General features: G+C 64.6%; 222 protein-coding genes, 4 tRNA genes, 1 other RNA gene and 4 pseudogenes (1 of these 231 cut by a window edge). 112 read left to right on the top strand and 119 right to left on the bottom strand.

Annotation, left to right across the window (positions count from 1 at the left end):
- Both HPT29_RS06125 and HPT29_RS06120 read left to right on the top strand, forming a co-directional pair.
- Positions 1-80, top strand: partial view of a Y-family DNA polymerase gene (locus tag HPT29_RS06125; protein WP_173946949.1) — the end only. It extends 1,423 nt beyond the left edge of the window; only the last 80 of its 1,503 coding nucleotides appear in the window; its start codon lies beyond the left edge, outside the window; it ends in the stop codon at positions 78-80.
- A pseudogene (locus tag HPT29_RS06120) lies at positions 77-3,343 on the top strand (error-prone DNA polymerase). Before HPT29_RS06125 ends, HPT29_RS06120 begins: the two are co-directional and overlap by 4 nt.
- A gap of 41 nt (positions 3,344-3,384) precedes the next feature.
- On the opposite strand, the gene HPT29_RS06115 reads toward HPT29_RS06120, so the two are convergent.
- The 5 genes from HPT29_RS06115 to HPT29_RS06095 all read right to left on the bottom strand — a co-directional run bounded on the left by HPT29_RS06115 (position 3,385) and on the right by HPT29_RS06095 (position 6,921).
- On the bottom strand, positions 3,385-3,609 hold the full coding sequence (locus HPT29_RS06115) for a hypothetical protein (protein ID WP_173946948.1): 225 nt from the start codon (positions 3,607-3,609) through the stop codon (positions 3,385-3,387).
- A gap of 89 nt (positions 3,610-3,698) precedes the next feature.
- On the bottom strand, positions 3,699-3,944 hold the full coding sequence (locus HPT29_RS06110) for a BrnA antitoxin family protein (protein WP_173946947.1): 246 nt from the start codon (positions 3,942-3,944) through the stop codon (positions 3,699-3,701).
- Positions 3,945-4,527: 583 nt separating this feature from the next.
- A complete protein-coding gene (locus HPT29_RS06105) occupies positions 4,528-5,487 on the bottom strand; it encodes a YsnF/AvaK domain-containing protein (protein WP_173946946.1) in 960 nt (319 codons plus the stop codon).
- Complete coding sequence (locus HPT29_RS06100; RefSeq protein WP_173946945.1) at positions 5,484-5,975, bottom strand: YsnF/AvaK domain-containing protein; 492 nt, start codon at positions 5,973-5,975, stop codon at positions 5,484-5,486. Before HPT29_RS06100 ends, HPT29_RS06105 begins: the two co-directional genes overlap by 4 nt.
- Positions 5,976-6,258: 283 nt before the next feature.
- Complete coding sequence (locus HPT29_RS06095) at positions 6,259-6,921, bottom strand: DUF6766 family protein (protein ID WP_173946944.1); 663 nt, start codon at positions 6,919-6,921, stop codon at positions 6,259-6,261.
- Between the two features lie 351 nt (positions 6,922-7,272).
- Between HPT29_RS06095 and HPT29_RS06090 the strand changes: the two genes are divergently transcribed.
- A complete protein-coding gene (locus tag HPT29_RS06090) occupies positions 7,273-10,566 on the top strand; it encodes a PAS domain S-box protein (RefSeq protein WP_259060497.1) in 3,294 nt (1,097 codons plus the stop codon).
- A gap of 39 nt (positions 10,567-10,605) precedes the next feature.
- Here the strand turns inward: HPT29_RS06090 and HPT29_RS06085 are convergent, their stop codons facing one another.
- The 7 genes from HPT29_RS06085 to HPT29_RS06055 form a co-directional block, all read right to left on the bottom strand.
- On the bottom strand, positions 10,606-10,932 hold the full coding sequence (locus HPT29_RS06085) for a response regulator (RefSeq protein WP_247654514.1): 327 nt from the start codon (positions 10,930-10,932) through the stop codon (positions 10,606-10,608).
- A 429-nt stretch (positions 10,933-11,361) separates the two neighbouring features.
- Positions 11,362-12,495, bottom strand: a complete 1,134-nt coding sequence (locus HPT29_RS06080; protein WP_371823193.1) for a spore photoproduct lyase family protein — start codon at positions 12,493-12,495, stop codon at positions 11,362-11,364.
- Between the two features lie 172 nt (positions 12,496-12,667).
- Complete coding sequence (locus HPT29_RS06075) at positions 12,668-14,707, bottom strand: sensor histidine kinase (protein WP_173946942.1); 2,040 nt, start codon at positions 14,705-14,707, stop codon at positions 12,668-12,670.
- 362 nt (positions 14,708-15,069) lie between these two features.
- Complete coding sequence (locus HPT29_RS06070) at positions 15,070-16,362, bottom strand: multidrug effflux MFS transporter (RefSeq protein ID WP_173946941.1); 1,293 nt, start codon at positions 16,360-16,362, stop codon at positions 15,070-15,072.
- A 272-nt stretch (positions 16,363-16,634) separates the two neighbouring features.
- On the bottom strand, positions 16,635-17,234 hold the full coding sequence (locus HPT29_RS06065; RefSeq protein WP_259060496.1) for a M15 family metallopeptidase: 600 nt from the start codon (positions 17,232-17,234) through the stop codon (positions 16,635-16,637).
- Between the two features lie 206 nt (positions 17,235-17,440).
- On the bottom strand, positions 17,441-17,839 hold the full coding sequence (locus HPT29_RS06060; RefSeq protein ID WP_173946939.1) for a helix-turn-helix domain-containing protein: 399 nt from the start codon (positions 17,837-17,839) through the stop codon (positions 17,441-17,443).
- A gap of 23 nt (positions 17,840-17,862) precedes the next feature.
- Positions 17,863-18,072 carry a hypothetical protein gene (locus HPT29_RS06055; protein ID WP_173946938.1) on the bottom strand — a complete coding sequence of 70 codons (210 nt, stop codon included), beginning with the start codon at positions 18,070-18,072 and terminating at the stop codon, positions 17,863-17,865.
- A 113-nt stretch (positions 18,073-18,185) separates the two neighbouring features.
- On the opposite strand from HPT29_RS06055, the gene HPT29_RS06050 reads away from it, so the two are divergent.
- Positions 18,186-18,767, top strand: a complete 582-nt coding sequence (locus HPT29_RS06050; protein ID WP_173946937.1) for a GNAT family N-acetyltransferase — start codon at positions 18,186-18,188, stop codon at positions 18,765-18,767.
- 236 nt (positions 18,768-19,003) lie between these two features.
- Here the strand turns inward: HPT29_RS06050 and HPT29_RS06045 are convergent, their stop codons facing one another.
- From HPT29_RS06045 to HPT29_RS06025, 5 genes are all read right to left on the bottom strand, one after another.
- A complete protein-coding gene (locus HPT29_RS06045; RefSeq protein WP_247654519.1) occupies positions 19,004-20,017 on the bottom strand; it encodes a LysR family transcriptional regulator in 1,014 nt (337 codons plus the stop codon).
- A gap of 918 nt (positions 20,018-20,935) precedes the next feature.
- The gene (locus HPT29_RS06040; RefSeq protein ID WP_259060495.1) at positions 20,936-21,223 is read right to left on the bottom strand and encodes a hypothetical protein; all 288 of its coding nucleotides are present in this window, start codon (positions 21,221-21,223) and stop codon (positions 20,936-20,938) included.
- A gap of 43 nt (positions 21,224-21,266) precedes the next feature.
- Entirely contained in the window at positions 21,267-22,496 is a 1,230-nt protein-coding gene (locus tag HPT29_RS06035; protein WP_173946935.1) for a hypothetical protein, read from the bottom strand.
- 743 nt (positions 22,497-23,239) lie between these two features.
- A complete protein-coding gene (locus tag HPT29_RS06030) occupies positions 23,240-23,620 on the bottom strand; it encodes a hypothetical protein (protein WP_173946934.1) in 381 nt (126 codons plus the stop codon).
- 45 nt (positions 23,621-23,665) lie between these two features.
- Positions 23,666-24,904, bottom strand: coding sequence for an MFS transporter (locus HPT29_RS06025; RefSeq protein WP_173946933.1), 1,239 nt, complete (start codon positions 24,902-24,904; stop codon positions 23,666-23,668).
- 67 nt (positions 24,905-24,971) lie between these two features.
- Here HPT29_RS06025 and HPT29_RS06020 point away from each other — a divergent pair, with 67 nt between their 5' ends.
- Positions 24,972-25,400: a helix-turn-helix domain-containing protein gene (locus HPT29_RS06020; RefSeq protein WP_173946969.1), complete on the top strand. Its 429-nt coding sequence runs from the start codon at positions 24,972-24,974 to the stop codon at positions 25,398-25,400.
- A gap of 372 nt (positions 25,401-25,772) precedes the next feature.
- On the opposite strand, the gene HPT29_RS06015 is transcribed toward HPT29_RS06020, so the two are convergent.
- The 3 genes from HPT29_RS06015 to HPT29_RS06005 all read right to left on the bottom strand — a co-directional run bounded on the left by HPT29_RS06015 (position 25,773) and on the right by HPT29_RS06005 (position 30,058).
- Entirely contained in the window at positions 25,773-27,833 is a 2,061-nt protein-coding gene (locus HPT29_RS06015) for a M10 family metallopeptidase C-terminal domain-containing protein (RefSeq protein ID WP_259060494.1), read from the bottom strand.
- A gap of 391 nt (positions 27,834-28,224) precedes the next feature.
- Positions 28,225-29,382, bottom strand: a complete 1,158-nt coding sequence (locus HPT29_RS06010; protein WP_173946364.1) for an alpha-hydroxy acid oxidase — start codon at positions 29,380-29,382, stop codon at positions 28,225-28,227.
- Between the two features lie 16 nt (positions 29,383-29,398).
- Positions 29,399-30,058 (bottom strand): helix-turn-helix domain-containing protein, encoded by a 660-nt coding sequence (locus HPT29_RS06005; protein WP_173946363.1) that lies wholly within the window; start codon positions 30,056-30,058, stop codon positions 29,399-29,401.
- Positions 30,059-30,363: 305 nt separating this feature from the next.
- Between HPT29_RS06005 and dapA the strand changes: the two genes are divergently transcribed.
- The 6 genes from dapA (at position 30,364) to HPT29_RS05975 (ending at position 35,588) form a co-directional block, all read left to right on the top strand.
- A complete protein-coding gene (gene dapA, locus HPT29_RS06000) occupies positions 30,364-31,263 on the top strand; it encodes a 4-hydroxy-tetrahydrodipicolinate synthase (RefSeq protein ID WP_173946362.1) in 900 nt (299 codons plus the stop codon).
- 12 nt (positions 31,264-31,275) lie between these two features.
- On the top strand, positions 31,276-32,724 hold the full coding sequence (locus HPT29_RS05995) for an FAD-binding oxidoreductase (RefSeq protein ID WP_173946361.1): 1,449 nt from the start codon (positions 31,276-31,278) through the stop codon (positions 32,722-32,724).
- 75 nt (positions 32,725-32,799) lie between these two features.
- On the top strand, positions 32,800-33,642 hold the full coding sequence (locus tag HPT29_RS05990; protein ID WP_173946360.1) for a transporter substrate-binding domain-containing protein: 843 nt from the start codon (positions 32,800-32,802) through the stop codon (positions 33,640-33,642).
- 88 nt (positions 33,643-33,730) lie between these two features.
- The gene (locus HPT29_RS05985) at positions 33,731-34,393 is read left to right on the top strand and encodes an amino acid ABC transporter permease (RefSeq protein WP_173946359.1); all 663 of its coding nucleotides are present in this window, start codon (positions 33,731-33,733) and stop codon (positions 34,391-34,393) included.
- Between the two features lie 7 nt (positions 34,394-34,400).
- Positions 34,401-35,171, top strand: coding sequence for an amino acid ABC transporter ATP-binding protein (locus HPT29_RS05980; RefSeq protein ID WP_173946358.1), 771 nt, complete (start codon positions 34,401-34,403; stop codon positions 35,169-35,171).
- A gap of 75 nt (positions 35,172-35,246) precedes the next feature.
- Positions 35,247-35,588 (top strand): FAD dependent oxidoreductase family protein, encoded by a 342-nt coding sequence (locus HPT29_RS05975; protein WP_173946357.1) that lies wholly within the window; start codon positions 35,247-35,249, stop codon positions 35,586-35,588.
- 402 nt (positions 35,589-35,990) lie between these two features.
- Here the strand turns inward: HPT29_RS05975 and HPT29_RS05970 are convergent.
- From HPT29_RS05970 to mnmA, 4 genes are all read right to left on the bottom strand, one after another.
- Positions 35,991-36,067: transfer RNA gene (locus HPT29_RS05970), tRNA-Met, on the bottom strand.
- A gap of 144 nt (positions 36,068-36,211) precedes the next feature.
- The gene (locus tag HPT29_RS05965) at positions 36,212-36,430 is read right to left on the bottom strand and encodes a hypothetical protein (protein ID WP_173946356.1); all 219 of its coding nucleotides are present in this window, start codon (positions 36,428-36,430) and stop codon (positions 36,212-36,214) included.
- Positions 36,431-36,569: 139 nt separating this feature from the next.
- Positions 36,570-37,211, bottom strand: a complete 642-nt coding sequence (locus HPT29_RS05960) for a class I SAM-dependent methyltransferase (protein ID WP_173946355.1) — start codon at positions 37,209-37,211, stop codon at positions 36,570-36,572.
- Between the two features lie 22 nt (positions 37,212-37,233).
- Complete coding sequence (gene mnmA, locus HPT29_RS05955; protein WP_173946354.1) at positions 37,234-38,388, bottom strand: tRNA 2-thiouridine(34) synthase MnmA; 1,155 nt, start codon at positions 38,386-38,388, stop codon at positions 37,234-37,236.
- Positions 38,389-38,740: 352 nt separating this feature from the next.
- On the opposite strand from mnmA, the gene sciP reads away from it, so the two are divergent.
- Both sciP and HPT29_RS05945 read left to right on the top strand, forming a co-directional pair.
- Positions 38,741-39,016 carry a CtrA inhibitor SciP gene (gene sciP / locus HPT29_RS05950; protein WP_173946353.1) on the top strand — a complete coding sequence of 92 codons (276 nt, stop codon included), beginning with the start codon at positions 38,741-38,743 and terminating at the stop codon, positions 39,014-39,016.
- A 188-nt stretch (positions 39,017-39,204) separates the two neighbouring features.
- Positions 39,205-39,459 (top strand): annotated as a pseudogene (locus HPT29_RS05945) (helix-turn-helix domain-containing protein); the annotation flags it as partial.
- 11 nt (positions 39,460-39,470) lie between these two features.
- On the opposite strand, the gene HPT29_RS05940 reads toward HPT29_RS05945, so the two are convergent.
- Together HPT29_RS05940 and HPT29_RS05935 are read right to left on the bottom strand one after the other, a co-directional pair.
- The gene (locus HPT29_RS05940) at positions 39,471-40,298 is read right to left on the bottom strand and encodes a class I SAM-dependent methyltransferase (protein WP_173946352.1); all 828 of its coding nucleotides are present in this window, start codon (positions 40,296-40,298) and stop codon (positions 39,471-39,473) included.
- Positions 40,295-41,308 (bottom strand): lysylphosphatidylglycerol synthase domain-containing protein, encoded by a 1,014-nt coding sequence (locus tag HPT29_RS05935; RefSeq protein ID WP_173946351.1) that lies wholly within the window; start codon positions 41,306-41,308, stop codon positions 40,295-40,297. The genes HPT29_RS05940 and HPT29_RS05935 overlap by 4 nt, the downstream gene beginning before the upstream one ends.
- A 251-nt stretch (positions 41,309-41,559) precedes the next feature.
- Between HPT29_RS05935 and HPT29_RS05930 the strand changes: the two genes are divergently transcribed.
- On the top strand, positions 41,560-42,183 hold the full coding sequence (locus tag HPT29_RS05930) for a GNAT family N-acetyltransferase (RefSeq protein WP_173946350.1): 624 nt from the start codon (positions 41,560-41,562) through the stop codon (positions 42,181-42,183).
- A 54-nt stretch (positions 42,184-42,237) separates the two neighbouring features.
- Here the strand turns inward: HPT29_RS05930 and HPT29_RS05925 are convergent, their stop codons facing one another.
- Positions 42,238-42,627, bottom strand: a complete 390-nt coding sequence (locus tag HPT29_RS05925; protein WP_173946349.1) for a flagellar export protein FliJ — start codon at positions 42,625-42,627, stop codon at positions 42,238-42,240.
- A gap of 518 nt (positions 42,628-43,145) precedes the next feature.
- Between HPT29_RS05925 and ctrA the strand changes: the two genes are divergently transcribed.
- Positions 43,146-43,847, top strand: coding sequence for a response regulator transcription factor CtrA (gene ctrA / locus HPT29_RS05920; protein WP_009763776.1), 702 nt, complete (start codon positions 43,146-43,148; stop codon positions 43,845-43,847).
- A 77-nt stretch (positions 43,848-43,924) separates the two neighbouring features.
- Positions 43,925-44,362: an EamA family transporter gene (locus tag HPT29_RS05915; protein ID WP_173946348.1), complete on the top strand. Its 438-nt coding sequence runs from the start codon at positions 43,925-43,927 to the stop codon at positions 44,360-44,362.
- A gap of 9 nt (positions 44,363-44,371) precedes the next feature.
- On the opposite strand, the gene chpT is transcribed toward HPT29_RS05915, so the two are convergent.
- Positions 44,372-45,013: a histidine phosphotransferase ChpT gene (gene chpT / locus HPT29_RS05910; RefSeq protein WP_173946347.1), complete on the bottom strand. Its 642-nt coding sequence runs from the start codon at positions 45,011-45,013 to the stop codon at positions 44,372-44,374.
- Positions 45,014-45,185: 172 nt separating this feature from the next.
- On the opposite strand from chpT, the gene HPT29_RS05905 reads away from it, so the two are divergent.
- The 3 genes from HPT29_RS05905 to HPT29_RS05895 all read left to right on the top strand — a co-directional run bounded on the left by HPT29_RS05905 (position 45,186) and on the right by HPT29_RS05895 (position 47,966).
- Positions 45,186-46,019 (top strand): 3'(2'),5'-bisphosphate nucleotidase CysQ family protein, encoded by an 834-nt coding sequence (locus tag HPT29_RS05905; protein ID WP_173946346.1) that lies wholly within the window; start codon positions 45,186-45,188, stop codon positions 46,017-46,019.
- A gap of 181 nt (positions 46,020-46,200) precedes the next feature.
- Positions 46,201-46,803 (top strand): DUF1134 domain-containing protein, encoded by a 603-nt coding sequence (locus HPT29_RS05900; protein ID WP_173946345.1) that lies wholly within the window; start codon positions 46,201-46,203, stop codon positions 46,801-46,803.
- Between the two features lie 158 nt (positions 46,804-46,961).
- The gene (locus HPT29_RS05895; RefSeq protein WP_173946344.1) at positions 46,962-47,966 is read left to right on the top strand and encodes a coiled-coil domain-containing protein; all 1,005 of its coding nucleotides are present in this window, start codon (positions 46,962-46,964) and stop codon (positions 47,964-47,966) included.
- Between the two features lie 36 nt (positions 47,967-48,002).
- Here HPT29_RS05895 and HPT29_RS05890 read toward each other — a convergent pair whose 3' ends face one another.
- On the bottom strand, positions 48,003-48,356 hold the full coding sequence (locus tag HPT29_RS05890; RefSeq protein ID WP_173946343.1) for a hypothetical protein: 354 nt from the start codon (positions 48,354-48,356) through the stop codon (positions 48,003-48,005).
- Positions 48,357-48,410: 54 nt separating this feature from the next.
- Positions 48,411-49,274 (bottom strand): D-amino-acid transaminase, encoded by an 864-nt coding sequence (locus HPT29_RS05885; RefSeq protein WP_173946342.1) that lies wholly within the window; start codon positions 49,272-49,274, stop codon positions 48,411-48,413.
- A 123-nt stretch (positions 49,275-49,397) separates the two neighbouring features.
- On the opposite strand from HPT29_RS05885, the gene HPT29_RS05880 reads away from it, so the two are divergent.
- The gene (locus HPT29_RS05880) at positions 49,398-50,003 is read left to right on the top strand and encodes a hypothetical protein (protein WP_173946341.1); all 606 of its coding nucleotides are present in this window, start codon (positions 49,398-49,400) and stop codon (positions 50,001-50,003) included.
- 6 nt (positions 50,004-50,009) lie between these two features.
- Here HPT29_RS05880 and HPT29_RS05875 read toward each other — a convergent pair whose 3' ends face one another.
- The 8 genes from HPT29_RS05875 to HPT29_RS05840 form a co-directional block, all read right to left on the bottom strand.
- A complete protein-coding gene (locus HPT29_RS05875) occupies positions 50,010-50,333 on the bottom strand; it encodes an SWIB/MDM2 domain-containing protein (RefSeq protein WP_152713681.1) in 324 nt (107 codons plus the stop codon).
- Positions 50,334-50,518: 185 nt separating this feature from the next.
- Positions 50,519-50,971 (bottom strand): response regulator, encoded by a 453-nt coding sequence (locus HPT29_RS05870; RefSeq protein WP_173946340.1) that lies wholly within the window; start codon positions 50,969-50,971, stop codon positions 50,519-50,521.
- A gap of 80 nt (positions 50,972-51,051) precedes the next feature.
- Positions 51,052-52,092 carry an apurinic/apyrimidinic endonuclease family protein gene (locus HPT29_RS05865; RefSeq protein WP_259060493.1) on the bottom strand — a complete coding sequence of 347 codons (1,041 nt, stop codon included), beginning with the start codon at positions 52,090-52,092 and terminating at the stop codon, positions 51,052-51,054.
- Positions 52,093-52,142: 50 nt separating this feature from the next.
- A complete protein-coding gene (locus HPT29_RS05860; protein WP_173946338.1) occupies positions 52,143-52,496 on the bottom strand; it encodes a response regulator in 354 nt (117 codons plus the stop codon).
- A 441-nt stretch (positions 52,497-52,937) separates the two neighbouring features.
- Positions 52,938-53,645, bottom strand: coding sequence for a hypothetical protein (locus HPT29_RS05855; protein WP_173946337.1), 708 nt, complete (start codon positions 53,643-53,645; stop codon positions 52,938-52,940).
- Positions 53,646-53,666: 21 nt separating this feature from the next.
- Positions 53,667-54,083: a DUF3618 domain-containing protein gene (locus tag HPT29_RS05850; protein WP_173946336.1), complete on the bottom strand. Its 417-nt coding sequence runs from the start codon at positions 54,081-54,083 to the stop codon at positions 53,667-53,669.
- Complete coding sequence (locus HPT29_RS05845; RefSeq protein WP_173946335.1) at positions 54,083-54,475, bottom strand: phage holin family protein; 393 nt, start codon at positions 54,473-54,475, stop codon at positions 54,083-54,085. Before HPT29_RS05845 ends, HPT29_RS05850 begins: the two co-directional genes overlap by 1 nt.
- A gap of 11 nt (positions 54,476-54,486) precedes the next feature.
- Entirely contained in the window at positions 54,487-55,014 is a 528-nt protein-coding gene (locus HPT29_RS05840) for a hypothetical protein (RefSeq protein WP_173946334.1), read from the bottom strand.
- A 664-nt stretch (positions 55,015-55,678) separates the two neighbouring features.
- Between HPT29_RS05840 and HPT29_RS05835 the strand changes: the two genes are divergently transcribed.
- The gene (locus HPT29_RS05835) at positions 55,679-56,410 is read left to right on the top strand and encodes a LuxR family transcriptional regulator (RefSeq protein WP_173946333.1); all 732 of its coding nucleotides are present in this window, start codon (positions 55,679-55,681) and stop codon (positions 56,408-56,410) included.
- 84 nt (positions 56,411-56,494) lie between these two features.
- Positions 56,495-57,139, top strand: a complete 645-nt coding sequence (locus HPT29_RS05830; RefSeq protein ID WP_173946332.1) for an acyl-homoserine-lactone synthase — start codon at positions 56,495-56,497, stop codon at positions 57,137-57,139.
- A 312-nt stretch (positions 57,140-57,451) separates the two neighbouring features.
- Here the strand turns inward: HPT29_RS05830 and HPT29_RS05825 are convergent, their stop codons facing one another.
- Positions 57,452-57,946 (bottom strand): YciE/YciF ferroxidase family protein, encoded by a 495-nt coding sequence (locus HPT29_RS05825; RefSeq protein WP_173946330.1) that lies wholly within the window; start codon positions 57,944-57,946, stop codon positions 57,452-57,454.
- Between the two features lie 146 nt (positions 57,947-58,092).
- On the opposite strand from HPT29_RS05825, the gene HPT29_RS05820 reads away from it, so the two are divergent.
- Positions 58,093-58,320 (top strand): YgaP-like transmembrane domain, encoded by a 228-nt coding sequence (locus HPT29_RS05820; RefSeq protein WP_173946366.1) that lies wholly within the window; start codon positions 58,093-58,095, stop codon positions 58,318-58,320.
- 56 nt (positions 58,321-58,376) lie between these two features.
- Here the strand turns inward: HPT29_RS05820 and HPT29_RS05815 are convergent, their stop codons facing one another.
- Entirely contained in the window at positions 58,377-58,643 is a 267-nt protein-coding gene (locus tag HPT29_RS05815) for a GlsB/YeaQ/YmgE family stress response membrane protein (RefSeq protein WP_173946329.1), read from the bottom strand.
- A gap of 147 nt (positions 58,644-58,790) precedes the next feature.
- Between HPT29_RS05815 and HPT29_RS05810 the strand changes: the two genes are divergently transcribed.
- Positions 58,791-58,958 carry a hypothetical protein gene (locus tag HPT29_RS05810; protein ID WP_173946328.1) on the top strand — a complete coding sequence of 56 codons (168 nt, stop codon included), beginning with the start codon at positions 58,791-58,793 and terminating at the stop codon, positions 58,956-58,958.
- A gap of 94 nt (positions 58,959-59,052) precedes the next feature.
- Here the strand turns inward: HPT29_RS05810 and HPT29_RS05805 are convergent.
- The 3 genes from HPT29_RS05805 to HPT29_RS05795 all read right to left on the bottom strand — a co-directional run bounded on the left by HPT29_RS05805 (position 59,053) and on the right by HPT29_RS05795 (position 61,623).
- A tRNA-Arg gene (locus HPT29_RS05805) sits at positions 59,053-59,129 on the bottom strand.
- Between the two features lie 105 nt (positions 59,130-59,234).
- Positions 59,235-60,671 carry a sensor histidine kinase gene (locus HPT29_RS05800; RefSeq protein WP_173946327.1) on the bottom strand — a complete coding sequence of 479 codons (1,437 nt, stop codon included), beginning with the start codon at positions 60,669-60,671 and terminating at the stop codon, positions 59,235-59,237.
- A gap of 157 nt (positions 60,672-60,828) precedes the next feature.
- Positions 60,829-61,623, bottom strand: coding sequence for a TVP38/TMEM64 family protein (locus HPT29_RS05795; RefSeq protein WP_259060492.1), 795 nt, complete (start codon positions 61,621-61,623; stop codon positions 60,829-60,831).
- Between the two features lie 267 nt (positions 61,624-61,890).
- On the opposite strand from HPT29_RS05795, the gene rpmH reads away from it, so the two are divergent.
- The 7 genes from rpmH to HPT29_RS05760 all read left to right on the top strand — a co-directional run bounded on the left by rpmH (position 61,891) and on the right by HPT29_RS05760 (position 67,307).
- Positions 61,891-62,025, top strand: coding sequence for a 50S ribosomal protein L34 (rpmH, locus tag HPT29_RS05790; RefSeq protein ID WP_027314822.1), 135 nt, complete (start codon positions 61,891-61,893; stop codon positions 62,023-62,025).
- An 18-nt stretch (positions 62,026-62,043) separates the two neighbouring features.
- On the top strand, positions 62,044-62,478 hold the full coding sequence (gene rnpA / locus HPT29_RS05785; RefSeq protein ID WP_173946325.1) for a ribonuclease P protein component: 435 nt from the start codon (positions 62,044-62,046) through the stop codon (positions 62,476-62,478).
- Positions 62,471-64,330, top strand: coding sequence for a membrane protein insertase YidC (gene yidC, locus HPT29_RS05780; protein WP_173946324.1), 1,860 nt, complete (start codon positions 62,471-62,473; stop codon positions 64,328-64,330). The genes rnpA and yidC overlap by 8 nt, the downstream gene beginning before the upstream one ends.
- 135 nt (positions 64,331-64,465) lie before the next feature.
- Positions 64,466-65,131, top strand: a complete 666-nt coding sequence (gene yihA / locus HPT29_RS05775; protein ID WP_173946323.1) for a ribosome biogenesis GTP-binding protein YihA/YsxC — start codon at positions 64,466-64,468, stop codon at positions 65,129-65,131.
- Positions 65,128-65,496, top strand: a complete 369-nt coding sequence (locus HPT29_RS05770) for a DUF423 domain-containing protein (protein ID WP_173946322.1) — start codon at positions 65,128-65,130, stop codon at positions 65,494-65,496. The genes yihA and HPT29_RS05770 overlap by 4 nt, the downstream gene beginning before the upstream one ends.
- A 75-nt stretch (positions 65,497-65,571) precedes the next feature.
- The gene (gene argB / locus HPT29_RS05765) at positions 65,572-66,477 is read left to right on the top strand and encodes an acetylglutamate kinase (protein ID WP_173946321.1); all 906 of its coding nucleotides are present in this window, start codon (positions 65,572-65,574) and stop codon (positions 66,475-66,477) included.
- A gap of 83 nt (positions 66,478-66,560) precedes the next feature.
- Positions 66,561-67,307, top strand: a complete 747-nt coding sequence (locus HPT29_RS05760) for a pyrimidine 5'-nucleotidase (RefSeq protein ID WP_173946320.1) — start codon at positions 66,561-66,563, stop codon at positions 67,305-67,307.
- A 1,058-nt stretch (positions 67,308-68,365) separates the two neighbouring features.
- Here the strand turns inward: HPT29_RS05760 and HPT29_RS05755 are convergent.
- On the bottom strand, positions 68,366-68,869 hold the full coding sequence (locus HPT29_RS05755; RefSeq protein WP_173948416.1) for a YciE/YciF ferroxidase family protein: 504 nt from the start codon (positions 68,867-68,869) through the stop codon (positions 68,366-68,368).
- Positions 68,870-68,978: 109 nt separating this feature from the next.
- Positions 68,979-70,166, bottom strand: coding sequence for a DNA recombination protein RmuC (locus tag HPT29_RS05750; protein WP_173948417.1), 1,188 nt, complete (start codon positions 70,164-70,166; stop codon positions 68,979-68,981).
- Between the two features lie 199 nt (positions 70,167-70,365).
- Between HPT29_RS05750 and def the strand changes: the two genes are divergently transcribed.
- The 4 genes from def to truA are packed head-to-tail and all read left to right on the top strand — an operon-like array spanning position 70,366 to position 73,067.
- Positions 70,366-70,884: a peptide deformylase gene (gene def, locus HPT29_RS05745; RefSeq protein ID WP_173948418.1), complete on the top strand. Its 519-nt coding sequence runs from the start codon at positions 70,366-70,368 to the stop codon at positions 70,882-70,884.
- On the top strand, positions 70,881-71,813 hold the full coding sequence (gene fmt, locus HPT29_RS05740; RefSeq protein ID WP_173948419.1) for a methionyl-tRNA formyltransferase: 933 nt from the start codon (positions 70,881-70,883) through the stop codon (positions 71,811-71,813). Before def ends, fmt begins: the two co-directional genes overlap by 4 nt.
- An 8-nt stretch (positions 71,814-71,821) precedes the next feature.
- Positions 71,822-72,316 (top strand): GNAT family N-acetyltransferase, encoded by a 495-nt coding sequence (locus HPT29_RS05735; RefSeq protein WP_173948420.1) that lies wholly within the window; start codon positions 71,822-71,824, stop codon positions 72,314-72,316.
- A gap of 1 nt (position 72,317) precedes the next feature.
- Positions 72,318-73,067 carry a tRNA pseudouridine(38-40) synthase TruA gene (gene truA / locus HPT29_RS05730; protein WP_173948421.1) on the top strand — a complete coding sequence of 250 codons (750 nt, stop codon included), beginning with the start codon at positions 72,318-72,320 and terminating at the stop codon, positions 73,065-73,067.
- Here truA and HPT29_RS05725 read toward each other — a convergent pair.
- The 7 genes from HPT29_RS05725 to ffs form a co-directional block, all read right to left on the bottom strand.
- Positions 73,059-73,649: a hypothetical protein gene (locus HPT29_RS05725; RefSeq protein ID WP_173948422.1), complete on the bottom strand. Its 591-nt coding sequence runs from the start codon at positions 73,647-73,649 to the stop codon at positions 73,059-73,061. The two genes, truA and HPT29_RS05725, sit on opposite strands and share 9 nt — an antisense overlap.
- Positions 73,650-73,757: 108 nt before the next feature.
- Positions 73,758-74,915, bottom strand: a complete 1,158-nt coding sequence (gene dapE / locus HPT29_RS05720; RefSeq protein WP_173948423.1) for a succinyl-diaminopimelate desuccinylase — start codon at positions 74,913-74,915, stop codon at positions 73,758-73,760.
- Between the two features lie 4 nt (positions 74,916-74,919).
- On the bottom strand, positions 74,920-75,762 hold the full coding sequence (gene dapD, locus HPT29_RS05715; RefSeq protein WP_173948424.1) for a 2,3,4,5-tetrahydropyridine-2,6-dicarboxylate N-succinyltransferase: 843 nt from the start codon (positions 75,760-75,762) through the stop codon (positions 74,920-74,922).
- 232 nt (positions 75,763-75,994) lie between these two features.
- Entirely contained in the window at positions 75,995-76,600 is a 606-nt protein-coding gene (gene recR, locus HPT29_RS05710) for a recombination mediator RecR (RefSeq protein WP_173948425.1), read from the bottom strand.
- A gap of 67 nt (positions 76,601-76,667) precedes the next feature.
- Positions 76,668-76,988 carry a YbaB/EbfC family nucleoid-associated protein gene (locus HPT29_RS05705; RefSeq protein ID WP_173948426.1) on the bottom strand — a complete coding sequence of 107 codons (321 nt, stop codon included), beginning with the start codon at positions 76,986-76,988 and terminating at the stop codon, positions 76,668-76,670.
- Between the two features lie 15 nt (positions 76,989-77,003).
- Positions 77,004-78,836 carry a DNA polymerase III subunit gamma/tau gene (locus tag HPT29_RS05700; RefSeq protein WP_173948427.1) on the bottom strand — a complete coding sequence of 611 codons (1,833 nt, stop codon included), beginning with the start codon at positions 78,834-78,836 and terminating at the stop codon, positions 77,004-77,006.
- Between the two features lie 31 nt (positions 78,837-78,867).
- An RNA gene (gene ffs / locus HPT29_RS05695) (signal recognition particle sRNA small type) lies at positions 78,868-78,964 on the bottom strand.
- Positions 78,965-79,109: 145 nt separating this feature from the next.
- On the opposite strand from ffs, the gene HPT29_RS05690 reads away from it, so the two are divergent.
- Both HPT29_RS05690 and nudC read left to right on the top strand, forming a co-directional pair.
- Complete coding sequence (locus tag HPT29_RS05690; RefSeq protein ID WP_173948428.1) at positions 79,110-79,520, top strand: HIT domain-containing protein; 411 nt, start codon at positions 79,110-79,112, stop codon at positions 79,518-79,520.
- A gap of 4 nt (positions 79,521-79,524) precedes the next feature.
- On the top strand, positions 79,525-80,427 hold the full coding sequence (gene nudC / locus HPT29_RS05685; RefSeq protein WP_173948429.1) for an NAD(+) diphosphatase: 903 nt from the start codon (positions 79,525-79,527) through the stop codon (positions 80,425-80,427).
- A 149-nt stretch (positions 80,428-80,576) separates the two neighbouring features.
- Here nudC and HPT29_RS05680 read toward each other — a convergent pair whose 3' ends face one another.
- From HPT29_RS05680 to HPT29_RS05670, 3 genes are all read right to left on the bottom strand, one after another.
- A complete protein-coding gene (locus HPT29_RS05680) occupies positions 80,577-81,107 on the bottom strand; it encodes a GNAT family N-acetyltransferase (RefSeq protein ID WP_173948430.1) in 531 nt (176 codons plus the stop codon).
- A complete protein-coding gene (locus tag HPT29_RS05675; RefSeq protein WP_210272200.1) occupies positions 81,104-81,958 on the bottom strand; it encodes a prephenate dehydratase in 855 nt (284 codons plus the stop codon). Before HPT29_RS05675 ends, HPT29_RS05680 begins: the two co-directional genes overlap by 4 nt.
- Positions 81,959-82,024: 66 nt before the next feature.
- Entirely contained in the window at positions 82,025-82,813 is a 789-nt protein-coding gene (locus HPT29_RS05670) for a 3-deoxy-manno-octulosonate cytidylyltransferase (protein WP_173948431.1), read from the bottom strand.
- Between the two features lie 274 nt (positions 82,814-83,087).
- Here HPT29_RS05670 and HPT29_RS05665 point away from each other — a divergent pair, with 274 nt between their 5' ends.
- The 16 genes from HPT29_RS05665 (at position 83,088) to HPT29_RS05590 (ending at position 101,091) form a co-directional block, all read left to right on the top strand.
- A complete protein-coding gene (locus HPT29_RS05665) occupies positions 83,088-83,630 on the top strand; it encodes a c-type cytochrome (RefSeq protein ID WP_173948432.1) in 543 nt (180 codons plus the stop codon).
- A gap of 165 nt (positions 83,631-83,795) precedes the next feature.
- The gene (locus HPT29_RS05660) at positions 83,796-85,640 is read left to right on the top strand and encodes an extracellular solute-binding protein (RefSeq protein WP_173948433.1); all 1,845 of its coding nucleotides are present in this window, start codon (positions 83,796-83,798) and stop codon (positions 85,638-85,640) included.
- On the top strand, positions 85,637-87,499 hold the full coding sequence (locus tag HPT29_RS05655; protein WP_173948434.1) for an extracellular solute-binding protein: 1,863 nt from the start codon (positions 85,637-85,639) through the stop codon (positions 87,497-87,499). The genes HPT29_RS05660 and HPT29_RS05655 overlap by 4 nt, the downstream gene beginning before the upstream one ends.
- Positions 87,500-87,502: 3 nt before the next feature.
- A complete protein-coding gene (locus tag HPT29_RS05650; protein WP_256439513.1) occupies positions 87,503-87,628 on the top strand; it encodes a hypothetical protein in 126 nt (41 codons plus the stop codon).
- A gap of 9 nt (positions 87,629-87,637) precedes the next feature.
- A complete protein-coding gene (locus HPT29_RS05645; protein ID WP_173948435.1) occupies positions 87,638-88,747 on the top strand; it encodes a microcin C ABC transporter permease YejB in 1,110 nt (369 codons plus the stop codon).
- A 1-nt stretch (position 88,748) separates the two neighbouring features.
- Positions 88,749-89,912 carry an ABC transporter permease gene (locus tag HPT29_RS05640; RefSeq protein WP_173948436.1) on the top strand — a complete coding sequence of 388 codons (1,164 nt, stop codon included), beginning with the start codon at positions 88,749-88,751 and terminating at the stop codon, positions 89,910-89,912.
- Positions 89,909-91,537, top strand: coding sequence for an ABC transporter ATP-binding protein (locus tag HPT29_RS05635; RefSeq protein WP_173948437.1), 1,629 nt, complete (start codon positions 89,909-89,911; stop codon positions 91,535-91,537). Before HPT29_RS05640 ends, HPT29_RS05635 begins: the two co-directional genes overlap by 4 nt.
- A gap of 19 nt (positions 91,538-91,556) precedes the next feature.
- On the top strand, positions 91,557-92,540 hold the full coding sequence (locus HPT29_RS05630) for a cation diffusion facilitator family transporter (RefSeq protein ID WP_173948438.1): 984 nt from the start codon (positions 91,557-91,559) through the stop codon (positions 92,538-92,540).
- Between the two features lie 68 nt (positions 92,541-92,608).
- Entirely contained in the window at positions 92,609-93,847 is a 1,239-nt protein-coding gene (locus HPT29_RS05625; RefSeq protein WP_173948439.1) for a phosphopentomutase, read from the top strand.
- A 7-nt stretch (positions 93,848-93,854) separates the two neighbouring features.
- Positions 93,855-94,256, top strand: a complete 402-nt coding sequence (locus HPT29_RS05620; RefSeq protein ID WP_173948440.1) for a hypothetical protein — start codon at positions 93,855-93,857, stop codon at positions 94,254-94,256.
- A 97-nt stretch (positions 94,257-94,353) separates the two neighbouring features.
- The gene (locus HPT29_RS05615; RefSeq protein WP_173948441.1) at positions 94,354-95,616 is read left to right on the top strand and encodes a GTP cyclohydrolase II; all 1,263 of its coding nucleotides are present in this window, start codon (positions 94,354-94,356) and stop codon (positions 95,614-95,616) included.
- 101 nt (positions 95,617-95,717) lie between these two features.
- On the top strand, positions 95,718-96,971 hold the full coding sequence (locus HPT29_RS05610; RefSeq protein ID WP_173948442.1) for a URC4/urg3 family protein: 1,254 nt from the start codon (positions 95,718-95,720) through the stop codon (positions 96,969-96,971).
- A gap of 36 nt (positions 96,972-97,007) precedes the next feature.
- Positions 97,008-97,637: a uracil phosphoribosyltransferase gene (gene upp, locus HPT29_RS05605; RefSeq protein ID WP_173948443.1), complete on the top strand. Its 630-nt coding sequence runs from the start codon at positions 97,008-97,010 to the stop codon at positions 97,635-97,637.
- A 16-nt stretch (positions 97,638-97,653) separates the two neighbouring features.
- On the top strand, positions 97,654-98,556 hold the full coding sequence (locus tag HPT29_RS05600; protein WP_173948444.1) for a 2-dehydro-3-deoxygalactonokinase: 903 nt from the start codon (positions 97,654-97,656) through the stop codon (positions 98,554-98,556).
- A 238-nt stretch (positions 98,557-98,794) separates the two neighbouring features.
- Complete coding sequence (locus HPT29_RS05595) at positions 98,795-100,177, top strand: leucyl aminopeptidase family protein (RefSeq protein ID WP_173948445.1); 1,383 nt, start codon at positions 98,795-98,797, stop codon at positions 100,175-100,177.
- Between the two features lie 62 nt (positions 100,178-100,239).
- Complete coding sequence (locus HPT29_RS05590; protein ID WP_173948446.1) at positions 100,240-101,091, top strand: C40 family peptidase; 852 nt, start codon at positions 100,240-100,242, stop codon at positions 101,089-101,091.
- Between the two features lie 127 nt (positions 101,092-101,218).
- Here the strand turns inward: HPT29_RS05590 and HPT29_RS05585 are convergent, their stop codons facing one another.
- The 10 genes from HPT29_RS05585 to HPT29_RS05540 all read right to left on the bottom strand — a co-directional run bounded on the left by HPT29_RS05585 (position 101,219) and on the right by HPT29_RS05540 (position 110,618).
- Complete coding sequence (locus tag HPT29_RS05585; protein WP_173948447.1) at positions 101,219-102,160, bottom strand: 2-hydroxyacid dehydrogenase; 942 nt, start codon at positions 102,158-102,160, stop codon at positions 101,219-101,221.
- Positions 102,157-103,479, bottom strand: coding sequence for a thymidine phosphorylase (deoA, locus tag HPT29_RS05580; RefSeq protein ID WP_173948448.1), 1,323 nt, complete (start codon positions 103,477-103,479; stop codon positions 102,157-102,159). The genes HPT29_RS05585 and deoA overlap by 4 nt, the downstream gene beginning before the upstream one ends.
- Position 103,480: 1 nt before the next feature.
- Positions 103,481-104,242 (bottom strand): deoxyribose-phosphate aldolase, encoded by a 762-nt coding sequence (deoC, locus tag HPT29_RS05575; protein WP_173948449.1) that lies wholly within the window; start codon positions 104,240-104,242, stop codon positions 103,481-103,483.
- On the bottom strand, positions 104,235-105,056 hold the full coding sequence (locus HPT29_RS05570) for a purine-nucleoside phosphorylase (RefSeq protein ID WP_173948450.1): 822 nt from the start codon (positions 105,054-105,056) through the stop codon (positions 104,235-104,237). Before HPT29_RS05570 ends, deoC begins: the two co-directional genes overlap by 8 nt.
- Before the next feature lie 59 nt (positions 105,057-105,115).
- Positions 105,116-105,520 (bottom strand): cytidine deaminase, encoded by a 405-nt coding sequence (gene cdd, locus HPT29_RS05565; RefSeq protein ID WP_173948451.1) that lies wholly within the window; start codon positions 105,518-105,520, stop codon positions 105,116-105,118.
- Positions 105,521-105,522: 2 nt separating this feature from the next.
- The gene (locus tag HPT29_RS05560) at positions 105,523-106,428 is read right to left on the bottom strand and encodes an ABC transporter permease (protein WP_173948452.1); all 906 of its coding nucleotides are present in this window, start codon (positions 106,426-106,428) and stop codon (positions 105,523-105,525) included.
- A gap of 3 nt (positions 106,429-106,431) precedes the next feature.
- Complete coding sequence (locus HPT29_RS05555) at positions 106,432-107,535, bottom strand: ABC transporter permease (protein WP_173948453.1); 1,104 nt, start codon at positions 107,533-107,535, stop codon at positions 106,432-106,434.
- Positions 107,532-107,966 carry a VOC family protein gene (locus HPT29_RS05550; protein ID WP_173948454.1) on the bottom strand — a complete coding sequence of 145 codons (435 nt, stop codon included), beginning with the start codon at positions 107,964-107,966 and terminating at the stop codon, positions 107,532-107,534. The genes HPT29_RS05555 and HPT29_RS05550 overlap by 4 nt, the downstream gene beginning before the upstream one ends.
- Complete coding sequence (locus HPT29_RS05545; protein ID WP_173948455.1) at positions 107,966-109,489, bottom strand: ABC transporter ATP-binding protein; 1,524 nt, start codon at positions 109,487-109,489, stop codon at positions 107,966-107,968. Before HPT29_RS05545 ends, HPT29_RS05550 begins: the two co-directional genes overlap by 1 nt.
- Positions 109,490-109,613: 124 nt before the next feature.
- Complete coding sequence (locus tag HPT29_RS05540) at positions 109,614-110,618, bottom strand: BMP family lipoprotein (protein ID WP_173948456.1); 1,005 nt, start codon at positions 110,616-110,618, stop codon at positions 109,614-109,616.
- Between the two features lie 152 nt (positions 110,619-110,770).
- On the opposite strand from HPT29_RS05540, the gene HPT29_RS05535 reads away from it, so the two are divergent.
- Complete coding sequence (locus tag HPT29_RS05535; RefSeq protein ID WP_173948457.1) at positions 110,771-111,559, top strand: HesA/MoeB/ThiF family protein; 789 nt, start codon at positions 110,771-110,773, stop codon at positions 111,557-111,559.
- A 22-nt stretch (positions 111,560-111,581) separates the two neighbouring features.
- Here the strand turns inward: HPT29_RS05535 and pheT are convergent, their stop codons facing one another.
- From pheT to HPT29_RS05505, 6 genes are all read right to left on the bottom strand, one after another.
- The gene (pheT, locus tag HPT29_RS05530; protein ID WP_173948458.1) at positions 111,582-113,993 is read right to left on the bottom strand and encodes a phenylalanine--tRNA ligase subunit beta; all 2,412 of its coding nucleotides are present in this window, start codon (positions 113,991-113,993) and stop codon (positions 111,582-111,584) included.
- Between the two features lie 13 nt (positions 113,994-114,006).
- Positions 114,007-115,089, bottom strand: coding sequence for a phenylalanine--tRNA ligase subunit alpha (gene pheS, locus HPT29_RS05525; protein ID WP_173948459.1), 1,083 nt, complete (start codon positions 115,087-115,089; stop codon positions 114,007-114,009).
- A 292-nt stretch (positions 115,090-115,381) separates the two neighbouring features.
- A complete protein-coding gene (rplT, locus tag HPT29_RS05520; protein WP_009494554.1) occupies positions 115,382-115,750 on the bottom strand; it encodes a 50S ribosomal protein L20 in 369 nt (122 codons plus the stop codon).
- A gap of 43 nt (positions 115,751-115,793) precedes the next feature.
- A complete protein-coding gene (gene rpmI / locus HPT29_RS05515; protein ID WP_109598789.1) occupies positions 115,794-115,994 on the bottom strand; it encodes a 50S ribosomal protein L35 in 201 nt (66 codons plus the stop codon).
- A 200-nt stretch (positions 115,995-116,194) separates the two neighbouring features.
- Positions 116,195-116,716, bottom strand: coding sequence for a translation initiation factor IF-3 (gene infC / locus HPT29_RS05510; protein WP_009494552.1), 522 nt, complete (start codon positions 116,714-116,716; stop codon positions 116,195-116,197).
- Between the two features lie 136 nt (positions 116,717-116,852).
- A complete protein-coding gene (locus HPT29_RS05505) occupies positions 116,853-118,067 on the bottom strand; it encodes a glycosyltransferase family 4 protein (protein WP_173948460.1) in 1,215 nt (404 codons plus the stop codon).
- A 100-nt stretch (positions 118,068-118,167) separates the two neighbouring features.
- Here HPT29_RS05505 and HPT29_RS05500 point away from each other — a divergent pair, with 100 nt between their 5' ends.
- Entirely contained in the window at positions 118,168-118,923 is a 756-nt protein-coding gene (locus HPT29_RS05500; RefSeq protein WP_173948461.1) for an alpha/beta hydrolase, read from the top strand.
- Positions 118,924-118,944: 21 nt separating this feature from the next.
- On the opposite strand, the gene HPT29_RS05495 is transcribed toward HPT29_RS05500, so the two are convergent.
- The 3 genes from HPT29_RS05495 to argH form a co-directional block, all read right to left on the bottom strand.
- Complete coding sequence (locus HPT29_RS05495) at positions 118,945-119,211, bottom strand: BQ00720 family protein (RefSeq protein ID WP_173948462.1); 267 nt, start codon at positions 119,209-119,211, stop codon at positions 118,945-118,947.
- Positions 119,212-119,236: 25 nt separating this feature from the next.
- Positions 119,237-119,671, bottom strand: a complete 435-nt coding sequence (locus HPT29_RS05490; protein WP_009763496.1) for an Hsp20 family protein — start codon at positions 119,669-119,671, stop codon at positions 119,237-119,239.
- A 173-nt stretch (positions 119,672-119,844) separates the two neighbouring features.
- The gene (gene argH / locus HPT29_RS05485; protein WP_371823207.1) at positions 119,845-121,245 is read right to left on the bottom strand and encodes an argininosuccinate lyase; all 1,401 of its coding nucleotides are present in this window, start codon (positions 121,243-121,245) and stop codon (positions 119,845-119,847) included.
- Positions 121,246-121,443: 198 nt separating this feature from the next.
- Here argH and HPT29_RS05480 point away from each other — a divergent pair, with 198 nt between their 5' ends.
- From HPT29_RS05480 to HPT29_RS05455, 6 genes are read left to right on the top strand one after another with little or no spacing between them, the layout of a single operon-like run.
- The gene (locus tag HPT29_RS05480) at positions 121,444-123,045 is read left to right on the top strand and encodes an ABC transporter substrate-binding protein (RefSeq protein ID WP_210272201.1); all 1,602 of its coding nucleotides are present in this window, start codon (positions 121,444-121,446) and stop codon (positions 123,043-123,045) included.
- 7 nt (positions 123,046-123,052) lie between these two features.
- The gene (locus HPT29_RS05475; RefSeq protein ID WP_432807276.1) at positions 123,053-124,111 is read left to right on the top strand and encodes an ABC transporter permease; all 1,059 of its coding nucleotides are present in this window, start codon (positions 123,053-123,055) and stop codon (positions 124,109-124,111) included.
- A complete protein-coding gene (locus tag HPT29_RS05470) occupies positions 124,111-125,043 on the top strand; it encodes an ABC transporter permease (protein WP_173948464.1) in 933 nt (310 codons plus the stop codon). The genes HPT29_RS05475 and HPT29_RS05470 overlap by 1 nt, the downstream gene beginning before the upstream one ends.
- On the top strand, positions 125,040-125,876 hold the full coding sequence (locus HPT29_RS05465; RefSeq protein ID WP_173948465.1) for an ABC transporter ATP-binding protein: 837 nt from the start codon (positions 125,040-125,042) through the stop codon (positions 125,874-125,876). The genes HPT29_RS05470 and HPT29_RS05465 overlap by 4 nt, the downstream gene beginning before the upstream one ends.
- A gap of 15 nt (positions 125,877-125,891) precedes the next feature.
- Positions 125,892-126,671 carry an ABC transporter ATP-binding protein gene (locus tag HPT29_RS05460; RefSeq protein WP_173948466.1) on the top strand — a complete coding sequence of 260 codons (780 nt, stop codon included), beginning with the start codon at positions 125,892-125,894 and terminating at the stop codon, positions 126,669-126,671.
- Positions 126,672-126,707: 36 nt separating this feature from the next.
- Positions 126,708-127,775 carry a dipeptidase gene (locus HPT29_RS05455; protein WP_173948467.1) on the top strand — a complete coding sequence of 356 codons (1,068 nt, stop codon included), beginning with the start codon at positions 126,708-126,710 and terminating at the stop codon, positions 127,773-127,775.
- A 144-nt stretch (positions 127,776-127,919) separates the two neighbouring features.
- Here HPT29_RS05455 and HPT29_RS05450 read toward each other — a convergent pair whose 3' ends face one another.
- From HPT29_RS05450 to HPT29_RS05435, 4 genes are all read right to left on the bottom strand, one after another.
- Positions 127,920-128,759: an ABC transporter permease gene (locus tag HPT29_RS05450; RefSeq protein ID WP_173948468.1), complete on the bottom strand. Its 840-nt coding sequence runs from the start codon at positions 128,757-128,759 to the stop codon at positions 127,920-127,922.
- 4 nt (positions 128,760-128,763) lie between these two features.
- A complete protein-coding gene (locus tag HPT29_RS05445; protein WP_173948469.1) occupies positions 128,764-129,633 on the bottom strand; it encodes an ABC transporter permease in 870 nt (289 codons plus the stop codon).
- Positions 129,630-130,727: an ABC transporter ATP-binding protein gene (locus tag HPT29_RS05440; RefSeq protein ID WP_173948470.1), complete on the bottom strand. Its 1,098-nt coding sequence runs from the start codon at positions 130,725-130,727 to the stop codon at positions 129,630-129,632. The genes HPT29_RS05445 and HPT29_RS05440 overlap by 4 nt, the downstream gene beginning before the upstream one ends.
- Positions 130,728-130,902: 175 nt before the next feature.
- Positions 130,903-131,976, bottom strand: coding sequence for an extracellular solute-binding protein (locus HPT29_RS05435; RefSeq protein WP_173948471.1), 1,074 nt, complete (start codon positions 131,974-131,976; stop codon positions 130,903-130,905).
- A gap of 170 nt (positions 131,977-132,146) precedes the next feature.
- On the opposite strand from HPT29_RS05435, the gene pip reads away from it, so the two are divergent.
- Positions 132,147-133,091 (top strand): prolyl aminopeptidase, encoded by a 945-nt coding sequence (pip, locus tag HPT29_RS05430; RefSeq protein ID WP_173948472.1) that lies wholly within the window; start codon positions 132,147-132,149, stop codon positions 133,089-133,091.
- A gap of 189 nt (positions 133,092-133,280) precedes the next feature.
- Here the strand turns inward: pip and HPT29_RS05425 are convergent, their stop codons facing one another.
- The gene (locus HPT29_RS05425) at positions 133,281-134,066 is read right to left on the bottom strand and encodes a 3-hydroxybutyrate dehydrogenase (protein WP_173948473.1); all 786 of its coding nucleotides are present in this window, start codon (positions 134,064-134,066) and stop codon (positions 133,281-133,283) included.
- Positions 134,067-134,251: 185 nt separating this feature from the next.
- On the opposite strand from HPT29_RS05425, the gene pxpB reads away from it, so the two are divergent.
- Together pxpB and HPT29_RS05415 are read left to right on the top strand one after the other, a co-directional pair.
- On the top strand, positions 134,252-135,013 hold the full coding sequence (gene pxpB / locus HPT29_RS05420; RefSeq protein WP_173948500.1) for a 5-oxoprolinase subunit PxpB: 762 nt from the start codon (positions 134,252-134,254) through the stop codon (positions 135,011-135,013).
- Positions 135,010-136,044, top strand: a complete 1,035-nt coding sequence (locus HPT29_RS05415; protein WP_173948474.1) for a 5-oxoprolinase subunit C family protein — start codon at positions 135,010-135,012, stop codon at positions 136,042-136,044. The genes pxpB and HPT29_RS05415 overlap by 4 nt, the downstream gene beginning before the upstream one ends.
- Before the next feature lie 37 nt (positions 136,045-136,081).
- Here HPT29_RS05415 and HPT29_RS05410 read toward each other — a convergent pair whose 3' ends face one another.
- The 3 genes from HPT29_RS05410 to HPT29_RS05400 form a co-directional block, all read right to left on the bottom strand.
- Positions 136,082-138,289 carry a malate synthase G gene (locus tag HPT29_RS05410; protein ID WP_173948475.1) on the bottom strand — a complete coding sequence of 736 codons (2,208 nt, stop codon included), beginning with the start codon at positions 138,287-138,289 and terminating at the stop codon, positions 136,082-136,084.
- A gap of 192 nt (positions 138,290-138,481) precedes the next feature.
- Positions 138,482-138,557 (bottom strand) — tRNA-Ala (locus tag HPT29_RS05405).
- 80 nt (positions 138,558-138,637) lie between these two features.
- Positions 138,638-139,024: a TIGR02300 family protein gene (locus HPT29_RS05400; protein WP_173948476.1), complete on the bottom strand. Its 387-nt coding sequence runs from the start codon at positions 139,022-139,024 to the stop codon at positions 138,638-138,640.
- 185 nt (positions 139,025-139,209) lie between these two features.
- On the opposite strand from HPT29_RS05400, the gene aroA reads away from it, so the two are divergent.
- The 4 genes from aroA (at position 139,210) to HPT29_RS05380 (ending at position 142,684) form a co-directional block, all read left to right on the top strand.
- A complete protein-coding gene (gene aroA / locus HPT29_RS05395; RefSeq protein ID WP_173948477.1) occupies positions 139,210-140,559 on the top strand; it encodes a 3-phosphoshikimate 1-carboxyvinyltransferase in 1,350 nt (449 codons plus the stop codon).
- A 7-nt stretch (positions 140,560-140,566) separates the two neighbouring features.
- Positions 140,567-141,208 carry a (d)CMP kinase gene (gene cmk / locus HPT29_RS05390; RefSeq protein ID WP_173948478.1) on the top strand — a complete coding sequence of 214 codons (642 nt, stop codon included), beginning with the start codon at positions 140,567-140,569 and terminating at the stop codon, positions 141,206-141,208.
- 282 nt (positions 141,209-141,490) lie between these two features.
- Entirely contained in the window at positions 141,491-142,294 is an 804-nt protein-coding gene (locus HPT29_RS05385) for a DUF1194 domain-containing protein (RefSeq protein ID WP_173948479.1), read from the top strand.
- A gap of 12 nt (positions 142,295-142,306) precedes the next feature.
- A complete protein-coding gene (locus HPT29_RS05380; protein WP_173948480.1) occupies positions 142,307-142,684 on the top strand; it encodes a methylglyoxal synthase in 378 nt (125 codons plus the stop codon).
- 218 nt (positions 142,685-142,902) lie between these two features.
- Here the strand turns inward: HPT29_RS05380 and hrpB are convergent, their stop codons facing one another.
- The 3 genes from hrpB to HPT29_RS05365 form a co-directional block, all read right to left on the bottom strand.
- On the bottom strand, positions 142,903-145,368 hold the full coding sequence (hrpB, locus tag HPT29_RS05375; protein ID WP_173948481.1) for an ATP-dependent helicase HrpB: 2,466 nt from the start codon (positions 145,366-145,368) through the stop codon (positions 142,903-142,905).
- A 192-nt stretch (positions 145,369-145,560) separates the two neighbouring features.
- Positions 145,561-146,172, bottom strand: coding sequence for an HAD family hydrolase (locus HPT29_RS05370; protein WP_173948482.1), 612 nt, complete (start codon positions 146,170-146,172; stop codon positions 145,561-145,563).
- A 194-nt stretch (positions 146,173-146,366) separates the two neighbouring features.
- The gene (locus tag HPT29_RS05365; protein ID WP_173948483.1) at positions 146,367-148,658 is read right to left on the bottom strand and encodes an NADP-dependent malic enzyme; all 2,292 of its coding nucleotides are present in this window, start codon (positions 148,656-148,658) and stop codon (positions 146,367-146,369) included.
- A gap of 149 nt (positions 148,659-148,807) precedes the next feature.
- Here HPT29_RS05365 and mutS point away from each other — a divergent pair, with 149 nt between their 5' ends.
- The gene (gene mutS, locus HPT29_RS05360) at positions 148,808-151,534 is read left to right on the top strand and encodes a DNA mismatch repair protein MutS (protein WP_173948484.1); all 2,727 of its coding nucleotides are present in this window, start codon (positions 148,808-148,810) and stop codon (positions 151,532-151,534) included.
- A 23-nt stretch (positions 151,535-151,557) separates the two neighbouring features.
- Here mutS and HPT29_RS05355 read toward each other — a convergent pair whose 3' ends face one another.
- Both HPT29_RS05355 and HPT29_RS05350 read right to left on the bottom strand, forming a co-directional pair.
- Positions 151,558-152,010 carry a response regulator gene (locus tag HPT29_RS05355; RefSeq protein WP_173948485.1) on the bottom strand — a complete coding sequence of 151 codons (453 nt, stop codon included), beginning with the start codon at positions 152,008-152,010 and terminating at the stop codon, positions 151,558-151,560.
- Positions 152,003-153,103 (bottom strand): sensor histidine kinase, encoded by a 1,101-nt coding sequence (locus HPT29_RS05350; protein ID WP_173948486.1) that lies wholly within the window; start codon positions 153,101-153,103, stop codon positions 152,003-152,005. The genes HPT29_RS05355 and HPT29_RS05350 overlap by 8 nt, the downstream gene beginning before the upstream one ends.
- Before the next feature lie 251 nt (positions 153,104-153,354).
- Here HPT29_RS05350 and HPT29_RS05345 point away from each other — a divergent pair.
- The 5 genes and pseudogenes from HPT29_RS05345 to HPT29_RS05325 form a co-directional block, all read left to right on the top strand.
- Positions 153,355-153,612 (top strand): annotated as a pseudogene (locus tag HPT29_RS05345) (magnesium chelatase domain-containing protein); the annotation flags it as partial.
- A gap of 218 nt (positions 153,613-153,830) precedes the next feature.
- Positions 153,831-155,963: a hypothetical protein gene (locus HPT29_RS05340; protein ID WP_173948487.1), complete on the top strand. Its 2,133-nt coding sequence runs from the start codon at positions 153,831-153,833 to the stop codon at positions 155,961-155,963.
- 8 nt (positions 155,964-155,971) lie between these two features.
- Positions 155,972-158,377, top strand: coding sequence for a hypothetical protein (locus tag HPT29_RS05335; RefSeq protein ID WP_173948488.1), 2,406 nt, complete (start codon positions 155,972-155,974; stop codon positions 158,375-158,377).
- Between the two features lie 4 nt (positions 158,378-158,381).
- Positions 158,382-158,882 carry a hypothetical protein gene (locus tag HPT29_RS05330; RefSeq protein WP_173948489.1) on the top strand — a complete coding sequence of 167 codons (501 nt, stop codon included), beginning with the start codon at positions 158,382-158,384 and terminating at the stop codon, positions 158,880-158,882.
- Positions 158,883-158,890: 8 nt separating this feature from the next.
- Entirely contained in the window at positions 158,891-160,156 is a 1,266-nt protein-coding gene (locus HPT29_RS05325) for a site-specific integrase (RefSeq protein WP_173948490.1), read from the top strand.
- Between the two features lie 638 nt (positions 160,157-160,794).
- Here the strand turns inward: HPT29_RS05325 and HPT29_RS05320 are convergent.
- Positions 160,795-161,040 (bottom strand): hypothetical protein, encoded by a 246-nt coding sequence (locus HPT29_RS05320; protein WP_173948491.1) that lies wholly within the window; start codon positions 161,038-161,040, stop codon positions 160,795-160,797.
- 198 nt (positions 161,041-161,238) lie between these two features.
- On the opposite strand from HPT29_RS05320, the gene HPT29_RS05315 reads away from it, so the two are divergent.
- Positions 161,239-161,466 (top strand): hypothetical protein, encoded by a 228-nt coding sequence (locus tag HPT29_RS05315; protein WP_173948492.1) that lies wholly within the window; start codon positions 161,239-161,241, stop codon positions 161,464-161,466.
- 109 nt (positions 161,467-161,575) lie between these two features.
- Here HPT29_RS05315 and HPT29_RS05310 read toward each other — a convergent pair whose 3' ends face one another.
- A complete protein-coding gene (locus HPT29_RS05310) occupies positions 161,576-161,824 on the bottom strand; it encodes a helix-turn-helix domain-containing protein (protein ID WP_173948493.1) in 249 nt (82 codons plus the stop codon).
- A 193-nt stretch (positions 161,825-162,017) separates the two neighbouring features.
- Between HPT29_RS05310 and HPT29_RS05305 the strand changes: the two genes are divergently transcribed.
- Together HPT29_RS05305 and HPT29_RS05300 are read left to right on the top strand one after the other, a co-directional pair.
- Entirely contained in the window at positions 162,018-162,563 is a 546-nt protein-coding gene (locus HPT29_RS05305; RefSeq protein ID WP_259060491.1) for a hypothetical protein, read from the top strand.
- An 86-nt stretch (positions 162,564-162,649) separates the two neighbouring features.
- Entirely contained in the window at positions 162,650-163,066 is a 417-nt protein-coding gene (locus tag HPT29_RS05300; protein ID WP_173948495.1) for a hypothetical protein, read from the top strand.
- 51 nt (positions 163,067-163,117) lie between these two features.
- On the opposite strand, the gene HPT29_RS05295 is transcribed toward HPT29_RS05300, so the two are convergent.
- Positions 163,118-163,486 carry an antitoxin VbhA family protein gene (locus HPT29_RS05295; RefSeq protein ID WP_259060490.1) on the bottom strand — a complete coding sequence of 123 codons (369 nt, stop codon included), beginning with the start codon at positions 163,484-163,486 and terminating at the stop codon, positions 163,118-163,120.
- On the opposite strand from HPT29_RS05295, the gene HPT29_RS05290 reads away from it, so the two are divergent.
- The 5 genes and pseudogenes from HPT29_RS05290 (at position 163,469) to olsB (ending at position 169,498) form a co-directional block, all read left to right on the top strand.
- Positions 163,469-164,604 (top strand): IS3 family transposase gene (locus HPT29_RS05290; protein WP_173944985.1). Its coding sequence is split into 2 segments (ribosomal slippage): positions 163,469-163,733 and positions 163,733-164,604, totalling 1,137 coding nucleotides; the frame shifts between segments, so codons are not numbered across the junction. The genes HPT29_RS05295 and HPT29_RS05290 overlap by 18 nt on opposite strands.
- 21 nt (positions 164,605-164,625) lie before the next feature.
- Positions 164,626-165,192 (top strand): hypothetical protein, encoded by a 567-nt coding sequence (locus HPT29_RS05285; RefSeq protein ID WP_173945099.1) that lies wholly within the window; start codon positions 164,626-164,628, stop codon positions 165,190-165,192.
- A gap of 512 nt (positions 165,193-165,704) precedes the next feature.
- Entirely contained in the window at positions 165,705-166,871 is a 1,167-nt protein-coding gene (locus HPT29_RS05280) for a tyrosine-type recombinase/integrase (protein WP_259060489.1), read from the top strand.
- Between the two features lie 203 nt (positions 166,872-167,074).
- A pseudogene (locus tag HPT29_RS05275) lies at positions 167,075-168,388 on the top strand (YifB family Mg chelatase-like AAA ATPase); the annotation flags it as partial.
- A gap of 255 nt (positions 168,389-168,643) precedes the next feature.
- Complete coding sequence (gene olsB / locus HPT29_RS05270; RefSeq protein WP_259060671.1) at positions 168,644-169,498, top strand: l-ornithine N(alpha)-acyltransferase; 855 nt, start codon at positions 168,644-168,646, stop codon at positions 169,496-169,498.
- 4 nt (positions 169,499-169,502) lie between these two features.
- Here olsB and queG read toward each other — a convergent pair whose 3' ends face one another.
- The gene (queG, locus tag HPT29_RS05265; protein ID WP_259060670.1) at positions 169,503-170,735 is read right to left on the bottom strand and encodes a tRNA epoxyqueuosine(34) reductase QueG; all 1,233 of its coding nucleotides are present in this window, start codon (positions 170,733-170,735) and stop codon (positions 169,503-169,505) included.
- Positions 170,633-171,325 (bottom strand): glutathione S-transferase family protein, encoded by a 693-nt coding sequence (locus tag HPT29_RS05260; protein ID WP_247654613.1) that lies wholly within the window; start codon positions 171,323-171,325, stop codon positions 170,633-170,635. The genes queG and HPT29_RS05260 overlap by 103 nt, the downstream gene beginning before the upstream one ends.
- A gap of 178 nt (positions 171,326-171,503) precedes the next feature.
- Here HPT29_RS05260 and HPT29_RS05255 point away from each other — a divergent pair, with 178 nt between their 5' ends.
- Positions 171,504-172,301 (top strand): undecaprenyl-diphosphate phosphatase, encoded by a 798-nt coding sequence (locus tag HPT29_RS05255; RefSeq protein ID WP_173945103.1) that lies wholly within the window; start codon positions 171,504-171,506, stop codon positions 172,299-172,301.
- On the opposite strand, the gene HPT29_RS05250 is transcribed toward HPT29_RS05255, so the two are convergent.
- Entirely contained in the window at positions 172,292-172,630 is a 339-nt protein-coding gene (locus HPT29_RS05250) for a hypothetical protein (protein WP_173945104.1), read from the bottom strand. The two genes, HPT29_RS05255 and HPT29_RS05250, sit on opposite strands and share 10 nt — an antisense overlap.
- Before the next feature lie 58 nt (positions 172,631-172,688).
- Positions 172,689-173,480, bottom strand: a complete 792-nt coding sequence (gene nth / locus HPT29_RS05245) for an endonuclease III (RefSeq protein WP_173945105.1) — start codon at positions 173,478-173,480, stop codon at positions 172,689-172,691.
- A 20-nt stretch (positions 173,481-173,500) separates the two neighbouring features.
- Here nth and HPT29_RS05240 point away from each other — a divergent pair, with 20 nt between their 5' ends.
- Together HPT29_RS05240 and HPT29_RS05235 are read left to right on the top strand one after the other, a co-directional pair.
- The gene (locus HPT29_RS05240) at positions 173,501-174,010 is read left to right on the top strand and encodes a DUF2244 domain-containing protein (RefSeq protein ID WP_173945106.1); all 510 of its coding nucleotides are present in this window, start codon (positions 173,501-173,503) and stop codon (positions 174,008-174,010) included.
- 614 nt (positions 174,011-174,624) lie between these two features.
- Positions 174,625-175,533: a methylated-DNA--[protein]-cysteine S-methyltransferase gene (locus HPT29_RS05235; RefSeq protein ID WP_371823189.1), complete on the top strand. Its 909-nt coding sequence runs from the start codon at positions 174,625-174,627 to the stop codon at positions 175,531-175,533.
- Positions 175,534-175,642: 109 nt separating this feature from the next.
- On the opposite strand, the gene HPT29_RS05230 is transcribed toward HPT29_RS05235, so the two are convergent.
- Positions 175,643-176,029: a hypothetical protein gene (locus HPT29_RS05230; protein ID WP_173947714.1), complete on the bottom strand. Its 387-nt coding sequence runs from the start codon at positions 176,027-176,029 to the stop codon at positions 175,643-175,645.
- Between the two features lie 184 nt (positions 176,030-176,213).
- On the bottom strand, positions 176,214-176,630 hold the full coding sequence (locus HPT29_RS05225; protein ID WP_173947713.1) for a GFA family protein: 417 nt from the start codon (positions 176,628-176,630) through the stop codon (positions 176,214-176,216).
- A gap of 339 nt (positions 176,631-176,969) precedes the next feature.
- Here HPT29_RS05225 and dnaK point away from each other — a divergent pair, with 339 nt between their 5' ends.
- The 10 genes from dnaK (at position 176,970) to HPT29_RS05175 (ending at position 185,875) form a co-directional block, all read left to right on the top strand.
- On the top strand, positions 176,970-178,886 hold the full coding sequence (gene dnaK, locus HPT29_RS05220) for a molecular chaperone DnaK (protein WP_173947712.1): 1,917 nt from the start codon (positions 176,970-176,972) through the stop codon (positions 178,884-178,886).
- 211 nt (positions 178,887-179,097) lie between these two features.
- The gene (dnaJ, locus tag HPT29_RS05215; protein WP_173947711.1) at positions 179,098-180,243 is read left to right on the top strand and encodes a molecular chaperone DnaJ; all 1,146 of its coding nucleotides are present in this window, start codon (positions 179,098-179,100) and stop codon (positions 180,241-180,243) included.
- Positions 180,244-180,425: 182 nt separating this feature from the next.
- Positions 180,426-181,049 carry a class I SAM-dependent methyltransferase gene (locus HPT29_RS05210; protein ID WP_173947710.1) on the top strand — a complete coding sequence of 208 codons (624 nt, stop codon included), beginning with the start codon at positions 180,426-180,428 and terminating at the stop codon, positions 181,047-181,049.
- Positions 181,050-181,057: 8 nt separating this feature from the next.
- A complete protein-coding gene (gene pyrF / locus HPT29_RS05205; protein WP_259060488.1) occupies positions 181,058-181,786 on the top strand; it encodes an orotidine-5'-phosphate decarboxylase in 729 nt (242 codons plus the stop codon).
- A 54-nt stretch (positions 181,787-181,840) separates the two neighbouring features.
- On the top strand, positions 181,841-182,128 hold the full coding sequence (locus HPT29_RS05200; RefSeq protein WP_173947708.1) for a DUF1330 domain-containing protein: 288 nt from the start codon (positions 181,841-181,843) through the stop codon (positions 182,126-182,128).
- A 4-nt stretch (positions 182,129-182,132) separates the two neighbouring features.
- On the top strand, positions 182,133-182,435 hold the full coding sequence (locus HPT29_RS05195; protein WP_173947707.1) for a DUF1330 domain-containing protein: 303 nt from the start codon (positions 182,133-182,135) through the stop codon (positions 182,433-182,435).
- Between the two features lie 226 nt (positions 182,436-182,661).
- A complete protein-coding gene (gene dapB, locus HPT29_RS05190; RefSeq protein ID WP_173947720.1) occupies positions 182,662-183,468 on the top strand; it encodes a 4-hydroxy-tetrahydrodipicolinate reductase in 807 nt (268 codons plus the stop codon).
- Between the two features lie 39 nt (positions 183,469-183,507).
- Positions 183,508-184,128, top strand: coding sequence for a 2,3-bisphosphoglycerate-dependent phosphoglycerate mutase (locus tag HPT29_RS05185; protein ID WP_173947706.1), 621 nt, complete (start codon positions 183,508-183,510; stop codon positions 184,126-184,128).
- Between the two features lie 145 nt (positions 184,129-184,273).
- Positions 184,274-184,894: an alpha-ketoglutarate-dependent dioxygenase AlkB family protein gene (locus tag HPT29_RS05180; RefSeq protein WP_173947705.1), complete on the top strand. Its 621-nt coding sequence runs from the start codon at positions 184,274-184,276 to the stop codon at positions 184,892-184,894.
- Between the two features lie 42 nt (positions 184,895-184,936).
- A complete protein-coding gene (locus HPT29_RS05175) occupies positions 184,937-185,875 on the top strand; it encodes a hypothetical protein (protein WP_173947704.1) in 939 nt (312 codons plus the stop codon).
- Here HPT29_RS05175 and HPT29_RS05170 read toward each other — a convergent pair.
- The 3 genes from HPT29_RS05170 to HPT29_RS05160 all read right to left on the bottom strand — a co-directional run bounded on the left by HPT29_RS05170 (position 185,872) and on the right by HPT29_RS05160 (position 190,235).
- The gene (locus tag HPT29_RS05170) at positions 185,872-186,507 is read right to left on the bottom strand and encodes a trimeric intracellular cation channel family protein (protein WP_259060487.1); all 636 of its coding nucleotides are present in this window, start codon (positions 186,505-186,507) and stop codon (positions 185,872-185,874) included. The two genes, HPT29_RS05175 and HPT29_RS05170, sit on opposite strands and share 4 nt — an antisense overlap.
- 294 nt (positions 186,508-186,801) lie before the next feature.
- A complete protein-coding gene (grpE, locus tag HPT29_RS05165; protein WP_173947703.1) occupies positions 186,802-187,419 on the bottom strand; it encodes a nucleotide exchange factor GrpE in 618 nt (205 codons plus the stop codon).
- Between the two features lie 65 nt (positions 187,420-187,484).
- On the bottom strand, positions 187,485-190,235 hold the full coding sequence (locus tag HPT29_RS05160) for a [protein-PII] uridylyltransferase (protein ID WP_173947702.1): 2,751 nt from the start codon (positions 190,233-190,235) through the stop codon (positions 187,485-187,487).
- 264 nt (positions 190,236-190,499) lie between these two features.
- Here HPT29_RS05160 and HPT29_RS05155 point away from each other — a divergent pair, with 264 nt between their 5' ends.
- The 4 genes from HPT29_RS05155 to HPT29_RS05140 all read left to right on the top strand — a co-directional run bounded on the left by HPT29_RS05155 (position 190,500) and on the right by HPT29_RS05140 (position 193,663).
- On the top strand, positions 190,500-191,468 hold the full coding sequence (locus tag HPT29_RS05155) for an aliphatic sulfonate ABC transporter substrate-binding protein (RefSeq protein ID WP_173947701.1): 969 nt from the start codon (positions 190,500-190,502) through the stop codon (positions 191,466-191,468).
- Between the two features lie 143 nt (positions 191,469-191,611).
- Positions 191,612-192,346: an ABC transporter permease gene (locus HPT29_RS05150; protein WP_259060665.1), complete on the top strand. Its 735-nt coding sequence runs from the start codon at positions 191,612-191,614 to the stop codon at positions 192,344-192,346.
- On the top strand, positions 192,346-193,134 hold the full coding sequence (locus HPT29_RS05145; RefSeq protein WP_173947699.1) for an ABC transporter ATP-binding protein: 789 nt from the start codon (positions 192,346-192,348) through the stop codon (positions 193,132-193,134). Before HPT29_RS05150 ends, HPT29_RS05145 begins: the two co-directional genes overlap by 1 nt.
- Before the next feature lie 19 nt (positions 193,135-193,153).
- Complete coding sequence (locus HPT29_RS05140; protein WP_173947698.1) at positions 193,154-193,663, top strand: OsmC family protein; 510 nt, start codon at positions 193,154-193,156, stop codon at positions 193,661-193,663.
- A gap of 169 nt (positions 193,664-193,832) precedes the next feature.
- Here HPT29_RS05140 and HPT29_RS05135 read toward each other — a convergent pair whose 3' ends face one another.
- Positions 193,833-195,116 carry a penicillin-binding protein activator gene (locus HPT29_RS05135; protein WP_173947697.1) on the bottom strand — a complete coding sequence of 428 codons (1,284 nt, stop codon included), beginning with the start codon at positions 195,114-195,116 and terminating at the stop codon, positions 193,833-193,835.
- A 136-nt stretch (positions 195,117-195,252) separates the two neighbouring features.
- Here HPT29_RS05135 and rsmI point away from each other — a divergent pair, with 136 nt between their 5' ends.
- Positions 195,253-196,191, top strand: coding sequence for a 16S rRNA (cytidine(1402)-2'-O)-methyltransferase (gene rsmI, locus HPT29_RS05130; RefSeq protein WP_173947696.1), 939 nt, complete (start codon positions 195,253-195,255; stop codon positions 196,189-196,191).
- A complete protein-coding gene (locus HPT29_RS05125; RefSeq protein ID WP_173947695.1) occupies positions 196,188-196,565 on the top strand; it encodes a YraN family protein in 378 nt (125 codons plus the stop codon). Before rsmI ends, HPT29_RS05125 begins: the two co-directional genes overlap by 4 nt.
- 131 nt (positions 196,566-196,696) lie before the next feature.
- Here HPT29_RS05125 and HPT29_RS05120 read toward each other — a convergent pair whose 3' ends face one another.
- Complete coding sequence (locus HPT29_RS05120; protein WP_173947694.1) at positions 196,697-197,569, bottom strand: LysR family transcriptional regulator; 873 nt, start codon at positions 197,567-197,569, stop codon at positions 196,697-196,699.
- Between the two features lie 104 nt (positions 197,570-197,673).
- Between HPT29_RS05120 and HPT29_RS05115 the strand changes: the two genes are divergently transcribed.
- Positions 197,674-197,880: a DUF1127 domain-containing protein gene (locus HPT29_RS05115; protein ID WP_173947693.1), complete on the top strand. Its 207-nt coding sequence runs from the start codon at positions 197,674-197,676 to the stop codon at positions 197,878-197,880.
- Here the strand turns inward: HPT29_RS05115 and HPT29_RS05110 are convergent.
- A complete protein-coding gene (locus HPT29_RS05110; protein ID WP_173947692.1) occupies positions 197,877-198,758 on the bottom strand; it encodes a lipid kinase in 882 nt (293 codons plus the stop codon). The two genes, HPT29_RS05115 and HPT29_RS05110, sit on opposite strands and share 4 nt — an antisense overlap.
- Before the next feature lie 163 nt (positions 198,759-198,921).
- Between HPT29_RS05110 and gshB the strand changes: the two genes are divergently transcribed.
- The gene (gene gshB, locus HPT29_RS05105; protein WP_173947691.1) at positions 198,922-199,866 is read left to right on the top strand and encodes a glutathione synthase; all 945 of its coding nucleotides are present in this window, start codon (positions 198,922-198,924) and stop codon (positions 199,864-199,866) included.
- 102 nt (positions 199,867-199,968) lie between these two features.
- Here gshB and hemW read toward each other — a convergent pair whose 3' ends face one another.
- Entirely contained in the window at positions 199,969-201,129 is a 1,161-nt protein-coding gene (gene hemW / locus HPT29_RS05100; protein WP_173947690.1) for a radical SAM family heme chaperone HemW, read from the bottom strand.
- A 239-nt stretch (positions 201,130-201,368) separates the two neighbouring features.
- Between hemW and HPT29_RS05095 the strand changes: the two genes are divergently transcribed.
- Positions 201,369-202,040 (top strand): TetR/AcrR family transcriptional regulator, encoded by a 672-nt coding sequence (locus HPT29_RS05095; protein ID WP_173947689.1) that lies wholly within the window; start codon positions 201,369-201,371, stop codon positions 202,038-202,040.
- Between the two features lie 75 nt (positions 202,041-202,115).
- Positions 202,116-202,592 (top strand): DUF2852 domain-containing protein, encoded by a 477-nt coding sequence (locus HPT29_RS05090; protein WP_173947688.1) that lies wholly within the window; start codon positions 202,116-202,118, stop codon positions 202,590-202,592.
- 160 nt (positions 202,593-202,752) lie between these two features.
- Here the strand turns inward: HPT29_RS05090 and HPT29_RS05085 are convergent, their stop codons facing one another.
- Positions 202,753-203,394 carry a non-canonical purine NTP pyrophosphatase gene (locus tag HPT29_RS05085; protein WP_173947687.1) on the bottom strand — a complete coding sequence of 214 codons (642 nt, stop codon included), beginning with the start codon at positions 203,392-203,394 and terminating at the stop codon, positions 202,753-202,755.
- Positions 203,391-204,104 carry a ribonuclease PH gene (gene rph, locus HPT29_RS05080; protein ID WP_173947686.1) on the bottom strand — a complete coding sequence of 238 codons (714 nt, stop codon included), beginning with the start codon at positions 204,102-204,104 and terminating at the stop codon, positions 203,391-203,393. Before rph ends, HPT29_RS05085 begins: the two co-directional genes overlap by 4 nt.
- A 149-nt stretch (positions 204,105-204,253) precedes the next feature.
- On the opposite strand from rph, the gene hrcA reads away from it, so the two are divergent.
- From hrcA to HPT29_RS05060, 4 genes are all read left to right on the top strand, one after another.
- Positions 204,254-205,345 (top strand): heat-inducible transcriptional repressor HrcA, encoded by a 1,092-nt coding sequence (gene hrcA / locus HPT29_RS05075; RefSeq protein WP_173947685.1) that lies wholly within the window; start codon positions 204,254-204,256, stop codon positions 205,343-205,345.
- Between the two features lie 110 nt (positions 205,346-205,455).
- The gene (locus HPT29_RS05070) at positions 205,456-205,863 is read left to right on the top strand and encodes a hypothetical protein (RefSeq protein WP_173947684.1); all 408 of its coding nucleotides are present in this window, start codon (positions 205,456-205,458) and stop codon (positions 205,861-205,863) included.
- A 282-nt stretch (positions 205,864-206,145) separates the two neighbouring features.
- Complete coding sequence (gene lepA / locus HPT29_RS05065) at positions 206,146-207,951, top strand: translation elongation factor 4 (protein WP_173947683.1); 1,806 nt, start codon at positions 206,146-206,148, stop codon at positions 207,949-207,951.
- A 276-nt stretch (positions 207,952-208,227) separates the two neighbouring features.
- Positions 208,228-209,463: an MFS transporter gene (locus HPT29_RS05060; RefSeq protein WP_173947682.1), complete on the top strand. Its 1,236-nt coding sequence runs from the start codon at positions 208,228-208,230 to the stop codon at positions 209,461-209,463.
- A 21-nt stretch (positions 209,464-209,484) separates the two neighbouring features.
- On the opposite strand, the gene HPT29_RS05055 is transcribed toward HPT29_RS05060, so the two are convergent.
- The 9 genes from HPT29_RS05055 to HPT29_RS05015 form a co-directional block, all read right to left on the bottom strand.
- Positions 209,485-210,264: an SDR family oxidoreductase gene (locus HPT29_RS05055; protein ID WP_173947681.1), complete on the bottom strand. Its 780-nt coding sequence runs from the start codon at positions 210,262-210,264 to the stop codon at positions 209,485-209,487.
- Between the two features lie 66 nt (positions 210,265-210,330).
- Positions 210,331-210,756: an arsenate reductase (glutaredoxin) gene (gene arsC / locus HPT29_RS05050; RefSeq protein WP_173947680.1), complete on the bottom strand. Its 426-nt coding sequence runs from the start codon at positions 210,754-210,756 to the stop codon at positions 210,331-210,333.
- An 84-nt stretch (positions 210,757-210,840) separates the two neighbouring features.
- Positions 210,841-211,398 (bottom strand): hypothetical protein, encoded by a 558-nt coding sequence (locus HPT29_RS05045; RefSeq protein WP_173947679.1) that lies wholly within the window; start codon positions 211,396-211,398, stop codon positions 210,841-210,843.
- 264 nt (positions 211,399-211,662) lie between these two features.
- Positions 211,663-212,751: a TRAP transporter substrate-binding protein gene (locus HPT29_RS05040; protein ID WP_173947678.1), complete on the bottom strand. Its 1,089-nt coding sequence runs from the start codon at positions 212,749-212,751 to the stop codon at positions 211,663-211,665.
- A 224-nt stretch (positions 212,752-212,975) separates the two neighbouring features.
- The gene (locus HPT29_RS05035) at positions 212,976-213,149 is read right to left on the bottom strand and encodes a DUF1328 domain-containing protein (protein WP_152715814.1); all 174 of its coding nucleotides are present in this window, start codon (positions 213,147-213,149) and stop codon (positions 212,976-212,978) included.
- A 76-nt stretch (positions 213,150-213,225) separates the two neighbouring features.
- Complete coding sequence (locus HPT29_RS05030) at positions 213,226-214,317, bottom strand: ATP-dependent DNA helicase (protein WP_173947677.1); 1,092 nt, start codon at positions 214,315-214,317, stop codon at positions 213,226-213,228.
- Positions 214,314-215,207 carry a DMT family transporter gene (locus HPT29_RS05025; protein WP_259060486.1) on the bottom strand — a complete coding sequence of 298 codons (894 nt, stop codon included), beginning with the start codon at positions 215,205-215,207 and terminating at the stop codon, positions 214,314-214,316. The genes HPT29_RS05030 and HPT29_RS05025 overlap by 4 nt, the downstream gene beginning before the upstream one ends.
- A gap of 366 nt (positions 215,208-215,573) precedes the next feature.
- Positions 215,574-216,464: a hypothetical protein gene (locus tag HPT29_RS05020; protein ID WP_173947676.1), complete on the bottom strand. Its 891-nt coding sequence runs from the start codon at positions 216,462-216,464 to the stop codon at positions 215,574-215,576.
- A 141-nt stretch (positions 216,465-216,605) separates the two neighbouring features.
- A complete protein-coding gene (locus HPT29_RS05015; protein WP_173947717.1) occupies positions 216,606-217,016 on the bottom strand; it encodes a PRC-barrel domain-containing protein in 411 nt (136 codons plus the stop codon).
- Between the two features lie 304 nt (positions 217,017-217,320).
- Between HPT29_RS05015 and HPT29_RS05010 the strand changes: the two genes are divergently transcribed.
- Both HPT29_RS05010 and mepA read left to right on the top strand, forming a co-directional pair.
- The gene (locus HPT29_RS05010) at positions 217,321-218,481 is read left to right on the top strand and encodes an SDR family oxidoreductase (RefSeq protein ID WP_173947675.1); all 1,161 of its coding nucleotides are present in this window, start codon (positions 217,321-217,323) and stop codon (positions 218,479-218,481) included.
- A 106-nt stretch (positions 218,482-218,587) separates the two neighbouring features.
- On the top strand, positions 218,588-219,499 hold the full coding sequence (gene mepA, locus HPT29_RS05005) for a penicillin-insensitive murein endopeptidase (RefSeq protein WP_173947674.1): 912 nt from the start codon (positions 218,588-218,590) through the stop codon (positions 219,497-219,499).
- An 81-nt stretch (positions 219,500-219,580) separates the two neighbouring features.
- On the opposite strand, the gene msrA is transcribed toward mepA, so the two are convergent.
- Entirely contained in the window at positions 219,581-220,240 is a 660-nt protein-coding gene (gene msrA, locus HPT29_RS05000) for a peptide-methionine (S)-S-oxide reductase MsrA (protein WP_173947673.1), read from the bottom strand.
- Between the two features lie 176 nt (positions 220,241-220,416).
- Positions 220,417-220,737 carry a PetM family of cytochrome b6f complex subunit 7 gene (locus HPT29_RS04995; protein WP_173947672.1) on the bottom strand — a complete coding sequence of 107 codons (321 nt, stop codon included), beginning with the start codon at positions 220,735-220,737 and terminating at the stop codon, positions 220,417-220,419.
- Positions 220,738-220,947: 210 nt separating this feature from the next.
- Between HPT29_RS04995 and HPT29_RS04990 the strand changes: the two genes are divergently transcribed.
- Positions 220,948-221,037, top strand: a tRNA-Ser gene (locus HPT29_RS04990).
- 594 nt (positions 221,038-221,631) lie between these two features.
- Here HPT29_RS04990 and HPT29_RS04985 read toward each other — a convergent pair.
- The 3 genes from HPT29_RS04985 to HPT29_RS04975 form a co-directional block, all read right to left on the bottom strand.
- Positions 221,632-222,231 carry a hypothetical protein gene (locus tag HPT29_RS04985; RefSeq protein ID WP_173947671.1) on the bottom strand — a complete coding sequence of 200 codons (600 nt, stop codon included), beginning with the start codon at positions 222,229-222,231 and terminating at the stop codon, positions 221,632-221,634.
- 559 nt (positions 222,232-222,790) lie between these two features.
- Positions 222,791-225,202 carry an endopeptidase La gene (gene lon / locus HPT29_RS04980; RefSeq protein ID WP_173947670.1) on the bottom strand — a complete coding sequence of 804 codons (2,412 nt, stop codon included), beginning with the start codon at positions 225,200-225,202 and terminating at the stop codon, positions 222,791-222,793.
- A 12-nt stretch (positions 225,203-225,214) separates the two neighbouring features.
- The gene (locus tag HPT29_RS04975; RefSeq protein WP_173947669.1) at positions 225,215-225,619 is read right to left on the bottom strand and encodes an Hsp20/alpha crystallin family protein; all 405 of its coding nucleotides are present in this window, start codon (positions 225,617-225,619) and stop codon (positions 225,215-225,217) included.
- Positions 225,620-225,989 lie beyond the last annotated feature (370 nt).

Raw genomic sequence — 225,989 nt, 5'->3', positions numbered from 1 at the left:
AGGGCGGCCGCTTCTGGGTCTTCCGCGATGCGCCGACTGCCGAGGGCGGGCGCTGGTGGATGCACGGCTTCTTCTCATGACGGACGCCCTCCGCCCCATCTATGCCGAGCTCCAGGTCACGACCCACTTTTCCTTTCTGCGCGGAGCCTCGAGCCCGCAGGAACTGTTCGAGCAGGCAAAGCTCCTAGGCATCCCGGCGCTCGGCATCACCGACCGCAATTCGCTGGCCGGGATCGTGCGCGCCTACGAGGCATCGCGGAATACGGGCGTTCGCCTCATCGTCGGGAGCCGCCTCGACCTCACCGACGGCACATCGCTGCTCGTCTATCCGACCGACCGGGCTGCCTATTCCCGCCTGTGCCGGATGCTCAGCATCGGCAAGAGCCGCGGCGGCAAGGGCAGGTGCCATCTTGTCTGGGACGATGTGGCCGCCTGGAATGAGGGTCTCGTGGCCATCCTGCTGGGCGATGAGGCGACGGAGGAGCTCGCTCGAAACCTCGTCCGGCTGATGGCGACCTTCGGCAACCGTGCCTATATGGCGCTGATCCGGCGATTTGCGCCCAACGAGCACCTGCGGCTTCACGCGATTGAGCAAGCCGCGCAGGCCGCCAGGGTGCCGACCATCGCCATGGGAGACGTGCTCTATCATCATCCCGATCGCCGCCGCCTGCAGGATGTGGTCTCCTGCATCCGGGAAGGCACCACCATCGACGAGGCCGGCTACCGGCTCGAGCGCCATGCCGATCGCTACCTCAAGGATCCGATCGAGATGGAGCGCCTGTTCGAACGCCACAGGCAAGCCTTTCATCGCGTTCAAGAAATCCTCGATCGCTGCACCTTCTCTCTCGACGAGCTGCGTTATCAGTATCCGTCCGAAACGGAGGGCAGCGAGACCGCGCAGGAAAAGCTGGAGCGGCTGACCTGGGACGGTGCGAGGCATCGCTACCCCGATGGCATTCCCGATAGGGTCGCAACAACCTGCCGCCGCGAACTGCACCTGATCGAGGAGCTCGGATACGCTCCTTATTTCCTCACGGTTCATGCCATCGTGTCGTTCGCCAAGTCGCGCGGCATCCTGTGCCAGGGGCGCGGCTCGGCGGCGAACTCCGCCGTGTGCTTCGTGCTCGGGATCACGTCGATCAATCCCACCGAGCACGACCTGCTGTTCGAGCGCTTCGTTTCTCAGGAGCGGCGAGAGCCGCCTGACATCGATGTCGATTTCGAGCATGAGCGGCGCGAGGAGGTGATTCAGTGGATCTATGACACCTATGGTCGGCACCGCGCGGCGCTGACAGCCGTCGTCTCCTGCTACCGCGCCCGGGGCGCCGTGCGCGAGGTCGGCAAGGCTCTCGGCGTTCCCGAGGACGTGACGGCAGGATTGGCTGGCCTCGTCTGGGGCTGGGGCAACGATGGCGTGTCGGACAAGGAGGCGAAGGAACTCAACCTCAACCTCGGTGATCCGCGCCTGCGGATGACGCTTGAACTCGCCGCGGAGCTCATCGGCGCTCCGCGTCACCTCTCGCAGCATCCGGGCGGCTTCGTGCTCACCCATGAGCGGCTCGACGACCTCGTGCCCATCGAACCGGCCGCCATGGAGAACCGGCAGGTCATCGAGTGGGACAAGAACGACATCGACACCCTGAAATTCATGAAGGTCGACGTGCTGGGTCTCGGCATGCTGGGCTGCATGCGCCGCGCCTTCGATCTCTTGCGCGAGCACAAGGGAGAGGATTACGACATCGCCACGATCCCGGGTGAGGATCAGGCCACATACGCCATGATCCGGCGGGCCGATACGATCGGCACCTTCCAGATCGAGAGCCGCGCCTAGATGGCGATGCTGCCGCGCATGAAGCCGAAGACTTTCTACGACATCGTCATTCAGGTGGCGATCGTCCGCCCTGGCCCGATCCAGGGCGACATGGTGCACCCTTACCTGCGACGGCGCGAGAAGCACGAGGAGGTCGACTACCCGCGCCCGGAACTCAGGCGCGTGCTGGAGAAGACGCTGGGTGTGCCGCTGTTCCAGGAACAGGCGATGCGGGTGGCGATCGAGTGCGCGGGATTTACGCCCTCCGAGGCCGATCAGCTCCGTCGCGCCATGGCGACTTTCAAGTTCACCGCCGGCGTCTCCAAGTTCCGTGACAAGCTGATCCAGGGCATGACCGCTCGCGGCTATGACGCGGCTTTCGCGGAACGCACCTTCAAGCAGCTCGAGGGCTTCGGCTCATATGGTTTTCCGGAGAGCCATGCGGCGAGCTTCGCCAAGATCGCCTATGCATCGTCCTGGCTGAAATGCCACCATCCCGACGTGTTCTGCTGTGCCATTCTGAACGCACAGCCGATGGGCTTCTATGCACCGGCCCAGCTGGTCCGGGACGCGCAGGCCCACGGCATCGAGGTGCGGCCCGTCGACATCAACCACTCGCGCTGGGATTGCATCCTGGAGCCGACCAGGAACCCACGACGCTTCGCCGTCCGGCTCGGATTCCGGATGGTCCATGGTCTTGCCAATGCGGACGCCGCCCTGATCCCGATCGTTCGAACAGAGCAGCCGTTCGCGTCCATCGAAGATCTGTCGCGGCGCGCGGGTCTTCCGGTCGCATCCCTCACGCGTCTGGCGGAAGCCGACGCCTACGGTTCCCTCGGCATCAGGCGCCGCGATGCCCTTTGGACCATCGAGGGATTGTCCGATGAGGTGCTGCCGCTGTTTGCGGCTGCCGACGAGCGGGAGTGCACGATTCGGCCTGAGGTGATCGAGCCCCACGTCGAACTCGTCCCGATGACGGAAGGTCGTGAAGTCGTCGACGACTACCGCTCGAAAGGGCTGACGCTGCGTCGGCATCCTGTCTCCTTCTTGAGGCCGGAGCTGACCGAACGACGGATTCGTTCATGCGGGGATCTTCACCATGCCCGGGACGGGCAGCGGATGACGGTGGCAGGTCTGGTGCTGGTGCGCCAGAAGCCGGGCTCCGCCAAGGGCGTGACCTTCATGACCATCGAGGATGAAACCGACGTCGCCAATCTGGTGATCTGGTCCAGAATATTCGAGACGCACCGGCGGCTGATCCTGTCGTCGGGCATGATCGGCTGCCGCGGACGGCTCCAACGAGAGGGCGGCGTCACCCACCTGATCGCCGAGCATCTCATCGATCTGTCCGATCTCCTGCGCTCTGTGGGTGATCGGGACGAGCCCTTCCGGATGAGGCATGGGGCTGGCGACGAGGCGAAGACCGGCTCGCGCGAGATGCTGCGGATGGGTGTCCGCGACACCTCCGAAGCATCGGCAAGCGACGTCTCCCAGGTACCCGTGATCAGAGTTGCAACGCGAGACTTTCGCTGAATAGACTTCAGCATCGCCCAAGGGCCGCGACCAGCCGTCGCTCAGGCCCTCCCAGACCGCTGCCCCGGGTCCGCCTTCATCGACCTGCGCTCGGCTTCGTCAAGCCTTTCAATCAGAGCGGTCAGATGGCGCGGATGCGCCTCTGAAAGAGTTTCCGCATATAGGCTCTTGAGGAACAGCCCAATCATCGCCGCAGTGTGACTCGGCGGCAGCTCGAGGGTATTGGGGAGCCGAAGCCCCCGGATCTGCTCATCGTCAACCAACATCGCCAGGCTCCGCGTGCCTCGCGTTCCCCTTGCCCATCGTTGAGCCAACCCGCTCGGGAGGATCGGGTTTCAACGCAAGTGGTTGATTCTCAGTTATCGGACTTGCCCGCAACCTTCCGGAGCGCCGCATTGATGCGGTCCTGCCAACCGGGGCCGTCATCCTGAAAGAATGCAAGCACGTCCTGGTCAATGCGAAGGGTGATCGTCTCCTTGACGCCAGGAATGACAGTAGCCTTCGGTGGCCCCTCGATCGGCTTCGTGGTCGCCTTCTTGAAGGCGGCTTCGGCCGCCTTCAAAGGATCGCTGGAGCGCCGGCCGCCTGTGGATCTCGTCATTGCTTCCCTCCTGAGCTTGCCCTGCCCTGCACGCGATCTGCCTTCGTCATGCTTGGGCCCGTCGGAACGCAGACGACCGCCAAATTACCAGAAGTAAGAAATGCTGTAGGCAAGGATGCCCGCCACAACGAGGATGGCGGCGGTCTTCCAATGTTTCTGTATATGCTGGTGCAGGGTCATCCTCAATCCACCTCGCTCCTTCGCAGAACCCGCGCCTTCAATACGCAGGCACGGCCGTCGCCTGCACGATTGTCAGCGGCTGGACCGCATAGCCGTCTGCCTGCGTCAATCCTATGCCGGATCGAGAGGAATGAACAGTTGGGGGCACACAAGGGAGGATTGTCAACAATCGATCTGCGAGGATCGGCCGGACCCGGTATGCGAGCCGCACGGTCGGCCTGGATCAGAGGTCCCTGCGGTTATTCGTAATTCGGCAATACGCCTCTGGCACAAAACATGCCAAAACTCTGACGAGGCCGGTTCAACGATGATAGCAGGGACCTGATCCCCACTGATTGGCCCTCAAGAATGTCTCGCTTGATGGGCGGGCCCTTTCCGCCAGGAAGGACCCGCCTCTCGTGTGCTAGGAATTGCGATCGACCGTACCCGTCCGGTTGCCGATGGTGCCACGCTCGTCCTCGACATCGACCTCAGTCCGGCGCACCGTATCGGAGATCGTCTCCGTGCGCTGCTCGGCTTCCTTTCGTACGACAACCTCTTCGACCACGCGGGCTTCCTTCGAGACGACCGCCTCCTCGCCACGCTCTTCCACCTCGATGGTACGCTCCTGGAACGGGTCGCCGCTGATCGCGCCGGCCTGCGTCGCGCCAGCCACCGGGCGCCGCTCCACTTCCACGTGCTCCTCGCGCAGGCTCACCTGCTCGCTTACCGGACGTTCGACCACGTACGAGCGGATGCGAACACGCCCGTGGCTCACGTCACGCCGGCCGACATGCAGCTGCTCCTCGGCAATCGGGATCACCTCGTCGCCACGCGTGGTGCGCTGCGAGTCTGTGTTCATCGATGCTGCACCCACAGTGCTTTCAGATCGCCTAGAAGTCCCGGAGGTGGATGAGGTGCCGGTGGTCAGGTTGGCGGTGCTCCCGGACAACACGTCCGAGGTTCCGACATCCGCTGCTCCCGTCCATCCTTCAGAGCGCCAGGAATCAGCGCGCTCGTCGATGTCGATCGTGCCTTCATCATCGAGGATGTCGATCACGCGCTCGTAATCTGCATCGGCGGCATTGACCGAAATGAGATAGCCGCCCCGGCGCAGACCTTCGGCGTAGGTGTGGCGATCCTCGTCCGGCAGGAACAGGTCGCGCAACGAATCCCACAGGCCAACGCTGGCCTCCGGGAAGGACTGCGTGTCCGTGCCGCGCGACGTGCCGGCATCCTCGTCGCCGGGGGTCAGGCGGATGCTGTCCCGCGCAATCCCGGCGGCATGAAGACGGCTGATCGCCTGCTCGGCATCGCTGCGGCTGTCGAAGAACGCCGTCACGAGCTTTTGGGTAGAAGATCCGGTTATGGCTCCAGAGTTCATCGGGATGTCTCCTCCTGGGGGGTGGGTATATCGGGAGCAAACCGCTCCACGACGGCGCGCTGCTTGCGTAAGCTGACCGGCACCTCGACAGTTTCAGTTTTGGCGCTGCGGCGGATGTGCAGCTCCTCCTTGAGCACCAGCCGCTTCTCGACCACGAGCACCTCCTCCAGCACCGGGACGATCGTCACATCGCCTTCGGTCCTGATCTCGGGGGCGCTCTCGACCATCCTGTCGATGGGGACACGCGTCACCTCCACGATTTCCCGGCTCACGTCCGCATGCGCCAGTTCCTCGACGGTTTCGGTGATCGTTTTGACCTGCACACGTCCGGTCACGACCTGACGCTTGCTGACGGAAACGGTCTCCTCAACGATCGGGATGACCTCTTCGGACATAGCCTGGGTGCCAGCCTCGGGGGACGCCTCAAGCCTGGTGTGGTGCTGCTCGTCGTCCGAGCGCCGAAAGATGGGTGTGGTTGGATCGCTCATGGCCGTTCTCAAGTGAACGGAAGCCAACGGGCGCTTGCCATGAGAGTTCCCTGAGAATGCCAGCGCGATCGAACCTATGCTTTCAGGCACCATAAGGTGGATCAGTTTAGCCTGGCGGAACTATCGAAGCGGAACCATGGCGGGGCGGATCAGGGCTGACCGATCGAACCAGAGGCTGCCGGTTGCGCCCGGATCGGACGCCGAAATAGGCTTACTTGGACATGGAAGACGTGCCACAAGGCACGCTGCCTGATCCCTTTCGGCCTTTGTGCTCGCCGGCCGATCAATGACCGGTCATCGCATGCGGGGCTGACACCGGCTTCGACTCCGGCGAGCCGCGCTCGCGCAGATAGATGCCGAGCAACAGCAACACGCCGATCGACAGGAACTCGCTCTGCCAGTTCTGGAAGCTCTCGTACCAGAACTGCGGATCTCCCAATGTCTCGACCACCGTCTGCGTCGGCTGATTGTGGAGGATCGCCTCCTCGTTGATCCGCCGCGTGCTCCCCGCAAGATGCAGCCAGAAAGACGCAAGGAAGAGCGTGACCAGCGCGATGCTGAGCGAGTGCGAGTAGAGCTTCAGCAGCAGCCCACCCCGGTGGACCGGCCACGGCGCGTCAGGATCCCCGCGATGCGCCGATGGCGACTCGTCCTCGGGATTGACCTCGTCCGGCTTCTTGGACTCCGAGGCGCCCTTCTGGAAAAGGAAGATGGTGAGCAGCACGTAAGCCGCCATCTGGAGGAACTCACTTTCCCAGTTCTCGAATACGGCTGAGATGAAATGGCCGCTGGACAAATAAGAGCCGAACCCGATGGCGGGCATGTTGTGGAGGCGCAGTTCCTCCCCATGGGCTCTCCATCCGGTGAGCGCCTGACCGATGAGGGACAGGACGAACAGCACCAACAATGTAACCGTCAGCCCATTGTCACGCAGGAACCGCCGCATACGCCGACCTCACAGAAACCCAAACTGCTACGGTTGATTAACTCGGAACGGGAATGTTGGTTTCGTTCCGTGCCCATGATGGGGTGGCAGGGCGTCCTAGCGATGCCCGTGGGGATCGCCTGGACGCAGAAGGAGCGTTGAGATCGGGGCACTCTGCCTTAGATTTCAACCCGAGGCCGACCCAGCCTCCCTGTTCCTGCTCTCGCTAAAGCCTTGGCGAAGCCTGATCCTGGCTCGCCCACGAGCCGGATCTAGCCTCCTCACGGGGTACCGATGCACCATAAGACGTCACTCCGGCCTGCCCCCGTTGATCGCGAATTCCTGTCTGCCGGTGGGGAAATGGGGTCACGGATGCGGGCGCACGACTGGACGACCTCTCCCCTGGGGCCGCCGGAAGCTTGGCCGCAATCCCTGCGCACCCTGGTGCGCCTGATGCTCAATGCCAAGCAGGCGATGTTCATCGCCTGGGGCCCTGAACTCGCCTTCCTGTACAACGACGACTACGCCCCGATCTTCGGCGCCAAGCATCCTGAGGCTCTGGGGCAACCCTTTGCAGAGGTCTGGTCGGACATCTGGGGGCAGATCAAGCCGCTTGTCGACCAGACGCTCGCGGGACAGGCGAGCTGGCATGAGGATCTTCTCATCCCCATGGAGCGGTACGGCTACCGGGAAGAGGCTTGGTTCAGTTTCTCCTATTCTCCCGTTCATGATGAGAGCGGGGCCGTGGCCGGCATGTTCTGTGCGGCCATCGAGACGACAGGGAAGATCCTCAACCAGCGAGCCCTTCGTGAGAGCGAGGAGCGCGCGACAGGCGTGCTCAATGGAATGGACGAAGCCTTCATCCTGCTCGACCGCGAGTTCCGCATCCTCCAGATCAACACGGCGGGACTGCGGCTGGACACCCGGCCGGAGACTGAGATCATCGGGCGCCGTCACTGGGAGGTCTGGCCAGGAACAGAGGATACGCCGCTCGGCCAGTTCTACAAGCAGGCGATGGCCGATCGGGTGCCGATGCGAACGGAGAACCGCTACGTCTGGCCCGACGGCCGGGAAGCCTGGACCGAGATCCGGGCCTATCCAAGCCCAGACGGCTTGGCTGTGTTCTACCGGGATATCACCGAGCGCAAGATCGCCGAAGATCGCCTCCACGAAGCGGAGGACCACTACCGCCACACAGTCGAGCTTAATCCGCAGGTCACCTGGACGGCAGCGCCGAATGGGCAACTCGACCGTGTGGCTCACCGTTGGCAGGACTGGACCGGCACTTCCGGGCTGGGGGAGACCTGGACGCAGGCCATGCACCCTGAGGATCTGGAACCGTCCCTGAAGGCATGGACCCATTCAACATCCACCGGGGAGACCTACGACATCGAGCACCGGGCTCGCATGCGCTCGGGCGAATACCGCTGGATGCACTCACGCGCCTTCCCGCGACGGGGCCCGTCCGGAGAAATCGTCAAGTGGTACGGCACCACGGAGGATATTCATGAGCGCAGGGCCGCCCGGGAGGCTCTCCAGGAAGAGACGCGCTCCCTGGAGATTCTGAACACCGCCCTCGCGGTCGTTGCGTCCGAGCTTGATCTCGACGGGCTGGTACAGCGGGTGACCGATGCGGGCGTCGAGCTGACAGCGGCGCAATTCGGCGCCTTCTTCTACAACGTCGAGAACGCGGCAGGCGAGAGCTACATGCTCTATACGATCTCCGGTGTTCCGCGCGAGGCGTTCGCCAAGTTTCCGATGCCGCGCAACACGAAGGTGTTCTCTCCGACGTTCAGCGGGGAACGCATCGTACGCTCGGACGACATCACCCAGGATCCGGGCTATGGTCACACAGACCCGCATCGCGGCATGCCGCCCGGCCATCTGCCCGTCCGCAGCTATCTGGCTGTACCCGTGGTCTCCCGATCGGGAGAGGTGATCGGCGGGCTGTTCTTCGGACACGAACAGACCGGTGTTTTCGATCAGCGTTCCGAGCGCTTGGTGTCCGGGCTTGCCGCAGAAGCTGCAGTGGCTATCGACAACGCTCGCCTGTTCCAGAAAGCTCAACGCGAGATCGAGGAGCGGCGGCGTGCCGAAGAGGCCTTGCGCCGCCTGAATGAGACCCTGGAGGCCCAGGTCGAGGAACGGACCCGTGAACGCGATCAGATCTGGCAGCTCAGCACCGACCTGATGGACGTATGCCGTTCGGATGGAACCCTGCTTGCCGTCAATCCGGCCTGGACCACAATGCTCGGCTGGACCGAGGAGGAGTTGCTGGCGAGCAACTTTCTCGGCCTCATTCATCCCGATGATGTCGAGAGCACACTCGCGGAACTTGCACATCTGGAACAGGGGGCACAGACCTTCCGGTTCGAAAATCGCTTTAGGACGAAAGACGGCAGCTATCGCCTGGTCTCCTGGACCGCAGTGCCCAAGGAGGGACTGTTCTATGCGATCGGTCGCGACATCACGGCCGAGCGGGAAGCCACGGAGGCATTGCGGCAAACCGAAGAGGCGTTGCGGCAGTCGCAGAAGATGGAAGCGGTGGGCCAGCTCACGGGCGGCATCGCTCATGACTTCAATAATCTTCTGACAGGGATCGTCGGCTCCCTCGACATGCTGCGCACGCGTGTCTCACAGGGCAGGCTGGACACGGTCGATCGGTATATTACGGCTGCCACCACATCGGCTAACCGCGCGGCTGCGCTCACCCACCGCCTGCTGGCCTTCGCACGTCGCCAGCCGCTTGATCCCAGGCCGGTGCAGGCGAATGCGTTGGTCGCCTCCCTCGAGGACCTGTTCCGACGCACGGTCGGCGAAACGGTGACCCTCGAGGTGGTGCTCGCCGGTGGGCTTTGGCCCACGATATGCGACCCGAACCAGCTTGAGAGCGCACTTCTCAATCTCGTCATCAACGCCCGCGACGCCATGCCGGACGGGGGGCGCCTGACAGTCGAAACCTGCAACGCGCATCTCGACGACACCTACATCGCCGCGCAGCGGGACGTGAAGCCGGGCCAGTATGTCTGCATCTGCGTGACTGACACCGGCACAGGCATGCCGCCCGACGTTATCGAGCGCGCGTTCGACCCGTTCTTCACCACAAAGCCGTTGGGTCAGGGCACCGGACTTGGATTGTCGATGGTGTATGGGTTTGCACGCCAGTCCGAGGGCCACGCCCGGATCTACAGCGAAATTGGCCAGGGCACCACGATCAAGCTTTACCTCCCGCGCTACAGAGGCGAGACGCAAGCCGAGATCGAAGCTTCGACCCTTGCTGAGGCGCCGCGGGCGCAGTCCGGCGAGACCGTGCTGGTGGTGGAAGACGAGCCGGTGGTGCGTGGCCTCATTCTCGAGGTGCTGGAGGATCTCGGCTACCGCACACTTGAAGCGGTGGACGGACCAGAGGGCCTCAAGATCCTTCAATCCAAGCGGCACATCGACCTTCTCGTCACGGATGTCGGCCTCCCTGGGCTGAACGGCCGCCAGCTGGCGGATGCAGCCCGGGGAATGCGCCCGAATCTCAAGACGCTCTTCATCACCGGCTATGCTGAGAATGCCACTCTGGCTGCGGGGTTCCTCGAGCCCGGGATGCAGATGATCACCAAACCGTTCGCGGTGGACGCTCTCGCGCAGAAAATCCGGTCGATCATCAAGGATGAATGATGCACGTACCCCCCAAAACCTGACTTGATGTGGAGGGCATCACGTGTCTTTCGAGACGAGCGTCCCTTTGAGCAGACGGACCAGCGTTTCGGGATGAACGGGCTTGCCGATGAACAACGCCCCTTCAGGGAGTTCACCAGACTTGGGGGCAGCCCGTCCTGAGACGATCAGAACGCCGATCTCGTGCCGGCTGGCCCGAACTTGTCGGGCGAGCTCGAAACCGTTGATGCTGCCACGTGGCATTTCCACATCCGTCACCATCCCCTGGATGTCTGAGACGGCCTTCAGAACCTGTAGCGCTTCATCTGCATGGACGGCCTCGATCACCTTGAAGCCTGCATCTTCCAGAACGTCGACGAGCGTCATCCGGACGAGTGCCTCATCTTCAACAACCAGAATGAGGGGGCGTGAATCATGTTTCGGGCTAGCCATGCCCGACGAAAGAGGAATCAACGGTCTTTGTTCCTAATGCCAAGATCTCAAACGACACTCACTAGCTAGGCATGCTCGGATCAAGGTCACCCCTTGACTGCAAGAATGTTCGAGAATCGGCATCCAGCCCATTCGAGCACCAGCGGAGAGCAAGGGGTCCTGATTCGCACAAGAAGCCGCCCCATAGATCGCGCTAGTCCGAGCAAACTCGGCAGGAACGAGGCTATCGGGCCTTTCGAGCCTTGCAGCGAGACAGCACGATGGCATCCCGGCTGGGGATCAGCGATCCATCGAGAAGGGTACGGGCACGTGTGTCAGGTTCCCCTGCCTCCATGCCATCCGAGCACGAATGAGCATGGTATCTCAGGTCCAGTAGAGCACCTGCGCCTCAGGGAGCCGGATCGGCAGCTCGGCCATGAAGAAGCCGCGCATCTGCTCCATGACCTCAGGCTGATAGACATACTTGAGAGAGCCGAACTTCGTGCGCTTTTGCGCCCGTGTGTCTTCGTCCATCTCGAGACTTGAACCCGGATACCAGCTCGTCAGAACCTCTTTCGATCCAGCCGTGAAGCGATGCGTGATCAACTCGATGGTGAGGTCCGCCCCAGGCACGCTGCCGAGGGTCTCGGACGCGAGGTTAAGGAGGGATCGATACTCCTCCTGCCAGCCCTGCACCGGCATGATGGGCGCGATCGTCAGCCCGATGCGATAACCCGCCTCCGCCATCCGGCGCGCAGCCTGCAGGCGCGCCAGGAGGCCTGCCGCGCCGCCTTCAAGGCGTACAAGCGACGGAGCGTTGACCGACACGCGCATCCGTGTGTTCTTGTTGTGGTCGAGCTTGAGAAGCGGTCCCACCGCATCGAACTTGGTGGTGAAACGCAGTTGAACGGCGGCGTCGAGCTGCGCGAAGAATCCAATGGCTTCGCCGAGAGAGCCCGTCAGGTGCTCGATGCCGAGCGGGTCGGTGTAGCAGGAAGCCTCGAACGTGGTCCCCTCATGCCGCCGTCCGGCAGACCTGGAGGTGACGGCCCCGCGATCGATATGGCGCTCTGCGGCGCTCAGAATCTCTGGGAGATTGGCGTAGACTCGCGTGACAGGTGGACCGGCGAGACTGCCGGCAAGATAGCAGTACTGGCAATGGGCCGGGCAGCCTTCCGCCAGATCAAGCCGCCAATCCGCGCTCGGCGGAATGGGCTGCAGACGCAATTTGGTCGGCGGTGCGACGACAATCGCGAGCGTGTTCTTGGCGTCCACATAGGCGCGCCGAGGATCGTCGCCTGCAAGGCCCGCGAGACGGTTGGCCTTCAGGCGCACGATTTCGCAGTCCAGAGCTTCTGCCCGCGTGAGCATGGCATGCCCGTGCTCCCATTCGAGCGCAGCAGGTGTGACGAGCACGCGCTTGGGCTTCCAGAGCTTCGGCCGGTGCCTGTCGAGCAACGGCTTGACGTCTGGGCTGCCTGATCTGTTCGAATGAGAATCCGCCGGGACAACATCCATGTCGATCATGTGGGCAGCCAAGGACGTCGATCCAAAGTGGCAGAGCGCCGCGGGGCCCGAACCGTCTGGGAAGCGGCCGAGATGTCCGTTGGCGCACAGCACGTGTCGGAGAGCAATTTGTCCATGCGCTCGACGTCCGGCACCGCCCGGCCCGAGCGTTGCAGAGCCCATGTCAGGCCGCCCGGTCGGCGCCTGCCTCCATGGGAATTGTCATCGTGCAGCAGACCCCTCCCCGCTCGAACCGGAGGTCGAGCTGCCCGGCCAGCTCTCGGGTGACCGTCTGCTGCAGCAGCCGTGAGCCGAACCCTCGAACCGGCTGCACCTCAGGGACGGGGCCATCCAACTCGCACCAGTCGACGGTCAGAACGGTCCCGCCCCCTGATGTGTCGACTTTCCAGTCGACCTGAACCCGTCCTCGCTCGGATGAAAGGGCTCCATGCTTGGCCGCGTTGGTAGCGAGCTCGTGGAAGGCCATCCCCAGCACCACCGCGACCCGTGCCGAAAGATCGACCTGCGGCCCACGGATTCGGACGAGGGACAAGGGTGTGAGATAAGGCCCGAGCTCCGTCTCAAGGATGGCCCTGAGGGAAGCCCCCTCCCAGTGCGTCTCGTTGAGCAGGTTGTGGGTGCGCGAGAGGGCCAGCAGCCGTTCCTGGAAGCGCTCCTGCGCCACCTTTGGTGGCACGCCGGGACGAGCGGCCTGCCAGGCCAGGGACTGCACGGTGGCCAGGGTGTTCTTCACCCGGTGGTTCAACTCGTCGATGAGCAGCTTCTGGCGCCGATCCGCCTGCCGGCGCTCGGTAATGTCCTCCACCACACGCACGGCGTACAGGAACGTGCCGTCGCCATCCCGCACCGCCGTGCTGGTCACGCGGGCCCATCCGCAGCTGCCGTCCTTGCGCCGGAACTTGCTTTCCGTGGTGTAGGTGTTCAGCTCGCCGGCGACTTGGCGCGCGAACAGCTCCAAATCATGTTCGCGGATCTCTGGGTCGGTCACATGACCGAAATGCTCTCCGATCAGCTCGTCGCGGCTGTGGCCGGTCAATTGACAGCGAGCTTCATTGACCGAAATGAAGTGCCCGTCCCTGTCCACCTCGGTGATGCCGACCGCAGCGTTCTCGTGCGTGGCACGAAGGCGAGCCTCGCTGGCCCGCAGGGCAGCCTCTCGCGTGCGAAGCTCCGCTGAGGCCGAGGCAAGCGCCTGTGCCACCCGGTCGGCCTCCGCTAGTCCGCTCCCATGGGCTGTTACGGGCGCGCCGCGTCCCATCCTGTGGGCGATGGTTGCCAATCCCTCCACGGGAGTCGCAATGCTGCGCCCGACCCGCCACGCCATGGCGACACCGCCGGCAAGAAGCAGCCCTCCGGCAGCGCTGAGATAAAGGGCGAACCGCCAGGCGGGGGCCGTGATCTCCGTCTGCGGCACGGCCACGATGGTCGACCAGCCCGATCCCGGCGAGCGGGAGAGGGCAACCACCGTCGGCACGCCATCGAGGGAGACACTTTCCCACACGCCCTGGCTCACCCCGGTCTGAACACGTGCGACCCCGTCCGGGGGAGCAGGCTTCCCGGCGAAACGCGCCGCGTCCCGGCTGCGCGCCACGACCGTGCCGTTGCGATCCATGATCGTGCCGATCCAGGATGGCGGCAGCCCCTGATCGGCCAGGATGCGGCTGACCCTCTCGGCGAGCATGATGACTGAGACGAAGAGCTCGGAACCCTCTCGGGTGGTCACAAGGGTATCGACGGCGACGGCCGGCTGCTTTGCCGCGGTCCCCAGAAACAGGTTGCTGATCCGGATCGTGCCCGGGACAAGCCCTTTTCGATAGGTATTGTCCGGGATGATCGGCAGGGGGCTGCCGGGTGGGAGCAGGGTATTGGCGAGTTGCTTCTCATCATCCGCGACGACAACCCAGGTGCCTGGGAGACGGATCGCAGCGCGCGCTCGCGCGTCAAAGGCGGCGTAGTCCTTCTCAAGGAGCTGTGGGGACGTCGACAGGGCCCAAAGCAGCGCCTCCGCTTGCCCGAACTGGCGGTCGACAACCAGCGAGAGCGCGCGGGCGGTTTCCTGGAGGTGCTTCTCGACCTCATGCCGATCATGGCGGTATCCCGCATAGACGGCGATCCCGGCCGCCGCGAGGGCTGGGATTACCAGGACAAGTGTGAGAAGGACCAGGCGCGAGCGCAAAGACGGGAGCCACGAGCGTGCAAGCATCCGGAGCCCTCGCTCGCTCGAGGCTGACAGGGACTTGCCCACGATGTGCTCGCTCCCGCTGGGGACGTCATGACGTTGGATCGATGGCGCAGGCCAGAGCAATGGCCATGTCCTGCCCCGAGCCATCACCCCAGCTTCTCTAAAACCAACTCCTGTGGGCGTGGCCCCAGAGCGCAAGGATGACGGACGAGGATGGGTATGTAGGACAATTCTGCCAAACAGCCAAGGCAGCGTCAGACACAAGTGCAGGGCCGTGACGACGGGACCCCGCTTCTGCCGCGAGCTGACTTGCGCTCTCTGGCAAAGTAACCTCGCCCGTCAACCCAGCTTGGCCGGGTCTTCTCACCATTCACGGCCGGCCCTCACTCCGCGGCAATCGGAACGGCCTGCTCGTCTCCTCCTTCATCGGGCTCGCTCCGGAGGGACAGCTGCCCTCTCTCGGTCCAGAGGACCACCGCCAGGCATGCCACACCGAGGCAGAGATAGCCCGCGCTGAGAGGCACGACCGTGCCGTTGAAGGAACGTCCGATGAAAAATCCGAACAGAGCTCCGACCAGCGTGGTGTAGGACCCGATGAAGGACGAAGCTGTGCCCGCAATGGCAGCCAGGGGTGCCATCGCAATCGAATTGAAGTTCGGCACCGTGAGGCTGTAAAGGAACTGGTTGAGAGCGAATATCGCTGCGAACAGAAGCAGGGGCGGCCGGCCGCCGTAGAGAAGCGCCACGCCCAGCTGTACAGCTGCAACAAGCGTGAAGCCGCAAAGGCCGATATGCGACAGACGGCGCATTCCCAGACGCTGCACAAGCCTCGCGTTCGTAAACGAGGCCGCTCCCATGAAGGCCGCGATACACCCGAAGACCAGAGGGAAGAGCGCTCCAAGCCCATAGACCTCCGTCTCGAAAATCTGCTGTGCGGACCCGATATACGCCATGAGACAGCCCATCATGAGGGCGACGCCCGTCGCATAGCCGATGCTGACCCGCGTGGAGACCGTGACTTTGACCGCGGATGCGATCTGGTCGAAGGAGAACGGCCTGCGATATTCCGGATGGAGGGTTTCCGGCATGCGGATGGAGAACCACACCGCCACCAACACGGCAAAGCCCAGGATGGTCGCGAAGATCATGCGCCACGTGCCCAGGAGCAGGAGAAGGCTGCCCGATGCGGGCGCGAGCATCGGCACGATGATGAAAACCATCATGGTGATCGAGAGAACGCGTGCCATCTCACGGCCTGCGAAGCGATCCCGGATGATCGCCACCGTCAGCACGCGAGTAGCAGCCAAGCCGGCACCCTGAACGGCGCGTCCGATCAGCAGCATGTCGAAGCTCATGGCTGTTGCTGCGATGAAGCCTCCCATGAGGTAAACGGCCAGCCCGATCATCAGCGTGGGCCGCCGACCGATCGTATCCGAGACAGGGCCATAGACCGTCTGCATGACGGCAAAGGGCACCATGTAAGCCGTGATCAGCATCTGGAGATCGTTGGGATCGGCGATCCCGAAATCGGACTGGATCGGCCCGAAGGCAGGAAGCAGGTTGTCGATGGACAGAGACCCGAGGCTCATCACAAGGGCAATGAGGAGCACGAACTCATGCAAGGACGGGAATCGGGTGTGGCCGCTCTGGGATGGGCCGCCGGCAAACGGAGACATTGCAAAACTTTCCGCGACAGGTGTTTCCGCCGCCTGGGGGCATTCGTCATGCGAAATGCATGGAAGCGCTGATCTCGGGCATGGACCAAGGACTGAGAATGAAAGGGAAAGCTTAACCTGGAGATGGCGGGAAGACCCGCTGAACCTGCATCTGAGGGCGTTTCAGCATCCGGTTCCCCTCGTGAAGTCGTTTGATTACCGGCTATCAACCACGAGAGCAGGAGAGGGTTTCATAAGGAATGCGGGCCATGACCGGAAAAACCATGTTCCGCCTATCGCGAAGAGAGCTCGAAATGGGAGCGGTCCATGTCTTTGAAGCCGTGGAAGTGACCGCCCCAGCGGACGGGCACGCCCAGCGCTGCGGCGGCCTTTGCGACGGCTTCCGCAATCCGGGTCTGGACACCCGGATCAAAGTAGACGCGGCCGTCCTGGTCGAGCGGCCACAAGTCCACCGCGTCGCCGGTGCGGTGCGGGCTGCCCTGGGTTCTCGACCAGCCCCAAGCCACCGCCTTGCGCTGAAGCTTGGCGTCGCGCTTGCCCGAGCCGATGACGAAGGTCAACCTGGGGTTATCGGCCTGCACCTTGAGGATAACCCTGGCTAGAACCGGGTTGAGGGCGCGAATGTTGGCCTCGTGGTGCCCTATCGGGTCTGGGTTCCAGGTGCGGAACATCGCCAACTGATCACGGCCGAGGTCATCTCTCGCGGGGATCCTCGCATAGACCCCGCCCGGCCCGAGGTGCGGGTTGAGCCTGGCGTCGGGCGGCCGCTCGGACTCGTCACTCAGGCCGACCTGTGCCCTGGCGTCCGGGCAAAAGCTGAACAGCAGGAGGATGAGAATTCTGGCGAAGAGAGGATGGACCTGTCGAAGCATCGTAGCCTGATGGATTGCAGCCCCATATTGCCAAAGAATGGCAAAGCTCGTCGACCCCTCGGCTTCATCCCGAATCGACAGCGGAAACAAGGAGTGCCTGGCGGAGACCGCGCCGAGGCGCAGGATGGAAGCTTGATGGCAGACGTCGAGCCTGGCTCGTCACCGGAGATCAGAGCGCCGGGCCCGAGGGCCACGTGCAACAGGCCTTATGATCTGACGGTCTCCCTCGCGCTCAGCACCGCCTCCACCAGTTTAACAATGCTCCGTTGGATGTTGCTGTCCTCGACACTGGCGAACAGCTCGATCAGCTTGGCACCGTGCGGATTGCTCGCGACCAAATGGAGCACGTTGTCGTTGGCGTTAAGCAAGGCATTGCGCCCCAGCAGGCCGTCGAAGAAATAGGTTACATCGACTCCCAGGATCAGCCCGATTTCATGGAGGCGGCCGGCGCCAATCCGGTTGATCCCCTTCTCGTACTTCTGGATCTGCTGGAACGTCAGCCCGAGAGCGTCCGCCAGCTTCTCCTGACTCATGCCCAGGGCGATGCGCCTCAAGCGGATCCGTTTGCCGATGTGACGGTCGGCTTCATTCGGTGACTTCTGCATTTGCCCCTTAGCCCTGCACGACTTCAGTGCAGGACGCTCGAGCGGATTGGGGCGCAGAAGGACAGAAGGCGACCGACATCGGCGGTCAGTCGCTCCCGGTCTTCCCGAGGCATGGCGGCGATGCGTTTGGCCACATAGGCCTGAATCTGCCCCCAGTCATCGCCATAGCGTTGCACTGCCTCGTGGCATAGCTCAGCCAGGGTTGCGGTCCTAGGACTATCCTGTCGGGTCATCACCCGCTCCCGTTCAACACTGATGTAGAACCGTCATACATCTCAGCATCTTCAGAATTCCCGGCCTCTCGTGCTCCCTATCTGCACTCTTCAGGCAGATCAAAGGCCCCGCCATGGATCAGGAACCATCCCGCATCCGCCGTCACGACAATCTAATCCGGGTCGAGGTCGTCACGACCGCAGAGCAGCTCCTTGATGCCCATGCGATCCGGGCGATCTGCTTCATGGAAGAGAATGGAGTCTCGGCCCGGCAGACCTATGACGGCAACGACTACCAGGCGACCCACATCATCGTTTACGCCGGCGATGAGCCGATCGGAACGGCCCGGATCCGCTGGTTCAAGGACTTCGCCAAGATGGAGCGCACCAGCTTCCGCAAGACTTGGCGGGATCCGCGGGTGATCAAGCGATGTGCCGAATTCATCTTCGAGCATATCAGCCGCAAGGGCTACGATTGTGTGATCACCCATGCCAAGCCTCTTCATGCTCGCCTGTGGCGGCGGATGCTGGGCTTTATGCCGGCGCCGGGCAAAGACCCTCTCTATTTCGAGGGGCATGACGAGCCCTATGTCGAACTCGTCAAGCATCTTACTCCTCCCGAAAACGCCATCACGCCTTCCTCCGATGCCGCCATTCTCTTCCGCATCGAAGGGCATTGGGATGTCCACTCCGAGTTCGAGGTCGTCGGATCATGACCTTCAATGGATCCCCTGCCCTCCCGGATTTGAACAACGCTGACGCAGGCGTCATCATGGACTATTTCCAGTCTTACCTCCAGCAGGTGGTGACCCTGCATTCGGCCACGTTCCAGAAGCTGCTGTTCGAGGCTGACGGGGTGCCGCTCGAAATGGCCGAATTGTTCGAGGACGTCGGCAATACCTACATCGGCATCTCGGAAAGCATCAGCCGGCTTCATCTTCAACGCCGGCATTCACAGATTGAAGAGCAGCTTGATGCCGCTATCGAACCGACTCTGCGGCGGATCGAGGCGCAGTCGCGGGGCAAACCAAGGATTCGCCGGCCCAAACATCTCACACAGCCAGTCAAAGACTAAGCGGACGGGCCGTGCGTTCAGCCGCTCGGTCAGAACAAGGGCGTACATCGGGACCGAGATCGTGACATCGAGCTCCAGCGGAACCGCGTTCGGCTCAAGAATGGTGTAGCTGCCGAGAAGCCCGATTCCCAGCCCCGCCTTGACGAGCATGCCATAGGCCATCGAGTTGTCGCAGAAATGGGCGACCTGACCTTGCGAGACGACCCCGTTCCAGGGCGCCCACAATCCTGTGTTGGCCGAGTAGAACTCGGACTGCAGGAAGAGATGCTGAACCAGGTTCAGGCGCGTCGGGATTCCATATTGCTGGATGTAGGACTTCGCCACGATCGGGATGAAATGCAGGTATCCCAGCTTCTGCATGGAAATGTCAGCGGCCTCAATCGGATTGAAGCCGATCATCATGTCCGTCTGATTATCCCGCAGGCTCACCACATTGGCCGGACTTTTGAGATGGAGCTGGATCTTCGGATGTTCTGCCGCGAAGGCAGAAGTGCCGGGCGCCACGAAAAAGGTGTTGAGACCGTCCGTGATGCTGACCCGTACGACGCCCTCGGCGTCCTTGGTCTCAGCTCTCAAATCATTGGTGAGCGCGAAGAGGGAGTGATCAAGGGCTGTCAGGGCCTGTGCCAAAGCCTGCCCCTTGGGCGTGAGCTTCACCCCGTGCTGGGTCGGAACGAAGAGCTGCGACCCCATCAGGTCCTGAAGCCGTTTGACTTGGCGGCTGACCGTCGGCTGGCTGGTGTTGAGGATCTCGGCGGCCCGATTGAATGATTTGGCTTTGGCGACGGCCAGAAACACCCGCAGCTCGCCCCAGAACTGTCCGCTCAGAATGTTCTCGTTGTCCAGTGGAGAACGGACGAGATTGCGCTGGTCAGGGTCGAAAGGCCTCATATTCACTGACGGTGTCCGTTCCAAAACGAGGACCGATGCTACACAACTTATGAGACAGTTCAATCAGGATACTAAACTTAGCGTAAGGGAAGGCATCGGCAATGCGACACTCCTTAGGTCACGTCTCTTCGCTTATGCGACGGTCAAAAACGTAACAAATTCCTCTGTGTTGTCGCAGAACCTTTCAAACTCAAGGCCTTTGAGTCTCGCCAATATCAAAGGGTTCACGGCGTATCGTTCCGTTTCAGCCAAGCTTTTTGCTTCGCCACAGATGTATCTCGCAATTGTCACGACTTTAAGTTTTCGATCCCTCGGGTTGCTTGGATCGGACGCTGCAAGTGCAATATACTTCTGATATGTCACGGGTCCTGCGGAAATTTCACCAGATTATCATCGACTTTAACAATTTTGTCACCAGATAAGATATTGCCTGTAACGATAAAAATTTGATTAATACCCTTATTGGTGGTTTTGATAATCAGAGACATTGAATGAAGACCTCACAGAGACTATTTTTCTCTAACGATAATAAACCTTTATTTTATGATCTTCGAATACAGCTTGCTCCAAGACCATCGCCAAGAGTATCGATATTGGCCCTGGAGACTTCGTTCCAGCGTAAGACTGTGAAGATATTACCGCCGAGTAACCAAGCGGCTGTGCCGAGCACACCGATACCGAATGCTCCAAATCGCATATGATGCCGATGTAAACCTCCAAGCGCATGCTAGTCGGGAAGCTGGGCTGTGTGAACCGAGCCAGCTTAGCGAGTTGTCGTTTCTCCTCCAGGTCAGCCGCCCACAATGGCCCTTATGTGGGGGCGGAAGGGCCAAGGCTGAGTTCCTTCTGGGGTTTTGCAGGACAGTCGGAGGACGCATGCTCTGCCCACGTCCTCACAGAAAGTCGTCGTTTGGGGATCTAGCCTGATGTCGTCCCGAACAGATTGGCCAGGCCATCCGAGGCTTTGGGCTTTTGAACGTACAGCGCCGCAAGCATGCCGCTGCTTGGTCTTCCAGAGTCAAGCTGCACCCAGGCGTCCCGGTCTCCAGGCTGATCCACCGCCCAGGCATCACTGCCGATCTGCGCCGAGGTCATGACCTCAGGACGATCGATGAACGCGAAGAATGTGGGATAGGTTCGTCCTCTGTCCGTTCGAGAATCAGCGAAGGTGATCCCCTCCTCGAGTTCAGCCGCGCATCGCGGCATCCGCGCGACGTCCAGATCCTGGTTTCCCCTGCCGGGGTCCTTGCTAGAAGACAGGGTCCAAACCCTCCCAGGCGCGTGCCTTCTCGAGATTGCCCGGTAGGTACGTGACGCTCATCCCATTGCCGTTTTCGTCCGTGATGTAGCCGAACACCGGAGTGCCGTTATTGGCGCGAATGTGGTTCTCGAACCAGATCTCGACGCCCTTGTGATCGGTCAGCTTGACGAACTCGTCGAAGGTGATGCCGCTCTCGGTGGGAGCACCGTCGTATTTCGTGATGACGGCGAAGGTCTTCATGGTGCTGGCGAACTCGCGCGACTTGGTGATCTTCGTCTCCCAGTTGTCGCTGCCGTTGGTGTCCGTCTCGGTGACGATTGTCAGGGAATCGTCGTTGACGATCTTGTGGTAGTGGACCGTACCGTCATCGTAGCGCTTCTCCTCCGATTCCCAGTCTTCCCCGTTGAAGTCCCAGGTCGGTTTGTTGATGAGCTTATTGCCGTCATAATATTTGTCCTCGACCTTGTTCTTGAAGTTCGGGCCACGCCATTCCTGGATGTGCTTGGTCCATTCCTCGGTACCAGTCAGATCGCGGACCTCGACGGTCTTATGATCGCCATAGATCGTCTCGATCCGACCGATCACGCCGTTGACGGTCGTGGTGATCCGCTCGGCCCACGGCTGAGCCTGATCGACGTCCCACAGATGCACCGTCTTCTGGGTGCCGGTGACGACGTGCTGATAGTACATGATGCCGCCGGCGTTGGTGCGCGTCTCGCGTTCGTCGAAGGCGGCGCCGCCGTTCCACTCGCGGTAGATATGGCGCTGCCCATCGTACTGCTCCCACTCGGTAAGCCGCGTGCTGCCGCTGTAGAGCGTCTCGCGCCAGGCCCAGGTCTGGCCGGACCAGTTCCACTCCTTGACCGTACGCGTGCCGTTGTCGAACCAGGTCTCGAGCCTGGTCTCCCGCAGCAGGCCGTCCCGGGTCAGTTCCGTCCGCGTCCATGGCTGTCCGCTGTAGTCCCAGCCGCACTCGACGATCCGCTCCTGTTCGACGGTCGGGCCGTAGTATTTGTAGATCTGCCAAGTCTTGTTGTTGGCAGCGTCGCGGTGCTCCTCGAAGGTTTCCCATTCCTGCCCGGGCGCCTGCGCGGCGTTGACCTTGTCGCGGTAGTTGTGGCCGTCCTGATCGTAATCCTTGCCCCCGGCAAGACTGGAGCCGTCGTCGTGGACGATGGTCTCGATCAGCACCCGTTTCGCGGTGTCGAGCTCCCTCACGTTTTCGAACAGAACTGAGTAGTGTTGACGTCCTGGTGGCGTCCCATCACGGGCGCGAGAACGGCTTCTGCCTCGATGTATTCAAATACTGCAGGCCGCGAGCGATTGTCATTTCCGATAAGCCGATCGTCCATGACACCCAGCTTACAATTCCGGACTATAGGGCAATGACCCAGGGTCTTGGAGCCATAGTGCGTACGACAGGCAAGCGGCGGCACGTTCTGACAACCCGCCGTGATGGTTGGATCCAATTCACAGTTCTCAACGACGGCGACTTCTACATCGACACCGAGTATAACGGATGACGGCTCCTGCTAATCGTTCGATCAAATCTGTGAACATGGCATGGCTGGTGATGCTAGCCGTGTTTGACATGTTTGTCGTGACGGTACTCGTGGCACCTGAAATGATCGAAGGTGCCACACTATCTACCCTGGGAGTCATGCGCGGGGTTGGCACTGCCGTTCTGCTTGTCGTGGTTCTAATATTAACGGGTCTACTATCCCCTAACATCAAGTCTGCCCGAAAAGTGGTCCCGTCGAAACGATCAGCTTCGTGAGCCTTCCATCCTGAACTGCGGCTCCAATAGGGATCTGCTAGTACACGCCTCGGAATTCCAGCATCTCTCTGAAACCGGTACTCAAGTTTTGCCGGAAGCGCTCGAACCAGTTCCGGTAAGCTTGATCGAGCTTGGGAATATCCATCTGGAAGTTAGAAAGGTTCGATTCTGTAAGCGTCGGGATTCAAAGTAATATCAGCGCGAGGCTTGTCACCACCGACCATGTCTTGACGTCTTTTGTGAACCTATGAAACGCCAAAGCTGCATAAAACTGAAACGTGTCCTCTCCAGGAGTGCCTAACCGGGCGAGGTGGTATGATACTTTCGGATGGTCGCTGGAGACACCTTCAATGTAATTTTCGGGATCATAACCGGTGTACGTGCCCCAATGAGTGACGTCGGCTGCCATGCCGCCGACGCCAACGAGAGACAGCGATCGATGAATTGTCAGATCGCCATCATCGATCTTGCTTTTTTGCTCATCCGAGAAGTTCAGGAGGATGTGGCCGTCACTGTCTCCGCTAGGGACAATGCTGATCCTTGAATATTTAGGCCGCAGGCCCACGCTATTACAGCGTGACCTGCCTCGTGATAGGCAATGACTTCGAGTCTATCTCTTGCCATAGATACCCCTAAGGCAGCTTAGGCCACCCAATCTCAAGGCCGCGGCCCTCAAGACGGCCGCACCGGCCATCGCGGCGGCAAGCGATGAGGTGATGTAGAAGAGCCCCTCGTAGCCGTACGTCGCGACCAGTGGTGTGCTCAGGAGAGGCGAACAGAACTGGCCGATGAATACGGAAGCTGCCAGAACACCGCCTGCCGCTCCCCTCCGCCGGATGGGAGCAAGTTCCAAAGCAAGGGTCACGAAGCTCGGCGAGACCAATGCATAGCCTGCGCCGATGGCCGCGGCTGCAACGAACCATGCCAAAGGCGTCGCCGCCAGGGCCAGCAACACGAACCCAAGCGCCATCACACCATAGCCCAGGGCGAAGACGGCAGCGTAGCCGATGGCCCGCTGGACCCGACCATACAGGAGCGCAAGGCTGCCGCCGGAGAGCATCAAGATGCCGAGCGCTGAGCCGGTCATCACTGGGCTGCTGCAGCCTGCCACTGCGAAGAAAAACGACAATTGGGTTGGCATGACGAAAAAGATCATGTTCGTCACGGCCTGGAGTAGCACGAGCAGCGCGAAGACGAGGCTCCATGATGAAGGATCGGAGGAACTCTCCTCCAGACAGGCATGGGGAGCGGACGAGGTGCGTTGCGGATCGACAATGACCTTCCACATCAACGGCAGGAAGACTGCGGCAACTCCATAGATGACGAAGGGCAGACGCGGCGAGATCGCCGCGAACCATCCCGCGAGCGAGATGAACACGAGCCCCCCGAAGTTCCGAGCTGATATCTGAATTCCTGACAACGCGCTCCGCTCGTCCCCAGTGAAGTAGTCGCCAATGAGCGCGGTCTGCGCCGTCATGATAAGAGCGACAGCCAGTCCCAGTACCAGACGGCTGGCAAAGACGGTTGGGAGGTCGGGAAGGAACAACCCTGCGCATCCGGCGATCACGAAGAGAACGACCCCGGCGAGGAGCATCCGCCGCCGACCGTACCGATCAGCGACGAGACCGGCGAACGGCGCGAAGATAGCGACGCTGATTGAGGGCGCCGGCACCAGCAGGCGTACCAGCATCCCCGCGTTGGGGTCTTCCCCGAACAGGCGTTCCAGCCCGGGGAGCGCGGGACTGATCGTGGCATTGGCCATGGTCGTGAGCGATGCTGCCATCAGCAGCGCGATTGCTCGCGGGTCTCTCCAGACCTGTGTCTGCCGCGGAATTGTGGTGCTAGCCATAACATGCCTCTTGCTCGAAGTGACGATTCGAGAGAGGCTACGACTTCAAGTCAACTTGAGGTCAAGCCTGGGAATGATGGATATTGGAGAGGTTGCCGAACGTTCGGGCGTGCCGCCCTCGACGCTGCGCTACTACGAGGAGATCGGCTTGATCCGCTCGATCAGCCGACATGGGTTGCGACGGCAATTCGACGCCGACGTTCTTCTGACGCTATCGCTGATCGAACTCGGGAAGACGGCAGGCTTCTCCCTCACCGAGATTGCGGGCATGTTCGGCAAGGACGGCCGGCCCGACATCCCCCGGGATCAGTTGCACGCCAAGGCGGATGATTTGCAGCGCCAGATGGCCGACCTACGGGTGTTGCGGGATGCGCTTCGGCACGTAGCCGAATGTCCCGCTCCGTCGCACCTGGAATGTCCAACCTTCCGCAAGCTCCTGAAGGCAGCAACCCGCAGGCGCGTCACCTGTCCGGCGTCTGGGCATCGGTTCGAATGAAGCGTCTCGGAAGCACGAAAGTCTGCTCGGGGACAGACGCGGCAGCTAGTCCCTGCCTGAGAACGTCTGCTTACCAAGCGATCTCGGACAGGCGAGGTCATCGGTGTCATAGGCGTCCTGAGTAGGGCCCCACCAACCGTCGCCTTCATAATTGCATTTCTGCACACGAAGTCCCCTACCCTCCCGGCCTGTCAATACCTCTCACAAGCGGCCGATTATGGGCAACTTGGAAGCTCGAGTTCCGGAATAACAGCCCCCTTCGGCCAAGCAGAAAGCCCCGCGAGCACGCGAAGGGCGCAACCTCCGCCGCGCCCCATGTGATCCATTGTCGAGCGGCGGAAGCGAGCCCAGAGCTTCGCCGCCTACAGAATCTCACAAGATGGAGAAGCTGGCTGCGCTGAGCGACGCATGATTGGCGATCACGGCAAACTTGACCTGCGCCGCGGCGCCCGAGCCGTCGGCATCGTAGAACAGTTCGCCGGTCGTCTGGTTGTAGACGATGCGATGCTCCGCCGCCGTTGCCGCAGCCCCCAGCTTGAATGCCGCACCGGACAGATACTGATACCCCGCGCTCGCGAACACGCTCCGGCTGAGCACGATCCGGTCGCCCTCCGCGGCCGAGAAGTCCTGGATCGTGTCGACGTTGCCCGCGCCCGGGCCCGTGCTGAACCGGAACGTGTCCGCCCCTGCCCCGCCGCTGAGCACGTCGCAGCCGAAGCCGCTGTCGAGGAGGTCGTCGCCGGCACCCCCGAACAGGTAGTCGCCGCCTGCCTTGCCGGTGAGCGTGTCGTTGCCGCCCTCACCGTAGAGCTGCGCCCCCGAGCCGCCGCCGCGATCAACACTCGTGAGCGTGTCGGCGTAGTTCGAGCCCTGCAGCACCTCGATGTTCGAGACCTGATCCCCCGCCGCCGCGCCGCCGTTCTGGTTGCCGGTCAGGTCGACCACGACTCCGCCGGTGGCGCTCTGGTACGAGAGCACATCCCAGCCGGCGCCGCCGTCGAGGAGGTCGCCGCCCGGGCCGCCGTCGAGCCAGTCGTTGCCGGCGCCGCCGAACAGGGCATCGCCGCCCTTGCCGGTGAGCCCGTCGTCGCCGCCCTCGCCGTAGAGCTGGACGCCGCTGCCGTTGCCGCGGTCGATAGCGGTGAGGCTGTCGTTGGCGTTTGTCCCCTGCACCACCTCGATGCGATACAGCTTGTCACCCCTGGCGGCGCCGCCATTCTTGTTGGTCTCGAGGTTGACCACGACCCCGCCCTCGGAAGCAGAGATGCTTTGATAAGACGCAACATCCCAGCCGTCGCCGCCATCCATCATGTCCGCGCCGCTGCCGCCGTCCATCCAATCGTTGCCGGCTCCGCCCTTCAGACCGTCGTTGCCGCCCTTGCCGCGCAGTTCATCGTTGCCGCCGTTTCCGACCAGCATATTTGCAGTGGCATTGCCGGAGATTCTATCGTTGCCCTCGCCCGCGAGGACGTTCTCGATGAGCGACCGGGGATCGCTGCCATACTGGAAGGCATTCGAGATATTGCCTTTTTCGATCCGCGAGCGGCTACCGATCTCGAAGATCGTGAAGCCTCCAGGTTCCAAATCAACTGTGCTGCCTTCGAACGCCCTCAGGTCATAGGTATCGTTGCCGTTGCCGTCCCAGATGGTCTGGAGGACGAAGCGCGACACCATGGCCCCCTGGGATACTCCATCGACGAAGGTCTCTCCGTTCGCAGCCCAGCGATAGATCGTGTCGCCGCTGCGAAACTCGAAATTAGCCCCGTACATCATCTGCAAGGCGGCGATATCGTACTGCATGAAAGTTTGTGGATTAGTACCGGCGCCCTTGTACGACATGACCGTGAAGTCGTCCCTGTCGTGCTCTTCGGACATGATTGGGAAGGAGCCGCGCGGCGCCTCCTGATGGGGATGCTTCAAGCCGAGGGCGTGTCCGAGTTCGTGAATTATGACGAAGTAGGACCAAGACCCGGGGAGGATCTCGACTTCGTAAGAATACTTGTTTTCGACAAGCGCGACGTTGCCCGCGCCGCCCGAACGATTTCCAGGAAAGTTGCTGTATCCGAGCACACGACGATTCTCGACTTCGGGAGCATCCTCCAAATTGATGCCGGAAATCTGCAGGGTCCCCTGCCCGAAGCCCGCATAGGTGATTGACAGTCTCGTGAAGCCCTCGACGGGAGTCAGACCGAAACGGGAGGCCGTCTCATAGGGCCCCCAGCCCTCGAGGATATGCCAGACCGCCTGCTGTCTCTCGAAGGAGAGCCGATAGACATGCGGGTCATCCCACTCACCGTCGTAATCGGACATCTCGTCCGGAAAGGCATAGGTGATGGACCCTCCCCACTGGTAGCCGCAGAGGAGGGCCGTCACATCGGTCTGCTGGGTTGTCGGGCCCGTTGCAGCGCTTGCGGTTTTAGGAACTTGAGACATCCATCGACCTTTTTTCGTCGATGAAGGAACTTGGAAACGTTATTTCGGTTCCTTAATCCTAAAGTGCGATCCCGTTGCAGCGAAGCCGGGCTGCGCCGGCAAGCGGTCGCCTTGCGGCTGTGACTCACTTGGACATGGGGCGCCTTCCCTAAGGGCACATCGACCGCTTCGCGATTGCACATCCACACATTGAAGCTTCCTCCCCGGTGGCTCGGGAATGCCGCTCACAAACGGTGGATTATGAGCGACTGGAGGGCAGGACGTCTCGGCTTAACGGCCGACTTAGACTCCAGAGCGGATATTCAGGTGATTTCAGCTTTGTGCTAATTCCGGACTATCCCGAAACTTGCCGCACGTATCCTTACCGACAAGTGCAACGAGCGAAGTTGGTCTAAATCCAAGTCGACCGGATGGGGAGACCGCGACAATCCTCAGGTCTCCGGACACCTAGCATCGTCAGCGTCATATCAATTTCCGTGCGGATCATGGCAAGCATCTGGTCTGCACCCTTCTCGTCTCCCGCCGCGAGCCCCCAGAGCGGAAGGCGGCCGAGCATGACAGCTTGTGCTCCAAGCGAAATGTACTTGAGCACATCACTGCCGCGGCGAACTCCGCTGTCGGCGAGAATCTCAAGACGGTTCCCGACCGCATCGGCAATGTCCGGCAGCACCTCTGCCGGCACGGGCGCAATATCGAGATTGCGCCCGCCATGGGCTGAGATGACGATGCCATCCGCTCCCAGATCCGCAGCTTCTCTCGCGTCCTGAGGATGGAGGATACCCTTCACGATGAGGCGTCCCTTCCATTGCTGCCGCAGAATACGCAGGTCGTCCCAGTTCAGGAGGTTCTCCAGCTTCACAGCCTCGACAATGGACGGTCGGGTGATCGCGCTGCGGAACTCCTCAGGGTAATGGCCATAAGTGGGCATCCCGGTCGTATGAAGATAGCGCAGAAGCACTCCGGCCAGCCAGCGCGGGCGCATGGCGACATCAAGAGCAGCCCGCAAGGAATAGATGAAAGGAATGGAGAAGCCGTTGCGCTGGTTGTACTCGCGTTTAGGGCCGATGGGTGTGTCGGCCGTGACCACTAGGGTCGTCACGTTGCAGGCCCAGACACGATCGAGAAGCTTGCGGGTCAGCTCACGATCCTTCCAGAGGTAGAGCTGGAACCACAAATCGGCATCGGGAGCGCCTGCGCGCACCTCTTCAATCGTCGTGATCGACTGGGTCGAGATACAAAACGGAACTCCCTGCCGTGCCGCTGCGCGAGCGAGTTTCGCTTCGCCGTCATAGGCGACGAGACCAGCGAGAGCAGTCGGAGCGACAACCACGGGCATCGCGATCTCCCGCTCCATTACACGAACGCGCAGATCGCGTTCGGGATGCCCCGTCAACACACGAGGTGAAAGGCGGATTGCATCGAGACTGCGGCGCAGATTGCTTAACGCCAGCTCATCCTCCGCGCCGCGGTCGATATACTCGAACAGCCCTCGGGGCAACCGCCGCTGCGCCGCGTGCCTGAAATCCGCTGCATTGAGGAGCTGTCCCATGCTCTGAGCTCCGTACTCAGGTGACGGTCAGAACCCAGAGCACCTTGGCGTCCTCTGGTCCGACGGACGTCCAGACATGTTCGGAGTTCGCGTCGTAGTACATCGAGTCTCCCGCGTTCAGGGTCAGGGGCTCATAGAGCCGGCTGTGAACGACGAGTGTCCCCTCCAGCACCATCAGGAAGATTTCCGCCTCCGACTTGGCCCAGGAACGATAATCCTCGGGCGATCGCGCCGTCACCCGTGTCAGGATCGGGGTGATGCGCTTATTGCGCAGGTCAGGACACAGCAGCGTGTTGTTGCAGGTAATCGTCTTGTGAGGGTTCCCCTCGCCAGCGCGCGACACGCTGCGGCGGCCGTAGTTGACCACACCGCTTTCCTGTTCGCTGAGCAGGGCGACCAGTTCGACTCCCAACCCCTGTGCGATGCGCTGCAACGTCGAGATGGTGGGAGATAACTCGTTCCGTTCGATCTTGGAGAAGGCCGAGGCGGAAACCCCCGTGGCACGGCTCGCCTCCTGGAGGGTCATCTGCCGATCCTTCCGGATCTGGTTCAGCCGCGCGCCGATATTGACGTCTTCCGCCGGATGATCGAGCTCGGAACGGCGCGCACCGACGTCGATGCGCCGGATCACGTCCTGAATCAGCTCCCCTTGATCTTTGAGCGATGCCTCGGACATCGGTTTCCCTTCTTGCCTGCCAGACGCTGCTCTAGGCCGAAGCAAGGAGCAGCGTGCCTTTATATCGGTAGCTCAACCTTTCGAAGATGCAAGGAAAAACACGCGTATGAGATACGAATTATACTATCGGAAAAATTTTCACTTTCGTATTGACACGTGTCCGACCCTGGATAATCGTTGAGGTCAGTCGCGGAACATCGCTCTCTGGGCTTCCTCGCTCCAAGAGCCCCTCTCTCAAATGCACCAGATCACTGGGCGAGCAGCCATTCGGCTTGCTCGACGGGAACGTATTGACAGGACCTACGATGGCACTCACGCACGATCAGCTCACCGGCCTCTATACGGCAATCGTCACTCCGATGACGGCCGATCGTCAGGTCGATATCGCCGGCTTGAAGAAGCTGGTCCGGTATCAGCTGGAGGCCGGCGCATCCGGGATCGTGCCGATCGGCGGAACCGGAGAGTATCCTGCTCTGTCCCGCCAGGAGCGTAAGGCCATCGTAGCGGCCTGTGTCGAAGCGGCTGGCGGCAAGCCGGTGATCCCGGGCGTGCTCTCCACCGGGTTTGAAGATGCCGTCGAGGCGGGCCGTGACTTCGCCGAGGCTGGCGCGGGGGCCGTGATGACGGTCACGCCCTATTATGCCTCTGGCACCCAGGACGGCATGCGCTCCTACTTCCGCGCCTATCGTGACGCAGTCGATCTTCCGGTGATGCTCTACCAGATCCCGCGCCGGACGACCGTCGCCGTGACCGCCGAGGGCGTGCAGGCCATGACCGAGGACGGCTCGATCATCGGCATGAAGTTCTCGTCCTACGACATGCCGGAATACATCAAGACGATCAAATATGTCGGCGACAGGATCGCCATCCTGAGCGGTGAGGAGCCACTCTTTGCGACCCACGTGGCACTCGGGGCGAAGGGCGGCGTGCTCGCATCGGCCTCGATTTATCCGAAGATCTGGCTGCAAATCTTCGAATTGGCCCGGAATGGAAAACTAAACGAGGCGCTGGCGCTGCAGAACCGCATCGATCCCGTGATCGACACCATCTTCCTGGAGACGAATCCGGGACCGCTGAAAAGCTATATGGCCATGGCCGGGATGCCCGTCGGCGGGGTGCGGCTGCCGCTGCAGGGGCCCAGCGCCGACACGCTGGCGAAACTGGAAGCGGTCGCGAAGCAAGCCCAGTCGGCTGCTCTCGCCTGATCGGAGACCAGCATGATCGACCGGCTGCGGGATATCGTCGGAAGCAAGGGCCTGATCACCGACCAGAGCGAGATGGAGCCGTATCTGACAGATTGGCGGGGCCGCAAGCAGGGTCGGGCTCTCTGCGTGGTCCTGCCGGCCACGACCGATGAAGTGGCCGCCGTGATGCGCCTCGCGACCGCCGAGCGACAGCCGGTCTTCCCTCAAGGGGGCAACACGGGGCTTTGCTACGGGGCGGTTCCCGACAGCCGGAAGGCGGACAAGTCCGGCATCGTCCTCTCGCTGCGCCGCATGAACCAGATCCGCAGCATCGACCGAGCCGCCAATGTCGCGACGGTCGACGCCGGAGTGATCCTGGCCAATCTGCACGAAGCGGTTCACGCGGTAGGGCGACAGTTCCCGCTGCATCTGGGCAGTGAAGGCAGCGCCCAGATCGGCGGCCTCATCTCGACGAACGCGGGTGGAACCGGCGTCGTGCGCTACGGTCCGATACGGGACCTAGTGGCGGGCCTCGAGGTCGTTCTGGCCGACGGGCGCGTCCTGCGCGATCTCGCCGGCCTCAGGAAGGACAACACCGGATATCTGCTCCGCCATCTCTTCATCGGTGCCGAGGGCACGCTCGGCATCGTCACCGGGGCGGCACTTCACCTGCACCCTCTGATGGCGAATTCCGCCCACGCCTGGGTGGCGGTTCCCGACCCAGCCGCCGCCGTCGCTCTCCTCGCGGTTCTTCAGGACAAGGCCGGTCCCTACATCGAGGCGTTCGAACTGCTCTCCGCCTCGCAGATCCAGCTCGTTGCCCGCCACGTCGAGAACGTCAGGATCCCCTTCTCGGCCATTCCGGCCTGGTCGGTGATGATCGAACTGAGCAGCGTCGATGCCTCGACGGGCCTCTCGGAGATTCTCGAAGCAGCTCTCGGAGACGCCTTCGAATCCGGCATCGCCACCGATGCCGTGATTGCCGCTTCGGAGCGTCAGGCATCCGAGATCTGGCACATCCGTCATTCCGTTTCCGAAGCCAACAAGAAGGAAGGCATCGGTGTCGTTCACGACGTCGCGGTGCGCACCTCGGACGTGCCCGGCTTCATCGCGGCCGCCGACAGGGTTTCGTCGGAGAGGTTTCCGGAGGCCGTCACGCAGGTCGTCTGCCATCTTGGCGACGGCAACGTGCACTACATCCTCATGTTCGCGCACGCGTATTGGGCTGCGCTCGCCGACAAGGATGCGTTCGCCCTTGAGGTCGAGCAGGCGATTCACGACGTTGCCGCAGCCTTCTCCGGCACGTTCAGCGCAGAACATGGCGTCGGCCGCAAGCTGACGCAGGAACTTGAACGCCTTTGCGATCCGGTTCGCTACGAATTGATGCTTCAGGTCAAGCAGATGCTTGATCCTGACAATCGCATGAACCCCGGCGTGCTGCTGCCTTCGACGAAGGCGGCAGCTGAGGGCCGGGCAACATAAAAACAGTAACCCGTCGCAAAGACGGTCTTCGCCTCATCGATCACGAGGCTTTGGAAAACCAGAAGGGAACTCGACATGGTTTCACGCAGAGAACTCGCAGGCCAGATCACCTTTGGCGCCGCAGCGGCAGCTCTCCTGGGCGTCGGCCCGGCCCAGGCACAATCGGCGCCTCAGAATTCCTTCGAACGCATCATGAGCACCAAGAAGCTCCGCGTCGGCGCCGTTGCCGCCGGCGCCCCCTGGTGGGTGAAGGATCAGGCGTCCGGCCAATGGGGCGGACAGTTCTGGGACATCAGCTCGGCCTTGGCCGCCGACATGGAAGTTCAGCTCGAGCTGGTCGAGACCTCATGGGGCAATGCCGTCCTGGACCTGCAGGCCAACAAGATCGACATCATGTTCGGCTTGAACCCGACTCCGAAACGCGCTCTGGCGGTCGATTTCTCCGGGCCGGTCTACAACAGCGCCCTCGTGGTGATCGGCAAGCCGGGATTCGAGCCCAAGAAGTGGGTCGACATGAACAAGCCCGAAGTCAAGATCTCGGTGGATGTCGGTTCCGCGCACGATCAGGTCATCAGCCGCCTGTGCCCGCAGGCGCAGATCGTCCGCTTCAAGTCGATCGACGAGGCCACTCTCGCCCTCCGCAGCGGCCGCGTCGATGCCCAGTGCATCTTCTGGCAGGGTGCGGTTCGCGCGGTGAAGCGCGATGCCGCCATCGGCAAGGTCATTGTCCCGCAGCCGCTGTTCGGTTCCACGTCGAACGCTGCGTTCCGCCGCGAGACGGACAAGACCTGGCGCGATTTCGTCAACACCTGGATCGTCTATGCGCAAGGCCTCGGCCTGATCCGAACGGCCGTGATCTCGAGCCTCGAGAAGGTCGACATCACGCTCGCCGATATCCCGGAAGGCATCACGTTCTGATGCTGCAGACGGCTCTTCCCGGTGGCGGGAAGAGCCGATCTCCGCAGGCCGCGCGGCTGTGCGCTCGCCCCCTCCGGAAAGGGAAGACATGTATACTTGGGACTACAACATTCTTTGGGGCTATCGCTGGCTGTTTCTGAACGGAACGCTCGTGACGGTCGCTCTGACCATCGGCGTCATCATTCTCGGCCTTCTCGTCGGCCTTGTAACAGGTCTCGCGCAGCTGTCGCGCTTTGCGGCCGTGAGATGGGCCTCCTGGTTCTATATCGAGGTCTTCCGTTGCACGCCGCTGCTGGTCCAACTCCTTTGGTTCTATTACGCGCTGCCCATTCTGACCGGCATTGAGATGACGGCCACGACGGCCGCCGTGCTGACGCTCTCGCTTTACGGTGGATCGTTCTATGCGGAAGTGATCCGAGGCGGCATCGTGTCGATCGATCCCGGGCAGTCCGAGGCCGGTCTCGCCCTTGGCATGACTCCTGCCCGTGTCATGCGCAGGATCGTGCTGCCACAGGCGATCACGCGCATGATGCCTCCGCTCATGAACCAATCGATCATCCAGTTCAAGAACACGTCGCTGGTATCGGTCCTGGCCGTCCCCGATCTCGTCTACCAGGGCCAGGTCGCCGCAATGGACACCTATCGGCCGCTTGAGGTCTACACGGTGATCGCGGTTATCTATTTCATTGTTCTCGTGCCACTCACGGCTATCGTGAAACGAAGCGAGAAACGTCTGCTGCTGAGCAACTGAGGCCGCAATGGACAGGAACGAACCTAAGATCGAAGTCGCCTCCCTGCGCAAGAGCTTCGGCACCCATGTGGTGCTGCGCGACATCAACCTGAAGGTCGAGCCCGGCAGCGTCGTCGCTTTGATCGGTCCGTCAGGATCAGGCAAGTCGACCCTACTGCGCTGCCTGAACCTGCTGGTTATCCCGGAAGGGGGACGTGTCCGGATCGGAACCGACAGCTTCTCCTTCGGCCAGACTTCGCGCCTCCCCAGGGTGAAGGAGCAGGCCCGATTCCGGTCGAACACCGGGATGGTGTTCCAGCACTTCAACCTGTTCCCCCATATGACGGTCCTGCAGAACGTCATGGAAGGGCCGGTTTCGGTGAAGAGGATGCCGAAAGGCGAAGCGGCGGACATCGCGAGGAAGCTACTGGCGAAGGTAGGGCTGAGCGACAAGATGGACGCTTTCCCCAATCGCCTGTCGGGGGGACAGAAGCAGCGTGTGGCCATCGCCAGAGCGCTGGCAATGGAGCCCGAGGTCATGCTGTTCGACGAGGCGACCTCCGCGCTCGATCCGGAGCTTGTCGCAGAAGTGCTTGGCGTCATGCGCGACCTGGCGGCAGAGGGCATGACGATGATCATCGTCACGCATGAGATCGCCTTTGCGCGCGAGGTCGCGGATCGCGTCGTGTTCATGCGCGACGGTGTCATCGTCGAGGAAGGCCCGGCGCGCGATGTCATCGACAATCCCACGCAGGATGCAACCCGCGCCTTCCTCAGCCATTTCCACGCACGGAGCTGATGCCGTACCGCCCGATGGAACGGAGGCATCGCAAGGTCGGGAGCAGCTGAGGGTCGCCGTCATCGGCGCGGCATTGTGGGACTTGCGGCTGCGCTGGAGGTTCAGCGTGGCGGTCACAAAGTGATCCTCATCGAGCCCGGTCAACCAGGCGGAAGCCAATCCGCCACCTACGGCAACGGCGCTTGGCTCAGCCCCGGCGCGGTGATGCTCATTTCCGTGCCTGGCCTCTGGAAGAAGGTGCCGGGCTTCCTTCTCGACCCAACGGGGCCCTTCGTCATCCGCTGGCGTCATCGTCCCGAGCTGCTGCCTTGGCTCTGGCGTTTCGTGATGGCGGGTCGCACCTGGACGCAGATCAATAGATGCGGGACCATCGCTTTCAGCTGTGCCGCGGTACGGTCGTCGGCCATGTCCGGCTAGCCGGGTAGGCCGATGCAGCCTCGCTGATCCTGCGGACCGAGCTCATGTTCGTGTTCGGCTTCATCGGCTGCGGCCAGCAGGCCCATGCTCATCTGGACGCTGTCCTGGACCTGTTTCCCGACCTATCGGCTGTCCTGACGAATTCCAGAAGCATGAGCTCGGCTGAGGTGCCTGTGGAAGAGCCACGAAGCCGTGCGCTTAGTGCCCGCACGACGAACAATGCCGATATGCTGCATTTGCCCGTGCGGACGTTCACTTTGAACGATCCCAGGCTGCGATCCAACCGGCTCGGATTGCGGGCTACCCATTCAGCCCCCTCGACGGTCGAGATCAGCGGACGCTTGAACGTCCTCCTCGGCGAGGCCGCGTCTCCAAACAAGGTGCGGGCATTGGGGGTAAAGGTGGTAGCGGAGGAGGGATTTGAACCCCCGACACAAGGATTATGATTCCTCTGCTCTGACCAACTGAGCTACTCCGCCCCAGGAAGCGGGGCCGAACCCCGCATCAGGCAAGCGCGATATAGGGAAGGTTGCCCCCCAGTGTCAAGAAAGACACGCGGCCAAGCCGCGGATTTGTGACACGCGCGTTCTCAAGGAATCGGCACCGGCCGGCCGGTCGATCGCTCAGCCCTTGGGCTTCATGCGCCAGAGCTGGAATCCCTCCGAGGAAATCGCCTGCTCGATGGCCTTTCGCGAGAACTTGTGCGGCGGAGCCTCGCGGGACGCGAGGGTGCCCGTCAGCCCCCAGGGAGCGTATTTGGCGGGAAGCTTGCTGCCCGCCTCGTCGCCGGCGAACGCGTGCAGGTCGTCCTTGGCCTGGGAGGTGAACATGAAGAGGCGCATGGGGATGACTTTCGTAATGGGAGGATGGGAGCTTCCCCTAAAGATAGGGCCCGTCCCCCGAAAGTCACCCGACCGGAACCGCGCCAATCTCCTTCGCGACCCCGGCGGATGGAGCGCCCCCTGGGCTCGCGCCGGATCATCAGGCCCGCTTCCTGATCCTCATCAGCTTGAAGAAGCCGACCGGGAACAGGGTCCTGAGCTCCACGACTTCCATGCGGCCTGTCCCGCGGGCCCAGTCCTCGACCCGGGCCGCCTTGAAGGCCGAGCTCCAGCCGATGGCCTTGGCGACCGGGGAGGCCAGCTCTTCCAGGGCGGCGATCGGACCGGAGGGCTGGCCCCAATGGTTCGCGAGCACGATCTCGCCGCCCGGCTTCAGCACGCGCATGAACTCGTCGAGCGCCGTCTCGGGCTCGGGCACCAGGGTGATGATGAACTGTGCCGTGACGGCGTCGAAGCTCTCGTCCGGAAATCCCAGACGGGTGACGTCCATCACCTGCAGGCTCTTCACATGGTGAAGCCCCCTCCTCTCGACCTTGTCCTGGGCCCGGCGCAGCATGTCCTCGGACAGATCGACCCCATAGACCTCGGCGTGCCGGGGATAGTACCCGAGGGACAGCCCCGTGCCGACGCCGGCCTCGAGAACCTTGGGCCCGCAGGCGACAGCGGCGTTCACGGCCGCGCGGGCGGCCGGTTCGGTCAGCTTGTCGTAGACGAGGTCGTAGATGGGGGCCCAACGCGCATAAGCCTTGCGCATCAGGACCGTGGTCGCTCCATCCGTCATAAACTATCCCTAGGTAAGCACCTCAGGCCGCAGCGGGGGCGGCTTCGGCGATGGTCCGAGCAATGGTGCCGCCGCCAAGCACACGTGCCCGCGGAGCATCGCTCTCATAGATGACACAAGCTTGGCCGGGAGACACCCCGTCTTCCGCCGATAACAGCTCGACCGTAGTGCCGGTTCCTGTGGATCTCAAGGTGGCGGGACGCGGCTCGCGGGTGGAGCGGACGCGCACGGCCACCTCCATGCCCTTCTCGCCCAAGGATTCGAGGGGAACGTCGCCGAGCCAGTTCACGTCCGTCACGCGGATCAGCCGGGTGGCCAGGGCCTCCCGGGGTCCCACGACGACGCGGGCTTCCTTGGCCTCGAGGCGCACCACATAGAGCGGCTCGCCCACGGAGAGCCCGAGTCCCTTCCGCTGCCCCACCGTGTAGTGGATGATGCCCTCATGCCGGCCCAGCACCCGGCCGTCCACGTGGACGATCTCGCCGCCCTGCACGGCGCCCGGCTTGAGGCGCTCGATCACATCGCTGTAGCGCCCCTGCGTGACGAAGCAGATGTCCTGGCTGTCCGCCTTCTCGGCCACGGTGAGGCCGAACTCGCGGGCGAGCTCCCGGGTCTTTTCCTTGGGCAGCTCGCCCAGGGGGAAGCGGAGGAGATCCAGCTGCTCCGGCGTGGTGGCATAGAGGAAATAGCTCTGGTCCCGGTCCGGATCGGCCGCCCGGTGGAGGGCGCGGCGTCCGTCCGGCAGGGCACGGCTGGCCACGTAATGGCCGGTGGCGAGCACGTCGGCCCCCAGCTCCCGGGCGGTCTCCAGGAGATCCCGGAACTTGATCGAGCGGTTGCACTCGACGCAGGGGATCGGCGTCTCGCCGGCCAGGTAGCTCTGGGTGAAGCGGTCGATCACCGCCTCGCGGAAGCGCGCCTCGTAGTCCAGCACGTAATGGGGAATGCCGATGGCTTCGGCCACCCGGCGGGCATCGTAGATGTCCTGGCCGGCGCAGCAGGCGCCCTTCCGGTGGGCGGCGGCGCCATGGTCGTACAATTGGAGCGTGATGCCGATGACGTCGTAGCCCTCGCGCTTGAGCAGGGCTGCGACGACCGACGAGTCCACGCCGCCCGACATCGCAACCACGACGCGGGTCTTCGAGGGATCGGTGGGAAGGTCGAGTGAATTGAGCATCTTTCCATCCAGAGGCGCCGTTCAAGGCGGCGCACGGGAGGGGCCAAGGCCCCTCTATAGCGCATCAAGAGGAAAAGTGGACCCGTTTTCACTGACGCGGTCCATTGGGTTCAGGCAAGGGGATGGGCCGGGCGGGACCACAGTCCCGGGATCCAACGGGCAGGACCGTTCCGGGTCCGATGCCCCGATGCCACAATTCTTAAAGGGAAAGTGCCCCGCAATAAGCCAACGTTAATGTTTATGGCTAAGCTTAGGCATTCTCGTAACCACCTGATGGGCTTAGGGAAACATTAAGTCCCCTCGCGTAGGTTCGAGCCTGTCAAAGGTCGTTGAATTTTTGTGTGAGCGTATCATGACCGAACCCAACCGCCCAAGGGTCAAGTATGTCATTGGGCCCGACGGCAGTCCCCTGACGATTGCCGACCTTCCCCCGTCCAGCACCCGCCGCTGGGTCATCCGCCGCAAAGCCGAGGTTGTCGCTGCCGTCCGCGGCGGCCTGCTCAGCCTGGAAGAGGCCTGCCAGCGCTACACGCTGACCACCGAGGAATTCCTGAGCTGGCAGATGTCCATCGATCAGCACGGCCTGGCCGGCCTGCGCACCACCCGCATCCAGCAATACCGGCAATAGGGCGCGGTCACGGACCCCACGAAACGGGCGCTGGTCCTCCGACCGGCGCCTTTTTCCATCGGGAAGCGCGGCCGTTAAGATGATCCTAACCATACGATGAGCATAAACTCCTGAATCACTTCCCTTAAGGCAGGCTCCTCATCGTGCTTGGCATACCGGATCCGTTGGACCAGCAGGGCTCATCTCGGGCCCCTATGGGGGAGCCCCCTTCCGCCGACGGGGAGCAGACCATCGACGCGCTCAGGCGCATCCTGGTCGGGCGCACCATCGCGGACGTCGAGCGCCATCTGATCCTCGATACCCTAGCCTCCTGCTTCGGCAACAGGACGCACGCGGCGCGGATCCTCGGCATCTCGATCCGCACCCTGCGCAACAAGCTGAACGAGTACATGGAAGCCGGCATCGCCGTGCCGGAGCCCGGACAGCGGCCGGCAACCGCCTGATTGCGGACGGTCTACAGCTTACGCAGCCACAGGCTGGTCTCGTGAGCCCCGGGGACCAGCGGCAGCTCCGCCAGGATGCCCTGCGAGAGCGCAGATCCATGGTCCCTGACGAGAGCATGGCTCGCGAAAACCAGCTCATAGGCGCCTCCCTGCAGGAGTGCCCCCACCAGCAATTGCTCATTGTACCCGCGCCACTCCCAAATCACCGGGTAGGCGTAGGGCAGCGTGATGTCGTGGACGTGGATCAGCGTCCCGCCGGCGAGGCGCGGCAGGACGTCGAGAAACAGGCGGTCGACATCCGAGCCCGGCATGGCGATGTGGCTGGAATCGATGAACAGGATGTCGCCGGCCGCGAGGGTTTCGAACTCGCCCGGGTCGGCGTCGCGCAGGAGCGTCTGCCGGTGCTCCACGTCGAGCTTCCTCAACGTGGCCCGGGGGGCGGGATCGATGCAGATGATCCGGGTGGGAAGCCCCCCGTCCCGGACCGCCTGGGCCATGAAACGGGTCGAGTGGCCGGAGCCGATCTCCACGATCCGCCCCGGCTTTCCCTGGCGGACCATGGCATAGGCCGCGGCCGCGTCGAGCCGGGGGAACCAGCTCTGGTCGAACCGCGCAGGCCCCCTGCCCCGCAGGATCGCGCGCAGATCCTCCGCATGGGAGTCGATCGCCTCCAGCACCTCCGTGAAACGAGGCAGGGCGGCCTCGAACACGGGGCTTAGCGCAGGGTAGTCCTGCGGCTCGACGCTCCCGGCATAGCGGTAAGGAATGAAGAAGCCGAGCGGCCTGACGCCAAGCAGCGTCGCGAGACCGAAGCGCAGCCGACGCCAGAAGAACGTCATTGATCGGAAGAGGATAGAGGCGGCGGCGGCACGGAGCCGTCGGGCGCCACGACCCGGCCGCGCCAGGCCTGCGCCAGCCGGGCCCGCTCGAACATCAGCACGACCACGAGCGAGAGGCCGAACGGGATCAGGAGATAGAAGAGACGGAAGATGATGAGGGCCGCCAGGACGTCGGCCTTGGGAATATCGGGCATCGCCGTCAGGAAGACGAGCTCGAACACGCCGAGTCCGCCGGGCGCATGGCTGACCAGGGCCGCCGAGAACGACGCCAGGAAGACCGCCAGCACGATGATGAAGCTCGGCTCGAGATGGGCCGGAAGCACGAAATAGATGATGCCGGCCGCGCCCAGGAGCTCGAGCGGCGCCGCGATCAGCTGGCGCACCATCACGGCCGGCCGGGGGTATTCCAGCTTGGCCTTGCGGACGACGAGTGGCGGGAGGTGCAGAATGGAGCCGACCACGTAAAGCGCCACGAAGCCGAGGAGCAGGATTCCCACGATGCGGGCCGTCGCCGGGTTGGTCAGGACCGAGGGCAGCAGCTCCTCGAGCCGGTGCAGCAGGGTCGGGTCGACCACCAGGGCGATGCCGCCGAGCAGGATGGTGCCGAGCCCGAAGGTGAAGGAGCACAGGGCCACGAGCACGGCGATCTGAGGCGCGCCCAGGCCCTTCGAGGTATAGGCGCGATACCGCACGACGGCGCCGGAAAAGACCGACGCGCCGATATTGTGCGACAGGGCGTAGGTGGTGAACGACGTGATGGACACGAACAGCCACGAAATGTGGCGGACGCCCAGGTGCAGCAGGGCGATCCGGTCGTACCAGGCCAGGGCCGCATAGGCGACGAGGGTGGACAGCGCCGCGAGGGCATAACGATGGGCCGGAACGGCGGTCAGGCTGTCCCAGACGTCATCGAGGGACATGCCGCGCAGCTCGCGATACAGAAGCCAGCCCGACACGACGACTGCCAGCAACCCGATCACGGGCCAAATGAACTCACGCACATTCTTCATAGAGCCGGCAGAACTCCCTCGCTGGTTTCTTCTGTGCCCACAATCCCATTGTTCCGCAAGGGGATTATGCCTTGCCGCAGCATGACATAAGGTTCAATTCCGGCACCCGCTACGGGAGGCGAAGGCCCGGGCGGTTCCATGGAAGCTGGGATGCATGTCGGGCCTGCCACCGAAAGGGAGTGACGCGGGGCCGCGATGCCCCTATCGAGCGTCGTCCCTTTTCCCCCCATCGCGTCCACAAGGCCTGGCCCATGACGACGGAACCTGCAGCGGCCCTCAACCTCGACGGCTATACGGACCTGCCGCCCGGCAAGATCGCCGCGATCGTCACGTATCTCGAAATGCGCGAGCGCCCCAGTCCTTCGCCCTTTTCCAAGCCCGCCGGCTGGAGCCTTCGGCGGATCGATCGGGATCGCCCGCGCTACCGGGCGCTGTTCAAGGCGATCGGCGAACCCTGGCTCTGGTTCAGCCGCGTGGTCATGGCCGACGACAGGCTGGCTTCCATCCTCGACGATCCCGACGTGGAGGCCTATGCCCTTCACGACGGCACGGCCGATGTAGGGCTGCTTGAACTCGATTTCCGGGTCGACCGGGAGGTCGAGCTGGCGTTTCTTGGCCTCGTTCCCGGGTTCATCGGCCAAGGCGCCGGCCGCTTCCTGATGAACGAGGCTATCGCCCGCGCCTTCGCCCGGCCGACCGAGCGCTTCTTCGTCCATACCTGCACGCTCGATGCCCCGGGGGCCCTCGCCTTCTACATGCGGTCGGGCTTCACGCCTTACCGGCGCGCCATCGAGGTGGCCGACGATCCTCGCCTCCTCGGGTTCCTCCCACGGGATGCCGCCCCCCAGGTGCCGATCCTGACGGCTCAGACATGAAAAAGGACGCGGTCGGTCGAGCGCGCCCTTCGATCACGTGGATTGTTCGGACGGTCAGGCGGTGGCGCGGACGGCCCGGCCCTGTCCGGTCTGGCTGATGGCGGCATCGAGGGTCCGCTCGCGATCCTCCAGGCTCTCGGCCTTCTTCAGCTCCTCGAAGGCCTCGCCGAGCTCGGCTTTCGCGTCGTCGAGCTGGATGTGAAGGTTCTGAGCCGAGTGGCGGAGGTTGTCGCGGCGCTGGGCCGCGGCGCGCGCATAGGTTGGATAGGCAAAGTGGTTCGGGTCGGCGATGCCGGCCTTCTGCTCTTCCGCCGCGATCTCCCGGTCGAGGTCAGCCGCCATGCGGTCGAACTCGGCGATCATCATCTCGATCTGCGCCACCCGCCGACGCTTCTCGTCGACCTGAAAGCGCTTGAGGCGGATGAGCGTATCCCGCGACTTCATCTTGATTCAACTCCACACGTCGCTGTTTCACTGCATCTCACGGATCGCTCAGTTATCCGCCAGACAGGCCTGACCATCGCCCATGGAGGTTGAGCTTTCCTTACCGGCTGCGACAAAAAATTTCCTATCCCGGGGCTCCCCTGAGGCGCGCCTGGGCCCGGGAGCGACATCCTCCGGGTTTGTAAACCTTTCGTTTACCGGTTTCGTTAACACTGGGTCGGTCACGGGCGCGGCCAGACCGGATCCGCCTCCGGATTCACCTGAAACGCTTAGGTTACAAGAATTTGGGATGATGTGAGGCGGTTCCCTATGGTTACCCAGAATCCACAGGACAATCGTCTTCGGCGGATGATCTGCCGGCCAAGGTCGTTAAGCGCTTGCATCCCAGAATCAGTGTTTGTTAACCATTCTGAATTAGCGTTTCGAATCAGTTCAAAAGAGCATCCGTCGCAGGCCCGGCGTCGGATGGGCAGCCCTCCGCTGCTCTCAAGCTCAAGGGCAAGGGCTGGGGATTGAACATGCGCGTACTTCTGATCGAAGACGACAGCGCGACAGCGCAAAGCATCGAACTGATGCTGAAGTCCGAGAACTTCAACATTTATACGACGGATCTCGGCGAAGAGGGCATCGACCTCGGCAAACTCTACGATTACGACATCATCCTTCTCGACCTGAACCTGCCCGACATGTCGGGCTACGAGGTTCTGCGGACGCTCCGCGTCGCGAAGGTGAAGACCCCGATCCTGATCCTGTCCGGCATGGCGGGCATCGAGGACAAGGTGAAGGGCCTCGGCTTCGGCGCCGACGATTATCTCACCAAACCGTTCCACAAGGACGAGATGGTGGCCCGCATTCATGCGATCGTCCGCCGCTCGAAGGGCCACGCTCAGTCGGTGATCACCACCGGGGACCTGATCGTGAACCTCGATACCAAGACGGTCGAGGTCAGCGGCGCCCGCGTTCACCTGACCGGCAAGGAATACCAGATGCTGGAACTCCTCTCCCTGCGTAAGGGCACGACCCTCACCAAGGAGATGTTCCTTAACCACCTTTACGGCGGCATGGACGAGCCCGAACTGAAGATCATCGACGTCTTCATCTGCAAGCTGCGCAAGAAGCTCGCCAATGCCTCGCAGGGCCGCAACTATATCGAGACCGTCTGGGGCCGCGGCTACGTGCTGCGCGAGCCGAACGAGGCGGAAGAGCGCATCGCGATCTAAGCCTCGCGATCGACTACAAACCCAAAAAGGCCCGGTTCAGACCCGGGCTTTTTTGTTGACGGCGCATGGAGGCCCTCATGAAATCCGTTCTCGTCTCATGGCAGTTCTGGGCGCTGCTTTCCGCCGCCTTCGCGGCTCTGACGGCCATCTTCGCCAAAGTCGGCATCGAGCAGATCAACTCGGACTTCGCCACCTTCATCCGGACGGTCGTGATCCTGTTCGTCCTCGGGGGAATTCTCATCGCCAGCGGCCAATGGCAGGCGCCTACCTCCATCTCTGGAAGAACCTACCTTTTCCTTGTCCTGTCCGGATTGGCCACGGGTGCGTCCTGGCTCTGCTACTTCCGGGCCCTGAAGCTCGGCGATGCGGCACGCGTCGCCCCGCTCGACAAGCTCAGCGTCGTGCTCGTCGCCCTGTTCGGCGTGCTCTTTCTGGGCGAGAAGCTAGCGATGCCGAACTGGATCGGCATCGCGTTAATCGCGTCGGGCGCGGTTCTCGTCTCCTATAAGGCTTGACCGGCGGCCTCAGGCCATGGCGGCCTTGATCGTCACCTCGTCACCCTCGATGCTGAACGCGACGCTCATGCTCGAGGCGCGCGCCACCATGCCGGCATAGTAGATCTGGATGCCGTGAGCATCGACGGTGCCGGTTTCAGAATTGCCGGCCAGCAGCGCCTCGGAATGCGCGGGAATGCGGGCGTTCAGGCCTTTCGAGACGATCGTGAAGGCGCAGTTCTCCGCATCTCCCGTGACGGTCACGGCAATCGAGCCGCCCCGCGGAATGGCCGCAGTGGCGATCATGACGAGATTGAGGAGCAGCTTCACCCGGTTCTTCGGGAAGAGAAGCCGAGGTGAAGACCAGGAGAAGGAGATCTTGTCGTCGAGGAAAAGTCCGCGGGCTACCTGTTCGGCGTCGCCGAGGTCGATCGAAGCGCCCGCCGATCCGGCCGCCCCGAAGGCGAGGCGCGCGAACTGCAGCCGGGCGGAGGCCTGGCGGGCGCTCTTCTGAATGAGATCGAGAGCGAAGTCGCGCATGGAGGCGTCGTTGTCATCCTCCAGAACCTCCAGCCCGTTGACGATCGCGCCCACCGGGGAAATCACGTCGTGGCAGACGCGCGAGCAGAGGAGAGCGGCGAGGTCGAGCGAATCGAGCGAGATCGTGGCCATGAGGGCTCCGGAAGCACCGTAATGTCAGCTATGTGTTCATGAAATCGAAATTTCGACCAGAATGCATACAGCCAAACAGGAAAGAGAACGTGAACCGGGATACCCGGCTATGAGTTCTTTGAAAAGCGGGCAAAAAGAGATCGACAGTTCTTAAGGGAGCAGGCACAAAGCCATGATGCGCTTCGATGGTCAAAATCCCGACGAGATCGCCCTCAAGCTCGCCCATATCGCCTGGGAGGCAGGCCGCATCCTGCGCGGCATGGAAAGCGCGATCGTCGACAAGCGCATCAAGGATGACGGAACTCCGACGACGGCGGCGGATCTCGCAGCCGAACACCTGATCATCCAACGTCTCGACGAGGCGTGGCGCGGCGTCCCGGTCGTGGCGGAGGAAACCTCCAGCTCCACGCAGACGGACGACTACTTTTTCCTGGTCGATCCCCTCGACGGCACGGGGGATTTCATTCACGGCACGGGTGAATACAGCGTCAATATCGCGCTGATCCATGGCAACAGGCCCATGGCGGCCGTGGTGGCGGCTCCGGCCATGGGATCGGTGTGGATTGCCGGGGATACGGCCCGGAAGAGTCCCCTCCCCAACGGGCTGGAGACGGGGTTCGACTGGCGCGAGGCGAGGGTTCGTCCGGCCCCGGAAAAGGACCTCGTGGCCCTGGTGAGCCGCCGTCATGGCGACATGGCGACGGAAACCTGCCTGTCCGTCCTGTCGATTGGCACACGACGCATGACCTCGTCGGCCCTGAAATTCTGCCTCATCGCGTCCGGCGAGGCCGATGTCTATGTGCGCTGCGGCCCCACCATGGAATGGGATACGGCAGCCGGGGATCACATCCTCACCTGTGCGGGCGGCAGCGTTGTCGGACCGGGCGGCGCTCCGCTGACCTACGGCCACGAAGGAAGGGGCTATCGCAACGGTCCCTTCGCGGCCATCGGAGACGCGGCTCTGGCGACACGCCTCGATCTGCCGGTTTCGGCCTCGGTCGCCTGAGGCTTGCAGCCGATTTGGGAGCCTCGCGGGACATTGGCGGTCGGAATGATGAATCCCGCACGTCCATCAGGCTCTCCGTACAGAGATTGTTAGGGTTGATGATCTTAAACTTCGGGCCTCGATAGCAGCCCTCCGGCCCGAACGGCCGGACGCACCCCTGTCTCATGCGAGGAGATAGCCCATGCGCTCCCGATCCACGTTCCTTGCGGCAGCGGCCTTTGCCGCGCTGGTCGGCGCCCTGCCCCTCCAGGTCTCGGCGCAATCCGTTCACCGCGCCTACGCGAGCAGTCCCGGCAATCCCAACTCGTTCAATTCCAACGAACTGGTCGAATCGGGGCACCAGTTCTTCGGTTCGGCCTCCCGCGGCATCGCCCTTGCTCTGCAGGAGGCGATTCGGCGTTGGGGCGAGCCCAACGGCTACATCCTGGGCCAGGAAGCCTCCGGCGCCTTCTTCGGCGGCCTGCGCTACGGCGAGGGCAAGCTTTTCACCCGCAATGCGGGAGACCGCCGCATTTTCTGGCAGGGACCGTCGCTGGGCTTCGATGTGGGCGGCGACGGAGCCCGCACCATGATGCTCGTCTACAACATGCCCTTCACCGAGGCCCTCTATAAGCGCTTCGTGGGCATCGACGGCTCGGCCTACTTCATTGGCGGCTTCGGCGTGACGGCCGTGGCCGCGGACGAGATGATCGTGGTGCCGATCCGGGCCGGCGTCGGCGCACGCCTCGGCGTCAATGTCGGGTATCTGAAATTCACCTCGGAGCCGACCTGGAATCCGTTCTAGGACACGGCGCGGGTCAGCATCTGCTCGCCCGCCAGTGGAAACGGCCCGCGAATGCGCTACAACGGGCCGTCTGGGGCCAGATGGCTCTGGAAAGCTGCGCAGGCACAAGGCAAGGTGCTTGAGCGTTACCGGTCAAGCACCTTGGAGTTGGCGTCCGCGTGATCGAAAGCATCATGATCTTTGCGCTGGGATTCGTCGCAGCATCCCTCATCGCGCTTCTCATCATCCCGGCCGTCAATGCGCGTGCGGAGCGCCTGGCCCGGCGCAGGGCCGAAGCTCTGTTTCCCATGTCGATCTCGGAACTGACGGCGGAGAAGGACCACCTCCGGGCGGAATTCGCCGTGCTGCAGCGGCGGATCGAGCGCAAGGCCGAGGAGGCCCTCGCCTTCAAGCACGAGAGCATGGAAGAGCTGGGCCGGCGGGCTATCCGCATCGAGGCGCTCGAAGCCACTCTCACCGAACGGGACAGGACGGTGTCGGAACTGGAGACCAGGCTGGCCGAGACCCAGACCCGCCTGGCAGCCGCCGAGGCCGATCAGACCCAGACGCAAACCTATCTCTCGAGCACGCGCGAGACGCTGGCCGCTCTCGAAAATGCCCACCGCGCCACCCTGGATGAGTTGTCCAACACCCGCATGGAACTGGATCTGGCGCAGCAAGACCGCGCCAAGCTCAGGAACGAACTCATTCACGCGGACGAGAAACTCTCCCGTCTCGAGACTGAGTTCACGGATGCGCAACGGCGGCTCACGGCCTCGCTGAGCGAACTCGATACCAAGCGCATCACCATTTCGGACCTCGAAACCCGCCTGATGACACAGACCGCCCGCGGCAACGACTTCGAGAGAGCGCTGGGCGAACGCCACAGCGAGCTCTCGGACGAGCGTCTGCGCTTGGCCGAGCTGGCCAAGAGTCTGGCCGCCGAGCAGGAGCGCGGCCTGATCCTGGAGCAGAAAATCCGGGAGATCGAAAGCGAGCGGGACGAGGTCCAAGCCCGCTTTGCGGGACTGGAAAGCTCGCAAGGCGAGAACGACGAGCTGCGCCGCGAGATCTCCGAGGTGGCCGCTCAGATCATGAAAAGCGGCGGTCAGCCAGAGAACGGGAGAGCCCGCGAAAACACCAGGTCACGCGACGGCAAGCGCCGTCGCTCGGCGGGAAAGTAGCACCCGCCGGCAACGGACTTGTCGAGGGCCGTGCACCTACTTTGGATCCACCTGCTGATTGCCCCCGGGACTTCCTGGTGGGCGGATGACCGGGGTGGTGCCCGGATCGGGAACCGGCGCCGGTACGGTGATGTCCGGTGAGGCGTTCTCCGGCGGACGGATCACCCCGTCGGAACGCTCCAGCTTGTCGCTCAAGGTGTTGGTCGAACCAGTCTCCGAGGGTCCGCTCGTGCCGGAGAGATTGCTGTCCGGCTCGACCTTTTCGGCCGGCATCTGGCTGGGAGCAGGCATGTTCGGAGCCTGCTGCCTCAGAACCTCGGGGTTTTGCGCCAAGGCAGCCGTGCCGAGGCCGGTTGCCAGGATGGTGGATAAGACCAGCACACGCTTCATGGGGTCGCTCCTTTGAGAAGGCAACGGGCGACCCAGGAGCGGGTTCCGGCCCAGCTACTCGGCTGCCAGGGCCGGTGCGCCGGCCATGGCCAGGTAGAGCTCCCGCAATCGTTTCGTGATCGGGCCCGGCTTGCCGTCGGCAACGGCGCGCCCGTCGATGGACACAACGGGAAGAACGAAGTTCGATGCGCTTGTGAGAAAGGCCTCCGCGGCGTCATAGGCCTCCTCGACCGTGAAACGGCGCTCCTCGAGCACGATCCTGGCTTTCTTCGAGAGTTGCAGCAGCGATTTGCGCGTGATGCCCGGCAGGATGGCGTTGGACAAGGGACGCACGACGATGCTGCCGCCTTTCGTCACGATGAAGGCACTCGACGAGCCGCCCTCCGTCACGAAACCGTCCTCCACCAGCCAGGCCTCCTGCGCACCGGCCTCCCGGGCCGCCTGCTTGGCGAGAACCTGAGCGAGCAGGTTGATCGACTTGATGTCGCGCCTCTGCCAGCGCAGGTCTGGCACGGTGATGACGGCGATCCCCGTCTGCGCAGCGGGTGCGGCGGCGATGGCCTTGGCCTGGGTGAACATTGCAACCGTCGGCTTGGTATCCTCCGGGAAGAAGAAGTCACGCTCGGCGACACCGCGAGTGACCTGGAAGTAGATGAAGCCTTCCGTCATACCGTTGCGACGCGCGAGCTCTTCCTGGAAAGAGGTCCACTCCGCCCTGGTGTAGGGGTTGGTGATGCGGATCTCGGCGAGCGAGCGCTCCAGCCGCTCCAGATGCGCCTCGTTGTCGATCAAACGCCCGTCGAGCATGCCGATGCCCTCGTAGACCCCATCCCCGAACATGAAGCCACGATCCATGAAAGGCACCTTGGCCTCTTCGATGGGCAGGAAGGATCCGTTCAGGAACACGATGCGGGACATGGGACCTCCAAAGTCGTAACCCGACTCAACCAAGCTTAACCTATGGGCAGACGAGCGGTCCGATCTATATGACCTGGGGCACCCACAGCGATGCTGGCGATAGGTACCCCCATCATGAGATCGATGCCACTTCTCATTTTGAAAACCCTTCCGTTCCTGTTCACCATTTCATCGGCTACGGCAGGCGCGCTTCCGGCTCAAAGCTGGTTCAACCAGCAGGGCTATGTCGGGCCGTCAGGAGGCCGGATCATTGCCTGCCACGGCTATGGGTGCGTGCGTCGGCAGCAGATCTCGGTCGACGGGACATGGATCGACAGGGCCAGGGCCGCTCTGAAAGCCGGCCAAGCCTCGCCCGACGCGGAGCGGCGGGCCTTGGGCGAGGTGGTGCGGGCCTATACCGCCTATCTTGCGACATCCTTGGGCGGAAAGCCCGATGTGCCAGGGTCTCCTCCTCAGATGTCGGGCGTTTACGGTCAGATGGACTGCCTCGACGAAACCACGAACACGACGAGCCTGCTCCTGGTTTTGCAGGAACAGGGTCTTCTCTCCCATCATATCGTGGAATACCCGGAATCGCGGGGCTTCTTCCTCGACGGACGCTATCCGCATTTCACGGCCGTCATCGCGGAAAAGCGGACCGGCGCGGCCTGGGCCGTGGATCCCTGGGAGAAAGCGCCCGGTCAGCGGCCGGATATCCTGCCGCTCACGCAGTGGCGGCAGGATTCCTAAAAGCGCCTACTTCAGGTGCTGGGCGAGGTGCTTGTTCATCTCGAACATCGTCACCTTCGGCTTGCCGAAGATCGGCTTCAGCTTGTCGTCGGCGAGAATCTCGCGCTTGTTCTCTGGGTTCTGAAGGTTGTTCTTCTTGATGTAATCCCAGATCTTGCTCACGACCTCGCCCCGCGGGAGCGGATCCGAGCCTACAATGGCGGCCAGTTCCTTGGACGGCTGCAGAGGCTTCTGAAGAGCATTGGGCTTGGAGCCGGCAGCCTTCTTAGCGGCAGGCTTGTCTGCAGCCTTCTTCGCACCGGCTTTTCCGTCTGTAGTCTTGGTCGGCATGTATTCCTCCGGGAATGGTATGGGAAAGCTCGTCGACGGCCCTCACTCAGGCCCGAAGAGCTCATTGACCGGCCTTCGGTCGGACGTCGCGGAAAGGCATACCGGAGCCCGGCCCCCTGACAGAAGGTCAATTCCGGCAGAGCTTATGTCCGCTCAACGTCATCAGCAAGCCAGAGTTCAGGAATTTAGGCGGTTTTCGGAAACGGGAGGATCTTGGTCGCCTGTTCGGCGGGGGGCCGTGGACTTTTGGCAACATGGCTGAAGCGCCTTGTCCGCTCCGCCGCGGAAATCACATGGGACACGATGGCTTCATTGGGGCACGGCTTGGCCAGAAACGCCGCTCCGGGCGGCAGGTCGCCCTGGGAGGGCCATTGCCGTCCCGACATGATGAGGATCTCGGTCTCCGGCCACGAATGATGGACCCTGTGAGCCAGTTCGAACCCGTTGCAACCCATGGGCATATCCACGTCCGTCAGGAGGACGTTGACGGGAAGGCTCGCCTCGAGAAGCACCAAGGCCTCAGTTGCGTTGGCAGCTTCGACCACCTTGAAACCGGCATCTTCGAGAAGGTCTGATATGAAGAGGCGGATGAGAGGCTCGTCTTCAACGAGGAGAACGGTGGAAGGCTCGGCGGACATCGACTTCTTGACTCGTTGCACAATGTCCGACAACGCCGCCAAAACGGTTTGGTTCCAAGTCCATGAATGCCCGCACGTTGTTATGCCGTAACATCGCCCCATGCGTGACGCTCCGCCATGTGTTGAGCCAAGCCTTCTGAGGCGATGTTCTTCAGTTTCGCTTCGATTTCAAAGTCGGACCACTCCAAATGGCGCATCACCAGATCATTGATGGCCTCGTTCCACATGAGATCCGAGTGGGCGCGCAGATCCCTCGGCTTGATCCCTGCCGCGATGAGGGCCTGAAAATCCGGCAGTGACCCGATGTCCTGATCGGGCAGCAGGTCTTCCCGGGACACGCTGACATGGCTTACGGGACGCACACCGCGCCAGGACGCGATGATGCGTGCGATCCGGGGGTCGCCTGGCTCGATGTACTCGCCCTGGCTCATGATCCAGTGATGATGCAGGTCGAGGACGAGCGGCACGTCATCCGTGAGCGGCAGGAGGTCGTCGAGGCCGAAACTGACCTCATCGTTCTCGATCGTGATGAGATTGCGGGCCGTGTTCGACAGATGGGCAAGCCCGCTCCGGATGCCCTCGGCTCCCAGCGCCTTCGCACCGCCATGGATGTTGATGTGGGCGCCGTGCGGATGCCAGCCGTCTCCGTAGCCCATGAGCGCCATGATCTCGGCATGGTACTCGAACTCCGCCAGACCGTTCGCCGCCGCCGCAGGATTGGCAGAAGCGATGACGCAGAACTGGCCAGGATGCATGCTGAGCCGCACGTCGCTGTCGCGGGCGAACCGCCCCGTGGCCTCGAGTTTCGTTTCGATCAAGCGGCGCAGATCCGGGTCGCGGTAGAATTCCCGGCAGCCTGGATGAGTGTAGCCCGGAAGAAGATCGCTCGACAGGCGGTGCAGACGCTCGATTGTCGGCCGGGTCGCCACATGGGCGATCTGCAGCCGGAACGCCTCCAGGTTGTGAGACACGACCGCACTGAGCTTATCGAAGGCCGCCCTCGGATCGAGCCGGCCGAGATAGGCCATGGTCACCGTGCTCGTGTTCATCGCCCGCCCGGACTGGGCGTCGCCATCCTCGGGAATGTACTTGCAGCAGAAGCCGAAACGGGAATCTTTCATGACCAGGGATGACGTCATCGGGTCGTGCCAGGTTCCCGACTGCGGCGTCATCAGCAGGGCAGACGATTGACGGTGAGGTGCTCGACGGATTGGAGAAGCGCTCGCTCTTCGAACGGCTTTGCGACGAAGGTCACCTGTCGAAGTGCTTGGGGCAGATCGCAGGGTCTCGAAGCAGATACGAAAACGAACGGAATGCGTCGCTCGATAAGTGCTTCGGCCACGCCGAAACTCTTCCCGCCGATAACGTCGATGTCGAGCAAGGCACAATCGAACTCGTCATCGAGATGTCGGTATGCTTCGTCGAGGGAACCGAGCGAGTCGACGACTTCATGCCCTTCGGTTTCGAGAATGGATTGGAGATCCGTCGCAATCCACGGATCATCTTCCAGGATCAGAATACGCATGCCCCAACTCCACCCTCCGATCCGCAAGCGGATCGTTTCTCGCACCACACTCATCGGGGATAGGAAAGTTTATCCTTGTGCAGAGCCAACAAGTTGGGAAGCTCCTCGTTCCCTCATGTCTCTCCAACAAGGGTCTTTCGAAGAAACAAGGTTAAGAAAGGGGTCAGGCTCGATTCATCGGCCAGGAGCCATTCATCGTGAAACCCTTGAAATCATGGATCGTCCTTCCCATCTCGCGATCACCCTGGTGGCATCATCGCCTGCCAGAAACGGTCACGATGCCGAGACGATGACGCCGGATGTACGCGCATCGTTTCGCCGTGGCCGTTGTCGTATTTCCTGTCTCTTCGACGCATGACTCGACCCGTTGAGAACGGACAATGAGCCAATAGAAACGCCGGCTTTCGCCGGCGCTTCCGATCGTGTCATGCGGCTCAAGCGTCAGTGTTGGTTGGCGTCCCGCTGTCCGTTGAACTCGCTTTCATGCCGGCTGAAGCGTGCGTCGTCGCCGTTGAACGTCTCTTCGACATATTCACGGCCGCGATTGGCAGCATCACGGGCGTAGCGAAGGCCCTGATTGCGCACCTCGTCCGCCCACTCGCCGAACATCTCGTTCTCACGGCGGGTGCGCGGCAGCAGAGCGCCCAGGAGAAGACCCGCGGCAAGCCCGACGAGGCCGACGACCATCGGATTTTCCGACACATAGTTCTGAACGCCACCGCGGGCGTTGCCGAAAGCGCGGGCCGAGCGGCCACCCATCTGGTTCACGCGGCGGCGCTGGCCCTCATAGGTGCTGGATGCCCATCCGGACGCCCGATCGTAGGTGTCGCGGGCCCAGTCGGAAGCTCCCTCATAGGCATCTTCCGCCTTCTGGCGCACCTGATCGGCCGCCTGCTGGGCCTTGCCGGCCATGGAGTCGCTCTGCCCCTGCGCATTCTGCTGAGACGACTGGTTCCTCTGCTGGCCTGCGCCCTGACTTCCGCCCGCGGAACCCGATGCTTGAGTGGACTTCTGCTCATGAGCATGAGGCATCGGCGCCTCGCCGATATTGCCCACCGACGTTCCGGCAGAGACATTGCCCGTCGTCCCGGACGGGGCTCCGCTCGGCTTGTCCGTCGGCTTGCCGGCTTCATTCTTGGTATTAGCCATAGGAAACTCCTGTTCTATTCATCAAAAGCGGGAATTGACGCCGGGACGCTCGAACATCGGATCGGACGAATGCAAGGGCGCGACCTCAGCCCCATAGAGGCGAGGATCCTCCATCTCCATCAGGAGATGCTCCTCGGTGATCAGATCCTCGTCCGCCGCGATCAAGCGGGTTCGCCGCGGCGCCGCGGACCGTCCGAGCCTGTAGGCGAGAAGCCCGATACCCATGGCGATCAGCATGACCGGCACCGGATTGCGTCTGACGGTGTCAAGAACCTGTTCGTAGAGGGGTCCGTACTGGCCGTTCCGGGCCGTACCGAGCATGTCGTCGACGACACCGGAGACGGACATCTTGTCCTGTAGACGATCGATGGTCTGGTCGAGCTGAGCGCGGCTGCGCTCGATATCCCGCTCCATCTCCTGCAGACTCTGTGTCGTCATCATGCACCTCTTTCGGACAGGACTTCCGCATCACGCTTGAGCGAGCGCATCGTCCGCTGCGGCATGAGCGTAGACGAGGTCATGGCGCTGCGTCCCCAGAGCCCGAGACCGATGGCGATCAATGCCAGCACGCCGCCAACGATCAGCGCGGCAAGCGCCTCCGAATTGACCACAGTGGCGAGCCACTCGACCAGCGACTCGGTCAGCAGCATGAGGGCCGCGATGGCGAAGACTGCCGCGACCACCACCATGGCGAGGCCTAGGAACAGAGTGCGGATATTCTGGGAAACTTCGGTCTTGAAGAGGGTGAATTCCTTCTGGGCAAGATCGGTCGATTCCCGGAGCGCCTCACCGACGAGACCTTGAATGGTTTGGTTGCCGTTGCTGTGCATGGCAGCCTCCATCAGGCGCCGGCTCTGGAACGCGCGTGCTGGGCCTGGCGCGCACGAGCCTGCCCACCCTGTCCCCGGCCGGCATTCATACCATCGTAGCGAAGATCCTCGGCCGTGCTCTTGATGAAGCGCGCCGCGAGGAAGCCGACGGCCACGGATACAGCCGCGACGGTCGCCGGACGACGCCGGACCACATCCTCGAACTCGTTGAAGAAGTCCGCGAAGGTGCGCTCTCGGATGGATTCCGCAAGCTGCTCCAGTCCTTCGGCTGCCGTATCGACCACGGCACGGATGTTGGGCCGCTCATCGAACGAATGGGTGGATTCCCGCAACGAAGTGGCAAAGTCTGCAACGGATTGCGCGACATCATCCTTGCGGCGGTCGACATAATCCGTCGCCTGCTCCCTGGCGGAATCGATGAAGTAACGGCTGCGCTCCACTGCAACGCCTGCGATATCGCCGACATCACCCTTCAGCGCATCCCAATCCTCGTTGCCGTTGTCCTGCTGCCTGTTGGTGTTTTGCTGTCCCACGCCCATGGTCAACCTCTCTCAATCGTGAGTGAGTAACCATTAGAAGCGCGGCAGGTTCCGAACGTCCCCGAAGCTCAATGCTTTAGAGGGAAATTCGTGGTTTGCCAGGTTCCAGGCGAGAGACCTGGCTCGCCTATGCAAGCCAAACGAAGATCCGCGACTTTCAGGCGGGCTTCGTTGTCCTTCAGTTTCAAGAAGCCGCGTACGAGCCGGTCGCTGTCAGAGGTCCTCAGAAACTCGGCCATGAGGCTGTCGTTCGTAAACCCGCTGCCTGCAACCCGGGAACGCCCGCGAAGAAGAACTCGATGTCGACGTCGAGAATGCCGGCGATGTGGAGCAGACGGCTTGCATCGATCCGATTAACCCCCTTCTTGCATTTCTGCACCTGCTGAAACCTGAGCTTAGGGGCATCCGCGAGCTTCTCCTGGCTTAGTCCGAGCATGACGCGCCGGTCTCTGACGCAACTGCCGATGCGCCTATCGACCTGATTCGGAGGACTTCTTCTGCAACAATCGCTCCTGCCGTTGCGCCAGGCACACCTTTCGGGATGGGGAACCGGCTCTACCCACGGTGCGCCATGCGATACCTGGGCGATTGTATGCCACTTCCAAAACTTTTGGTAGTATAGTTATTATATTAACCTGTAGGTTGAGATAACCACGAGGTCTCCGTGAGCGGCCGAAGCCCTGATCATTCGATAGAAGCCTTTGATTTTATTGAAAAATTGGATCACTTGGCTACTCCTGATGAAATCATCAATGCGATGGAGCGATCCTTCGCCCGCTTCGGCTTCGAGAACTTCATCATGACCGGGCTACCGCATCCGGAGCAACGGATCGAAACACTGGTTCTGCTGAAAAAGTGGCCGATGGATTGGTTTCGCCGCTACACTCGGAACGGGTACGACCGCCACGATCCCGTCATCCGCCTTTGCCGGCGAACCGTCCAACCCTTCGAGTGGGCGGACGCCCCTTACGATCCGGACACAAACCCGAAGGGGCTGGAGGTGATGCACGGGGCCGCGGAATTCGGCATGAAGCAGGGCTATTGCCTGCCAATCCATGGGCTTAACGGCTTCGAAGCTTGCCTTTCCATGAGCGGCCCACAGCTCGACCTGACACCGCAGACCAAGCCGGCGCTCCATCTGATGGCCATATACGCATTCGAACGGGCGCGACTGGTCTTGGCACCCGCTCCCCAACCCAACCCGCTGACCGCCCGGGAGAGAGAGACCCTGCGCTGGGCGGCCTTGGGCAAGTCAGCCGCCGACACGGGCGAAATCCTGGGCGTGACGGAGAGGACCATCACGGCCCATATCTGCAGCGCCTGCCAGAAGCTGAGCGCTGCCAACAAGACTCACGCGGTCGCTCGGGCGCTTCAGCACCGCCTGATCGACCTTTGACGTAAAAGCACCTGTAGTTTCCTACAATACTCAAGTGCCGCGGGCTGTGGAGACTGCTCCCCGATCCTTCGGAGGGCATGGGGCATGACCACTATTCAGGTAATTACGCGCGACAACAAGGCAGGCTATTCCGAGATTCTCGACGAGTATTTCCAGCTTCGGCATCAAGTTTTCGTCGAGGAGAGAGGTTGGCAGACCCTGAGACGTCCCGACGGGCGGGAGATGGATTCCTACGACAACGATCATGCGACCTATCTGGTCGCCCTGGACAAGGGACGGGTTATCGGCGGCCTGAGACTCTACCCCACACTCCTGCCGCACATGATCAGCGAGACCTTTCCCCATCTCCTTAGAAACCGGAGCGTCCTGAGGGGGCCGTCGATCCTTGAATGTACGCGCTACTTCATCGTCAAGGAACGGCGGACCGGTCGCACGGATTGCCGCCTCCTGGCAGCCTTCCAGCAATTTTGTCTTGAGGAGGACGTTACGGAAGTCACGGCCATCGTCGAGATGTGGTGGCTGCCCCGCTGGCATCAGGCCGGATTCCGGGCCCGCCCGCTCGGTCTGCCGACGACGATTGAGGGCCAGCCCTGCATTGCAGCGGCCATCCAGATATCCGAGGCGAGCCTGGAGCATGTCAGCCGATTGGCCGGCCTCCACGGCTCCTTCCTCTCGCGAATGTCTGGTGTCGCCTCCTACGATGAGCGGGTGCCGCATGTCGCTGCCTGACGAGAACCCTCCCCTCTCCTCCTTCATACAGGAGGAGATAATCGACCGCGCGTCTCAGAACTTGGCGCATTTCCTTGGCCAATTTCCTCCCATCGTCCGGTTGAGGCTCCTCGCCTTCATGCATCTGGTGGAATATCCCGACACGATGAGAGCCTCGCTCGAGATCACGCCATCGGGATCCATGCGCCTGACCTTGGACACGAAAATTACGCCGGACCCTGCTCATCGGCATTGAAGCCTGTCTTCTGAGCCGAATGCGAAGAGGCCCCGTGCTCTCCACAAGCACGGGGCTGTGCACTCGATGCGATTTCCTCAGGCCGCTTTCATATTCACGCGGGCTTCCGCGAGGTCGGTCAACAGCTTGTCGGTCTTCTTCTCTTCCTGAAGGTTCTGATCAAGAAGCTTTGCGGCATCGCCCATGCCCAGTTCCTGCGCCCAGGTCTTCAGGGAGCCGTAGCGGGTGATCTCGTAATGCTCGACGGCCTGCGCGGCCGCCAGGATGCCGGCATCGAGGGCCTCGCTGTCCGCGAAGTCTTCCATGACTTCCTTGCCTTCCTCGATGATCCCGTTGATGGCCTCGCATTGCACGCCGCGGGCTGGCTTGCCGATCATCTCGAAGACCTTCTCCAGGCGCTCGATCTGGCCTTCGGTCTCGTCGCGGTGGGTCTCGAAAGCCTGGCGCAACTCCTCCGACTCGGCATTCTTGGCCATTCTCGGCAGAGCCTTCAGAATCTGCTTTTCGGCATAGTAGATGTCCTTCAGCGTATGAAGGAACAGGTCGTTCAGGGTCTTTTCCTTGGCTGCCATTGTAACAACTCCTCGGTTGAGCGTGGACTCAACGAAGGTCAAGCTTTGGGGTTCCTGCGGTTTTCAGCTTCATGTTTCGAGAGGAACAACACGGCTTCGCGTCGCGTTCGGCCAAGGTCTGAACAAGGAGAACCGATGTGACGAACATGATGGATGGAGAGCCCAACCTCAGCACGGTCGAGCGCGGGGCCTATATGCTGGCCGGCCTCGGCCTCGCGGCGGCGGCCGCAAAACCGCGCCCCAATCCCCTCTTGAACATCCTCGCGCTCGCAGGCGGCTCTTACCTCGCCTGGCGCGGATATGTGGGCAACTGCCCCGTCAAAGCGGCCCTCACAGGCACGGGCGGAAGCGGCCGCATCGCTCACGACAGCTGATGCGAGAAGGGCCACAGCAGCGCTGCTGTGGCCCTTGGCGTTGAGATCGGAAGAAATCAGTACGACGACGTGGAACGACGTCCGGCGATCAGGCCGTAGATGAAGAGGACGATAATCGCTCCGACGATCGCCCCGATGAACCCTGCCCCCTCGTCGGCCCGGTACCAGCCCAGAGCCTGGCCAAGATAGGTCGCCACGACTGCACCCACGATGCCGAGGATGGTCGTCAAAATGAAGCCCGACGGCTCGTTGCGGCCAGGCATGATCCACTTTGCGATCACACCAGCCACGAAGCCGATGATGATGGTCCAGATAATGCTCATGATGCGGTCCTTAGTCTGCGTTGCCTCCACAAGGAACGCACAGCTTCGGCTAAGGTTGCGGCGGACAGATTTCCCAAGCATTCTTTTTCATGATCTCGCCTCACTTGCGGCAGACGCTTGCGCTTCATTCGCATGGAGATGCCTGCCATGAGCCCTGTCGGAGAAAACTGGAACTACGAATCCGTTCAAGCGCTTCTGTCCCTTGCCCGAGAGGGCATCCCGGTATCGGTGATCAGCCTGAAGCTGAAGCGACCGGTCACCGAGATCCGTGCCAAGCTCAATGACCTCGGGGTCACTCCAGCGGCCGAAGTATAGGATCCAGGGACATCCATTCGGCGATGTGAGGCTGCGGCGTGCGAGGCCGCAGCCTCGAACCTTCGACTTGGATGCATCGATGTCGGAAGGAAAATGGCGCGCCCGAAAGGATTCGAACCTCTGACCCCCAGATTCGTAGTCTGGTGCTCTATCCAGCTGAGCTACGGGCGCTTGATCGGCAGGTCGTTGCGGGAAGCAACGTTGGCCGAGGCCGGTGACATAGAGGGATCTGATCCGGTTGGCAAGCCTCTTCGTGCAGAAGATGTGCGGAAAGCCTCAGTTTGTCCCCGCGGACGATAGGCGGTCCGGGATCATGATCTTGAAGCAGGTTTTGCCATAGCCCTCGTCGAGGGTGATCGTCCCGCCGTGAAGCTGAACGAGTTCCGCCGCGATCGGCAGGCCCAGGCCCGTTCCTCCCTTTTGGGTGGAGCCCTGGAAGGGCGTAAACAGGTTGGCCTTTGCCCTCTCGGGGATGCCGGGACCGTTGTCCTTGATCAGGATGCACACCGTGCCGCCCTCCCGTGAGGCGCTTACGTCGACCCGGGGCTGTCCCTCCGGCGAGCCGGTCTGGCTCAGGGCCTGGACCGCGTTGCGGACCACGTTCACCAGGACCCGGGAGAGCTGATCCGGATCCGCGTCCACCATGAGATCTCCGGGAACCCGCGCTTCGAAGACGATCCCCACCTCGGGAGCCAGGTCCGTCAGGTTCGACAGCTCGTCGATCAGGGGCGCCAGGGGAATCATCCGCCGCTGCGGCAGCGGCTCCGTCGCCCGGCCATAGGCCAGAGTGGTCTCGCAGAAGGCGATGGCACGGTCGAGGGTGCTGACGAGCCGGGGGGCGATGCGCTGCACGCTCTCGTCGCTCACCCGGTCGAGACGATCCGTCAGGAGCTGAGCCGTCGTGAGCATGTTGCGCAGCTCATGGTTGATCTTGCTCACGGCCAGCCCCAGTTGCGCCAGACGCCGCTTCTGGCGCAGTTCGTCGGCCAGGGTCGTCTCCATCCGGGCCAAGGCCTGCTCGGCGAGGCCGATCTCGTCGACCCGGTCGGTCGGCCGGATGACCCGCGAGGCATCCTCCGGGTTGCTGGAGAAATCCGCGATATTCCCGGTCAGCCGCCGGACGGGCCGTACGATGACCCATTGCAGGGTCAGATAGACGAGGCTCGCCGTGATGATGGAGATGAAGAGGGACAGGAACAGAATGTTGCGCGAGAATTCGATCATGGCACGGCGAAGGGGCGCCTGATCGAGGATCATCTCGACGAATTCCACTCCCATGCCGGCCCCGATGACCCGAATCGGCTTGTCGGCAGGGTTGAACAGGGCATCGAACGCGTCCTGGACCAGCGTCATCCACTTGGCGTCGCGCAGATCCACCGTCTTGCTCACCTCCGGCGGCACGTCACCGGTGGCCAGCAGGCTCCTGCGCCCTCCCCCCTTCAGGGCGATGGCCTTGGCCCCGACCCCGTGAAGGAGGCGCAGTTCCAACTCTTCGGACAGGCTCTCCTCGGGCGCGGCATCGAGCACCATGGCGGCGATCTGGGCCGCCGCAAGGCGGTCGTTGAGCCAGGTCAGCCGGAAATTGGCCACCGAGGGCACATAGATGAGCACCTCGGCGATCATCACGAAGAGGACCGTCAGCAGGAGCAGGCGTGCGGAGAGCCCGAACTGGCTCAAAAAGCGTCCTGCCAAAGTGGTCTGCTCGCGGCTCATTCCGGTTTCATTCCAGGCGGCGCACCAGGGATCCTGTCGCCATGGTCACGGATTTTGGGCTGACGGCTCGAGAAACTCCACCGCCGGGTCCAACATCGGTTGGGATAAATGGAGTCAGGGCTGAATCAAGTCCGTCCCCTCTCCCACCCCTCGGCTGTCATCCCTTGCCGGGAACGCGCCCGCGCCAATGTCGCAGCGCAACCGGAACCAGCGCCAATATTCCCAAGATAGCTAGAGCGGTCATCAATTCGGGCGTCAACAGACTTCCGGGGCTGAAATCGATGCTGCATTCACTTCTGCCCGCGGCAAGGCAATCGGCTCGGATCTTCTCATGCCTGGACATCACCTCATCGAGGCCCGACCCGGCAACGGCAAAGGCGAAGGAGACCGGCAGCATGCCCAACTGGGTGGCCAGCACGAACGACCTCACCCGCATGCCGAAGAAGGCGGCCGCGAGATTGGTCAGCCAGAACGGCACGACCGGGATCAGGCGCAAGGACAGCAGATAGAGGAAGGCCTGCCTGCGAAAGCCCGCCGCGAGGCTTTGGATCCGGGGACCGGCCCGCTGCAGGAGCGGACGCCCCAGGGAGGTGCGGGCGATCAGGAAGAGGCTGCTCGCCCCTAGGGTAGCCGCGACGGAGGCGGCCGCTCCGCCGGTCGGCCATCCGAAGAGATAACCGCCGATGGTGGTCAGAAAGGCCGAGACCGGCAGCGACAGGGTCACGGCCACGACGTAGATCAGGCCGAAAAGCCCCAGCATCACCCATCGATGGGCTGCCACGAGTCCCTGAAGCCAGGATTGGTAGCGGATGAATGCTTCGAAGCTCAGAGAGCGATGCAGACCTGTGGCGAAGATGCTGCCGATGGCCAGGGTGAGCAACACGAGAGGCAAAATGCGCCGGAGACGGCTCGGCTCTCTTAGGCTATCAAGTTTTGGCTGCGTGTCGGGCACGGCCCCTCCTGAATTCCATGCCTTATGTAGGGCTTCGCCGGATCGGGCCTACCGGTCTGCCGGGGCGGCCATACCACCGGGCCGATTGCCGCATAAAGACCAGAGCGGCGTTGACTTTGCCCCTCCATTCCGTCATAAGCCCGCAAGCTGACAGCGCTCTTCTGGGGCGCTGATCGTTTTTTCGAGACAGTTTCGGGGGCAACCCCATCATTACCAGACGGGCGCGAGCCATCGAGCACCGCTGCCCCATTCGACCGGAGATGTGCCGTGAAGAGGACGTATCAACCGAGCAAGCTGGTTCGCAAGCGCCGCCACGGCTTCCGTGCGCGCATGGCGACCAAGGGTGGCCGCAAGGTCATTGCCGCTCGCCGCGCCCATGGCCGCAAGCGCCTGTCGGCGTAAGCAGCCTAGGATCGCCCGATGCGCGAGCCTCGCGCAGAGCTAAGCCTCGGGCGTCTGACGAAAAGACCTGACTTCGTCGCGGCGGCCTCTGGCCGCCGCTTTCATACCGAGCGGATGTCGGTCCAGGCTCGATTGCGCGAAGGCTCCGGCCTCGGCCTGCGGTTCGGCCTCACGGTCACGAAGCGGGTTGGTCACGCCACCGAGCGCAACCGGATCAAGCGCCGGCTCCGGGCCGCCATTCCCACGGCGGGCCGGGATTACGCGAATATCGATGCGGACGTCGTCGTCATCGGACGGCGCGACATCCTCTCCGCCGATTTCGACGTGCTCATCGACGATCTTCGGCGCGCCCTGCGGACGGTCACCAAGCCGAGAAGCGCGGCTCCCGTAGAGCGTCCCAAATCTTCCTCACCTCCCCCCAACGGCGAGCGTCGCGGACATTCCCATGCGTGAAGACAATAGAAACCTCATCGTCGCCATCGCCCTGTCGCTGGCGATCTTGCTGGGCTGGCAGTACTTCTTTGCGGCTCCACAGGCGGAGCGGCAGCGGCAGGCCGCCCAGCAGGCGCAGTCCACGCAGGTCAATCCCAATGCGCCCAATCCGCCCGCGAGCCCGAGCCAGGCCGGAGGAGCCTCGCCCACCGTGCCGGGAACGGTTCCAAGCACCCCGTCGGCTCCCTCCGTCCTGACCCGCGAGGCCGCCCTCGCCGCCTCGCCGCGCGTCGCCATCGACACCCCCTCCATCGCCGGCTCGATCAACCTGCGCGGCGGACGTATCGACGATGTGGCGTTGAAGAACTACCGCGAGACGGTCGACCCCAAGAGCCCGATCATCGTGCTCCTGTCGCCCACCGGCGTCCAGAATCCCTATTACGCGGAATTCGGCTGGATCGGCGCACAGGCTGGCAGCCTGCCGAACCAGAATACGGTGTGGACGGCCGACAAGACCTCGCTGACGCCGGGCAGCCCGGTCACCCTGACCTGGCAAAATGAGCAGGGCTTGGTCTTCCGGCGGACGATCTCGGTCGACGACAAGTTCATGTTCACGATGAAGGATGCGGTCGAGAACCGCGGCACCGCACCCGTGACCCTGCAATCCTACAGCCTCGTGTCCCGCCACGGCCGTCCGATCACCCTCGGCTATTACGTGCTGCACGAGGGCATGATCGGCGTTCTCGGCGACGAGGGCCTGCAGGAGCTCACCTACGCGAACCTGGACAAGAAGGAGCCGATCTCGGGCGGCAATACGGTCGGCCAGATCTGGAACTCGGTCACCGGCGGCTTCCTCGGCATCACCGACAAGTATTGGGCCGCCGCCGTCATTCCCGACCAGACGCAGCCTTTCCAGGGCTCCTTCACCTCTCAGCAGGGCCAGACGGCGGACCGCACCTACCAGGCCACGATCGCCGGCGCGTCCCAGACGCTCCAGCCCGGCGCGACCACGGAAGTGACCCAGCGCCTGTTCGCGGGCGCCAAGGAGGTCGCGACCGTCGATGCCTATCACGAGCGGTACAGCATCAAGAACTTCGATCTCCTGATCGATTGGGGCTGGTTCTACTTCATCACCAAGCCGCTCTTTAAGGTGCTCGACTTCTTCTTCCACCTGTTCGGCAATTTCGGCATCGCGATCCTGCTCGTCACGGTGCTCCTGAAGATCCTGTTCTTCCCGCTCGCCAACAAGTCCTACGCCTCGATGGCGAAGATGAAGGCGGTGCAGCCGGAGATGGCCTCGATCCGCGAGCGCTATGCCGACGACAAGATGAAGCAGCAGCAGGCGCTGATGGAGCTCTACCGTAAGGAGAAGATCAACCCGGTCGCCGGCTGCTGGCCGGTGCTGATCCAGATCCCGGTGTTCTTCGCGCTCTACAAGGTGCTCTTCGTCACCATCGAAATGCGCCATGCACCGTTCTTCGGTTGGATCCGCGACCTCGCAGCACCGGATCCGACCACGATCTTCAACCTGTTCGGCCTCCTGCCCTACAACCCGGGTGCGGTGCCGGTGGTCGGCCACTTCCTGATGCTCGGCGTTTGGCCGATCATCATGGGCATCACCATGTGGCTGCAGATGAAGATGAATCCGGAGCCGCCGGACCCGGTTCAGAAGCAGGTCTTCGCCTGGATGCCTGTGATCTTCACCTTCATGCTCGGCTCGTTCCCGGCCGGCCTCGTGATCTACTGGGCCTGGAACAACCTGCTCTCGGTGACCCAGCAGGGCTTCATCATGAAGCGCAACGGCGTGAAGATCGAGCTCTTCGACAACCTGCGCAAGACCTTCAGCCGCAAGGCCAGCCCGGCCAAGGGCTGACCGGCCACGGATCGACCAGGATCATCCCCGGGCATCGTCCCGGGGATTTTCGTATGGGGCGTTGCGATCCAACGCCCCGACAGGAATTCAACCGGATGCCTTGAAGAATGCCGTCCGAGCGCCGATAAGGACCCCATGACCGAGACAAGCCCCCCGAACCCGGACGTCGACCCCTTCCTCGAGATCGGCCGCAAGCTCTTTGCCGGCGAGGCGGACTTCATCTGGGCGGCCAATTCCCTGAAGAACCTGCCGCCCATGAGCAAGGTGGAGATCGCCTTCGCGGGGCGCTCGAACGTCGGCAAGTCGAGTCTTGTCAACGCCCTGACCGGGCGCAACACGCTCGCCCGCACGTCGCATACGCCGGGCCGCACCCAGCAGCTCAACTTCTTCAACATCAACGACCGCTTCCATCTCGTCGACATGCCCGGCTACGGCTATGCCGCCGTCGACAAGGAGAAGGTCGCGGCCTGGACGCAGCTGATCCACGACTACCTGCGCGGCCGGGCGAGCCTTGCCCGCGTCTATGTGCTGATCGACGCCCGCCACGGCATTAAGCCGGTGGACGAGACGGTGCTGCAGACCCTCGGCACCGCCGCGGTCTCCTACCAGATCGTCCTGACCAAGGCCGACGAGCTGAAGAAGGGCGAGCTCGACAAGCGCATGGCCGAGACCCTGCAGAAGATCGAGAAGCGCGCCGCCGCCTATCCGGAGATCCTGCCGACCTCGAGCCGCACCGGCTTCGGCATTCCGGAACTGCGCGCCAAAGTCGCCCAGCTCCTGAGCGAACGGGGCGCGGGATGAGCCTCGCTGCCCACCTTCTCCTCGTCCTGGCCTCCCTGTCGGGCCTCCTCGGCGTGGGCCTGTCGGCGGCCGCCGCGCACATCACGGGTGGCAATCTCGCCACGGCGGCCCAGTTCCTGCTGTTCCACGCCCCCGCCCTGCTCGCCCTCGTGGCACTGATCGCAGCCGGGGTCGTGAACCCCCTGTTGGCCCAGATCGCCGGCTACGTGCTGATTCTCGGCCTTGTCCTCTTCTGCGGCGACCTTGCCCGCCGGGCCTTCTCGGGCGCGGCGCTCTTTCCCAGGGCCGCCCCGACGGGAGGAATTCTCCTCATGCTGGGGTGGGTGCTGGTGGGGATCTCGGCGCTTCTGCGCCTGCGAGCCTGAAGTCGCTGTTTGCACCGGCCCATCCTTCGGCTAGAAGGCAGGCCGTTTGATCCTGATCCCGCGCCGGAGCCGTTCATGTCCGATCCGTCTACGCCCCTCCCCGACGTTCATGTGCAGGCCGAAGTGCTCGTGCAGGCCCTGCCGCACATGCAGCGCTACGACCAGCAGGTCGTCGTGATCAAGTATGGCGGCCACGCCATGGGCGACCGGGCAGCCGCCGAGGACTTCGCCGAGGACGTGGTTCTGCTCGAGCAGTCGGGCATCAAGCCCATCGTGGTCCATGGCGGCGGGCCGCAGATCGGCCGAATGCTCGAAAAGCTCGGCATCAAGTCCGAGTTCAAGGGCGGGCTTCGCGTTACGGATGCGGCCACGGTCGAGGTGGTCGAGATGGTTCTTGCCGGCTCCATCAACAAGCAGATCGTCGGCTGGATCGGGGCCGAGGGCGGCAAGGCGGTCGGGCTGTCGGGCAAGGACGGCAACATGGTCACGGCCCGCAAGGTGACCCGGACGACCGTCGACCCTGATTCCAACATCGAGAAGGTGGTGGATCTCGGCTTCGTCGGCGAGCCGGAACACGTGAACCGGGCGGTGCTGGACCAGGTGCTCCAGGCCGAGCTGATTCCCGTCCTGGCCCCGGTGGCGACCGGCCACGACGGCCAGACCTACAACGTCAATGCCGACACTTTCGCCGGGGCCATCGCCGGCGCCCTGACGGCCAAGCGCCTCCTGCTCCTGACGGATGTCCCGGGCGTCCTGGACAAGAACAAGAACCTGATCCCGGAGATGACGATCGAGGATTGCCGCCGCCTGATCGCCGACGGCACGATCACGGACGGCATGATCCCGAAGATCGAGACCTGCATCTATGCCCTGGAAAAGGGCGTCGAGGCGGTCGTCATCCTCGACGGCAAGGTGCCCCACGCGGTGCTCCTGGAGCTGTTCACCGATCATGGTGCCGGCACCCTGATCCGGAGGGGCTAAAGCGTCGCCCTTCACGGATCGACCGAAAACCCCTATATTTCCGTCAGTGGGGCCGCACGGCCCCATTGTCGTCTTTGGGATCCATGAACGCGAAACCGTCTGCCGAAAACCATCTGTCATCCGCCGGCTCCCGGCTTTTCTCGCATGTGGAGACCTGGGTCTTCGACCTGGACAACACGCTCTACCCGCACACCTCCCGGGTCTGGCCGCAGATCGACCAGCGCATCACGCTCTACATCACCGAGCTCTTCGGGCTCGACGGGCTGTCCGCCCAGGCTCTGCAGAAGTACTTCTATCACAAGTACGGCACGACCCTGCGGGCGCTCATCGACGAGTACGACATCGATCCGCACGACTTTCTCGACTTCGCCCACGACATCGACCACACGGATATCGAGCTGAACCACAGCCTGGGCGAAGCCATCGAGAGGCTGCCGGGCCGCAAGCTCATCCTGACCAACGGCTCGCGCAAGCATGCGGAGAACGTGGCGAGGAAGATCGGCATCCTCGACCATTTCGAGGACGTGTTCGACATCGCGGCCTCGAATTTCGTGCCCAAGCCGGACCGGCGCGCCTACGAGATCTTCCTCGAGAAGCATGGGGTCGAACCCTCCCGATCCGCCATGTTCGAGGACATCGCCAAGAACCTGACCGTGCCCCACGAGCTCGGCATGACGACGACGCTCATCGTTCCCAAGACGTTCGATCCGTTCCGGGAAAGTTTCGAGCAGGAGGCCGTCCAGACGCCGGACATCGACTACATCACCAACGATCTCGCGGACTTCCTGCGCGCCTACGCGCTGCCGGCGAAAGAGAGCCGGGCTCGATAGGCCGGCATTCCACGTCCCGATCATGATGCTGCGAGGCGCGGTGCCTGTCCGGATCGGAATGGCGGGTGCTGACACCCCCTCCGTCATCACCGGCCCTGTGCCGGTGATCCCGCTCCTGTAGGGCGCTGCGCCTCACCGGATCGGGATGGGCCCGCCTTGATCCTCTCCCCGTCATCACCGGCCTTGTGCCGGTGATCCCGCTTGTTTGAGGTGCGGCGCTCTTCCGGATCGGGATGGCCGGCACAGGGCCGGCCATGACGTGGCAGGGTCGGATGACGGAGGAGCGTCGCGCTGCGGTGCGGGTTCGTGATCTGTGGACTGTCAAAGAGCCAGCACCTGTGGGCCCGCAGCTTGCGCTGCGAGCCTGCAGGATGATCGAGGGTGGCGCGAGTGGCAGCCCGGCTCGATGTCTGAGGTGATAAGCGAGAGCCAAGCTGCTCGTCGCGCACGGTTCTTTTCAGGCGGACCAGCTGGACGGAGCCCAAGGTCGGCCTCCTGCGCGCCCAGGGGTGCGAAGCCTGTCGCAGGACCGTGCCGGCTCCCACACTTGCGACGCCTCGCGAGCGCGCCCCTCGAAGGAACCGATCTATCCAACGATATAGCTTAGCTTGATCGATCTGTCAAGAACAAAGTTAGAACATGATCTCACCCACACCTGTCCACCACTCCGACCCTCGGCCCGTCATCACCGGCCCTGGGCCGGTGATCCCGATCGGAAGAGCGCCGCGCTTCACATGATCGGGACAGCCGGGACAAGCCCGGCCATGACCCCGAGGGTGATGGAAAGACCCTGAGATGGCCGGGACAAGCCCGGCCATGACGGGGAGGGTATCAGGATGGACGGAAGGTGGCCAGGATGAGCGAAGGGCGGGAGGCTGTCGACCATGGCGTGAGAGATTGCGGCACCGGACAGCTCGATCTCCCCTCAGGACTCGTCCCGAGCGACAGCGAGCGCGTCACAGCCCCGGCATGGCAGGCGTCGCCACGGTCACTTCCATGGGCCCCCAAACGAAAATGGCCCCCTTGCGGAGGCCATTTCCGTTCAACGGACGAGGGGCTTACGCAGCCTTCGTGTTGATCTTGCTCTCGGCGATCCGGTTGAGCTTCTGGTCGGTGGATTTTTCCTGATCCAGGATCTGGTGCAGGACGCCGGCGCAATCCTCGCGGCCCAGCTGCTTGGCCCATGCGACGAGTGTGCCGTAGCGGGTGATCTCATAGTGTTCGACAGCCTGAGCGGCCGCCAGAAGTGCTGCGTCGAGAACCTGCGGATCGTCGATGTCGCCAGCGATTTCCTGGGCTTCGTCGATGATGCCGTCGATGGCCGGGCAGGTCACGCCCTTGGGATCGTGGCCGTGCATGCGGAACACCTGCTCGACCATCTGGATCTGTTGCTGGGTCTCGCCGAGATGGGTCTGGAACGCCTGCTTCAGCTGCGGGTCGCTCGCCTTTTCGATCATCTCCGGCAGCGCCTTCGTGATCTGCTGCTCGGCATAGTAGATATCCTGCAGAGTGTGGATGAAGAGATCATCCAACGACTTGATGTCCTTCGACAAAAGGCCCATAGCGCAATCCTTCCCGAGTTCTGAGATATGCCAACATGCGAGCGCCATCATCCGCTTGGCGCATCGTTCAGCCTGGGGAGAACGTCGCGGGAGAAAGCCGGTTCCCGGCCTATTCGACTGCCCGCAGATTCCGGCCCTGGAGGCGCAGCCACTCGGCCCGGGACTCGGCTTCCCCTTCCTCGAACTCGAGAGTCTCGATCTTCTGACCACGTTTCGCGATCTTGTCGGTCGAGACCCGGATCTGGGTGACGTCGTCCTGCGCCTGTCGGAAATGCGCGTCGAGCTTCGCGACCCGGGAATCGAGGCGTACCACGTCCTCGAGAAGCTTCTGCACCTCGACCTGGATCACCCGCGCCTCCTCACGGATGCGGGCATCGCGGACCAGCGCCTGCATCACCTGGATGGCGAGCGTCAGAAGCGAAGGCGACACGATGACGATACGAGCCCGGTGAGCCTTCTGGACAACATCGTCGAAATGCTCGGCCAGGTCGGCATAGATCGATTCCGCGGGCACGAACAGCATGGCGATGTCCTGCGTCTCGCCGGGGATCAGGTATTTCTCCGCGATGTCCTTCACGTGCACGAGCATGTCGTTGCGGACCCTGGCGGCGGCGCGGCTGCGGGCCTCGTCGCCCTTGGCCTCCCGGAAGAGGGTGAAGCCCTCCAGGGGGAACTTGGCATCGATCACGAGGCCGCGCTCGTCGCCCGGCAGGCGCACGAGGCAATCGGGTCTCGTGCGGTTCGACAGGGTGGCCTGAAACGCGAAAGCACTGGCCGGCAGCCCGTCCCGGACGATCGCCTCCATCCGCCCTTGCCCATAGGCGCCCCGGGTCTGCTTGTTGGACAGGATATCCTTGAGCCCGACGATCTCGCCCGTGAGGCTGGTCAGGTTCTGCTGCGCCGCATCGATCACGGCGAGCCGCTCGTTCAGCTTGGAGAGATTCTCCGTCTGGTGGCGGGTGGAGGCCTCCAGACCCTGCCCGACCCGGTGCTGCAATCCGTCGATCCGTTCCGAGATCATGCGGACGAAATCGCTCTGTCGGGTTCCGAAGACCTCCGCCATGGTGCGCATCCGACCGGTCATCTCCGACTGGGTGCGGGTGAGTTCGGCCACCTTGTCGTCCATCTCCCGCGCCCGCTCCGCCGCGATGGCGGCCTCGAGCGCCCGCTCCCGCCGCGTGCTCAGCAGAAGCGCCGTCACGAGCAGGAGGAGAAGGAGGCTCACACCCGCAATCCCCATGACGATCTGCCCCAGAGTCAGGGATGTCTGGCCGAGGATCAGGACGACGTCGTTCATGGAGCTTACTGTTCCGGTTGACGGATGCATCCGAACATAAGTGCCTCGTGCGGAAAAGCGGAATCCACGTTTCCGCGAAAACGATGCACTCATGAATGATAAGCATCGGATTGGTCCCAGAAGCGGTGTCCACTTTTGGGTCCGATGCTAAAGACGAACGATTTGACCATCCTCGTCCAACCGCTTATCTCCCGCGATCATGAGCATCAGACCCCTCGTCATCATCCCCGATTCCAAGCTCCGCCTGGTTTCCGAGCCCGTTAAGGAAATCACGAGCGAGATCCGTCATCTGGCGGACGACATGCTGGAGACCATGTACGACGCGCCAGGCGTCGGCCTTGCCGCCATCCAGATCGGCGTGCCGGTGCGCATGGTGACCATGGACGTGTCGAAATCCGAGGACGAGCGCCAGCCGCTGGTGCTCCTCAATCCCGAGATCGTCTGGGCCTCGGAGGAAAAGCGGACTTACGAGGAAGGCTGCCTGTCGATTCCCGAATACTACGAGGAGGTCGAGCGGCCGGACCGGGTGCGGTTCCGCTACATGAACCTCCAGGGCGAGACGATCGAGCAGGATGCGGACGGGCTCCTGGCGACGTGCGTGCAGCACGAGATCGACCATCTGAACGGGGTCCTGTTCATCGACTACCTGTCGAAGCTCAAACGCGACCGGGTCATGACCAAGTTCAAGAAGGCCGCCAAGCGCGAGGCCGGAGTATGACCCTGCGCGTCGTCTTCATGGGCACGCCCGATTTCGCCGTGCCCACCTTGTCCGAAATCGTCGGCCAGGGCCACGACGTGGTTGCTGTCTATACCCGACCGCCCGCAGCCGCCGGCCGTGGGATGGAGCTGAAGCCCTCGCCCGTCCACGCGATGGCGGACCGGTTCGGCTTCCCGGTGCTGACGCCGAAGACCCTGCGCTCGGAGGAGGCGGCCGACATCTTCCGCAGCCACAATGCCGACGTGGCCGTGGTGGTGGCCTACGGCATGCTGCTGCCGAAAGCCGTCCTGGAAGCGCCGGAACTGGGCTGCCTCAACCTTCACGCCTCCCTTCTCCCCCGCTGGCGCGGCGCGGCGCCGATTCAGCGAGCGATCATGGCCGGCGACCGGGAGACCGGCGTCGCCGTCATGAGGATGGAAGAGGGTCTCGACACGGGCCCGGTCGCCATGGTCGAGCGGGTGACGATCGCACCCGACATGAACGCGGGCGAGCTGCACGACCGGCTCATGGTTCTCGGCGCCGACCTGATGGTGCGGGCCCTCGCGGCCCTCTCCCGCGGCGGTCTGGGCTTCACGCCTCAGCCCGAGGAGGGCGTGACCTATGCCCACAAGCTCAGGAATGAGGACGCGCTGATCGACTGGACGCAGCCGGCGCAGGCGGTTCACGATCACGTCCGCGGGCTCTCGCCCTTTCCGGGGGCCTATTTCACGGCCGATTTCGGCAAGGGCCGGGAGCGCGTGAAGGTTCTGCGGGCGGCTCTCGGACAGGGCTCGGGGGCACCCGCGACACTGATCGACCATGATGGTACGATATCCTGTGGCGATGGAGCGGTCCGCCTGATCCAGGTCCAGCGCGCCGGCAAGGGGCCGGTGGCTTTCGAAGAGTTCCTGCGCGGAGTGAGGCTCGGTCCGGGCGCCCGATTTGCATGAGGTCCGGCATGGGGATCCGTCTGGAGGAAAGCGCCGATTGGTCTTCTGTCTACGCCATCTATTCCGCGGCGTTCGGGCAATCGGCGGAGGCTGATCTCGTCCGGCACATGCACCAGGATGGCGACCTGATCCTGTCGCTGATCGCCTATGGCGACGAGCCAGTGGGCCACATCGCCTATTCCCGGCTGGTCCTGCACGAGACAGGGTCGATCAGAGCGGCGGTCCTCGCCCCGCTGGCCGTGGCTCCATCCTTCCAGAAGCAGGGCATCGGCGCGGCCCTCGTCCGGGACGGGCTGAAGCGGCTCACCGATCGCGGCTACGATCTGGTCCTGGTGCTGGGCGAGCCGCACTATTACGGCCGCTTCGGGTTCGATCCGAATCTGGCGGAAAAGCTGCAAACCCCTTATGACGGCCCCTATCTTCAGGCCCTCGCCCTGTCCCCCCGGGGGACAGGCGCCCATGGCCCGGCATCCTATGCCCGGGCCTTCGCAGAGCTGAAATAACATGCCTCGCTACAAGCTTGTCGTCGAATACGATGGCACGCCCTTCACCGGTTGGCAGCATCAGACGAACGGCCTCTCCGTGCAGCAGGCGGTGGAGGACGCGATCGCGCGCTTTACGGGCGCGCCCGTCCGCGTTCATTGTGCCGGACGGACCGATTCAGGCGTTCACGCCACTCATCAGGTCGTGCATGTCGATCTCGACAAGGAGTGGCGCCCGGACACGGTGCGGGATGCCACCAATGCCCACCTGAAGCCTGCGCCGGTTGCGATCCTGTCGGCCCGGATCGTGCCCGAGACCTTCAACGCCCGCCTGTCCGCCGTGAAGCGCCACTACGTCTACCGCATCCTCAACCGCCGGGCTCCGCCGACGCTGGATGCGACCCGGGTCTGGCACGTGGCCTGGACGCTCGATGCCGACCTCATGCACGAGGCCGCGCAAGAGCTGATCGGACGGCATGACTTCACCACGTTCAGAGCCGCCGAGTGCCAGGCGAACAGTCCGGTCCGGACCCTCGACCGGCTGGACGTGGAGCGGATCGGCGACGAGATCCGCATCTATGCCTCGGCGCGCTCGTTCCTGCATCATCAGGTGCGCTCGATGACGGGCACCCTGGAGCGCGCCGGCGCCGGGCGCTGGTCCGTGGCGGACGTCCGCGCGGCTCTCGACGCAAGGGACCGGAAACGCTGCGGGCCCATGGCGCCGTCGACGGGCCTCTATCTGATCGGCGTCGATTATCCGGACCTACCCTAGGAGCGTCCGCATCGCCGATCCGACGAAGCCGTTGAGCACGATGCCGAGCACCACGATGCCGAGGGCGGGAATGCTCGCGAGCCCCAGCGTGGCCTTGGTGGCGAACCATTGCAGCCTCACGATGATGATCGCAAACGCGAGGGCGAACAGGCTGGCCAGCCCGGGAGGCGCCCAGCCGAGCAGCATGAGCATGGCCGGGACAGAGAGCACCAGCATGCCGATGACCGAGATCCAGTTGGTGACGATCACGAAGGGCACATAGGACTTCTCGAGCCGGAACCAGCGGGCGATCCAGATCATGGCGGCCGGCAGGGCGATGAAGCCCGCCACATGGCCCAGGGCGACCACGAGATCGATCCAGAGACTGTCGAGAAGGGACCGGTCCGGCTGAAGGAGCCCGAGGCGGAGGCGCTCGAAGGCCAGGGACACCACATAGGCCGGCAGCGTCAGCCAGATCGCCATGAAGGAGCGCCAGAAGCCCCGCTCGCTCATATCGAAGGACTTCAGCCCTTCCGACCTGCTGTTGAGCAGATCGAGCGTTCCCCGGAACGAGCGGTTGACCTCATCAGCCGTGACGATCATGTGGGGCCTCATTTTTCGAAGACGATTGCCCTCGGAAATGGACGGAGCTCACAAAACGTTCCGGCAATTCTCCGACTTTAGTCTAAATAGTCAAGGTTTCTATCCGGCTCATGCCGCGAAATAGGAATCCAGCACCTTGCGGTAAATCGTTGCGAGACGATCCAAATCGGCCACGGCCACGCGCTCGTCGATCTGGTGCATGGTCTGCCCGACGAGGCCGAACTCGACGACCGGGCAATGCTTCACGATGAAGCGAGCGTCCGAGGTGCCGCCGGTCGTGGAGAGTTTCGGCTGCGAGCCGGTCGCAGCCTTGATGGCGTCGGCGACGAAGCCCACGAAGTCGTTCGGCGGGGTGAGGAAGGCCACCGCGTTGGTCGGCTCGACCGTCAGGGTGTAGCGCACAGTGTTGCCGGCGGCCTCGCGCAGGCGGCGCTCGATCTCAGCCTCCAGGCTGTGCGGCGTCCAGAGATCGTTGAAGCGGACGTTGAAGGTGGCCCGCGCCTCGGCCGGGATCACGTTGGCCGCCGGGTTGCCCACGTCGACAGTGGTCACCTCCAGGTTCGACGCGTCGAAATGGTCCGTGCCCCGGTCGAGCGGTTCCTTCAAAAGCCCTTCGAGCAGGCGCATCATCCCGGGAATGGGATTGTCCGCCAGGTGCGGATAGGCCACGTGCCCCTGCTTGCCCTCGACGGCGATCCTGCCGGTGAGCGATCCGCGCCGACCGATCTTGATCATGTCGCCGAGCTGGTTCGGATTGGTCGGCTCTCCCAGGATGCAGTGATCGAACCGCTCGCCGCGCCCCTTCGCCCATTCGAGGAGCTTCACCGTGCCGTTGACCGCCGGCCCCTCCTCGTCCCCCGTGATCAGGAAGCCGATGGAGCCCTTGAAGTCCGGGTTGCTGCGGATGAAGTCGAGCGCCGCTGCCATCATGCAGGCGATGCCGCCCTTCATGTCCACGGCGCCGCGCCCGTAGAGCTCGCCGCCGTGGATCTCGCCGCCGAACGGATCATACTGCCACCGACCCACGTCCCCCGGCGGAACCACGTCGGTGTGGCCGGTGAAGAGCAGGTAGGGCTCGCCTTTGCCGTAGCGGGCGTAGAGGTTCTCCACATCCGGCGTCCCGGGCTCGGAGAAGACCGGGCGATGAACCTCGAAGCCCGCCTCCTTGAGCACGCCCTCGATGAAGGCGAGCGCCCCGCCCTCCTCCGGCGTCACGGAGGGGCAGCGCAGGAGCGATTGGGCCAGGGACAGGGGCGAGTGTTCCATCGGATCAGTCCCGCAACAGCTCGTTGATGCCGGTCTTCGCCCGGGTCTGCGCGTCGACGCGCTTCACGATCACCGCGCAGTAGAGGGACGGGCCGGGGGTGCCGTCCGGGAGCGGCTTGCCGGGCAACGAGCCGGGGACGACCACCGAATAGGGCGGCACGCGGCCGACGAACACCTCGCCGGTATTGCGGTCGATGATCTTGGTCGAGGCCGAGATGAACACCCCCATGGAGAGCACCGAACCCTCGCCCACGACCACGCCTTCCACCACCTCGGAGCGGGCCCCGATGAAGCAGTTGTCCTCGATGATGGTCGGGTTGGCCTGCAGCGGCTCCAGCACGCCGCCGATGCCGACGCCGCCGGAGAGATGCACGTTCCTGCCGATCTGCGCGCAGGAGCCGACCGTCGCCCAGGTGTCGACCATGGTGCCCTCGTCCACATAGGCGCCGAGATTGACGAAGGACGGCATCAGCACCACGCCGGGCGCGACATAGGCGCCGCGGCGCACGGTGCAGTTCGGGACGGCCCGGAAGCCGGCGGCCTTGAAGTCGGCCTCGGACCAGCCGTCGAACTTGGACGGCACCTTGTCCCACCAGACCGCGTTGCCGGGACCGCCCTTGATGATGCCCATGTCGTTGAGGCGGAAGGACAAAAGCACCGCCTTCTTCAGCCATTGATGCACCTGCCACTCGCCGCCGGTCTTCTCGGCGACGCGCGCCTTGCCGGAATCGAGCAGGTTCATCGATTCCTCGACGGCCTCGCGCACGGCGCCCGTGGTGGACGGGCTCACATTGGCCCGGTCCTCCCAGGCGGCGTCGATGGTACGGGCAAGATCAGCGGCGGACATGGGCAACTCGGGGCAAGGGGTTTCGTTGCCGCCTGATTAGCAACGGCGCCCCGGCCTGTCACGTCATCATGTGCTGCTCACGCGAGAACCGGCCTTGTCGTGGCCGGGAGGACGCCCACCACGTCATGGCCGGCACAGGGCCGGCCATCCCGATACGAAAAAGCTGGGCGCTCGCCAGAAGCGGGATCACCGGCACGAGGCCGGTGATGACGTGGGAGATATCAGGGTTGCCTCAAAACGACGTGCGCTGCCGGATCGCCGCCGAGAGCGTGCCCTCGTCGAGATAGTCGAGCTCGCCGCCAACCGGCACCCCATGGGCGAGCTTTGTCACCTTCACGGGCAGATGCGCGAGAAGCTCCGTGATGTAATGGGCCGTGGTCTGGCCGTCGACCGTGGCGTTCAGCGCCAGGATGATCTCCGCGACGTCGGGCTCCGAGGCGCGGGCGACGAGGCGTTCCAGGTTGAGATGCTCGGGCCGTACGCCGTCGAGCGGCGAGAGCACGCCGCCGAGCACGTGATAGCGCGCGTTGATCGCCCCGGAACGCTCCAGCGCCCAGAGATCCGACACGTCCTCCACCACCACGAGGATGGAGGGATCGCGCTTGGCGTCCCGGCAGACGGTGCAGGGATCCGAGGTATCGACATTGCCGCAGGACGAGCACACGACGATGCGCTCGTTGGCGATGCGCATGGCATCGCTCAACGGGTTGAGCAGCGTCTCGCGCTTCTTGATGAGATGGAGCGCCGCGCGCCTGGCGGAGCGCGGCCCGAGGCCCGGCAGGCGGGCGAGGAGCTGGATCAGGCGCTCGATCTCGGGACCGGCGACGTGCTGGGCCATTCAAGTTCTCTTCGATTGATCGGATTGCTCGAGGAACCGGTACCCGCTTCCCCGAGCGATGCTCTGCTCAGAACAGCTTCAGGCCGGGCGGCAGCGGCAGGCCCTTGGTGAGGCTCTCCATCCGCTCCTGGGCGGCCCGGTCGGCCTTGCCGCGGGCATCGTTCATGGCCGCCACGATGAGATCCTCGAGGATCTCCTTCTCGTCCGGGTTCATGAGCGAGGGATCGATATTGATCGACGTGAGGCTGCCCTTGCCGGTCACCTTCACGGTCACGACGCCGCCGCCGGCGGTGCCGTCGACCTCGAGGGTGTCGAGCTCGGCCTGGGCGTCCTGCAGCTTCTGCTGCATGGCCTGAGCCTGCTTCATCAGTCCCATGATGTCCTTCATGACCGTATCCTCGCGTTAAAACAGATCGTCGTCTTCTTCGGTCTCGTGCGCGGCCAGGGCATCGGCCTCGCCGAGGATCTCCGTTTCCGCATCCTCGCCGGCCTTCTCCGCCCGCTCGATTACGTTCACGATCTGCGCCCCGGGAAATTTCGTCAGCACCGCCTGGACCAGGGGATGGTTGGCCGCGCCTTCGCGCCGCTCGCGCTCGGCCGCGACGGCCTTCTCGTGCAGGGTCTGCCCACCCTCCTCCGAGGACAGCGCCACCATCCAGCGCTCGCCCGTCCACTGCTGGAGCGCGCGGGTGAGGTCGTTGGCGATGGTGCGGCTGCCGGTCTCGGTGAGGCTGAGCTCGATGCGTCCCTCCTCGAAGCGCACGAGACGCACGTCCCGCTCGAGCTGCGCCTTGAGCACGATCTCGCGCTTCTCGCCGGCGAGCGCCACCACGTCCTCGAAGCGGCGGAGCCGCATGGTCGGCTCGGGCTGCGCTCCTTGCGGGCGCGGCTGGGGATGCGGCTGGGACGTCGCCAGGGCCATGGACCCGGAGGTCGCAGGTCCGGACGACCGCGGCCCCGGCGCGGACGGGCCGCCTGCGGGAACCGGCCCGCCATCCTTGAGGGCGCGCAGGGCCTCGTCCGGCGTCGGCAGGTCGGCCGCATAGGCGAGGCGCACGATCACCATCTCGGCCGCCGCGATGGGTCGGTTCGAGGACTGCACCTCGGGAATGCCCTTCAGGAGGATCTGCCAGGCGCGCGAGAGGGTGCGCACCGACAGCGTCTGGGCGAAGTCCGTGCCGCGGGTCCGCTCGATCTCGGAGAGAGCGGGATCCTTCGCGGCCTCGGAAATCAGCTTGAGGCGGGTGACCACGTGCGAGAAGGCCGCGAGATCGGACAGGATCACCGCCGGATCCGCCCCGGCATCGTATTGCGCGCGCAGGCCCGCGAAGGCCGCCGGCACGTCGCCGCGCATCACGGCCTCGAACAGGTCGATGACCTGGGTGCGATCGGCCAAACCCAGCATGTCGCGCACGGTGTCGGGCGTCACCACGCCGGCCCCGTGGGCGATCGCCTGGTCCATGAGCGACAGCGAGTCGCGCGCCGAGCCTTCCGCCGCCCGGGCGATCGCGGCGAGCGCCTCCTGATCCGCCTGCACGCCCTCGGCGGCGCAGATGCGGCCCAGATGGGCCACGAGCTTGTCGGCCTCGATGCGGCGCAGGTCGAAGCGCTGGCAGCGCGACAGGATCGTGACCGGGACCTTGCGGATCTCGGTGGTGGCGAAGATGAATTTCGCGTGCGGCGGCGGCTCCTCCAGGGTCTTCAGGAAGGCGTTGAACGCCTTCTCCGAGAGCATGTGGACCTCGTCGATGATGTAGACCTTGTAGCGCGCCGAGACCGGGGAATAGCGGATGCCGTCGATGATCTGGCGGACGTCGTCGATGCCCGTATGCGAGGCCGCGTCCATCTCCAGCACGTCCACGTGCCGCGATTCCATGATCGCCTGGCAGTGGACGCCGAGTTCGGGCATGTGGATGGTGGGGGCGCCGGAGCCGTCCTGCCTCTGGTAGTTGAGGCCGCGGGCCAGGATGCGGGCCGTGGTGGTCTTGCCGACGCCGCGGACGCCGGTCAGCATCCAGGCCTGCGGGATGCGCCCGGTCTCGAAGGCGTTCGAGAGAGTACGCACCATCGCTTCCTGGCCGATCAGGTCGTCGAAGGTCTTGGGGCGGTACTTGCGGGCAAGGACGCGATAGGGCGAAGCCGGCGCGGCGGAAGCAGCCGCGGGAGCGGGCGCGGCGGGGAAGCCCGGCAGGGCCGGCTCGTCATTCAGGGGCGTGCCGGCTGTGGTATCGTCCATCGACTGCAAGGCTTCGGAGAAACTCTTTGAAGGTGGGAGGCTGGACGAAGACCCGTTCGGTCTCGTTAGGGCTGCTTCCTTCCGGACCTGACCCGGTTGGCGAGTGAGACGTCCCTCGCCAACCTCCCACCGGCTATATGGGCGTATCGGCGGCGAAACGCAAGTTGGAAACGAGGCTCCCTGCCCGGTCATCCCCGGTCTCCACCGGACGCTCCGCGAAGGACCTGGAGAACACTGGCTGACACGAAGCCGCGGGCTCGGTTACATAGCGCCATGACATTCACGCTCGATTCCCGGCTCGAAGCCGACACGATCCCCGTCGGCGATCTCACGCTCTCGTCGGTCCTGCTTCTGAACGACGCACGCTTCCCCTGGTTCGTGCTCGTGCCGCGCATCGCCGGGGCGAGCGAACTCACCGACCTCTCGGAGGAGCAGTCCGCCCAGTTGATGCAGGAGATCCGCATCGCCACCCGGGTCATGCTCGAGCTTTCCAAACCCGACAAGGTGAACGTCGGGGCGCTGGGCAACATCGTGACGCAGCTTCATGTGCACGTGGTCGGGCGTTTCCGCTCCGATCCGGCCTGGCCCGGCCCCGTCTGGGGCCACGGCGCCCGCACGCCCTATCCCGACCACGCGGCGAGCGCCCTGATCGAGCGCGCCGCCACCCTCTTCGCGGCAGCCTGAACCCATGACCGGACCCATCGCGTACATTTCGAACCCGCTCGTCCGCCACAGCGCCGAGCGGGACCCGGAGGCCCTTGCCAAGGCGGCGAGCGATCCGGACACCGCCATGATCGTCCTGGCCGGCGACCTGCCGGTTCTCCAGGCCGGAGAGCCCGGCACGAGCCTTCTGCCGGTCTCCGTCATGAACCGCCTCCCGGCTCATCAGGAACAGGTCTTCCTCGGAACCTTGAACGAGCGCCCGGTGGTCGCCACCCTGGCCGCGCCGGACGCGGCGGAGCTGTTCCAGGACGACCCTGCCTTCGCGGTCGTGGATCTGCGCTCCATCGCGGTGCGCGGACTCGTGCCGGCTGAGGAGCTCGGCATGCTCGCCATGGCGAAATCCCTGCTCGACTGGCACCGGCGCCACCGCTTCTGCGCCAATTGCGGCGCGCCGACGCAGCCCACCCAGGCCGGGTTCCGGCGGGATTGCGCGGCCTGCGGGGCCCAGCATTTCCCCCGCACCGATCCCGTGGTGATCATGCTGATCACCCGGGGCGACAAGTGCCTCATGGGCCGCCAGCCGCGCTTTGCCGAGAAGATGTATTCCTGCCTCGCGGGCTTCCTAGAGCCGGGCGAGACCATCGAGGACGCGGTCCGGCGGGAGACGTTCGAGGAGGCCGGCATCCGGGTGGGCGCCGTGCGCTACATGACGTCCCAGCCCTGGCCCTTCCCGTCCAACGTCATGATCGGATGCATCGGCGAGGCGCTCACCGAGGATATCGCCTTCGACGGCGAGGAGCTCGAGGATGCGCGCTGGTTCTCCAAGGACGACGTGAGGCTGATGCTGGAGGGCCGGCACGAACACTTCGCCGCCCCCGCCCCCATCGCGATCGCGAACCACCTCGTCCGGGAATGGGTGAAGGACTGACGGGCCGCGCGCCGCTCTGAGGCGCGGCGCCTTCCCGATCGGGATGGCCGGCACAAGGCCGGCCATGACGTGGCGGATGAGATCGGCCTGGGTTAGACGAAGACCGGATTGTCGGGAGGGGAATCACGAGGCCAGCCGAGGCACGATTCCTAAGGCTGGGTCAGCTCGAACCGGTAGGCGACCTCGACCACCGGCTGGCCGCGCAGGTCGAAGGATTGCTCGGCTCCCGGCGTCCCGCCGAGCGCCTCGTAGAAGCGGCGGGCCGGGTGGTTCTCCTTCAACACCCACAGGCCCGCGGAGCGACAGCCCTGCCGGCCGAGATGATCGAGGACGCCGCGCATCAGCCGGCGGCCGAGCCCTTGCCGCTTGACCCTGTCGAGCAGGTAGATGGCGAAGATCTCGGACTCGGCGCCGAGCCGGTCGGCATTCTCGCGCCGGATCGGCCCGCCGCCGGCGAAGCCGACGATCTCGCCGCCCGCAGCTTCCGCAACGAGAAGACGGGCCCGCGGATCGGGCTGCGCGAAGGCCTTCTGCCACATCCGCGTCCGCTCCTCGACGGAGAGGCCCGCCAGCGCCTCGGGGCTCAGGAAGTCTCTGTAGGATTCGCGCCAGCCCTGGACATGGACCCTGGCGATGCCTTCCACGTCTCCCTCGACCGCATCGCGGATGAGGATGCTCACTCGGCGGCTTCCCGGATCTTCTCCCGGAACGGATCGGCCGGATAGACCCCGAGGATGCGTAGCTCGCGGGAGAAGAACTCCAGTTCCTCCAGGGCGCGCTTGAGGTTCGTCTCCTCGGGATGGCCATCGACCTCGGCATAGAACTGGGTCGCCAGGAACTCGCCCTCGAGCATGTAGCTCTCGAGCTTCGTCATGTTGATGCCGTTGGTGGCGAAGCCGCCGAGCGCCTTGTAGAGCGCGGCCGGCAGGTTGCGGACCCGGAAGACGAACGAGGTCACGGTCGGACCCTGCCCGACGGGCGCCCATTGCGGGGTCTTCGACAGGACCACGAACCGGGTGGTGTTGTGGGCCTCGTCCTCCACGTTCTCCGCCAGGATCTTCAGGCCATAGATGTCGGCCGCCATGCGGGGCGAGAGCGACGCCCGGGTCGGATCCTTCCACTCGGAGACCTCCCGGGCCGAGCCCGCCGTGTCACCGGCTACGTGGGCTTTCAGCCCGAGCTTGCGGATGATCTTGCGGCATTGGCCCAGCGCATGGACGTGGCTGTAGACCTCCTTGACGGTGCCGAGATCCGCACCCGGGATCGCCATGAGGTGAAAGTGGATCGGCAGGAAGTGCTCGCCGACGATATGCAGTCCGGAGGTCGGCAGCATATGGTGGATGTCGGCCACGCGCCCGGCGATCGAGTTCTCGATCGGGATCATGGCAAGACCCGCCGGGCCTTCGTTGACGGCCGCCAGGGCGTCCTCGAAGGTCGGGCACGGGAGAGGCTCCCAGTCGGGACGCGCTTCCGAGCAGGCCGTGTGGGAATTGGCGCCCAGCTCGCCTTGGAAAGAAATCAGCTTGCTCATGATGGCCTCCTAGCGCATCGCGGGGAAAAAGTGGGCTCGGTTTTCCGCTCCGAACCATGCGCTGTTTCAAAGACGAGGCATCGGATCGCTCCCAAAAGTGGAGACCACTTTCGGGCCCGATGCCCTGGATGCGAGGATCTCGCGCGCCCTGTCGAGATCGTGAGGGGTATCGACGCCCAGCGGCACGTCGTCGACTACCACGGCGTCGATGCGCATCCCGGCCTCGAGCGCCCGCAGCTGCTCCAGCTTCTCACGGGTCTCCAGCGGCGACGGCTTGAGGCCGACGAAGCGCTGCAGTGCCCTGCGACGATAGGCGTAGAGGCCGATGTGGTGATAGAGCGGACCGTCGCCATACGGCGCCGTCGCCCGGGTGAAATAGAGGGCGCGGAAGCGGCCGGCTGAGAGCGGGCTCCCCACCATCTTGACCACGTTGGGGTTGGTTCTCTCCTCCTCGCGCCCGATGACGGCCACAAGGGTCGCGATGTCGACCGCCGGATCCGCGAGCGGCACGATGGAGGCCGCGATGGCGGCCGGGTCGATGGTCGGCAGGTCGCCCTGGACGTTCACGATCACGTCGTGCCGGCCCTCCGGGTCGAGCTTTTCCACAGCCTCGAAGATGCGGTCGGATCCGGACGCGTGATCGGCCCGGGTCATGACCGCCTGCCCGCCGGCCCTGGCGATGGCCTCGGCAATGTCGGGCGCATCCGTCGCCACGGCGACCGGCCCGATCCCGGCCTCCACGGCCCGGCGCCACACATGGACGATCATGGGCTCGCCGGCGATCTCGGCCAGAGGCTTGTTCGGCAGTCGGGTCGCGGCAAGGCGGGCGGGAATGAGGATGAGGGGATCGGACATGGTGCGGTCTTCGACGGGAACTGCGCGTCCTTAGAACATCGGCTCTAAAAGGGGAAGCAGGGACCGTTTGTCCCTGCCCGGAGCCGGATCTTCGGCTGGCCTCGGACGTTTGAGCCCCGTGCTGCGACCACGAGAGCGGCGAAAACTCCTGGAAACCCCATTGTCAAAACCCCATTACTACGGCTAAGCAACGGCCCTATCGCGGGCACCCGCCCGCGGATCCGTTCTGCTGCGCTGATTTCGCCGGTGTACGAAGGCGAGGAGAGCCTAACTGATGAATATCGAGACCAATAAGATCGCGGGCGCCGTTTTCGGTTCGCTTCTCTTCGTGGTCGGCGTCAACGTTATCGCCGGCGGCCTGTTTGCCCCCCATAAGCCCGCAGTCCCCGGTTACGACCTCCCGGCACCCGAAGAGGCGGCCGCCGGTGGCGCCGCCGCTCCTGCCGAGCCGGCGCAGCCGCTTCCGGTTCTCCTGGCCAGCGCCGATCCGGCCAAGGGTCAGGCTCAGTCCAAGAAGTGCGCCGCCTGCCACACCCTCGACAAGGGCGGCGCGAACAAGGTCGGTCCGAATCTCTATGGCGTCGTCGGACGTCCGGTCGCCTCGCACGAAGGCTTCAACTACTCGGCCGCCATGAAGGCCCACGGCGGCAACTGGACCTACGAGGCCCTGGACGCCTTCGTCCACAATCCGAAGCAGGCGACGCCCGGCACCATCATGGCCTTCGCGGGCCTCGCCGGTGCCAAGGACCGGGCGGATCTGCTGGTCTACCTGCGAACCCTGTCCGACAGCCCGGTTCCGCTGCCGGCCGCTCAGTAAGATCGCTCCGCAAGATTCTTGCACCCATCACATTTCGGAAAGCCGGGCACGAAGGCCCGGCTTTTTCTTTGGCCCCCGTGGTTTTGCGGGTTATCCCTTGCGCTCGCCCCGTTGCGCACAAAATCTAACGGGACGACAGACGCCTCACCCTTCAGGAGACGCCGTGTGATCCGCACCCTTCTGCCGAGCTTTCTGGCTGCCTGCCTCGCCTTCACGCCCCTTGCAGCCCAGGAAGCCCCATGGCGGCACGGCGCGGCTCTCCTCGACGAGCCCAGATATCCGCAAGGCTTCGCGCATTTCGACTACGTCAACCCGAATGCCCCGAAGGGCGGCCTTGTGCGCCTGGGAGCGCTCGGCACCTTCGACAGCTTCAATATCGTCGTGGCCGGCGTGAAAGGATCGCCCGAGCAGGGGCTCGGCCTCGTCTACGAGACCCTGACCACCTCGGCCCTCGACGAGGCGAACGCCGCCTACGGGCTGCTCGCGGAATCCTTCTCCTATCCCGAGGATTATTCGTCCGTGAGCTTCCGGCTGCGGCCGGAGGCGCGCTGGCATGACGGCAAGCCCGTGACGGCGGACGACGTGATCTTCTCGTTCGAGACCCTGAAGGCCAACAGCCCGACTTATGCGTTCTACTATGCCAACGTCACCAAGGCCGAGAAGGTGAGCGACCGCGAGGTCAAGTTCACGTTCGACGAGAAGGGCAACCGCGAATTGCCGCAGATCATGGGGCAGCTGACGGTCCTGCCGAAGCACTGGTGGGAGGGAACCGCCCCCGATGGGCGCAAGCGCGACGTGACGCAGACCATGCTGGAGCCGCCGCTCGGCTCAGGCCCCTATCGTCTCAAGACCTTCGAGCCCGGCCGCAACGCGTCCTACGAGCGCGTGAAGGACTATTGGGGCGAGAGGATCAACGTGAACGTCGGGCAGAACAACTTCGACGAGATCCGCTACGAGTATTACCGGGATGCGACGGTGCTGCTCGAAGCCTTCAAGGCCGACCGCCTCGACTTTCGCACGGAGAACAGCGCGCGCAACTGGGCGACCGGATACGATTTCCCGGCGCGCCAGGAAGGCCGCGTGATCCTGGAAGAGTTTCCGTTCCGCGCCACCGGCGTGATGCAGGCCTTCGTGCTCAACATGCGGCGCGACAAGTTCAAGGATCAGCGCGTCCGCCGGGCCTTCAATCTCGCCTTCCCGTTCGAGGAGCTGAACAAGACGATTTTCTACGGCCTCTACGAGCGGCCCTCGAGCTACTTCTACGGGCTCGATCTCGCATCGTCCGGACTGCCTGAAGGCGAGGAGCGGGCGATCCTCGAAAGCGTCCGCGACAAGGTCCCGGCCTCCGTCTTCACGACGCCGTACACGAACCCGGTCAACGACTCGCCCGAGACGATCCGCAACAACCTGCGCGAGGCCGACCGGCTGCTCAAGGAGGCAGGCTGGGAGATCAGGAACGGCCGCCGGGTCAACGCGAAAGGCGACGTCCTGACCGTGGAGCTGCTCAGCAGCAGTCCCAACGAGGAGCGGGTGTTCCTGCCCTACAAGGCGTCCCTGGACCGCCTCGGCATCATGGCTTCGGTGCGCACCATCGACGACGTGCAGTATACGAATCGCACCCGGTCCTTCGACTTCGACATCGCCACCGGTCTGTGGCCGCAATCGCTCTCGCCCGGCAACGAGCAGCGCGAGTTCTGGGGCTCGCAGGCGGCGGCGCGCGACGGCTCGCGCAACCTTGCGGGCATCGCCGATCCCGGCGTCGACGCGCTCATCGACCGGGTGATCTTCGCCAAGAACCGCGACGAGCTCGTCGCCGCCACCAAGGCGCTCGACCGCGTCCTTCTCGCCCATGATTACGTGGTCCCGCAATGGACCTCGCTGAAGCAGCGCACGGCGCGCTGGAACCGCTACAGCCATCCCGACACCATGCCACGCTACGGCGGCGCCGCGTTCCCGACCATCTGGTGGTATGACGAAGCCAAGGCGGCCAAGACGGGAGCCCCGCGATGAGAACCTTCAACCGCCGCCTCATCCTCAAGACGGGAGCAGCCGGCGCCGCTCTTTCCTTGCTGCCCCGCATCGGCATGACGCAGGAGGGCGAGACGGAGACGCACGGCCTGTCCAGTTTCGGCGAACTGAAGCAGGCGCCGGACTTCAAACATTTCGACTACGTGAATCCCGCCGCGCCGAAGGGCGGCACGCTGGCGATCCAGATCAAGCAGACCACCGGCAACCAGAACTTCGACACCTTCAACACCCTCAACGTCTTCGTGCTGCGGGGTGACGGCGCAGCCGGCATGACGGGCACGTTCGACACCCTGATGGCCGGCTCGGCCGATGAACCGGATGCGCTCTACGGCCTCGTGGCGAAAAGCGTCCGCGTTTCCAACGACAAGCTCACCTACCGCTTCATCCTGCGGCCCGAGGCGCGCTTCCATGACGGCTCGCCGCTGACCGCGAACGACGCGGCGTTCTCCCTGAACATCCTGAAGACCAAGGGCCACCCTGTCTTCAGCCAGCTCCTGACTCAGATGGCTTCGGCAGAAGCGGAATCGGACGGGATCCTGCGCGTCCAGTTCACGCCGCAGCGCAGCCGCGACATCCATCTCATCGTGGCCGGCATGCCGATTTTCTCCGAGCGCTCCTGGCAGGGCAAGGATTTCGAGGCCTCGACCCTGGAGGCGCCGCTCGGCTCCGGTCCCTACAAGGTCGGCCGCTTCGAGGTGGGCCGCTTCATCGAGTTCGACCGTGTCCCGGACTACTGGGCCAAGGATCTGCCAGTGAATGTCGGGCAGAACAACTTCGATCGCATCCGATACGAATATTTCCGCGATCGCACGGTCGCGTTCGAGGCGTTCAAGAACGGCACGCTCAACTATCACGAGGAATTCACCTCCCGCACCTGGACGACCGGATACGACTTTCCCGCCATGCGCGAAGGCCGGGTGAAAAAGGAAGAAATCTCGAACGATTCTCCCTCGTCCATCCAGGGCTGGTACTTCAACACGCGGCGCGAGGCTTTCAAGGATCCGCGCATCCGCGAAGCCATTGGCCTCGCGTTCGATTTCGAGTGGACGAACACCAACATCATGTTCAGCCTCTACCGGCGCACGACGTCGTTCTTCGAGAACAGCGACATGAAGGCCGTGGGCAAGCCCTCGCCGGAGGAGCTCGCCCTGCTCGAGCCGTTCCGCGACAAGCTGCCCGCCTCGGTGTTCGCGGATCCCGTTGTTCCGCCGGTCTCCGACGGTTCCGGGCAGGACCGGCAGCTGCTGCGCCGGGCCGACGAGCTCCTGCGGCAGGCGGGCTGCAAGCGTGACGGCGGCGTGCTGAAGCTGCCGAACGGCCAGCCCTTCGCCATCGAGTTCCTCGATTTCCAGCCCTCGCTCCAGCCGCACACCCAACCGTTCCAGAACAACCTGAAGCGCCTGGGCATCGACGCGCGCTCGCGTATCGTGGATGCGGCCCAGTATCAGCAGCGCCTGAACGAGTATGATTTCGACATGACGAGCCGCGCCCTCGTCGGATCCACGACACCGGGCGACAGCCTGCGGACCGTCTACGGCTCCCAGTCCGCCAGGACCCCGGGCGCGCAGAACCTCGCCGGCATCGCCGATCCCGCCGTCGACGCCCTGATCGAGCGGATCGGCAACGCCCAGTCACGCCAGGATCTGAACATCGCCTGCCGTGCCCTGGACCGGGTCCTCCGTTCGGGCCATTATTGGGTGCCCATGTGGTACCGGGCCAGCGAGTGGCTGGCCTATTGGGACCAGTTCTCGCGCCCGCAGACCAAGCCCCGCTTCGCCTCGGGCGCGCCGGGGACCTGGTGGTACGACGCCGAGAAGGCGAAGCGGATCGGGAGAGGATAAGGCTTGGACAGGACTCTGACGCCACACGGGGCGACGCATCGCGGCTTCGGTCGCATGCCGGACGACGGCCTGGACGATACATCCGGCTTGAACGACCTCGACCTCGGCCGCATCGGCCGCAACTCCTGAAGGCGCCTGATGCTCGCCTATATCGCACGCCGCGTACTTCTCATGATCCCGACCATCCTCGGGATCATGCTCATCTCCTTCGTGCTGGTGCAGTTCGCGCCCGGCGGTCCCGTCGAGCGCATCATCGCGCAGCTTCAGGGCCAGGATTCCGGCGCGTCCTCGCGCATCTCCGGCGGCGGAAGCGATTTCGGCGCGCAGAGCCCCGGCGGGGCCGGTACAGGTGATGCCTCGTCCTCGCGCTACCGCGGCGCTCAGGGGCTCGACCCGCAATTCATCAAGCAGCTCGAGGCCCAGTTCGGTTTCGACAAGCCGGCCTACGAGCGCTTCCTGAAGATGCTGTGGGATTATGCCCGCTTCGATTTCGGCAAGAGCTACTTCCGCGACATCTCGGTCCTGGAGCTCATCAAGGAGAAGCTTCCGGTCTCGGTCAGCCTGGGCCTGTGGATGACGCTCCTCTCCTATGCGATCTCCATTCCCCTGGGCATCAAGAAGGCCGTGCAGGACGGCTCCTCCTTCGACATATGGACCTCCGCCATCGTCATCATCGGCTACGCCATTCCGGGCTTCCTCTTCGCGATCCTGCTGATCGTGCTGTTCGCCGGCGGCTCGTTCTGGCAGATCTTCCCCCTGCGGGGCCTCACGTCCGAAAACTGGGCCTTCATGCCCTGGTACAGCCAGATCGTCGATTACTTCTGGCACTTGGTGCTGCCGATCACCGCCATGGCGCTCGGCGCCTTCGCCACCTCGACCCTGCTGACGAAGAACTCGTTCATCGACGAGATCCGCAAGCAATATGTGCTGACCGCGCGCATGAAGGGTCTGTCCGAGCGCCAAGTGCTCTATGGCCACGTCTTTCGAAATGCGATGCTCATCGTGATCGCGGGCTTCCCGGGAGCCTTCATCGGGGCGTTCTTCGCCGGCGCGCTGCTCATCGAGACGATCTTCTCCCTCGATGGCCTTGGGCTCCTCTCCTTCGAGTCCATCGTGAACCGCGACTATCCGGTGGTCTTCGCCAACCTCTACATCTTCTCCCTGGTGGGCTTGGCGGTGAACCTGCTCTCGGACCTCACCTATACCTGGATCGATCCGCGGATCGACTTCGAGACCCGGGAGGCGTGAGATGAACGAGAACGTGCCCCTGGTCTCGCCGGCCTCCTCGCCGGTCGCCCCGCCCCTGCCGAAAGAGGGCTTCATCAGGCTCTCGCCGCTGAACCGGCGGCGGCTTCAGAACTTCAAGGCCAACCGTCGCGGCTACTGGTCGTTCTGGATCTTCATGATCCTCTTCGTGCTCAGCCTCTTCGCGGAGCTGATCGCCAACGACAAGCCGATCCTTGCCTCCTATAAGGGCGAGCTGCTCTATCCGGCCTTCGTGGATTACCCGGAGGAGAAGTTCGGCGGCTTCCTGGCTCAGACCGATTACCGCGATCCGGTCATCGCCAAGGAGATCCAGGACAACGGCTGGATACTCTGGGCGCCGGTCCGCTTCTCCTACAACACGCACAATCTCGATCTTCCCGTTCCCGCACCGGCCCCGCCCACCTGGATGCTCACCGACGAGCAATGCCGCCCCATCGCCGAGCGCACCGGCGGCACCGGCTGCCGGGACATCGAGTGGAACTGGCTCGGGACCGACGACCAGGGGCGCGACGTCGTCGCGCGCCTGATCTACGGGTTCCGCATCTCGGTTCTGTTCGGCCTCACGCTGGCCGGCATCTCATCCATCGTGGGCATTCTCGCCGGCGCCGTGCAGGGCTATTACGGCGGCTGGACCGACCTCCTGTTCCAGCGCTTCATCGAGATCTGGACGGCGATCCCGTCGCTTTACCTCCTCATCATCATTTCGGCCGTCATCACGCCGAGCTTCTTCGTGCTGCTCGGCATCCTGCTGCTGTTCTCCTGGGTGTCGCTGGTGGGCGTGGTGCGCGCCGAGTTCCTGCGCGCCAGGAACTTCGAATACGTCCGTGCTGCCCGGGCTCTGGGGCTGTCCAACGGCACCATCATGTTCAAACACCTCCTGCCGAACGCCATGGTGGCGACGCTGACCTTCATGCCGTTCATCATCAACGGCTCGATCTCGACGCTCACCTCCCTGGACTTCCTCGGCTTCGGCCTGCCGCCCGGCTCGCCGTCGCTCGGCGAGTTGCTCGCGCAGGGCAAGGCCAACCTTCAGGCGCCGTGGCTCGGCCTGGCGGGCTTCTTCGTGATCGCCATCATGCTCAGCCTCCTCATCTTCATCGGCGAAGCGGTGCGCGACGCCTTCGATCCGCGGAAGACGTTTCGATGACCGAGCCTCTCCTCTCCGTGCAGGATCTCTCCGTCGCCTTCCGCCAAGGCGCCGGCGACATGCTGGCGGTCGACCGCGTGTCCTTCGACGTCATGCCGGGCGAAACGGTGGCGCTGGTGGGCGAGTCCGGTTCGGGCAAATCCGTCACGGCCCTGTCGGCCCTCAAGCTCCTGCCCTACCCGTCGGCACATCATCCGTCCGGCCGAATCCTGTTCAAGGGCAAGGACCTGATCGCCGCCGACGAGGATGAGATGCGCAAGGTCCGGGGCGACGACATCACCATGGTGTTCCAGGAGCCGATGACATCGCTCAACCCGCTCCACACCATCGACCGGCAGATCGGCGAGATCCTCACGCTTCACCGGGGCCTCTCGGATCGCCAGGCCCGCGCCCGCACGCTCGAACTCCTGCAGCTCGTCGGCATCCGGGACGCGGAAAGCCGCCTGGGCGCATACCCGCACCAGCTCTCCGGCGGCCAGCGCCAGCGCGTGATGATCGCCATGGCGCTCGCCAATGAGCCAGATCTGTTCATCGCCGACGAGCCGACCACCGCCCTTGACGTGACCGTGCAGGCGCAGATCCTGAAGCTCCTCGCCGAGCTGAAGAGTAGGCTCAACATGTCGATGCTGTTCATTACCCATGACCTTGGCATCGTGCGAAAAGTGGCCGACCGCGTCTGCGTGATGCTCAAGGGCAAGATCGTCGAGCAGGGAACGGTCGCCGAGGTGTTCGGCAACCCTCAGCATCCCTACACGCAGAGGCTCTTGGCCGCGGAACCGAAGGGCCGCGCCAATCCGGTTCCGAACGATGCGCCTGTGATCGTCGATGCCGGACCGATCAAGGTCTGGTTTCCGATCAAGCGCGGCTTCTTCCAGAAGACCGTCGGCCATGTGAAGGCGGTCGACGGGGTGTCCGTGCGGGTGCGCCGGGGCGAGACCGTCGGAGTGGTGGGCGAATCCGGTTCGGGCAAGACCACGCTCGGTCTTGCCATCCTGCGCCTCGTGCAGTCGGAAGGCCCGATCGTCTTCCTCGGCAACCGCATCGACGGCATGCGCGGAAAAGAGATCCGCCCGATGCGCAAGGACCTGCAGGTGGTGTTCCAGGACCCCTATGGTTCCCTCTCGCCCCGCATGTCCGTGGCCGAGATCGTCGAGGAAGGGTTGTTGGTCCAGAACAAGGCGCTCTCTTACGCGCAGCGCCGCGAGATCGTCGCCAAGGCCCTGCAGGATGTCGGCCTCGACCCGTCGACCATGGACCGCTATCCGCACGAATTCTCCGGCGGCCAGCGCCAACGCATCGCCATCGCCCGCGCCATGGCGCTCGAACCGCAATTCATCATGCTCGACGAGCCGACCTCGGCCCTCGACATGTCCGTGCAGGCGCAGATCGTGGAATTGCTGCGCGACCTTCAGAAGCGGCGCAACCTTGCCTACATGTTCATCAGCCACGATCTCAAGGTGGTGCGGGCGCTCGCGAACCACGTGGTGGTGATGCAGAACGGCAAAATCGTCGAGGAAGGGTCGGCCGAGAGCATCTTCGCCGCCCCCCGCACCGATTATACCCGGGCGCTCTTCGCCGCCGCCTTCAATCTTGAGACGGCTGCCTCGAACGCCGTTCGAGACTAGGGCTGACAAGTTTTCCATCATGGATGCGCACCACCATTCGGCCGGCCGTCAGCATCACGGGCATTCCCATGCCCCGCAGGCCGGCCACGAACGGGCCTTCGCGATCGGCATCATGCTCAATCTCGCCTTCGTGGCCATCGAGGCGGGATACGGCTTCTGGGCCGATTCCATGGCCCTGCTCTCGGATGCCGGCCATAACTTGAGCGACGTGCTCGGCCTCGCCATCGCGTGGGGCGCGGCCCTGCTCGCGCGGCGCGGACCCACCGAGCGGTTCACCTACGGGCTGCGCTCGAGCTCTATCCTGGCCGCCTTGTTCAACGCCCTCCTCCTGCTGGTCGCGGTGGGCGGCATCCTCTGGGAATCCGTCCAGCGGCTGATCGAGCCGACGCCGGTCGCGGCCGGCACCATGATGGTCGTGGCCGCCATTGGCATTCTCGTGAACGGGTTCACGGCGTTCCTGTTCATGGGCGGCCAGCACGACCTCAACATCCGCGGCGCGTTCCTCCACATGGTGGCGGATGCGGCCGTGTCCCTTGGGGTCGTTCTCGGAGGCCTCGCCATCCTCTGGACCGGAGCCGATTGGATCGATCCGGTTCTGAGCCTCGTCATCGCGGCCGTCATCGTCTGGGGAACCTGGGGGTTGCTGAAGCAGTCTCTGGCGCTGTCCCTCCACGGCGTGCCGCACGGCATCGCCGTGCCGGCGGTGCGGCGATCGCTCGAAGCGATGCCGGGCGTCGCCCGGGTCCACCACCTCCATGTCTGGGCGGTGAGCACCACCGAGACGGCGATGACGGCTCATCTCGTCATGCCCGGCGGGCATCCGGGCGACCGCTTTCTGGCGGAGGCCCAGCGGGAGCTGAGAGCCCATTTCGGGATCGGGCACGCGACCCTTCAGATCGAGATCCACCGGCCGGGGACCGACGATCACGGCCAGGAATGCCCGCTCGATCAGCATGTCCATGCCCATGAGGGGCACGATCATGGGGGACACCCCCACCCTTAGAGAGCATCGCATCTTTCCCCGCAATGCCGTATCAGTCGTGATTCTCGCGGCTTGAAGGACAGGACGACATGCCTCGCGCTCTTCTCATCGTGCTCGATTCCGTCGGTATCGGCGGGGCCGAGGATGCGGACGTCTATGGCGATGCCGGCGCCGACACGGTCGGGCATATCGCCGAGGCCTGCGCGGCCGGCCGGGGCGACCAGGCGGGCCTCCGTGAGGGCCCGCTTCGGCTCCCGCACTTGACGACGCTCGGCCTCGGCGCGGCCTGCGAGGCCTCGTCGGGACGCGTGCCGCCCGGTCTGGCGCCGCAGATTGCCTTGAAGGGCTCTCCGAAAGGCTTCTGGGGTTACGGGGTCGAGACCTCCCGGGGCAAGGACACGCCCTCGGGCCATTGGGAGATCGCGGGCGTCCCCGTCACCTTCGACTGGGGCTACTTCCCCAACACGGTTCCGACCTTCCCGGAGGAACTGACTGCGGCGTTCGTCGCGCGCGGCGCACTTCCGGGCATTCTCGGCAACAAGCACGCCTCCGGCACCGCCGTCATCGACGAGTTCGGCGCGGAGCACATGCGCACCGGAAAGCCGATCTTCTACACGTCCGTCGACAGCGTACTGCAGATCGCCGCCCACGAGGAAACCTTCGGGCTGGAGCGGCTCTACGAGCTCTGCCGGATCGGGCGCGAGCTCTGCGACGCCTACAAGATCGGCCGCGTGATCGCCCGCCCCTTCGTCGGCTCGCCCGAGGGTGGTTTCAGGCGCACCGGCAACCGCAAGGACTTCGCCACGCCGCCGCCGGCCGACACCATCCTGGACACGTTGACGAAGGCCGGGCGCCCGGTGGTCACGGTCGGCAAGATCGGCGACATCTTCGCCCATCGCGGCACCGGCCGGGAGGTGAAGCCCAACGGCAACGACGCCTGCCTGTCCGCCGCCATCGCGGCGATGAAGGACCTGCCGGACGGCGGCTTCGTCTTCGCCAACCTGGTCGATTTCGACAGCGAGTTCGGCCATCGCCGCGACATTCCCGGCTATGCTGCCGCCCTGGAGGCCTTCGACCGGCGCATCCCGGAGATCGAGGCGGCTCTGAAGGACGGCGACCTCGTCATCATCACGGCCGATCACGGCAACGATCCCTCCTGGCCGGGCTCCGACCATACCCGCGAGCACGTGCCGATCCTGAGCTTCGGGCAGGGCGTGACGCAGGGACCGATCGGCCGGCGCGAGAGCTTTGCCGATATTGGCGCAACTGTGTTGCATCATCTCCGCCTTGGCGTTAACAATAGTGGGAGATCCTGGCTAACTCAGTGAGTCATGCATGAAAGCCTCAGCGATCCGTCTGGGCTGGATTGTCTCGGCAATTCTGGCGACATGCCAAGGACAAGCTGCAGCAGAAGATCAATGCGCGGCTGCTATCTCTGGTCTCAAAGCTGAGATGATTGCAGCCGCAGCCGTGCGGGATGAGTACAAGCACATCAAAAATCGAAAAGGGAGGTGCGTATACATAAACTCCCAAATAAAGTTCCTGACCGAAGCAAGTAGGATGCTCGGGTTGTGCGACCATCTTCGCCCTTCTGAACGCTCATCTCTCATCGAGAAGAACGCGAATCTTCTCCAACGGGCCAAAGCTCTGCGGTTTAGATACTGCGGCCAGCAAGTTGCTGAAGCTTCATCTTTATTTCAGATCGACGCTGCGCCCGAGCCGATTTTGGGGCATTGACGGCCCCGCAACTTTGGATCAGTCTCCCATAGATCGTATGGAGGCTCTCCGACGATCGGTCGAGGGAGTCTTCCCGTTTTTGCGTGGAAGATCGTTCATGACCTCGCCTAACCGCTCGACCCATATCCGGCTCACCTCCCATCCCGAGCCGAATGCCGGCACCATCAAGCATCCGATCAAGTGGGGAGCGAAGGATCCCCAGGAGCGCGGCCCGATCATCGGGACCGTGACCAATCCGGCCGACCGCAACGTGATCGGCGCCCACGGCGGCTCCTACTCCCTCTACCGGGCGCTCGCCATCTCGGCACGGGCGCTCAACCCCTTGGCACGGCCCGATCTTCACAACACCCATCCGACCGCCGAGATCGGTCCGCATCCGCAGTGGTTCGAGCCGGGCAGGATCGTGTCCCTCGATCCCTGGGGCCATCTGGTCGGCGAGGTCTACAAGGACGAGATCGCCGGCGGTCTCGACATCCGCCCGAGCATCGCAGTCACCAAAGCGCGCCTCAACATGCCCGAGATCCTCGGCGCCATGGGGGCGAAGCGCTTGAAGGCCGACGGCGGCTTCCTGCACGAATCCGGCGACATCTCGGTCACGAAGATCGCGGTCGATCCGGTCTGGTACCTGCCCGGCATCGCCCAGCGCTTCGGCTGCTCCGAGGGCGAGTTGCGCCGTACCCTGTTCGAGCAGACCGGCGGCATGTTCCCGGAGCTCGTCACCCGGCCCGACATGAGTGTGTTCCTGCCGCCGATCGGCAACACCACGGTCTACGTGGTCGGCGACGTGTCGCGCCTGAGCGACCCGAAGACCCGCATCGCCTGCCGGGTCCACGACGAATGCAACGGCTCGGACGTGTTCGGCTCCGACATCTGCACCTGCCGCCCCTACCTCGTGCACGGCATCGAGGAATGCGTGCGGGAAGCCCAGGAGGGTGGCGTCGGCGTGATCGCTTACAACCGCAAGGAAGGCCGGGCGCTCGGAGAAGTCACCAAGTTCCTCGTGTACAATGCCCGAAAGCGGCAGGAAGGCGGCGACCAGGCCTCCACCTATTTCGAACGCACCGAATGCGTGGCAGGCGTGCAGGACGCGCGCTTCCAGCAGCTGATGCCTGACGTTCTGCAATGGCTCGGCATCCGGCGCATCGACAGGCTCATGTCCATGTCGAACATGAAGTACGACGCCATCACCGGATCGGGCATCGAGGTGGTCGAGCGCGTGCCGATCCCGGCCGAGCTGGTGCCCCCGGATGCACAGGTGGAACTGGAGGCCAAGAAGGCTGCCGGCTACTACACGCCCGATGGCGCGCCGGATGCATCGGAACTCGAGCGCGTGAAGGGCCGCGATCTGGAGCGGTTCTGACGCTTGCATCTTAACCTTCTCGTCAAACGGTCGCGCGCCGGGATGCCGCGCGGCCGCAAGACTATGCTATCGCTCCCGACCCGAGAGCACCGGAGCCCCGCGTGACGGACCTGCCTGACCTGTCTTCAGAGACCAAAGCCGCCCGAAGCCTCTTGACCGCGGCAGCGGTGCGCGAACGCTCGCACCAGCTCCTGCAAGCGGGACTTGAAGGCCGTCTCGATCATTTCACAGTCGATCTCGGCCGGCTCGAGCCCTGCGCCGAGGAGGTCGTGACGACGATCCGCAAGGCCTATCCGTCCCTCGACATTCCCTTCCATGCCCGTTGGCGCCACTTCGCCGCCGGCGGCCATGAGCGGTGGGATGCGGTGATGCACGGCGCCCCCTGGGAAACCGCTGCCGACATGGCCCGCTCGGCCTTCGATCTCGCCATCGTGTCCGTCCTGCTCGATGCGGGCGCGGGCGCGCAATGGCGCTACGAGGAGGGCCGCACGGGCGAGACGTATATCCGGTCCGAAGGTCTGGCGGTGGCGAGCTTCGACATGTTCGTGAGCGGCGCCTTTTCCAGCAGGCCGGAAGACCCGTTCCGCGTGGACGCGGATGTGCTGATGACCCTCACGCCCGAGGACTTGGCATCCGGCTTCCAGGTCTCGGGCGGCAATCCGCTCGTGGGTCTCGAAGGCCGCGCCGCTCTGCTCAACCGCCTGGGCCGCGTCGTCGCGACGAACCCGGACATCTTCGGCCAGGTCGACGATCCGAGGCCCGGCGGGCTGTTCGATGTCATCGCGGCAACCTCCGAGGACGACGAGATCAAGGCGACATCCATTCTCGAGGCGCTGCTCACCCACCTTGGTGCCATATGGCCGGGCCGCATCACCCTGGGCGGGGTTGACCTCGGCGATACCTGGCGCCATCCCCTGGTGGAAGCGTCGGATGTCACGAAGGGATTGATCCCCTTCCACAAATTGTCCCAGTGGCTGTCCTATTCGCTGATCGAGCCGCTCGAATGGGCCGGATTCACCGTCATCGATGTTGATGGCCTCACAGGCCTGCCCGAATACCGCAACGGTGGCCTTTTTCTCGACACGGGCGTGATCGCCCTCAAAGACCCGGCCGACGCCGCCCGCGCTCACGCGGTGGATTCCCGGCTTGTGGTGGAATGGCGGGCCTTGACCGTGGCTCTTCTCGACCGCATTGCCGAACCGATCCGGGCGAAACTAGGATTCGCGGCAGGCGACTTTCCCCTGGCCAAGGTGCTGGAAGGCGGCACCTGGGCGACGGGGCGAAGACTGGCGAAGGAGAGGCGCGGCGACGGCTCGCCCCCTCTCAGCGTGATCAGTGACGGGACAGTGTTTTAGATGAATCAGCAGACGACGATCAAAGAGGGAAAAAGCATGCAGGGCGTCACGGTGGTCGATCATCCGCTGGTTCAGCACAAGCTGACCCTGATGCGGGACAGGGAGCGCTCGACGAAAGGCTTCCGCCAGCTCCTCAACGAAATCGGCATGCTGCTCTGCTACGAGGTCACCCGCGACCTGCCCATGGAGCGCATCCAGATCGAGACGCCGCTCACCACCATGGAAGGCGCGCAGATCGCCGGCAAGAAGCTCGTTTTCGCCCCCATCCTGCGCGCGGGCGTCGGCTTCCTCGACGGCATGCTCACACTGGTGCCCGCCGCCCGTGTGGCCCATATCGGCCTCTACCGGGATCCGGAATCCCTCCAGGCCGTGGAATACTACTTCAAGGCTCCCTCGGACCTTGCCGACCGCATGGTTCTGGTACTCGACCCGATGCTGGCAACGGCCAACTCCGCGGTGGCGGCCATCGACCGGCTGAAGGAGCGCGGCGCCAAGGACCTGCGCTTCGTCTGCCTGCTCGCGGCGCCCGAGGGCATCGAGAAGCTGCGCGGCGCGCATCCGGACGTAGATATCTGGACCGCGTCCATCGACGAGCGCCTCAACGACCACGGCTATATCGTGCCGGGCCTCGGCGATGCCGGCGACCGGATGTACGGAACGCGCTAATCAAGGATCATCCATCTTGCGCTTCATCGTCGCCGATTGGGGAACGACCCGCTTTCGTGGCTACTTGATCGAGGACGAGACCATCCTCGACCAGGTCTCGTCGAACGAGGGCGTCTCGGCCCTGCAAAAGGGCCAGCACCGCGACGTGTTCCTGCGTCAGTGCGGGCACTGGCTGAAGGCCGAGCCGGATGCGCCGGTGCTGCTCGTCGGCATGGTGGGAAGCCGCGAGGGCTGGGTCGAGGCGCCTTACGCCACCTGCCCGGCCGGCCCGGCCGAGATCGCCCGGGCGCTCGTGCCGGTGAATCTGGAGAACGGCCGGCAGGGCTACATCATTCCCGGCCTGTTCTGCGAGCCCGCCCCCGGCGCGGCCGACGTAATGCGCGGCGAGGAGACACTGGTTCTCGGCGCCGGCATCGAGAACGGATTGATCTGCTCGGCGGGCACCCATCCGAAATGGATCGAGATGAGGAACGGGCGCATCGAGCGCTTCGCCACCTACATGACCGGCGAGATGTACGCGCTCCTGCGCGAGCACTCCATGATCGGCCGGCCGGCCACCGAGCCGGAAGACCCGAAGGGCTTCGACCTCGGCATGGACGCCGCGGAGCGCAATAGCGGCGCGAACAGGGTCGGCCTGCTCCACCTCCTGTTCAGCGCCCGCGCCTCCGTGGTGTCGGGGCGGATGAACAGCAATCTTCTGGCGCCTTATCTCTCCGGTTTGCTGACCGGCGACGAGATCAACGGGGCGCTGGCGCAGTTCGGCCGCCCCGACTCCGTCACCATCCTGGCCGCGCCGGAGCGCGCCGAGCTCTACATCCAAGCCCTCAAGCGCCACGGCATCGCGGCGGAGACGAAGGACACGCAGCAGGCCCTCATCGCCGGCTTGGCCCGGGTCGTCCGGCAGCACGCCCTGGGCTGACGTTTCCCATCGTCCTAGACAGGGATCCTCCCTCCCCTTGCGGCGGGATGAAGAGTTGAGCGCAAGGCCAGGGCGCGGTGCTTGAAGAACACCGGCGTTCGTCCACACCACGTCATCACCTGACCCGGCGTTCCTCTCCGCCGGAAGGATGGGTTGCATTCGATCCAGGGTGACACGGGCCGCTTCCGCCCTTAGAACCGGCCTCAACACTCGCTCATAACCGTCAAGGTCCAAGCCGATGCCCCATCCCCTCCTCGCCTCCGCGAACGACACGTCGAAGCCCATCTGGCTCGTCAACGAGCAGACCTGGCCGGAGATCGTCGGGCAGCTGCCGCCGATCGCGCAAGCCTTCGCGAAGGCGCAGGGCTTCGAGGGCAAGGCCGGGAGCCACTGCCTGCTCCCCGATACGGACGGTGGCCTCGCGGGCGTCGTCTTCGGCCTCAACGGCGCGGATTCCAGGCACAGCGATCCGTTTCTGGTCGGCAAGCTTCCGACCCTTCTGCCGGACGGCATCTACCGCCTCGAGACCGGCGCGCCGGATCCGACGCTCGCCACCCTCGCCTGGCTTCTGGGCAGCTACAGCTTCGACCGCTACCGCCGCCGCAGCGAGAAGTCCGTTCGCCTCGTGACGCCCGACGGCGTCGATGCCGAGGAGGTTTCGCATATCGCCCATGCGGTGGTCACGAGCCGCGACCTCGTCAACACGCCCACCAGCGATCTCGGCCCCGACGGCATCGAAGCCGCCGCAGGTGAACTGGCCGAGCGGCATGGAGCCTCCTTCACCAGCATCGTCGGTGACGATCTGCTGGCGCAGAACTTTCCGATGATCCATGCGGTCGGACGCGCCTCCATCACGCCGCCGCGCCTGATCGATTTCACCTGGGGCAAGGCGGACGCGCCGCGCGTCACACTGGTGGGCAAGGGTGTGGCGTTTGATACCGGCGGTCTCGACATCAAGCCCGCCTCCTCGATGCTGCTCATGCGCAAGGACATGGGGGGCGCGGCCGCCACCCTCGCGCTCGCCTCGATGATCATGGATGCCGGACTGCCGGTGCGTCTGCGCGTCCTCATCCCGGCGGTCGAGAACTCCATCTCCAGCAATGCCTTCCGCCCCGGCGACATTCTGCCGAGCCGCAAGGGCATCACGGTCGAGATCGGCAACACCGATGCGGAAGGTCGGCTCATCCTGGCCGATGCGCTGGCACTGGCGGACGAGGAGAGCCCCGATCTCCTGGTCGATTTCGCCACGCTCACGGGCGCTGCCCGCGTGGCGCTCGGTCCCGAGCTGCCGCCCTTCTACACCGATGACGATGCACTGGCGGCCGACATCGCCCGCCACGGGACGGCGGTGAACGACCCCGTCTGGCGCATGCCGCTCTGGACGCCCTATCAGAGCCAGCTCGATTCCAAGTTCGCCGATATGAACAACACCGGTGGGCCCATGGGGGGCTCGATCACGGCGGCCCTGTTCCTGCGGCGCTTCGTGTCGTCGGCCAAGGCGCATGTGCATTTCGACATCTTCGCCTGGAACAATTCCACCAAGCCCGCCCGGCCCGAAGGCGGCGAGGTGCAGGCGGCGCGCGCGATGTATGCTCTCGTGAAGGAGCGCTATGGCGCCTGAGCCGATGGCGGAAATGCCGCGAACAGGGTAGAAGACGGGATGATCGTTCAGGAGCCGCCCCGATGAGTTTCGACCGCCGCATCACGCCCGTCCGCGCGGATCTGGCCGATGAGCGCCTGCGCGGACAGGTCGAGGCCGAGCGCTTCACCACCGGCACGGTCAAGCGTGTCGCCTCCGCGTTCTCGCCCCTGCACCGCCATCCCTCCCGCGAGGCGCCCGTCGACACGCAGGCGATCTTCGGGGAAAGCGCGACGGTCTACGACGAGCACGAGGGCTGGGCCTGGGTGCAGCTCCGGGACGATGGCTATGTGGGCTATCTGTCGAGCGAGGCTCTGAGCGAACCCGGACCGGAGCCGACCCACAGGGTCCGGGCGATCCGAACCTTCATCTATCCGGGCCCCAACCTGAAGCTGCCCTTTCAGGACTACCTAACGCTGAACTCCCAGGTGATCGTGACGGACACGCAGGGCGACTACGCGCGCCTCGCCACCGGCGGCTGGGTCTTTGCCGCGCATCTGAGCGGGCTCGATGCGTTCGAGGCCGATTACGTGAGCGTCGCCGAACGCTTCCTGCACACGCCCTATCTCTGGGGCGGCAAGACCAGCCTCGGCATCGACTGCTCGGGACTGGCGCAGACCGCGCTGACCGCCGCCGGGATCAAGGCGCCGCGCGACAGCGACATGCAGGAGCGCGCGCTCGGCACGCCTATCGAGGTGACGCCGAGCTTAAGTGGCCTCCAGCGCGGCGATCTCGTGTTCTGGAAAGGCCATGTGGGATTGATGATGGATGCCAGCAACTTCATCCACGCCACTGGCCACAGCATGACCGTCATGATCGAGCCGCTCGCCGTCGCCGAGGAGCGCATCCGTAAGACGAGCTACGGGCCGATCAGCTCGATCAAGCGGCTCGGCTGAACTCTCCGCAATTTCTCTCGTCATGGCCGGGCTTGTCCCGGCCATCCCTCTATGAAAAGGCGCGGCGCTTCAACCAATCGGGATCACCGGCACAAGGCCGGTGATGACATCGAAGCCGGGACCCTTCCTAATATCCCCGCGCCCGATCGACCACGTTCTCGAACACCTCCCCGGCCTCATGGCGGCGGATCTGCTGCGCGATGTAGCGAGCCGTCGCTTCCGGCTCGCTCGTCGCGGAGTTGTGCGGCGTGATCGTCACGCGAGAATGCGTCCAGAGCGGCGACGACTCCGGCAGGGGCTCCGTCTCGAACACGTCGAGGGTCGCCGCCATCAGCGTGCCGTCGTCAAGGCAGGAGAGGATGTCCGCCTCGACCTGCAGCTTGCCGCGCCCCGCATTGATCAGGATTGGCCCGCCGAGCTTGCCGTCCCGTGGGAGTTTCTCGAACAGGGAGCGTTTGAGGATGCCCTTCGTGTCCGGCGTGAGCGGCATGAGCGCGATGAGAATGTCGGTGCGATTCAGGAACGGGGTCAGTCCCCCCTCGCCCGCATAGACATCGAAACCCTCCACGACTTTCGACGTGCGGCTCCAGCCCGCCACGTCGAAGCCCATCATCTTCAGCTTGCGGGCGGAATCCTGCCCCAGCACCCCGAACCCCATGATGCCGACTCGGACCTCGCCGGCGATCGGCGGCGCACGATCGGGATTCCAACGCTTCGCCTTCTGGTCCTCGTCGAAGCGGCGCTGCTCACGCAGATGCATGAGGCAGTGCAGCACCATGTACTCGCTCATGCGATGGGTGAGATCGTCCTGCGCCACGCGCACGATGGGCACATCGGGCAGATCGGGATAGCTCATCAGGTGATCGACCCCGGCGCCGAGTGAGAAGATCGCTTCGAGATTCGGCAGGTGGGACAGGCTCCCGGGCTTCGGACCCCAGGTCGCCACATAGCGGATGGCACTTCTGTCGAAATCCTCACCCAGCACGGCGATGGCCCTGTCCGGCAGGTGGCGCCTGAAGCGTTCGACCCAGGGCTGCGTTTCCCAGGTGACGGCGACGAGAAGGCTCATGCGGTCGCTCCGATCCGGTCGAGAATGGTCGGGCCGGGGCCAGCCTTGCCGGCATCGATCACATAGGCGGCGCGCACCGCCCGCGCGGCCGCCTCCGCCGCCTCTTCGGTGCGCGCATGCACGATGGCGAGCGGACGGTGGGCGTCGACCGTCTCGCCGATGGCCGCGAGTTCGGTGAGTCCTACGGCATGATCGATCGGATCCTGCGGCCGTGTACGCCCTCCGCCGAGGGCCACGACGGCGACGCCGATACCACGCGCGGCAACTTTCTGCACGACGCCAGCATGCTCGGCGTGGATGTCGCGAACGACCGGCGCAGCCTGCAGATGGGCCTTGTGCCTTTCCAGGAAGTCGCCAGGACCGCCGAGAGCGACCACCATGCGCTGGAACACTTCGGCCGCTTTCCCGGACGAGATCGCGCGTTCGATCCTGTCGCGCGCCTCCTCGATGGTGGCGGCAAGCTTGCCGAGCAGCAGCATCTCGGCGGACAGTTCCACGGTGACTTCGTGGAAGCGTTTCTCGCGACGCTGCCCGGTCAGATAGTCGACCGCATAGGCCATCTCGACCGCATTGCCGGCCGAGGAAGCCAGCGACTCGTTCATGTCGGTGAGAAGCGCGCTTGTGGGAAGACCCGCGCCGTTGGCCACGAGCACGAGGCTTTCGGCGAGCTTTCGCGCATCCTCGGCATTGTTCATGAAGGCGCCGGTGCCGAACTTCACGTCCATCACCAGACCCTGGAGGCCTGCGGCCAGCTTCTTGGACAGGATCGACGCCGTGATGAGGTCGATCGACTCGACCGTCGCCGTCACATCGCGGATGGCGTAGAGGCGCTTGTCGGCCGGCGCAAGATCGGCCGTCTGGCCGATGATGGCGCAGCCGACCTCACGCGTGACCCGCCGGAACGTGTCGATATCGGGCTGCGTGACATAGCCCGGAATGGAATCGAACTTGTCGAGGGTGCCGCCCGTGTGGCCGAGGCCGCGTCCGGAGATCATCGGCACATAGCCGCCGCAGGCCGCGACCGCAGGCCCGAGCGCGAGGCTGACCGTGTCGCCGACGCCGCCCGTCGAATGCTTGTCGAGAACCGGACCCGGCAGATCCCAGGTGAGCACCGTGCCCGAGTTCATCATCGCGCGCGTCAGGGCCACGCGCTCGGGCACGGACAGTCCCTGGAAGAAGATCGCCATCGCGAAGGATGCCGCCTGTCCTTCGGTGACACGGCCTGCCGTAAGGCCTTCGATGAAGTGCTCGATATGCTCAGGATCGAGCGTGCCGCCGTCGCGCTTGTGGCGGATAATTTCCTGCGGAAGAAGCGTCATGTCAGTAGGTTCCGATGGCCGCCGTGCCGGCCCGTCCCTCGATGGCGGCGATGAGCGCGTCATAGACGCTGCTCGCGCCGATGCGGAATGTCCGCGGCGTCGCCCAGCCCGGGCCCATGATGCGATCGGCCAGATCGAGATAGATGTTCGCGTCAGCAACCGTGCGGATGCCGCCGGAGGGCTTGAGCCCGACCGCCTTGCCCGACGCTTTGATCACGTTGAGCATGATCTCGGCGGCCTCCGGGGTCGCCGATACCGGCGTCTTGCCGGTCGACGTCTTGATGAAATCAGCGCCCGCGTCGATCGCGATGCGGCTTGCAGTCTCGATGAGGTGCGGATCCGTCAACTCGCCCGTCTCCAGGATGACCTTCAAAAGGCGCCCCTGATCGACGAGATCGCGCACCGCCTCCACCATCTCGGCCGCAACGGCGAGATCGCCTCGCCGCACGGCCTCGTAAGGCAGCACGAGATCGATCTCGTTGGCGCCGTCGGAGAGAGCCTCCTGCGTGTCGTCGGTGACGCGGCTCACATCCTCGCCGCCGGCGGGGAAATTCACCACCGTGGCGATGCGCACGGGTGATCCCCGCAGGTTCTCCTGTGCGCGCTTCACGAATTGCGGCCACACGCAGACGGCCGCTACCGGCCCGTGCGGATCGACCGCCTTCCTGCAGAGCGTATCGATGGCCTGATCGGTACAGGTCTCCGTCAGGTCGGTGAGATCGAGACTGCGCAGCGCGCGGGTTGCGATGGTCGCATCAGACATGGGGCAGCTCCGCAACGAAGGATCGGATGAGACGCTTGAACTTCTCTGACGCTTCCGCCGCCGTGTCCTTGGTTTCCTGATGCGAGGGCGAAGCACCTTCGATACCGGCGGCAAGGTTCGTGACGACCGAGATGGCCGCGACCTTCAGGCCGTAATAACGCGCGAGGATCACCTCCGGCACTGTCGACATGCCGACCAGATCGCCGCCCAGGATCTGCACCATCCTGATTTCGGCCGGAGTCTCGAAGCTCGGGCCGGAGAGCCATGCATAGACGCCCTCGGGAAGGTCGGTGCCGCTCTTGCCTGCGGCGCGCTGCAGCACCCGGCGCAGGTCCGCGTCGTAGGCGTTGGTGAGCGAGACGAAGCGGCCCTCGGAGTGATCGCGCAGGAGCGGATTGCCGCCCGAGAGGTTCAGGTGATCGCTGATCGCCACGAGGCTTCCCGGACGAATATCGGCGCGCACCGATCCCGCCGCATTGGTGGCGACCAAGACCGGAATGCCGAGCTCCTTCACGAAGGCAACCGGAATGCGCATCGCCCCTGCATCGCCCGTCTCGTAGTAGTGAGCGCGGCCCTGGAACAGGAGCACCCGCTTGCCTTCGAGGGAGCCGGTCACGAGCTTGCCGGCATGACCGGAAACGCCGCTTCCAGGAAAATGCGGAATCTCCGCGTATGGGAGGCTCACCGCATCGCTCAGCTCTTCGACGAGGGTTCCGAGCCCCGTGCCGAGCACGAAAGCCGCATCGAAATGGCCGTCGAAGCCGCGGGCGCGGACGAATTCGGCCGCTTCCTGAATCATCTGGTTCATCGTCATCGTTTCAGGCCTGAACCGCAGGCCATCCTTTCATCATCGCAAAAGGCTTCGGATCCAATCTAACGATCCGTCAAGTTGTCCGGCCCGAAGGAGAAGGGCAACAGCTCGTCGAGCGTGAAGCGCTTCCGGATACCCTCGGGGCCGGCAATGTGAATGGGCGTATCGGGCGTGGCGAACTCGCGGATGCGCTGGCGGCAGCCGCCGCACGGCGTGACGAGGTGCTCGCCCTCGCCCATCACGACGATCTCGGCGATGCGGCTCTCGCCGGCCGCGATCATGGCCGAGATGGCCCCGGCTTCCGCGCAGGAGCCGACCGGATAGGCCGCGTTCTCCACGTTGCATCCGATGAAGAGCTGACCACTGGGCGTGGCGATCGCAGCACCGACCTTGAAGCGCGAATAGGGTGCATAGGCCTTGGCCTGAATCGCCCTTGCAGCCTCGAACAGGGTGTCCAACGATGCCATGCTCAGCGCTCCTTCACATAGGGCACGCCGGCAGCCCGGGGCGGAATCGCCTTGCCGATGACGCCGGCGAGCAGGATGACGGTCATGAGGTAGGGAAGCGCCTGGATCGCCTGGACCGGAACCTCGCCGATGCCGGGCAGCGAGATTCCCTGCAGTCGTATCGCGATGGCATCGAGCAGCCCGAACAGGAAGCAGGCGCCGAGCGCCGGCCAAGCTCGCCATTTGGCGAAGATCAGGGCCGCGAGCGCAATGAAGCCCTTGCCAGCCGTCATGTTGGGCAGGAAGCCCGCCGATTGGCCGACCGACAGATAGGTTCCGCCGATGCCGCAGAGAACGCCGCCGATGATGACAGCCGTGTAGCGCAGGCCCGTCACCGAGATGCCCGCCGTGTCGACTGCGGCCGGGTTCTCGCCCACGGCACGCAGGCGAAGACCGAAGCGGGTCCGCCCCAGCACGAACCAGGTGAGTGGCACGGCCAGCAGCACGATGTAGACGAGAGCCGAATGGCCGAAGATCGCATCGCCGAACCGCTGCACGCCCTCCAGGGGCGGGGTGCGCCCGCCTTGGGCGTACCAGGCGTTACCCACGATGGCAGTCAGCCCCGCGGCCAGCATGTTGATGGCGACGCCGGAAACGATCTGGTTGCCGCGCTGGCTGATGGAGGCGAAGCCGTGGATGAGACCGAAAACCACCGATGCGCCGATCCCGGCCACAAGCCCGATCCAGGCCGATCCGAACGCATAGGCGGCCGCCGCCGCGGCAAAAGCCGCCACCAGCATCTTGCCCTCAAGACCGATATCCACCACGCCGGAGCGTTCGGACCAGAGCCCGGCCAGGCACGCGGCGAGAAGCGGGATCGAGAGCCGCAGGGCCGAGTCGAAGACCGTCACGAAGGAGCTGAGATCCATGGCTCAAGCCCTCGCCAGCTTCTGGCGCGTGAACAGATGCGCCACGATGCGTCGGAACAGTCCGTCGAGGGCACCGGCGAATAGGATGATGATGCCGCCGATCACCACCACCATGTCGCGGGTGATGGCCGGCTGCTCGAAGGCCAGTTCCGCACCGCCCTGATAGAGGATGCCGAAGAGGAGCGAGGCCAGGATGATGCCGACGGGATGAGCGCGTCCCATGAGCGCCACCGCGATGCCGACGAAGCCGTAGCCCGATGTGAATTCCAGGAGCAGGCGATGCTGATAGCCCATGAGTTCGTTGACCGCGAGGCCGCCGGCCAACGCACCGGAGATGATCATCGCGACGATGATGATGCGCGCGGGCGAGATGCCGGCATACACGGCCGCCGTCGGGTTCGATCCGACGACGCGGATCGCATAGCCCAGGCGCGAGCGGTAGATGAGGAGCCAGACGAAATAGGATGCCGCAAGCGCCAGAACCAGCGTGAGGTTGAGCTGCGAGGCCGGGATCTCGATGCCGAAAGCGGCGAAGACCTCGTGCATGAACGGAATATAGGACTGGTCGGGGAATGCGCGCGTTTCCGGGTTCATGGATTGCGGCTCGCGCAGCACGTTCACGAGCAGATAGACGATCAGTACGCTGGCCAGCCAGTTGAACATGATCGTCGTAATGACGATGTGGCTGCCGCGCTTTGCCTGGAGGTAGCCGGGAACGGCCGCCCAAGCTGCTCCGAAGGCTGCAGCGCCCAGAATGCCGAGCGGGATGAGCAGGAAGCCGGGCAGAAAGGTCAGGTTGTTGAGGACGAGCGCGATGCCGAGACCCGCGAGGGTCGCCTGCCCTTCGCCGCCGATGTTGAACAATCCGGCATGATAGGCCACCGCAACCGCCAGTCCGACGAAGATGAAGTCGGTCATGTAGAACAGAGTGAAGCCGAGCCCCTCCCCGGTCCCGAGGCTGCCTTGCAACAGGTAGCGGGTGGCGGAAAGCGGGTTCTCGCCGATGCCGAGCACGACAAGGCCGGCGACGAGAAAAGCCGCCACCACGGAAATGGCGGGTACGAGAACCGTATCGGCCCATCTGGGCAGGTCGAGTGGAGCGCTCACGTCTGACTATCCGGCAGGAACATGTGTCCCTGCTCATCGAGGGGAAAGAACGGGTTCCAGGCAATCTCCCAGAGATGTCCGTCGGGGTCCGTGACATAGCCCGAATAGCCGCCCCAGAAAACATCCTGCAGCGGCTTGAGCGGACGCGCGCCGGCCTTCACGGCACGTGCATAGACCTCGTCGGCCTCCTGCCTGGAGCGAGCGTTGTAGGCGAGCGAAATGGCAGCAAAGCCCGTGGGCGTGTCCTCGAGACCCGCATCCTTGGCCAAGTCCCCCCGGCCGAACAGGGCGAGCGCCAAACCGTTCGCCTGGAAAAAGGTGACGCTGGGCTGGCTGGCGGACGAGGCCGTCCAGCCCCAGGCCTCGTAGAACGCGCGGGATGCCGCGAGATCGGAGACGCCAAGAGTGACGAGGGTTAGACGCGGTTGCATCACGCCGCCTCGTCCGTCACGCCGGCCATGAGCAGGCCGAGTTCCTGCTCGTTCGTCTCGGAGGCCTTGCGCTCGCCGGTGATCCTGCCGCCGCACATGGTTAGGATACGGTCGGACAGGTTCATGATCTCGTCGAGTTCCACGGAGACGAGGAGGATGGCGACGCCCGCATCGCGCAGGCTGATGAGGCGGCGGTGGATGAACTCGATGGCTCCGATATCGACGCCACGGGTCGGCTGACCGACGAGAAGCACCTTGGGGCTGCGCTCGATCTCGCGCGCCAGCACGATCTTCTGCTGGTTGCCGCCGGAAAATTTCGAGGATTTCAGCCGTGGCGCTGGAGGGCGCACGTCGTACTGCTCCATCTTCTTCGCCAGGTCCGCGATCAAGCGGTCATGGTCGAGGATCGGTCCGCGGCCAAGGTGAGGCTCGTCGCTGAAGCCCAGGATGGCGCTCTCGAAGGCCGGAAAGGCCGGGACGAGCCCCATGCGCAGCCGATCCTCGGGCACGTGCAGGAGGCCGAGCTGACGCATGCGGTGCGGATTGTGCTCCGAGGCCGGAATGTCACGTCCCTCCAACCGGATCGAGCCGAGCGCGGAATGGCGCATGCCGGCGATCGCCTCCATCAGCTCGCTTTGTCCGTTGCCTGCAACACCCGCGATGCCGACGATCTCGCCCGCACGAACGGTGAAGGTCGCGTTTGCGACGCACACAACGCCGCGGGAATCGACCACGGAGAGGTTGTCGATGTCGAGCAATGGCGCACCGGGCGTCTTGTCGGCCTTCTCGACACGCAGGAGCACGCGGCGACCGACCATCAGCTCCGCCAGCTCCGGGGGCGAGGTGACGGCCGTCTCCACGCTCGCCACCATCTCGCCGCGCCGCATCACCGAGACCCGATCGGTGATTGCCATGATCTCGCGCAGCTTGTGCGTGATGAGGATGACGGTCTTGCCCTGCTCCTTGAGGGAGCGGAGCAGAACGAACAGGGCGTCGGCCTCGGCCGGCGTGAGCACGGCCGTGGGCTCATCAAGAATGAGGATGTCGGCACCGCGATAGAGTGCCTTCAAAATCTCCACGCGCTGCTGCAGGCCGACCGAGAGGTCGCCGACAATGGCATCCACGTCGATCTCGAGGCCGTAATCCTTGGCGAGCCTGGAGAGTTCCGCACGCGCCTTGGCCTCGCCCGCGCGCAGCATGGCACCGCCCTCGGCGCCGAGCATCACGTTGTCGACGACGCTCAGCGGCTCGACCAGCATGAAATGCTGGTGGACCATGCCGATGCCGGCACAGATGGCATCGATGGGGGAGCGGATGGAAATGGGCTTGCCGTTGACGTGGATCGCGCCGGAATCCGCCTCGTAGAACCCGTACAGGATCGACATCAGAGTCGACTTGCCCGCGCCGTTCTCACCAACGATGCCGTGGATCGTGCCGCGCTCCACGCGCAGGTTCACGTCCCGGTTGGCGTGAACGGCGCCGAAGCTCTTGTTGATGGCAATGAGTTCAATGGCTGGGGACATCGGCCTCGAAGGGTCTGCCGGCAAGAAGAAAACAAGTGCCGGATCTTATCGGAAAAACAAAACCGGGTCGAAAAAAGATCCGGCCGCAGGTTCTTGCGAGCCTGCGGCCGAAACATGATTCACCTTACATCGGGCACTTGGAGTCCGACATGTAGTCGTGCACCTTGATGGCGCCGGACTTGATGTCGGCCGCGGCCTTGTCGGCGGCGGCCTTCATGTCGGCGGTAATCAGCGACTTGTTGTTGTCGTCGAGCGCCCACGCCACGCCATCCTCGGCGAGGCCCAGAACCGACACGCCAGCCTTGAAGGCACCCTTCTTGGCCTGATCGAAGGCATTGTAGGTCGCCACGTCCACGCGCTTGACCATGGAGGTCAGGACCTTGCCCGGATGCAGGCCGTTCTGGTTCGAGTCGACACCGATGCCGAGCTTGCCCGCGTCGGCGGTGGCGCGCATCACGCCCACGCCGGTGCCGCCGGCCGCATGGTAGATCACGTCGGCGCCGCGATCGATCTGGCTCTTGGCAAGCTCGCCGCCTTTTACGGGATCGTTCCAGGCCGCACCCGTGGTCCCGGTCATGTTCTGGAACACCTCGCCGTCCTTCTTGGCGTACTTCACGCCCTGGACGTAGCCGCAGGCGAACTTGCGGATGAGCGGGATGTCCATGCCGCCCACGAAGCCGACTTTGCCCGACTTGGACGCCTGCGCGGCCAGGAGGCCAACTAGGAACGAGCCCTCATGCTCCTTGAACACGATGGACTGCACGTTGGGCTTCTCGACCACGGCATCGATGATGGCGAACTGGGTCTTCGGGAACTCCTCGGCGACCTTCTTCAGAGCGGTCTCCTGCGAAAAGCCGACGGCCACGATGGGCGAGAAGCCGTCACGGGCAAAGCGGCGCAGGGCCTGCTCGCGCTGGGCATCGTTCTGCGGCTCGAAATCGCGGTAATCGGTGCCTGTGTCCTTCTTGAACTTCTCGGCGCCCGTGTGAACGCCTTCGTTGAAGGATTTGTCGAACTTGCCGCCCAGATCGTAGACGACGGCGGGCTTGAAGGCCGCCTGCTGCGCGAAGGCAGCCGAGGCGGAAAAGGCGAGCCCCGCGAGCGCGAGGCCGAACTTGGTAACTGTCATCGGCTTTGTTCCCTGTTAGACGCCGGCTTGTTGCCGGTTGCCCCCTGACGATGGCACGGCAAGGGTCACAACGCCAAGGCCTCTGTCAAGGCGGCATGTTATTTCCTTCAAGGAATAGTTGATAGCTAAACCGATTCCCGTAAGGTCATGACATGGCTCTCTCATCGGACGAAATCGACCGCTATGCCCGCCACATCGTTCTGCGCGATGTGGGCGGGCCGGGCCAGCTCAGGCTCAAGGCCGCTCGCGTGCTCGTGATCGGCGCCGGCGGTCTGGGCGCTCCCCTGATCCAGTACCTCGCCGCAGCCGGCATCGGCACCATCGGTATCGTGGATGACGACACGGTGAGCCTGTCCAACCTGCAACGGCAGGTGATCCATGGCACGCCGGATCTCGGGCGCTCCAAGGTGGAAAGCGCGGCTGGGGCCATTGAACGGCTCAACCCGCATGTGACCGTCGAGCCTCACGCCGTTCGGCTGACGGCGGAGAACGCGCGGGATTTGATCGGCCGCTACGATATCGTGGCCGACGGGTCGGACAATTTCGACACCCGCTACGCGGCGTCGGATGCCTGCTATTTCGAGAGAAAGCCCCTGGTGACGGCAGCGCTCGGGCAGTTCGACGGCTCGCTCACCACGATCCGGGCCCATGAGACCGGCCCGGGTGGAAAACCGAACCCCACCTACCGCTGCGTCTTCCCCTCCCCGCCACCCGCCGGGACGATCCCGACCTGCGCGGAAGCCGGCGTGCTCGGCGCCCTCGCAGGGGTCATGGGCAGCCTGATGGCCATGGAGGTGATCCGCGAGATCGTCGGCTTCGGCGACAGCCTCGTCGGGCGCCTGCTGATGGTCGATGCGCGCGCGATGCGGTTCGACACGGTCCACTACGGATGGGATGAGGCGAACCCGCTGAGCGGAACGGAACGCCCGGACAAGGCCTGAGCCGCGCCCGGGCAATCTCTCCTTACGAGCGCAGCACGGCGCCCGTCTTTTTCGATACCTCGCCGACGATCTTGGCCGACACGGCCTCGATCTCCACGTCGGTGAGCGTCTTCTCCGTCGGCTGCAGGGTAACGGCGATCGCGACGGACTTCTTGTCCGGATCGATCCCGGTGCCCTCGTAGATGTCGAACACGTCGACACCCACGATCAGCTGGCGCTCGGCTCCCTGGGCGGCCTTCACGATGTCGCCGGCGGCCACGTTGCGGCCGACCACGAAGGCGAAGTCGCGGGTGAGCGGCTGGAAGTCGGGCAGGCTGAGCTTCGGCTTCATCTTGGTCGGCTTGGCCTTGGGCGGCGGCAGCGCGTTGAGATTGAGCTCGAACCCGACCAGCGGGCCTTTCAGGTCCAGCGCCTTCAGGATCTTCGGGTGCACCTCGCCGAAGGCCCCGACCACGTTCTTCGGTCCGAACTGCAGCGTGGCGGAACGCCCCGGATGGAACCATGCCGGACCGCCCGCCACGATCTGGAGACCGCCGGCCGGGATTCCCAACGCCGCCAGCAGCGCCAGCACGTCGGCCTTGGCGTCGAAGGCATCGACGCTCTGCGCCCCGCCGTTCCAGTGACGGCCCACGCTCTCTGCCCGTGCCGTCCCGCGACGGACGGCTGCGGCCTTGATCGACTGGCCGTCGGGCTCGTCGGACGCGAAGGTCTGGCCGACCTCGAAGAGCGCCACGTCGCCGAGCCCGCGATCCGCATTGCGCTGTGCCGCCTTCAGGAGGCCCGGGAGCAGGCTCGGACGCATGTCGGAGAGCTCGGCCGCGATCGGGTTGGCGAGAGCCAGCCGGCTGTTGCCACCGCCGAACAGCTCCGCCTCGCTCTTGGCGATGAACGACCAGGTGACGGCCTCCACCAGCCCGCGCACGGCCAACGCACGGCGGGCAAGCCGCGTACGCTTCTGGATAAGGGTCAGGATCGGCTTCGCGACCGTATCCTCCAGGCGCGGGAGGGGCTTCGACTCGATCCGGTCGAGGCCGGCGATGCGGATGACCTCCTCGACGAGATCGGCCTTGCCCTCGACGTCCGGGCGCCAGGACGGCGCCAGGACGCTGACCCGCTCGCCCGAGCCCTGAACGGCGAAGCCGAGCTTTTTCAGGATCTGCTCGGACTCGCCGGGCTGAACGTCGAGACCCGACAGGCGCGGAACCTCGCTCCACGGGAAGTCGATGACGCGCTTGTCCTCAGGCACCTTTCCGGCCACCACGGCCTCGCTCGCTTCGCCGCCGCACAGGTCGATGACGAGCTTGGTGGCAAGGTCGAGGCCCGGCACCGTGAAGGCCGGGTCGACCCCGCGCTCGAAGCGGTAGCGCGCATCCGTGATGATGCCGAGCTTGCGACCGGTCTGCGCGATGTTGAGCGGATTCCAGAGCGCGGATTCGATCAGCACGTCAGTCGTATTCTCGTCGCAGCCCGAGTGCTCGCCGCCCATGATGCCGCCGATGGATTCGACGCCGTTCTCGTCAGCGATCACCACAATGCTCGGATCGAGCTTGTAGCTGCGGGTGTCGAGCGCCAGCACCTCCTCGCCGTCCCTGGCGCGACGGACAGTGAGGTTCCCCTTCACCTTTTTGGCGTCGAACACATGGAGCGGACGGCCCCGGTCGAAGGTCATGTAGTTGGTGATGTCCACCAGCGCGTTGATCGGGCGGAGGCCGATGGAGAGCAGGCGGCGCTGCATCCACTCCGGAGACGGACCGTTCTTCACGCCGCGCACGAGACGAAGCGCGAAGGCGGGACAGAGGCTTTCGTCCTCGATCGTCACCGAAACCGGGCAGGTACCCCTGCCCTGGACAGGCGCAACGGCGTCCCCCTTGAGAGTGCCGAGCCCGGCCGCCGCAAGGTCACGGGCGATGCCGTGAATCGACGTGCAGTCGGGGCGATTCGGCGTGAGGTTGATCTCGATCACCGGATCGTCGAGGCCCGCATAGGCCGCGTAGGGCTGGCCGACCGGTGCATCCTCGGGCAGGTCGATGATGCCGTCGTGGTCGTCCGAGATCTCGAGCTCCGAGCCCGAGCACAGCATGCCGGCGCTCTCGACGCCCCGGATGGTACCGACGCCGAGCGTGATGTTCTTGCCCGGAATGTAGGTGCCAGGCGGCGCGAACACGCTCTTCATGCCGGTGCGGGCGTTCGGCGCGCCGCAGACCACCTGGATCGGGGCGCCCGCGCCAGTATCGACCATGCACACCCGCAGGCGATCGGCATTCGGGTGCTGCTCGGCGGAGATCACGTACGCCACCGTGTAGGGCGCCAGGGACTTCGCCTTGTCCTCGACCCCTTCGACCTCGAGGCCGATGCGGGTGAGAGTCTCGACGATCTCGTCGAGGGAGGCTGACGTCTCGAGATGATCCTTCAGCCAGGAGAGGGTGAATTTCATGGGTGCTCTCCGCTTAGGAAGTCAGGCCGCTGACAAGGCTCGGAATGTCGAGCGGGCGGAAGCCGTAATGGTTCAGCCAGCGCACATCGGCCTCGAAGAAGGGGCGCAGATCCGGCATGCCGTATTTGAGCATGGCGATGCGGTCGATGCCCATGCCCCAGGCGAAGCCCTGGTACTCGTCCGGATCAAGCCCGCAATTCCTCAGCACGTTCGGGTGGACCATGCCGCAGCCGAGGATCTCGAGCCAGTCCGTGCCCTCACCGAAGCGGATCTCGCCGCCTTTGCGCGAGCACTGGATGTCGACCTCGGCGGAGGGTTCCGTGAAGGGGAAGAAGGACGGACGGAAGCGCATCTTTACCTGCTCGACCTCGAAGAAGGCCTTGCAGAACTCCTCCAGGATCCACTTCATGTGCGCGATGTTGGCCTGCTTGTCGATGACGAGGCCTTCCACCTGGTGGAACATCGGCGTGTGGGTCTGGTCCGAATCGTGCCGATAGGTTCGACCGGGGATGATCACCCGGATCGGCGGCGTCTGCGAGGTCATGGTGCGGATCTGGACCGGCGAGGTGTGCGTGCGCAGCACCTTGCGCTCGCCCTTCTCGTCGGGAGCGAGGAAGAAGGTGTCGTGCATCTCGCGGGCCGGATGGCCCTCGGGGAAGTTCAGCGCCGTGAAGTTGAGATAATCGGTTTCGATATCCGGCCCCTCGGCCACGGAGAAGCCCATATCGGCGAAGATCGCCGTCAGTTCCTCGATCACCTGGCTGATCGGGTGGACGCGCCCGCGGGATTCGGGCGCTTCCGGGACGGGAAGCGTCACGTCGATGCGCTCGGCGGCCAGACGGGCCTCGAGTGCGGCCTCCGCCAGCGTCTCTTTCTTGGCTGAGATCGCGCCCTGCACCTTGTCGCGCAGGCCGTTGATGAGCGGTCCGCGCTCCTTGCGCTCCTCGGCCGTCATGGCGCCGAGAGTCTTCAGGAGTTCGGAGACGGAGCCCTTCTTGCCGAGCGCGGAGACGCGGACGGTTTCCAGGGCCGCTTCGTCGCCGGCGGCTTCGACCTGGGTCAGCAGGTCACGTTCAAGTTGATTGAGATCGGTCATCGGTCCCTTGCCAGATGCAAGCGCTTTGAGTGGAGCGCGGCGCGGGAACGGTCAAGTCTTCCGAGCCGCTAGAGCATCGGACCCAAAAGTGGATCTGCACTTCTGGGATCCATCCGATGCTCCCTTTTCGATGAGCACATCGTTGAAAGCGGAAAACCGGGTCCACTTTTCCGTACGATGTGCCGAGGGGCAACCGACAGCCCTCTGGCCGTCAGCGCGGATGGTCTCGGGAGAAGGGGGGTAAGGCGGTGCGGCCGATCAAGCCAGCCGCACCGAAGCGAGTCTATCCAACTTAGGCGGCCTGCTGCGGCAGGGCGGCCTTGGCAGCGTCCACGTAAGCGGCGAAAGCCGCCGGCTCGTGGATGGCCATTTCGGACAGGACCTTGCGATCGACCTCGATCCCAGCCTTGCCGAGACCGTCGATAAATCGGGAATAGGTCAAGCCATGCGTGCGGACGGCAGCGTTGAGGCGCTGGATCCAGAGAGCGCGGAAGGTGCGCTTCTTGTTGCGACGGTCGCGAGTGGCATATTGCATGCTCTTCTCGACCGCCTGCTTGGCGATGCGGATGGTGTTCTTGCGGCGGCCGTAGAAACCCTTGGCTGCCTTGAAAACCTTCTTGTGCTTGGCGTGGGCGGTAACGCCCCGTTTGACGCGGGCCATTTAAAAACTCCTTCAAAATCCGGGATGTGGGGGAAGAACCGCCTTAGCCGTTCGGCAGGAAGTACTTCTTCACGTTGTACGCGTCGCCCTCGAACATGGTCGTGGTGCCGCGCAGGTTGCGGATCTGCTTCTTGGTCCGCTTGATCATCCCGTGGCGCTTGCCGGCCTGGGCGTAAACGACCTTGCCGGTGCCAGTGATCTTGAAGCGCTTTTTCGCGCCAGACTTCGTCTTCAGCTTGGGCATTTGGCTCTCCTTTGGTCAGGCCGAAGGGGCGGCTTGAACCGCCCTGCAGGCCCAGTCTTGCTGCTTGAGCAAAACGAACCGCCACGGCAGCCCTAACAGCCGGGCGGTTCGATGAAGGGCGGCTTATGGCAGAAGCCCACCCAAAAAGCAATGGCCGCCGGCACTCCGGCAGCCATGAATTTCACTGTATCGGGAGCCCCTTAGCGCGGGGCCAGGACCATGACGACCTGGCGGCCTTCGAAGTTCGGCTCCATCTCGACCTTGGCGAGATCGCCCACATCGGCCTTCACCCGGTCCAGCACCTTCAGGCCGAGGGACTGGTGCGCCATCTCGCGGCCGCGGAAGCGCAGGGTGATCTTCACCTTGTTGCCTTCCTCGAAGAAGCCTTTCATGGCCTTCATCTTGACCTCGTAATCGTGGTCATCGATGCCGGGACGCAGCTTGATTTCCTTGACCTCAACCGTCTTCTGCTTCTTGCGCGCCTCGGCGGCCTTCTTCTGCTCGAGAAAGCGGAACTTGCCGTAATCGAGGATCTTGCAGACGGGAGGTGTGGCGTTCGGCGAGATCTCCACGAGATCGAGGCCGGCCTCTTCGGCCACCTTGAGGGCATCAAAGAAGGGAACGACGCCCCGGTTCTGCCCTGCATCGTCGATCAGCTGCACTTCGCGAACACCGCGAATGTCTCGGTTGGCGCGCGGTCCGTCCTTCTGCGGCACCGGCATGGCTCTCATTGGTCTGCGAATGGCTCGTATCTCCTGTTGAGGGCTAGGCCGAGGATCGGGGACCCTTGAGGGATCCCTGCTGGAATGCTCAGCCTTGCCACGAATGAATCGACATTTCGCGCAAATGCGCGGGAAGTCAACTTGTTCTATGGGTAAAACGGCCCGTCAGAAGGGCCGAATACACATCAAGGGTGCTCGAGACCATGCGTTCGAGCGAGAAATGACGCTCCACATGGGACCGAGCCCTGGCGCCCAGGGCGATCCTAGCACTGGCCCCCAGGCTCAGCGCCGCCCCGATGGACTCCGCGAGCGCATCGGGATCGCCGGCCGGAATCCGCCAGCCCGTCCGCTCGTGCGGCGGCACGGCCGGCGGGGACAGGACCGTCTCGGGCACGGCCCCCAGATCGGACACAACGACGGGCGTTCCCATGGCCTGCGCCTCCACGGCCGAGCGGCCGAAGGCCTCCGGCTCGGTCGAGGGTACAGTGACGACCGAAGCCGCCAGGAAGGCTGCTGGCATGTCGGTGCAATGCCCGACCCGGCGCACGACGCCTTTCAGCCCGCGAGCCTCGATCAGGCCGTCGAGGTCCTTCACGTACGAATCCCGCCCCTGCGGATCGCCCGCGAGAATATAGGCCACGTCTGTGAGGCCCCCATCACGGAGCCGAGCCGCCGCTTCGATCAGGACTTTCTGGCCCTTCCAGCCGGTCAGGCGGGCGGCGAGCAGCACCACGCGCTCGTGGGGGGAGACGTCCCAAGCCTTTCGCAGGGCTTCGATCCGCTCCGGCGCCACAGCCTGCGGGGAGAACACGGCGAAATCCGTCCCCCGGTGGATGACGCGGATCCGGTCTCCGGCCTGGGGGTAGACGGCCCGGATCAGTTCGCCCGTGTACTCGGAATTAGCGATGACCGCATCGCCCCGGGCCATGACGGAATTGTACAGGACCTTGACCGACGAACGTCCCGAATAGCTGCCGTGATAGGTCGTCACGAAGGGGATGTTGAGCGAGCGCGCAGCACCCAGCCCCACCCAGGCAGGCGCCCGGGACCGCGCATGCACGAGGGAAACCCGCTCGTTGTGGCAGATCCGGGCGAGCTTGCGCACGTTGAGGAGCATGGAGAACGGGTTCTTCGTCGCCGCCGGGAACGGAATCCAGACACCGCCCTTGGTCTGGAGCTCGCCGACCAGTCGCCCGCCCTCGGTGGCCACCAGGGCGCGGGCCCCGGCATGGACCAGGCCCTCGGCAATATCGACCGTGGTCCGCTCGGCTCCGCCGGCTTCCAATTCAGGCACGATCTGCAGGATGGTCCGGCCCTCCAGCGGATGCACATGAGACGATGGAAAAGCCATCCCTCCGCCAGGTCGCGTTGAAAAACTCACGGATGTAGAAGCCTTCTCAAAAGAATCGTCTAGAAACGGTTGCTTCAAAGCAGTTGAGGATGAGTTAACCATGCCGCAAAGCGTCACGGCTGGCCAGGATGCCCGCCCCATCGCCGTTCTGTTCCGGGAGGGCAAGGGTCCGCCCGTCGTCTGGCTCGGAGGCTTCAAGTCCGACATGCGCGCCACCAAGGCGACCGCCCTCGACGCGTGGGCGGAGGCGAACCACCGCGCGTTCCTGCGCTTGGATTATAGCGGACATGGCGAGTCGGGGGGAGCGTTCGAGGACGGGACCATCTCCCGCTGGCTCGAGGACGCCTTGACCGTGATCGAGCGGTTCGTGACGGAGCGCCCGGTCCTGGTCGGCTCCTCCATGGGCGGCTGGATCAGCCTTCTGATGACCCGTCACCTTATGGAAAAGCGGCCGGAGATCGCTCCTGCGGGGATCGTTCTCATCGCCCCGGCGGTCGACATGACCGAGCGGCTGATGTGGCAGCGATTTCCAGAGGCTCTCAGGAAGAGCGTTCGGGAAACCGGTGTCTACCACCGGCCCTCGGCCTATTCGGACGATCCCTACCCGATCACCTGGAGGCTGATCGAGGACGGACGCCGGCACCTGCTTCTCGGCGGGCCGATCCGGACCGGCTGCCCTGTTCACATCCTGCAGGGCATGGAGGATCCCGACGTGCCGTCGAGCCACGCGCTCGAGCTCGTCGAGCACCTGCTGGGAGACAGCGTGTCGCTGACCCTGATCAAGGACGGCGACCACCGGCTCTCCCGGCCGGAGGACATCGTGCGGCTGATCGCTGCGGTGGAAGGGATTGCCTGATGTCAGGGAAGGAGGTGAGCCTTAATGCAGGCTCACCGTCGTCAGGTCATGCGCCCAGGCATTGGCCACGGCGGCGTCGTGATTGTCGGTCAGCAGGATCGGTTCGCCGCTGGCAGACAGGAGGGCGAACAGCCGCATGCCGGGCTCGAGCTTGGGAGCCTGCGGGAACAGCCGCGCCACTTCGTCGGACTCGAGCGGCTTCACGTAAGCCATCTGCCCGACGCCCAGGGAGGCCAGTTCGGCAACTCCAAGGACCGGCTCGACATGGTGTTTGATATCGAAGTTCATGGACATCTCCTTGTTGCGGATGCCGTCACACCTTGTCCGACGCGATGATGTCGATCTTTCGGATGATCCGTTCCGGCTCAGGCCGGACAAGATCGATCGACAACAATCCGTTGGACAGGTCCGCTCCCATGACCTCCATGCCGTCGACGAGGAGGAAGGTGCGCTGGAACTGACGGGCGGCGATGCCGCGATGAAGGAAGTGCCTTGTCTTGTCATCGGACTGACGGCCCCGGATCACGAGCTGGTTCTCTTCCAAGGTCACCTCCAGCTGGTCCCGGGTGAAACCGGCGACGGCCAGGGTGATGCGGAGACGCTCGGGAGCGTGTTCCGTGCGCGCCAAGCGCTCGATGTTGTAGGGCGGATAGCCATCTCCCGCCGCCTTGGCGACACGGTCGAGGGCCTGCTCGATCTCATCGAAGCCTAGCAGGAACGGATGCCCAAAGGGCGACTGACGCGACATGTTCGAAGCCCAAGGTTAGAGGCACTTCGTTTGGTTTTGAGCCCGCTCATGCGGCACTCAAGTGGCTCCGGAAGGAGCCGCTGTCGGCAATATGGCGATGGTGTCCCGCCCTATCAAGGCCTCGGGGACCGTTCCTCCTGGGCCTAGAAAACAAGGGTTAATGGGCGAGCCGGTCAGACCCGCTCACGCCACCAGGCGACCTGCTCGGCGACGCGGACCGGAGACGTTCCGCCGAAGCTCGTGCGGGAGCGGACGGAGTTCTCGACCCCGAGCACGTCGTAGATGCCCTGGTGGATCTTCGGCTCAACGGCCTGCATGGCGTCCAGGGGCAGCTCCTCGAGGGTGCAGCCACGCTTCTCCGCCTCCGAGACGATGCGGCCCGTGACGTGATGGGCGTCCCGGAACGGGATGTCGAGGCTGCGCACCAGCCAGTCGGCGAGATCGGTCGCTGTGGAGAAACCCGCCCCGGCCACCGCGGCCATGCGCTCGGGCACCGGCTCCAGGTCCTGGATCATGCCGGTCATGGCGGCCAGCACGATCTCGATGGTGTCAGCGGCATCGAAGAGCGGTTCCTTGTCCTCCTGGGTGTCCTTCGCATAGGCGAGCGGCAGGCCCTTCATGACGGTCAGGAGGGAGACCAGGGAGCCGACCACGCGGCCGCTCTTGCCGCGCACCAGCTCGGCGGCGTCGGGATTGCGCTTCTGCGGCATCATGCTGGACCCGGTGGTCCAGCGGTCCGGCAGGCGGACGAAGCCGAAGGGAGCTGACATCCAAATGATGATTTCTTCCGCCAAACGTGACAGATGGACGGCGCAAATGGAAGCCGCCGCCATGAACTCCAGGAGGCTGTCCCGGTCCGAGACCGTGTCCAGCGAATTGCGGGTCGGGCCGTCGAAGCCGAGCGCCTTGGCGGTCATGTGCCGGTCGATGGGGAAGGACGTGCCGGCGAGTGCACCTGCCCCGAGGGGGCACTCGTTCAGGCGCCGGCGGGAATCCCGAAATCGGCCGCGGTCCCGGCCGAACATCTCCACATAGGCCATCAGGTGGTGCCCGAAGGTCACCGGCTGGGCGCTCTGGAGGTGGGTGAAACCCGGCATCACCGTGGCGGCATGGGCCTCGGCCTTGTCGAGGAGCGCCCTGATCAGGATGGTCAGCTGCTCGTCGGTCCGGTCATGGGCCTCGCGCACCCAGAGCCGGGTGTCGGTGGCGACCTGGTCGTTGCGGCTGCGGGCCGTGTGCAGGCGGGCGGCCGGATCGCCGACGATCTCGCGCAGCCGGCTTTCCACGTTCATGTGGATGTCTTCGAGCGCTGTCGAGAAGGTGAAGGAGCCGGACTCGATCTCGCCCAGGACCCGCTGGAGCCCCTGATGAATGGCGTCCCGGTCGCTCTCGGCGATGATTCCCTGCTTTGCCAGCATGGCGCTGTGGGCGATGGAGCCCTGGATGTCCTGGGAAGCCAGGCGCTTGTCGAAATCGATGGACGCGTTGATGGCCTCCATGAGGGCGCTGGGCGAGGACGAGAACCGCCCGCCCCACATGGTGTTGGCACCGGATTTCTTGGCTTCTTCAGACACGGGTGTTCATCCAGAAAGAGGGTCGGGCTCGCCTTTGCCACACTTTGCCCCCCGAGGCCAAGCCGGATCGCCGTCTGCCCTCCCGATGGGCAGCCTGCGCAATGTTTGCCAGTTTAAAACCAGTTGCTGGACTCGACATCTTTTGTGTGATTTGCATTCATACTGGCGCAACAACAGGCGCTTAGAGCGCCGAAGGGAATGGCCATGAAGCGACTTCCGAAATTTCTCCTATCCGCTGCTCTGGTTGCCACCATGGCGACCTCCTTCTCCGCCGTTATGGCGGCGACTCCGCCGGACACCCTGGTCCAGGCCTGGCAGAGCGACGACATCATCTCCCTGGATCCCGCCGAGGTATTCGAGTTCAGCGCCTCCGAGATCATGGGCAACACCTATGAGCGTCTGGTTGCCTACGACGTGAAGGACGTGTCGAAGATCTACGGGCAGGTGGCCGAATCCTGGACCGTCTCGCCGGACGGCAAGACCTACACGTTCAAGCTGAAGCCCAACCGGAAGTTCGCCTCCGGCAACCCGATCACGGCCGAGGACGTGGTCTACTCGCTCCACCGCGCCGTGTCGCTCGACAAGTCGCCGGCCTTCATCCTGGGCCAGTTCGGCTTCACGAAGGACAACGTGAAGGACAAGATCAAGCAGACCGGCCCGCTCGAGCTCACCGTCGAGGTCGACAAGCCCTACGCGCCGACGCTCGTCCTCTACTGCCTGGGCAACTCGGTCGCGTCGATCGTCGACAAGAAGCTTCTCGTGCAGAACGAGAAGGACGGCGACTGGGGCTATAACTGGCTGAAGACCAAATATGCCGGCTCCGGCCCGTACATCATGCGCGACTGGAAGGCCAACGAGGTCCTGGTCCTCGAGCGCAACCCGAACTACGAGAAGAAGACGCCCCTCGCCCGCGTGATCTTCCGCCACATCAAGGAGACCGCGAGCCAGCGCCTCCTGCTCGAGAAGGGCGATATCGACGTGGCGCGCAACCTGAATCCGGAAGAGATTACCGCGGTGTCCAAGAACCAGGACATCAAGATCGCGAGCGCGCCCAAGGGCACGGTCTACTATCTCGGCCTGAACCAGAAGAACCCGAACCTCGCCAAGCCCGAGGTCCGGCAGGCGCTGAAGTACCTGGTCGACTATCAGGCGATCGCCGACACCATCATGAAGTACAAGGGTGACGTTCACCAGAACTTCCTGCCCAAGGGCTTCCTGGGCGCCGAGACCAACAATCCGTACAAGCTCGACGTCGCCAAGGCGAAGGAGCTGCTGGCCAAGGCCGGCCTGAAGGACGGGTTCTCGGTCACCATGGACACCCGCTCCACCTCCGAGATCATGGGCATCGCCCAGGCCATGCAGGCGACCTTCGCCCAGGCCGGCATCAAGCTCGAGATCCTGCCGATGGATTCCAAGCAGGCCCTGACCAAGTACCGGGCTCGCCAGCAGGACATCTATATCGGCAACTGGGGCTCGGACTATCAGGACCCGAACTCCAACGCGGACACCTTTGCGGCCAACGACGACAACTCGGACAATGCGAAGGCCAAGCCGCTCGCCTGGCGCAACGCCTGGGATCCGGGGCCGCTGACCGCCAAGACCCGCGCGGCCGTGATGGAGCGCGATGCGGAGAAGCGCGCGCAGACGTACAAGGAGCTGCAGAAGTCGGTTCTCGACGACGGTCCGTTCGTGATCTTCCTGCAGCAGACCGAAGTGGCGGCCGTGCGCAAGAACGTGGACAACTTCGTCCTCGGCCCCTCCTTCAGCGACAACGACGTGTCCCAGGCGAAGAAGAACTGACGCTTCGATGGTTTCAGCAGTCATGAGCGGGGGCGGAGGGCACGTCGGTGCCCTCCGCTCCTTCCTTAAGAAAGTCGTCCAGTTCGTCATCGTCCTGGCGACGACCCTTCTCGGCCTCGTGGCCGTCACCTTCTTCATCGGCCGCGTCGTGCCGATCGATCCGGTCATTGCCATCGTGGGCGATCGGGCCTCCCCTCAGGTGTACGAGCGCGTCCGCCAGGAACTCGGCCTCGACCTGCCGCTCATCCAGCAGTTCTGGATCTATCTGAAGAAGGCCGTCACGGGCGATTTCGGCAATTCGGTGCTCACCACCAATCCGGTGCTGACGGACATCGCCAACGCGTTTCCGGCCACCCTGGAGCTCGCCACGCTCGGCACGCTGATCGGCGTGATCGTGGGCATTCCGCTCGGCGTCCTCGCGGCGGTCAAGCGCGGCAGCTTCATCGACCAGTTCGTGCGCGTGCTCGGCCTCGCCGGCTACTCGATCCCGATCTTCTGGCTCGGCCTCATGGGTCTGCTGCTGTTCTACGCCAAGCTCGGCTGGGTGGCGGGTCCGGGCCGCATCGACGTGACCTATTCCTATCTCTACACGCCGGTCACCAACATCGTGCTGCTCGACACCGCCATGCAGGGCCAGTGGGACGCGTTCTGGGACGCGGTCTCGCACATCATCCTGCCGGCCTGCCTGCTGGGCTATTTCTCGCTTGCCTATATCAGCCGCATGACGCGCTCGTTCATGCTCAACGAGCTGGCCCAGGAATACGTAATCGCCGCGCGGGTGAAGGGTCTGTCGGAGGCCAGGGTGATCTGGCGCCACGCCCTGCGCAACGCGGCCGTGCCCCTGATCACGGTGATCGCCCTCTCCTATGCCAACCTGCTCGAAGGCTCCGTGCTCACCGAGACGGTCTTCGCGTGGCCGGGTCTCGGCCAGTACATCACCAATTCCCTGCAGAACGCCGACATGAACGCGGTGCTCGGCGGAACCCTCGTGATCGGGGCAGCCTTCGTGCTGCTCAATCTCGTGTCCGACCTGCTCTACCGCTTGCTCGATCCGAGGACCCGCTGATGGCCGGCTCCCCTGCTCTCTCCGAACCGAACGGCTGGCGGGCCTGGCTGCTCTCCGCCGAGCCGCATTCCCGCTGGCAGGCCCGCCTCGGCCGGTTCTATCTCGGCTGGCGGGCCTTCACCCGCAACCCGCTCGCGGTCGTGGGCCTCGCCATCGTGATCCTGCTGATCCTGGTGGCGCTCTTCGCCGACGTCATCGCGCCTTATTCGCCCATCGCCGGCGGCGACCTGCGCACGCAGCGGCTGCTGCCGCCGAGCGAGACTTTCTGGCTCGGCACGGACGACCAGGCGCGCGACATCTTCTCGCGCATCATCTACGGCTCGCGCATCACCCTGTTCGTCGTGGTGCTGGTGGCCCTGATCGCAACGCCCATCGGGCTCTTCGTCGGCACCGTGTCGGGCTATCTCGGCGGCTGGGTCGACACGGTGCTGATGCGGATCACCGACATCTTCCTGGCCTTCCCGCGCCTCGTCCTGGCCCTCGCCTTCGTGGCCGCCCTGGGACCCGGCATCGAGAACGCCATCATCGCCATCGCGATCACGTCCTGGCCTCCTTACGCCCGCATCGCGCGCGCCGAGACCCTGATGATCCGCAACAGCGACTTCATCGCGGCCGTGAAGCTGCAAGGCGCCTCGACGCCGCGCATCATCTTAGGGCATGTGGTGCCGCTCTGCCTGTCCTCGCTCATCGTGCGCGTGACGCTCGACATGGCGGGCATCATCCTGACGGCGGCGGGCCTCGGCTTCCTCGGCCTCGGGGCGCAGCCACCGATGCCGGAATGGGGCGCCATGGTGGCCACCGGCCGCAACTACCTCATCGACCAATGGTGGGTCGCCGCCATGCCGGGCCTGGCCATCTTCGTGGTGAGCCTCGGCTTCAACCTGCTCGGCGACGGCCTGCGCGACGTTCTCGATCCGAAGGCCGCCAAATGACCAAGCCGCTTCTCGACGTCGAAGACCTGCGCGTCCGCTTCCACCTGCGCACCGGCACCGTGGAGGCGGTGCGCGGCGTGTCCTTCCAGCTCGGCCGCGAACGCCTCGGCATCGTGGGCGAGTCCGGCTCCGGCAAGTCCCAGACGGGCCGCGCCATCCTGGGGTTGACCCCTCCCCCGGGCGAGGTCACGGCCAAGCGCCTCGCCTTCGACGGGATCGACCTGCTCACCGCCTCGAAGCGGACCCTGCGCACCCTGCGCGGCGGGCGCATCAGCATGGTGATGCAGGACCCGAAATACTCGCTGAACCCGGTCATGACCATCGGCGAGCAGATCATCGAGGCCTATCAGGCCCACGCCAAGGCCGGCCGTGGGGAGGCCCGCGACCGGGCGCTCGCCATGCTGGAGGCCGTGAAGATGCGCGATCCGGCCCGGGTGTTCTCCCTCTACCCGCACGAGGTGTCGGGCGGCATGGGCCAGCGCGCCATGATCGCCATGATGCTCGTGACCGATCCCGATCTGCTCATCGCCGACGAGCCGACCTCGGCCCTCGACGTGACCGTGTCCATGGAGGTGCTGCGCATCCTCGACGAGCTCGTCGCCGAGCGCGGCATGGGGCTGATCTTCATCTCGCACGACCTCAAGCTCGTCTCCTCCTTCTGCGACCGGGTGCTGGTGATGTATGCCGGCCGTGTGGTCGAGCAGCTCGAGGCGAAGAACCTGCGCGAGGCGCAGCACCCCTATACGCAGGGGCTGATGCGCTGCCTGCCGACCCTGAAGGACGACGTTCGTCCGCTCCCCACCCTGAACCGCGATCCCGCCTGGGCGCAGTGACCGGTGACTGATCCGATGCTCGATATTCAGAATCTTCAAGTCGTCTTCGGCACGGGCCGCCTCAGGGTCGACGCGGTCAAGGACGTGAGCTTCCACGTGGAGCCGGGCGCCGCCTACGGGCTCGTCGGCGAGTCCGGCTCGGGCAAGTCGACAGTCCTGCGCGCCATCTGCGGCCTGGCGCCGATCACCAGCGGGCGCGTCCTCGTCGAGGGCCGGCAAGTCACCACGCCGCGCGGCAAGGAGTTCTACCGCACGGTCCAGATGGTCTTTCAGGACCCCTACGCGTCGCTTCACCCGCGCCACACGGTCGACCGCACGCTCTCGGAACCGCTCGCCATCCACGGCGAAAAGGACGCGGAGACGCGCATTCTGCAGGCTCTGCGCGAGGTGGGCCTGGGCCCCTCCTTCCGGTTCCGCTATCCGCACCAGCTCTCCGGCGGGCAGCGCCAGCGCATCGCCATCGCGCGAGCGCTGATCCTGCGCCCGAAGGTCCTGCTCCTCGACGAGCCGACCTCGGCACTCGACGCCTCCGTGCAGGCGGAGATCCTGAACCTGCTCGACGACCTGCGCCGCAAGATGGGGCTGACCTATATCCTGGTGAGCCACGATCTCGCGGTCGTGGCCCATCTGTGCGAACGTCTTCTCGTCATGCGCCACGGCGAGGCCGTCGAGGAGACCACATCCACGGCCCTGCGCTCGGGGGTGGCCTCGAACGCGTATACCCAGTCCCTGATCCAGGCGAGCCAGGGTTTTACGAGAGACGCGAAAGAGCCGGCCCGCTCCCTGGCCGGCTGACCCTGACATTCACTTCCAACCGCTTGGCACGAATCCATGTCCCGCTCCCCCCTGATGCCGGTCTTCGACGGCCACAACGATGTCCTCCTCCGCCTGATGCGCGGCAAGATCCAGCCGGAACAGGCCTTTCTCGAAGGCGACAACATCGGGCATCTCGACTGGCCGCGCATGAAGGAAGGCGGGCTCATTGGCGGGTTCTTCGCCGTTTACGTGCCGTCCGACAGCGTCGGTGTGGACGTGGACGCCTTGATGACCCAGTCCCGCTACGACGTGCCCCTGCCGCCCCAGCTCTCCCTGGCGACGAGCCAGCAGGTCACCGTGCACATGGCCTCGCTGCTCATCCGGATCGAGCGCGCCTCGAAGGGCGAGGTGAAGATCTGCCGCAGCGCCGCCGACATCCGCCAGTGCATCGATGCCGGCAGGCTCGCGGCCATCCTGCACATCGAGGGCGCGGAGGGCATCGACCCGGACCTGCATCTGCTCGACGTGCTCTACGAGAGCGGCCTGCGCTCCATCGGGCCGGTCTGGAGCCGCCCCAACATCTTCGGCCACGGGGTGCCGTTCAGCTATCCCTCGACGCCCGACACGGGTCCGGGCCTCACCGATCGCGGGCTCGCCCTGGTGCGCACCTGCAACCGGCTCAAGATCATGATCGACCTCTCGCACCTGAACGAGAAGGGATTCTGGGACGTGGCCCGGCTCTCGGACGCGCCGCTCGTCGCCACCCATTCCAATGCCTGGGAGATCTGCCAGCACTCGCGTAACCTCACGGACAAGCAGCTCGCGGCCATCCGCGAGAGCCGCGGCATGGTGGGCGTGAACTTCGCCACCTCGTTCATCCGTCCCGACGGCCAGCGCAACGACGACACGCCGCTCGAGGAGATGATCCGCCACATGGATCACCTGATCGAGCATGTGGGCGTCGAGGGCGTGGGCCTGGGCTCGGATTTCGACGGAGCGACGATCCCGGCCGAGATCGGCGACGTGCGCGGCCTGCCCCGCCTCGTGGACGCCATGCGCCGCCACGGCTATGACGAGGCCACCCTGCGCAAGCTCTGCTACGAGAACTGGGTGAACGTCCTGGAGCGCACCTGGGGGCGGTAGCGCCCCTGCCCCCTATCTTACCGAGACGATCCGCTTCCCTCCTCCGTTATGGCCGGGCTTGTCCCGGCCATCCCGATTGGAAGAGCGGTGTACCTTTCCGATCGGGATCACCGGCACAAGGCCGGTGATGACGTGGGCGGCCCCTTACCGCTCCGCCTTCGACGTGAGCGCGAAGATGCTCGCGATGCCGCCGACGCCGAGCATCAGCAGCAGGCTCACCGCGTTGATCGCCGGCGTCGCGCCCTCGCGCATCTGGCCGTACATGGTGATGGGCAAAGGCGGCTCGGACCCGACGAGCATCAGAGTCGTGTTGAAGTTCTCGAACGACATCAGCAGCGACACGAGCCCGGCGCCGATGAGCGCGGGGCTCAGGAACGGCATCGTGATCGTGCGCAGCACCCTGGCGCGGCTGGCGCCCAGATCGAAGGCGGCCTCCTCGAGCGAGCGGTCGAACTTGCGCAGGCGCGCCGCGATGATGAGCGTCGCGATCGTGAGGATGAAGGAGAGCTGCCCCAGGATCACGAGCGGGAGTCCGGGGCGCAGGAGATCGAGATCGGTCTGGAAAAAATCCTCAAGCCCGTTCGCCACGCGCGAGAAGAAGGCGAGGATCGAGATGCCGAGCACCACGCCCGGGATCACGAGCGGCCAGAGCATCATCATGGCGAGTAAGGTCTTGCCGCGAAACTCGGCCCGCTCCAGCACCCAGGCGTTGACGGTGCCCAGCAGAACGGCGAGGAGCGCCACCGGGATCGCGACCCTGAAGCTGTTGCCGATGCTGCTCAGCCAGATCGGATCGGCCAGCACGCCCGGCTTGCCGAAGACAGCCCCGGAGCCGGTGAACCATTCGAGCGTGAAGCCGCGCCAGGGCGGCGACGGAAACGGGCTCGCGTTGAAGGCGAAAATCGCCACGACCAGCAGCGGCGCGAACAGGAACAGGTAGAACGCCGCGATGTAGAGCTTCCAGACGAGGGACGGTCGCTTCATGGGATCACGCCTGCTTCAGGGTGGAGCCGAGGCTCTGGCCGGTGAGGCGCAGGCCCAGCCACACGATGGCTGACGAGAGCAGCAGAAGCAGCATGCCGAAGGCCGCGCCCTGGGGCCAGTTGAAGCGCGTGATGAACTGCGCGTAGATCTGCTCGGTGAACCACAGGCCGTTCTTGCCGCCGAGCAGCACCGGCGTGGCGAAATTGCCCACGGTGAGCATGAACACGATGATCGAGCCCGCCACGATGCCGGGCATCGCGTGGGGGATGACGATCCGGCGCAGCACCGTCCATCGGCTGCCGCCGAGATCGAACCCCGCCTCGACGACGGCGGGCTCCAGGCTCTCCAGCGCATTGGCGAGCGGCACGATCATGAACAGCAGCCCGCCATAGACGAGGCCGAGGATCACGGCGCCGTCGTTGTAGAGCAGCTCCACCGGCTTGTCGGCGAGGCCGACGGCCCGCAGCGCATAGGAGATGACGCCGGTCTCGCGCAGCAGCATCATCCAGCCGAGCGTGCGCACCAGCTCCGACACCCAGAACGGCAGGAGGCAGAGCAGCAGCAGCATCGCCTTGACGCGTCCCCGCGCCACCCGGGCGATGTAGAGCGCGATCGGAAAGGCGAGCACGAGGGTGAGCGCCGTGACCAGGATCGACATGAAGGCGGTGCGCGCGAAGGTGCGCCAGTAGAGCGGCTCGGTGAAGAACTCGAGATAGTTCCCGAACCCGAAGGCATAGACCCGCGGGGCCACCCGCTCGCTGAACGACAGGACGAGGATCTCCACGTGCGGCAGCACGATGAGGAGCCCGAGCCACAGGATCGCGGGCGCCAGCAGCAGGAAGAGCGTGAGGCGCGAGGCCTGCTTCGTCATCATGCTGAAAAGACCCTCATGGCGTCCGCCGCCCAGCCCACATGGATCGGCGCACCGACCTCGATCCCCGCCAGGGGGCCCGCCTGCGGCAGCACGGCGCGTACCGGCTGCTCGAAGCCCAGGGTGTCGATGAGCAGGCTCGAATTGGCCCCGTCGAAGAGCACCGCCGAGACCCGGCCCTCGAAGCGGTTCGGGAGATCGCGCAAGGCCGGCTGGCTCGGAGCGAGCGCGATCGATTCCGGCCGCACGAAGGCGACGGCGGAGGCCTGCGGGACGCGGCCCGTTCCTTGCGTCACCGTGCCGGACGGCAGCTGCAGCGCGACCGTTCCGTCCGACGACGACACGATCTCGCCCTGCAGGCGGTTCGTCTCGCCCACGAAGCTCGCCACGAAGGGCGTGGCCGGGTTGTGGTAGAGCTCGCGCGGGCTTCCCACCTGCTCGAATTTCCCCTGGTTCATCACGGCGATGCGGTCGGACATGACGAGCGCTTCCGACTGGTCGTGCGTGATGTACACGAAGGTGGTGTTGAAGGTGCTCTGCAGCTGCTTCAGCTCGATCTTCATGTGCTCGCGCAGCTTGAGATCGAGCGCCCCGAGAGGCTCGTCGAGGAGCACGAGGGTGGGCTCGAGCACGAGGCAGCGGGCGATGGCCACGCGCTGCCGCTGGCCGCCGGACAGGGCCGTCACACGCCGTCCGCCGAATCCCTTGAGGCCGACGCGCTCCAGCATGCGCTCGGCGCGTCCTCGCGCGTCCTCGCGCGGCATGCCGCGGCAGACGAGCCCATAGGCCACGTTCTCGCCCACGCTCATCATCGGAAAGAGCGCGAGGCTCTGGAACACCATGTTGACCGGGCGCCGGTTGGCCGGAACGCCGATCATCGACTGCCCGCGGATGCGGATGTCCCCGGACGTCGGATGCTCGAACCCGGCGATCATGCGCATCAGGGTGGTCTTGCCGCAGCCGGACGGCCCGAGGATCGAGAAGAACTCGCCGGGGGCGACGCCGAACGTCACGTCGTCGACGGCCGCATGGCCGCCGAAGCGCTTGGTGACGCCGACGATGTCGAGATCGTTTGCAGGATGGGTTGAATCTGCCATGACGCTGCCGCGCAAAAGATCATCCCCCGGGCAAGCGCATCGGGCGGAAACGTGGGACCGGCTTTCCGCCTCGAACGACGCGCTTTGGAAACGAGCATCGGATGGATCCCAAAAGTGGTGTCCACTTTTGGGATCCGATGCCTGCCGGGGGATGATGATACTCCAGGATGGGCTTTTACGAACCGGCCTTCAGGCGGTCGAGGACCTTGCCCTCGATCTCCTCGATGCCGGCCGGCACCGCCGGATACCACTTGATGTTGTCGATGGCGGCCTTCGGGAAGCTCTCGGCGAACTGGTCCTTCAGCTTGCCCTGCATGAGCTTGTCGGCGCCGTTCGACGCGGTGAAGTTGCCCGCCGAGGCCGCGACCTTCGCGGCCACCTCGGGCTTCATGTTGAAGTTGATCCACTTGTAGGCCGCGTCGTCGTTGCGGCCCTTGGCCGGGATCGCGAAGGTGTCGACCCAGCCCAGGGCGCCGGACTTGGGCGCGATGAACTTGATGTCCTGGTTCTCGGAGTTGAGCTTCCACCCGCCCGTGTCCCAGGCCATGGCGGCCACCACCTCGCCGGACCGGAGGGCGTTGAGGAGCTGGTCCTTGCCGTCCCAGAAGAACTTCACGCTCTTCGTGCACTCGGCGAGCTTGGCCCCGACCTTGTCCATCATGGCCGTGTAGGCCTTCGGGTCGTTATAGGACGCGAACGGGTCCATGCCGTTGGCGAAGGCGAACGCGATGAGCGCCGGGCGCTTGGCGCGGAAGCTGGTCTTGCCGGCCAGGGCCTGATCGCAGAGATCGTTGTAATCGGCGACCTTCGGGGCCGCCTTGGTGTTCACGATGAGACCGTCCGTGCCCCAGATGTGGGGAACGCCGTAGACCTTGCCCTCGACGGTGGTGTTCTTCTTGGTCGCTTCCAGCATGGACGCGATGAACTGATCCGACTTGAGCTTGGACAGGTCGAGCGGCTTGTAGATGCCGAACTCCGCCTGAGGGCCGGCGATGCGGTCCTGGCTGGGCTGGACCAGATCGAAGCCGGCGCCCTGCGTGGCGCGGAGCTTCGAGATCATCTCCTCGTTGTTCGAGAGCGTAACCTCGACCTCGATGCCGGTTTCCTTGGTGAACTGGTCCATCACGTCCTTCGGAACGTAATCGGCCCAGGTCAGGAGCCGCAGCTTCTCGGCGGCCTGCGCCGAGCCGACGACCATGAGAGCGGCCAGTGCCGTAGCCAGCTTCAAGCCGGCGCGTTTCGTCAACATCCTCGTCCTCCAATGTGGTTGGGCATTTTTGCCCTTGTTCCCCAGTTGCAAAACTATATGACAGTTGAACGACGCGCTAGGGGGTTCGAAGCCGGCTCATAAACCCTTCGACGGCTGACAGCCTCCCCTCGCCCCGCTATGGGTATGCTTCCCTTGATGGAGCTTTCGCGATGCGCACCTTCTACCCCGAAATAGAACCCTACGATCACGGCATGCTCGATGTCGGCGACGGTCATCGGGTCTATTGGGAATTGTGCGGGAATCCGAAAGGAAAACCCGTGGTTTTCCTTCACGGCGGGCCGGGCGGCGGCTGCACGCCGACCCAGCGCAGGCTGTTCGATCCGGAGAAATACCGGATCCTGCTCTTCGATCAGCGCGGCTGCGGCCGCTCGACCCCCTATGCCAGCCTGGAGGCCAACACCACCTGGGATCTCGTGGCCGATATCGAGCGCCTGCGCGTCATGATCGGTGTGGACAAGTGGATGGTGTTCGGCGGCTCCTGGGGCTCGACCCTGGCGCTGGCCTATGCCGAGACCCATCCGGAGCGGGTGACCGAGCTGGTGCTGCGCGGGATCTTCACCCTCCGTCGCCCGGAGCTGCTCTGGTACTACCAGGAGGGCGCTTCCTGGATCTTCCCGGACAAGTGGGAGGGCTTCCTCGCGCCGATCCCAGAGGACGAGCGCGGCGACCTGATGGCCGCCTATCGCAGGCGCCTGATCGATCCCGATCCGGCCGTCCGGGCGAAGGCCGCCAGGGCCTGGAGCCTTTGGGAGGGCGAGACGATCACGCTCCTGCACAATCAGGATTACAGCGACCAGTTCGGCGACGAGCACTACGCGGTGGCGTTCGCCCGGATCGAGAACCACTACTTCGTCCATGAGGGCTGGTTCGAGGAAGGGCAGCTCATCCGCGACGCCCACCGGCTGAAAGACATTCCGGGCGTGATCATCCAGGGCCGCTACGACATCGCGACCCCGCCGAAGACCGCCTGGGATCTGCACAAGGCCTGGCCGGAAGCCCGCTTTATCATGGTGCCGGACGCCGGCCACGCGGTGAGCGAGCCTGGGATCACGCATTATCTCATCGAGGCGACGGACGCGTTCGCACAGATTTAGGGCGGACGCCGTCCGACGCGACGCAACCCTCCCGTCGTCCTCCGCACGTCATGGCCGGCTTCGTGCCGGCCATCTCGATGGGAAAAGCGCGGGTCTCAAACAAGTGGGATCACCGGGACAAGCCCGGTGATGACGTGAGAGGGTTGTACCGGGCAGTGCGAGGCAACACCCACAATAGCGTTGCAGCTCTTACTTCGCCGTCCAGCCGCCATCCATGGACAGGTTGGCGCCCGACATCTGGCTCGCGGCGTCCGAGCACAGGAACACGGCGAGCGCCGCCACCTGATCGACGGCCACGAACTGCTTGGTGGGCTGGGCTTCGAGGAGCACGTCGTTGATCACCTGCTCCTTGGTCATGTTGCGCGCCTTCATAGTGTCGGGAATCTGCTTCTCGACAAGCGGCGTCCAGACATAGCCGGGGCTGATGCAGTTGACCGTGATGCCGTCGGTCGCCACCTCGAGGGCCACCGTCTTGGTGAGGCCCGCGATGCCGTGCTTGGCCGCCACATAGGCCGACTTGAACGGCGAGGCGACGAGCGAATGGGCCGAGGCCGTGTTGATGATGCGGCCCCATTTGCGCGCCTTCATGCCGGGCACGGCGGCACGGATGGCATGGAACGCGGACGAGAGATTGATCGCGATGATCTGGTCCCATTTCTCGACCGGGAAATTTTCCACCGGCGAGACGAACTGGATGCCCGCATTGTTGACCAGGATGTCGACGCCCCCGAAGGTCCGCTCGGCGAGGCGGATCATCTCCTCGATCTCGTGCGGCTTCGACATGTCGGCCGCCGAATAGATTGCCCTGACGCCGAACTCGCTCTCGATGCCGGCCCGCTCCTTCTCGATGGCATCCGCATCGCCGAAGCCGTTGATGACCACGTTGGCGCCTTCCTTTGCGAAGGCCCGGGCGATGGCGAGGCCGATGCCGCTGGTCGAGCCGGTCACGACGGCTGTCCTGGATGTCAAAGTCATGCTCTACTCCATCAAAGCCTGGGCTCCAGGCATCATTGCAAGGGTGGCATACCACGGAGGGCGCCGCCGGGGTGAGCCTAGCAAAAAGAAGCATGCCGGGATGATCCCCCGGCAAGGCCCTCATCTGCTTCCGACGCATGGCGCCTTGGATCGACGCCCCGTTGCCGGATCGTCGGCAATATGAGATGCGGGATGTCGGGCCGTTCCGGATCGTCAACAGGTGCCTCGTGCCGACACCGAAAATACTTCCCTGCGGCGACAGTGCCGTGACCGTCGAGTTCGGAGAGACGATCGACCCGGACATCAACGGGATGGTTCTGGCGCTGGACGCCATCGTCAGGGCGCAGGCTCCCGCCGGCCTGATCGAGACGGTGCCGACCTACCGTTCCCTCACGATCCAGTTCGATCCGGCGACGACGGATTTCGACGCCCTCACCGGGCTCCTGGGTGACGCGACGAAGGACCTGGCCCCGCGCAGGGCGGTCGGCCGGCGCTGGCGCGTGCCGGTGGTCTATGGCGGCGAATACGGCATCGATCTCGACGAGGTCGCGGGCCTGCACGGCCTGACGCCCAGCCAGGTGATCGAGATCCATTCCTCGGCCGTCTACCGGATCTACATGATCGGCTTCCTGCCGGGCTTCACCTATCTCGGCGGCCTCGACAGGCGGATCGCCACGTCGCGGCGGCTCCATCCTCGGGCCAAGATCCCGGCCGGCACGATCATGATCGGCGGCGAGCAGGCGGGGATCGCCCCCATGGACATGCCGAGCGGCTGGCACAATCTCGGCCTGACGCCCGTCCGGCCCTATGCGCCCGGGCGCGATCCGGTCTTCCTGTTCGCGGCCGGCGACGAGATCGTGTTCGAACCCGTCGACGCCTCGCGCTGGGAGGCCCTGGAGAAGGCCGTCCGGGCCGGAGAGCCGGTCGCCGAGGAGGTGCGCCCATGACCGATCTCGTCATCAAATCCTGCGGCCCCATGACGAGCCTGCAGGATCGCGGGCGCATCGGCTACCAGGGCTTCGGCGTCTCCCCGTCCGGAGCCATGGACCGCCGCGCCCTGGCCGTGGCGAACACCCTCGTCGGCAACCCGCCCGAGACGGCGGCCGTGGAATTCATGAATCTCGGCGGCGCGTTCACCTGCGAGGGCGGGGACCTGCACGTGGCGCTCGCGGGCGCCGGATGCTCGCTGAGCATCGACGGAACGCCCGTTGCGCCGCAGACCTCCGTCGTGCTCAAGGAGGGGCAAAGTCTGGAGGTCGGCCATCCGCGCACCGGCACCTTCGCGTATCTGGCGGTCGCCGGCGGCATTGCGGTCGAGCCGGAACTCGGGAGCCTCTCGTTCCATCTGCGCTCCCGGCTCGGCGGCCTGAAAGGCTCGCCTCTGAAGGCGGGAGATCGCCTCCCCGCCCTCCCCGAGGCCCAGGACCGCGAGCCGATGCAGCTTGCCGTCGACCTCCTGGAGGAGACGGGCCCGATCCGGGTCATGCTCGGCCCGCAGGACGATTATTTCACGCCGGAAACTATTTCGTTGCTTCTGGAAAGTGAATTCACCGTCAGCCCGCAGGCCGACCGCATGGGCTTCCAGCTCACCGGTCCGCGCCTCGAGCATTCCCGGGGCTTCAACATCGTGTCGGACGGGATCGTGGACGGCCATATTCAGGTGCCGGGCAGCGGCCAGCCCATCGTGCTCATGCGCGACCGGCAAACGGCCGGGGGCTACCCGAAGATAGCCACGGTGATCAGCGCCGATCTCGCCCGTTTCGCGCAGCTGCGCCCGGGGATGGGCCTGCGCTTCGAGGCGGTGGAGCGGGACGCGGCCGTCGCGGCCGCACGCCGGCTCAAGGACTGGATCGCGTCTTTGCCCGCGAGCCTGACGCCCGTGCGATTCGCGCTCACGACCGAGCATCTGTTGAGCCGCAACCTGATCGGCGGCACGGTCGACGCGCTCGCGCCCGCCCCGGCCGACGTGAACGATTGAACGAAAAGGGCGCCGCACCCGCGACGCCCTGGTCTGCTTATTTCGCTTTTGTCTTGACGCCGCTTTCCTCGCTGCGGTCCGGCGCTCCAGCGGCCTTGGCCTCGCGGCGGCGCGCGTGCAGGATCCATTCGGTGTAGCCGTTGGGCTGTTCCGCGCCCTTGAAGATCAGATCGCAGGCGGCGTTCCAGGCCGGGCCCTCGAATTTCGGCGTCATCGGACGATAGAGCGGGTCGCCCCCGTTCTGCCGGTCCACCACGGCCGCCATGCGGCGCAGGGTCTCCATCACCTGGTCCTTGGACACGATGCTGTGGCGCAGCCAGTTGGCGATGTGCTGGCTCGAGATGCGCAAGGTGGCCCGATCCTCCATCAGGCCGACATCGTGGATGTCCGGCACCTTGGAGCAGCCGACGCCCTGGTCGATCCAGCGCACCACGTAGCCCAGGATGCCCTGGCAGTTGTTGTCGAGCTCCTGCTGCACCGCGTCCGGCGCCCAGTTCGACTGCGACACCGGAATGGTCAGGATGTCGGTGAGCTTCGCGCGCGGACGCTCCTTCAGCTCCTCCTGGCGCACGGGAACGTCAATCTCGTGGTAGTGCAGCGCATGAAGCGTCGCCGCGGTGGGCGACGGCACCCAGGCGGTGTTGGCGCCGGCCTGCGGATGGCCGATCTTCTGCGCCAGCATGTCGGCCATCTTGTCAGGCGCCGCCCACATGCCCTTGCCGATCTGTGCCTTGCCGGGCAGGCCGCAGAGGAGGCCCACATCCACGTTGTTGTCTTCGTAGGCTTTGATCCAGGCGGTCGACCTCATGTCGTTCTTGCGGATCATCGGGCCGGCTTCCATGGACGTGTGGATCTCGTCGCCGGTACGGTCGAGGAAGCCCGTGTTGATGAACACGATGCGGTCGCTCGCCGCCTTGATGCAGGCCTTGAGGTTGACGGTGGTGCGCCGCTCCTCGTCCATGATGCCCATTTTCAGCGTGTTGCGGGCAAGCCCCAGCATGTCCTCGACGGCGGCGAAGAGATCGTTCGCGAAGGCGACCTCGTCGGGCCCGTGCATCTTGGGTTTCACGATGTAGACCGAGCCCGCGCGGCTGTTGCGGATCGGCCCGGAGCCCTTCAGGTCGTGGATGGCGATGAGCGACGTGACGGCGGCGTCGAGGATGGTCTCGGGGATGTCCCGGCCTTCCTCGTCCAGCACCGCATCGGTGAACATGTGGTGGCCCACGTTGCGCACCAGCATGAGGCTGCGCCCGTGCAGGCGCAGTTCGCCGCTATTGGGCATGGTGTAGACCCGGTCCGGGTTGAGGTGGCGCTCGACGGTCTTGCCGCCCTTCTCGAAGGTCTCGACGAGGTCGCCCTTCATGAGCCCGAGCCAGGTGCGATAGATCTGCACCTTGTCCTCAGCATCCACCGCGGCGACCGAGTCCTCCAGGTCCATGATCGTGGAAATGGCCGATTCCAGCACCACGTCGGCGATGCCGGCGGGATCCTCGGCGCCAATCGGGTGCGAGCGGTCGATGCGGATGTCCAGGTGCAGGTTGTTGTGGCGCAGGAGCACGGAGGTCGGGTTGGCCGCCTCGCCCTGGTAGCCGATGAACTGGGTCGGATCGATCAGGCCGGTCTCGGTGCCGTCCTGCAGGGTGACGAAGAGCGCCCCGCCCTGGTCCGCATAGGAAACCGCGTCCCGGTGGCTGCCGGCGGCGAGCGGCGCCGCCCGGTCCAGCACCTCGCGGGCGCGCTCGACGACCTTGGCGCCGCGGGCCTTGTTGTAGCCGCCGGACCGGGGGGCGCCGTCCTCCTCCGGGATGGCGTCGGTGCCGTAGAGCGCGTCATAGAGACTGCCCCAGCGGGCATTGGCGGCGTTGAGCGCATAGCGGGCATTGGAGACCGGCACCACGAGCTGGGGGCCGGCGATCCGGGCGATCTCGTCGTCCACATGCTGTGTCTGGACGGTGAAATCCTCAGGCTCGGGCAGAACGTAGCCGATGTCGCGCAGGAAACGCTCGTAATCCGCCTGATCGAAGGCCTTGCCGGCCCGGCCGCGGTGGTACTCGTCGATCTGCGCCTGGATCCTGTCCCGGACGGCCAGAAGCTCGCGGTCGCGGGGCGCGAAATCCCGGACGAGCCCGGCGAGGCCGCTCCAGAAGACGGCGCTCGAAAGCCCCGTGCCGGCAATCGCCTCCCGTTCGATGAAATCGTGAAGAACCGATGCAACCTGGAGGCCGTTCGTCTGGACGCGCGTCATCGTTCCCGCTTTCGGTGGCTAAAGGACATTGCCTTAGCTTAAGGCGCTGTGACTAAAAATGAAGATCGCGTCCGCTTCCATGCGAAAAAGGGCGGACGATCGGGCCCGAATCCTATGCTTTAGATGTACGTCCGGCGGTCCGAATCGGGTCCGAAACAAAAAAGCCGCCTGAGCGGCGGCTGTTTTGGGAATTGGTGGAGCCAGGCGGGATCGAACCGCCGACCTCTTGCATGCCATGCAAGCGCTCTCCCAGCTGAGCTATGGCCCCATCTCGATCCGCGGTGCCGGGCACCGCGGGGTCTGCCGTGCTCGGCAGAGGCGTCTCTATAGTCGCCTCTGCTTCGAGGTTCAAGCCTCTTCGTCGTCTTCCAGATCGCTGTCGATCAGATCCGACACGTCGTCGTCGCCCTCTTCCTCGTCCTCGAGGAAGGTGTCGTCGTCGGCCACGTCGTCGCCCACGTCGATATCGTCGTCGACCGGGACGTCCTTCTCGTTCTCGCCGGCCTCGACCTCGTCGAGGGACACCATCTCCGGCCCGGTCGCCTCGAGCTCGGTCTCGTCGTCGTCATCGGGGGCGGCGGCGCGCGCCACCACGGGAGCGGCCACCCGGCTCATGGCCACGGCCTGGAAGACGGTGCCGCATTTCGGGCAGACGGCCGGGTCCTTGTTGAGATCGTAGAATTTCGCGCCGCAGCTCATGCACTGGCGCTTCAAGCCGAGTTCCGGTTTGGCCACGGGTGATTGCCTTGTGAGTGTGAATGGTCGGGAACGCTCCGTTAGTCGTGAGGGGGTGCCTTGTCAAATAGGAAATTGCAAGAGAGCCCCGGGCCTGCGCCAGCTTGCGCGTGACGGCGGGAAAACCGCATGTTAGGAGCCCGCCCTGATCAGAAGCCTCAAGGAACTCGAGCAAGGACCCGAGAATGTCGCACGCGCACGGATCGCCGTCACCGGTCGCCAGCAGGCCTGGAACGCCCCTGAAGGGGCGCATCCGCGTTCCCGGCGACAAGTCGATTTCTCACCGCTCCATGATCTTCGGCCTCCTGTCCATCGGCGAGACCCGGGTCGAGGGTCTGCTCGAAGGCGACGACGTGCTGCGCACGGCGGAAGCCTGCCGGGCTCTCGGAGCCGCCATCACCCGCGAGGCGCCCGGCCGGTGGCGGATCACCGGCGTGGGGATCGGCGGCCTGACCGAGCCCCAGGACGTTCTCGATTTCGGCAATGCGGGCACCGGCTCGCGCCTGATGATGGGCGTGGCCGGAAGCCATCCGATCACCTCGACCTTCGACGGCGACGCCTCCCTGCGCAAGCGTCCCATGCGCCGGATCCTCGATCCGCTCGTTCAGATGGGCGTGACCGTCGTGAGCGAGGCCGAGGGCGGACGGGTCCCGCTGACCCTCCGCGGCCCGAAGGAGACGATCCCGATCACCTATGAGACCCCGGCGGCCTCGGCCCAGATCAAGTCGGCGATCCTGCTCGCCGGCCTCAACTCCCCCGGCAGGACCACGGTGATCGAGCGCGAGGCGACCCGCGACCACACGGAACGGATGCTGCGCCATTTCGGAGCGAGCGTCGAGGTCGCCCCCCACGGGGCCGACGGCCGCGCCATCACGCTCCAGGGCCAGCCCGAGCTGCGCGGCACCGACATCGTGGTGCCGACCGATCCCTCCTCGGCGGCCTTCCCCCTGGTGGCGGCCCTGATCACGCCGGGCTCGGACGTGGTGCTCGAGGGCGTGATGATGAACCCCCTGCGCACCGGCCTCATCACGACCCTGATCGAGATGGGCGCCTCCATCGAGCGCCTGAACGAACGGGACGAGGGCGGCGAGACGGTCGCGGACCTGCGCGTCCGCCACAGCCGCCTCACCGGCGTGACGGTTCCCCATGCCCGGGCCCCGGCCATGATCGACGAATACCCGGTCCTGGCGGTCGCCGCCGCCTTCGCCGAGGGCACGACCCGGATGCAGGGGCTCCACGAGCTGCGCGTCAAGGAATCCGACCGGCTCGCGGCGGTTGCGGCCGGTCTGGCCGAGGCCGGCGTCGAGCACGAGATCCAGGGCGACGACCTGCTCGTTCACGGCTCGAACGGCAAGGTCCGGGGCGGCGGCAATCCGGTGGCGACCCATCTCGACCACCGCATCGCCATGTCGTTCCTGGTCATGGGCCTGGCCACGGCCCAGCCGATCACGGTGGACGACGGCGCCATGATCGCGACGAGCTTTCCTTCCTTCATCCCGCTCATGCGCGAGCTCGGCGCCACGATCCAGGATTAAGCTGGCCATGATCATCGCCATCGACGGCCCCGCCGCCTCGGGCAAGGGAACCCTGGGCCGGCGCCTGGCCGAGCATTACGGCTTCGCCCATCTCGACACCGGCCTGCTCTACCGGGCGGTCGCCCGCGTGCTCATGGACCGGGGCATTCCGCTCACGGACCGGGATGCGGCCGCGGAGGTGGCCCGGAACCTGGACGTCAGCCATCTGGAGGACGACTCACGCCTGCGCGGCGCCGCCATGGGCGAATCCGCCTCCGTGGTGTCGGCCTACCAGCCGGTCCGGGATGCCCTGCTGGCCTTCCAGCGCCAGTTCGGCGCCCAGGCGCCGGGCGCGGTGCTCGACGGCCGGGACATCGGGACCGTGGTCTGCCCGGATGCGGACGTGAAGCTCTTCATCACGGCCGCCCCGGAGGAGCGGGCGCGCCGGCGTCACCGGGAGCTGCTGAGCCGGGGCGAGCAGGCGGAATACGAGACGATCCTGGTGGATATCCGCCGCCGGGACGAGCGCGACATGAACCGCAGCACCGCTCCGCTCAAGGCGGCTGCCGATGCCATGACCCTGGACACGACGCATCTGGATGCCGACGGCGCCTTCCAGGCCGCGCTCGATCTCGTGGAGCGCCGGCAGCCTTCGAAGACCCGCGGTTAGACCTCCTTCAATTCTCCGTCATCGCCGGGCTTGTCCCGGTGATCCCGCTCCTGTCGTGCGCCGCGCCTTTCCGATCGGGATGGCCGGCACAAGGCCGGCCATGACGGGGAGCCCATGACGGGGAGGAATGCGCCCGCCCCGTGTCTCCCTGCGATCGAGGGACGGACCGGAATCCCCGCCATCGTCATACCGGAGGCCGCCCCTGGTCCCGGCCTGTCCTTGCCTTACTTTCAGAAGCTGGCACACTTCCATGACCTATCCGGCTCCGAGAAGGAGATACCGATGGTTCGTTCCGGCTTCATCCGTCTCGTCGCAGGGCTGGCCTGTCTTTGCGCGCTCGTGGCTCTGCCGGCCCAGGCCCAGACGGAGACCGAAGTCGACCTCGCTCTCGTCCTGGCGGTCGACATCTCCTTCTCCATGGACACGGACGAGCAGGCCCTGCAGCGGGAGGGCTTCGCCCAGGCGTTCCGGTCCAAGCTCGTCCACGATGCGATCCGCGGCGGAATGCTGGGCCGCATCGCCGTCACCTACATGGAATGGGCCGGCTCGCCGGACCAGAAGGTGATCGTTCCCTGGACGGTTCTCGACAATTCCGAGAGCCTGATGGCCTTTGCGGACAAGATCGCGTCCACGCCCCTGCGCCGGGCGCAGAGGACCTCGATCTCCAGCGCCATCGATTTCAGCGTGAAGCTTCTCGAGGAGAGCGGCATCAACGCGACCCGGCGGGTCATCGACGTGTCGGGGGACGGCCCCAACAACCAGGGGCGGCTCGTGATCGAGGCCCGGGACGCGGCCCTCGCCAAGGGGATCACCATCAACGGCCTGCCGATCATGCTGCGCCAGCCCGGCTATCTCGACATTCCGGATCTCGACATCTATTACAAGGACTGCGTCATCGGCGGCCAGGGTTCGTTCACCGTTCCGGTGCGCGAGCGCGACCAGTTCATCGAGGCGATCAAGACCAAGATCCTGCTGGAAGTCGCCAACCTGATGCTTGACCGGCCCCTGATTGACCGCATCCAGTCCCCTCCGCGCACCAACTGCATGGCCGGCGAGATGCAGTGGCGTGACCGCTGGAGCAATTGAACTGTCCTGCCCATGAAACAACTGACGCTGGCGCTCGTGGCCCACGACGCCAAGAAGGACGACATGGCCAACTTCGTGGCCAAGTATGAAAACGACATCCGCCCCTTCGCCCTCTTCGCCACCGGCACCACCGGCGGGCGCGTCATGGAACGCTGCCCGTCCCTCTCGGTCACGCGGTTGAAGAGCGGCCCGCTCGGCGGCGACCAGCAGATCGGCGCCATGATCGCCGAGGGAGAGATCGACGCGCTGTTCTTCTTCGTCGATCCGCTCTCGCCCCATCCCCACGACGTGGACGTGAAGGCGCTGATGCGTCTCGCCCTCGTCTACAACATCCCCATGGCGCTGAACCCCGCCACGGCGGAACGGCTGATCGAGTCGTTCCGAGATTAGCGGATCACGTTCTCGTCCTTCGCGCGGAGAGCCGAAGGTAAGAGTCGCATTGTCGGAACTCTGTGCCTGAAGACCGGCAATGCACGACCACGTCATCACCGGCCTTTTGCCGGTGATCCCGACCCGAAGAAGCGCTGCGCTTCACCGGATCGAGATGGCCGGTTCAAGTCCGGCCATGACGGAAAGGTGCCCCCCGGTCGGACCGCCCCGCGAGCTTCTCACGCCCCGCGCGGCTTGGCGCGCCGCGTCGGCGGAGCCGTCAGCGGGTCCTCGGGCCAGGGATGCTTGGGATACTGCCCGCGCATGTCGGCCCGCACCGCCGCCCAGGAGCCGCGCCAGAAGCCCGGCAGGTCGCGGGTGATCTGAATCGGGCGGTGGGCCGGGGACAGCAGGTGCAGGATGAGCGGCACGCGCCCGGCCGCGATGGTCGGATGCTTGTCGAGGCCGAACAGCTCCTGCACGCGCACGGCCAGAACGGGCCCCTCCTCGGCTCCGTAATCGATCGGGATCTGCGATCCGGTCGGCACCTCCACATGGGTCGGCGCCTCCGTCTCGAGACGCCGCTGCAGGTTCCAGGGCAGGAGCGCGCGCAGGGCCTCGCTCAGGAGATCGGGGCCGATGTCGTTCAAGCCGGCTCTGCCGACGAGATGGGGCGCCAGCCATTCCTGGGCCGTCCGGCTCAGGGCCTCGTCGGACAGGTCGGGCCATTCCTCGCCCTCGGCCTTGCGGAGGAACATCACGCGCTCCCGCCATTGCGCGAGCGCCTTCGACCACGGCAGGGCGTCGAGCCCCAGGGACACGAGACCTTCGGCCAGGGCCCGCGCCGCCTCGTCGGTCGCCGGTACTCTCAGAGGACGTTCGTTCAGGAGCAGGGCTCCGAGACGGCGGACGCCGCGCGCCCGGAGAGCCTTTGCCTGTCGGTCGAAGACGATCTCGTCACGCTGCTCGATCATCGCGCCGAACAGGCGGTCGATCTCGTCGGGCGACAGGGCGGCGGCGGCCAGAATGCGCGCCGAGGCGGCCCCGCCGGCGATCTCCGCGACGGCGAGGAAAGGCTCCCGCGCCAGCCGTTCATGCGCTTCGAGCGCGGCGCCGCGCCCGTTGGCCATGAGGTACTCGCCCGGTTTGCCCCGCGCCTTCGCAATCCGGTCGGGAAAGGCCAGCGTCATCAGCGCGCCGAAGGAATGCGGGTCGCTGGTGGCTGCGCGTGCCCCGCCCTTCGCCCAGCCCTCCGCCATGCGCCGCATGTCCTGCGCCCTGCCCGACCGGTCGCGCCGGAAGCGCTCGACCCGGTCGGCGAGGTCGACCGCGTCGCCACCCAGGCCGCGCTCGACGAGAACGGCCGCGAGATCCGCCGCTTCGCGCGCCTGCCCGCTTTCGCCCGCGGCCAGAACCATGCGGGCCAGGCGCGGCGGCAGGGGCAGGTCGCGCAGGCGCCGGCCCGTGTCGGTGATGCGTCCGTCGGCATCGAGAGCGCCGAGCTGCTGCAGCAGCGTCCGGGCTTCCTTAAGGGCCGGCGCCGGCGGCGGATCGAGAAAGGCGAGCGCCGTCGGGTCGGCGACGCCCCAGGCAGCGCAGTCGAGGAGCAGGGGCGCGAGATCGGCCGAGAGGATCTCCGGCCGGGCGAAGGGTTCGAGCGCGCCGGTGGCGGCCTCTTCCCAGAGTCGGTAGCACACGCCCGGCTCGGTGCGGCCGGCGCGGCCCCGGCGCTGATCGGCGGCGGCGCGGGAGACGCGCACCGTCTCCAGGCGCGTGAGCCCGATATTCGGCTCGTAGACCGGCACTCGGGCGAGCCCCGAATCGATCACGACCCGGACGCCCTCGATGGTGAGCGAGGTCTCGGCGATGGAGGTGGCGAGCACCACCTTGCGCCGTCCGGGCTTGGCCGGACTGACGGCGAGATCCTGCTCGCCTCGCTCCAGGGCGCCATAGAGCGGCGCGAGGTCGACCGCGGGATCGGAGATGCGCTCGCGCAGCAGGGTCTCGACCCGGCGGATCTCCCCCTGCCCCGGCAGGAAGACCAGGATGGAGCCGCTCTCGGCCCTCAAGCCGCGCATGACCGCATCCGCCACCTGCTCGTCGATGCGCCGGTTGGGATCGCGCCCCAGATAGCGGGTCTCGACCGGATAGGCGCGGCCTTCCGACTCCACGACGGGAGCTTCGTCCAGCAGCCTCGCCACCCGGGCTCCATCCAGGGTCGCCGACATGACGAGGAGGCGAAGATCCTCCCGCAGGCCTCCCTGCGCATCGAGAGCGAGCGCAAGGCCGAGATCCGCATCGAGGGAGCGCTCGTGGAACTCGTCGAAGAGCACGGCCGCAACGCCGTCGAGGGACGGATCGTCCAGGATCATGCGGGCGAAGACGCCCTCGGTGACGACCTCGATGCGCGTCTTGCGGCTGATCTTGGAGCCCAGGCGGACGCGCAGGCCCACGGTTTCCCCAACCGCCTCTCCGAGCGTCTGCGCCATGCGGGCGGCGGCAGCCCACGCGGCCAGGCGCCGGGGCTCCAGCACGATGATCTTTCCCCCGTTCGCCCAGGGCTCGTCGAGAAGCACCAGCGGCACCCTGGTGGTCTTGCCGGCCCCGGGAGGGGCGACGAGCACGGCGTTGGGACCCGTGCGCAGGCGCGCCGTCAGATCCGCGAGGACGTCGTCGATCGGAAGGGAGGTGTCGAAAACCCGCATGCCGCCTGATGGCGCAAGCGAGCCGGGAGAGCAAGGGGCTTGGGACGTGCTGTCATTCCCGGCCTATGGCCGGCGGAGCAACACCCGCCTCGTCATGGCCGGGGCGGGCCCGGCCATGATGATTGGAAAGGCCCGGCGCATCACAGAAGCGAGGTCACCGGCACAAGGCCGGTGATGGACGTGGGAGCGATGTCACACCGGAAAGCCGTAGTCCCGCAGTTCCGCCGCCAGATCGATCCCGTCGGCGCAGTGGATCGCCTGCATGCCGATGACGCGGGCGGCCTCCACATTGGCGCTGGAATCGTCGATGAACACGCAGTCTTCCGCCTTCAGCCCATACCGGTCGAGCAGCAGACGGTAGATGGCGGGATCGGGCTTGAGGAGGCGCTCGTCGCCCGACACGACTATGCCGTCAAACCCTGACAGGAACGGGAAGCGCTTCTGGGACTGGATGAACTTGGGGCCGGAAAAATTCGTGATGCAGTAATTGGGAACGCCGGCTTCCCGCAGGCGCAGCAGCAGGTCCACATGCTCCTCGAAGATTCCGGAAACGGTCTCGTCCCAACGCTCGTGGAACGCCCGGATCTGGGTCTCGTGCGTCGGGTGATCCTTGACGAGCAGAGCCACGGCCTCGTCCCAGTCGCGCCCCCGGTCCTGCTCCACGTTCCAGTCCGGGGTGCAGACATGGGCGAGGAACCACTCCATCTGGCCCTCGTCGTCGAAGATCCGGCGATAGAGATTGCGCGGGTCCCAGCGCAGCAGGACGTTGCCGATGTCGAACACGACGGTGGTAGGCTGCCCCATGCTCTCGATGCTTTCCTTGACCTCTCGTCGGTGAGGTTTAGCCGTCCGAGGGCACTCGCGCCACTCTCATCATTGAGGGGCAGACGCCGAAATCCGAGCGACTGGACAGGCCTGACCATGAACCGGGGCTGACGCTTGGCCGCGCGAGAGGCGAACTCCCTCCATGACGAGCCATGGAGGGAGCCGGGCGGACTTCAGCCGCCGATATTGTAGGCCGCGAGCGCCGCCATGTTGACGATGTCGCTGTCGGTGGCGCCGAGGGAGACGATCTGCACCGGCTTGTCGAGACCGACCACGAGCGGGCCGAGCACCATCGCGCCGCCGAGCTCCTGCAGCATTTTGGTCGAGATCGAGGCCGAATGAAACGCCGGCATGACGAGCACGTTCGCCGGTCCCTTGAGGCGGGAGAACGGGTATTGCGCCATCACGTCCCGGTTGAGCGCCACGTCGGCCGACATCTCGCCGTCATACTCGAAATCGACCCGCATATCGTCGAGGATCTCGACGGCCTCCTGGATCTTCTCCGCGCGCTCCGCTTTCGGATGGCCGAAGGTCGAGAACGAGAGAAGCGCCACCCGCGGCTCGTAGCCGAGGCGGCGGGCGACGCCGGCGGACTCGATAGCGATCTCCGCGAGTTCCTGCGCGCTGGGCATCTCGTGAATGGCGGTGTCGGCTACGAGAACCGTGCGGCCGCGCGCAAGGCACAGAGACACGCCGATGACGCGGTGCCCGGGCTTGGCGTCGATCACGTGGCGCACGTCGGCGAGCGCCGTCGAGTAGTTGCGGGTCGCGCCCGTCACCATGGCGTCCGCATCGCCCAGGGCCACCATCGAGGCGGCGAAGTGGTTGCGGTCCTGGTTGATCATGCGCTGGCAGTCGCGGAACAGGTAGCCCTTGCGCTGCAAGCGCTCGTACAGAAACTGCGCGTAGGTCGCGTTGCGCTGGGACAGGCGCGCGTTGTGGATCTCGATGCCCTCGCGGCCTTCGAGCTCGATTCCCGCCTGAGTGGCCGTTTCCTGGATGCGATCCTCGCGGCCGACCAGAATGGCCTTGCCGAGGCCCTGGTTGACGAAGGACAGGGCCGCGCGGATCACCTGCTCCTCCTCGCCCTCCGCAAACACGACGCGCTTCGGGAACTTGCGTACGCGCTCGAAGATGCGGTTGAGGGTGCCGGCCACCGGATCGCGTCGCGCGGAGAGCTGGGCCTTATAGGACCGCATGTCGACGATCGGACGGCGCGCGACGCCCGTGTCCATGGCGGCTCGCGCCACCGCCATGGGAATGGTGTGGATCAGGCGCGGATCGAAGGGCACCGGGATGATGTACTCGCGCCCGAAGCGGGGACGCGAGCCCTGATAGGCGGCCGCCACTTCATCCGGGACATCCTCGCGGGCGAGCTCCGCCAGCGCCTGGGCGGCGGCGATCTTCATCTCCATGTTGATGGTCGTGGCCTGAACGTCGAGCGCGCCGCGGAAGATGTAGGGAAAGCCCAGGACATTGTTGACTTGGTTCGGATAATCGGAGCGGCCCGTCGCGATGATGACGTCGTCGCGTATGCGCGCCACTTCCTCCGGGGTGATCTCCGGGTCCGGGTTGGCCATGGCGAAGATGATCGGGTTGGGCGCCATGGAGCGGATCATCTCGTCAGTGAACGCCCCCTTGGCCGAGAGGCCGAACACCGCATCGGCGCCGTTCAGCGCATCCGCGAGAGTGCGGGCGTCCGTCTGGGCCGCATGGGCGGATTTCCACTGGTTCATGCCCTCGGTGCGGCCCTGGTAGATCACGCCCTTGGTGTCGCAGAGGATGACGTTGTTGGGCGCAAAGCCCATGGCTTTCAGGAGCTCCGTGCAGGCGATGCCGGCGGCGCCCGCGCCGTTCACCACGAGCTTGGTCTTCGCCATGTCGCGGTCGGTCAGATGGAGCGCATTGATGAGGCCCGCCGCCGCGATGATGGCCGTGCCGTGCTGATCGTCATGGAACACGGGAATGTCCATCAGTTCCCGCAGGCGTTCCTCGATGATGAAGCATTCCGGCGCCTTGATGTCCTCGAGATTGATGCCCCCGAAGGACGGGCCGAGATAGCGCACGCAGTTGATGAAGGCGTCCGCATCCTCCGTGTCGACCTCGAGGTCGATCGAATCCACATCGGCGAACCGCTTGAAGAGAACGGACTTGCCCTCCATGACCGGCTTCGAGGCGAGCGCCCCGAGATTGCCGAGGCCCAGGATCGCGGTCCCGTTCGAGATCACCGCCACCATGTTGGACCGGGTGGTATAATCGAAGGCCAGGGACGGGTTTTCCGCAATCGCCAGCACCGGCACCGCGACGCCCGGCGAGTAGGCGAGCGACAGGTCGCGCTGGGTCGCCATGGGTTTCGTCGGGACGACTTCGAGCTTTCCGGGTCGTCCCTGGGCGTGGAACTGCAGCGCCTCCTGATCGGTGAAGGTGGGACGCTTGCGGCGGATCGGGCGCTGATCGTCGGTCATGAGATATGGTTTCTTTTGTTGCGGGGCGTTTCCAAAGGGGGATGCGACCTTAAGGCATAGGGGGCGCCTTCCTCAAGACTTGTCCACATCCGCCCTTCGGACCCCATGACACGGATGAAAGGGCGGGCCGGCTTTGCTAAACAGGGTGGATGTCGTCCCAAGCCGCCTACAAATCCCCCGAGACCACCTCGCCGAACGCCGCGCCGGCCTCCGCGCCCGCGCAGGACAGCCGCGTCACGCCCATGATGGCGCAGTACATCGAGATCAAGGCGGCCAATCCGGACAGCCTGCTCTTCTACCGGATGGGCGATTTCTACGAATTGTTCTTCGAGGATGCCGAAATCGCCAGCCAGGCGCTCGGCATCGTGCTGACCAAGCGGGGCAAGCACCAGGGGCAGGACATCCCCATGTGCGGCGTGCCCGTGGAGCGGGCGGACGACTACCTGCAGCGGCTCATCGGCCTCGGCCACCGGGTCGCGGTCTGCGAGCAGACCGAGGATCCGGCCGAAGCCAAGAAGCGTGGCTCGAAATCCGTCGTGCGCCGCGACGTGGTCCGCCTCGTCACCCCCGGGACGATCACCGAGGAGCGCCTGCTGGAGCCGGGCCGGGCCAATTATCTGCTGGCCATCGCCCGCCGCCGCGCCTCCGATACGCAATGGTGCTACGGCCTGGCCGCCGTCGACATATCCACAGGCCATTTCGTGCTGAGCGAAACCGACGGCACGGGCCTGTCCGCCGAGATCGCCCGCTTCGAGCCGCGCGAGATCCTGGTGCCGGACGTCATTCACGACGATCCGGAGCTCAGGAGCTTCTGGCAGGAGACCCGTGCATCCATCACGCCGCTGTCCCGCGAGGGCCTCGATCCGGCCTCCGCCGAGCGGCGGCTCAAGGATTATTTCGGAGTCGCGACCCTCGACGCCTTCGGGGCCTTCAGCCCGGCCGAGATCACCGCTGCGGGCAGCGCCCTCTTCTACGTCGAGAAGACGCAGATCGACAGCCGCCCGGCCCTGAACCCGCCCGCCCGAGACACCTCCGGGGCGGCGCTTGCGATCGATGCCGCCACCCGGGCCAATCTGGAGCTGACCCGCACCCTTTCCGGCGAGCGGACGGGGAGCCTGCTCGCCACCATCGACTGCACGGTGACGCCGGGCGGCGCCCGGCTTCTCGCGGAGCGTCTCGCCGGCCCCCTCACCCATCCGGGCCAGATCCGGGACCGGCAGGATTCGGTCACGGCCCTCGCGGAGAACAACGACCTGCGCGACCGCCTGCGGCGCATCCTCAAGCGCTCGCCCGATCTGGCCCGCGCCCTCTCCCGGCTGAGTCTCGGGCGCGGCGGACCGCGCGACCTGGCCTGCGTGCGCGACGGCCTGTTCGCGGCCCGCGAACTCGGTCTCGAACTGGCGATCGCCCCCAATCTGCCGACGGAGCTGTCCGCAGCCGCGCAGGTGCTCCAGGGTCTTCGCACGGACGTGGCGGACCGGCTCGCGGCTGCCCTTGCCGACGAGTTGCCCCTGCTCAAGCGTGATGGCGGCTTCGTCCGCGCGGGGTTCGACCCGGCCCTCGACGAGCTGCGCGACCTGCAGCAGGATTCCCGCCGCTTCATCGCGGCCCTTCAGGCGCGCTACGCCACCGAGACCGGCTGCCGCTCCCTGCGCGTCAAGCACAACCACATGATCGGCTACTTCGTGGAGGTGCCGCAGAATGTGGGTGAGGACCTGCTGAAGGAGCCGTTCAAGGATGTCTTCGTCCACCGCCAGACCATGGCGGGCGCCATGCGCTTCTCCACGCTGGAGCTCGGCGAGCTCGAAGCGAAGATCGCGTCTGCGGCCGACCGGGCGCTGAAGATCGAGCTCGCCCTCTTCGACGAGATGGTGCAGGCCCTGCTGGACCTGGCAGGCGACGTGGCGGCTGCCGCCGAAGCCATTGCGGTCATCGACGTGACTGCGGCTCTCGCCGACCTCGCCATGCGACTGGACTGGACGCGGCCCGTCGTCGACACCAGCCTCGCCTTCACCGTCAAGGGCGGCCGCCACCCGGTCGTCGAGGCAGCCCTCAGGCGCGAGGGCACGCCCTTCATCGCCAACGATTCGGACCTGTCAGGGAAAAGCGCCGGCCATATCCTGCTGATCACCGGCCCCAACATGGGCGGCAAGTCCACCTATCTGCGCCAGAACGCGCTGATCGTGGTGCTGGCCCAGATGGGATCCTACGTGCCGGCCAAGGAGGCCCATATCGGCATCGTCGACCGGCTCTTCTCCCGCGTGGGCGCTGCTGACGATCTGGCGCGGGGCCGCTCGACATTCATGGTCGAGATGGTGGAGACCGCCGCGATTCTCAACCAGGCAACCGCGCACTCGCTCGTCATCCTCGACGAGATCGGCCGCGGCACCGCCACCTTCGACGGTCTCTCCATCGCCTGGGCGGCCATCGAGCATCTGCACGAGTCCAATCGCTGCCGGGCCCTGTTCGCCACCCATTTCCACGAGCTGACCGCCCTCGCCGAGCGGATGCCGCGCATTTCCAACGCGACCCTGAAGGTAACCGAATGGAACGGCGAGGTGGTGTTCCTGCACGAGGTGGTGCCGGGCGCCGCCGACCGTTCCTACGGGCTGCAGGTGGCGCGTCTGGCCGGCCTGCCCGCCCCCGTCGTCGAACGGGCGAAGACGATCCTGAGCGAGTTGGAGAAGTCGGACCGCGAAGCACCCAAGCGCGCCCTTTTCGACGACCTGCCCCTGTTTGCGGTTCCCGCCCGCGCCGAGCCGGTGCCGCCTCCGAAGCATGACGTCCTGCGGGAGGCGCTCGATGCCCTGGATCCCGACGCGATGACGCCGCGCGAGGCGCTCGATGCGCTCTACCGCCTCAAGGCGCAGAGATAGCCTGCGGCATCGGGGGAGGCGTATCAGGAGACCTGCGAATTACGCTCACGAGGGGCTGCGCCGAAAGGGACGAAGGTCACCGTCCGTGCATCGTCGGGCTCACGCAGCTGCCCGGCCGTGACATAGCCTAAGGCCTCGCGGACACCGCGTTCCGTGTAGGGCTTGGCGATCACCCCCCAGGCGCCGGCGAAATCCTCCGGGATGCGCTTGGTGTTCGCCGTCATGAACAGCACGGTGACCTGGAGCTCGGCTGCGAGGCGGCGCGCGACATCGACCCCTGTGGGCCCATCGGCCAGATGGATGTCGACGAAGGCCAGATCAGGCTTGAGTTCGCGGCCACGGGCAAGAGCCTCCCCGGAGGAAGCCGCGATCGCGACGACGTCGTGGCCCAGATCCTGCAGCAGGCTTTCGAGCTCGAGCGCGATCAGGATCTCATCCTCGACGACGAGGATACGCAACGGCTTCTCGCTACTCAAACCGGGTCTCCTCCGCGTCGACGGGTATCACGATCTCAGCGCGTGTACCTGGCTCCCTGTCGTGCCAAGTCAACCGCCCCTTCAACTGATGGACCAACATCGTGATCAAGGTTTTTCCAAAACTTCCCTCGGGCGGAGGCGAATGATCGAGGCCGACGCCATCGTCCTCGACGGCGATTTGCACGCCGTTTTCGACCCGCTCGATTGCGATTGTCAATCGGCCCCGGCGGCCGTTTGGGAAAGCATGCTTAACCGCATTGCCGACCACCTCGTTCAGCAGAAGAGCCAGAGCGGCCGCCTTGGCGGCCGGAACGCCGAGGGGCTCGGCCTGAAGGTCGAGATCGACCTGCCCCTTCGGCAGGGTCGCGGCCAGGTCACCGGCGAGTTCCGTGGCGAACTCCTTCAGGTTGAACCGGGTCGTGTCCCCGGCCCCATGGAGGAGCCGGTGCGCTGCTGCGAGTGCGCCGACCCGCTCGGCCAAGTCCTGGAGGACCTTTCGCGCTTCCGGGTCCTGAAGACGTCGCGCCTTCAGGAGGACCAGGGAGGCGATCATCTGGAGGGAGTTCTTGGCCCGATGCTCGACTTCGTGGAGCAGCGCCGTCTTCTGCTCGAGCGCCAGGCGAAGATCCTGGATCCGCCGCTCGGCCTTCTCGTCCAGGAGCGTCCCCGCGTCAAAGCGATCCCGGTCGGGCGGCTTCGTCGCGCCGGCGCCGTTCAGCAGCACGGTCACCGACCGCAGCTGGCCGGCCTCGTCATGGACCGGTGAGAGGGACAAGGTGCTCCAGAACGGGGATCCGTCCGTCCGGCGCCCCCGGAAGGCGGTTTCGAGCGCCTCTCCGCGACGCAACGCGGCATCGATCGCGCTGAAGGACGCCGGACCCGCATCGGGGGCCTGAAGCAGGTGCCAGCCGCGGCCGAGCACCTCGTCCGGGGAATGGCCGGTCAGATCGAAGAAGGCCGGATTCGCGAAGACGACGGGAGCCGGCGTCCGGCTCGGGTCGACCATCAGGACGGGCACGCGCAAGGAATGGAAGGCGGCCCTGAAGGAGGCCTCCTGGGAGTCCGACGGTGCAACGTGGGTTTCGGCCAGCATTACGATCTCTGGACGCCGTTCGAGATCTCGTGGACAAACCGCGCTTTCCCGCCTGAGAAGAAAATCTGCCCCATCGATGGTAGAACCCTTGCGCCTGCGCGATTTTTCCGAGGCTTGACTCGCAGCGCAGTAGGACTCAACGCGATGGCGGCGGCAGGGTTCCGCCGGTTCGACAGGCCACCCGTTGATGCAACACTATCGCGTTTTGGTCGAGTGCGCTAACATCGGTTCCGTCAGGGAGAAAGAGCCGGATGGTTACGCGCGTTTCCACTGTTGCGTTCGAAGGAATCGAGGCGCGGGCAGTCGATGTTCAGGTCCAGATCACGCCCGGCACCGTCGCGTTCACGATCGTCGGCCTGCCCGACAAGGCGGTGGCGGAATCCCGCGAGCGCGTCCGCTCAGCCCTGATCGCCTCCGGCCTCGCCCTGCCGGCAAAGCGGATCACGGTCAATCTCGCCCCGGCCGATCTGCCGAAGGAAGGCCGATTTTTGACTCTTGTCCACGCTATCATCTGAGCTAAGAAATTGTTTTGCATGAAGTTTTCTCGGCGGTCTAGAAAGTAGGCTATCCGTAAGCCCCTCGACGTTGGCCGCGTCAAAATGCCTCGATTCAATCTTACACACATAATAGTCTTATGAGACTTTGCTCCTAATAAAGGCTTATGGACTTAGTACCTTTTTAAGGAATGCCTCGAAGGATTTAGGCCTCCCTACGTCAGGAGGCTAGCGTGAACAAAGCGGTTGCGACTGAATTACCGGCGCATGTCCTGCTCAACCAACCATGTACAGACCCCCGGGAACGTCCAGGAGTGCCAGGCCAGTCCGTTCGCTTGAATGGTAAGCTACATGATTTCAGCGCGCTGATCCCACTCTATGGAGCTTCGTTTACAGAGCGATTACTCGATGCGTTCGCCCGGAAATACGCCCACGACACAGCATCCACCACCGAAAAGCGTTGCGGAAATCTACGCAAGTTTCTCCTCTACCTAGCAGGTTTTGCGGCAGAATCCTCAAACCGGAACACGGCGGCCGCACTAACCTATAGAGCTCTCGTTGAGAACCAACAGGAATCCATTACGTCAACGCAATGGATCGATACGGTTGACGTGTTCGTCAGTCGGCTCAGGGATTTCACCGACCATTCGGTCGTCAGGAGCAGTAATCCACTCACACGACAGAACATCATTGAGAGCTTATCAATCCCACTGCAGCATTTAGCGCAGGAGGGGCTTTGGCCTGAAATCGGCGCTCTACGCGGGCTTTCCGGATCGCGCGTGTCACGCGGAGCGAACATTCCATCGCTCGGAGAACTCCAGAGCTCGACAGAGACATCCGAAACCAATTCCAAGAACGAGGCCATCTATGGGGCAGTCAACGAGCACAATCGAGAACGTCTGCTCCGCCTTAGATCCCTCTGCGAGGACGCATTGTTTGAGGAGGAAGCGGCCTTCGATCGCCGACTCAAATTGTTGGCAGCTCCGGGCCAGCCCTCGCTTAGGGAAATCCGCGCAGCCATTCCTCTCATCCCCTTCTCATACGCCAGATCTGAACGTGAGCCTGTGTTGCATCCAAAGGTCCAGATGTGTTTTCCCCTGGACGACGGTGATCGCCGGCTTGGCTCACTCCTTCGTTACATTATCTCTGATCACGAAGGCGTCTTCAAACTGCAGGAGCTTGACTATCCGCTTCAACTCGTCGTCTCCCGCTGCGGCGGCACTGCCAGGGTGATGAGCCACCTTGAGGGGGGAGGACGAGCCCTCCTCGCAGCCTATACGCTCATCCTTATCGATACCGGCATCAACATTCAGCCCTGCGATGATCTCGCTGCGGACCCATTCGTAGGGAAGGCCCGATACGGCAAGATCCAACTCCGCCAAATTGGCTCAGTGAAAAACCGCGCACGCTACAAGGCAGTGACAGGCAACATCATCGAGATCACCCCGGGTGAGGAAGGCGAGGCGGACGACGAGATCCTGGAAGTTCCCACCATCGTGCCCAACTCGCGCATCTCATCCGCAAAGGCAATCGAAGTATGGCTGAAGCTCTCAGCCCCCCCGCGGGAACGAGCGCGACGCGCCGGCAATTCAGACGCAAACTACCTTTGGATTATTCGAAATGGCCACTACCCCAAAGAAGTCCGAAGGTATCTGGAGCATTCTTGGAAACGATGGTGGACTGAGTTCCTTGAGGAGCATTCCAAGGATCCCGTCATCGGGGGCCTTCCCATTCAAAGGCGGATGATCCGCACAACTGTCCTCCAGCTGCGTGATGCTCAGCACGGCGGCGACGCGGAAGTTGTTGCTCTCCTTTCGGGCCAAAGCGGCGGACGTACTGCCTCGCGTCACTATCTGAACAGAGCATACATCCGACAAATATTGGACGACAGGATACGCGAGTTTCAGAACCTGTTCGAAGCGAGTGTGGCTGGCGATAGCCCCGACCGCCCAGGTCAACTAGGGCTTTTACCCGAAGAATTTCACGAACGGCGCACCCGTGCTGTTGATACGGGGCTTGGTCTGACCTGCTTAGATCCTACCGCTGGTGTGCAACCCGGAACTAAAGAATCGATTTGTAAGCGGTTGGACGCCTGCAGCACATGCCCAATGCTGCGATTTGTCCCGACACACCAATCGATCGAGGCACTTGCTCTCTTCCACGAGTCCCTCAAACGGACAGAAGAGGAGTTTATTGCAAGGAATCCGGAACGCTGGGTTCGCGTCTGGCTCCCCGCCCTTGCACTCTGTACGGTGCTCTTGAACCTCCTCATGTCTGGCCCGAAACAGGCACTCGTGCAGCAGAGTCTCGAGTCTGTGAAGGATGGGCTGGATCAAGGCTCTCTTGTACTCTTTCGCCCTTGGTAGGATCCACGATGGCTCCCCGTACAACACGTTTCATTGATTCCAATTCACCCGGAACTCTGCACGACCAAATCATTGGTGGGCTAGCGGCGCCATCATGGTTGCGTGAAGGTTCACTGCTCGATAATCGATGGACTATTGGAACCGAAGATTCCCAAAAGCGGCGCAACACAGATTTTGCGCTGCGCTTCGACACTGTCTTGGCGCCGGGCTTGCGACTAAGTGATCCCCGTTGTGAGCACGATTCTATAACAGCGAAGGTGCTCGTCTACTGGTCTCTTTCGCCGAGTGAAGGATCGCACTCGTCCGGCGCATCAGTTTCAATTCTTCACCGAAACTATATTCAGTTCGTGCGATGGAGGTTATCCTGTGGACTAAAGAGGAATGCCAGTCTAACGCCTGAGTGGATCGAGAAGTTCTTTGAGACGCTTCGTGATGGGGGCGTTCTAGGACTACTCCCGCTCGACGAACGCGCCGTCGCATTTGCCAATGCCGTACGCGTGGGGCGGCGTCGGCCTCCGACTTACAAGAAAGGCAAGCATACCTATTTTGACTTTGATAGTGCTGCGGAGAAGCTAGGGGTTCCGAATGGCCGCCTCTTAACTGACACGGCTCGCCGCATACTCATTGCACTCGCGACAGAATTGGGTTACCCGCTCCAGCCCTATCAAGCACGGTCGTCCGGCTTTGCAATCGCTTGGACACCAGATAGTCAGAATATAGAGATTGATGACGGTCCCTACCCTGAGAGTAATGCTGGGAGCCTAATGGGGAGGCCTACAACTCGCTCGGCGGGCCGCATCGGCGGGTTCCTGCGCCCGCTTGGATATCTGTGGCAGTTGCGGGGCCGCCTCTCCCATGATCCCATCGGGTGTAACCCTTTTCCAGGGGAGCGCACCATAAACAGTGTCGCGCGGGCGATTGCGCACGACAGCGATGGCCGGACATTCACCGTCCCTCCGCTGCAGGCCTGCACGCTAATAGATCGGGCTCTTTGCTGGGTTCTGGACTATGCGCCGGATCTTCAACACTATGTTGAAGAGATCGAGCGCTTACTCACGACAGAGGAGGTCCGAGCGCACTGGAATCCCTATCAAGCGGCTGCAACACGCGTGAACATCACCTTCGTTGAGCATAAGAGTTGCACGCAACCGGGATCGCCTTGGCCGATCCGCCCAGCCTACTATCCTGGTCCGAACGCCATCAAGAACTTTGCAGAAAACCGTCCTAGCCTTCGTACAGTGCTGTTTGATTACCTCGCTGTCGCCTGCATGATCGTAATTGCGGCGTTCTCGGCACGTCGCCGGGAAGAAATTGAGTCGTTGCGCTTCCCAGCAATCCACCACATTGATGGCGACGCATGGTTGGAAACGTGGATTGAGAAAACAATTCGAGACTTGGATAAGATCCCAGTTCCAAAGTCTGTCGAAAAGGCCATCGAGGTTCTATCCTGGCTCTCATCCATGTACCGCCTGCGCACCAAAGAACGCTGGCTTTTTCAATTCGATGATGTAGCCCAGGCCGATCCCTTGACTAAGCCGAAAACCGCTCGCTTTGATGTCTACCGCAGTCTGTCGCGGTTTGCAGAGTTCGTGCAATTACCTCCACTTCCCGACGGCACACAGTGGAATCCAAAGTCGCATCAGTTCCGACGCTTCTTCGGCATCACCTATTATCATCGGTTCTACTATCCGCATTTGACGGCGCTTTCCAATTTTTATCGTCACTTTGATCCTGACCAAACCAGACGGTATGTCACGGAGGCGGCGCGCGGCGGATTTCTTCGCCAGGCTGAAGAAAAGCGCGTACAGGCACAGAGATCAGAGCTCGAACTCGCTCGTTACCAAGCCCAACGCTTGGACGATTTCAACGCGGAAGGCGAAGCCTTCAGGTTCGCGCGCTTTCGGAATGTTGCTCTTGGCAAGGAGCGAATCTCGGGATGGGGTGGTGAAGTCATCAAACGACAGCTCGACGAACTGGTTGAACAAGCCAAGGCTCAACTGGACATTGCTCCTGAAGATGATCTTCCTGGCGCAACACTCGACTCCTTGCTGCTCACTTTCGTGGAAGATAAGCGACTTGAGCCCAACAGCCTCGGCCACAGCTACTGCAAATGCACCTCGGAGCCACAAGATCTTCGCTCGGCGGCGTGTCTGGCCGCTCGAGAGGTCGAGCGCGATGGGGCCGCATTCTTCAGTGCGCCGGACCCCGCTTTTGCCGCCGATCATATCTGCTCAGGTTGTCCTCACAACGTGCAGTTTGCCGAGTGCGAGCCTTACTGGGCCGAAACGATCGCTCATGCACGACAACAGCTCTCCTGCTCATTCGCGCCGTTGCTGCGAGCCCTCACCCAGGAACGGCTTGATATGGCGCAAGCACATTACTCTAGGTGCTTCGGCACGAAGACGGGAGGCTAGGGACATGGCGCAAAACCAAGAACCTCAGGAGCGCATTAGACCAGCGCGATCAGCGCTGGAGGCTAAAGTGACCTTGTTGGAGGAGTGGATTGCCAACGAGTCCATCCCCCCAGATGCGCCAGTCCTTGCTACCATCAAGGACGTCCAGCAATGGTCCGACCCGGCTAGGGTGCTTACGACCTGGACCAGCTATTCCATCGCAGCTCCCGGCGGCCCGAATGCAGATTTGAGATTGCGCCTTGACCACGCATTGAAGGGGCTGCAGCGAATGCGGGAAGGAAAATCTGCACAGCAGAGAAAGCCGCGCCGCGGGCGAACAATTTCACAGATTCAAGTTTCCCAGGAAAGGGATCGATTGGCGCAGCAAAACGTCGAGCTATTGGCAGAGCGAGATGCACTCAACTCAGAGGTAAAGCGCCTACGGCACCTTCTTCAGGAGAAGAATAACCAACACCGCGAGCTACTGACTAAGTTCGAAAAAGTTGTCCCATTTGGAAGAAGGTGATCAGGTCGGTGCAAGAATCGGCTCGCCAGCTCTCTCATTTCCACTGTATCAACGGATCGGCATCTATAAAGGTCTCTAAGGGCATAAAGCTCTCCAAGTATCCGATTGTACTGCATCCAGACTATGGAGTGTTCGAACCTGCCGATGCGTTCATCCGTGAGCTAGCTACGTGGCGCTCACAGCGCAGTGGCAGCCTTCAAGATATAGCTCGCATCATCTGCATCTGGTGCAACTACCTTCAAGATCATAATGTTGCTTGGAACGAGCCTGGAGAATATCACTACCACCAGTGGCTCGCAGAGGCACTGAGCATTGAGAAAATTGGACGCAATCGGCAAGCTCGCCGGGCGGGTGTTGTTATGCGGTGGTGCCACTTCATGGCGTCGCGGAATATTGGCGGTCCGCTTCTGCGCTCTTTCGCGGCTTCGATATCGGCTTCACCGTTGAACGTTGAAATCTTGGAGCCTGAACCTCGCTTCAAAGCTCCAAAAGGTCCAAAGCTTAAGAATGGCAAGCGTCCGATTCCTGATGAGGGCGAGGCCGCTCGCGTAGTTCGGGCGCTGATGAACAATCCCAATGCCTTTATCGCAGAGCGCAACTGGCTTCTTGGGCGCACTGTTTATGAGACTGGCCTACGTGCCATGGGCGTTGCGGCATTGAGCTGTGACACTCTAAATCAGCTCCTTCGGGGCGATAACCTCATTGGTCCTTCTGATCGTGTTGAGTTCCTCGCCGGCGACCGAGTTGCGAAAGCGAGCATCCGGGAGAGAGTTTACCACCTTGCGAACACCGGTCGCGAGAACTTAATTGTCGGCGTTAGGGAGAAAAGGGGAAAGATCCGCAATGTGCCCTTTCCGATTCCGCTCGTCATTGCTCTCCTTCAACATCTATGGGGGGAACGTGCCCGCTTTCTACGCGTCTCACGCAGCTCAAGTCGGGAGAAGTTGTCAGGTGGGCTTTGGCTATCTGACAGGAATGGTAACTCTCTGACCATCACCGCCATAAAAGACATCGTCAAGGTGCGCGGCTTCGAAGCTGCTGGAGTCAAGGGCAGCATTCATTCGCTTCGAGCGACATTTCTCACTCAGTATGCGTGCCGTCTTTTGAGAGAAGCCAGAAAGAAGTTCGGCTATGATTACGATACCCGCGGCATCCTTCTCACGCTTGCAGAGATTGCAGGACACGAGGACCCGGGCACATTGAAACACTACCTGGATGAGGCTCAAATCAGAGAAGCGCTGGTAGGGGAACGGGAGTTTCTGCGCGGCGTCTAGTCTGCTTGGGATTTGCCGCGCTTGCTGTTCGATCTTATGCCACAGCAGAAGCTTCCCTGAGCGATTGCTTGCGATGCTGTCCATTCCAATTGGTAGGCGCGGACTCGAAGCAACGGCAGGTCCACGCAGCCCCTCAAGTAGGGGATCTACCTATCGTTTTTGAGTTTGCCGGATCTGGTTGTAAGCGCAATATACCGTTCCCTTACCATAGGTCCGCACAACACGGCGGCCTATGCCGCGACCGGTGATGCGCTCGCCTCCCGAAGCCTAGTGATCGCCGCCGATCTTTCGCGCGCGTGAGCGGCCCGAGCCTACTGCATATCCAAATGGCTCACTCGGCGCTCAGCGGCTCCGAGACGGTCTGAGCCGCGCTCGCTCCAGTGAGGCAGCTGGCCTCTTCGGTAGACGGTCGACACAGACGCGTGCGGAGCCGCACTGCCGGCGCGTGGCCGCTGCGGTATCCCACACACTGCACGTGATCATGCAGGAGGGTGCTATGCAGGACGGCAAAGAACGGTTTTCGTTAGCAGCGGCGATCACCGCTGTCTTCACATTGGGCTGCACCATCGGTGTTCTCTACCTGCCGCTCTTCCTGCGTTGAGCGCCTGATTGAATACGGCTCCTGCTGGGTCGTTGCCCTAGCCGGTCGGCATCGTCACCGTCACATCCGTGCGCCCCATCCGCCTCTGCAACTCATTACAGTCCCGGGCCCGAAGATCCTCGAGATGCTCTAGGCTCTGCGCCTCCTGGCCCGGGATGACATGGACCACGAGGCCGTCAGCCTCCCGCGCAACCGTGGCCATCGTCACAAGCCCGGTCGGCGTCTCCCGCTCGATCCGGCCGCCTAGAAGGTTGTCACATTGCAGGCGCAGGATGACCTCCATCGGAACCTCCTCGAAGCTTGCCCAGCATCGAATCAACAGAGCAGAACCAGCACAAGGTCCTCGCAAGCGACGGGAGAGTGTCCTGACCACCCATCGATGGATGTCCACGCATTCCACAGACCAAGAACAAAAGAAGAACATTTTTGTGGTGACCCAAGGCGCGAAGCAGTACCATCGTCACTTCGAAGGGAGAAGACGATGACTCAGCAGGAAGACGCGGCATGCGACGCAGATCCGATGGAAGCGGATGTCTCGGCCGTAATCGAGGCCTGCGGTGGTGATCCCAGAACCGCCATCAGGGCCCTTCTCGTCGAGCAGCTCATTCAGGAGCAGCGGATCGAACGGTTGGCGGCGGCCCTGTCGTTCGGATATGTGCGCGGACAAATTGGGGTGATATGCGGGCGGCCCACTTCCCCAACCTCTTGATGCCCGCCATTCGTGCTGGTCTGGCTGAAGTCTCTAAGATCGGCCCGGACCGTCCTGGAACAGCAGCCGCGCTCTGGGTGACGGGCTGTCGGTGTCCGGCGACGCCCCCTCAGCGAGCGGACGTCGCTATCTTTGACGCGGACCGCCTTCGCGGCCTGACAAGAAGATCGGAGGCCTCCACGCCCAAAGCCTTGGCAAGCCGATCCACCACGTCAATGGTTGCCGCGTAGACACTGCGCTCGATCGAACTGATGTAAGTCCGGTCAATCTCCGCCCGGTGGGCAAGCTCCTCCTGCGACAGGCCGGCGGCCTGTCGGTACTTTCTTACATTTTTAGCGAGCACATCCCGGATCGACATGCCCGGGATCGCACCGCCTTGTAGAGTATTCCTCCACGGAGTATACTCTACAAAATGCTCTTACCCGCTGGAATTCGTGTTCCTCACTCTTCGGCCCAATCCCTTCCCAGTCAGCCAAAGTCTCTGCCCCATTACACAAGGGCAGGTTGCGACGGCCATCTCAGGTTGCGTGAAGGAGAGACAGGATCGGACGATGTTTAGGCCGCCCATGAAATGTGTTGACTATACTCTACCCGACTATCCCTCCCTGATCTTCCGCAGTTCGATTCAACCGTCCGATCAGCAACGACAATCATACGAGGTCACCATCTCCGCCGAAGGGCCGAACCGTGACCGCGACGATTGGCAGTATGACTTCGAGCGCTGGTGTCGCGGACATGGCCGGGTCGTGGAACGGAAGCGCCCGAACCGGAACGGAACAACCAGGATCGCATCCTTCGAGGGAACGCCAGCGCTCGTAGCCTTTATCGTCGATTGGATCGGACTCGAATGGCTGGAGCGCGCCATGCATGGCTCCGTCGGCATTCAGGCGCCAACGGACGTGTCAGCCGTCTTCGTTCAGCTTCAGGAGCTTCTGAGCCTGACGCATAAGATCGACGCTCGGACGAGAATAGCGGATTTTCGATTCTGGGCCGCGGCGCGGGCGACGCTGGGTCTCGACGTCCCGTCCACCGAGCTCAAAACCGGCAACTGGGATCACCTCTTCGATCAGGACCAGCCAAACGCTGTCCGGGAGTGAGGCGATGCACCGCCGGCACAGGCCTATCGGAATGCAGGCATCCATCCGATCCTGTCCTGGGCGCGATCAAGCGTGGAAGTCTCGCCATGATCCGTAGGTATGCTCTCGGGTTCCTGATCCCCCCGGCCATCATGTTGGCCATCGGCTGCTACCTTGTGCAAACTGGTGACTTCGACGGGGTCGAGTTCTTGGCCTTTCTCGGCACGCCTGCCGCCGTGTTGGTTCTGGCGTGGGCCGCGGTCGTGGCGAATGAGATCGCCAACCGGCGGAGTGAGAGGCGACCGCAGCAAGTCCGTTCAACCAGGTTCCTGTTCTACTATCCTCTTGCGCCGGCCTTCTATCTGCTGGTCGGCGGCGGCGCTCTGTGGGCCGGCTACATCGGTGAGGCGTATTTTCTCGCCGCAGCGGGGGCTCCTGCGGCGGTCCTGACCCTCGCCTGGCTCGCTGTGCTAGCCAATGAAGTCGCCAACAGACGCAGCGCACGACGCCGGCGCGACGAGTGATGGCAAGCCCCTGTGATCAGATCGAGAAACGTAGCGGGCCGAATGCCCCGTTCACTCCGTGTCAGTATCAAGGCTCCTGATCGCCGGCAGAATATCCGTTATGTCGATGTCACCCCTGATGAACGCCTCAAAGATCGGATCAGTTGTTGGGTCCCGTTCAATGCCGGCCATGAGGTTATTGTGATGGGCCGCCTCGACGAACTTGCGCCGGCGCTCGACCTCTTCCGGCGGGGTCGGCAGCGCTCCAGCCTTTCTCACTGCGATCTCCTTGAGAAAGGCTCTCACTCTCTCAATACGTATCTGTCCCTCGGCCGACCAAAATGGATGGTCGGGCGTTGTGGTCTGCCCCCTGAAAAGTGATCCTCCCTGAAGTATGGCTTTTGAGCCGAAGGAGGACTGAAGATGGGCAAGAAGAGGCACACGGCCGAAGAAATCGTTTCCAAGTTACGACAGGTAGACGTGCTGACGGCACAAGGCCGGACGATGGCCGAGGCCATCCGCCAGATCGGTGTGACGGAGGTCACGTACTACCGGTGGCGCAATGAGTACGGCGGACTCAAATCCGATCAAGTCAAACGGATGAAGGAGCTCGAGCTGGAGAACGCCCGGCTGCGCCGGGCGGTCTCGGATCTCACCCTGGAGAAGCTCATCCTCAAGGAAGCTGCGTCGGGAAACTGGTAGGCCCCGCCCGCCGTCGCGCCTGTGTAGAGCATGTGATCGCCAAATATGGTGTCTCGGAACGGTTGGCCTGTCGGGTTCTGGGCCAGCATCGCTCTACCCAGCGCAAGGTCCCCCAACAGCCGGTGGATGAAGCGGCTTTGACGGCCGACATCATCGCTCTGGCCACTCAGTACGGCCGCTATGGCTACCGGCGCATCACAGCCCTGCTGCGAGACGCTGGCTGGCTCGTGAACAAGAAGCGGGTCGAGCGGATTTGGCGGCGGGAGGGGCTCAAAGTGCCACAAAAGCAACCCAAGAGAGGCCGGCTCTGGCTCAACGACGGATCCTGCATCCGGCTGCGGCCGGAGTACCCCAACCATGTCTGGTCGTATGACTTCGTCGAAGATCGCACCCATGACGGGCGCAAGTTCCGCATGCTCAACGTCATCGACGAGTTCACGCGCGAGTGCCTTGCGATCCGGGTGAACCGGAAGCTGAAAGCCGTCGATGTGATCGACGTGCTCTCGGACCTGTTCATCCTGCGTGGTATTCCAGGCCATATTCGTTCCGACAACGGCAGCGAGTTCGTGGCCAAAGCGGTGCGCGAGTGGATCGCGGCTGTGGGCGCCAGGACGGCTTACATCGAGCCGGGCAGTCCCTGGGAGAACGGCTATTGCGAGAGCTTCAACTCGAAGCTGCGGGACGAGTTGCTGAAAGGAGAGATCTTCTACACTCTGGAAGAGGCAAAGGTGATCATCGAGAGTTGGCGCCGGCATTACAACACGGTGCGCCCGCACTCATCCCTGGGCTACCGGCCACCTGCACCTGAGGTCTTGGTCTCGGCTTCCAAGCTGGCGCCCAGACCGACGCTGAATTAACATCACATACGGATCACCCACATGGGGCAGGCCACCTCTTGGCTCGCCGCGCATCTCGCGGCACACCGGGATGAGGGCGAGGGACGTGGAATTACGCCCTTGGAGAGCAATGCGCTGGGTCTGCGCTACGCAACGCTGAAGCCCGGCCCGGTCTTCGAAGAGGCTCGGCGAGCACGAAAGGCCGAGCAAGCACACCTGATCGAGCCGCCATCCGCGACGGAACGGCGGCTGCGGGCTCGCATCGGTGAGGCCGTTGCCGCTCAGTCCGTGGAGGACGAAGCCGGATTGCAGGTGCCGCATGTTGGTGAGGGGCTCTACCATCGCTACAATGCGGTGCTGAAGCGGGTGTTCGGCAACAAGGGACGAGGCCAGATGACGCTGCCTGAACTCGAGGCAGCTTTGACCTGGTTGGAACGCAACCGCCTCAGTGATCACCTCCACCACTTGGAAGGCGATCCCCGTTACGCTTGGACAGCGGCTCGGCGGCGCCGCTTGGTCTGGGACCAATGGTCCTCCCACTCCAGCTCTGAGGCTCAACGCTCGGCTCCGTCGGCGAAGATCGCCCAGAAGGGCAATTCGCCCCAATAAGCATTAGATTGCAGCGGCAGGGTTGGTGGCGTGCTCGGCCAAGTCAGAGAGAATCTGATCAGTGTTTTCTTCCTGGATCAGGCTCTCCTAGGTCAGCCTCGGCCTTAGTGAAGCCAAGCTGCTGCGGGCCCGCTGGGTGAGGTCATGCCCGGATCGAATTATGGATCCTCTTCTGAGGGAGCCGTCGCCCCGAAATGCCCCAATTATCGCAATGACCATACTGAACAATCCCTTTAAGTTCTTGTGATTATTTCACTTCAGCACGCCACCCGTATTTATGCTTGAATTCACTACGCCCAGTGATGGCTCGCGCATTCCACCCATCTCACTCCCGATAATCCCCAATTATCGGGAGTGTTGCGCTTACGTTTGAAAACAGGCCATAAAGGGCTCCCGTTCCCTCTGGTCCAAGCCGCCATGCAACCCATTCCCTCTCTGGCGTCCGATCTCTATCCGTTTGTGAGCCAATGTGTTCTGCCAGCTCTGCAGGGCCTTCCTGGGAGAGCCTCGACGTGAGCACGCCGGATTCCAATCCCACGAGTGATGCCAGCCTTCATCGCGCGAACGAACTCGATGCCCTCGCTGGCATCCTTCCGGCCGATCGCCGCGAGGCGCTGGCGGCCCTGCTCACGGATGAGGATGTCGCGACCCTCAAACACCTGGTTGAGGAGGGTATGGGGGCCAACACCTTGCGCGCCCTCGCCTCGGACTTGGGCTACCTGGAAGCCTGGGCGCTCGCCGCGACTGGGCTTCCCCTCCCCTGGCCAGCACCTGAAGGCTTAGCCCTGAAATTCCTGGCTCATCATCTCTGGGACCCGGTCAAGCGGGAGACAGATCCTGGCCATGGCATACCTGGCGCTGTCGCGGAAAGACTTAAGGCCGAACGTTTTCTTCGGGCGGATGGACCACACGCACCGGCAACCGTTCGCCGCCGCCTCGCGAGCTGGGCGACGCTGCATCGCTGGCGCGATCTTGACCCGGCGTTTGCCACACCGGCCTTCAAGACCGCACTCCGCCTCGCCGTGCGGGCATGTGCACGGCCGGTTCAACGCAAGAGCCAGCGGGCAGTCACCCGTGCGGTGCTCAACCGGCTGCTTGCCACTTGCGTGCTGAACCGGCTCGTTGATCTCCGTGATCGCGCCCTCCTCCTGACGGCGTTCGCCTCTGGCGGCAGACGGCGATCGGAAGTCGCCTCATTGAGGGTCGATCAGATTGAGACTCTCCCCCTCGTTCCCGCAAATCCGCAGGATCCAGAATCCCTCAAGATCTCCTGCCTTGCGGTCCACCTCGGACGCACGAAGCGCGGCAATGCCGATGAAGGTTCACGTGCCCTCCTCATCGGGCGCCCTGCCGATGCGCTCACAACCTGGCTGGATCGTGCTGGGATCACATCAGGAGCCGTGTTTCGATCCATTGACCGATGGGGTCGGATTGGCACAAGTGCGATCAGCGGCGATGGCGTCAATGATGTTATCAAGCGGCGCTGCCGGCTTGCAGGCCTCGACTCTAGCCTATTCAGTGCGCATGGACTTCGCTCTGGATACCTAACACAGGCTGCTCACGACGGTGTGCCCCTGCCGGAGGCAATGCAACAATCACAACACCGCTCAGTTCAACAGGCTGCTGCCTACTACAATGATGCTGAGAGCCTAATGGGGAAAGCTGCCCGGTTGTATTGAGGGACTACGCCTCACAAAGGAAGCGTTCTTGGGGGTTCTCGCCTTCCTTAGAAAGCTAACCCTGCGGGTGCCATCTGGCTTGGAGGTGTTTTCTGGATCCGCCGCATGACGTGCGTGCAACCCTAACCAGCTCGCACGTCATGCGGCTCCTCACCTGAGTCACCATTGTAGTCCTCTTAAGAGTAGGTCTGGGCACATACGTCAAAAGCAGCCACTACGACCTGCCGATCGCCCTTGGAGTCATGGCGGCCATCGGGGCCGTTCCGGCGGATGCGCTCGCCGGTTTCACGGTCCTGGGCGAACTGGCGCTCGACGGCACCGTCACGTCGGTGGCGGGTGTCCTGCCCGCCGCCATGGCGGCCTATGAGCGCGAGCACGGGCTGATCTGTCCCGAGGCCTGCGGGTCCGAGGCCGCCTGGGCCGGAAGCGACATCGAGATCCTGGCGCCGCGCTCCCTGATCCAGCTCGCCAACCATTTCAAGGGCACCCAAGTGATGGCGCGGCCGGAGCCGGCCATCATGCCGGCCTCCGGCTCTCTGCCGGACCTGCGCGACATCAAGGGCCAGGAGAGTGCGAAGCGCACCCTCGAGATCGCCGCGGCCGGCTCCCACAACCTGCTCATGAACGGCCCGCCTGGCGCCGGCAAATCCATGCTCGCCCAGCGGCTGCCGTCCATCCTGCCGCCGCTCTCGCCGCGGGAATTGCTGGAAGTGTCGATGATTCAGTCGGTGGCGGGCCTCCTCGCGGACGGCGCACTCTCCAACCGCCGTCCATTCCGGGCTCCGCATCACTCGGCCTCCATGGCAGCGCTCGTGGGCGGTGGCCTCAATGCCCGTCCCGGCGAGGCCTCCCTGGCGCACCATGGCGTGCTCTTCCTCGACGAGCTGCCGGAGTTCCAGCCTCAGGTCCTCGATTCCCTGCGCCAACCATTGGAAGCCGGCGAAATCCTGATTGCCCGGGCCAATCATCGCGTCACCTATCCGGCGCGCTTCCAGCTCGTGGCGGCGATGAATCCCTGCCGCTGCGGACAGGCGACCGAGCCGGGCTATGTGTGCCGTCGCCAGCCGAACGAGCGCTGCGTCGCGCAATATCAGGCACGCCTGTCCGGCCCGCTCCTCGACCGCATCGATCTCGCCATCGAGGTTCCCGCGGTCACGGCCGCCGACCTCATCCTGCCGGCGCCCGTGGAGGGCTCGGCCGAGGTGGCGGCCCGCGTCGCCCGGGCCCGGGAGCGGCAGGCGAAACGCTATGCGGGCCTGAACCTCGAAGGCGTCGCGACCAATGCGGCCTGCCCGCCGGCACTCCTCGAGGAGGTGGCCCGGCCCGACCCGGAGGGCCTGTCCCTCATCCGCGACGCTGCCAACGCCATGCGCCTGTCGGCGCGCGGCTTCCACCGCGTGCTCAAGGTGGGTCGCACCCTTGCCGACCTCGACGGGGAGGTTTGCGTCCGGCGCATCCATGTGGCGGAAGCCCTGTCGTACCGCGCCCATGGGGACCGGCGCCCTGCAGCCGCCTAGGAGGTCTCCTCAGGGCCACACGCCGCCTTGCGGACACCCGTGCCGATCTCGATATTTTCCACCGGGACGCTTATGTTTTCTGTCACAAAACAGTTTGGAATGGGTTTTATGTCAGGGTTGAAGCGGGACGGCACCGCGGCCGATCCCTTCCCGGAGGCACGACCCTGTGAGGCAGCGATGAACCTATCTCCGTTGAACGAGGCAGCCGATCGTCCTGCTTGGCTGGGTGTGCGCCCGTATGGCCTGACCCAGTTCATGCCCGGCAAGGACCGGATCGTGCGCGATTACGGCAGCCTCGATCCCGTGCTCGGCCGGATCGGCTCGCTTGAAGTGCGCCTTGCAACCACCGCCAAGGAGATTAGGAAGGCGCAGCGCCTGCGCTTCAAGGTCTTCTACGAGGAGATGTCAGCCTCCCCCAGCAGCGCGGCCCTGATCTCGCGCCGGGACGTGGATGCTTACGATTTCATCTGCGACCACCTTCTCGTGCTCGACCACGACGTGAAGCCCAAGGCCTTTCGCCCGGCGAAGCCGAAGGTGGTGGGAACCTACCGGCTTCTGCGCCAGGACGTAGCGGCCCGGCATGGCGGCTTCTACACCCGCGGCGAGTATGACATCGCTCCCCTGTTCAAGGCGCATCCCGGTCTGCGCTTCCTGGAACTCGGCCGCTCCTGCGTGCTGGAGGCCTACCGCACCAAGCGCACCGTCGAGCTGCTCTGGCACGGCATCTGGGCCTATGTCCTCCACCACAAGATCGACGTGATGCTGGGCTGCGCGAGCCTCGTGGGCACGGAGCCGCAGGATCTGGCGCTGCCCCTGAGCTTCCTGCACCATTATGCGGCCGCCCCGGCCGAGTGGCAGGCCCGCGCGCTGCCGGAGCGCTTCACCGCGATGGACATCCTGCCCAGGGATGCCGTCGATCCGAAGGCTGCGCTCCACGCGCTGCCGCCCCTGATCAAGGGCTATCTGCGCCTCGGCGCCACGTTCGGCACGGGTGCGGTAATCGACCGGCAGTTCGGCACCACGGACGTGCTCGTCGTCCTGCCGGTCAAGGCGATCAACCCGCGCTACATCGACCATTTCGGCCCGACGGCGAACCGCCACGCGGCCTGAAGGCTCACGCCGACGCCGCGAAGACGCGGCGCCATTCCTCGCGCACGTCCGGATCCTCTTCGCGCTCGAGCCGCCCGGCCGCATGGCGGCCGACCGTATCCGGCGGAAGCAGCCGGCCGGTGGCCCAGGCGGCCATGGCCCGCACGAGCGGCGAGGCGTCGTCGAGAAGGCGCAGGGCCTCGTCGGCCAGGGCCGCATCGCCCGAATTGCCGATCGCGATGAGCACGTTGCGGACGAAGCGGTCGCGGCCGGTGCGCTTGATCGGGGTGCCGGAGAAGCGGGCCCGGAAGGCGGGATCGTCGAGCCGCGCCAGGTCCCGGAGCGGCAGTGCCGACAGATCCTCGCGCTGCACGAGCCGCGCCTCCCGTCCCGCTTGGGCGAACTTGTTCCACGGGCAGACGGCGAGACAATCGTCGCAGCCGAAGATCCGGTTGCCGATGCCCGGCCGCAGCTCGTCCGGAATGTGCCCCTTGTGCTCGATGGTCAGATACGAGATGCAGCGGCGAGCATCGAGCCGGTAGGGCGCGGGAAAGGCCTGCGTCGGGCAGACGTCGAGGCAGCGCCGGCACGAGCCGCAGCGGTCGCGCTCCGGCTCGTCGGCCGAGAGTTCCGCCGTGGTGAAGATGGCGCCCAGGAACAGCCAGTCGCCGAACTCCCGCGAGACCACGACCGTGTGCTTGCCTTGCCAGCCGAGGCCGGCGGCCTCAGCGAGCGGCTTCTCCATCACGGGTGCGGTGTCGACGAAGACCTTCACGTCGGACGAGGCCTTCGCGGCGAGGAAGCCCGCCGCCTCCTTGAGCTTGCCCTTGATCACGTCGTGATAGTCGCGGTTGCGGGCATAGACCGAGATGTAGCCGCGATCCCTTTCGGCGAGTTCGGTCAGCGGGTCGTTGTCGGGACCGTAGTTCAGCCCGAGCAGGATGACGCTGCGCACCTCGGGCCACAGAACCCGCGGGTCGGCCCGGCGCTCCGCCGTCTCGGCCATCCAGTCCATCGATCCGTGATGGCCGGCCTCGAGCCAGGCGTTGAGCCGCTCGGGAGCCAGCGGGATCGCGTCAGGCCTGGCGATGCGAACCGCATCGAAGCCGAGCGCCTTCGCCCGCTCGACGAATGCCTGCTTGAGAGCCGTGACGTCTAGAAATCCAGGTTGTCGTAATGCTCCGCCGGCGCCATCCCCGGCACCCGGTCCGCGAGGAGCGCGCGGAAGGACGGCCGGGACTTGATCCTGGCGTACCAATGCTTCGCTGTTTCGTCCTCGTCCCATGGCACGTCGCCGAGATAATCCACCACCGACAGATGGGCGGCCGCCGCCAGATCCGCATAGGTCATCTGGTCGCCGGCCAACCAATTTCGCTGGGAAATCAGAAAACCGATATATTTGAGATGGTATCGCACATTGGTCTGGGCGGCGCGAATCGCCCCCATGTCGGGCGGGCCGCCGCCCAGCTCGATGGGCATGAACCGCTTATAGATCTTTTCCGTCGCGAGGTAATCCGAGACCTCGCCGTGGAACTTCACCAGGAACCAGTCGAGCAGGCGGCGGACCTCGACCCGCTGCGCGAGATCCCGCGGCAGGAAGCGCCGGTCCCGCATATCCTCGCCCCGCGTCTCGTCAATGTACTCCGCGAGGCAGAAGGGGGCCGCCACCGCGAGCCCGTTATCGTCGACGAGAAGCGGCAGATTCCCGGCCGGGTTGATCTCGAGAAAGGAGATGCGCCGGTCCCACGGCTTCTCCTCGACCACATCCGGCTCGAGACCGAGCTCCGCGAAAACGAGACGCGCGAACCGCGACTGCGGACAGAACGGATAAGAATGCAGGATGGCCATGAATCTATGAGTGATGCGAAACAGGCGGCGAGAATAAGGCCGTGCTTCGTTAAGGGTTGGTAAGGAATATTGGTGAATCTCATGTCCGTGATGCACAAGGGTCACGTTGGCAGCGCAAACCTTGCTTGACAGACACGGCGTGCTCCCGCATCTGGCGCCGTTTCCAGGATTTTCAACGATGTCGCAAATCATCGAGGCGCTCTTTCTCGGCCTCATCGAGGGGCTGACGGAATTTCTTCCGGTCTCCTCCACGGGTCATCTTCTCCTCGTCGGCCACTTCCTCGGCTTCGAGTCGACGGGCAAGACCTTCGAAGTCCTGATCCAGCTCGGCGCGATCCTGGCGATCCTGTCCGTCTACTTCAACAAGCTCTGGTCCATCGCCCGGGCCCTGCCGTATGACCCGATGGCGCGCCACTTCGTCGTCGGCGTGCTCGTGGCCTTCCTGCCGGCGGCCGTGATCGGCGCGGCGCTGCACGGCTTCATCAAGGAGGTGCTCTTCGATCCCTGGATCGTGTGCACGACCCTGATCATCGGCGGCTTCGTGCTTCTCGGCATCGACCGCCTGCCGCTCGAAGCGACCAAGACCGACGCGACCCGCTTTCCGATTTCGATGTATTTCAAGATCGGCCTCATCCAGTGCGCCGCCATGGTGCCGGGCGTCTCGCGGTCCGGCGCGACCATCGTGGGCGCCATGCTGATGGGCGCCTCGAAGCGCGCGGCCGCGGAATTCTCGTTCTTCCTCGCCATGCCGACCATGGCCGGGGCGTTCGCGTACGATCTCCTGAAGAACTACAAGTTCCTCTCCGCGAACGACGTGGCGATCATCGGGGCCGGCTTCCTCTCCGCCTTCATCGCGGCGCTCCTCGTGGTGAAGCTGCTCCTGGACTACGTGTCCCGGCACGGCTTCACGCCCTTCGCCTATTGGCGCATCCTCGTGGGCGCGGCGGGCCTCGCCGGCCTGATCGTCTACGGCTGAGCGATGCCGGTGCGCGACGAGGCCCTGGCGATCACGCTCTCCATCGCGGCCGCCCTGCTGATGGTGGTCCTCGCGGTCATCGCGGGGGCGAGCGCCGGTCCGGCACCGACGGCCGAGGCCGGGCCACCCGATCCCGCCTGCGTCGAATGGACCGACAGCTGCGTGGTCTGCTCCCGGTCGCCAGGCGGACTCGCCTGCTCGACGCCGGGGATCGCCTGCACCCGGGGCGCACCGCGCTGCCTGCGGCGGTAGCGGGTTTCGACGGATCGACCGGGCCCCTTCCTGACATTCTTCCTGCCATCCCGATGCAGAAAAGCGCAACGCCCCAAACAGCCGGGATCACCGGCACGGGGCCGGTGACGACGTCGAGTGCTCGGAGGCCAGACCCTACGGAATCGTCTTGTCCGGGTAGCGGCACAGGTCGTTGACCGGGCAGCGCCAGCACTCGGGCCGGCGGGCCTTGCAGATGTAGCGCCCGTGCAGGATCAGCCAGTGATGGGCGTGAAGCCGGAACTCGTCCGGGATCAGGGCTTCGAGCGCCTCCTGCGTTTCCAGCGGCGTCCGGGTGATCGCCAGCGGCAGCCGGTTGGTGACCCGGAAGATGTGCGTGTCCACCGCCACGCGCGGATCCCCGAAGGCGATGTTGACCACGACGCTCGCGGTCTTGCGCCCGACCCCCGGCAGGGTCTCCAGGATCTCGACGGAATTGGGCACCTCGCCGCCGAATTCCTCTGCGAGGCGCCGGGCCGCCGCGATCACGTTCTTCGCCTTGGTGTTGAAGAAGTTCAGCGTCCTGATGTGCTCGCGCAAGCCCTCCTCGCCCAGATCGAGCATCCTCTGGGGCGTGTCGGCGACGGGAAACAGGTTCCGGGTCGCCTTGTTGACGCCGACATCGGTCGCCTGCGCGGAGAGCGCCACAGCGACGAGCAGCGTGTAAGGGTTCGTGTAATCGAGTTCGCCCCTGGGCTCGGGATTGGCCGCACGCAGGCGCCGGAAAATCTCGACCATCGTGGCCGTGTCGACCGGCTTCGGGGTGCTGGCCTTCAGGGCCCGGCCGACTGTCTTCGCCGGGACGGCGGGCGGGGCCTTGGGTTTGGCCCCGGGCTTGACCTTGGGCTTGGCCTTGGGCTCGGCTTTCGCCTTGGAACTGCGGCGGGGGGCAGGCTTCAGATCGGACATTTCTGCGTTATACTTGAGGCATGACCAGCGGCAAGGCGACAGATGGCGGGATCGACCGGTTCGAGCAGCCGGTGTTTTCGGCCGTGATCCGCCCGCACCGGTCCCTGAGCCCGCAGGGTTTCAGGATCGTCATGGTGCTGGTCTGCCTCGTCTCGGTGGTGGCGAGCCTGCCCTTCGTGATCATGGGCTTCTGGCCGGTCGCCGGATTCTTCGGCCTCGACTTCCTCGGCCTCTACATCGCGTTCCGTGTCAGCTACCGCCAGGGCGAGGCGTTCGAGCTCCTGGAGCTGACGCCGATCCGCCTCCTGTTCCGCAAGGTAAGCCCTCGCGGCGAGGTGAAGGACTGGCAGTTCAACCCGCTTTGGACCCGGCTCGACCGACAGGTCGACGACGAATACGGCATGCAGCACCTTTCGCTGACCTCCCGCAACAGGCAGGTCGAGATCGCCCGCGACCTGTCTCCGCCCGAACGCGAGACCCTGGCGGAGGCCCTCGGCCGGGCCCTGGCGGATGTGAAAAGGGGCCATTGAGACAACTCCAGCACCTGCAGGCCCGCAGCTTGCGCTGCGAGCCTGCAGGATGATCGAGGGTGGCGCGAGTGGCAGCCTGGCTCGATGTCTGAGGTGATAAGCGAGAGCCAAGCTGCTCGTCGCGCACGGTTCTTTTCAGGCGGACCAGCTGGACGGAGCCCAAGGTCGGCCTCCTGCGCGCCCAGGGGTGCGAAGCCTGTCGCAGGACCGTGCCGGCTCCCACACTTGCGACGCCTCGCGAGCGCGCCCCTCGAAGGAACCGATCTGCGCCATGATATAGCTTAGCTTGCACCCGCTGTCAAGAACAAAGTGAGAACATGATCCCAGCGAGCTGAACACCGGCTCACCCCATCCTCCGCCGTCATGGCCGGGCTTGTCCCGGGCATCCCGATCGGAAGAGCGCCGCGCCTCACCGGATCGGGATCACCGGCACAAGGCCGGTGATGACGAGGAGGGTGTCAGGTCGGGCGGAGGGTGCCATAACGGGCGGAAGGTCGCCCGCGGCGCGATTCCGGCTCCAAAGGCCCCCGTGGACAGGCGCGCGAGCGCCACAGGAAACGGGTGTCACCCCCCTGCCCGGCCCGCTAGGATGAGTGCCAATCAGGATGACAGCCATGCTCGACACCTTGCGCGACATCACCATCGAACCCGGCGCGATCACCGTGCCGGACGAGCCCCATTCCGACTACGAACGGGTGCGCCGGATCATCGCGTTCATCTCGCAGCGCTGGCGCGACCAGCCCTCTCTTGAGGCGATCGCCGACCATGTGGGGCTCTCGACCACCCATGTGCACCATCTCTTCCGGCGCTGGGCGGGCCTGAGCCCCAAGGCCTTCCTGCAGGCCCTGACCCTCGACAACGCCAAGGCGCTGCTGGCCGATTCCGCGAGCGTGCTCGACGCCACCTACGAGGTCGGCCTGTCGGGACCGGCCCGGCTGCACGACCTCTTCGTGACCCACGAGGCCATGACGCCGGGGGACTACAAGGCGGGCGGACAGGGCCTGACCATGCGCTACGGCTTCCACCCCTCGCCGTTCGGCGAGGCGGTGCTGATCGCCACCGACCGGGGGCTGGCGGGCCTCGGCTTCGTCGACGACGGCGACCGGCAGGCGGCGCTCTCGGACCTGACCCGCCGCTGGCCCAGGGCCACCTACCTGGAGGACGAGGCCGCCACCGCGCCGCTGGCGCGACGCATCTTCAGCCCGTCGCATTGGCAGGCGGAGCAGCCCCTGCGGGTGGTGCTGATCGGGACGGATTTCGAGGTCCGAGTCTGGCAGACGCTCCTGCGCATTCCCCGCGACCGGGCCACCACCTATTCCGACATCGCCCGCCATATCGGCCGGCCCTCGGCCTGCCGGGCGGTCGGCGCGGCGGTGGGCAAGAACCCGGTTTCCTTCGTGGTCCCCTGCCACCGGGTGCTCGGCCGCTCCGGAGCCCTCACCGGCTATCATTGGGGGCTGACCCGCAAGCAGGCGATCCTGGGCTGGGAGGCGGGACAGGCTCTCGGCGGGAAAACGGCTTAGGTTTGGATGCCATGGCCGGGCCTGTCCCGGCCATCTCGGTTCTGAAGAGCGCAGTGCGTCACTGATCGGGATCACCGGCACGAGGCCGGTGATGACGTGTAGATAAACGTCATTCCGGGGAAAGCCGAGGATCGGGCGGGGTTCTCAGGAGAGCCGCGGTGCTCGGCGGCAGCACCGCGCATTGCGTGACGTGGAACACGCTGTTGTCGACCTTCTGGTAGGCACGCCCGCACCAGTGCCCCCCGCCGGTCTGGCCGGTGTCGCCGAGCAGGGCCCGGTACTGGATCGTGTAGCCCGGCACCTCGACCCACTCTCCGTCGACCAGCATCTGGACGCCCGCCGGGGTCACCCGATAGGGCGCCGGCCGGCAATCCTGGTCGTTGCAGCAGCTGTTGCCCCAGGAATCCAGCAAATGCGAGTAGATGTCGTGGGAACCGGCCGGAAGGGTCCCGGCCACCAGGAAAAGAAACGCGCAAAGGGAAAGCCTGGTCGACATGGGCCGCTTCCATGAAGGCAGGTGGACGGCGCTCATTTGAGCGCAACGGAAACCTCATCCTACCCCAGGAACGGAATCGAGGCACCAGAGATGTCGGGGCCATCGGGGTATCGGACCGTTCTGACTGCATCATCACCTGGTTCGTCATGGCCGGGCTTGTCTCGGCCATGACGCGGAAGGCCTGTTACGCGGGCTCCCCTGGAAATTGCCGGCTGCCCTCGGGGATGACCACGCCCCTGAGCTTGCGCGAGGTCCAGATGTGGACGGCGCCGGTCAGATCGACCGGGTCGTCGAGGGAGCCGCCCTTGATGCTGATCTCGTCCTCCCGCTCCCGGTCCCCATGCCAGACCCGCGACCCGCAATCCGGGCAGAAGAAGCAGGTCAGGGTCCCGCCGCTGTCGGTCGCCCGGGTCCAGTGGCCGAGCCGGCCCGACAGGAGCCTGACATCGGCGCTGCGGGCCGTGACCGAGATCCCGAAGGCCGAGGCCGACTGCTTCTGGCACTCCCGGCAATGGCAGACATAGATCTGGTGCGGCTCCCCGGTCAGTTCGTACCGCACCTGGCCGCACTGGCAGCCGCCCTTCAGGGAATAGGCGTCCATGATCGCTCCTCTCCTCGTCGTCAGGCAGAGATAGGGCAGACGACCCCGCCGTCGCCGTTCCTGCCGTAACGACATAACCGGAGCCGCCTCATGATTCACCCGGCGCCGGGCCGGGAAGCTCCGCCATTGCAGCCATGCAACAGGGGCGGGCTCCGACGAAATGAGGCAATCTGGCCGCGAGGATTGTCTTGCAGCGTCGAAAACCCCTTCTTATATCAGCGCCAGCATGGGGAACGGCTCGGGTTGAGCCGCCCCCGGCAAGTCAGTCATCAACATGTAAGCCATGGGCCGAGCTGCTTTCAGGGCTCGGCGGTCTGCTTGAAAGTGAGGGATCCCGCCATGGGTAAGGTCATCGGTATCGACCTCGGCACTACCAATTCCTGCGTCGCTGTCATGGAAGGCACGACGCCCAAAGTCATCGAAAACGCGGAAGGCGCCCGGACGACCCCGTCCATCGTGGCCTTCACGGACGAAGGCGAGCGCCTCGTCGGCCAGCCGGCCAAGCGCCAGGCGGTCACGAACCCGTCGCGCACCTTCTTCGCCATCAAGCGCCTGATCGGGCGCACCTTCGACGATCCCATGACCAAGAAGGACATGGGCCTCGTTCCGTATCACATCATCAAGGGTCCGAACGGCGACGCCTGGGTCGAGGCCGACGGCAAGCAGTATTCGCCCTCCCAGATTTCCGCCTTCACTCTGCAGAAGATGAAGGAGACGGCCGAGTCCTATCTCGGACAGCCGGTCACCCAGGCGGTCATCACGGTTCCCGCCTACTTCAACGACGCCCAGCGTCAGGCCACGAAGGACGCCGGCAGGATCGCCGGCCTCGAGGTCCTGCGCATCATCAACGAGCCGACCGCGGCCGCCCTGGCCTACGGCCTGGACAAGAAGCAGACCGGCATGATCGCGGTCTACGACCTCGGCGGCGGCACCTTCGACGTGTCGGTCCTCGAGATCGGCGACGGCGTGTTCGAGGTGAAGTCCACGAACGGCGACACCTTCCTCGGCGGCGAAGACTTCGACATGCGCCTCGTCGAGTACCTGGCGGCCGAGTTCAAGAAGGAGCAGGGCATCGACCTGACCAAGGACAAGCTCGCCCTGCAGCGCCTCAAGGAAGCGGCCGAGAAGGCCAAGATCGAGCTTTCCTCCGCGTCGCAGACCGAGATCAACCTGCCCTACATCACGGCGGACGCCTCCGGTCCGAAGCACCTGGCCCTCAAGCTCTCGCGCGCCAAGTTCGAGCAGCTCGTGGATGATCTCGTGCAGAAGACCATCGAGCCCTGCCGCAAGGCCCTCAAGGATGCCGGCATCTCGGCGGGCGACATCGACGAGGTGGTTCTCGTCGGCGGCATGACCCGCATGCCGAAGATCCAGGAGGTCGTGAAGACCTTCTTCGGCAAGGAGCCCCACAAGGGCGTGAACCCGGACGAGGTCGTGGCCATCGGCGCGGCGATCCAGGCTGGCGTGCTCCAGGGCGACGTGAAGGACGTGCTGCTCCTCGACGTGACCCCGCTGTCGCTCGGCATCGAGACGCTCGGCGGCGTGTTCACCCGCCTGATCGACCGCAACACGACGATCCCGACCAAGAAGAGCCAGGTGTTCTCGACCGCGGAAGACAACCAGAACGCGGTGACCATCCGGGTCTTCCAGGGCGAGCGCGAGATGGCCGCGGACAACAAGCTGCTCGGCCAGTTCGACCTCGTGGGCATTCCGCCGGCACCGCGCGGCGTGCCGCAGATCGAGGTGACCTTCGACATCGACGCGAACGGCATCGTGAACGTCACGGCGAAGGACAAGGCGACCGGCAAGGAGCACCAGATCCGCATCCAGGCCTCCGGCGGCCTGTCCGACACCGACATCGAGAAGATGGTGAAGGACGCCGAGGCCCATGCCGAGGAAGACAAGAAGCGCCGCGAGGTCGTCGAGGCCAAGAACCAGGGCGAGAGCCTGATCCATGCCACCGAGAAGTCCATGACGGAATACGGTGACAAGGTCGGCGAGTCCGACCGGCAGGGCATCACGACCGCCATCGACGCGCTGCGCCAGGCTCTGGCCGGCGACGACGCCGAGGTGATCAAGGCCCGCACCACGGACCTGATGCAGGCCTCCATGAAGCTCGGCGAGGCCATGTATGCCGCCCAGGCCAATGCCGGCGAGGGCGGCGAGCAGCCCGAAGGCGAGGCCGCCCAGAAGGACGACGTCATCGACGCCGACTTCCAGGAGGTCGACGAGGGCGACAAGAAGAAGCGCGCCTAAGACGATGGCCGCACTCTGACGAATTCGGCACCCGGTTTCATGACCGGGTGCCGTTTTCATGAAACGAGCTTTAAAACATCCATGACCGATCGAACGACCACTCCTCCGCACGATGCGCTGGCAAAGGCTTCCGGAGCCTTTTCCTGTGCAGCGCAGGCGAAACGGTCCGGCAGAATGACCGAGCGGACCACCGCTCCCAGGGGCGCCTGACATGTCCAAGCGCGATTACTACGAGGTTCTCGGCGTCGCGAAGACCGCCACGGAAGCGGAGATGAAATCCGCCTTCCGCAAGCTCGCGATGCAATACCACCCGGACCGCAACCCGGGCGACCACGAGGCCGAGGTCAAGTTCAAGGAACTGAACGAGGCCTACCAGACCCTGTCCGACGGCCAGAAGCGCGCGGCCTACGACCGCTTTGGCCACGCGGCCTTCGCCAATGGCGGCGGGCCGGGCGGCGGGCCGGGCTTCGGCGGCGACTTCTCCGACTTCATGTCGGACATCTTCGAGAATTTCTTCGGCGAGGCCGGACGCGGCGGGCGCGGGCGCAGCACCGGCGGACGCGAGCGCGGCGCCGACATGCGCTACAACCTCGAGATCTCCCTCGACGAGGCCTTCAACGGCAAGACCGCCGAACTGAAGATCCCGACCTCGATCACCTGCGAGGCCTGCTCGGGCTCGGGCGCGAAGCCGGGTTCCAAGCCCAAGGCCTGCCCGACCTGCGGGGGCGCCGGCCGGGTGCGGGCGACGCAAGGGTTCTTCTCCATCGAGCGCACCTGCCCCAACTGCCATGGGCGCGGCGAGGTCATCGACGATCCCTGCGCCCAGTGCGGCGGCGCGGGCCGCGTGACCCGGGAGCGCACGCTCTCGGTCAACATCCCGGCGGGCGTCGAGGACGGCACGCGCATCCGGCTCGCGGGCGAAGGCGAGGCCGGCCTGCGCGGCGGGCCTGCGGGCGACCTCTACATCTTCCTGTCCCTGAAGCCCCATCCGTTCTACCAGCGCGACGGGGCGGACCTGTTCTGCCGGGTGCCGATCTCCATGGTGACGGCGGCCCTGGGCGGCGAGTTCAGCGTGCCGACGCTGAGCGGAGCCGACGCGCTCGTGAAGGTGCCCGAGGGCACCCAGACCGGCAAGCAGTTCCGCCTGAAGGGCAAAGGCATGCCGGTGCTGCGCTCGCGGGACGTGGGCGACCTCTACATCCAGGTTGTTGTGGAAACCCCGCAGAAACTCACCAAGCGCCAGCGCGAGCTCCTGATGGAGTTCGATCAGGAATGCTCCAAGGAAAATCATCCTGAGAGTTCGGGATTTTTCTCGCGCTTCCGGGAGTTTATCGATGGCTTGGGCGGATCAACTTAACTGGACGGTCGTTTTCCTCAACGCATCGTGCGGAAGAGGGCGATCCGGTTTTTCCGCTCTAGACGATGCGCACGTTAAATGAGAAGCATCGGACGAATCCCAAAAAGTGGCCTCCACTTCCGGGTCCGAGGCTTCGGGGTTCTCAACAGCCAGCGTGATGCGCCGCGCAAGGGGTCTTCTCAGTGCACCAGTCGTTCCAACGGCCCACCGCCCGGAAAATTCCCCTCAAGAAGGATCGCTTCGCCGACGAAGCCCGCTTCCTGAGGTCCTGGCTCGAGAGGCCGCTCGTCGTGGGAGCGGTCACGCCCTCCGGCAAGATCCTGGCGCGGACCATGGCGTCCTTCGTCGATCCGCGCATCCCCGGCCCCGTCATCGAGCTCGGCCCCGGCACGGGTCCCGTGACCGACGCCCTGATCCGGCGCGGGGTGGCCCAGGAGCGGCTCGTCCTCATCGAGTACAATCCCGAGTTCTGCCAGCTCCTGAAGCGCCGCTTCCCGAAGGCGACGATCATTCAGGGCGATGCCTACGATCTCAAGGAAACCCTGGGCGACATCCTGAAGGAGCCGGCGGCCGCCACCGTGTCGAGCCTGCCGCTCTTCACCAAGCCCATGGACCAGCGCCTCGAGCTTCTGGAAACCGCCCAGGGCCTGATGCATCCCAACGCGCCCTTCATCCAGTTCACCTACGCGGTGGTGCCGCCGATCCCGGCGCGCTCCCAGCATTACCGGTCCAGGGCCTCCAACCGGATCTGGCGCAACCTGCCCCCGGCTCGGGTCTGGGTCTACAACAAGGTCAACCATCCATGAGCGCCGCGATGTCTCTTCCGACGAATCCCGGTCCCGCAGGAGACATTCGCGACAAGCTCATCATCGGCCTCGACCTCCCGTCCGTGGAGGAGGCCCGGGCCGTCGTCGACCGCATCGGCGAGGCCGGCACCTTCTACAAGATCGGCTACCAGCTCGCCTATGCGGGCGGATTCGCGTTCGCCCAGGAGCTGATCGGCCAGGGCAAGAAGGTCTTCCTCGATCTCAAGCTCCACGACATCGGCAACACCGTGGAGGAAGGCGTCCGTTCCGTGGCGCGCCTCGGCGCCACGTTCCTGACCGTCCACGCCTATCCGCAGACCATGCGGGCCGCGGTCGTCGGAAAGGCCGGGTCGTCCCTGAAGATCCTGGCCGTGACCGTGCTCACGTCCTACGACGACAACGACCTCGTCGAGGCGGGCTATGCCCCCGTGCCGGCCGCCGACCTCGTCGCGCGCCGGGCCGGACAGGCGCGCGATCTCGGCATCGACGGCATCGTCTGCGCGGCGACGGAAGCCGAGCGCGTACGCGCCGTCGTCGGGTCCGACCGGCTCATCGTCACGCCGGGCATTCGGCCTTCCGGCGCGGACGCGGGCGATCAGAAGCGGGTCGTGACGCCCGCCGAGGGAATCCGGCTCGGTGCCGACCACCTGGTGGTGGCCCGTCCGATCGTGAAGGCCGCCGACCCGCGCGCTGCCGTGGAGGCGATTGTCCGGGAAATCTCCGGCATTGAGGCTTGACGGTAGGACGCCTCTGGCGTTCGCTGCGCGTCCTGTCCATCAAGAGGAGCGCCCATGCCCAAAGGCTATGTCATTGCCCGCGTGACCGTCACGAATCCTGAAGCCTATGCGGAATACGCCAAGGGCGCCACCGAGGCGATTCGCCAGTATGGCGGTCGGCCGCTGGTGCGCGGCGGCGCCTACGAGGCGCTCGAGGGCGAGGCGCGCGCCCGCAACGTGGTGATCGAGTTCGAGTCGGTGGAGCAGGCCCGGACCTATTATCACTCTCCGGAGTACCAGGCGGCCAAGGCCAAGCGCGAGGGCGCCTGCGTGGCCGAATTCGTTCTCGTGGAAGGAGCCTGAAGCGATGAAGGGCTATTGGATCGGCCGCGTCGACGTCTCGAACCCCGACGCCTACCAGAACTACGTGAAGGCCAACGCGGTCCCGTTCGCCAAGTACGGCGCCCGCTTCCTGGTGCGCGGCGGCGCCTATCGGGTCGCCGAGGGTGAGGCCCGCGCCCGCAACGTGGTGATCGAGTTCCCGACCTACGAGGCGGCTCTGGAATGCTGGGATTCGCCCGAGTACCAGGCGGCGAAGGCCGAGCGCGACGGTCACGCGGTGGCCGACATCATCATCATCGAGGCCTATGAGGGTCCGCAGCCGGGTTGAATTTTCTCCAATGTCATGGCCGGGCCTGTCCCGGCCATCCCGATGAGAAGAGCGCGGCGCCCTTCCTGATCGAGATCACCGGCACAAGGCCGGTGATGACGTGAGAGGGCATCATTCTTGGACTTGCCGGCGACCGCACTGGAGAGGCGCGGCTTCCGCGCTTCTCAGCCTCACCCGAAGCGGCTATACCCGGAGCCCGTAACAGCAGGAGAGCGGCATGAACGAGATGCGACTCGTCGTGGTGGGCGCGGCCGGACGCATGGGGCGCATGCTCATCAAGACCGTGGCCGAGACCGAGGGCTGCACCCTCGTGGGCGCCATCGAGCGGGAGGGCTCCCCGGCCCTCGGGCACGATGCCGGTCTGCTCGCCGGCATCGGGCTGCTCGACGTGGACGTGACCGACGATCCGCTCGCCGTCTTCGCCCAGGCCGACGGCGTCCTCGATTTCACGGCGCCCGTCGCCACCACGGCCTTTGCCGCGCTCGCCGCCCAGGCCCGCATCGTCCACGTGATCGGAACCACCGGCCTGCAGGAGGCCGACTTCGCCAAGCTGGAGGCGGCCGCGCGCCACGCGCGCATCATCCAGTCCGGCAACATGTCGCTCGGCGTGAACCTGCTTGCGGGCCTCGTGCGCAAGGTCGCGGCGACGCTCGGCGAGGATTTCGACGTCGAGATTCTGGAAATGCACCACCGCATGAAGGTGGATGCGCCGTCCGGCACCGCGCTGCTCCTGGGCGAGGCGGCCGCCGAGGGGCGACAGATTTCCCTGAAGGAGCGCTCCGTGCGCAGCCGCGACGGTCATACCGGCGCGCGCAATCCCGGCGATATCGGCTTTGCGACCCTTCGCGGCGGCTCGGTGGTCGGCGAGCATTCGGTGATCTTCGCCGGCCAGGGCGAGCGCCTGGAGCTGGCGCACCGGGCCGAAGACCGCAGCATCTTCGCCCGCGGGGCCGTGAGGGCCGCCCTCTGGGGCTTCGACAAGAAGCCCGGCTACTACACCATGGCCAATGTTCTCGGCCTCGATCGGCTCTAGATCACGCCTCTCTTCCCTCTTCATCGGAGACGCCACCCCATGAACCGCCTTCTCGTCCTTGCACGCCACGGCCAGAGCGAATGGAACCTCAAGAACCTGTTCACCGGCTGGAAGGATCCCGGGCTCACTGCCCTGGGCATCGAGGAGGCGCGCAATGCCGGCCGCCGGCTCAAGGAAATGGGCGTCCAGTTCGACGTCGCCTTCACGTCCGATCTCTCCCGCGCTCAGGCCACCTGCAAGCTGATCCTCGAGGAGATCGGCCAGCCTGATCTGAAAACGATCGCGAACCAGGCCCTGAACGAGCGCGATTATGGCGACCTCTCGGGCCTCAACAAGGACGACGCCCGCGCCCGCTGGGGTGAGGAGCAGGTCCATGTCTGGCGCCGCTCCTACGACGTGCCGCCTCCCGGCGGCGAGAGCCTGAAGGACACGGTCGCCCGCGTGCTGCCCTACTACATCCGCGAGATCCTGCCCCGGGTCATGCGCGGGGAGCGCGTCCTGGTCGCCGCCCACGGCAATTCGCTGCGCGCCCTCGTGATGGTGCTCGACGGCCTGACCTCGGAAACGATCCCGAGCCTCGAGCTCGCGACGGGCATCCCGCTGGTCTACGGCCTCAACGAGGACACCACCGTCGCCAGCAAGCAGGTGCTGGAGGGGTAACCTCCCTCGGCCCGATCACGCTCTTCCACGTCATGGCCGGGCCTGTCCCGGCCATTCCGATCCTGCAGTGCGCCGCGCTTTTTCGAATCGAGATTACCGGCACACGGCCGGTGATGACGACAGATGGCATGTGTCAGGAGAACAGATGCCCTCCCTCCCCCTCGCGCCTGGCCTGACCTATTACCCCGACTATCTCGACCGTCCGGCGCAAGAGCGGCTACTGGCGGCCCTGCGCGAGATCACCCGCCAGGCGCCGCTCTTCACACCGTGCATGCCGCGGACGGGACAACCCTTCTCCGTGCGCATGACCAATGGCGGCCGGCTCGGATGGGTCTCGGACGTGAACGGCTACCGCTACCAGCCGACCCATCCCGAGACCGGCCGCCCCTGGCCGGCCATGCCCGAGCAGGTGCTGCGCGCCTGGGAGGCCTTGAGCGATTATCCGCACCCGCCCGACGCCTGCCTGATCAATTTCTACGAGCCGGCCGCCCGCATGGGCATGCACCAGGACCGGGACGAGGAGGAGTTCGACGCTCCCGTCGTGTCCCTATCCCTCGGGGACACGGCCGTGTTCCGCTACGGCGGCCTGGAGCGCAGGGACCCGACGCGGTCGGTCAGGCTCCGCTCCGGTGACGCGATCGTGTTCGGCGGTCCCGCGCGGCTGATCTATCATGGCATCGACCGGCTGGTGCCGGGAAGCTCGGACCTGCTGCCGCAGGGCGGCCGTCTCAATCTCACCTTGCGCAAGGTCGGGAAGCCGCTCTAGCCTTCTGTATCCGAACTCTGCACTTTTCCTGGAGGGGCATCCATGAAAGCCTTCGCAGCCGCCGCTCTCGGCATCCTCCTGTCGATTCAGGCCGCCTTCGCGGCCGAACCGGTGTTTCCGCCAGCGTCCCGCATCGGCATCGTCCCGCCGGAGGACATGATCGTCTCGAAGCGATTCAGCGGGTTCGAGAGCGAGGAGAAGGCCGCGGCCATCACCTTCGTGGAAATGCCCGCCGGGGCCTACACGCAGCTGGTCGGCGGCCTCACCAAGGACTCCCTGAAGCGCCAGGGCATGAGCGAGACGTCGCGCGAGACCCTGAAGCTCGGGTCCAGGACGGGCGTGCTGGTCGGCGGCACCATGGGCGGGGCCGTCCAGGGCCGCAAATGGGTGATGGCGGTCAAGGACGAGGACCTCACCGCCCTCGTGATCGCGCAGGTGCGCGGCGGCCAGGATGGCTACAGCGACGTGCAGATGCAGAACGCCCTGAAGAGCATCGCCCTGCGCGGGCCCGTGTCCATCGAGGAGCAGGTCTCCGCTCTGCCGTTCCGGCTCGGCGACAAAGCCGGCTTCCGTCCGGTGCGGGTGATGTCGGGCAATTCGGTCCTGTTGACCGACGGGCCTCAGGACGCGATCAAGGCAGTGGAGCAGCCGATGGTCATCCTGGCCGCCACCCTCAACGTTCCCGTTCCGCCCGCCGAGCGGCGCAGCCAGTTCGCCCATGCGGCCCTGAACTCGAACCAGATCCTGAAGGACGTCAAGGTCGAACGCTCCGAGTCCTTCCGCTTCAGGGGACAGGACTGGCACGAGATCGTCGCCAAGGCCGTGGAGGTGGAATCGGGCCAGCCGGTCATCGTGATGCAGACCATCCGCTTCGACCCCGACCGCTATGTGCGCATGGTCGGCCTCACGCGGGTCGAGCAGCGCGACCAGAACCTGCCCCGCTTCCGCACGATGGTCGACGGAATTGACATGAATCCCTAATCGCGCCGCGGGAAGGCTGGCAGGGACCAGCCCCGCAGCAGGGCGAGGGCCCGCAGGGTGAAGGCCGCGGCAAAGCCCGCGGCGCCGCTCAGGAACGGCTCGACGCCCGCCGCCTGCAGGGCGACCATGACGGAAGCGCCGAGCGCCGCCGCCGTGACGTAAATCTCCTGGCGCAGCACCAGGGGGGTGGTTCCGGCGAAGATGTCGCGGATGATGCCCCCGAAGGTAGCCGTGGTGGTGCCGAGCGCCACGGCCGAGAGGGCGGGCACGCCCGCGGCGAGCGCCTTGCCGGTGCCCGTGACGGCGAAAAGGGCCAAGCCTAGGGCGTCCGCCCAGAGAAGGAGCCGGCCCCGCCGGCCGCCCTCCATCATGGCCACCCGCCGGGGGCCGAGGACGAAGACGAGCTCCGCCACGATCAGGCACGCGAGCACGTCGGTCGGATCGCCGACCCAGAACACGGGTCTGATCCCGATGAGCAGGTCACGAAGGGTCCCGCCCCCGACCCCCGTGAGCGTGGCGAGCAGGGCGAAGCCGAACGGGTCCATGCCCTTGTGGGCCGCCATCAGGGCGCCCGAGAGCGCGAAGACGGCGACGCCGATGGTTTCGAAGGGAATGCTTTGGAGGACCTGCACCGGGAACACCTGCCGTCACACCAGCCTCGCTCCTGAGAGGCCGGCTTGAGATTCACCCCGGCCGTCATCACCGGCCCTGTACCGGTGATCCCGATCATGACAGGCGCTGAGCCTCACCGCATCGGAATGGCCGGGACGGGCCCGGCCATGACGCCCAAAGTTCGTTCAAAACGGAGTCCGAGCTCTCAATTCCTGTCCCGGCGAGACGCTCGGGCTGAGGGCTCACAGGGTGTTCGCCTCCGTCATGTCCGGGCAAGGCGATTCGCGGGAAAGCGCGTTCCGCCGGGGCCTTTTTCAGGAAGCGGTCGAGGAGTTGTCGGCGGCCTCCGAGCCGTTGCCGTTGGCGGCCGCCTTCGGGCCGCCCTTGGAGACGCCCACCAGGGCCGGGCGCAGGACGCGCTCGCCGATGACGTAGCCGGACTGGACCACCTGCAGGACGGTGCCGTTCGGCACGTCCGCGTTGGGGATCTCGAACATGGCCTGATGCACGTTCGGGTCGAATTTCTGCCCCTGCGGGTCGAGCCTCTTCACCCCGTGGCGCTCGAGGGTCTTGAGCAGATCGCGCTCGGTGAGGTCGATGCCCTCGATCAGGCCCTTGAAGGCGCCCTCGGCGGTGCTGCGGGCCTCGTCCGGCACGCTCTCGATGGCGCGGCGCACGTTGTCGGCGACGTTCAGCATGTCGCGGGCGAAGTTCGCCACCGCATAGGTGCGGGCATCCGCGATCTCGCGCTCGGTGCGGCGGCGCAGGTTCTCCATGTCGGCCATCAGGCGCAGGAGCTTGTCCTTCAGGTCCGCCTTCTCGGCCTCGAGAACGGCAATCGGATCGGCCGCGGAGGCAGCCTCGGGGGCCACGTCGTTGGCGGGTTCGGCCTGCGGGGCCGCGTTCTGGTTTTCCGTGTCGTTCGGATTCATGGTCGATCAACTAAAGGTGGGAAACGAAAGGTTCGGGGCACATATCAGGTCCCTCGCTTCACAAATCAAGCGCTTCGCCGCTGGAGCGGCTCGGTTTCCTCGGCTTTGAACACCTCCAGCAGGGTGCGGGTGATGGTGGCCTGGCGGCCCGCATGGGTAATCTTCGTGCCCGTCAGGTCGGTCACGTAGAACACGTCCACGGCCTTTTCGCCGAAGGTCACGATATGGGCCGAGGCGATGTTGAGGTTGAGCTTCCCCAGGGCCGTGGTGAGGTCGTAGAGCAGGCCGGGCCGGTCGAGGCCCGAGATCTCGATCACGGTCTGGCGGTTCGACAGGGAATTGTCGATGTTCACCTCCGGGGGCACATGGAAGGCCTTGGAGCGCTCCTTGGCCGGGCGCTTGCCGTCCACGAGATCGGCGATCCTCACCTCCCCTTTCAAGGCCCGCTCGATGGCCCTGGCGACCCGTTCGGCCCGGCGCAGCTCGTCCTCGTCCCGGTCAAAGGCGCGGGAGAGCACGATGGTGTCCAGCGCCATGCCGTCCGTCGTGGTGAAGATCTGCGCGTCGACGATGTTGCCGCCCGCGGCCGCGCAGGCGCCGGTCACGATGGCGAGAAGCCGCGGATGGTCGGGCGACAGGATGGTGAGCTCGGTCACGCCGCGGAACTGGTCCGTCTCGTAGGTGGTGGTGACCGTGCGCCCGCCCTTCTCGGCCTCCCGCAGGAGCCCGGCCTGCTTGGCCCGCCGGGTCTCGTCGGTCTTCAGCCAGTAGCCCGGCGTATGGCGCGACGCGAAGGCCTCGAACTCCGCATCGGACCAGTCGTGCAGCTCCAGGCGCAGCCGTTCCTGGGCCAGACGCACCCGCTCGGAGCGGGCGAGATCCACCGCGCCGCCGCCGAGGATCACCTCCGTCTCCTGGTAAAGGTTGCGCAGGAGCTGGCCCTTCCAGCCGGTCCATGTGCCGGGCCCGACCGCCTTGATGTCCGCGATGGTGAGCACGAGCAGGAGCTTCAGGCGCTCCATGGTCTGCACCACCTCGGCGAAGCTCTTGATGGTGGCCGGATCGGACAGATCGCGGCTCTGGGCCGTGTTCGACATGAGGAGGTGATGCTCGACGAGCCACGCCACCGTCTCGGTCTCCGCGTCGGTCAGGCCGAAGCGCGGCCCGAGCTTGCGGGCGATGGCCGCGCCGGCCTCCGAATGGTCCTCGGGCCGTCCCTTGGCGATGTCGTGCAGGAACACCGCCACGTAGAGCGCCCGGCGGTTGCGGATGGTGGGGAAGATCTGGTTGGCCAGCGGATGCTCGCTGCCAAGCTGCCCGGCCTCGATCTCGGTCAGCACGCCCACCGCGCGGATCAGATGCTCGTCCACCGTGTAGTGGTGGTACATGTTGAACTGCATCATCGCGACGATGCGCCCGAAATCCGGCACGAGGCGGCCGAGCACCCCGGTCTCGTTCATGCGCCGCAGCACCACCTCCGGGGCGTTTTTGGACGTGATGATCTCCAGGAACAGCTTGTTCGCCTCCGGATCGTTGCGCAGGGTATGGCCGATCAGCCGGAGCGAACGCGTCGCCAGGCGCGTCGCATCGGGATGGATGGCGAGGTTGCGGCGGTCGGCGAGCCAGAACAGGCGGATCAGGTTGACCGGATCGCGCACGAAGGTCTCCTCGTTCTCCACGTTGAGCCGGTTGTTGTCGATGATGAAGCCCTCGCTCACCTGCGCGCCGCCGCTGCGGCGGCGGAAGCGGCCGAACATCCGGTCGAGCATGGGGCGCCGCTTGGTCTGCCGGGCCTCGAGCTCGGCGCACACGATCGCCGTGAGGTCGCCGACATCCTTGGCGATGAGGAAATAGGCCTTCATGAAGCGTTCGACCGCCGACAGGCCGCCGCGCGGCGCGAAGCCGATGCGCTCGGCGATGGTGCGCTGCAGGTCGAAGGTCAGGCGCTCCTCGGCGCGGCCGGTGGCGAAGTGCATGTGGCAGCGCACGCGCCACAGGAACTCCTCGCAGCGCGAGAACAGATTGAACTCTCCTTGCGTGAAGAGCCCGGCCTTCACCAGTTCCTTGGGCTCCTTGACCCGATAGACGTATTTGGCGATCCAGAACAGCGTGTTGAGATCGCGCAGGCCGCCCTTGCCGTCCTTGACGTTCGGCTCGACGAGATAGCGCGACGCGCCCGCCTTGGCGACGCGGGCGTCGCGCTCCTTCAGCTTGGCGTCCACGAAGGCGGCCGCCGTGGTGGCGACGATCTCCTGGTCGAAGCGCTTCTCCAGATTGTCGAAGAGCTCCCGGTCGCCGAAGAGGAAACGGGCCTCGAGCAACGACGTGCGGATCGTCATGTCCGCATGGGCCTCGCGCAGGCAATCCTCCACCGAGCGGGTCGCGTGCCCGACCTTGAGCTTGAGGTCCCACAGCACGTAGAGCATCGCCTCGACGACACTCTCGCTCCAGGCGGTCTGCTTGTAGGGCAGCAGGAACAGGAGATCGACGTCGGAGCCCGGCGCCAGGGTCCCGCGCCCGTAGCCGCCGGTCGCCGCCACCGCGAGCCGCTCGCCAGCCGAGGGATTGGCCGCCGGATAGAGGTGCTGGACCACGGCGTCGTGGACGATGCGCACCAAGTCGTCCATGCGGTCGCAGAGATAGCGGGCGCAGGCCAGCCCGTTCTGGTGCTCCATAAGCCTGCCCTGAGCCTCCTGGTGGCCCGCGTCGAGCAGCGTCTTCAGTTCCGGGACAAGTCTCGCGCGCAGTTCCGCCGCATCGCTGATCGGCTGGTTGCCGAGGCTCTTGAGGACGTTCTTGGGACTAGGAAGGGTCATGGAACAACCGCGCACGAGGAACCGTTTGACTTACCACCGGATGGGGGCTCCGCCCAAGGGCGGAGTGACGGGCACCGTCTGAACGGTCAGCCTGTTCTTTATAAGAGATAGTGTTTGACATAAAAAACACCGAGTTCTATAAACCGGACACGCGCCGATTTGAGCATGCAGATTGCGGGCGCGAAACAAGTGCAGCTAAAGCGCCGGGTGCGTGATGACCCTGAAGGGTCGGCGTCCCATGCGCGGAACATGGGATCGAACACGATGAGCCTGACCCGCCGCCTCCTGATCGCCGCCTCCCTGGCCACGGGCCTCGCCTCCCTGGCGACCACCGCCGCCGCGCAGGTGAAGGAGATCCGCATCGACTATGCCACCTACAACCCGGTCAGCCTCGTCCTCAAGGACAAGGGCTTCCTCGAGAAGGAGCTGGAGAAGGACGGCATCAGCGTGCGCTGGGTGCAGTCGCTGGGCTCCAACAAGGCGCTCGAATTTCTCAATGCCGGCTCGATCGACTTCGGCTCCACGGCCGGCGCAGCCGCCCTGATCGGCAAGATCAACGGCAACCCGATCAAGTCGATCTACGTCTATTCCCGCCCCGAATGGACCGCGCTGGTCACCCGCAAGGACACGAACATCACGAAGGTCGAGGACCTGAAGGGCAAGCGGGTCGCCGTGACCCGCGGCACCGATCCGCACATTTTCCTGGTGCGTGCCCTGCAGGAAGCCAAGCTCACCGAGAAGGACGTGAAGCTCGTTCTCCTCCAGCACCCGGACGGCCGCACCGCGCTCGAGCGCGGCGACGTGGATGCCTGGGCCGGCCTCGACCCGCTGATGGCTGCCGCCGAGGTGGAAAGCGGCGCCCAGCTCTTCTACCGCAATGCGGGAGCCAACACCTGGGGCGTCCTCAACGTCTCGGAATCCTTCGCCAAGGACAATCCCGCCCTCGTGCAGCGCGTGCTCAAGGCCTATGAGGAAGCCCGCAAGTATGCGCTGGCCAACAAGGACGAGCTGAAGAAGACCCTGGTTGCCTATACCAAGTTGTCCGACACCGTGATCGAGCGCCAGCTCGAGCGTACGGAGCTGACCCATTCCAATATCGGCCAGCCCCAGGTCGACACGATCCTCGCGGCGGGGCTCGCCCTGCAGCAGGCGGGCGTCATCGCCCCTGACGCCAATGTGCGCACCGCCGTCGATTCCCTCATCGACCGCCGGTTCGCGACCGCATCGCGCTGATGACTTCATCACGGGAGAGCGCCGTGACAGGCCAAGCTACAAGCAACGCCTGGTCCTCCCATGAGGGTGCCGCCGCTCTCGCGGCCCCCGCCTCGACCGAGAAGCGACGCGCCTTCGACTGGCGCCTCCTTCTCGGCTTTTTATTGCCCGTTGCGGTTGCGCTTCTCTGGGAAGCCGCCGTTCGTCTCGGCCTCGCGCAGGGCCGCCTCGTTCCGCCGCCGAGCCGCATCATCGCGACGCTCTGGGGACTGGCGCAGACCGGCGAGCTGTGGACCCATACCTGGATGACGCTCTGGCGCGTCCTCGTCGGCTTCGTGATCGGGGCCGTTGCCGGGATCGTGCTGGGCGCGCTGTCCGGCTCCAGCAAGACCATCCGGCAACTCCTCGACCCGACCCTCCAGGCCCTGCGGGCGATTCCCTCGATCGCCTGGGTGCCGCTGTTCATCCTGTGGCTCGGCATCTTCGAGGCCTCGAAGGTGGCGCTGATCGCCGTCGGCGTGTTCTTCCCGGTCTATCTTGGGATCGCCGGCGCGATCCTGTCGGTCGACCGCAAGCTCGTGGAAGTGGGCCACGTGTTCCGCCTCTCGCGCGTTCAGCTCGCGCGCCGCATCCTGCTGCCGGCGGTTCTGCCCGAGGCCGTGATCGCCTTGCGCTCGGGCCTCGGCCTCGGCTTCATGTTCGTCGTGGCGGCCGAGTTCATGGGCGCCTCGGAGGGCCTCGGCTATCTGCTCGTGGACGGGCAGCAGATGGGCAAGCCCGATCAGATCCTCGCGGCGATCATCGCTTTCGCGCTGCTGGGCAAGCTCGCCGACAGCCTCCTCGTCGCGGGCACCAAGCCGCTCGTGCGCTGGCAGGACACCGTGCGGGAGCGCTTGTGATGCTGAACCTCGAGCACCTCTCGAAAACCTATGCCGACGGCACACGCGCGCTTTCCGACGTCAATCTAACCGTGCAGGAAGGCGAGATCGTCTCGCTGATCGGCGGCTCGGGCTGCGGCAAGACCACCTTGCTGCGCCTCATCGCCGGCCTCGACCGGGCGAGCGCGGGCCGGATCCGCCTCGACGACGAGGTGCTCTCGGGCCCTCACCCGTCCGTCGGCATCGTGTTCCAGGAGCCGCGCCTGCTGCCCTGGCTGTCGGTGTCCGACAACATCGCCTTCGGCCTCGACGGCATCGGGGCCGCCGAGAAGAAGGCGCGCGTCGCCCATGCGCTCGACAAGATCGGCCTGTCGGAGCACGCGAACCGCTGGCCCCGCGACCTGTCGGGCGGCCAGCAGCAGCGCGTCTCCATCGCGCGCGCCTTCGTGACCAACCCGAAGGTGCTGCTTCTCGACGAGCCGTTCTCGGCCCTCGACGCCTTCACGCGCGCGAGCCTGCACGAGCATCTGCTCGGCCTGTGGGAGGAGACGCGCCCCACCGTCGTGCTCGTCACCCACGACGTGCAGGAGGCGGTGACGCTGGCCGACCGGGCCGTCGTCATGCAGCCGAAGCCAGGCCGCATCTTCGACGAACTGCCGCTGACGCTGTCGCGCCCGCGCGACAGGACGGGCCTCCCCTTCGAGACCTCCGTGCGCCGCGTCTTGACGGCCCTGGACCATTCCCTCAAAGCTCCCCAGCAGCAGCCTCAACGCGAGCGCGACCGCCAGGCCGCCGCGTTGTGGTGGTAACAATCTCAAGGACATCATCATGGATGCGACTGCGCTTCGCGCCCTCCAGGCACCGCTGAAGGATCAATACCGCGGCGACCCGAACTCCGCCGTGATCACCCTGAAGGCTCAGGGCACGCTCGACGACCAGCACATCGCCTGCAAGGTCGAGACCGGCCGTGCGCTCGCCGTCGCGGGCCTCCATCCGGCCACCGGCGGCTCCGGCGCGGAGCTGTGCTCGGGCGACATGCTGCTCGAGGCGCTCGTCGCCTGCGCGGGCGTGACGCTCAAGGCTGTCGCGACCGCCCTCGAGATCGACCTGCGCCACGGCGCCGTGAAGGCTGAGGGCGACCTCGATTTCCGCGGCACTCTCGGGGTCGACAAGACTGCGCCCGTCGGCTTCCGGAACATCCGCCTGTCCTTCGAGGTCGACACGGATGCCCCGCAGGAGAAGATCGACCAGCTGCTCAAGCTCACCGAGCGCTACTGCGTGGTCTTCCAGACCCTCAACAACAAGCCCGAGCTGAGCGCCACGCTGACCCGCAAGTAGGGCTCTCTGCTGGTTCGCTCGACCGGTTCGACATCTTCATGTCATGGCCGGGCTTGTCCCGGCCCTCTCGATTGGAAGAGCGCCGCGCTTCTCGCATCGGGATCACCGGCACTGGGCCGGTGATGGCGCCGGAGATCCGCGGACCGTGGGTGAGAAGGCTTCAATGCTTTTAGTTCCCAGCCACCAGCGTTCTTGGCGCGCCGCTGATCGCCACGGCGGTGCCGCCGCGGATCTCCTGCACGGTCAGGCCGCGCTCGTTGGTGCCGTCGGGATTGAAGCGGAATACGCCGTCGGCCCCGGCGAAGCCTGCCGGGTTCGTGAGCATCCCGTCGGTGAAGGCCTGCGCGCCCTGCATCCGGGCGAGCGCCGCCGCCAGGGTCACGGCATCGTAGGACAGGGTCGCCAGCCGGATCGGATCGACGTTGAAGCGCGCGCGGTAGCGCTCGGCGAAGGCCGTGAAGCCGCGCTTGTCGGGGGCGGCGAACCACCCACCCTGCAGAACGGGCAGAGCCGTCACGCGCGGCTCGTCCCACAGGCCGGTCCCGAGCGGCTTCACGCGCAGCGGGTTGAAGCCTGCCATCTGCAGCGCCTGGGCGATTGCGGGCAGCCCGTCGCCGTTGTCCGGAATGAACAGGGCATCGGCCTGCGGAGCGGGGCCGCCAATCACGCCGGCCAGGCGTCGCACGGCTTCTTGAGGCTGGCCCGACGGGTAGAATTCGAGCGCCGCGATGCGGATCCCCTGCCGGGCCGCCGCCTGCTGCAGCCGCGCTCCGGCCACCCGGCCGTATTGGTTCTCGGGGACCAGGGCCGCGATGGAGCGACGCCCCTGGCTGACCGCGAAGGACACGATACGGTCCACCTCCTCCTGCACGAGGAAGCTCAGGAGATAGACGCCCTGAGTGGCGACGCTCGCATCCGTCGAGAAGCCGATGACCGGCTTGCCGCGGGGGCGCGCCACCTGCCCGACGGCCTGGACGGAGCCGGCGAAGAGCGGCCCGACGATGAGCTCGGCACCCTCGGCCAAAGCCTGCTGGGCGGCCGCCTGCGCACCCTCGGGCGTGCCGCTGTCGTCCTTCACCAGGAGGGTGAGGTCCGATCCCTGGAATTCGCTCAGGGCCAGTTCGGCTGCGTTGCGCAGGCTCTGCGCCGCCACGGCGCCCTGCCCGGCCCCGGACATGGGCAGGATCAACGCGACCTTGACGGGGCCGCTGCCGATGGTGGTGCCCGGGATCGCCCGGACGGGCGGAGCACCCGGCATATGCCCATCGGGCGACGGGGTATCGGCCGCATAGAGCGGCTCGGACGGCGCGGTCGCGGCGGGCCGGCTCGGCTTTCGGGCCGGAGCGCGGCTGCCCGAGCTGACGCATCCGGACAGGACGAGCGCCGCGGATACAATGGCAATCCAGACCGCGCGGCCGGAACCACCGTCTGGTCGAACGATGAAGCGCGCCATCTCCACCCCCTTTGGAAACAGCCCTAGCGATGGAAAGAAGCGTGACAGCAAAAGGTAAACATTGTTTCCAATGCAGGACCGGGGTCTCTCCGACCCAGCTTCCGCACCGACGCCCCTCATGCGACAGTGACCGACGATGAGCCAGAGAATCGACAATCGAACCAAGCGGCGCGAGCCGAGCGACCGGATCGCCACCTTCACGGCCTTCGGGCTCGCCGCCGAGGCAAAGCCCCTCACCCCGGGCCTCTACGTGGTCGCGACCCCCATCGGCAACCTGCAGGACGTGTCCTTCCGGGCGCTGAACGTGCTCGCCGCCGCGGACGCGGTCCTGGCCGAGGATACGCGGGTGACGAAGACCCTCCTCGCCCATTACGGCATCACCACCCCGCTCGTGTCCTATCACGAGCATTCCAACGATGCCGTGCGCGAGCGCATGGTCCACCGGATCCGCGAAGGCCAGGCGCTGGCCCTCGTGTCGGACGCCGGCACGCCGCTGGTGTCGGATCCGGGCTACAAGCTCGTGCAGGCCGCCATCGAGGAAGGACTGCCGGTCACGCCGATTCCCGGCCCCTCCGCGGTGCTGACCGCGCTCGTCGCCTCGGGCCTGCCGACGGACCGCTTCTTCTTCGAAGGTTTCCTGCCCTCGAAGAGCGGGGCGCGCCGCACGAGACTTTCCGAGATCGGTGCGATCCCCGGGACGCTCATGCTCTTCGAGGGCCCGCACCGGCTGCCGGAAATGCTCGCCGATGCCGCGGAGGTTCTGGGCGAGCGCCAAGCCGTCGTGGCGCGCGAACTCACCAAGATGTTCGAGACGATCCGGCGCGGCACGCTGCCCGAACTCGCCGAGCAATTCGCTCAGGAAGGTCCGCCCAAGGGCGAGATCGTGGTGCTGATCGGCGAGGCGACGAAAGAGATGCACGCAGCCGAGGCCGATGCGGCGCTCGACGGCCGGCTCGAAGCGGCATTGAAGAATCATTCGATCAAGGATGCCGCGGCGCTCGTCGCGGCGGACCTCGAGCTGCCCAAGCGCGAGGTCTATGCCCGCGCGCTGGCGCTTGCGAAGAAGGACGCATGAAGAGCGCCCTGGAGCATCGACAGGCGACTTTTCTGCGCGGCCACCGCGCCGAATGGATCGCCCTGCTGGTCCTGGTGGCAAAGGGCTATCGCCCGCTTGCCCGCCGCTACGCGGCCGCGAGCGGCGAGATCGACCTGATCGTAATGCGCGGCGACACCATCGCGTTCGTCGAGGTGAAGGCGCGCGGTCTGATGGACGATGCGCTCTCGGCCATCACGGCCAGGAAGCGCCAGCGCTTCTCGCGGGCGGTGCGCGCGTGGCTCTCCCGCAATGCGTGGGCCGCCGGCAAGACCTGGCGCGCCGATGCGGTGTTCCTTGCGCCCAGGAGATGGCCGCGGCACATCGTGTCGGCGTTCGACCTGGAGATGCGCTAGCGCATCGTGTTGACGAGTGGATCCGGTTTTCGCTGACGCGGCCCTTCGGGTCCACGATGAACGATGCGCCGGCCAAGCGAGGGAGCATCGGATCCGACCCCAAAAGTGGACCCACTTTTGGGTCCGATGCTCTAGGCGGCCATCCGGTGCCGGTCCTCGACGGCCTCGCGGATATGCCGCGCCAGTTCCTGCACCACATGGTTGCCGCCGTCGCGCGGCAGGTAGAGATTGACCATGAAGGGCGGCAGGGCCGGCAGGCCCGAATCCGCTCCCAGCACGTCGAAGCCGCTCGGCACGGTCGAGGCCATCCAGGCCATCACGGCGATGTCCGCCGCCACCGTCGCCACCTGGGCCGAGGTGTTCGTCACCTCGGAGACCGAGCGCCATTCGATGCCAGCCTTCTGCAGCGCCTCGCGGATCGGGGCACGGAACGCGCAGTCGGAACAGCCGATGGAGACGGGCAGCGGACGCTGGCGCGCCGCATCGCCGCCCCGGGCTCCGACCCATACGAGCCGGTCCATGACGAGATTCTCGCCGTCGGGATCGCAGGCCATCTCGGTGGCCAGCACCACGTCGACCTTGCCGTCGTAGAGCTTCGCACGGAGCGACGCGCTGGAGCCGCTGTTGAGCGAGATCTGCACGCGCGGATAGCGGCGCGCGAAATCCTTCAGGAAGGTCGGCAGGTAGGTGGTGATGATGTCGCTCGGGATGCCGAGCCGCACCTCGCCCTCGAATTCCGGCGTCGTCATCTCGGTCCAGATCTCATCGTTCAAGGCGAGCATCCGCTTGGCCCGCCCGAACAGCCGTTCGCCGGCTGTGGTCAGGGTGATGCCGCGCCGGTCGCGGACGATGAGGTCCTCGCCCAGCGTCTCTTCCAGCCGCTTGATCTGCTGGCTCACGGCAGCCTGGGTGAGGTTGAGAACCCCTGTGGCGGCCGTCATGCCGCCGGCATCCACCACGGCCACGAAGGCCCTCAAAAGGCTGACGTCGAGATTATGCGCCATGCTCGGCCTCAATAACGGATCGTTATCGTCAACATAATGAACATTCGTTTCCATTATGCAAGGGCTGGGCGCATTCTGGTCGCATCGAACTTGAGGAGACAGCCATGACAGCCCACCCGGTCACCTTCCGGACCTCCCAGCCGTCGTCCGCCAAGCCGTCGCGCATCCGCAGCCTCTTCGTTTCCCTGATGCACGAAATCGAAATCCGGCGCGCCCTGCGCGAGGTCAGCGCCCTCGACGACGCCGCGATGCACGATATCGGCCTCACCCCCGGCAACATCGAGGATGTCGTCCGGTGCGGCCGGCATTAATCTCCGGATTTCGGAGCGAACACGGTCACGGCCGCCGGCCGGATCGAAAAATGGGCGGGCGTCCGGGTCACGATCTCGCCATCCGCATTGATCGGCCTCGGCTTGCGCGTGCGGATGTCGAACTCCTGAGCCCGGACCGCCCGAACCTCGTTCCAGGCGCCGTGCTGCCCGTAGCGGAATGACCGCGCCATGAGGGCGAGCTTCCAGGCGCGCTCCAGTTCGAGGCTGTAGAGGTCGAGATGCTGGTCGTCGATGGCGGCATCCTTTTCCACCGCGTTCCCGCCCCCGTAGAAGCGCCCGTTGCCGACCGCGATCTGCAGCGTTCGCACGCGAACGGATTCGTTCTCGCTGGTGATGGTGGCCCGGAAGGGCTTCGCCTGGGCCAGAACCTTCAGGGCCACCAGCGCATAGCCGAGGCGGCCCCAGCGGCGCTTGATGTCCCGCGTCAGCTTCTGCGCCAGTTCCGCCGACAAACCGAGGCTCGCCACGTTGAAGAAGGGCTCGCCGTTGACGATGCCGAGATCGATCTTGCGCGTCAGGCCGTCCGCAATGACCTGGGCGGCCCCGTCGAGATCGAAGGGAATGCCCAATGTGCGGGCGAGATCGTTGGCGGTGCCCAGGGGAAGAATTCCCAGCGGCAACCGTGCCTCGATCACACCGAAGGCGGCTGCGTTCAAGGTGCCGTCCCCGCCGCCGACGACGGCGCAGTCCACGTCTTTCGCATATTTGACGATGAGCGGTGACAGGTCTTCCCGGCGGCTGCATTCCAGATGGACGGGCTCGATGCCATGATCCTTCAGGCGCTCGATGGCGACCTCGCACTGGGCGGCGCCGCTGCGGCTCTTGGCATTGACGATCAGAAGGGCGCGGCGTGGCATGCTCGACTACATGGAAAAGCTTGAGGGGATCCGCAAGGGGCGCCTTCGAAGCGGGGCCGTTGAATAACCCGCCTCCGGGCTTTTCGTTCACGCCGCCGGCGATGAAGAGTTGCCATCCTGAACTTTAGGGCCAATAACCCTGCTTCCCAAGGAGACCTGACGCATGACCCTCACCGTTGCGTTCCAGATGGATCACATCCGCAGCATCAAAATCGCGGGCGATACGGGCTTCGCGCTGCTGCTCGAAGCCCAGCGGCGCGGACATCGGGTCCTGCACTACACTCCCGACCGCTTGTCCCTTCGCGACGGCAAGGTCATCGCCATGGCGGAGAGCATCGAGGCGCGCGACGTCGAAGGCGACCATTTCAGCCTCGGGACGCCCGAGCGGATCGATCTGTCGGGTGTCGACGCGGTACTCATGCGCCAGGATCCGCCCTTCGACCTGGCCTATATCACGGCTACGCATTTTCTCGAGCGCATCCATCCCAAGACCCTGGTGGTCAACGATCCGACCCATGTGCGCAACGCGCCGGAAAAGATCTTCGTCACGCATTTCCCCCACCTGATGCCCCCGACCCTGATCTCCCGCGACAGGCAGGAGATCGACGAGTTCCGGCGCGAGCACGGCGACGTGGTGATGAAGCCGCTCTACGGCCACGGCGGCGCGAGCGTGTTCAAGGTCGGCCGCGAGGACCCGAATTTCGGCTCGCTCTACGACCTGTTCGCCAACCTGTTCCGCGAGCCCTGGGTGATCCAGCGCTTCCTGCCGAAGATCACCGAGGGCGACAAGCGCATCATCCTTATCGACGGCGAGGCGGCGGGCGCGATCAACCGGGTGCCGGCCGCCAACGACATCCGCTCGAACATGGTGCGCGGCGGCGCGGCGAAGCCCACGGACCTGACGCCGCGCGAGCGCGAGATCTGCGAGACCATCGGGCCCGATCTCAAGCGAATGGGCCTGATCCTTGTGGGCATCGACGTGATCGACGGCAACCTCACCGAGATCAACGTGACGGCCCCCACGGGCATCCGGGCCATCAAGCGCCTCGGCGGGCCGGATCTCGCGGTCAAGGTGTGGGACGTGATCGAGAGCAAGCTGGGGCGCTAGGCTCCACGCTCACCCGCCTTGGCTGAGGCCGGCCCGGTGAAGCGCCGCGAGCAAACAATCGGGGTCACCGGCACAAAGCCCGTGTCGACATCGGGGATTGCCTTACGCGGCCAGTTCCGCGATCACCGCATTGAGCACCGGGAAGCCCTTCGGGGTCACGGCGAGGCGCGAGCCGTCATGGCGGACAAGCCCCTCCTCTTCGAGGATCCGCAGACGCCTCTGGTTGATCGTCCTGCCCGTGAAGGCCTCGAAGCGGCGCGGATCCACGCCCTCCTTCAGGCGCAACCCCATGAGCAGGAACTCGTCGCCTTCGGCCTCGGAGGTTAGCACCTCCTCGTCGACGACGCCGTGGCCCTCGCGCTCCACCAGTTCCAGCCAGGTCTCGGGATGCTTCTCGGTCGCGGTGGCGAGCCGCGCGTTCCCCGTCACGAGACGCCCATGGGCGCCCGGGCCGATGCCCGCATATTCGCCGTAGCGCCAGTAGAGCAGGTTGTGCCGTGATTCCGCCCCGGGCCTGGCATGGTTCGAGATCTCGTAAGCCGGCAGGCCATGCTTCGCACAGGTTTCCTGCGTGATGTCGTAGAGGGCGCGGCCCGTCTCCTCGTCCGGCACCGTGATCTTGCCCGCATCGTAGAGGCGCTGGAACCAGGTACCGGGCTCGATGGTGAGCTGATAGAGCGACAGGTGCTCGACCGCATGCGAGATCGCCTGCTCCAGTTCCTCACCCCATTCGTGAGGCGTCTGGCCCGGACGGGCGTAGATCAGGTCGAAGGAATAGCGCTCGAAGATGGAAGCCGCGATCTTGACCGCGCCGAGGGCCTCCTCGACCGAATGCATGCGCCCGAGGCGCTTCAGGTCGGGGTCGTTGAGGGCCTGGACGCCGAGCGAGACCCGGTTGATGCCGGCTGTCCGGTAGCCGCGGAACCGCTCCGCCTCGACGCTGGTGGGATTGGCCTCGAGCGTCACCTCGGCCTTCGGGTCGATCCCCCAGGCGCCGCCGATGGCGTCGAGGATCGCCCCCACGGTCTGAGGACGCATGAGCGAGGGCGTGCCGCCGCCGAAGAAGATGCTCGTGACCGTACGCCCTGGGATCCGCGCGGCCATATGGGCGATCTCGCGCCGGAAGGCGGCCAGAAACCGCTCCTGGTCCACCGGCTGGTGGCGGACGTGGCTGTTGAAGTCGCAATAGGGGCACTTGGAGGCGCAGAAGGGCCAATGGACATAGACGCCAAAGCCCACATCGCGCGTCGGATGATCGATCATGGGCCGTATATGGCAGGTCTCCCGCCCGACGTCACGGGTGGCGTTGTCGCGATTCGGACGTCGTCATCCCGGGCGGGCAACCGGGATCCGGGATCGGCCCTGCCGCACCGAAAGCCCGTTCCCTCAAACTCTTCTGAACCCGACCACTCACAAGGTTGTTCACTCCCAGATCGTCTTCCGTTCTGGCCTCCGCTGGCGCGGAGCCCTAAGATCGGACGGCAGAGAGTTAGGAACCCAGCATGCGGCATTGGCGCGGCCCGTTCGACCGACAGGGCTACCATCACGGCAACCTGAAGGAGGCGCTGATCGAGGCAGCGCAGCGCTTCATTGCCGAGCGGGGCATCGGAGGCTTCACCCTGGCGGACGCGGCCAAGCTGGTCGGGGTCACGCCGGCGGCGCTCTACCGTCATTTCCGCGGCCGGGACGCACTCGTGGCCGAGGTCGCCTTCCGCGGCTACGACGAGCTGGCGAAGCGCCTCGGGCGGGCCTTGCAGAGCGAGGGCACGGCCCTGGAGCGCTTCACCCGCATGGGCGAGGCCTATCTGGCCTTCGCCGAGCAGGAGCCGGGCTTCTACACCGCCATGTTCTCCGCCAAGCCGGCCGAGGGCGAGGCGTCCTGCGGGCCGTTCTGGGCCAAAAGCATCCAGAGCGGCGGCAAGCCGGTCGGCAACGCCTTCGATTTCCTGGTCCAGGCCCTGTCCCAGACCTTCCCGGAGGGCTTCCAGAGCGTCGATGTCCGGTTCATCGCCATCGAGGTCTGGGCTCTGTCCCACGGCATCGCGACCCTCGACGCCGCAGGCCAGCTGCCGAAGGGCCCCGGCCTGCCCGACAAATACGAGCTGCTGCGGGCCGGCGTGCTCGCGCTCGTTCATGGCGCCCTAAAGGGCCGGTCGGACGCGTCCGCGAAATAATCGGAACACCCTCCCTTGAAAGCGCCAAGATCGATCCGCATGTTAATGTTGTTAGCATTAACATAGGGACCTCCAATGTCTGACTCTGCCTCCGCCGCCTGGAACGCGGGCCCGCATGCGGGCCCCTGGAACAACGGCGCTCACCGCCGCTGCGGGCGCAAGCCCGGACGCGGTCTGGAGATCGTCGGCATCATTCTGGGCTTCATCTTCGTCTGGCCGCTCGCGCTGGCCTATCTGGTGTGGAAAATGTGTGGATATCCGAAATACGACGAGGCGCGAGCCTTCTTCCGCGACTCCTTCGGCCGAGCCAAGGATGACTTCTTCGCCTCACGCGGTCCTGCCGGCTTCGGCGGCTTCGCCAGCACGGGCAATGCGGCCTTCGACGATTATCGCCGCAGCGAGCTCGAGCGCCTCGAGCAGGAGCGCCGCAAGCTCGACGAGGAGGCCCGCGAGTTCAGGAACTTCGTCGAGGAGCTGAAGCGGGCCAAGGACCGCGAGGAGTTCGATGCCTACATGGCCAAGCGCCGGGGCAACGGCACCACGAACGTCTAACCCGACGATCCAAGTCTGCGGAGCGCCCTTCGGGGCGCTCCTTCTTTTCGAACACCGTTTACGTCATGGCCGGGCTTGTCCCGGCCATCCCGATTGGAAGAAGGCTGCGCTTCAAAGGATCGGGATCACCGGCACAAGCTCGGTGATGACATCGAGAGCGTCACACCCGGTGCAGGCAACCGGCCGCGAGCTTCACGAAGGCGCGGGCGCGGTGGGACAGGCCCTCCGGTTCCGGCTTCGACCAGTCGATGCCGTGCTTCTCCTCCGAGGAGATCTCCCCGAATGTCTCAGTGAACCCGTCCGGCTGGAACATGGGATCGTAGCCGAAACCCTTGTCGCCGCGCGGCGGCCAGACCACTTGGCCGAAGACCCGCCCCTCGAACAGCTCCTCGTGCCCGTCCGGCCAAGCGATGACGAGGGCAGAGACGAAATGGGCCTTCCGGTCCGTCGCCTCGCGCTTCAGCAGCTCGCGCTCCACCCGCTCCATGGCGGCATCGAAGTCCTTCTTCGGCCCGGCCCAGTCGGCCGTGAACAGGCCAGGCGCGCCGTCGAGCGCATGAACGCACAGGCCCGAATCGTCAGAGAGCGCCGGCAGGCCCGTGGCGATCGCCGCCGCATGGGCCTTGATGGCGGCGTTCTCGGCGAACATGTGGCCGGTTTCGTCCGGGACCGGCAGTCCGAGTTCGCCGGCCGACACGGCCTCGACGCCGAAGGGAGCGAGCAGCTCCCGCATCTCCCTGAGCTTGCCCGCATTATGGGTGGCGATAACGACCTTGCCGGTCAGGGAACGATGGATGCTCATGCCACGGTCTTCTTCTGCAGATCGACCAGCTGCGCCACGCCGGCCTTGGCAAGCCGCAGGAGGCTCAGGAACTCCTCCTCCGAGAAGGGCTTGCCCTCGGCGGTGCCCTGAACCTCGACGATGCCGCCCGAACCCGTGATCACGAAATTCGCGTCGGTCTCGGCGGCCGAGTCCTCCGCGTAGTCGAGGTCGAGCACGGGCTGGCCCTGATAGATCCCGCAGGAGATCGCCGCGACGGGCTCGCGCAGGGGGTTGATCGAGATGATCGAGCGGTTCTGCATCCAGGTGAAGCATTCGTGCAGCGCCACCCAGGCGCCGGTGATGGACGCGGTGCGGGTGCCGCCGTCGGCCTGGATCACGTCGCAATCGACCACGATCTGCTTCTCGCCGATGGCCGGCAGGTTGACCACGGCGCGCAGGCTACGGCCGATCAGGCGCTGGATCTCCTGGGTGCGCCCGGAAGGCTTGCCGGAATTGACCTCCCGGCGGGTGCGCTCGTGGGTGGCGCGGGGCAGCATGGAATATTCCGCCGTCACCCAGCCCCGGCCGGTGCCGCGCAGCCACGGCGGCCCCTTCTCCTCGAGAGAGGCCGTGCAGATCACCCTGGTATTGCCGAAGGAGACCAGGCAGGAGCCTTCCGCATAGCGCGCCACGCCCCGCTCCAGGGTGACGGGACGCAGTTCGTCGGGGGCGCGTTTGGAAGGACGCATGGCGGGTTTCTCCTGAAAGCTCTTGCGATTCCCCGCCTGTTTGGAGCCGCAGGACGGTTTAGGCAAGCGCAAGGGTTGCTTAAAGGACGTCCGATCCGCACATAATACTGACTTGCTGGGTGGAATTGTGAGAGCGTAGAACCCTTCGGATGCATCCTACCGGTCCATTTTCCCATCTGTCGGAAACCCGCGCCATCGCGGAGCTGAACGACCGTTCCCGCGAAATCTTCCGCCAGATCGTCGAGAGCTACCTCGTGACCGGCGAGCCCGTGGGCTCGCGCCATCTCTCCCGCATTCTGCCGATGACGCTGTCGCCCGCGTCGATCCGCAACGTGATGGCGGATCTGGAGTCGGCGGGCCTGATCTTCGCACCCCACACCAGCGCCGGACGGCTGCCGACCGAGACGGGGCTGCGCTTCTTCGTCGACGCCATGATGGAAATCGGCGACGTCACCTCCGAGGAGCGCTCGCGGATCGAGGCCCAGATGCGGGCGGCCGCCTCGGGCCATACCCTGGAAACGGCCCTGGCCGAGGCTTCCGCGCTCCTGTCCGGCGTCTCGCGTGGCGCCGGGGTCGTGGTGACGTCCAAGTCCAACGCACGCCTCAAGCACATCGAATTCGTACGGCTCGACCCGACCCGCGCCCTGGTGGTGCTCGTCTCCGAGGACGGCTCGGTGGAAAACCGCCTCCTCGACCTGCCGGCCGGGCTGCCCGCAGGCGCCCTGGTCGAGGCCGGAAACTTTCTCAATGCCCGCATCCAGGGCAAGACGCTCGGCGACGTGAAGCGCGAGATCCAGACCCGCCGCGAGGAGATGGAGCGCGAGCTCGACGCTCTGACCGCAAGGCTCGTGGAGGCGGGGCTTGCCACCACGGCGGGGCCGGCGGATTCCCGCCAGCTGATCGTGCGCGGCCAAGCCAACCTCCTCGACGACCTGAAGGCCGCCGAGGATCTGGAGCGCATCCGCCTGCTCTTCTCCGACCTCGAAACCCAGACCGACGTGATCGACCTCCTGAGCCGGGCCGAAGGCGGCGAGGGTGTGCGCATCTTCATCGGCTCGGAGAACAAGCTCTTCTCGCTCTCCGGCTCGTCGATGATCGCCGCCCCCTTCCGGGACGGCGGCCAGAAGATCGTCGGGGTTCTGGGCGTCATCGGCCCCACCCGTCTCAACTACGCCCGCATCGTCCCGATGGTCGATTACACCGCCAAGGTGATATCCCGCATCCTGGAACAGGGCCGATAAGCGCGAGTGCCGCTCCGCCCCTGCCCCCGCAAGGGAACCATCCCCGTCTGACGCGTTAACCCTCCTGTCCGCACATGCGGCCAATGTTCCTACCCATGGAGGAGGTTTCCTTGAAGACAGCAGCGATCATCGCCAGCGCCGGCCTCATGGCCCTCGGCACCCTCGGCCTCGCCCAGGCCCAGACCAGCGGCACCCCCGGCTCGCCCTTCCCGAACGCCGCTCCGCACGAAGTCCAGATGATCAACGGCGTACCCTGCCGGACCATTCTCGACCGCGAGAGCAACACGCGCGTCCCGGTCCAGTGCGCCAGCCAGGCCGGCATGATCGGAATGGATCCGACGACCACGGGCAGCGTTCTCGTCGCCCCGCGGGCCGCCGGGGCCCCGGTCTCCGGCACGCCGGCCTCTGCCTTCCCGACGGCCGCCCCCCACGAGATCCGGGTTATCAACGGCGTGCCGTGCCGGACCGTCCTGGTCCAGGGCACCGACCAGCGCGTTCCCGTCGAGTGCGCCCGGTAACCGTCCCACCCGTCGACAGGCGCGGACGCCTTGTTCCGCGCCTCCCCCTTCCATGCTGAAAGCGAAGCGCGATCCGGACAGGGCACAACGGCTCCATTGCGCTCCGCCGCTCGCCCGATCCATCCGAAAAGACCCGACCTGAGTCTCCTGCCGAGCCCGTAGAGCCCCTTCCGGTCGCCCCGATGCCTCGGCCTTCGGTTCGAGGCGCGCGACACCGGTCTCCCTTGGCTTTGGGGGGCCACCCTGCTATTGCGGCCTGAACATTCTTATATCAGCAGAATTATGACCGCTCGCACCTTCGACAACATCCGCAACTTCTCCATCGTGGCCCATATCGACCACGGCAAGTCGACGCTCGCCGACCGCCTGATCCAGACCACGGGGGCGCTCTCCGCCCGTGAGATGACGGAGCAGGTGCTCGACAACATGGATATCGAGCGTGAGCGTGGCATCACGATCAAGGCGCAGACCGTGCGCCTCGACTACAAGGCGCAGGACGGCAGGACCTACATCCTGAACCTCATGGACACGCCCGGGCACGTGGACTTCGCCTACGAGGTCTCGCGGTCGCTGGCAGCCTGCGAGGGATCTCTGCTGGTGGTCGATGCCTCCCAGGGCGTGGAGGCCCAGACCCTCGCCAACGTCTATCAGGCCATCGATGCCAACCATGAGATCGTGCCGGTCCTCAACAAGATCGACCTGCCCGCCGCCGATCCTGACCGGATCAAGGAGCAGATCGAGGAGGTAATCGGCATCGACGCGTCCGACGCGGTGCCGATCTCGGCCAAGACCGGCCTCAACATCGAGGGCGTGCTGGAGGCCATCGTCCAGAAGCTGCCGCCGCCGAAGGGCGACCCGGATGCCCCGCTCAAGGCGCTTCTGGTCGATTCCTGGTACGACGCCTATCTCGGCGTGGTCGTGCTCGTGCGCATCGTCGACGGCACGATGAAGAAGGGCCAGACCATCAAGATGATGGGCACCGGCGCCTCCTACGCGCTCGACCGCGTCGGCGTGTTCTCGCCGAAGATGACCGAACTGGCCCAGCTCGGCCCCGGCGAGGTTGGATTCTTCACGGCCTCGATCAAGGAGGTGGCCGACACCCGTGTCGGCGACACCATCACCGACGATCGCAAGCCCACCGCCGAGGCGCTGCCCGGCTTCAAGCCCGTGCAGCCGGTGGTGTTCTGCGGCCTCTTCCCGGTCGATGCCGCCGAGTTCGAGAACCTGCGCTCCGCCATGGGCAAGCTGCGCCTCAACGACGCCAGCTTTTCCTACGAGATGGAAACCTCCGCGGCCCTCGGTTTCGGCTTCCGCTGCGGCTTCCTCGGCCTGCTGCATCTCGAGATCATCCAGGAACGCCTGGAGCGCGAGTTCAACCTCGATCTCATCTCCACGGCTCCGTCCGTGGTCTATCATCTGAAGCTGCGCGACGGTTCGACCATCGAGCTGCACAACCCGGCCGACATGCCGGACGTGATGAAAATCGAAAGCATCGAGGAGCCGTGGATCCGCGCCACCATCCTCACGCCCGACGATTATCTCGGGTCGGTCCTCAAGCTCTGCCAGGAGCGGCGCGGCGTCCAGATCGACCTCAACTATGTCGGCAAGCGCGCCATGGTGGTCTACGACCTGCCGCTCAACGAGGTGGTGTTCGATTTCTACGACCGCCTGAAGTCGATCTCGAAGGGCTACGCCTCCTTCGACTACCACATCTCCGACTACCGCGAAGGCGACTTGGTGAAGATGTCGGTGCTCGTCAACGGCGAGCCTGTCGATGCGCTCTCCATGCTGGTCCATCGCGACCGGGCCGAGGGTCGCGGCCGCGCCATGTGCGAGAAGCTCAAGGAGCTTATCCCGCCGCACATGTTCCAGATTCCCGTGCAGGCAGCCATCGGCGGCAAGATCATCGCCCGCGAGACCATCCGGGCCCTGCGCAAGGACGTGACGGCCAAGTGCTACGGCGGCGACGCCTCCCGCAAGCGCAAGCTGCTCGACAAGCAGAAGGAAGGCAAGAAGCGGATGCGTCAGTTCGGCAAGGTCGACATCCCACAGGAGGCCTTCATCGCCGCGCTGAAGATGGACACCTGATCGAGAAACCTCGAAGCGTCTTCCGCTCACATCAAGGCCCGGCTTTTACCCAGGCCGGGCCTTTCATTTTGTTGCTGCACTGCAGCAGCAAAGGCTGGAACCTGCCCCCCGCCTCAGAGTTCAACTCAGCGCGGGGCTTTGGTCTCTCCAATATGATCGCTGGCTGAAGAACGGGGTCTTCCGACGCCGGGCTTCGGCACGTCCATAGGGGCACAGGGCCGAATCGTTCCGCATGCCGCACATCCGAGCCACAGGATCTCGTTCAAAGGAGAACCCATGTCTTCGTCCCTGCGGGCCACGCTGCCGACGCTTTTCGCCCTTCTTCTCGGCTACGCTCTCATGCAGGTCGGCAATACCCTCCAGGGCACGCTGCTCAGCGTGCGTGGGAGTATCGAGCAGTTCACGCCGACGGAGATCGGCGCCGTGGGCGCCGCCTTCTGGGGCGGGATCGTGATAGGCTCGCTTTACGCCGGGCGCGTGATCCAGCAGGTGGGCCATACCCGCACCTTCGCGGCGCTGGCGGCGGTTGCCGCGTCGACCGCGCTGTTCCACCTCCTGGTGATCAGCCCGGCCGTCTGGATCGCCGCGCGGGCTCTGACCGGCTTCTGCTTCGCCGGCCTCTTCATCGTGGTCGAAAGCTGGCTCAACGCTTCCGTGACCGCCCAAACCCGTGGACAGGTTCTCAGCGTCTACGGCATGACCGGACTGATCGCTGGCATTGGTGGGCAGATGCTTCTGCCGGCGGGCGATCCATACGGCTACCGCCTGTTCTGCTTCGTCGCCATTCTCATCTGCCTCGCTCTGGTCCCGACCGCCCTGTCGCGCGCCACCGCGCCCGCTCATGCGGTCAGCGACACGAAGATCAACCTGATGCAGCTCTACCGCCAATCACCCTTCGGCGTGGTGGCGGCCGTTCTCTGTGGCGTCACCACGAGCTCGTTCTTCGCGCTCGGACCCATCTGGGCGCAGGAGCGCGGACTGGACACCACAGAAATCGCGATCTTCATGGCCTGCGGCACGCTCGGCGGGTTCGCCACCACCTATCCGCTGGGCTGGCTTTCGGACCGCATGGACCGGCGCCACGTGATCATCGGGGCCTCAGCGATGGCGGCCGCGATCCTGCTCGCGCTCATTCATTTCGTGCCGCTCACGGTGCCGGTGTGGCTGATCTTCCTCTATGTGGCCGTCTTCGGCGGCAGCGTGATCCCGACCTACAGCATCGTCACCGCCCACGTGAACGACATGGTGAAGCCCGGCGAGTTCGTCGCGGCGGCGGGCGGGCTTCTGATCCTGCAGGGCGTGGGTGCCACGGTCGGCCCGATCATCGCCGGCATGGCGATGACGGAGTTCGGACGGTTGGGCCTTCTCTACGTCGTGATCATCGCCCAGGCGCTCATGGCGATCTGGGGCGCCTATCGCAGCCTGCAGCGCGCCGCGCCTCCATCGGAGAAAAAGGAGACCTTCGTTCCCGAACCCTCCATCCCGGTCGGCACGCAGCTGGAAGCCTCCTGAACGCCTCCAGCCGGTCGGGCGCTATACCAGCAGCGATTGACCGCCGTCGATCCAGACCGGCGTGCCGGTGATGTGCCGTGCACGGTCGGAGGCGAGGAAGAGCACGAGGTCGGCCACCTCGTCGCTCGTGCCCGGATCCTGGCCGGTCAGCGGGATAGAGCCGGCCGGATATTCGGCAGGAACCTCGGCCTCTTCCGTATGCCGCTTCGTAGTGTTGTCTGAGATCTCCGTGTCGATCTTGCCAGGACAGACCACATTCACGCGGATCCTGTGCTTGGCGAGTTCGACGGCTAGCATCTGCGCCATCGCCACCTGGGCCGCCTTGCTGGCCGAATAAGCGGTCGCGCCCGCGCTGGTGAAGGTCCGCGATCCGTTGATCGACGCCGTGATGACGATGGCGCCCCCGCCCTTCTTCAAATGCGGGACCGCATGATGGAGCGTGAGATAGGTGCCGCGCAGATTGGTATTGATCGTGCGGTCCCATTCCTCGGGCTGCAGCTCGTCGATGGGAGCCCAGACGCCATTGATGCCCGCATTCGCGAACACGATATCGAGGCGGCCGAAGGCCTGGAGCAGATCGGCCAGGGCCTTGCGCATCTGACCGTCATCCGCGACGTCGGCCACCAGCGCGACGGCTCTGCCGCCGGCCTGCTCGATCTCCTCGGCGACCTTGCGGATTTCGTCGTCGGTGTGGCTCAGCACGCCGATCATAGCGCCCTCGCGCGCGAAGCGCAGGGCGGCCGCCTTGCCGATGCCGGATCCTGCGCCCGTCACGAGCGCGACCTTGCCTTGAAGCTCCATGATACTGCCTTTCCTCTAAGCGGACCTGTCCCTGAACCGGAGGAAGCGGCGCCTTGTTCCCTCCGCCTACGCCAGGCCGACGCGGCGCCCGGAGGCATCGACCACCGGCTCGCCGTCTTCCTTGACGAATTCGCCCTGCGGTGGCGGCAGGATGTCGAGCACCGTCTCGGACGGGCGGCAGAGCCTCACCCCCATGGGCGTGACGACGATCGGGCGTTCGATCAGGATCGGATGCGCCATCATGGCGTCGAGCAGATCATCGTCGCTCAGAGAAGGATCTCCGAGGCCGAGCTCCTCGTAGGGCGTGCCCTTCCGGCGGATCACGTCGCGGACGCTCACACCCATGCGCTCGATCAGCTGACGAAGGAGCAGACGCGTCGGGGGCGTCTTCACATACTCGACGATGTGCGGCTCGATCCCGGCGTTTCGGATCAGCCCCAGGGTGTTGCGGGAGGTCCCGCATTGGGGATTGTGGTAGATGATCACGTCCATGACGTTTCCTGACGATGGAGGGCGGGGCTTGCGCAGGCCATTCTGTCTCAAGGCTGGAGGATGGCGCATCCCTGGCGCGTCAGATCAGCCCTGACATGCGGGTCCGCTCTGCACCTTCAACCGCGCCAGCAGATGCTGTGCGAGTGCATTGTAGGCCGAGCGGGTCTCGATGCCCGACAGGGAGAGCTCGAGCACCCACTTGCCCGCCAGCGGAACGATCAGGGTCTCGACCGTCAGGGCATGGGAGGCGGTCGGCAGATTCGGATCGATCCAGGTGGCGGACCACCGCGTCGCGCCGGCATCGGATGACAACGAAACCGACTGCGCCGGGCGTCCGAGAAGCTCCTCATAATCCTGCTGCAGGGCGGCGGCATCGCGACTGGCAAGATCGGGCTGCGGCATGTCGCGCAGGTCTTGGGCGGACCGAAGTCCCACGGAAAGCTCCTCGTCGGAGGACACAGCCTTAATCACGGTTTCGGTCCTGCGCCATTCATCCGGCAGAGAGAGGAAGAAGCAGAGATCCGACGCTGCCCGGCCGGAGACCGTCGTCTGGCGAGCAGCCGGATCGAACCGCACCTGGACGGGTTCGCTCATGGGGGCCGGATCGAGCGGATCATTGGCGGCCTGGGCCACGGAAGCCATGGCCCATCCTGCCAGAATGACAGCCCCGCGGGCCCATGCTCTCCAATCGTCTACGCTGCGCACCATGGCCTCCAGCCGTAGCGGACCCTCACAACCATAGCAACGCATCCGAAGCGCAACGGTTGCCTGTCCACAGCGACGCTTCCGCGCGGGATACCGGGCGGATCTCTTCCCGGTCCGGGCCGGCAGACCTCGGAGGAGACGGCGTGCTGGCAGCGGATTCAAGAGAAAGGCGGGCTCAGGGCCCGCCCTCCTCGTCCGTGATCAGCCGCGGGCGCGGGCGCGGATCATGAAGGTGTCGTAGGCGTATTCCGCCACCTGGAACCAGAGATATTCTTCGCCGCGGAACGCCTTGTAGCTGTCGTAGATCTTCTTGAAGTCGGCATTCTTGGCCGAGATCTCGTCATAGACCTCGTTGGCCGCCTTGTAGGCCGCGTCCATGATCTCCTGCGAGAACGGGCGCAGCTGTGCGCCGTTGCCGACCAGGCTGCGCAGGGCGGCCGGGTTGCGGGCGTCGTACTTGGCTTGCGTGTCGACGTTCACGTAGCCTGCGGCGGCCTGGACGGCCGCCTGGTAGGACTTGGGCAGCTCGTTCCACTTCTGCAAATTGACGTAGAAGTGGATGGCAGGGCCGCCTTCCCAGAAGCCCGGATAGTAGTAGTACGGCGCGACCTTGTTGAGACCGAGCTTCTCGTCGTCGTAGGGCGCCACCCATTCGGCGGCATCGATGGTGCCGCGCTCCAGCGACGGATAGAGATCGCCGCCGGCGATCTGCTGGGGCACCACGCCGAGCTTGCCCATGATCTGGCCGGCCAAGCCGGCGATGCGCATCTTGAGACCCTGGAGATCCTGGACGGTCTTGATCTCCTTGCGGAACCAGCCGCCCATCTGCACGCCGGTATTGCCCCCGGGCAGAGCGTAGACGTTGTGCTTGGCATAGAACTCGTTGAGCAGGGTATTGCCGTTGCCCTGATAGAGCCAGGCGTTCATCTGGCGGGAGTTGAGGCCGAAGGGCAGCGAGGTGCCGATGGCGAAGGTCGGGTCCTTGCCCACGTAATAGTACGAGCAGGTATGGCCCATCTCGACCGTTCCACCGCCGATGGCGTCGAGCGCCTGAGGCGCGCCGACGATCTCGCCGGGTGCGAAGGTCTGAATCTGGAACTTGCCGTCGGTCGCTTCCGCGACGAGCTTAGCGAAGGTCTCGCCGCCACCATACAGCGTATCGAGGGATTTCGGGAAGGCCGAGGTCAGGCGCCAGCGAACCTCCGGGTTCGATTGGGCGATGGCCGGCTTGGCAACGGCTCCTGCGGCGGTGCCGAGGGTGGCAGCCTGGAGGAATGCACGACGTTTCATGGGCGTCCCTTTCATTCGTTTCCGCTTCAAGGCGCACATGAGACCGAAAGTTTCAACGCGACGCACTCAAACGAATAGTTGAGACGCCCCTATAGCGAGCCGGGCGGAAGATGGGAGAGGGTTCGAAGCAGGGACTTCATGCATCCAGCGCATGCGTGAGCTGGCCCGGAGACGAAGCTCGCGGCCAGCTGCACCAAACCGTCCGGCGTCGCGGAAAAGGACCGTCAGAAGATCAGCTCGCCTGCGCCCCAGGCGAGGAGGATCAGGAGGATGAACGCGAGGAGAAACAGGCCGAACAGGACCTTGGCGATCGTCTTGGCCCCGGAGGCGACGCCGGTGAACCCCAGGGCGCCCGCCACAAGGGAAACTACCAGAAAGATCAGAGCCCATTTCAGCATGTGCGTATCCTTGTCGCTTATGGCCGAGCTACAGGGATTAAGCGCCCAAGCTTGATCCGGTTCCGGTTGCCAGGGCTCAGATCACGACGGTGACCTTCTCGGCCGCGCGGGTCAGGGCCGTGTAGAGCCATCGGCTGCGATGCTCGCGAAATGCGTAGGACTCGTCGAAGAGAACGAGGTCGTCCCATTGCGAGCCCTGCGCCTTGTGCACGGTCAGCGCGTAGCCGTAGGTGAACTCGTCGGATTCCTTGCGCAGGACGAACGGCACCTCTTCTTCGGTTCCCTCGAAGAAGGCCTTGTGCACCGCGACATCCACGGATCGGCGACGGGCGTCGTCGTCGGGCAGCACGTCCATGCGGATGAAGTCGTTGCGGATGCCGCGCAGAGCCTGGATGGTCCAGGTGCCGCCGTTGAGCAGCCCCTTGGTCTTGTCGTTGCGCAGGCACACGAGCTTCTCGCCCGCCGCCGGCATGGGATCGCGGTAGCCGTTCAGTTCGCGCAGGCGCGTGTTGTACAGGCGCCGGGTCTTGTTGAGGCCGACGAGAACCTGATCGGCCGCCATGACGGCGGCGGCGTCGATCTCGCGGCGGCGGATGATGCGGCTTTCGCCGTAGGTCCCGGGCCCCAGACGCCCGCCCTCCCGAACCGTCATCGACAGATGGATGATGGGATTGTCCTTGGCCTGCCGGTGCACCTCCGTGAGCATCACGTCGGGCTCGCCGTCCGTGAAGAAGCCCCCGCCCTTCACCGGCGGCAACTGCGCCGGATCGCCCAGGACGAGTACGGGCTGCCCGAACGACAGGAGATCGCGCCCGAGTTCCTCGTCGACCATGGAGCATTCGTCGATGATGATGAGGTCGGCCTTGGAGGCCGGGCTCTGACGGTTGAGCACGAATTGCGGACCGTTCTCGTCCGACTCCCGCGAGCGGTAGATCATCGAATGGATCGTCGAGGCGTCGGTGCAGCCCTTGGTGCGCAGCACCAGAGCCGCCTTGCCCGTATAGGCGCCGAAGGCTACCTCGCCGTCCACGTTCTCGGCGATGTGCTTGGCGAGCGTCGTCTTGCCCGTGCCGGCATAGCCGAAGAGACGGAACACCGGACGGTCGCCGCGGCGCAGCCAGTCGGCGACGGCTTTCAGAGCGGCATCCTGTTGCGGCGACCAGGTCATGCGGATTTCGCCTCGCGATGTAGGGAATAGAGAAGACCGAGGATGATGATTCCGCTCCCGAGGAAGACGTATGGATCGAGCGGCTCGCCATAGAACTGCCAGCCGACGAAGGCGATCAGCGGGATGCGCATGAAGTCCAGCGGGACCACCATGGTGGCATCGCCCCGCCGGTAGGCGTTGGTCAGGCAGTAATGCGCCAGGAGGCCGCCGACGCAGATGCCCACGAGGGCCAGCGCGTGCGAGGGCTGGACCTGAAGCCAGAAGGCCCGGCGCACGCCCGCGAGGTTCATCGGAAGCTGCAGCAGGTTCATGAAGAACAGGATCGAGAAGGTGCTTTCCGTCATGGTCAGCCGCTTGGTCATGATCGCCACCAGGGCGAAGCTGAACGCGACGCCGAGCATGAGGAAACTGGCCGGCTGCAAGGTTTCCAGCCCGGGACGGAGGATCACGAGAATGCCGATGAAACCGAGCACGATGGCGACGAGACGACCGCCTGTCATCTTCTCCTTGAGCAGCGGGATCGCCAGCAAGGCGACCCAGGCGGGCGTCGTGAACTCGAGGGCGAAGACGGTCGCGAGCGGCAGGAGCGTGAGGCCGAACGCCCATCCGTCGGTGCCGAGGAAATGCAGGACGTTGCGAGCCAGGTGCAGCGGAAATCGGCGCGGCTTCAACCCGGGCCGCAGGTCCGGCCGGAGCAATGCGAGCAGGAGCAGGATGAGGACTCCCGCGGCGTTGCGCACGGCGAGCATCTCAAAGATCGAGAACGCGGGTGCGAGCGCACGCACGGCGATGGCCGTTGCGGAGAAGGAGAGGAGTGCGCCGCTCATCCAGAGAATGACGGCGAGGATGCTGCGATGGGGCACGGCGGTCCAACCGATGTGAGGATCCACTCGCTTAGCCTGCCTCCGCGACCGCGTGAAGCCTCCATGGGAATTCGAGCGAGCGACGAACACGCGCATGAGGCCGGGGCTGAAGCAGACCACGGTGGACCGTCGCAGCGACGATCCTGCGGAGGATCCCGATGTGTGATTCTCGACAGGGCTGACGACTCTCCTGCCGCTTTTGGTGCCGCTCGTGCGGAAATTTTTACGCCACGCGGGAAGGGGACTCGAGGCTACGGAAAAGGCGCTTTCGACCCTCTCCAAGTGGATAGGATTCGTGACGTGATGTTTAACATCCGTTAACACGTCCGAATACTCTGAATGGCGAAATCATCATCTTTGTAATTCGAATAAGCCTTTGAATATAAACGCAAATTATGTATGCGCGATATTGCGTGCTTGCGTTCCGAAATGTGTCGGGGGGCCTAAGGAAGCATCTCTAACTGTCTCATCTTGAACCCGATATTGAGTCTTAGATCTGCAAGTGCAGAGAGGCGTGCCTCGCAAAATATCCACAGAAAAAGTGCACGTTCTACTGTCAACACTTTTCGATAATCGGAACCCGCTTGGTATAACGACGTTGCCTTGCAAGCGTGACGGTTGCACGCGAAGGCCCTTGAAGGAGGCGGCTATGCCGACAGACACTAAGTCAAACCCGCTGACGATGCTGTTCACGGGAGACACCGGTGCGACCAGCACCAAGAAGACCGCGAAGAAGAGCAGCAGCGCACGCCGCAGCTCGACCAGCACCGCCAAGAAGGCTGGAACGAAGAAAACCGCTGCCAAAAAGTCGGCCGCGAAGTCGACCTCCCGGTCGGCAGCGAAATCGTCGGCCAAGTCCGGCGCGAAGAAGACCACGGCCAAGAAGAGCACGGCGAAGTCCTCTGCCACGAAGACCTCGGCCCGTTCATCGGCAAAGTCGGCAGCGAAGAAGACGACCGCCAAGAGCGCTGCTAAGAAGACCACTGCCAAGAAGACCGCTGCCAAGAAGACCACCGCCAAGAAGTCGACTGCGAAGAAGACTCCGGCCAAGTCGGCCGCCAAGAAGTCCGTTTCGCGCTCGTCCTCGGCCCGTTCGACGACGGCCCGCAAGTCCGCCTCGCGCAGCTCCAGCCGCAGCGCAGTGAAGTCGGCTTCGAAGGCGCGCAGCGCGTCCAAGTCGACCCCGAAGCGTGCAGCCGCCGCTTCGAGCCGGACCTCTGCCACGAAGAAGTCCGGCACGGTTGCCAAGCGGTCCTCGGGCTCCCGCTCCTCGAGCGCTCGCAAGAGCCCCTCGAAGTCGCGGAAGCGCTAAGACCTCCATGCGGCAGGCGCCGGGACAGGTTCATCCCTGTCGCCCGGCTCCTGCGCATAGAAAATCGCCCGGCGAAAGCCGGGCGATTTTGCTTTGGGAGAATGACCGGCTGCTTATCGGCCGGTGCTCATCGGATCGCTGGCGCCCCAATAGGGCGTGGCGTTGTAGTAGCGGTGGACGTGCTCTTCCCATTCCCGGTCGTAGGAGGCGTCATGACCTTCCGCGCTGCGCCGGGGCGCGCCGCGGAGCTGGTCCTCGGAGAGGTTCAGCTCATAGGCATCGAGTTCGGTGTTGTACTTCAGGACGCTCCAGGGAAGGGTGTAGTACTCCTCACCGAGCCCCATGAAGCCGCCGAAGCTCATCACCGCATAGGCGACCTTGCCGGATCGCTTCTCGATCATCACGCGCTCGATCGTTCCGATCTTCTCGCCGTCCGAGCGGCGCACCGGCGTTCCTTCGACCTTGTCGCTGGCAATCAGGCTGTGGGTTTCCCGAACGTCGCTGCTTTGTGCCGTCGTCTGCATCATTGCGCTCCCTTCATGTGTGAGATCCAAGGCATCGGACCCAAAAGTGGACCCGCTTTTGGGATCCGTCCGATGCTTCATCTTTAAACGGGCGCATCGCTGGGCGCGGATAACCGGGGCCACTTTTCCGCACGATGCGCTAGGGCAACGCTCGGGTTGAAATGCCGGTTCCGGTTCGGGCCCGGACCGTCAAGGATTTCAAGGCGTTTGAACGTTCCTCGCGCCAAGCGCTGCCGTAGGAACCCGCTTCCCGACCTCACGTTGACCCACGTTTATGAAACTTGAGGATATGAAGGAGAGTGCCATGGCGGTTCGCCAGAAGCCGGTCGGGGACCAGGTCGTTGTCATCACCGGCGCATCGAGCGGCATCGGACTAGCGACGGCCCATCTGTTCGCCGAGCGCGGCGCGAAGGGCCTCGTCCTGGTCGCCCGCAACGAAGACGCGCTGCGCAAGATCGCCGATGAGCTCAGCCATGGGCCGACGCGGGCTGTTGCCGTGGCGGCGGACGTCAGCAAGCGCGAGGATTTAGACCGGGTGGCGCGCACCGCCGTCGAGACCTTCGGCGGGTTTGACACCTGGGTGAACGATGCGGCCGTGGCCCTGTACGGCAACGTCACCGACATTCCCATGGAAGACCAGCGCCAGCTCTTCGACGTGAATTACTGGGGCGTCGTCAACGGCTCGATGATCGCCGCGGACCACCTGCGCCATCAGGGCGGCACCATCGTCAACGTGGGTAGCGTCCTGTCCGAGCGGGCCATGATCCTCCAGACCCAGTACTCGGCCTCCAAGCATGCGGTGAAGGGTTTCACGGACGGGCTGCGAATGGAATTGGCGAACCAGGGCGCGCCGGTCGCGGTCACCCTGATCAAGCCCTCCTCGATCGATACGCCCTATGTGGAACATGCGCGCAACTATCTCGATCGGGACAACGCCGTCCCGCCGCCGGCCTACGATCCGCATCTCGTCGCCAAGGCGATCGTGTATGCGGCCGAGCACCACCGCCGCGAGATCACCATCGGGTTCGGCGGGTGGATCATCGGCGCCATGGGCAAGGTCGCGCCTCACCTCGTCGACAAGGCGATGGAATGGACGGGCTATGGGTCGCAGACGACCGACCATCCCGAAAGGCCGGCCATGCGCGACAACCTCTATCAGGCCCGCGAGGACGGCGACATGTACTCGTCGCTCCCCGGCGAGCCGCGCAAGACGAGCCTGCTCCTGGAAGCGCAGATCCACCCGTTCGTAACGGCGGCCGTGCTGGCCGGGGTCGCGGCCGGCATCGCGGCCCTGTTCCTGCCGTCCCTGGCGGCGAGCCGGAGTCCGAAGCGCGCCAAGCGGCCGACGCCACGTTATCAGCCGGCCATGCGCCGCACCGGCAACGGTCACGACAAGCACACCTACGGACCGGGGCACATGACCCAGCGCGGGCCTTATGAGGGCCGCCCGCAGCCGCGGCACTGATGATGCGTGAGGGCCGGATCCCCGATCCGGCCCTTTCTGCCGAGAGCGACAACATGGCCGCTTCCCGCACGTTCCGAACGGAATGGTTGCAGGCTAGCCTTGCTCCATGATTCCGATTCGCTCCCTCGCCATCGCGCTCGCCCTTCTGGTCGGCGGCTCCGCCGCCGCGCAGGACAAGGGCACCCTCGACCCGAAGCCGCTGCCGCCGCTCGCCGATCCCGGCGATCCCAAGCTCGCCGCAAAGGAACTCTTCGGGCGACGCGCCACGCCGGCCGATCTTCGCTCGCGATCGATCGGCAGCTATGCGCGAGGGTGCGTGGCCGGTGCGGCGGCGATCCCGGTCGACGGCGACAATTGGCAGGTCATGCGCCTGTCCCGAAACCGCAACTGGGGCCATCCGCAGATGATCGGCTTCCTGCAGCGCTTCGCCACCCGGCTTCCAAGCGTGAACGGATGGCCGGGCCTTCTCGTCGGAGACATCTCGCAGCCGCGCGGCGGCCCGATGATCACGGGCCATGCCTCGCACCAGATCGGCCTCGATGCCGATATCTGGCTCACGCCCATGCCCAACCGCCGCCTCTCGCGGGCGGAGCGGGAGGAGATGTCCGCAACCAACGTGGTGCGCGACGACTTGCTCGACGTCGATCCGGCCCGATGGACGCCGCAGCACATGGCCCTGATCCGTGCCGCCGCTCAGGAGAGAAGCGTCGCCCGGGTCTTCGTGAATCCGGCCATCAAGAAGGCGCTCTGCCGGGACGCGGGAGCGGACCGCGCCTGGCTGACCAAGGTGCGGCCGATCTGGGGCCACAACTACCATTTCCACATCCGCCTCGCCTGCCCGGCCGGCGAAGCGGGCTGCTCCGATCAGGATCCGCCTCCTGGCGGAGAGGGCTGCGGGGCGGAGCTCGCCGCCTGGTTCACGCCCCAGATGCTGCGTCCCAAACCCGGCAAGCCCCGGCCGCCGCTCACCATGGCGCAACTGCCGAACGAGTGCCGTACCGTTCTTGACGCGCCCTGAGACGGCCCTGAAGCAGAAAGGCTCGCACCTTTCGCGATGCGAGCCTTTCACAGCCATTTCTTAAGAACGGGACGACCGGGTCTATTCCGCCGCTACGCCGACGCCGATCTGGCAGGAGACGCCGGTGCCGCCCAGGCCGCAATAGCCGTTCGGGTTCTTGGCCAGGTATTGCTGGTGATAATCCTCGGCGAAGTAGAACGGTCCCGCGTCGAGAATCTCGGTCGTGACCGGCCCGTAGCCCTTGGCCGCGAGCGCCTCGCCGTAAGCGGCCTTGGACGCCTCTGCGGCCTTCTTCTGATCCTCGTCGAACACATAGATCCCGGAGCGGTACTGGGTACCCACGTCGTTGCCCTGGCGCATGCCCTGAGTCGGGTCGTGATTTTCCCAGAAGGTCTTCAGCAGGGCCTCATAGGAGGTCACCTTCGGATCGTAGACCACCAGGACGACCTCGTTGTGCCCGGTGAGGCCCGAGCACACTTCCTCGTAGGTCGGGTTCGGCGTGGTGCCGGCCGCGTAGCCCGCAGCGGTGATCCAGACGCCGTCACCCAGCTGCCAGAACTTGCGCTCCGCGCCCCAGAAGCAGCCGAGGCCGAACACGGCCTTCTCCATCCCGTCGGGATAGGGCGGCTGAAGGGGGCGGTCGTTGATGAAGTGCCGCTCAGCCGTCGGAATCGGGCTGGTCCGGCCGGGCAGAGCCTCGGCGGCGTTCGGCAGGTCGAGTCGTTTGCGGAAGCTGAACATGAGAGGTCCTCGCGTGACCTCGCTTATGTAATCACTGCCGGGTGCCCGCGGGAGGGGGCGGTTCCGTCACCTTCCCGTGAAAAGTGAGCCCTTTTATCGCGCCGAGCGATGGGCTCATCAAACAAGGGACATCGGGGTCGATCCCACATGTGGGATCGACGCTTGGGTCCGGTGCTCTAGCGGCCTGCGAGGTAGCCGATCGGCTCCAGGGGCTTCTGCCCGAGCCACATCAGCAGCGCACCGACCAGGAAGCCCGTCACTGAGGCCGGCATCTGCAGGACGTAGGTGGCGATCGGATCCCACAGCCAGGGGTAACCACGCTGGGCGATGCTACCCTCGAGCGAGGCCATCCCGCTCGGGAAAAGAGTGCCGCCGACCTTTCCGATCGAAGCGAACGATACAGCATTGTTGACGATCGATCGCGTTCCATCGATCACCAATCCGATAAATCCCGCTGCGATCAGCAGGAGGCCAAGGCTACGCGCTAGGAACTTCAAGGGAAGATACCTCTATGAACAGAGAGGGAATTATCTAGAGCGTTTTGTCGCAATGGCAAAGGCGATTCCGGCTGATTTGTGACAAGTTCGGACTTGCCTTTTGCCATGATTTGGCGATACACGGGCGCTCCGCAGACAGAAGCGGAGAACCGGCCGGCCCGCAGCACGCGGGCAGTTCGACGGTTCATGGAGCCTCAAGAGGCTCATGCTGGAGGGGTGGCCGAGTGGTTGAAGGCGCACGCCTGGAAAGTGTGTATACGGGAAACCGTATCGCGGGTTCGAATCCCGCTCCCTCCGCCATTTTATCAGAGTAAGTAACTGAAAATCTGAGAATTCAGCCCTTTTATAAATTAATAGCCCTCAATCCAGCCCACATTTGTACCGGACTGGCGATTATAAGCTACCCTCAGTTGCATTCGGTTTGTTAACCATAGGCGGGAATGCACCTCATGCTGCTGGAGGAGGGTCTGCATTGTCGATGGCGATCAAACAAGAGAGTTGATGCTAAGCAACCTCTACTTGGCCGCTGTGAAATTATGTGACATCCGCTCTTAGTAGTTCCGAGAATGATTAGTTCTTAGAGATCGCCTCACTGGCGACAGAATCTCTGAATCTCGTATCCTGTCCGAATTGCGGACAACTGTGTCGGAGTTCGGACCTCCCCTCTCCGCCACAACTCCCCCACAAATCGCTGAAATAGCTAGGAAACTCAGCATGCATCGCGAGGCGGCCCCAACAGCGAAGCGTAGCTCTGGTTTCCAGTTAAAGCTTGGCGTTGGATCCGCTCGTTTTGATACTTACGATGTCGTTGTGGTTGCCAGTTGGCGTTCTCGACGTTTCGGAGGCGGGTGCTTCGACGATCGACGCCAGAGCAGTCACAGGCGAACTGAATACCTACTGCTCAGGTTTGGCCGCTCTTTTCACGATGCTGATAGGTATGGCCGGATATCGGTCCGCTGAACCGGGGTGGTAATCAAGTGCAATGAAAGCATCTGTAATAAGAGAACATGCGAAGCTCACCCCTTCTAGAAAATCCCGAATCGCTTCTTTGGTGAGGTGCATTTCGCCCGTCCAGATCACGAGGAAATAACGCTTGTAAGGACCATCCTTGAGGTCTGTTGGATTGTCCTTCTCTTCGATCCTCCCGCGAAGCTCAGTTAGAAACTCCTCACGGGTCCACTCGTGGTGGTGCATAAAACCTTTCTTGGTCTTGATCGACTTAATCGAAGCCCTCAACGCCCGTTCGTGAACTAATTCGGTCACCTCAATGCCGCAGCGGACTCCTCGGATAATGGCCTCGCAATCGGGCGGGTCCTGGTTGCCTCTGTGCCGTAGGTCAATGAACTGGATCCCAGCAGCGGTCAGCGTTCGTTCCACATCATCAAGTTCATCACGATCCCGATGGATCCTCTTGGTTGATCGAGCGCCCTGGAATGGACGAAGTTGATCAACGTAGGTCCGAAGCTCTTTGGCTATCTCATCCTCATCGTCCATAGCCACTCGCTCCATCTACCTCTTGATTCGGTTTTCTCTTGAGAACACAGAACACATACACGAGGCCAGCTAGCAGTTTTGAAAACTGATCATTCCCACTGAAGGTTTGAATGAACGTCAGTGCTCTTCATTTCGAAACCGATCCGTTGTCCCATTGTGTGCGTGTGACCCAAAGGCAGCCGTAAAGGACCGCGGTATAAAGGTCCGCTCCCCGCGCACGTTCAGACATTTGCTCTTCGTCCGCTGTGTGCCAGTTCCAGACCTTACGAAACTTCCTGAGGTCCCGCTATTTTGCTCCTGCGTCGGAAAGTGATGACCAATGGGCTGCGGCTTGCACGAGGTCCGCATTGCTGACCTACGCCAACGGCCCGGCGATCTTCACGGCCTGAGCCTTCCGGCCCGGGCGCATGATCAGGATCACGGTGTCGATGTCGGCACGCCCGTTGAGGCAACGATCATCGGAGCAGGCTACAATAAAACTTTCGTGCTTTCGCCATGCGTGGCCTCCCTCCTGAAGCGCGTCAACACAGGAGGGGGCTTGATGTCCGGCATGACACGGCTACTCGGCAGCATCCGGCACATTCGTCGGCTTGTCCTCCAGGGCAGACGCGATGGCTTCGTCGACCCGCTCCAGCCAAATGAATTCAAGCCGGGCCCGCGTATCCTCGGGGATGTCCTCGAAGTCGCGCCGATTGCGGGACGGCAGCATCACCCGGGTGAGCCCCGCCCGCGCGGCCGCCGTGACCTTTTCCTTGATCCCGCCCACCGGCAGGACAAGCCCGCGCAGGCTGATCTCCCCCGTCATGGCCGTGTCGCTGCGCACCGTTCGGCCCGTCAGAAGCGAGACCAGCGCCGTGAACATGGCCACGCCCGCACTTGGGCCATCCTTCGGAGTGGCTCCCGCGGGAACGTGGATGTGGACGTCGCTCTTCCCGAACAGGGCGGGATCGATGCCGAATGAAGCGGCGCGGCTCTTCACCAGGGTCATCGCCGCCTGTGCGCTCTCACGCATGACATCGCCGAGCTGCCCCGTGAGAATAAGGCCGCCCTTGCCTGGAGCACGGCTGGCCTCAATAAACAGGATGTCGCCGCCCACCGGAGTCCACGCCAATCCTGTGGCGACCCCTGGCACGCTGGTACGCATCGCCACCTCGTCCTCAAAGCGGACCGGACCGAGGATTGCGGCGAGATCCCCGGCGTCGATGCGCACGTGCTCGGCGCTGCCCTCGGCGATCCGCACGGCAGCGTGGCGCAGGGCCCGGCCGATCTCGCGCTCCAGGTTCCGGACGCCGGCCTCGCGGGTGTAATCCCGGATGATCCGGCGCAAGGCCTCGTCGCTGGTCTCGGCCTGCTCGGCCTTAAGTCCGTTCGCCTCCAGCTGCCGCCGAACCAAGTAGCGCCGGGCAATCTGAAGCTTCTCGTCCTCAGTGTAGCCAGCCAGGGTGATGATCTCCATGCGGTCGCGCAGGGGACCCGGAATGGTGTCGAGCATGTTGGCGGTGGCGATGAACACCACGCGCGAGAGGTCGAACGGAACGCCCAGATAGTTGTCGCGGAAGGTGGCGTTCTGCTCAGGATCGAGCACCTCCAGCATGGCCGCGGAGGGATCCCCCTGGACGCCGCGTCCCATCTTGTCGATTTCGTCCAGCATCATCACGCAATCGCGTGCGCCAGCCTTCCTGATCGCCTGGATGATGTTGCCCGGCAAAGCGCCCACATAGGTGCGCCTGTGGCCGCGGATCTCCGCCTCGTCGTGGACGCCGCCGAGGCTAACCCGCATGAAGGGCCGCCCCATGGCGCGGGCAATCGACTGCCCAAGGGACGTCTTGCCGACGCCGGGCGGGCCAGCAAAGCACAGGATCGGCGCCTTGCCGTTCGGGGCGAGCTTGCGCACGGCGAGATATTCGATGATGCGCTGCTTGATCTTCTCAAGCCCGAAATGGTCCTCGTCGAGAATGCGGCGCGCCTCCACGATATCGATGGGTTTCTCCTCGGGCAGGGCCCAAGGCAGTTCGACGAGCCAATCGAGGTAGGTCCGGATCATCCCGGCCTCCATGGCGCCCTCCGGCATGCGCTCATAGCGGTGCAGCTCGCGGCGGGCCTGCTCCTCAACCTCCGGCGGCATGGCGGCTTTCGCAATCTTCTCGGTGAGTTCCTGAACCTCCTGGGCGCGCCCGTCGCCTTCGCCCAGCTGGCGCTGAATCGCCGCCATCTGCTCGCGCAGGATTACCTCGCGCTGGCGTTCGTCCAAGGTGGCCCGGGTCTGACGGCCGATCTCCTGCGTCAGGCGCAGGACCTCGATCCGTTCGGCCAGCAGGCGGGAGACCTTATCGAGCCGCGCGGTGAGATCAATGGTTTCCAGAAGCTCCTGCTTCTGGTCAGCACCGACATCGAGATAAGCCGCAACGAGGTCTGCCAAAGTCCCAGGCGTCGCGGCGGCCTGCACAGTTCCAACAAGCTCCTGTGGCACCTGCGGTAGGAGCTGCAGCGCCTCAAGTGCCTGCTGCCGGAGGTGAAGAAAGCGGGCCTCAATGTCCGGTGTTAGGATTCCCGGCTCCTCAATCGGCAGAACCCGCGCCACGATGAACGGCCGCTCCTTCACGAACTCGGTGACCCGGAAGCGCTGCTCGCCCTGGAGGACGACATGGTGCGTGCCGTCAGGCGCATTCACATAGCGCAGGATGTTGGCGACGGTGCCGGTTCTGTGCAAATCAACCGCGGCCGGGTCGGCCTGCTCCGCGTCCCGCTGCATCAGGAGGCCGATCTGACGCTCCTCCCTCACCGCCTGCTGGGCCGCGGCGATGGAGCGCTCACGGCCGAGCGCAATGGGGAACACTGTTCCTGGGAACAGGACCGTGTTGCGCACGGGTACGATGAGAAGGCCATCCGGCGGAAGAGCCTTCGCGGAGTTGTCCGAACCAGGGCTTGTGCCGTCCTCGGCCGCGCGCGGAATATCATGTGAGACGATCATGACGGATGCTCCTCAAAGCGCTTTGCGGAGGCTGATAACCAGACATCCGTCTCCGGCGGCACGCCGGACGGCGTCATACCGACCTGGCGGCAGCGGGATGCGCCGCTCGAACCGGCCCTGCGGCAGCTCCAGCCGGTGGATCACGGCGGTGCGCAGTTGCGGCGGCAGAACGCGGCGGCCGGCGACCACGAGGGTTCCGTCCTCGATCACCGTCTCGACCTGGTCCGGCGCCACGCCGGGCAGAGCAATGAGGATGAGAACTTCCTGCTCGGTCTCAAGCACATCAATGGGGGGCTCCCAAGCTGCGCGGCGCATCGCCGAAGGCGGTTGGAACATCTGTCGGTGCAGGCGCTCGGCACGGGCAAGCGCCTCAATTGCTTCCGAGAGCATCCAGTCTGCCGGATCTCGCATGGCCACGCATACCTTAGCTTGTGGTCCGGACCCGGGGTCTGTTCATCCGCGTCAGGGTCGCGGACGCTCCGGGGACAAGACCGATTGGAGCATGCAGCTTCGTCAATGCATCGGCAGCCCATTTGGTTCTTGATTGCGAAACGCATCAATCCAAATCGATACCACGGGCACGCTTCCGATGGAGGCGTTCGCCCTGAAGGTCAACCGGTGCAGCATCAGGGCTCAACACGGCTGGACCGGTCGATGAGAGATGGTGTCGGTTCTGTCCCGGCAGAGCTGACAGCGGATTGAAAGGTGAGCACCATGCAAACCAACGAACCGAAACCCGATGACAGCGACCCGGCGGACGAAGCCAGCCTGGAGTCGTTCCCCGCCA

Source organism: Microvirga terrae, from assembly GCF_013307435.2.
In the GTDB taxonomy this organism is placed as follows: Bacteria; Pseudomonadota; Alphaproteobacteria; order Rhizobiales; family Beijerinckiaceae; genus Microvirga; species Microvirga terrae.
This window is presented reverse-complemented; position numbering and strand designations above follow the sequence as displayed.

Coding starts and splice junctions, on each gene's coding strand:
- truA (WP_173948421.1), top strand. CDS start 72,318: ATGCCTCGCTACAAGCTTGTCGTCGAATACGATGGCACGCCCTTCACC.
- HPT29_RS05735 (WP_173948420.1), top strand. CDS start 71,822: ATGGGGATCCGTCTGGAGGAAAGCGCCGATTGGTCTTCTGTCTACGCC.
- HPT29_RS06045 (WP_247654519.1), bottom strand. CDS start 20,017: ATGAGGCCTTTCGACCCTGACCAGCGCAATCTCGTCCGTTCTCCACTG.
- HPT29_RS05960 (WP_173946355.1), bottom strand. CDS start 37,211: ATGACGGATGGAGCGACCACGGTCCTGATGCGCAAGGCTTATGCGCGT.
- HPT29_RS06060 (WP_173946939.1), bottom strand. CDS start 17,839: ATGCAGAAGTCACCGAATGAAGCCGACCGTCACATCGGCAAACGGATC.
- HPT29_RS05060 (WP_173947682.1), top strand. CDS start 208,228: ATGTCTTCGTCCCTGCGGGCCACGCTGCCGACGCTTTTCGCCCTTCTT.
- HPT29_RS06100 (WP_173946945.1), bottom strand. CDS start 5,975: ATGAGCGATCCAACCACACCCATCTTTCGGCGCTCGGACGACGAGCAG.
- HPT29_RS05815 (WP_173946329.1), bottom strand. CDS start 58,643: ATGAGCATTATCTGGACCATCATCATCGGCTTCGTGGCTGGTGTGATC.
- HPT29_RS05915 (WP_173946348.1), top strand. CDS start 43,925: ATGAAATCCGTTCTCGTCTCATGGCAGTTCTGGGCGCTGCTTTCCGCC.
- HPT29_RS06085 (WP_247654514.1), bottom strand. CDS start 10,932: ATGACGCTCGTCGACGTTCTGGAAGATGCAGGCTTCAAGGTGATCGAG.
- HPT29_RS06095 (WP_173946944.1), bottom strand. CDS start 6,921: ATGCGGCGGTTCCTGCGTGACAATGGGCTGACGGTTACATTGTTGGTG.
- HPT29_RS05560 (WP_173948452.1), bottom strand. CDS start 106,428: ATGGATCTCAGCTCCTTCGTGACGGTCTTCGACTCGGCCCTGCGGCTC.
- HPT29_RS06050 (WP_173946937.1), top strand. CDS start 18,186: ATGGATCAGGAACCATCCCGCATCCGCCGTCACGACAATCTAATCCGG.
- HPT29_RS05380 (WP_173948480.1), top strand. CDS start 142,307: ATGAAACAACTGACGCTGGCGCTCGTGGCCCACGACGCCAAGAAGGAC.
- HPT29_RS05350 (WP_173948486.1), bottom strand. CDS start 153,103: ATGCTGGCCGAAACCCACGTTGCACCGTCGGACTCCCAGGAGGCCTCC.
- HPT29_RS05535 (WP_173948457.1), top strand. CDS start 110,771: ATGGCTCTCTCATCGGACGAAATCGACCGCTATGCCCGCCACATCGTT.
- HPT29_RS05460 (WP_173948466.1), top strand. CDS start 125,892: ATGCTCGATATTCAGAATCTTCAAGTCGTCTTCGGCACGGGCCGCCTC.
- HPT29_RS05670 (WP_173948431.1), bottom strand. CDS start 82,813: ATGTCCGATCCCCTCATCCTCATTCCCGCCCGCCTTGCCGCGACCCGA.
- HPT29_RS05330 (WP_173948489.1), top strand. CDS start 158,382: ATGGCGCAAAACCAAGAACCTCAGGAGCGCATTAGACCAGCGCGATCA.
- HPT29_RS05300 (WP_173948495.1), top strand. CDS start 162,650: ATGATCCGTAGGTATGCTCTCGGGTTCCTGATCCCCCCGGCCATCATG.
- HPT29_RS05875 (WP_152713681.1), bottom strand. CDS start 50,333: ATGCCGACCAAGACTACAGACGGAAAAGCCGGTGCGAAGAAGGCTGCA.
- HPT29_RS05865 (WP_259060493.1), bottom strand. CDS start 52,092: ATGAAAGATTCCCGTTTCGGCTTCTGCTGCAAGTACATTCCCGAGGAT.
- HPT29_RS05315 (WP_173948492.1), top strand. CDS start 161,239: ATGACTCAGCAGGAAGACGCGGCATGCGACGCAGATCCGATGGAAGCG.
- HPT29_RS05120 (WP_173947694.1), bottom strand. CDS start 197,569: ATGGCGCATAATCTCGACGTCAGCCTTTTGAGGGCCTTCGTGGCCGTG.
- HPT29_RS06110 (WP_173946947.1), bottom strand. CDS start 3,944: ATGACGAGATCCACAGGCGGCCGGCGCTCCAGCGATCCTTTGAAGGCG.
- HPT29_RS06010 (WP_173946364.1), bottom strand. CDS start 29,382: ATGGGACAGCTCCTCAATGCAGCGGATTTCAGGCACGCGGCGCAGCGG.
- HPT29_RS05705 (WP_173948426.1), bottom strand. CDS start 76,988: ATGAAGGACATCATGGGACTGATGAAGCAGGCTCAGGCCATGCAGCAG.
- HPT29_RS05085 (WP_173947687.1), bottom strand. CDS start 203,394: ATGAGCATCCATCGTTCCCTGACCGGCAAGGTCGTTATCGCCACCCAT.
- olsB (WP_259060671.1), top strand. CDS start 168,644: ATGCCCGGCAAGGACCGGATCGTGCGCGATTACGGCAGCCTCGATCCC.
- HPT29_RS06040 (WP_259060495.1), bottom strand. CDS start 21,223: ATGCCGCGATGCGCGGCTGAACTCGAGGAGGGGATCACCTTCGCTGAT.
- HPT29_RS05195 (WP_173947707.1), top strand. CDS start 182,133: ATGAAGGGCTATTGGATCGGCCGCGTCGACGTCTCGAACCCCGACGCC.
- HPT29_RS05845 (WP_173946335.1), bottom strand. CDS start 54,475: ATGCACAGCAACGGCAACCAAACCATTCAAGGTCTCGTCGGTGAGGCG.
- HPT29_RS05040 (WP_173947678.1), bottom strand. CDS start 212,751: ATGAAACGTCGTGCATTCCTCCAGGCTGCCACCCTCGGCACCGCCGCA.
- rnpA (WP_173946325.1), top strand. CDS start 62,044: ATGCGCGAGCCTCGCGCAGAGCTAAGCCTCGGGCGTCTGACGAAAAGA.
- HPT29_RS05015 (WP_173947717.1), bottom strand. CDS start 217,016: ATGCAGACGACGGCACAAAGCAGCGACGTTCGGGAAACCCACAGCCTG.
- HPT29_RS05855 (WP_173946337.1), bottom strand. CDS start 53,645: ATGGCTAATACCAAGAATGAAGCCGGCAAGCCGACGGACAAGCCGAGC.
- yihA (WP_173946323.1), top strand. CDS start 64,466: ATGACCGAGACAAGCCCCCCGAACCCGGACGTCGACCCCTTCCTCGAG.
- HPT29_RS05690 (WP_173948428.1), top strand. CDS start 79,110: ATGACATTCACGCTCGATTCCCGGCTCGAAGCCGACACGATCCCCGTC.
- ctrA (WP_009763776.1), top strand. CDS start 43,146: ATGCGCGTACTTCTGATCGAAGACGACAGCGCGACAGCGCAAAGCATC.
- HPT29_RS05810 (WP_173946328.1), top strand. CDS start 58,791: ATGAGCCCTGTCGGAGAAAACTGGAACTACGAATCCGTTCAAGCGCTT.
- HPT29_RS05675 (WP_210272200.1), bottom strand. CDS start 81,958: ATGAGCAAGCTGATTTCTTTCCAAGGCGAGCTGGGCGCCAATTCCCAC.
- nudC (WP_173948429.1), top strand. CDS start 79,525: ATGACCGGACCCATCGCGTACATTTCGAACCCGCTCGTCCGCCACAGC.
- HPT29_RS05830 (WP_173946332.1), top strand. CDS start 56,495: ATGACCACTATTCAGGTAATTACGCGCGACAACAAGGCAGGCTATTCC.
- HPT29_RS05625 (WP_173948439.1), top strand. CDS start 92,609: ATGCCTCGCGCTCTTCTCATCGTGCTCGATTCCGTCGGTATCGGCGGG.
- HPT29_RS05545 (WP_173948455.1), bottom strand. CDS start 109,489: ATGTCCCCAGCCATTGAACTCATTGCCATCAACAAGAGCTTCGGCGCC.
- HPT29_RS04985 (WP_173947671.1), bottom strand. CDS start 222,231: ATGGACGATGAGGATGAGATAGCCAAAGAGCTTCGGACCTACGTTGAT.
- HPT29_RS06075 (WP_173946942.1), bottom strand. CDS start 14,707: ATGCTTGCACGCTCGTGGCTCCCGTCTTTGCGCTCGCGCCTGGTCCTT.
- HPT29_RS05480 (WP_210272201.1), top strand. CDS start 121,444: ATGGCCATGAAGCGACTTCCGAAATTTCTCCTATCCGCTGCTCTGGTT.
- hrcA (WP_173947685.1), top strand. CDS start 204,254: ATGCATCCTACCGGTCCATTTTCCCATCTGTCGGAAACCCGCGCCATC.
- HPT29_RS05030 (WP_173947677.1), bottom strand. CDS start 214,317: ATGACCTGGTCGCCGCAACAGGATGCCGCTCTGAAAGCCGTCGCCGAC.
- HPT29_RS05995 (WP_173946361.1), top strand. CDS start 31,276: ATGATCGACCGGCTGCGGGATATCGTCGGAAGCAAGGGCCTGATCACC.
- HPT29_RS06090 (WP_259060497.1), top strand. CDS start 7,273: ATGCGGGCGCACGACTGGACGACCTCTCCCCTGGGGCCGCCGGAAGCT.
- HPT29_RS05990 (WP_173946360.1), top strand. CDS start 32,800: ATGGTTTCACGCAGAGAACTCGCAGGCCAGATCACCTTTGGCGCCGCA.
- HPT29_RS06025 (WP_173946933.1), bottom strand. CDS start 24,904: ATGGCTAGCACCACAATTCCGCGGCAGACACAGGTCTGGAGAGACCCG.
- HPT29_RS05095 (WP_173947689.1), top strand. CDS start 201,369: ATGCGGCATTGGCGCGGCCCGTTCGACCGACAGGGCTACCATCACGGC.
- hrpB (WP_173948481.1), bottom strand. CDS start 145,368: ATGCGGGTTTTCGACACCTCCCTTCCGATCGACGACGTCCTCGCGGAT.
- HPT29_RS05125 (WP_173947695.1), top strand. CDS start 196,188: ATGAAGAGCGCCCTGGAGCATCGACAGGCGACTTTTCTGCGCGGCCAC.
- HPT29_RS05645 (WP_173948435.1), top strand. CDS start 87,638: ATGCTCGCCTATATCGCACGCCGCGTACTTCTCATGATCCCGACCATC.
- aroA (WP_173948477.1), top strand. CDS start 139,210: ATGTCGCACGCGCACGGATCGCCGTCACCGGTCGCCAGCAGGCCTGGA.
- HPT29_RS05410 (WP_173948475.1), bottom strand. CDS start 138,289: ATGACGCGCGTCCAGACGAACGGCCTCCAGGTTGCATCGGTTCTTCAC.
- rplT (WP_009494554.1), bottom strand. CDS start 115,750: ATGGCCCGCGTCAAACGGGGCGTTACCGCCCACGCCAAGCACAAGAAG.
- HPT29_RS05980 (WP_173946358.1), top strand. CDS start 34,401: ATGGACAGGAACGAACCTAAGATCGAAGTCGCCTCCCTGCGCAAGAGC.
- argB (WP_173946321.1), top strand. CDS start 65,572: ATGTCCGATCCGTCTACGCCCCTCCCCGACGTTCATGTGCAGGCCGAA.
- gshB (WP_173947691.1), top strand. CDS start 198,922: ATGACCCTCACCGTTGCGTTCCAGATGGATCACATCCGCAGCATCAAA.
- recR (WP_173948425.1), bottom strand. CDS start 76,600: ATGGCCCAGCACGTCGCCGGTCCCGAGATCGAGCGCCTGATCCAGCTC.
- HPT29_RS06070 (WP_173946941.1), bottom strand. CDS start 16,362: ATGTCTCCGTTTGCCGGCGGCCCATCCCAGAGCGGCCACACCCGATTC.
- HPT29_RS05820 (WP_173946366.1), top strand. CDS start 58,093: ATGATGGATGGAGAGCCCAACCTCAGCACGGTCGAGCGCGGGGCCTAT.
- dnaK (WP_173947712.1), top strand. CDS start 176,970: ATGGGTAAGGTCATCGGTATCGACCTCGGCACTACCAATTCCTGCGTC.
- HPT29_RS05435 (WP_173948471.1), bottom strand. CDS start 131,976: ATGTTGACGAAACGCGCCGGCTTGAAGCTGGCTACGGCACTGGCCGCT.
- pxpB (WP_173948500.1), top strand. CDS start 134,252: ATGCGGGATGTCGGGCCGTTCCGGATCGTCAACAGGTGCCTCGTGCCG.
- HPT29_RS06055 (WP_173946938.1), bottom strand. CDS start 18,072: ATGACCCGACAGGATAGTCCTAGGACCGCAACCCTGGCTGAGCTATGC.
- HPT29_RS05940 (WP_173946352.1), bottom strand. CDS start 40,298: ATGACGTTCTTCTGGCGTCGGCTGCGCTTCGGTCTCGCGACGCTGCTT.
- HPT29_RS05965 (WP_173946356.1), bottom strand. CDS start 36,430: ATGCGCCTCTTCATGTTCACCTCCCAGGCCAAGGACGACCTGCACGCG.
- nth (WP_173945105.1), bottom strand. CDS start 173,480: ATGTCCGATCTGAAGCCTGCCCCCCGCCGCAGTTCCAAGGCGAAAGCC.
- HPT29_RS05750 (WP_173948417.1), bottom strand. CDS start 70,166: ATGAACGACGTCGTCCTGATCCTCGGCCAGACATCCCTGACTCTGGGG.
- HPT29_RS05305 (WP_259060491.1), top strand. CDS start 162,018: ATGTTTAGGCCGCCCATGAAATGTGTTGACTATACTCTACCCGACTAT.
- def (WP_173948418.1), top strand. CDS start 70,366: ATGAGCATCAGACCCCTCGTCATCATCCCCGATTCCAAGCTCCGCCTG.
- HPT29_RS05425 (WP_173948473.1), bottom strand. CDS start 134,066: ATGACTTTGACATCCAGGACAGCCGTCGTGACCGGCTCGACCAGCGGC.
- HPT29_RS05860 (WP_173946338.1), bottom strand. CDS start 52,496: ATGCGTATTCTGATCCTGGAAGATGATCCGTGGATTGCGACGGATCTC.
- HPT29_RS05440 (WP_173948470.1), bottom strand. CDS start 130,727: ATGGCAGATTCAACCCATCCTGCAAACGATCTCGACATCGTCGGCGTC.
- HPT29_RS05890 (WP_173946343.1), bottom strand. CDS start 48,356: ATGAAGCGTGTGCTGGTCTTATCCACCATCCTGGCAACCGGCCTCGGC.
- HPT29_RS05445 (WP_173948469.1), bottom strand. CDS start 129,633: ATGATGACGAAGCAGGCCTCGCGCCTCACGCTCTTCCTGCTGCTGGCG.
- HPT29_RS05470 (WP_173948464.1), top strand. CDS start 124,111: ATGGCCGGCTCCCCTGCTCTCTCCGAACCGAACGGCTGGCGGGCCTGG.
- HPT29_RS05850 (WP_173946336.1), bottom strand. CDS start 54,083: ATGACGACACAGAGTCTGCAGGAGATGGAGCGGGATATCGAGCGCAGC.
- HPT29_RS05055 (WP_173947681.1), bottom strand. CDS start 210,264: ATGGAGCTTCAAGGCAAGGTCGCGCTCGTGACGGGCGCAGGATCCGGC.
- msrA (WP_173947673.1), bottom strand. CDS start 220,240: ATGTTCAGCTTCCGCAAACGACTCGACCTGCCGAACGCCGCCGAGGCT.
- HPT29_RS05310 (WP_173948493.1), bottom strand. CDS start 161,824: ATGTCGATCCGGGATGTGCTCGCTAAAAATGTAAGAAAGTACCGACAG.
- chpT (WP_173946347.1), bottom strand. CDS start 45,013: ATGGCCACGATCTCGCTCGATTCGCTCGACCTCGCCGCTCTCCTCTGC.
- HPT29_RS05135 (WP_173947697.1), bottom strand. CDS start 195,116: ATGGCGCGCTTCATCGTTCGACCAGACGGTGGTTCCGGCCGCGCGGTC.
- dnaJ (WP_173947711.1), top strand. CDS start 179,098: ATGTCCAAGCGCGATTACTACGAGGTTCTCGGCGTCGCGAAGACCGCC.
- dapD (WP_173948424.1), bottom strand. CDS start 75,762: ATGTCCGCCGCTGATCTTGCCCGTACCATCGACGCCGCCTGGGAGGAC.
- HPT29_RS05240 (WP_173945106.1), top strand. CDS start 173,501: ATGACCAGCGGCAAGGCGACAGATGGCGGGATCGACCGGTTCGAGCAG.
- HPT29_RS05770 (WP_173946322.1), top strand. CDS start 65,128: ATGAGCCTCGCTGCCCACCTTCTCCTCGTCCTGGCCTCCCTGTCGGGC.
- HPT29_RS05035 (WP_152715814.1), bottom strand. CDS start 213,149: ATGCTGAAATGGGCTCTGATCTTTCTGGTAGTTTCCCTTGTGGCGGGC.
- HPT29_RS05540 (WP_173948456.1), bottom strand. CDS start 110,618: ATGACAGTTACCAAGTTCGGCCTCGCGCTCGCGGGGCTCGCCTTTTCC.
- HPT29_RS05255 (WP_173945103.1), top strand. CDS start 171,504: ATGTCGCAAATCATCGAGGCGCTCTTTCTCGGCCTCATCGAGGGGCTG.
- HPT29_RS05145 (WP_173947699.1), top strand. CDS start 192,346: ATGCTGAACCTCGAGCACCTCTCGAAAACCTATGCCGACGGCACACGC.
- upp (WP_173948443.1), top strand. CDS start 97,008: ATGCAGGGCGTCACGGTGGTCGATCATCCGCTGGTTCAGCACAAGCTG.
- HPT29_RS05635 (WP_173948437.1), top strand. CDS start 89,909: ATGACCGAGCCTCTCCTCTCCGTGCAGGATCTCTCCGTCGCCTTCCGC.
- HPT29_RS05885 (WP_173946342.1), bottom strand. CDS start 49,274: ATGTCCCGCATCGTGTTCCTGAACGGATCCTTCCTGCCCATCGAAGAG.
- HPT29_RS05475 (WP_432807276.1), top strand. CDS start 123,053: ATGGTTTCAGCAGTCATGAGCGGGGGCGGAGGGCACGTCGGTGCCCTC.
- yidC (WP_173946324.1), top strand. CDS start 62,471: ATGCGTGAAGACAATAGAAACCTCATCGTCGCCATCGCCCTGTCGCTG.
- HPT29_RS05180 (WP_173947705.1), top strand. CDS start 184,274: ATGCCCTCCCTCCCCCTCGCGCCTGGCCTGACCTATTACCCCGACTAT.
- sciP (WP_173946353.1), top strand. CDS start 38,741: ATGACCGAACCCAACCGCCCAAGGGTCAAGTATGTCATTGGGCCCGAC.
- deoA (WP_173948448.1), bottom strand. CDS start 103,479: ATGACGCTTCTTCCGCAGGAAATTATCCGCCACAAGCGCGACGGCGGC.
- grpE (WP_173947703.1), bottom strand. CDS start 187,419: ATGAATCCGAACGACACGGAAAACCAGAACGCGGCCCCGCAGGCCGAA.
- HPT29_RS05140 (WP_173947698.1), top strand. CDS start 193,154: ATGGATGCGACTGCGCTTCGCGCCCTCCAGGCACCGCTGAAGGATCAA.
- HPT29_RS05880 (WP_173946341.1), top strand. CDS start 49,398: ATGCCACTTCTCATTTTGAAAACCCTTCCGTTCCTGTTCACCATTTCA.
- rsmI (WP_173947696.1), top strand. CDS start 195,253: ATGAGCCAGAGAATCGACAATCGAACCAAGCGGCGCGAGCCGAGCGAC.
- HPT29_RS05985 (WP_173946359.1), top strand. CDS start 33,731: ATGTATACTTGGGACTACAACATTCTTTGGGGCTATCGCTGGCTGTTT.
- HPT29_RS05925 (WP_173946349.1), bottom strand. CDS start 42,627: ATGAAGTCGCGGGATACGCTCATCCGCCTCAAGCGCTTTCAGGTCGAC.
- HPT29_RS05825 (WP_173946330.1), bottom strand. CDS start 57,946: ATGGCAGCCAAGGAAAAGACCCTGAACGACCTGTTCCTTCATACGCTG.
- cmk (WP_173948478.1), top strand. CDS start 140,567: ATGATCATCGCCATCGACGGCCCCGCCGCCTCGGGCAAGGGAACCCTG.
- HPT29_RS05595 (WP_173948445.1), top strand. CDS start 98,795: ATGCCCCATCCCCTCCTCGCCTCCGCGAACGACACGTCGAAGCCCATC.
- HPT29_RS05185 (WP_173947706.1), top strand. CDS start 183,508: ATGAACCGCCTTCTCGTCCTTGCACGCCACGGCCAGAGCGAATGGAAC.
- mnmA (WP_173946354.1), bottom strand. CDS start 38,388: ATGCTCAATTCACTCGACCTTCCCACCGATCCCTCGAAGACCCGCGTC.
- HPT29_RS06115 (WP_173946948.1), bottom strand. CDS start 3,609: ATGTTGGTTGACGATGAGCAGATCCGGGGGCTTCGGCTCCCCAATACC.
- HPT29_RS05615 (WP_173948441.1), top strand. CDS start 94,354: ATGACCTCGCCTAACCGCTCGACCCATATCCGGCTCACCTCCCATCCC.
- dapA (WP_173946362.1), top strand. CDS start 30,364: ATGGCACTCACGCACGATCAGCTCACCGGCCTCTATACGGCAATCGTC.
- HPT29_RS05225 (WP_173947713.1), bottom strand. CDS start 176,630: ATGGACGCCTATTCCCTGAAGGGCGGCTGCCAGTGCGGCCAGGTGCGG.
- HPT29_RS05760 (WP_173946320.1), top strand. CDS start 66,561: ATGAACGCGAAACCGTCTGCCGAAAACCATCTGTCATCCGCCGGCTCC.
- deoC (WP_173948449.1), bottom strand. CDS start 104,242: ATGTCTGATGCGACCATCGCAACCCGCGCGCTGCGCAGTCTCGATCTC.
- HPT29_RS05630 (WP_173948438.1), top strand. CDS start 91,557: ATGGATGCGCACCACCATTCGGCCGGCCGTCAGCATCACGGGCATTCC.
- HPT29_RS05590 (WP_173948446.1), top strand. CDS start 100,240: ATGAGTTTCGACCGCCGCATCACGCCCGTCCGCGCGGATCTGGCCGAT.
- HPT29_RS05870 (WP_173946340.1), bottom strand. CDS start 50,971: ATGTCCGCCGAGCCTTCCACCGTTCTCCTCGTTGAAGACGAGCCTCTC.
- mepA (WP_173947674.1), top strand. CDS start 218,588: ATGATTCCGATTCGCTCCCTCGCCATCGCGCTCGCCCTTCTGGTCGGC.
- HPT29_RS05230 (WP_173947714.1), bottom strand. CDS start 176,029: ATGTCGACCAGGCTTTCCCTTTGCGCGTTTCTTTTCCTGGTGGCCGGG.
- HPT29_RS05365 (WP_173948483.1), bottom strand. CDS start 148,658: ATGACCGACGATCAGCGCCCGATCCGCCGCAAGCGTCCCACCTTCACC.
- HPT29_RS05175 (WP_173947704.1), top strand. CDS start 184,937: ATGAAAGCCTTCGCAGCCGCCGCTCTCGGCATCCTCCTGTCGATTCAG.
- HPT29_RS05335 (WP_173948488.1), top strand. CDS start 155,972: ATGGCTCCCCGTACAACACGTTTCATTGATTCCAATTCACCCGGAACT.
- pheS (WP_173948459.1), bottom strand. CDS start 115,089: ATGACCGATCTCAATCAACTTGAACGTGACCTGCTGACCCAGGTCGAA.
- HPT29_RS06080 (WP_371823193.1), bottom strand. CDS start 12,495: ATGGATGTTGTCCCGGCGGATTCTCATTCGAACAGATCAGGCAGCCCA.
- HPT29_RS05640 (WP_173948436.1), top strand. CDS start 88,749: ATGAACGAGAACGTGCCCCTGGTCTCGCCGGCCTCCTCGCCGGTCGCC.
- dapE (WP_173948423.1), bottom strand. CDS start 74,915: ATGGAACACTCGCCCCTGTCCCTGGCCCAATCGCTCCTGCGCTGCCCC.
- HPT29_RS05725 (WP_173948422.1), bottom strand. CDS start 73,649: ATGATCGTCACGGCTGATGAGGTCAACCGCTCGTTCCGGGGAACGCTC.
- HPT29_RS05935 (WP_173946351.1), bottom strand. CDS start 41,308: ATGAAGAATGTGCGTGAGTTCATTTGGCCCGTGATCGGGTTGCTGGCA.
- HPT29_RS06065 (WP_259060496.1), bottom strand. CDS start 17,234: ATGCTTCGACAGGTCCATCCTCTCTTCGCCAGAATTCTCATCCTCCTG.
- HPT29_RS05495 (WP_173948462.1), bottom strand. CDS start 119,211: ATGAACTTCGATATCAAACACCATGTCGAGCCGGTCCTTGGAGTTGCC.
- HPT29_RS05800 (WP_173946327.1), bottom strand. CDS start 60,671: ATGAGCCGCGAGCAGACCACTTTGGCAGGACGCTTTTTGAGCCAGTTC.
- HPT29_RS05235 (WP_371823189.1), top strand. CDS start 174,625: ATGCTCGACACCTTGCGCGACATCACCATCGAACCCGGCGCGATCACC.
- rph (WP_173947686.1), bottom strand. CDS start 204,104: ATGCGTCCTTCCAAACGCGCCCCCGACGAACTGCGTCCCGTCACCCTG.
- arsC (WP_173947680.1), bottom strand. CDS start 210,756: ATGGACGTGATCATCTACCACAATCCCCAATGCGGGACCTCCCGCAAC.
- HPT29_RS05755 (WP_173948416.1), bottom strand. CDS start 68,869: ATGGGCCTTTTGTCGAAGGACATCAAGTCGTTGGATGATCTCTTCATC.
- lon (WP_173947670.1), bottom strand. CDS start 225,202: ATGATCGTCTCACATGATATTCCGCGCGCGGCCGAGGACGGCACAAGC.
- HPT29_RS05570 (WP_173948450.1), bottom strand. CDS start 105,056: ATGACGATGAACCAGATGATTCAGGAAGCGGCCGAATTCGTCCGCGCC.
- HPT29_RS05505 (WP_173948460.1), bottom strand. CDS start 118,067: ATGGCTTTTCCATCGTCTCATGTGCATCCGCTGGAGGGCCGGACCATC.
- HPT29_RS06015 (WP_259060494.1), bottom strand. CDS start 27,833: ATGTCTCAAGTTCCTAAAACCGCAAGCGCTGCAACGGGCCCGACAACC.
- HPT29_RS05665 (WP_173948432.1), top strand. CDS start 83,088: ATGAATATCGAGACCAATAAGATCGCGGGCGCCGTTTTCGGTTCGCTT.
- HPT29_RS05110 (WP_173947692.1), bottom strand. CDS start 198,758: ATGCCACGCCGCGCCCTTCTGATCGTCAATGCCAAGAGCCGCAGCGGC.
- HPT29_RS05905 (WP_173946346.1), top strand. CDS start 45,186: ATGATGCGCTTCGATGGTCAAAATCCCGACGAGATCGCCCTCAAGCTC.
- HPT29_RS05900 (WP_173946345.1), top strand. CDS start 46,201: ATGCGCTCCCGATCCACGTTCCTTGCGGCAGCGGCCTTTGCCGCGCTG.
- HPT29_RS05010 (WP_173947675.1), top strand. CDS start 217,321: ATGGCGGTTCGCCAGAAGCCGGTCGGGGACCAGGTCGTTGTCATCACC.
- pip (WP_173948472.1), top strand. CDS start 132,147: ATGCGCACCTTCTACCCCGAAATAGAACCCTACGATCACGGCATGCTC.
- HPT29_RS05285 (WP_173945099.1), top strand. CDS start 164,626: ATGGGGCAGGCCACCTCTTGGCTCGCCGCGCATCTCGCGGCACACCGG.
- HPT29_RS05550 (WP_173948454.1), bottom strand. CDS start 107,966: ATGCAACCGCGTCTAACCCTCGTCACTCTTGGCGTCTCCGATCTCGCG.
- HPT29_RS05045 (WP_173947679.1), bottom strand. CDS start 211,398: ATGGCTTCCGTGGCCCAGGCCGCCAATGATCCGCTCGATCCGGCCCCC.
- cdd (WP_173948451.1), bottom strand. CDS start 105,520: ATGGCATCGTTGGACACCCTGTTCGAGGCTGCAAGGGCGATTCAGGCC.
- HPT29_RS05115 (WP_173947693.1), top strand. CDS start 197,674: ATGACAGCCCACCCGGTCACCTTCCGGACCTCCCAGCCGTCGTCCGCC.
- HPT29_RS05455 (WP_173948467.1), top strand. CDS start 126,708: ATGTCCCGCTCCCCCCTGATGCCGGTCTTCGACGGCCACAACGATGTC.
- HPT29_RS05200 (WP_173947708.1), top strand. CDS start 181,841: ATGCCCAAAGGCTATGTCATTGCCCGCGTGACCGTCACGAATCCTGAA.
- hemW (WP_173947690.1), bottom strand. CDS start 201,129: ATGATCGATCATCCGACGCGCGATGTGGGCTTTGGCGTCTATGTCCAT.
- HPT29_RS05385 (WP_173948479.1), top strand. CDS start 141,491: ATGGTTCGTTCCGGCTTCATCCGTCTCGTCGCAGGGCTGGCCTGTCTT.
- mutS (WP_173948484.1), top strand. CDS start 148,808: ATGTCGTCCCAAGCCGCCTACAAATCCCCCGAGACCACCTCGCCGAAC.
- lepA (WP_173947683.1), top strand. CDS start 206,146: ATGACCGCTCGCACCTTCGACAACATCCGCAACTTCTCCATCGTGGCC.
- pheT (WP_173948458.1), bottom strand. CDS start 113,993: ATGAAATTCACCCTCTCCTGGCTGAAGGATCATCTCGAGACGTCAGCC.
- dapB (WP_173947720.1), top strand. CDS start 182,662: ATGCGACTCGTCGTGGTGGGCGCGGCCGGACGCATGGGGCGCATGCTC.
- HPT29_RS05415 (WP_173948474.1), top strand. CDS start 135,010: ATGACCGATCTCGTCATCAAATCCTGCGGCCCCATGACGAGCCTGCAG.
- HPT29_RS05620 (WP_173948440.1), top strand. CDS start 93,855: ATGAAAGCCTCAGCGATCCGTCTGGGCTGGATTGTCTCGGCAATTCTG.
- HPT29_RS06105 (WP_173946946.1), bottom strand. CDS start 5,487: ATGAACTCTGGAGCCATAACCGGATCTTCTACCCAAAAGCTCGTGACG.
- HPT29_RS05090 (WP_173947688.1), top strand. CDS start 202,116: ATGTCTGACTCTGCCTCCGCCGCCTGGAACGCGGGCCCGCATGCGGGC.
- HPT29_RS05370 (WP_173948482.1), bottom strand. CDS start 146,172: ATGGGGCAGCCTACCACCGTCGTGTTCGACATCGGCAACGTCCTGCTG.
- HPT29_RS05260 (WP_247654613.1), bottom strand. CDS start 171,325: ATGGCCATCCTGCATTCTTATCCGTTCTGTCCGCAGTCGCGGTTCGCG.
- HPT29_RS05930 (WP_173946350.1), top strand. CDS start 41,560: ATGACGACGGAACCTGCAGCGGCCCTCAACCTCGACGGCTATACGGAC.
- HPT29_RS05320 (WP_173948491.1), bottom strand. CDS start 161,040: ATGGAGGTCATCCTGCGCCTGCAATGTGACAACCTTCTAGGCGGCCGG.
- HPT29_RS05500 (WP_173948461.1), top strand. CDS start 118,168: ATGCCGCAAAGCGTCACGGCTGGCCAGGATGCCCGCCCCATCGCCGTT.
- HPT29_RS05840 (WP_173946334.1), bottom strand. CDS start 55,014: ATGGGCGTGGGACAGCAAAACACCAACAGGCAGCAGGACAACGGCAAC.
- fmt (WP_173948419.1), top strand. CDS start 70,881: ATGACCCTGCGCGTCGTCTTCATGGGCACGCCCGATTTCGCCGTGCCC.
- pyrF (WP_259060488.1), top strand. CDS start 181,058: ATGTCTCTTCCGACGAATCCCGGTCCCGCAGGAGACATTCGCGACAAG.
- HPT29_RS05700 (WP_173948427.1), bottom strand. CDS start 78,836: ATGGACGATACCACAGCCGGCACGCCCCTGAATGACGAGCCGGCCCTG.
- HPT29_RS05450 (WP_173948468.1), bottom strand. CDS start 128,759: ATGAAGCGACCGTCCCTCGTCTGGAAGCTCTACATCGCGGCGTTCTAC.
- HPT29_RS05585 (WP_173948447.1), bottom strand. CDS start 102,160: ATGAGCCTTCTCGTCGCCGTCACCTGGGAAACGCAGCCCTGGGTCGAA.
- HPT29_RS05160 (WP_173947702.1), bottom strand. CDS start 190,235: ATGACCCTTCCTAGTCCCAAGAACGTCCTCAAGAGCCTCGGCAACCAG.
- HPT29_RS05155 (WP_173947701.1), top strand. CDS start 190,500: ATGAGCCTGACCCGCCGCCTCCTGATCGCCGCCTCCCTGGCCACGGGC.
- HPT29_RS05655 (WP_173948434.1), top strand. CDS start 85,637: ATGAGAACCTTCAACCGCCGCCTCATCCTCAAGACGGGAGCAGCCGGC.
- HPT29_RS05465 (WP_173948465.1), top strand. CDS start 125,040: ATGACCAAGCCGCTTCTCGACGTCGAAGACCTGCGCGTCCGCTTCCAC.
- HPT29_RS06005 (WP_173946363.1), bottom strand. CDS start 30,058: ATGTCCGAGGCATCGCTCAAAGATCAAGGGGAGCTGATTCAGGACGTG.
- infC (WP_009494552.1), bottom strand. CDS start 116,716: ATGCCGGTGCCGCAGAAGGACGGACCGCGCGCCAACCGAGACATTCGC.
- rpmI (WP_109598789.1), bottom strand. CDS start 115,994: ATGCCCAAGCTGAAGACGAAGTCTGGCGCGAAAAAGCGCTTCAAGATC.
- HPT29_RS05490 (WP_009763496.1), bottom strand. CDS start 119,671: ATGTCGCGTCAGTCGCCCTTTGGGCATCCGTTCCTGCTAGGCTTCGAT.